Here is a 226,774-nt window from a genome sequence, read left to right on the forward strand (position 1 = left end):
ACGACCCACTGGGCGACCGTGTAGTTCTGCTCGATGGCGACGGGGTAGCGGGCCTCGGGGGAGAGGTCGTACTCCGGGAAGACCACGGCGGCACCAGCGCCGACGGCGAGTTCGCGCACCAGCCGGTCGTGGGTGTGGGCGTTGCCGAAGACCCAGCCGGCGCCGTGGATGTAGACGATCACCGGCAGGGGCCCGGAGGCACCCTCGGGCTTCACGATCCGGGCCCGGACACTGCCCGTCGGACCGCCGGGGACGGTGATCCACTCCTCGTCGACGACGGGCTTCGCGATCTCGCCGGACTGCACCTCGTCGACCGCCTTGCGGCCCTCGGCGGGCGTCAGGTCGAAGAGGTAGGGCGGGTTGGCGGTCGCCTCCGTGAAGGCGGCTGCCGCCTGCTCCAGCACCGGCTGAACCGGTTCGACGGTGTCGGACATGTACTTCTCCTCGGTTTCGGATGAGATCTGTGGGGACCCTCGGTCAGGACGTTAGAACCGCGGGATCGGCGGACATTGCGCGTCAGCGCACCGGTGCCGGTCCGGAAGTGCACAGGAACCGACCTGGCACTGCACGTGAGGGGGACGCCGTGCGCTGTCGGACGCGAACCGCCGCGGAATTCACGGCGGTTCTCCGCGGGAGGCTGTCGAAACCGCGTCAGCCGCTCGGCCGCTGCCCGCGGTACTGCGCCGGGGTCATGCCGTACGCCTTGCGGAAGGCATGGCTGAAGTGGGTGGCGCTGACGAACCCCCACCGGGCGGCCACGGCGGCGATGGTCCGGTCGGCCGCCGTGGGACGGGCGAGTTCGGCTCTGCACGACTCAAGGCGACACCGGCGTATCCAGCCGCCGACCGTGGTGTCGTGCTCGTGGAAGAGCTTGTGCAGATAGCGCAGGGAGACACCATGTGCGTCGGCGAGTGCTTGGGGGGAGAGCTCGGGTTCACCGAGGCGGGTCTCGATGGTGGCCTTGACGCGGTCAAACAGTGTGGCCTCCTGCGTACGGGCCGGTTCCGTGGTGGCCAGTCGATCCGCAGCCAAGGTGGCGAGAAGGTCGGCGACAGCGCGGGCGAGCTCCTCGCGGGCGGTCGGTGCGTCCGCGCCGATCTCCTGCGCCAGACCTGACAGGAGCGGGAGCAGGAACGCGGCCGGTCCCTCGGGCGCGTTGCCGATGACCTTCGCCGTGACCCGGCGTATCTCCGCCTCGCCCAGCCTCAGCAACGGGCGCGGAACCATCAGGACCCGCGCCCGCTGGTGTTGCGGCAGGACGAGGCTGAACGGGCGGCTCGCGTCGTAGAAGGCCAGGACTCCGGGGTACAGGTCCGCCGAGCGGCCGTCCTGGAACAGCCGGGCCCGGCCGTCGAGTTGCAGGCGGGCGAACACGTGGTCGTGGCCGTCGGCGGTCGCGTCCCGCGGAGTCCGGACGACCCGCACGGCGTCGGACTCCTCGGTCGCGACCTGGAGCGTGCCCAGTCGCAGTAACTGGAGGGAGCTCCGCCAGGACTCCGGGTCCGAACGAGCGATCAGGTCGACATCGCCGTAGGCCGTCGACAGCGCCTGCTTGTACGACGACAACCCGTCCACGGCGGTCAGGTGGCCCGGCACCAGTCCTCCTCCGCGAAGCGCCGGGCCCGCTCGTCCCGCAGCCAGTCGGTCGGGGAGACGCCGTACTCCCGGCGGAAAGCCCGTCCGAGGTGAGCGGTGCCGCTGAACCCCCAGCGCCGGGCGACGCTGCCCATGCTCGCGGCGCCGGTCAGTTCCCTGCGGCACTCCTGGAGCCGGAGCCCACGAATCCAGCGGCCGACGGTCGTGCCCTCCCGCTCGAACAGCCGGTGCAGATACCGCGCCGAGATGCCATGGGCCCGGGCGATGACCGCGGGTGTGAGGCCCGGCTCCGCCAGGTGCCAGCGGATGAACCTCTGGATGCGCAGCAGGAGCACCCGGTCGGCGCCGGGCAGATCGGCCGGCTCCTCGCCCAGTTGCTGCGCCGCTGTTGCGGCCAGCAGGCCCACGGCGCTCTCGGCCAGCCGCTCGGCGACCGGCCCGGAGTAGGACTCGGAGGTGTCCGCGAGACGCGACATGAACGGCGAGAGCAGGGCGGCGAGCCCGCCCACCGGACGCAGGGCCCGCGCCGTGATCCGTCCCAGAGCCGCCTCCGGCTGGCCGAGGAGACACCGCGGCACGGCGAAGATCTTCAGCTGGAACCGCTGCGGAAACCGCGTGCGGAACGGACGGACGGTCTCGAAGAACGCGAGGTCGCCGGGACGGAGTTCCGTGTAACGGCCGTCCTGTTCGACCTGGGCGGTGCCGCTGCTCTGTACGGCGACGAGCACCTGACCGCCGTCGCCGCGGGCGACGAAGCGCGGGGCCCGGTGGACCTCTCCCGGATCGCAGTCGACGGTGGTGATCTGGAGTTCGCCCAGTCCGTCCGTACGCATCGTGGCGTCGTACGTCCCGCTCTCCGTGGCGATGTCCATCCCCACCAACGTGGCGAGCACGGCGTCGTGCCAGAACTCCAGACTTTCGCCGGCCGGTACGGAACTCGTGGAGAGCACTTGGCCGCGTCGCCTCGTCGTGGGGTCGTTCCCTGTGAAGGAATCGTAGAAGGCTGACATACCCGTCAGCCTGCCTTCGGCCGGGGGCGGACGCATCAGTCGGTCGACTGGTCCTCGCCACGCAGCAGTTCGCGAAGAAAGGCGACGCCCTGCCGTACGGCTGCCCGCGTCGGCGGACTGTCACGCAGTGCGGCCAGCGAGACGAAGTCGTGGACCGTGCCCAGGAACCGGGTCGAGGTCACCTCGACCCCGGCCAGGCGCAGCCGGTCCGCGTACTGCTCCCCCTCGTCCCGCGTCACATCGGCCTCCGCCGTGATCAGCAGGGCCGGCGGCAACCCCGCCAGCTCGGCCGGGCCGGCGCGCGACGGGGACGCGGTGGGCTCGGCCAGGTCCCGGGGATCGGCGCTGTACTGCCGCCAGTACCCGCGCAGGGCCTCCCGGGTGAGCAGATAACCCTCGGCGAACTGCCGCTGCGAGGCGCTGGCGCAGTCTGCGTCGGTGATCGGGTAGTACAGCAGCTGAGCACTGATCCTCGGGCCGCCGCGCGACTTCGCCAGCAGAGTGAGCGCGATGGCCAGCGTGGCGCCCGCGCAGTCCCCGGCCACCGCCAGCCGATCGGTGTCCAGCTCCAGTTCGGCCGCGTTGCGGACGGCCCAGACCATGAGGGCGTAGCACTCCTCGACGGCCACGGGGTAGCGGGCCTCGGGGGCGCGGCTGTACTCGGGTACCACGGCGGCCACTCCCGCGCCGAGCACGAAGTCGCTGATGAGCCGGGCGTGGGTCTGCGCGTCTCCCAGCATCCACCGGCCGCCGTGGAGGTAGAGCAGGACGGGAAGCAGCCCCCGGACTCCGGGGGGTCGGAAGATCCAGAAGCCCAGCAGCCCGGACGGTCCCACGGGCGCCACGTGGAAGGAGGCGTTCACCGCGAAGTCCTCGACCCGGTGGACCTGGGACTCCGTCAGGGCCTGTCGGCCGGCGGCCGGCGACAGCTCGTGCAGAAAGGGTGGCGCCGAGGACGCCTCGACCAGGCGCTGCACCAGCGGATCGAGCGTTGGGGGGGAGGGGTGCCGTCCGTCCGGTTCCATGCGATGACCGCCTCTCGCCCGGTCACTTCTCGCACACGAGGAGATCGCGCAGTTGGTGGCGGCTGCTGACGCCGAGTTTGGGATAGACGTTGTAGAGGTGCGACCCCACGGTACGCGGCGACAGGAACAGCTGCTCGCCGATCTCGCGGTTGGACAGGCCGTCCGCGGCCAGCCGTACGATCTGCCGTTGCTGGGCGGTCAGTTCGACCAGTGGGTCCGTCGATGCGGGAGCTTCGGCCACCCCGCTCGCGCGCAGCTCGCCGCGGGCCGACTCGGCGAGGTGCCGGGCGCCGAGCCGGGTGGCCGCTTCCAGTACGACGGTCAGCTGGGCGCGGGCTTCCAGCGGCCTCCTGCGTCGGCGCAGCCAGATCGCGTAGTCCAGGCGGGCCCGGGCCCGTTCCAGGGGCCAGCGGGCCGCCTCCGGATTGACCACGGCCAGCTGGAAGTGGTGCTCGGGGTCCGCGTCCTCGTCGACCAGCGCCGCCGCATGGTGCATGAGCAGAGTCATCCGGGTCGTCGGCCGGGCACCCTGGCTGCGCCGGACCCGCGCCAGGACGTGCGCCGCTTCCCGGCGCCGGCCCGTGCGACGGGCGGCGACGGCCAGTTCGGCGACGCAGCGGGGCGAGAGGAAGGGGTCGAGCGGATCGCCGTCGTCGGTGAACAGTGTCCGCAGGTGCCGGAAGGCGCTGTCCCCGTCGCCGAGGACCATGGCCGTCAGACCACAGGCCCGCAGCATCCGGGCATGCGTGGCGCGGTTCTCGTGGAGGCTGACGGAGCGCCAGTTCGGACCGGTGAACCGGGTGCCCGGCACGCTCTCGCCGCGCAGCGCGTCCAGGGTCGTACCCAGGGCTTCGAGGTCCATCTCGACGCGGGTCCACCGGTGGACGGCTGCGTACGAGAGCCCCTCCTCGATCAGGGACTCGGCCTCGGCCCAGCGGCCGAGACCCAGGAGCGTCTCCACCTGGGCCGCGAGGGTCCAGGCGAGCGGTCCCAGGGCACCTTGTGCGCGCAAGCGCTCGCCCGCCTGCCGGAACTGCTCCGCGCACAGGTCCGACTCGTCGGTGAGGTGGGCGAGCGAGGCGGTCGTGAGCAGTCGGGCAGACCGGCTCGGACCGGTCGTGGTCGAGGCGAGGGCCTTCAGGGAGGCGAGGACGTCGGTGTGCTGCCCGCCGTCCTCGGACACCCGGCCGAGGAAGAACCCCAACTGCCGCCGGTGTTCCGGGAGTCCGGACTGGCGGGCGATGCCCGTCGCGACGGCCGCCAGGGCGAAGGCCGTCCTGCCGTCGCTCCCCGGCGTCTGCCGTGCCACCTCCAGCAGGAGGTCGAACGCCTCTCGCTGGAACGTCTGCAACGACAGTGCCCCACCCATGGCGCAGGCCGCGGCACTCATCAGCTCCGGGTCCCGGTTCACCCGACCCTGTGCCGTGTACAGCTCGCGCACCCACGCCGGGTCTCCGACGTCGCTCGCGGCGGTGAGCGCCGCGGCGACACGGCGGGCGCGGTCGTGGTCGAGGGGACTGAGGAGCGCGGCCTGCTCCAGAGAGCGGGCCGCGGCGAAGCGGTCACCCCGGACGGAAGCGCCTTCCAGGGCTGCGGCCACGGACTCGTCCGGACCGACGGTGGCCGTCGCCAGGTGCGAGGGGCCGTGGGCGGACACGGCGGCCAGATCCAGGTGCGCCCTTCGGCGCAGTTGCGCGGGCTGCCGGTGGTAGGCCGCCGTACGCGTCAGCGGGTTGCAGAAGGCCAGTCTTCCCTCGGTGATCGTGATCAGTCCGGCCGCCTCCGCCGAAGCCCACACCCTCAGGTCGTCGGAGCCCAACGCGGCCATGACGGTGCCGAGTCGCTCCTGCGGAAGGGCGGCCGCCGCGTACAGCAGGGCATGGCGTGTTTCTTCCGGCAGCGCGTCCAGCCGCGCCGCGAACATCTGCTGGACGCCCCCGGACCGTTCCCCGGCACGGCAGAGCTCGATGATCGCCAGCGGATTGCCCTCCGCCTGCCGGAGCAGCTCCAGCCTGGCCCGCCCGGTGGGCACACCGGGCTGCTCGTCCAGCAGCCGGGCCGCCGCCCGCGGAGACAGGGGGCCCAGGGGCAGTACGGCGAGGTCCGAGGGGACGCCTGCGGGGGGAGCCTCGCCGTGCGCCGAGAACAGCACGGAGACGGACGGATCGGTGAGTCGTCGTGTCACGAAGGACAGCACGGCCAGGGAAGCGCGGTCGCAGTCGTGGAGGCCGTCGACGGTCAGCAGGACCGGACCGGTTCGCGCGAGCTGGGCCAACAGGTCCAGGACTGCGATGGACAGGACCGTTCCCTGCGGCGGCACGTTGTCCGGCGTCAGTGCGAAGAGGGCGCGCAGCGCCCGCTGTTGGGGAGTGGGCAGGACGTCGAGCTCGTCACGCACCGGCAGGAGAAGCTGGTGCAGACAGGCGTACGGTTGCTGCGCCTCCGACGGGCAGGCACGCGCCGACAGGACGCGGGCCCCGCGCTCCCGGGCCTCCTTGCCGGCGATCCGGAGCAGCCGGGTCTTGCCGGTGCCGGTGTCCCCCAGCACCAGCAGGGACCGCGGGCCGTCCACGCCCCGCAGGATCCGGTCGACATCCGCTTCCCCACCCACCGCTGCGCTCCCGATCACTCTTGCTCCGCCCGGAGACCGGATGCTGCCAGGGGTGCGACGAGCACCGCTTCTGTCATGTGACCAGTCATGCGCGGCGGCCCTGGCAGGATGGGACGTGAGCGGTGGGGAGAACGGAACTTCATGGACGTCGGTGACTTCGGTACCGAGCAGGGACACGGGCCGGCGATCCTCGGCAGGGATCGTGAGATGTCACGGATCGCGCAGCTGGTCGGCGCGGTGGACGGCGACGGCCCCAAGGTGCTGGTGCTGACCGGTGAGCCGGGGGCGGGAAAGAGCACCCTGGTCGACCGGGCTGCCACGCAGGCCGCGGACCGAGGCCGACGCGTGCTGAGGGTACGGGGCTGCGAGGGCGAGCAGGACCTCGGTTTCGCCGGGGTGCATCAGCTGCTGCGTCCCGTGCTCGGCGGTGTCGACCGGCTTCCGGCGCGTCAGCGCGACGCCCTGCGCCACGCGTTCGGCATGGAGCAGGCCGACGGATCATCGGTCCCCGAACCGCTGTTGATCAGAACCGGAGTACTGACACTGCTCTCGGACACGGCGGCGGAGCGTCCGCTGTTCATAGCCGTCGACGACGCTCAGTGGCTGGACGTCGGCTCGCTGGACGTGCTCGCCTTCGTCGCCCGGCGGCTCGACGGGGAACCCACTGTCCTCCTGCTCGCGGCACGCGACGAAGCGGTGCCGGTGCGCTTCGACCGTGACTTCCCGCATCTGACGGCCGGTCCGCTGGACCGGGCGGCGGCCGGGCTCCTGCTGGACCGGCAGCCGCAGCCGCCGCGGGGCCGGGTCCGGGCACAGATCCTCGACCAGGCAGCTGGGAACCCGCTCGCCCTCATCGAACTCGCGAGGGCCTTCGCCAGGCATTCGGGCGGCAGCGACCCCGGCCCGTTCGGTTCGCTGCCGCTCACGGCCCGCCTTGAGCACCTGTTCGCCGCCGACCTGCCCACGCTGCCTCCCGCGACCCGACGAGCCCTGCTCCTGGTGGCGGCCGCGGGCACCGCTCAACTCTCGGACGTACCGGACGCGGGTGGACCGGAAGTCTGGGAACCCGCCGAGCAGGCGGGGCTCGTGCGCGTCGACGGCGGCCGGGCAAGGCTCCGTCACCCCTTGGTCCGCTCCGCCGTGTACCAGGCCGCCTCCTTCGCCGAACGCCGCGAGGCCCACCTCACCCTCGCCGCCGCCCTCGCGCACGAACCCGACCGCCGTGCCTGGCACCTCGCCGCCGCCGCGCTCGGCCCCGACGAAGACGTCGCCCGTGCCCTGGCCGAGAGCGCGGAACGCCTCCAGCACCGAGGTGGCCACGCGGCCGCGGCGACCGCCCTCGAACGCGCCGCCGAACTCACCCCCGATCCGCGGGAACGCGCCCGCCGGCTGCTCGCCGCGGCCACCTCCGCCATGTACGCGGGGCACCCGCAGTGGGTGGGGGAGATCGCGGGCCGCGTCGACGGCCTCACGGACGACCCCCAGCTTCTCGCCGAAGCCTCCCTGCGGGCCGGCTGGTCCCTGGCTGTCACTCTGCGGCACGACGACTCGCTGGCGTTCCTGCTCCCCGTCGCCGAATCCATGGCCGCCCACGCACCGGCCCTGGCCCTGAACGCCCTGGGCACCGCGGCGACCCCGGCGTACAACTCGGGTGACCCCCGCTACCGGCACGACATCCAGCGGATCGACGGCCTCATCGCCCGGCAGCCGGACGAGACCGACCGCGTCTGGCCGCAGGCGGCCGGCCGGCCGTTCACGGACCGGCAGCAGACCCTGAAGAGCCTGCACCACGCCGTGGACACCCTGGCGGCCGGCTCCCTGACCGGCCTGGTCTCACTCGGCGGTGCGGCCTGGATCCTGGACGAGACCGACCAGGCCGTACGCCTGCTCGACCAGGCCATGGACCAGCTGCGCCGGACCGCCACGGCCGGCGCCAACTGCACCGTCGCGCAGGCCCTGGCCCTGGCGCACTTCGAGAGCGGAGCCTGGAGCGCGGCGCAGGCCGCCGCCGAAGAGGCTCTCTGGATGGCGACGGAGGCGGGCGCGGACAACGTCATCGTGGGATCGCCCCTCCTCCAGGCCACCCTGCGTGCCGTCCGCGGGGACCACGCGGGCGCGCGGGCGCAGGTGGACGAAGCCGTCCGCGGCCGGGACCTGGGGAAGTCCCGCAGCCTGTACGTGCGTCACCGGCACGCGCTCGCCCTGGCCGCCCTGGCCGCGGGCGACCACGAGACGGCGTACGGCCAACTCCGCCGCGCCTTCACCCTGGACGCCCGCCCGGTCCCCGTCCACTACCACGCGTCCCTCTACTGCCTGGCCGATCTCGCCGCCGCAGCCGTCCGGGCCGGACAGACGGACGACGCCCGCGCCGTGCTCCACGCCGCCGAGCAGACCCTGGAGCAGTATCGCTCCGCCCGTCTGGCCGCGATCGTGCACCGCGCCTCGGCACTGTTGAGCGATCCCGACGACGCGGAGCCCCGTTTCCGTGCGGCGATCGGCGACCCGGCCGGCGCCCGCTGGCCCTTCGAACATGCTCTCGCCCACCTCGACTTCGCCGAGTGGCTCCGCCGCCGCCGACGCACCGCCGAAGCACGCCCCCTCCTCGGCACCGCCCTCGACATCTTCGAACGACTGGACGCACGCCCCTGGGCCGAGCGCACCGCCGCGGAACTCCGCGCGACGGGCGTGGCCGTGGCACCTCCCGCCGTTCACGACATCCTCGCCGACCTGACGCCGCAGGAGTTGCAGATCGCCGAACTGGCAGCGGAAGGCCTGACGAACCGGGACATCGGCACTCGGCTCTACCTCTCCCACCGCACCATCGGCTTCCACCTGCACAAGATCTTCCCCAAGCTCGGCATCACCGGCCGCGCCCAACTGCGCGACGTCCTCGACCGCGTCCGGCGGCCGGATTGACGACGCTGCCGGGCTCCTGCAGCCGGGAATACCGGCGAGCGACGACTGATCGCGTCCGGCCGCGCTCTGATCGGCCCGGCCCACCCGAATCCGGGTGCCGCGCCGGGCCGCCAGGGGTCTGCGGACGTCGTCACGCAGTCCGTCTCCGGAACGTGGGCATCGCCTGCAGATCGGATCGTAGAGCCCGACGAGGAGGTGTCCAGGCGCGTGTTGCCCGGTATTCGGAGGGGGCCGAGCCGGACGCGGTCGAGCTGATGCGGTGGCGGACACCAACCCCTACCTCGCCCTGCTGCTCGCGGTTCAGGCGTACCGCAGGAGCCCGACACCGAGGCCGTCCGTAGTCTCTGTTCGGCTGCTGCATTGCCGTCGCGCCACGGCATGACCATCGGCGGCAAGGCGCAGTCGGTGGCGGTCAGTCAGGATGGCCAAACCCTGGTCACGGCGAGCACCGAAGACACTGTGCGGCTGTGGGACACCTCCACCGGGTCGCTGCGGGCCACGCTCGCCGGCCACGCAGGGCCCGTCCAGCCGGTCGCGTTCGGTCCGGACGGCCGCAGTCCGATCAGCCTTTACGGCGACAGCGAACTGCGGGCGTGGAACACGACCACGGGCAGGGCACGCGCTCTCACCACCCGGCACATCTCGGCCGTGTGGTCCGTTGCCGTCAGCCCGGACGGTGGCACCCTCGTCGATGGCAGCGCGGGACCCCGCACCATACGTCCGCGGGACGTGTCCGCCGGGAAGCAGCGGGCCGTCCTGAGCGGTCACGGTGACCAGGTGCGGGCGGCCGCGCCGTGGCCAGCGGCGGCAACGACACCGCGCGTCTGGGGGACGTGGGCACGGGAAGGCTGCGGGTCACGTTGACCGGCCACGTCGGTTCCGTACGGTCCGTTGCTTTCAGCCTCGACGACCGCACCCTCGCCACCGGAAGCGTGGACGGAACCGCCCGCCTGTGGAACCTGACCCTGCCCGACCCGCGACAGGCCGTCGAAGAGATCTGCGCCGCCGTACGCCGGGACCTCACGCCGCTGGAACGGACCACCTACCTCGACGGCCACCAGGAGGCGACCTGCTGATCCGACCGGCTGGCTCCCCCGCCCCCGACGGTGTGGCGGCGCCGTTGTGAAGATCGGGTTGGGGACACTCGCGGTCCGGCGCCGCGCGGGCGGCGGGTTCCCCTGTCTGGCTGGAGAAACGTGGTGCGACTTCCCCTGCTGCGGGCCGTACTGGCGGCCTCGGTCCTCGTGGCGTCCGGAACGGCTGCCGCCGCTCCGGTCCGGGCGGACGGCAAGCCCCGGGCCGTCGACGATCTCGCGCGGTACGTCAACCCGTTCGTCGGCACCGCCCCCGGCGGCCCCGACTTCGGACACGGTGGCGGCGCGGGCAACACCTTCCCGGGGGCCTCGGCTCCGCTCGGCGGGATGCAGTGGAGCCCGGACACGGTGACGTACCAGCACGGCGGCTACTCCTACGGCGACAACCGCATCCGCGGCTTCAGCCTCGCGCACATCTCCGGAGCCGGCTGCGCCGCCTACGGCAACGTTCCCTTCATGCCCACCCAGGAGGCCGTGCCCCCGGCCTACGCCACCTTCTCGCATGCCAACGAGCAGGCTGCGCCCGGCAGTTACCACGTCACCTTCGACAACGGCATCGGCACCGACCTGACCACCACCCAGCGCTCGGGGATCGCCCGCTTCACCTACCCGGCGGCCGACTCCCGCCCCGCCGCGGTGAGCATCGACGCGGCCACGGCGTTCACCGCGGCCACGGGATCGGTCGACATCGGGATCGACACGCTCTCCGGGTACAGCGACAGCGGGGCCTTCTGCAAGGCGAAGAACCACTACCGGCTCTACTTCCACGCCACCTTCGACCAGCCCTTCGCGCAGGCCACCCACCCCGACGGCAGAGCCGGCGCGGCCATGGTCACCTTCGCCCCGGGCGTGCGCACCGTGACCGTCCGTGTCGGCGTCTCCTTCGTCGACGTCGAGGGCGCCCGCCGCAACGCGCTCACCGAGCAGGCGGCGCGGTCGTACGACACCGTCCGGGAGGCCGTGCGCGCCGACTGGAACCAGTGGCTGAACCGCGTCACGGTCGGCGGCGGCACGGACGCCCAGCGCCGGGTCTTCTACACCGCGCTCTACCACGCCCTCCTGCACCCCAGCGTCTTCAGCGACACCGACGGCCGCTACACCGGCATGGACGGGCTCGTGCACCGCACCCGCACCGGGCATGTGCAGTACGCGAACTTCTCCGGCTGGGACGTCTACCGCTGCCAGGTCCAGCTGCTCGCGCTGCTCGCCCCGCGCGAGGCCTCCGACATCGCGCAGTCCGTCCTCAACCAGGGCCTGCAGGCCGGGTACTTCGACCGCTGGACCCTCGCGAACGGCGGCAGCGGAGTCATGGTCGGTGACCCGTTGCCCGCCATCGCGTCCGCCATCCATGCCTTCGGCGGCACCGACTTCGACGCGGCCACCCTGCTGCGTACCGCTCTCGCGGATCGGCAGGACGACCGTCAGCGTCCCGGGCATACGCAGTACGACACCCTCGGCTATGTGCCCGCCGGCACCAAGGGGGTGTGGGGTTCGGTCTCCACCACCCTCGAATACGCTGTCGCCGACTATGCGCTGGCCCAACTCGCCCAGCGGCTGGGTGACTTGACCGCGTACAACACCTTGCTGCGGGCCTCCGGGAACTGGCGCAACCTCTTCAACCCCGCCACCGGATACATCCAGCCCCGCGCCGCCGACGGCACCTGGCCGGCCTTCACCCCGGCCCAGAAGACGGAGTACGTGGAGGGCAACGGGGCCCAGTACACCTGGATGGTGCCGCAGGATCTGCCGGGACTGTTCGCGGCCATGGGTGGCGACGCCGCCGTCACCGCCCGTCTCGACACCTTCTTCAGCAGCCTCAACGCGGGCGCCTCGGAGCCGTACGCCTACCTCGGCAACGAGCCCTCCTTCGCGACCCCTTGGGCGTACACCCACGTCGGCCACGCGGACCGCGCCGACGCCGTCGCACACCGTGCGCTGTCCACGCTGTTCAGCGACGTACCCGGCGGCCTCGTCGGCAACGACGACCTCGGCGCCATGTCGTCCTGGGCGGTCTGGGCGAGCCTGGGCCTGTACCCCGAGGTGCCCGGCAGCGCCCAACTCACCCGCACCGCACCCCTGTTCACCACCGCCACCGTCCACCGGGGCGACGGCACCACGCTCACGGTCGGCTCCGCGTCGCCCAGACACTCACTTCGGCAGCCGCCCAGGCGCTCACTGCGGTAGCGGACTTCGTGCGGGACGGGCCGCCGGACCGGGAACGGCCGTCACCTCGGTCGGTGCGAGTGCGCCGTGCGGTCCGTCGCACTCCACCACCACCCGTACCGGCGCGCCGCAAGCGGTGTGCCGGACGTCCAGGACCTGGCCCTCGGGGTCGGCGGCATACGTCTCGCCCCACTGCCGCAGCGCCATGAGGATCGGCCACAGATCGCGGCCCTTGCCCGTCAGCCGGTACTCGTTGCGCGTCCGGCTCCCCGCCTCCTGATAGGGCACGGTCGTCAGGATGCCGGCCGCGACCAGCTTGCGGAGCCGGTCGGACAGCACCGCGTCCGAGAGCCCGATATGGCGCCGGAAGTCGTCGAAACGGCGGACCCTGATGAAGGCGTCCCGCAGGATCAGCAGGGTCCACTTCTCGCCGACGAGATCGAGCGTGCTCTGGACCGGACAGTTCTCCGTGCTCACGTCGAGCCATTCCATGCCGCCACCATAGCCACCTGACTCTGTCGTTGACAGCCAGCTCCGACGGGATCTAGCTTCTGTTGAAGAAGCCAGCAGAGGAGGCAGTACCCCATGGGACGGTCACGCACGTACGAGTGGCAGGATCCGGGTATCTCGGCAGCCGCCGTAGGAAAGACCACGGGTCTGGAGTTCCTGCGGGACGTGATCGCCGGACAGCTCCCCGCGGCGCCCATCGGCGCCACCCTGAACTTCACCGTCGACGAGGTGGAGTTCGGGCGCGCGGTGTTCTCCCTGATTCCGGGGGAGGAGCACTACAACCCCATCGGCAGCGTGCACGGCGGGGTCTTCGCCACCCTGCTCGACTCCGCGGCCGGCTGCGCGGTGCAGTCGACGCTCCCGGAGGGCATGGGCTACACGTCGCTCGACCTGTCCGTGAAGTTCCTGCGACCGGTCACCGCCGACACCGGGCGGGTCCGCGCCGTCGGCACCGTCCTCAACGGCGGACGGCGCACCGCGCTCGCCCAGGCCGAGCTGTTCGACGAGAAGGACCGGCTGCTCGCCCACGCCACCAGCAGCTGCCTGCTGTTTCCCGTGCCATGACCGCGCCCTGACCGTCCCCTGACCGGAAACAGTCGTGGAAGAGGAGTCCGCCTGTCCCCCGCGCAGGCGGATCCGTACCGTCAACTCCCTTGATCCTCACGGACTCGGGCCTTGCAGGCACGCTGTGAAGTTTGCCGCAAGCCGTTGCCGTGGTGGTATGGGGAGAAGTACGTACGTGGATGTGACACAGCGGGATCGTGAGGGCGTATGACGGCCGGGGTGACCGGGGCGTACGAGAGCATGCTGACGGTGGCGGTGGCGGCGCTGCACGAACGGGATCCCGCACGGCTGTGGCCGATGGTCGCTGCGGCGCTGCCGGGCCTGTGCGGGGGCGAGGCGCTGATCTACAAGCTCGGCGAGTGGACGGACCGGACCGGCGCGATGGGGCTCTCGCCCGCCGCCGCGGCACACTTCGGGCGGATCGACGACGAGGCGATGGCGGTGCTGCGCCGGGGCTATCCCTTCGCGGACCACTACTTCACGGCCGGTGCCGCCCGCCGCCCCGGAACCGCCCGCCGGATGGCCGGCAAGGGCTGGGCCGACAGCCGCACCGCGGGCACGATCAGCCGTCTGATGGACGTCGACCACGTCCTGGCCATCCCGCTGCCGGGCACGGCCACCCCGGTCACCGGCGCCCTCGTCTACCGGGCCGGCGCAGACTTCACCGAGGACCACGTCCGGGCCGCCGAACTGATCCAGCCCCTGCTGGCCGGCGTGGAACAGCAGCGGCAACTCCTCGAACGCTGGCGCGCCACCCAGACCCCGCCCGAGATACCCGAGGACTGCCGCCTCACGCCCCGCCAGGTCACCGTCCTGCTGCTCCTCGCCGACGCCCTCACCGCCTCGGCGATCGCCCGCCGCCTGGGCATCTCCGTGCGGACGGTGCACAAGCACGTGGAGAGCCTGTACCGGAAACTGGGCACACGCGACCGGGTGAGTACGGTGCTACGGGCGCAGGAGATCGGCCTGCTCCCACCCCGCACGGGACGCTGAACCCCCGAGCCGCCGCACCGACAGGAGCTCACCTTCGTGACGTACGACATCACCGCCCTGCGCGCGCTGTTCCCCGCCCTCAGCAGCGGGACCGCCCACTTCGACGGCCCCGGCGGCACCCAGACACCCCGGCCGGTCATCGAGGCCATCACCCGCGCGCTGTCCAACCCCCTGTCCAACCGGGGCCAGGTGACGGCGGGGGAACGGAACGCCGACACCATCGTCACCGGCGCCCGCGAGGCCATGGCCGACCTCCTCGGCGGGGACCCCTCGGGCATCGTCTTCGGCCGCAGCGCCACCCAGCTCACCTACGACCTCGCCCGCACCCTCGCCGCGACGTGGGCGCCCGGCGACGAGGTCGTGGTCACCCGCCTCGACCACGACGCCAACATCCGTCCCTGGATACAGGCGGCCGGGCGGGTCGGCGCCACCGTCCGCTGGGCCGACTTCGATCCGGCGACCGGTGAACTGACCCTCGACCACCTCCGCGCCGCCCTCTCCGCACGCACCCGGCTGGTCGCCGTCACCGCCGCCTCCAACCTGATCGGTACCCGGCCGGCGATCCCCGAGACGGCCCGCCTCGCACACGAGGCGGGAGCGCTGTTCCACGTCGACGGCGTCCACTACACCGCGCACGCCCTCGTCGACCTCGGGCAGCTCGGCGCCGACTTCTTCGTGTGCTCGCCGTACAAGTTCCTCGGCCCGCACCTCGGCGTCCTCGCCGCCCGACCCGAACTGCTGGAGACCCTGCGCCCGGACAAGCTCCTCCCCTCCTCCGACGCGGTTCCCGAACGCTTCGAACTCGGCACCCTGCCTTACGAGTTGCTCGCCGGCACCAGTGCGGCGGTCGACGTCCTCGCGGGCCTCGACGCGGCGGCCGACGGGAGCCGCCGGGAGCGGTTGACGGCCAGTCTCGCCGCGCTCCACCGGCACGAGGAGGTCCTGCGCACGAGCATCGACCACGGGCTCGCCGCCCTGGACGGCATCACCGTCCAGTCCAGGGCCGCCGACCGCACACCCACCGTGCTGCTCACCTTCGACGAGACCTTCGGTGCGCAGGGCACGCAGGACGCCTCCCGCTTCCTCGCGGAACGCCAGGTAAACGCACCATCCGGCTCCTTCTACGCCATCGAGGCCTCCCGCCGCCTCGGCCTGGGCGACTCCGGCGGCCTGCGCATCGGCCTCGCGCCCTACACCGACACCGAGGACGTCGACCGGCTCCTGACCGGACTGGAGCTGTTCCTGAAGCGGCCGGCCGGCTGACACCTGGCGGGCGGATCAGGCTCGTTCTCCCAGCCACGCGCACGGCTGAGGGAAAAAAGACGTGCCCAATGACGGGAGAATGATGGATTCGGCCCCTTCAACAATGCCCCGCCGCGCATCTACCGTTGCGTCCAGGTAAACAGCCTGGTCGGTGGCCTGTCAGCGGCCGCGGACCGGACACGACGGGCAGGACGGTTTCCGGAGGAGGGCAGGACCATGGCGCTCGCGGAGCCGATCGCGGACGCGTCGCTGGACTCGGCCGATCCCGGACCGGCCCAACATGATCCGCTGCCCGATCACCCCGACATGGTTCTCGCCCCTCACCCGGTGGGTTGGACGCGCCGGGCGACGACCTCGACCCTCGTCGACGCGGCGCGTGGTGCCGGGGGCCGTCCGCCGGCCGCGGTCGCCGACCCCCTCCGGAACCCCAGAAAGGCCACAACGTGACCACATCCCCCCTGAACAGGATCGCCGGCGCCCCCATCTCGTGGGGCGTGTGCGAAGTGCCCGGCTGGGGCTACCAGTTGACGCCCGAGCGGGTGCTGAACGAGATGCGCGAGGTCGGCCTGTCCGCCACCGAGTTCGGCCCCGAGGGCTTCCTGCCCGCCGCGCCGGACGCCATGGCCCGCACCCTCGCAGACCACGACCTGCACGCGGTGGGCGGCTTTACCCCGCTTCTGCTGCACGTGCCCGGCCACGACCCGCTGCCCGAGGCCGAACAGCTCCTCGCGGGCTACGACGCCTCGAAGGCGGAGGTTCTGGTCCTGTCCGCCGTCACCGGCCAGGACGGCTACGACTCGCGCCCCGAACTCGACGCCGACGGCTGGAAGCTGCTCCTGTCCAACCTCGACCGGCTCGCCTCGCTCGCCGCCGAACGCGGGGTGCGCGCCGTCCTGCACCCGCACGTCGGCACGATGATCGAGAACGGCGACGAGGTCCGGCGCGTCCTGGAGCACTCGGCGATCTCCCTTTGTCTCGACACCGGCCACCTCCTCATCGGCGGCACCGACCCGGCCGAACTCACCCGTCAGGCGCCCGAGCGGATCGCCCACACCCACATGAAGGACGTGGACGCCTCCCTCGCCGCCAAGGTCCAGGACGGCCGGCTCAGCTACACCGACGCCGTCCGCCAGGGCATGTACCGCCCGCTGGGCGCCGGGGACGTGGACGTCGAGGCCATCGTCACCCACCTCAGCGCCCGCGGCTACGACGGCTGGTACGTCCTGGAGCAGGACACCATCCTCACCGAGGAGCCCAAGGCGAAGGGTCCGGTCGAGGACGTGTGGGCCAGCGCCGAGCACCTGCGCTCGGTGCTGCGCGGGGTCGCGTAGCTCGTATCAGGGGCCTGATGCCGGAGCGATCGGGTGCCGAGTCCTTTCCGAGCGTGAGGAAACCGGGGAAGAGCAGCTGACCGCTGGGGCCGGGGTCCGGTCGCTCTTCGCGGACAACGGGATCGGTCACGTCGAGCTGGAGCTGCTGACGGACTGGTGGGCGGACGGTCCCGGCGGGCCGCGTCGGACGAGATCCGGACCGAAATGCTGAAGGCCGTCGAGACACTCGACGCCCGTACCTTCGAGATCGGCCCCGATACGGCGGACGAACCCTGGGAACTCGCCCTCTGGGCCAAGGAGTTCGCCGTACTGGCCGACGGGGTCGGCACACGGTTCGGGGTCGAGCCGCTGCCCTGGTCCAACCTGAAGACCGTGCACGACGGGCTACGGCTCGTCGAGGCGGCCGGCCGTCCGGCGGGCGGCCTCGTCATCGACGTCCGGCACACCGAGCGGGCCCACACCCCGCCCGCCGAACTGGCGGAGGTACCCGGCTTGCCGATCGTCGGCGTGGAATTGAACGACGCGGACAGCGATGTCGTCGGCACGCTCTTCGAGGACACCGCCCACCGCCGACGCCTGTGCGGCGAGGGACCGTTCGACCTGCCCGGGAACGTCGCTGCGCTCCCCACGGCCGGTTTCCGTGGCCCCTGGGGCGTGGAGATCCTCTCCGACGCACATCGCGCGCTGCCCGTGCGGGAGGCCGCCGCGGCGGCATATCGGAGTGCCGCGGCGCTCGTGAACCAAAAGGGCCACAGGGGCGGCGGGAACGAAACCACGGTCGTTCCCGCCACCCCTGTCTTCATCTCCGCTTCGATGTGCGGCTCAGTCCTGGCCGCCGAAGACGTTCTGGTCCCAGTCGATGACCGAGCCGGTGACCACGCCACTGCGGTCGGAGAGCAGGAAGACGACGAATTCGGCGATCTCGTCGACCTGCCCGAGCTTGCCCATGGGCTGCGACTTGGCCGCCTTCTCCCGCCAGTCGTCGCCGGCGCCGTGGAAGGCGCGCTGGGTGGCGTCCTCGCCCTCGGTGTCCGTCCAGCCGATGTTGATCGTGTTGATCCGGATCCGGTCGAAGCGGTGCGCGTGCGCCGCGTTGCGGGTCAGGCCCGCGAGTCCGGCCTTGGCGGCGGAGTACGGGGCGAGGTGTGGCGGCCCGCCGTGGGCGCAGTTGGAGCCGATGCTGACGATCGTCCCGGGTGCCTTGCGCGCGGTCATGTCGGCCACCGCGGCCTGCATCGCGAAGAACGGTGCCTTCAGGTTGATCGCGATGTGCTGGTCGAACAGTTCGGGTGTGGTGTCCAGCAGCGAGCCGCGTGACGTGAGCCCCGCCGCGTTGACGAGGCAGTCGACGCGCCCGTGGGCCTCGACGGTCCGTACGACGCTGTCGCGTGCCTGCGCCGGTTCGGCGAGGTCCGCCCGCACGAAGCGGGCCCCTGTCTCCGCGGCGAGCTTCTCGCCCACGTCGGCCCGGCGGCCGGTGAAGACGACGGTCGCGCCCTCCGCCACGGCGGCCCGCACGACACCCGCGCCGACGCCCTGGCTGCCGCCGTTGACGAGGACGACTCTGTCCTCAAGCAGTCCCATGAGAGTGATGTGTCCTTTTCAGCTCTGGCGGCGCTCGGCCGCGGCCTGGAGTTCGTGGCGCAGCCGCTCGGGGTCCCAGTCCTCGGCGACGGCCTGTCGCAGAGTGTCCGCCTGCGAGGGCGGGGCGAGGCCCTCGACAGGCGGGTCGAGGTCGAGGTTCGTGGGGAAGGGGTAGCCCTCGGCGGTGGCGGCGATCACACGGCGCAGCCAGCCCTCCGAGACCCCCTCGGCCTTGCGGCTCAGCAGTACCGGGAACACGGCGTTCGCCATCGCCTCGCGGTCCACCGTCTCCATGGCACGCCCGAACGCGGAGGAGACCTGCAGCAGATTGGCCATGCGTCTGATGCCGGCCGACCGGTTGTGCCCGGCGGCGTGGAAGAGCGCCGGGTTGAAGAAGACCGCGTCGCCCTTCTCCAGCGGGAGCTGGACGTGGTGCGCGCCGAAGTACTCGACGAACTGCGGGAGCCGCCAGGCGAGATAGCCGGGCTCGAACTTCTGCGAGTGCGGCAGGTACAGCGTCGGCCCGGACTCGACGGGCATGTCGCAGTGGGCCACCGCGCCCTGCAGCGTCAGCACCGGGGAGAGCCGGTGGACGTGCGCGGGATAGGCCGCCGCCTGCTCCTGGGAGAGGAAGCCGAGGTGGTAGTCACGGTGCACGCTCTGTGCAGCACCGCCCGGGTTGACCACGTTTACCTGCGAGGTGACCTGGTAGGCGGGGCCGAGCCAGGCCTCCGAGATCAGCTCCAGGATGTCGTTGGCGTAGTAGTCCGCGAACGCCTCGGGCGCCCGTACGGCCACCTTGCCCAGCGCGTTCCACACACGGTCGTTGGCGCCGGGCTTGGCGAAGTGGTCGCCGCGCGCCGCACCGCTCGCGCGCTCCTCCTCGATCAGCGCCCGGAAGGCATCCGACGCCCGGTCCACTACGGCCTCGTCGGGGAAGGCACCCTTGAGGACCACGATGCCGGGCCCGTCGAGCAGCGCCCGCACGAGTTCGCTCTGTACGTCGCGGCGGCCCTCGGCGGTGGCCGCGAGCTCACGGAGCCGGGCGCTGTCGTAGAGCGGGACGTTCTGCTCGATCCGTTCGGCAGAGGGGTGGTCGGCGATGTCGGTGCGCTGCTCCACGAGGGAGCGGAACAGGTCGAGATCGCAGTCCGCCTCGGTCAGCCAAGTCCGCGTCCCTGCGGTTGCGGGAGACATCCAGGTCCTTTCGCTGTGCCTTGGTTTCTGCCAGTCTTGATAACTCGAACCCATCATTCAATACTTGTCAGTACATCAAAAGTGCATCACCGGCTCTTGGGACCAGTCATGCGGCACCGCTATCCGATCAGGGAAATCGCCCGTCAGGCCGGGCTGAGTACGGCCACGGTCGACCGTGTCCTCAATCAGCGGGGCAACGTGACGGAGAGCACCATCAGGGAGGTGCAGGAAGCCATCAAGGACCTGGACCGCCAGCAGAGCCAGGTCCGGCTGGGCGGGCGTACCTTCATGATCGACATCGTGATGCAGACCCCTGAGCGGTTCTCCACCGCCGTACGGGACGCGCTGGAAGCCGAACTGCCCTCGCTGCACCCCGCTCTCGTGCGGTCGCGCTTCCACTTCCGCGAGACCTGCCCGCCCGCCGAACTGACCGCGACCCTGGACGGCATCGCGAAGCGCGGCAGCCAGGGAGTCGTCCTCAAGGCCCCCGACGAGCCGGAGATCGCGGCGGCCGTCGCCCGGCTGAGCACGGCCGGTATCCCCGTGGTCACCCTGGTGACCGATCTGCCGCACAGCGCACGCCTCGCCTACGTCGGCATCGACAACCGCGCGGCCGGCGCCACCGCCGCCTACCTCCTGGGCCAGTGGCTGGGCAAGCGGCCCGGCAATGTGCTGACCACCATCAGCCGGGGTTCCTTCCGGGGCGAGGAGGAGCGCGAGATGGGTTTCCGCAGCGCGATGCGGATCGCCGATCCCCGGCGGTCCCTGGTGGAGGTCACCGACAGCGACGGCCTGGACGCCACCCAGCACGATCTCGTCCTGGCGGCGCTCAAGCGGGACGAGGACATCGTCGCCGTCTACTCCGCCGGCGGCGGCAACCTCGCCACCCTCGACGCCTTCGACGCGCTCGGCCGGGAGTGCGCGGTGTTCATCGCCCACGACCTCGACCACGACAACACCCGGCTGCTGCGCGAGCGCCGCCTGTCCGCGGTCCTCCACCACGACCTGCGCCAGGACATGCGCCGCGCCTGTCAGATCATCATGCGCGCGCACAAGGCACTTCCCGACGACGGCCCGTCGCTGCCCTCGGCGATCCAGGTGGTCACACCGTTCAACATGCCGCCGGGAGCGCCCTCCGCGGCACCGGCCGACTGACGACGCGGGGCAAACGCCAGGCCGCGCCGATAGGCTGGTGGTGGTCGGCACATCAGCGCGCGCTCAGCCGGAACTCCAGCGATCGCAGCACGGGAGGAACCATGGCCGGTCGGTTCGAGGCCACAGCCGAGATCAACCGCCCTGTCGAGGACGTCTTCGCCTTCCTCGCCGCCGGCACGAACGATCCCAAGTTCAGCCCGAGGGTCCAGGAGATCACGAAGACGCCGGAGGGCCCGACGGCCGTCGGCACGGTCTTCACCAGCACGGTCAAGGACGCCGGGATGAAGACCGGCCGGACCTTCCGCATCACCGAGTTCGAGGCACCCCACCGCATCCGCTGGGCGGAGACCTCGAAGAACCTCGTGACGGCCGAAGAGGGCGGCTACGACCTCGAATCCACCGGTCCGGGCACGACCAAGGTGCGGATCTTCAACGTCCTCGAAGGCCACGGAGTCGGAAAACTGCTCGTGGGCTTCGCGCTGGGCGCGGCCCGCAAGGACGCGCCCGCGTTCGGGCAGCGCATCAAGACGGCGGTGGAGGCGTCCTGACCCGCCGCTGACCGTCAACGCGCCGTCGAGGGACGGCTGTTGTAGGCCTCCGCGGTCAGCAGCGGATGCCCCGAGGCCAAGGCCCGGGCCGGCCACGAGAGGGTGACGGTCTGTGATTCGCCGGGCAGCAGCCACAGGTAGTTGTGGCTGTACAGGGTCGGCAGCATGCGGTCGCCGGTCGTGCCGTTCGTCAGGGAGAGCCGGACCATCGCGGCGACGGCGGGACCGTCGTTGCGAACGGTTGCGGTGAGCCCGGAACGGGACACCCGCCCGACCGACGCCGACACCTTCGTCCGTGGCGCCTCGCCCAAGGCCCTCATGGCGGCCGGTGTGCGATAGCGCCAGTAGGTGTTCCGCGACCGGAGCCGCCCGTCGCCGTCCTCCAGGGTCAGGCGCAGGAGGTGCAGATCGGGCAGGCCGTCGGTCCAGGGGACGCTGAACGCCTTCGCGATCGCAGCAGGTGCCACCTCCAGCCGGGCCCTCCTGTTCGCGCCGAGCCGCCGGCCCGACAGGTCGAGCAGCTGCGTGGAGACCACGGCGTTCCGCAGTCCGGCGCGGGTGTGGTTGACGGCGATGACCTGCCCCTCGGGGTCGGCCTGGACGTGCAGCGGCTCGCAGGCCGAACGGGCGCCGTAATAGGCGCCCTGCTCGACCTCTCCGACCGGGCGGAGCTGCACCTCCGCGAGGGGAGCGCGCACCCGGCTCTTCCCCGAGGCGGCGCCGCTGTTGGGCGGGGCGTGGCCGCAGGACGCGCCGTGGGTGGAGGGCGACTGGCCCACGCCGGGCGGACCACGCCTCGACCGGTTCGGGCCGGACGACGGCACCGCCGTAGGAGCCGTCGTGGACGCTGCGCACTGTTGCGTCCACGACCGGGCCGACCGGCTCTCGCTCGCCCTCGAAGCCGACGGGCAGCCCCTGTCCATCGCGCTGTGGCGCAACCTGGGCGGCTTCCCCGCTCCGGACCCCTATCGCAGCACGGGCGTCGAACCGATGCTCGGCCGCGTCTTCGACCTCGCCGAGGCAGGCCCCGGGGACGCCGCCCAGGTGCCCGCGTCGGGCGAGGTGCGGTGGCGGCTGACGCTGACCGCGCACTGCCGTTGCGCCTGAACCGACCTGCACGGGAAGGGAATTCGTCACATGGATCTTGAAGATGCCCGAGCGGTCGCCGTCGGAGTCGGCGGGCGCGAAGGAGCGGTGGTCTGCATCGGGGAGACCATGGCGGCCCTGGCGCCCGCGCCGTCCGCTTCGCTGGAGAGCGCCGACGACCTGCGGGTGTCGGTGGCCGGCGCGGAGTCGAACGTGGCCATGTACCTGGCGGACCTGGGCATCCCCGTGTCCTGGCTCTCGGCCGTGGGGGACGACGCGCTGGGCCGGCGGGTACTGGCCGAGGTCGGCGCGGCGGGAGTCGACGTCGGCGGAGTGCGCCGCGACCCGGGGCGGCGCACGGGCCTGCTCGTGAAGGAGCCGACCGGCAGCCGGACCCGCGTCCACTACTACCGCGGCAACTCGGCGGCCTCGGCGATGGGCCCCGACGTACTCGACGACGACCGGCTCAGGTCGGCCTCCGTCCTCCACCTCACGGGCGTGACCGCGGCGCTGTCCCCGTCCTGCCGGAGCCTGGTGGCCGCCGCGCTCGCCGTCCCGGCCGACCAACGGCCGTACGCCATCAGCTTCGACGTCAACCACCGTCCCGCGCTGTGGCCGCCCGACACGGCGGCCACCGTGCTGCGCGATCTGGCCGACCGGGCCGACATCACCTTCGTGGGGCTCGACGAGGCCCAGGACCTCTGGGGCGCGGACCTCGAACCCGCGGGCGTACGACGGCTGCTGCCCCGTCCGCGTCTCCTCGTCGTGAAGGACGGCGGTCACGCGGTCTCCGCCTTCGGCACGGAAGGAACATGGACCGTGCCCGCGCTGGGCACGGACGTGGTGGAGCCGGTCGGCGCGGGCGACGCGTTCGCCGCCGGAGTGCTGACCGGTCTGCTGCGCGGCGGAGGCATGGAGCGTGCGCTGCGGCTGGGACACATCACGGCCGCGTCGGCGCTCAAGGTGACGGCCGACCACGGACCCCTGCCGGACAGCGCCCGGATCGAACGGCTCCTCGCACTTCCGGCCGACGAATGGGCCGCAGAGGCAGGGCAGTTGGCCGTCCCGGTCAGGGACGGGGCACCGCGGTGACCGGGCTCGATCCGGGCGCGTCGGGGCTGGCGTCCATGTCACCGGAGGTGGGCGACACCTACGTAGGACGCGCGGGCCCGACCGGCGTCCTGTGATCCAGGTGTGTCGCCGCGAACAGGACACCGACCACCGCGGCGGCCACGACCAGCAGCGCCAGGGCGGTACGTCGGACGGGCCGGACGGCCGTGAGACGGAACCGGGCCCGCGCGGTCGGCGGGGTGCAGCGCGGACAGGTCGACGGAGTCGGCCCGGGCGCGCAGGGCGTCGCGCAGCCGCTGTTCGGCGGAGTCCGGCGGGACAGCGGAACCGAGGTCCTGTTCGATCATCGGGGAGCCTCCAACTCTCTGCGCAGGGCGACCAGTGCCCGGCTCGCCGTGGACTTGACCGCACCGCGGGACAGCCTCAGCGTGTCGGCGATCTGCGCCCCGCTGAGGTGGAACCAGTACCGCAGGACCAGCCGGTGCAGGGCGGCGATCACTTCCCCGTGCTCCTCGCGCAGCAGCACGGGCTCCTCGGCCGACGGCGCGTGCCCCGCACGTTCGGGGACATGGGCGCGTACGGTACGGCGGCGGCGCAGCACCGGCGCGAGGTGTTGACCACGCTCGTCCGCAGGTACGCGTCGGGGTTGTCGAGGCCGGTCAGTCGTTTCCCGTGGCGGCGGTAGAGCGCGGCGAAGACGTCCTGCACCACGTCCTCCGCCGTCGGGAGATCGGCCACCAGGAGCACGGCGGCCGGACCAGTTCCAGGCGGCGGTGCGCGTAGAGCTCGTCGATGCCGGGTTCGCCGAAGTCGGCCGGGACGGCCGGCGGGGCCGGCACCGCAGGGCGCCTGGAGCCCGGAGTCGCCTAACGCACCAGCCGCCGTACCGCCCGGCGCAGTGCGTCGGCCCAGGTGGGAGCCGGGGAACACAGGAGCCGGTACGCGCCCGTGGGGTCGCCGTGGGCCGGAGCGGTCAGGGTCGTCGCTGCCTTCATGGATCTCCCGGACATCATGGGTTTCGTACTCACCGCCCGGAACGACCGGACGGGCGGTGGAGCCGGCGGGCAGGGACCCGACGGCTCCACCTCGGCACGGGCCACCGAACGGCCCGCGGCCGATCAGCGGCGCTCGGCCGTGTGGTCCTTCTCGGTCACCGCTTGGCGGGAGCGGGCTTGGCTTCCCGGGCGGCGTGGCCCGGGGTGGCGTCGTTCCCGCCGGGCACGGCGTCGACCGGGTCGCCGGCGTCCGGGACCCCGATCAGTCGTCGCCGCGCACGGCGTCGACCGGCTCCGGCTCCGGGCGTACGCCGGGGTACGTCACCTGGCTGGGCGCCGGCTTGGGGCGGGTGCGGAGTTGTCGGCGTGGGCGGTGACCGAGCTGCCGATGGCGAGCGCGGCGGCGCCAGTGATGCCCAGGGCGATCCGTACCCGGCCCGCGCGGAGGCTGCGGCGGGCGGTGTGACCTGCAGACATGTGATTCCCCGAATCGTCGATGGTGAATGGTCTGTCGGGCCGCCGCCACAGGTGGCTTCCCGTGGCGAAGGCCCTGGCTCGGTGGCGCCTCCACCCGGACAGACGTTCCGACGGCATCGAGGTTGCAGGTCGGAAGAGTCTGTTCCACGACGAGTCCGCGACGGCCCTACATGTCGAGGACGAGGTCCGTTCCTGGCCGGGCACAGCAGATGAGGACCTCACCGGCCGCCGGGGGTTCGAGCGGTTCGGGGGAGTAGGTGATCGTGCCGGACAGCAGGGGCGTCACGCAGGTGTGGCAGACACCGGTGCGGCAGCTCCAGCGGGTAGGGACGTCGCAGGCATCGGCGAGTTCGAGCACACTGCGCCTGCCGTCGTCGAACGGGACGGTGAGACCGCTGCGCGCGAAGGTCACCGTCGGGCCGGTGCCTGGCGGCCCTGGGGGCTGGTGCGGTGCTCGGGCGGGCTGTCCGGTGAGACCGGGGTTGATTGCGGCGAGCGCCCCGAACAGTTCGGTGTGGATGTAGGCCGGGTCGATGCCGGCCTCGGCGAGGGCCTGCCGCATGGCGGCCATGAAGGGGGCGGGACCGCAGATGTACGCGGTCGCGTCGGCCGGGAGGGACAGCGCGATCAGCCTGTCCTTGGTGAGGCGCCCCGACGCGGCATGGGCATGTCGGAGTTCCTCGCGTGTGGCCGCGCTGTAGAAGACGTACTCGTGCGCGTGCGGCAGCGAGGCGAGCAGGTCGTGCGCCTCGGCCGCGAAAGGGTGTTCGCGTGGGCCGCGGGCACCGTGGATCCACCAGACCTCACGTTCGCTCTTCCCGGCGGCCAGCGCGTGCAGCATGGACAGCACCGGCGTCAGGCCGATACCGGCGGAGACCAGGAGCACCGGCCCGCTGCCTTCGGCGTACGTGAACTCACCTCTGGGCGCGGCGACTTGGAGGTCCGTGCCGGGCCGTAGCCGCGTGGTCAGATAGCCGCTGGCCGTGCCGTGCGGCTCGTGTTTGACGCCGATCCGGTAGCTGCCCGCGTCGGGCGCGGCGGAGAGCGAGTAGCTGCGCACCGGCGCGGGGCCGGTCGTGGTGGGGACGCGCAGGGTCAGGTACTGGCCCGCGCGGGCGGCCGGGAGCGGGGAGCCGTCGGGGTCCGCCAGCCGGATCGAGGTGACCGTCGGGCTCTCGGCGGTCACGTCCGTCACCCGCAGCGTGCGGAAACCGTCCCAGGCCGGACGGACGGCGGGCTTCGAACCGTCGGCGAGCAGTTCGCGGAAGGAGCCCTGCCAGCCGGGGCTCAGCGCGGGCACGTCCAGGGCGAGCCGCAGCTTGGCGGGGTCGCGGCCCGGGAGGTAGAGCAGGGCGTCCGTGTCGGCCACGCTCAGCGCGCCCGGACCGGTCCTGGTCCGTACGATCCGGTCGCCGGCCTGCACATGCCCCTCGCGGACGACCCGCATGTAGAAGCCGGGACGGTGATGGCTCACCAGCAGGGCGGCCAGTTCGGGTTCGCCGAAGCGCATGCCGACCCGGTAGCAGGTGACGCGCGGCTGGGTGACCTCGAACTCGGCCTCGCCGATGCGGTACCGGTCGCCGATGCACACCTCGTCGTCGGACAGGCCGTCCACCGTGAGGTTCTCGCCGAACTGGCCGTAGCCGAGGTCGGCGCGGCCGAAGTACCGCTGCCAGTGCCGGTACGACTGGATCTGGTAGACGAGCACGGCCCGCTGCTCGCCGCCGTGACCGGCGGTGTCGCCCTGGCCGTCGCCGTCGATGTTGAGCCGGCGGACCATCGCCGGGCCCTGCACCGGGTACTTCCACACACCGGTGCGGACGTTCCTGCCCTCCCACGGAACGTCCTTCGGCATCCCGACATTCACCGAGAGCAGGGTGGGCATGGGGAACTCCTTGCCACGGGGAACTCTTCCCACGGGACGACCGGCACGGTCGCGCCGGGACGGCAGTCGTCCCCTCCCATACTGAGGGCGCGGTCGCCGCTGTGCGAGACCGCGCCCTCGGTGCACGGCCTAGTTCGGTGCCGTGATCCGCAGCCTGATCGTGCGGGCCTGCGGGCGCAGCGCGAACGCGGGCCACACGTCCGGGCCGCAGGCTCGTGAGCCGAGACCGTGCTGCGCGGCGTCGACGGTCAGGTGGCTCGACGTCGAAACCGGCAGTTCGAACGGATGTCCGGACCGGGCGATCTCCTGCGGGGTATGGCGGCTCAGCGTGAAGCCGGGACGGCGGCCCTGCGTGTCGGGGAGTGCCTCGACGCGCAGCACCTCGGTGTCGCCGGTCGTCAGCGCGAGGCGGCGCACCGCAGAACGGTGTCCCGTCTCCTGGGGCCGCGCGTACTCGACCGAGAGGTCACGGATGCCGGCGGCGAACCGGCCGGCGCGAGCCGCGCGCAGACTGTCGGGGTAGGACTCCAGCGGGCCAAGACCGAACCACTCGGCGCCGTCGACGGGCGCAGTACCGTCGGGCAGCTCGAAACGCACCCCGATCCGCGGCCACACCGTCCGCCAGCCGTGCGAGGGCTGGATCTCCACCCGCAGTTCCACCTCGCCGTCGCTCTCCCGCGACCAGACCGACTCGACCAGCACCGACAGCCCCGAGTCGGCGGCCGAGACCTTGTCGACCGTGCGCAGCGCGTCGACGGTCTGCTCCACGGACACCCGTCGCGAGGTCAGCCGGTCGAGCCCGTCGCGGAGCCACAGCTCGGCGTTGGACACCCCCGAGACGCTCGCGTCGCTCTCCTCGACCTCGCCCCACGCACCCTTGTCGTTGTCGGTCGGCGCGCGGAACAGCTCCAACCGGGGCCCTGCCACGGCCCGTTCGCCGAGGCGCACGAGGGACCCGCCGACGAACCCGGCGACACCGAGCGTGAGTGTTCCCTCGCCGGGCCGCCAGCCGCTGCGGGGCCGGACACCGGGCGCCGGACGCCGAACCGAGCGGTCCAGCTGGGCAGTTGCCACCACATGACCCGCGGACGCCCACGCCGTGTCCCGCGCCAGCTCCGCGTCGATCGTCAGCCAGGTCTCGGCGTCAGGCGACACCGCGACCGCGGGCAGCGAAACCCACCCCGAGTCGCCCGCCCCGACCCGCGGGACCTCCAACTCCCCCGAATCCACCGGCACTCCGTCGTGCTCCACACGCCAGCGGAACCGCAGGTCGGACGTGTCGGCCGTGTGCCGCAGATTCGTGATCGCGATCTTGTCGCCGTCGAACGCGAAGTCGACGGGCGCCACGACTGCCTTGAACTCGTGCAGGCTGGGCGTCGGACTGCCGTCGCTCAACACCATGCCGTCCATCACGAAGTTGCCGTCGTGGATGACCTCCCCGAAGTCACCGCCGTACGCGTAGTACGGCGTCCCGTCCGGGGCCGTGGCCAGGATGCCGTGGTCGCGCCACTCCCAGACGAAACCGCCGTGCAGACGCGGGTGTTCGTGCACCAGCGCCTCGTACTGGTCGAACGCGCCCGGACCGTTGCCCATCGCGTGCGCGTACTCGCACAGCAGGAACGGCTTGGTGCGCTGCCGTGCGCCCTGCGCGGGAGTGCAGTTGAGCAGCGGGGCGCGTGAGCCGTCGATGCCGATCTGCTCGGTCTCCAGCACGGACGCGTACATACGGGAGTAGACGTCGGTGTATTCGCCGGTGTAGTCGCCCTCGTAGTGGACGGGGCGTTCGGCGTCGCGGGCGTGGGCCCACGCCGACATGGCGGCGAGGTTGCTGCCGGTGCCCGCCTCGTTGCCGAGCGACCAGATCACGATGCTGGGGTGGTTCTTGTCCCGCTCGACGGTGCGCTCGATACGGTCGAGGTACGCCTCGCGCCAGGCCGGGTCGTCACTGGGGTTGCCGGTCCAGCCGACCTTGTCGAAGCCGTGCGTCTCCAGATCGCACTCCAGGATCACCCAGAACCCGAGCTCGTCGGCCAGGTCCAGCAGCCGGGGATGCGGTGGGTAGTGGCTGGTGCGGATCGCGTTCACGTTGAACCGCTTCATGAGGGCGAGGTCCTCGCGGGCGTGCGCCTCGTCGAAGACCCGGCCGCGCTTCGGATGGGTCTCGTGCCGGTTCACGCCGTGGAACACGACCCGGCGGCCGTTCACCAGGAACTGGTCCCCGCGGATCTCGACCGTACGGAAGCCGACCCGCAGGGAGACCGTTTCCGCAGCCGTCGACACGGTGGCGTCGTAGAGGCGCGGCTGCTCGGCGGACCACGGTTCCACGGCGGCGATGTCGACTGGCGTCACGTCGGCCGGCGCGGCCCAGACCCGCTCCACGCCCAGTTCGGGGATGCGCAGGGTGACCGGGAACGCCGTCGCGTCGGCGGTGATCTCCGCCTCGACCCGGCCGCGCCCGTCGTCGAAGCCGGTCCGCAGCCAGACGTCCTCGATGCCCCCGGCCGGCCGGGCGAGGAGGGTGACATCGCGGAAGATGCCCGGCAGCCACCACTGGTCCTGGTCCTCGACATAGCTGGCCGCCGACCACTGGTGCACCCGCACGGCGACGACGTTCTCACCGGGGCGCACGGCGGACGTCACATCGAACTCGTGGGCCAGTCGGCTGCCGCTCGCGCCGCCGATCTCCACCCCGTTGACCCACACCCCGAACAGCGACTCGACACCGTCGAAGCGCAGCACGACCCGCTCGGCGTCCGACCAGTCGGTGGGCACGTCGAAGGTGCGGCGATAGTCGCCGGTCGGGTTCTCGTCCGGGACGTACGGCGGGTCGATCGGGAACGGGAACTGAATGTTGGTGTAGATCGGGCGGCCGTACGCGCCGTCACCCTCCAGCACCCAGTGGGCGGGCACGGGGATGCTGTCCCAGCCGTCGGCGTCGAAGCCTTCGGCCGTGAAGTCCTCCGGCGCGGACGCCGTGGGGGACAGGCGGAAACGCCAGGACCCGTTCAGGGAGAGGGACTTCGCGTCGGAGTGCAGCCACGAGCGCGCCGGGCGCAGGGCACCACGGCCGGGTGCGAGGTCGGAAACATGGGGGGAGAACTCGGGGAGCAAGAGGTCACAACGCTTTCGTGAGAGCAGAACGGGGCGTATTGCATTCGATCATGGCGGTCTACCGGAGTACGACGGTGCGGATCTCCCATGCACCGAGGTCGAGTTCGAGCGCGTCGGTGACCGGGGTGCGGGACAGCGGCCGGCCCAGCAGATCGACGGTCGTGGCCTCGGTGAAGGTCCCTGTCACGCGGACCGTGGACGGAGTGTCGCTCATCGCGGTCAACCGCACCTCGGTGCCGGGGACTTGTGCGTCGTCGCCGCCGACACGGCGGACGGCCGAGACGAGGACGTCCTTCCCGTCGACGCGCAACCCGGCCCGGTCCGGCGGTAGTTGACGCCCGGCGGGCCCGGTTCCACGAGTCACCAGGACGTCGCTACGGAACTCCTCGGCGAGCGCGACCGCGTGCGCACCACGCCAGCCGGACGCCGAGGGCACGACGGCGAACCGGTTCTCGGTCAGCGTCCCGAGGTCCTGCGCACCGGGTACCGGGATCTCGCTTGCCGCCGGTTCGTCCCGCAGGGGGTGGATGTTGACACTGATCGAGCCGATCGCCCGAAGCAGCGTGATCGCGAGTTCGGAGCCGTCGCCGACGAGTTCGTACTCGCTGGAGTGGTCGAGCAGGACCGTGGCCGCGCCCGCCGACACGAACGAACCGGCCGGGAAGGTCGGCAGCGGATACTCGCCCCAGCCGCCCTCGGCGGTCAACCCCCGCTCGGTGACGGCGAATTGCCCGGCGGACGCGGATGTGGTCACCGGCTCGGGCAGCGGCACATGGAAGCGCAGCCGGTGGTCGGCGGACTGGTTCAGGAAGGACGTGGAGACCCGCACGAACGGCTCGCCCACCCGCACTTCCACCAGCGTCTCCACGGGTGTCGGCACGGTCCGGTCGCCGCGTACATCGCGGTCCGTGGAGAGCGCGGCGGGCCATTCGTAGACCCGCGTGACACGCGACCGTGAGCGCACCGGGCCGGTTTCGAGGACCTCGACGGTGATCTCCGTGGGCTCCGAGACGAGGGCGTCCTGCGCCGGGGGAGCGTAGTTGTAGCTGTCGCCCCGGTCACCGCCGTCGACCAGGCGCCCCACGCCGTACAGCGCGGTGCCGTCCGGCCCGGTGATGTCCAGGGTGCCGTCGGCGGCGACCGTGACCTCGACCAGGCCGTTGGAGAGGGTGCGGTCTGTCGCCGTGGCGGGGGTGTGCGTGGTCGAAGCGATGGTTTCGCTCGGCTCGACCCGGAAGCTCGCCAGCCCCGAGGCCTGAACGTCCACGGGTACGAGCGCGGTGGCCCGGGCCTCCTCCAGGGTCAGGACCCGCCACTCACCCGGATGTGTCGCGGCTGCCTCGGCGACCTCGCGGCGCAGGATCAGCAGGTCGAACGGTCCGCTCCTCGGTACCTCGGCGAGGTGGAAGACGAGTTCACCGGCGGCGAGTTCGTAGTGGTCGATCAGCCGGCCGAAGAGCTCGCGGCGGTGGATGCGGCGCAGGACGCGCTCCAACTGCGAGGCGTCCATGCGCTCGTCGCTGAGGACGGTCGGTGCCTGGGAGATCAACTGCACGGGGGCGGTCGAGCCGTCGGCGGCGGTCGCGAGGAGCGCGGTGCCCTCGGGCGGGGCCACGACGTCCACCTCGACCAGCGCCTGACGGTCGAACGGCAGCGGGTTGGCGACCAGATGGCCGTCGCTCGGCACCAGGGCGGCGGGCTCGGCGAGCGCCGCGTCCCGTACGGCACGGGCCGTCTGCGTGGCTTCGGCGAGGCGGGCGGCGACCTGGTCGCAGGTCTCGTCCGTGCCGGAGCCGACGACCGAGTCGTGCGCGGTCGACTCGATGATCTTGTGCCAGGCGAGGCGGAGGAACGGCGCGTCGTCGCGCCGGGACCACAGCGCGTTCATGCGCTCGGCGTGGTCGATCGTCCGCTCGGCGAGCGCCATCCGCTGTTTCAGCCCGAGCCGCACCGACAGCACGCCCGGCAGGATGTTGCCGCGCACATGACTGCGCAGCTCACCCGTGACGACGGCGGACACCTCGTCACGGACATGCTTGCGGAGGTACTCGTCGAGCGTGGCGACGATGATGGCACGCCCCTCGCCGGAGGCCCGCCGCAGCCAGGACGCCAGTTGGGGGTCAGGTGCGTTGTGATCGGTGCCGGCCATCGCCAACACCGGGTCGCCGCCCCACCGTTCGGCCGTCATCTCCGCGTAGTCGTTGAGGGCGCGGCCGATCTGCTCGGGGACGAGCAGGACGTCGAGGCCGTTGTCGTAGCCGTCGAAGAGGAACTCGGTACGGACCTGGGAGCCGTCCGGCGCACGCCAGTTGAAGGCGTGGCCGTCGACGGAGCCGGGCACCCCGCGCCACAGCGCCGCGTGCTCGATGCCGGCCCGCGCCAGGATCTGCGGCATCTGCGCGATGTGGCCGAACATGTCCGGCAGATAACCGACCGGCATCGCGCCGCCCAGTTCCTCGGCGGCGGCCCAGCCCATTTGGAGGTTGCGGACGATGGTCTCGCCGGAGCAGAGGAACTCGTCGAGCAGGATCAGCCACGGCCCGATGGCGAGCCGGCCCTCGCGCACCAGGGCCACGACACGGTGGCGGTTCTCCGGCCGCATCTCCAAGTAGTCCTCGACCGCAGCCAGTTGGCCGTCGACGGTGAACCGGAAGTTCGGGTCCGTCTCCGCCGTCTCCAGCACGGTGTCGAGGGCGGCGACGAGCCGGTGCCGGAACACCTGGAAGGGCTCGTACCACTCCCGGTCCCAGTGGAAATGGGGCACGAAGACAGCGGAGTCGGTCATGACGGGGGGCACCTTCTGTGCGGGGGCGGTCACTTGAGGGAACCGGCGGCGAGTCCGGTGCGCCAGAACCGCTGGAGCAGGATGAACAGGATGATCACGGGCACGATCGACACCAGCGAGCCGGTGATGACGGACTCCTGGAGGAGCGGGGCGCGGGCGGTCTGGCCGTTCCACTCGTAGAGGCCGAGCGTGATCGGGAAGAGGGACTCCTTCTGGAGCATCACCATCGGCAGGAAGAAGTTGTTCCAGATGGCGACGAACTGGAACAGGAAGATCGTCACCAGTGACGGCGTCATCAGCTTGAACGCCACGGAGAAGAACGTGCGGAACTCACCCGCGCCGTCCAGCCGCGCCGACTCCAACAGCTCCTGCGGAACAGCCGCGTTGGCGAAGATCCGGGCGAGATAGACGCCGAAGGGGCTGACGATGCTCGGCAGGAACACCGCGAAGTACGTGTTGACGATCCCGGTCGCCGAGAACAGCAGGAACAGCGGGAGCGCGAGCGCGGTGGTGGGGACGAGGACGCCACCGAGGATGACGGAGAACAGGAACTCCCGCCCACGGAACTGGAACTTGGCGAGCGCGTAGCCGCACAGCGCGGAGATCAGCGTCCCCACGGCCGCGCCGAACACCGCGTAGATCACGGTGTTGACGATCCACTTGCCGAAGATGCCGTCGCTGCGGGTGAACAGGACGCGCACGTTCTCGAACAGGTTGAAGTGCGAGAACGTCAGGCCGTTGGTGGCGGCGAGGTCGCCCTGCGGCTTGGTGGCCGCGACGACCAGGAAGTAGATCGGCAGCAGGAAGTAGATCGCCAGGAGGAGCATCAGGGCCATGGCGGCCGTACGGCTGACCTGGCTCTCGCGGCTCACGGTTTGCTTGCTCACAGGCCGGCCCTCTTCGAGGTCAGTCGCATGAACCCGAAGCTCAGGACGAAGGTGATGACGGCGATGACCACGGAGATCGCCGCGGCCTGCTGGTAGTTGTTCCCGGAGGCCACCGCGTACGCCAGCATGTTCGGCGTGAACGTGCTGGAGATGTTCGAGGAGATCTGCCGCAGCACGGCCGGCTCGGCGTAGAGCTGGAGGGTGCCGATGATCGAGAACACCGTGGTCAGGATGATCGACGGGGCGATGATCGGGACCTTGATCTGCCAGGCGATGGTCCAGTTGCTCGCGCCGTCGAGCTTGGCGGCCTCGTAGAGCTCCTGCGGGATCGACTGCAGGGCCGAGAACATGATCAGCATGTTGTAGCCGGTCCACAGCCAGGTCGAGATGTTCGCCACCGACCACAGCACCGCGCCCGGCCCGAGGAAGTCGGGCTTGAGCCCGATGCCGTTCAACAGGTCGACGACGGGGCTCAGTTGGGGCGAGTAGAGGTACGACCACATGATCGCGGCGATGACACCCGGCACCGCGTACGGCATGAACGCGGTGATGCGGAACACCGACTTGAGCCGCAGCAGGGGAGTGTCGAGGAGCAGGGCGATCGTCAGCGCCACGAACAGCATCACCGGCACCTGGACGATGCCGAAGAGTCCGATGCGGCCGACGCTGGACCAGAACTCGTCGTTCTGGAAGACCTTCGTGTACTGCTCGAAACCGCCGAACGTCGTGTACGAGGTGCCGTACTGCCCGCCGGTGCGGCGCACGACGCGGACGCTCTGCCAGAGCGCGTAGCCGACCGGCGCCAGGTAGAAGAGCACGAACGGGAGGAAGAAGGGGATCACGAACGCGAAGATGGTGCCCGCCCGGGGGCCGCCGCCGTTGAGACGGCGACGGCCCCCGGGTGACGCCACCACGCGCGACGCGCGGGTTGCGATGTCGGTCATCGTGCGGTCACTTGCCCGCCGCTGCGGGGATCGCCTGATCCTTCATCGACTTCAGCGCGGCTGACTGCGCGGCCGACAGGGCGTCGGAGAGCGTGCCGCTCCCGGCCGTCGCCTTGGCCATCGCGTCCTGCAGCGCCAGGTTCACCGTCTTCTGGGTCGGGCCCCAGGCGAAAGTGGTGTTGATCTTCTTGGACGAGGCGGCGAAGACGTCGAAGATCTTCTCGTTGTTGTAGTACGGAACTCCCTTGGACAGCGCGGGGAGTTGGAGCCCGGCGTTGGCCGCCGGGTACAGGCCGCCGAGCTGGTTCTCCAGCGCGAGGGCCTCCGGGTCGGTGTTGAGCCAGGTGTTGAACTCGACCGACTCGTAGAGGTGCTTGCTGCCCTTCATGAACGCGACGGTCGAGCCGCCCCAGTCACCGGAGGCGCCGTCCGAACCCCACGTCGGCATCGGGACGATCGTCCACTTGCCGGCCTGCTTGGGGAGGTTGTCGCGGAACATGCTGTAGCCCCAGGCGGCGCCGACGTAGCTGGCGATCCGGTCCTTCTGGTACGCCGCGTACATCTGCGTCGAACCGTTGGCGAGGTCGGTCCGCACGAGCTTGCCGGCGATCAGCTTCTGCCAGTAGTCGGCGACCTGCCTGCTCTGGTCCGAGGCGACGGTGACCTGCCACTTGTTGCCGGAGTAGCTGTACATCTGGGCGTTGTTCTGCCAGAGGAGACCGTTGAACCACTCGGCGTTGTTCGGGTCGAAGAAGGTGATGTCGAGCTTCGGGTCCGCCTTGTGCAGCTTCGCCGCGGCGGCCGCGTACTCGTCCCAGGTCGTGGGTATCGCGATGTCGTACTTCTTGAAGATGTCGCTGCGGACGTAGAGGGCCATCGGGCCGGTGTCCTGCGGCAGGGCGAACACGCCGGTGTTGCCGAAGCTGGTCTGCGACCAGGTCCACGGCACGAACTTCGACTTGGCCGCCGTGGCCGCCGAGCAGGCCGACGCGTCCACGAAGGCGCTCTGGGTGCGGAGGTTGGGGAGTTCGTCGTAGCCGACCTGCGAGAGGTCGGGGGCCTTGCCCGCCTTGAGGGCGTTGCTGAGGATGCCGTACTGGTCGTTGGAGATGTTCTTCGTCTCGACCTGGATGTTCGGGTTCTTCTTGTTCCACAGGGCGACGACCTTGTCCATGCCCGGAACCGTGTTCCAGTACTGGAGGGTCACCTTGCCCTTCGCGGGGGCGCAGGAGGTCGCGGATGTCTTGGCCGACGGCGAGGATGACGAGCATCCGGCGAGTACGGCGACACTGGCGGCCACGGCGACGACGGCGAGGCGGAAGCGAGTGACTTTGCTGCTCATGGTTTCCGTTCCGGACAACGACTAGCGGCGGTGCTAGGCGGCTCGATGCTGATCCCTCGGGCGGGATGCCTGCTGGAGTGGTTACACCATTTTTGGCGGTCTGCGATCTCCCCGTGAGCGCTCCCGTGAGCGCTCACGGGACTGCTTGTGGAGTGGCCTGTTCAAGTGTGTTGTGAATGTTCGGAAGTTTGCGCTCCGGCACGAGGGGTGTCAAGACATTCGGACCGGATGCGCGCCGGTGCGGCTCAGGCGGAGCCACCGAGCCGCAATTCACCCCGTACGACCAGCTCGTCGGCGGCCAGCGCCTCCGTGCCCGACAGCAGCCGCGCGATCTGCTCGATGGCGAGGGCGCCGAGGCCGCGAGTGTCGAGGGCGACGCTGGTAAGCGGGGGCTCGACCAGCGCGCCGAGCTGCAGACCGTCGAAGCCGATGACCGCCAGCTCGTGCGGGACGTTCCTGCCCAGGCGGCGGGCCTCCCGCAGGGCGCCGAGCGCGATGATGTCGTTGAACGTGAAGACCGCGGTGACGTCGGGGTGGGCGGCGAGCATGGCCCTGAGTGCCGCCCCGCCGCCGTCGGCGGTCTGGTCCGCGCCGACCACCAGACCAGGGTCGATCCCGTGCGCCCTCGCGGCCGTGGTGAACCACTCGTGCCGGATGCTCGGCTCGGCGCGGGTGTGGTGGTCGAGCATGCCGATCCGGGTGTGCCCCCGCGCGACCAGGTGCGCGACCGCGGCGTGCACCCCCTCCGAGCCGTCGATCGTGATCGCGCTGAACCGTGTCCGCTGCTCCCGGCCGATGAGTACCACCGGCATGCCCCGCGTGAATTTCTCCAACTCGCTCTCGGGACAGCTGAAGTAGCCGATCACCGCGTCGACTTGGGAGCTGATCACCTGGAGCGTGCCGAGTTCCTCCTCGGCCCGGTCGCCGGTGTCGTACACGACGACCTGCCAGCCGCGGGCCCGGGCCGCCTCCAGCGCGGCGGCGGCGACCTCGGTGAAGAACGGGTTGAGCAGGTCGGGGATGACCAGCCCGATCGTCATCGTGTCCTGGCGGACCAGACCGCGGGCGAACCGGCTCGGGCGGTACCCGAGCGCCCGAGCGGCGTCCAGCACCCGCTGCTTGGTGTCGACGTCGATCTCGTCCTTGTCGTTGAGCGCCCGTGACACGGTCTGCCGGGACACCCCGGCCGACTTGGCGACGTCGTTGATCGTGATCTTCCGGGGCTCGGCCCCCGCTGTTGATGGCAGCACCATCGCCCACCTCCCGCTTCTCGCGAACGCCGGTGCGCGCGCAAGGCCCGAGTATGCCCGTACCGGGGTGGCCCGACGAAGCGACGGCCACCGGACGGAGGCGCCGGCCCGGGTGGCGGGGGGCTCCATGACCATGGCCAGGGGCAGCGGAAACGGCCTCGCCGTTACGGGGACGCCACGCCGACCGGGGGCGCGGGGACGGCCGGAACGCTGGTGGGGTCGTCGAGGAGAGCGTCGCGGCAGGTCTGGAACGCGCCGCGCAGCGTCGCCTCCGTACCGAGGACGCCGAAGGTGATCTCCGGCTGGGTGTCCGGCGCCAGGGCGCGGCGCCCGGCCAGCCGGGCGTCCAGGCCGGGCCGGAGCCACGTGGCCCAGGTGGAGAGGTAGCCGCCGAGGATGATCTCGCCGACGTCGGCGACACCGCAGACACCGAGGACGGCCGCACCCAGGGCGTGCCCGGCGGCGCCGAGTGCTGCGGTCGCGTCCGGGTCGCCCGCGCGCAGTCGGCGGTCCAGCTCGGCGAGCGCTGCCTCGCCCCCTCGCGCATCGGCGACGGCGTCCAACCCGGCCGCGTGGATGAGAGGTTCGGGCCCGATGTACATCGCCAGGCAACCCTGCGTGCCGCACCGGCATTCGGGACCGTCGAGAGCGATCGGCAGGTGCCCGATCTCGCCCGCCATGCCGTGACTCCCGCTGTGCACACGGCCGTTGACCAGCAGTCCGCCGCCGACACCGGTGTCGGCCTTGATGTAGGCGACGGTCTCGGGGTGCCGTACTCCGTCGGCCGCGAGGGCGTGGTACTCGGCCAGGGCCGCCATGTTGGCGTCGTTGACCACGTCGACCGGACAGTCGAGTCCGGGGAGTTCGGCGACGACCAGGGCGCGCAAGTCGGTGCTGTGCCAGCCGAAGTCGATGGCTGCGGCGACCAGTTGGCCGGGTCCTATGACCGGTCCGGCCATGGCGACGGTGAGTTGGGCGACATGGGCGTCCGGAGACGCGTCCCGGACCATGGCTTCGGCCGCCCTCGCGGCACAGCCGATGACCGCGGCCAGGACGCGCGGATCGCCGTACGGCGCGTGGTGCGGCGCCGACTCGCGGTGCAGGACGTGGCCGCCGAAGTCGGCCGCCATGACGTGCACGGACTCCAGGGTCACCTGCGCGGCGAGGATGACCACCCGTTCGGGGACCAGCCGCAGCAGCCGCCGGGGGCGGCCCCGGCCGCCGGACGGCACCGAACCCGCCTCGCGGACCAGGCCACGGTCGATGAGTTCCGCGACGAGCGCCGTGACGGAGGCGTGCACCAGCCCGGTCCCGGCGGCGACCTCGGTACGGGCGCAGGGGCCGTGGGCGTCGAGGTGGCGCAGCACCAGGGCCAGGTTGCGGCGTCGCACGTCGGCGGAGTCGGCGGGGGCGTTCACACGGACGATTGTGCCCCCGGCACGGTGTGATCCGGTCATGGTGGCCAAGATATAATTTTTCGAGTCTTGAAAAAAATAAATGGGCGAGTCCATACTCCCGACACCGGCAACGAAGCCGGTCCGTCCCCGTGGAGGCGTCCTTGTCCGCTTCGACCTCTTCCGCCCCCGCCACTCCCCGAACGGACGACACCCTGGGCCGCTCCCGGGTCAACGTCCTGATGTGGTCGATGGGCGCGGGATTCGCCGCTCTCTACACCGCCTACGCCGGTCTCGTCGTCGTCCTGCTTCCCACCCAGATCCAGAACATCGACGCCGCCGCGAAGGAATCGAACCTCGCGCTGGTCACGATGACCTCGTCCATCGTCACGCTCTTCGCCCAGCCGATCATCGGCGCCGTCTCCGACCGCACCCGGGGCCGCCTCGGCCGCCGCACCCCCTGGATGCTGTTCGGTGCCGTCGGCGCGGTCCTCACCCTGCTGGCCATCTCCCACGCCACCACCCTGCTCTGGCTCACCCTGCTGTGGGTCGCCGTTCAGGTACTGCTGAACGTGGTCCAGGCCCCCCTCACCGCCGTCATGGCCGACCGCGTGGCCCCGCGCCGGTTCGGCATCGTCTCCGCCTTCGTCGGCCTCGGCTCCAACCTCGGCGCCACCCTCGGCGTGATCCTCGCCGCCCGCTACGCAGGACGCCTCGGCCTCGGCTACGGCGTCATCGCGGCCGTCGTCCTGGTGACGGTGCTCGCCTTCGTCCTCCTCAACCGCGACCGCACCTGCCCCGAGCCCCCGGAGCCGTTCTCCTGGCGGGAGTTCCTCACCGGCTTCTGGATCTCTCCGCGCAGGCACCCGGACTTCGCCTGGGCGTTCGTGGCCCGCATGACCTTCATCCTCGGCTACTGGGGAGTCGCCACCTACCAGCGCTACGCCCTCCAGGACTACGTCGGCCTGGACGGCGGCGCCCTCGACAGCGCCCAGCAGCTGATGTCCGTCCTCGCCCTCGTCGGCACCCTCGCCGGTGCCGTCCCTGCCGCGAAGATCTCCGACCGCACCGGCCGCCGCAAGATCTTCGTGATCGGCGCGTCGGTCCTGCTCGCCCTCTCCATGGCCATCCCGCTGCTCAGCCCCACCCTGCCCGCGATGTACGCCTACGCGCTGGTCAGCGGCATGGGATTCGGTACCTACATGTCGCTGGACATGGCCCTGATGACCGAGGTCCTGCCCAAGGGCTCGGCGGCCGGCAAGGACCTCGGCATCCTCAACATCGCCACCAACATCCCCCAGGCCCTCGGCCCGATCATCGCCTCCGTGCTCATCACCTCCTTCGCGGCCGGCTCCGACAAACTGCCGGGCTACCGCGCCCTGTTCGTCTTCGCCATGGCCGTCGTGCTGATCAGCGCGCTCGCCATCCGGCCGATCAAGAGCGTCAAGTAGCGGGCCAGGCGCGAGACTTCGACCATCACCCGTAACCTCCCCCCTCCACAAGGAAGTCGCTCCGTGCCCCAGTCCGTGATCGCTGCCACGTCCCAGGGACCCGTCCTCGGGACGTGGCAGCACACCACCGCCCGCTTCCTCGGCATCCCCTACGCCAAGCCCCCGGTCGGCGACCTCCGCTTCGCCGCCCCCGTCCCGCCCGAGCCGTGGACCGAGCCACTCGACGCCACCCGGTACGGGCCCACCGCGCAACGCCGCCCCTTCATCCTCGACGGCCCCACCACCATCCCCGAACCCTCGATACCGGGCGACGGCGTCCTGAACCTCAACGTCTTCACACCCGACCCGCAGCCGGGCGCGGGCCTGCCCGTCCTGGTCTGGATCCACGGCGGCGGGTACGTCGCCGGATCCGCCGCCAGCCCCTGGTACGACGGCTCGGCCTTCGCCCGCGACGGAGTCGTCCTCGTGTCGATCGGCTACCGGCTCGGCATCGAGGGCTTCCTCCACCTCGACGACGCCCCCGACAACCGCGGCGTGCTCGACTGGATCGCCGCACTGACCTGGGTACGCGACAACATCGCCGCGTTCGGCGGCGACCCCGCGAAGGTCACCGTCGCCGGTCAGTCGGCCGGCGGCGGCGCCGCGCAGACCCTGATGGCCACCCCCGCGGCACACGGCCTCTTCCGGGCCGCGATCTCCCAGTCCGGTGCCGTCAGGTCGCCCCAGCACCGGCGCGACGCACTCGCCGACTCCGCCCGCCTGACGGCACGCACCGGCGTCCCGGCGCTGGCGTCCGCACTCCGTGATCTGACTGCTGATCAACTTCTTGCCCTTCAGGACGCCTTGGCCACTCCCGAGGCCGGGCTGACGCTGGCGCCCTTTGCGGACGGGGAGTTGATCCCCGTTCCTGTGGCGGAGGCTTTCGCGGATGGCAGCGCGGCTTCCGTCCCGCTGGTGCTCGGGTTCACCCAGCGGGAGTTCAACCCGCCGGTCGGGACCAGTCCGGCGCCGACACCCGCACCGGTCGAGGCAGTACAAGCCGTGCTGACCGCAAACGGGTTGGCCCCGGAGGCCGTGTCCGCCTACATCGCCCTCCACGACGACGATGACGACCCGGCGCAACGCGTGGGCCAGGCCCTCACCGACGCCATATTCCGAGGCCCGTCACTCGCCCTCGCCGAGGCCCGCGCACACCACGAACTCCCCACCTGGCTCTACCACTTCACCTATGGAAGCGCCTCCCACTGCGTGGAGATCCCCTTCGCGTTCGGCCTCCTCGACGCCGAACGCGTCACGGCCGCGACGGGCCCGCATCCGCCCCAGTCCCTCGCCGACGAGATGCACGGTGCCTGGGTCGCCTTCGTCCGGGACCTCGACCCGGGCCCCGAGTGGCCCCGCTACACCGACAAGCGCCGCACCACCATGACCTGGGACACCACCCCGCACACGCTGGACGACCCCTTGAGCGCGGAGCGCCGGATCTGGACCGGCTCGCCGATCACTCCTTGAATCGGCCGGATCTCTGCTGCCGGCCCGGCAGCAGAGATCCGTTGCGGAGGACCAGGTCGCCCCTATGCTGCGGCGGGGCGACGGGAGGCACGTATGCACAAGCCCGGCACGAGGGCGTCGGTCAGAGGAATGCTTGGCGTGCTCGTGACCGTGACGGTGACTTTGGCGGCGGCGTGCGCGCACCAGAGCTCGGCGCCGGTGAAGGAACCTTCCGGGAATGCCTCAGTCTCACCGGAATCCACGGTCTACGCCTCCAAGTTGCAGAAGAGCGACCTCCCTTGGAACGGCAGTTCAAGCCCGTACAACGCCGAGGTGAAACTCGGTGACGGCCGCCGGGTGGCCCTGCACTACCGCCGGGGCGAGGGGCTCGTCGAGCAGCACTACAGCCCCCGGGCGAGGGCCTGGACCGCACCGACGGTCATCTACCGCACCGGGACCGACGCCTGCCAGGGCATCCACCTGCGTACCAGGAACGGAACCGTGGCGGCGATCGCCGACTTCGGCCCCTACTGCTACGACGGCGAGCCACCGACCGAGTCCCTCGCGGCCGTGGGCGTCGGCGACCTGACGGACTGGAGCGTCAACGTCACGAAGGACTTCGACGGCTGGGAACGGGCCACGGTCTCCGAGGACGGGCAGCGGGTGGTCTTCGGGAGGAACACCACACTCAACTGGAGCGTGGCCGACGGGTTCGAGGGCCGGTGAGCTCCGACTCGGGCCGTCGGACCAACGAGTACGGCAGCACCTCAGGACAAGAAGAAGTTCACGGATCTGCCCCGCCAGGTCTTCGCCGACCCGCTCACGCTCGACTTCTCGTCCATCACCGGCATGCCGCCGACGGAAACACCGCTCGACCAGTACACCGGGATCCTCCGGGGCGCCTTCGTACCGTTCGTGGTGACCCACCATGCGATCACCGGCCACGTCGTCGACATCAACGGCGACCGCGCGACGGTCCACGCGCGCGTCCGTGCCGAGCGCTGGCTTCCGGACGAGTCGGCAGACGGCGGGCCCATCCGGTGGCTGGTGGTCGGCTTCTACGGCAACGAGGCGGTCCGTACGGCGGACGGCCGGCGTCTCGACCGGGAGAAGCTCACCTCGACGTGCCAGGAGAACGCGCATCTGGCGAGGGCCGCCCTGCCCTCCGGGCAGGTGCACCGGCGGCGGGGGCCGAGGCCGACCCCGCGCCACAGAGAATCCGTAGGGGAAGGAGAGCGACCGGATGCCGCGTATCCGGGGAGCCGGCATCGAGGAAGACCACGACCGCGACAAGAGCACCCTGGTCCTGGTCCTGGTCCTGGCCCTGACCGGGCGGGCTTGTCGGCCCGCGGTCGAGCGCGTGGCGTCGATCGCGGCGCGGTCCGCGGACCCGGCCGCGGAGCGGATGGGGGAGATCATCGAACGATCCTGGAGGCGTCCACGGACCAGGCCATGCAACCGATGTTCCGAGCGGGGTCAGGCCTGCTGGTCACAGAACTGCCCGAGGGGCCGGGAAACCCGTTCCACGCGATCGTGGTCGAGGTGGAGAACGTCGTCCGGGACGGTATCGCGCGGAGAATTCCGTGTTGTGGGAGACGCACGGCTCAAGGTGGAACTTCTCTCCGGTGCCATGCGCTCCGGAGGAGATCGTCCTCGCGTCGCTGACCCGGCACCTCGATCAGGACCGGTCGGCGCGGGGCGTGCAGAGCTCCCGGTCGAGGCCGGTGGATCCGCGCCGACCTAGCCTCGCTGTTCTCATGTCGGGTTCCTTCGGCGGCGGCGCTGCGCACCCAGATGGACGAAGTAGTCGATCAGCGCAGGGACATCGACGGCGCCGGGGTTGACGACCTGCTCCACGTCGTGGCCCTGGAGCAGTCGTTTGACGGGGACTTCGAGTTTCTTGCCGGTACGGGTGTGCGGGATCGCCGGGACTTCGAGTATCTCGTCGGGGGCATGTCGGGGCGATACGCCGGTGCGGATCGCGTCGCGGATGCGGTCGCGGAGGGCGTCGTCGAGTTCGGCGCCGGCCGCGAGGACGACGAACAGCGGCATCCAGTAGCCGCCGTCGGGTTCCTCCGCCCCGATGACCAACGCCTCGGCGATCTCCGGGAGTTGCTCGACGATGTCGTGGATGTCGGCACTGCCCAGCCGTACACCGTGGCGGTTGAGGGTGGAGTCGGAGCGGCCGTGGACGATGACCGAGCCGTGGGAGGTGAGGGTGATCCAGTCGCCGTGGCGCCAGACGCCGGGGTGGACGGCGAAATAGGCCTCGCGGTATCGGCTGCCGTCGGGGTCGTTCCAGAAGTGCAGCGGCATCGACGGCATGGGCCGGGTGACGACCAGTTCACCGACCTCGTCCCGCACCGGAAAACCCTCGCCGTCGTAGGCGGCGAGCGCCACGCCCAGGTGGGGCGCCGACAGCTCACCGGCCCAGACCGGGGTGTTGGGCGAGCTGCCGGCGAACCCGGAGACGATGTCGGTGCCGCCGCTGACGGAGGCGAGCAGAGCGTGCCCGGCGACGTGGTCGCGGACCCATGGGTAGGCGGAGGCAGGCAGGGCGGAGCCGGTGCAGCCGACGACGCGGATCGAGGAGAGGTCGTGCGCGGCGGCGGGATCGATGCCGAACTTGGCCATGCCCAGGAGGAATTGGGGGCTCGTGCCGAAGACGGTGACGCGGTGCCGGGCGGCCAACTCCCACAGGACATCTGGGCGGGTGAGTGGTGCGGGGCTGCCGTCGTAGGTGCAGGTGGCCGCGCCGGTGAGCAGGGTGGAGGCGACCAGGTTCCACATCATCCAGTGGGTGGTGGTGTACCAGAGGAGCCGGTCGCCGGGGCCGAGGTCGGAGTGCAGGCCCAGGGTCTTGAGGTGTTCGAGCAGGACACCGCCGTGCCCGTGGACGATGCCCTTGGGGAGGCCGGTGGTTCCGGAGGAGAACACGACCCACAGCGGGTGGTCGAACGGCACGGCCGTGCAGGTGAGTTGCTCGGTACGGGTGGAGGCGTCCTCCCAAGGGATCACCGGCGACGGGTGGTTCCGTGAGGGCCACGGCAGACCCACGTGGTCCACGAGCAGAGTGGCCTTCAACGTCGGTAGCAGGCAGGCGAGTTCGAGGGCGGCGTCGCGGCGGTCGTGCGTGGTGCCGTTGAAGAGGTAGCCGTCGGCGGCGATCAGGACGGTGGGTTCGAGCTGCGCGAAACGGTTGGCGGCGGCGCTGGGCGCGTAGTCCTGCCCGCACACGGACCACACGGCACCCAGGCTCGCGGTGGCGAGGAACGCGGTGATCGCGTGCGGGGTGTTGGGGAGGTAGCCGACGACGCGGTCACCCGTGCCGACGCCCAGGTCGCGCAGCGTTGCGGCCACCGAGGCGACCTGATCGCGCAGCCGCCTCCCGGTCACCTGGTAACCGGAGCCGGTCTCGTCGAGGGCGATGATCGCCACGTCGTCGTCCGCGAGGTTGCGCAGGGCGTGGTGGGCGTAGTTGAGGGTGGCGCCGGTGAACCAGCGGGCGCCCGGCATGATCTCCTCGGCCAGCACCTTCTCGTACGGCGTGTCCGCGTCGACGCCGAAGTACTCCCACACCGCACCCCAGAATCCGGCCAGATCGGTGACCGACCAGCGGTGCAGGGCGGCGTAGTCCGAACCCTCCATTCCGACGCCGCGCGCGAAGTCCGCGATGCGACTGCCGGAGGCGACCTCGGGGTCGGGAGCGAAAAAGGGTTCCGGGTGAGACGTGGTCATCGCGTCGTGCTCCTCAACAGGAGGTTCTGGGTGGTCCGTTGGGTGTGGAGCGGCCTTCGGGAGGTGTGCAGCAGGGACGCCCAGTCGGCCGTACCCGTGAAGTCGTGGCCGCCGGCCGGGACGACGTCCATCACGACACGGTCGGGGCGCAGCAGCACGGCGTCCGCCCGTCCCTCGCGCAGCCACGTCGCGAGGCGTCCTTCGTCGTCGAGGTCGGCTACGGGCAGGATGCGGGCGCCGAGGCCGTCGGCGACCGCCGTGACGGTGGGGGCCACGGGTGCGAGAGCCAGTACGGCGAAGGAGCGGCCGAGCAGTTCGTCGAGGCGTGTCGGCCGACCGTCGACACTCACCCAGGCCTGTGGGCAGAAGCCGCCGACCGGACCGCGTCGGCCGAGGCGTGACGGGCGTCGTACGAGGGGTCCCGCGGTCAGGGATGGGGTGAGGTCTCGTGCGACCGCCGTGGTGAGCCGGGGTATGCGGACCGCCGCGCCCAGTGCGCCGCGGCGGAGGGCGGCGGCACCGTCCTGGCCTCCGGTCATCGCCCAGCCCATCGCGACCGCGAGGCGGATCATGCGCCGGGCGTGGGGCTTGCGTTCGCTTTCGTAAGTCTCCAACAGACCTTCCTCGGCGCCCTGTTGGAGCACCCGTGCCAGTTTCCAGCTCAGGTTGCGGGCGTCGCGCAGACCGGCGCACAGTCCCTGTCCGATGAACGGCGGGGTGAGGTGGGCGGCGTCGCCGAGGAGGAAGACGCGGCCACTGCGCCAGCGATCGGCTGTGCGGGCCCGGAAGGTGTACTGCGCCTGCCGTATCACTTCGAAGTCGGCGCCGGCAAAGAGGTCCACCCAGGGCGCTACCAGTTCCCGCAGCCGTTCGTGATCCGGTTGGGTGTCGTCCGGAAGCCGGAATTCCCAGCGGTAGCGGTCCTCGCCGATGCGCATGAAGGTGGCTGGCCGCGCCGGATCGCAGACCTGGTCCACGCCCTCCCAACAGCGGACCGGGAGGCTGGTGCGCACGTCGATGACCGTCCAGCGTTCTTCGAAGCGCAGGTCCTCCCACCGCGAGCCGACGGCGGAGCGGGTGACGCTGCCCGCCCCGTCGCAGCCGAGTACGGCGTCCGCGAGCAGTACGTGTTCACCCTCGGCCTCGCGGTACGTCACTCGGACCGGTCCGGCGCCGTCCTGCTCGACGCCGGTGACCTCCACCCCCTTCCGCAGCTCGCATTCCGGGGTGCGTGCCAGCGCGGCGCGCAACACGCGTTCCAGCGCGGGCTGGTCGAACATGCTGGTCTGCGGGAAGCCGTGCGCGCCCTGTGCGGCGCGTGGGAACTCGGCCATCACGTGGTGCCGGGCGTCCAGCAGCCGCAGCCCGCGCGCTGGCCGGGCGATGGCGTCGAACTCCTCGTCCACGTCCGCGGCTTGGAGGATCCGGCGTACCTCGTCGTCCGTGGCGACGGCGCGCGGCAGGGGGTAGACGTCCTGGTGGCGTTCGAGGACGACGCTCCGGACGCCGTGCCGGGCGAGCAGGAGCGCGGCGGTCACGCCCACGGGCCCGGCTCCGACGATCACCACGGATATCTCTGCCGAGTTGGTCTCGACGCTCATGTGCGGCTCACTTCAAGGGTTTCAGGTCGCGTCGGTCACGGGAGTGTGCTGCTCGCCCAGGTCGATGCGTCCGTCCGGGGTGGCGATGGTGGCGGTGATCCGGTCGCCCTGCCGCAGGTAGTGCGGGTTCTTCGCCTGGCTCTTGAAGAACGCCTTCCACTTCACTGCGGGCGGCAACAGCGCGCCGAGCTTCTCCACGGCCTTCGGCGGTGCCTTCAGCGCGGTGCCTCCCGGGGTACCGGTCAGCAGCAGGTCGCCGGGCTCCAGCGTCTGGAACCGGGCCAGCAACGTGAGCGCCCGCGCCGGACGCACGATCATGTCGGCGAGGGTGCGGTCCTGCCGCAGCTCCCCGTTGACGCTCAACTGCAGCCGCAGATCCAGGAGATGACCGAAGTCCTCCGGCTCCAGCAGGCTGAGGTACGGCCCGGTCGGCGTGAACGTGGGATACGACTTGCTCTCGTAGAACTGCGTCTTCGTCAGCTGTACGTCCCGCGCGCTGATGTCATTGGTGACGACGAGCCCTGCGACGTACGACGCCAGGTCCCGCTCCTCCACCACGGTGCCCACGGGCAGCGACGTCGCCATGACGAGGCCGAGTTCGACCTCGTAGTCGAGGAAGTTCACGTGGGAGGGGCGGACGATGGCGTCGTCGGGGCCGCTGACCGAGCCGGACGCCTTGCGGAAGAAGGTGGCCGGGATGTCGCCGGTGAAGCCCGAATCGCGGGCGTGGCTGCGGTAGTTGACCATCTGGGCGACGACGCGGCAGGGCGTGGTCACGGGGGAGAGGGCCGCGAGGTCGGCCACCGGAGTGCCTGTCTCGCCGCTCGCGGCGGTCTCTCGTACGGCGTCGCGGTCGGCCAGCAGATCGGCGGTGGTGACGGCCTTGGTGTCGATGCGGACGGCGCGTGAGTCGCGCACCACCCACCAGCCGGCGGCGGTTCGCAGGACGTTGGTGCTCATGTCGGTGCCTCTGTCAGGGGGTTGGGGGTCAGGACCTGGCGGCCCTGAGCAGGCCCAGCAGGCGTGCCGGGTCCATCTCGTTGTCACCGCGCAGGGCCTGGATCACCTCGCGGACCCGTTGCGGTGAGGGGCTCGCGCCGAGGAAGTCGCGGGTGGCAGGCGGCCCCCACTGGGCGAGGCCGCTGGTGGACATGGGTGCCCAGCCGGGTTCCAGGTCGCAGGAGAAGAGGTCGCCGTCGGCGAAGTGCTCCAGCATGAAGTGGTCGGGGTCGCGCCAGTAGTCGAAGAGCTGGCTGCCCTGGATGTGCCGTCCGATGCCCCAACTGCGTTTGTAGCCGCGTTCGTTGAGGTACTCGCCGCCGGTGGCGATGGAGTCCAGGTCGGTGACCTGGTAGGCGGAGTGGACGTAGCCGTTGCCCGGGCCGAGGTGCATGGCCAGGGTGTGGTGGTCGGCGGGCACGCTGCCCAGGTCGCAGCGGAGGAATGCCATGGTGGGGCCCCGGTCGCGCTGCCCGTCCAGGAAGAGGAAGTCGGACACGATCATGCCGAGTGTGTCCAGGTACCAGTCCAGCGCGCGGCCGAACACCCGTGTCTCCAGGACCAGGTGACCCAGGCGCTGGATGCGGGACGGCTCCCGGGACGGTCGCTGGGTGGCGTTCGTGCGACGGTGATCGGTGCCGAAGTTGAGGAGCAGCGGCCGCTGTTCGGTCAGCGCGGGCAACGAGTCGGCGCAGTGCACGACGCGCACGGGGAAGCCTGAGGGATCGAGGAGACTCACGGACCCGCCGCCGCCGGGGACGTCGGCGTCCCGTACGTCCGTGCCCGTAGCCCGGGCCAGCCGGTCCAGGTCGGCGCGGTCTGCGGCGCGGAACGCCGGGCCGATGAAGCGGGACGTACGGCCGCGGCGGATCACCATGCACGGGGAACCCGCGAAGGTGCCGCGCAACCACAGCTCGTCCGGGGTGCGGGAGGCGACGCCGAAGCCGAAGTCGCGGGCGAAGACCTCGGCGCGGTCCAGGTCGGGCTTCTCGAACTCCAGCCAGGCGAGGTCCGACACCTTGATCACGGGGTTCCGGGAGCGCCCGGGGTGCTCGCCGCGCAGGGCGCCCTGCGCGCTGTGGAGGTCCTGGTGGGCCGTCCTGACGTCCATGTTCTCCTCCGGGCCTCCGGGCTGCATCGCTGATTGATGAAATCATCAGCTTTGACTTCTTGATCGTCAATAGTTTCTCCCGGGTAAATTGATGCATTCATCAGAACTGTGGGATGCGGGTCCCCGTTGCTAAGCTCGCACGTATGCCGACGTCAGCCCCGCCCCGCAACCGCTTCGAACGCCGTCGCGCCGAGACCCGCCAGGCCCTGATCAGGGCGGCCCGGCGGATCCTCGCCGAGACCGGGGACACCAGCGCGAGCATCCAGACCATCGCGGAACGCGCGGACGTCGGCTTCGGCTCCTTCTACAACCACTTCGAGTCGAAGATGGAACTGTTCGACGCGGCCGTGGTCGACGCCCTCGACGAACTCGGCCAGACCTTCGACGAACGCCTCCAGGACATCGACGACCCCGCGGAGCTCGTTGCCGCCGGCTTCCGCCTCAGCGCGCGCCTGGCCGACTCCCGCCCGGAACTGATGCAGGTCCTGCGCCACCGAGGCCTCAGCCACATCCACTCCGACTCCGGCCTCGCGCCGCGTGCCGTGCGTGACCTTGAGGTCGGCATCGGCTCGGGACGGTTCACCATCGCCGACCCGACCGTCGCCCTGACCGCGCTGGGCGGCTCCCTGCTGGCCCTGGTGGAGCTGCGGTTCGCCCGCCCCGATCTCGACGGGGACGAGACTGCCTCCCAGCTGGCCGAGATGCTGCTGCGCATGCTGGGTGTCCCGCCGGAGGACGCCCGCGTCGTCGCCCGGCGCCCGTTGCCCGACCTCGGCTGAAACCCCGTACGACCCTGGAGGAGCACACCTTCGAACCGTCCGACGACGTCCAGCCGCGCGGCAGTACCGCTCACGCGGTGGCCCTCCATCGGGGCGCTTCGCCGCCGGGTCTGCCGAGGCCGGCGAAGTGGACCGGCACTCCGAACCGCCCGGCCGGGGGACGGCCGACCGTCTCCGCTTCCCGCGCTTCCGGCCCACCCGATAACAGTTGGCCCGCGCCCGGTCCCGTGCCCAAGAATTCCCGGTGTGACAGAAACAGAACTCATCGACGACGAGACACCGGACGGGCTGTTGGGCTGGTGTCTGGTGGCCAACGTCGCGCGAGAGACCGCGCACGGCGAGAGCGGCCTCGAAATTCAGCGCGGCACGCGGCACTTCCCGATAGGGGCCCTGCTGTGGATCCCGCCGATCCCCTGGGACCCCGGCCACGGCCGCTGGCCCGCCGTGGGCCGGCACCGGGGGAACGGCCGCAGATACGTCAACATGGTCGTACGCGCCGAGGACTTGGAGAACTTCCGCGTCAAGGGCGTCTACAGCGAGGGCCTCGTGCGCAGCCTCAACGGCCGTCGGCACGACCCGGCCGCCCCGCGGACCCTGCGGAATCCGTGGACCCGCGAGCGGGCCCAGAACTGGGCCGACGGCTGGAACCGACCCCGGGAGAGCATCCGTATCGACGGGCGCTCCCACCCGCGGATCACCGTCCCCAACCCGCCACCGGCAGAGTTGGCGGTCGGCGGTGAGATCCTCCACCTCGCTCACTACGGCCCCAGGGGACCCCACTACAGCCGCACACCCCCTCCCGCGGAATGGACTCCCGAACCCTGAGCGCCCACACCCGCCCCCAACTGCCCATCCGCGGAAAGGGCTTGCCGCCGTCCCTCGGAGGCTGGCACGATCGCCTCCTTCATCACTCCGGGAAACGGAGGGTGGCCGTCGAGGAGGTCCGGTGTCCAAGCGGTGGCTGTTTCTGTCGGCGGCCGCGGTGCTCATCGTCGTCTCGCTGGCCCTGGTGCTTCTGCCAGGTGACAAGAACGGCGAGGACGTGAAGACCGAGGCGGGCCACGCCGCCACCGGGTCCGCCGCGAACTCCCCTTCCGCGACCGGCACTTCGACCGCCTCCGCCTCTCCGTCCACTCACGCGACCGACGCGTCCAAGAAGCCGTCGGCGACACCTTCCGCCCACCCGACCGCAACCCCGGCCACCCCGTCGGCCACGAAGGCCCGGCAACAGGCCGTCGGCACCGCCTCGTTGGCTGGACGCATCCGGCCCGGCGTCACCTACCGAGGTGTCGCCACCTTCTACGACGCGGACGGCAGCGGCGCCTGTCTGTACGACCCGGGCGACGACGTCCTGACCGGCGCGATGAACACCACCGACTACGAGTCGTCCAAGGCCTGCGGGGCGTATGTGCTCGTGCACGCGGCCGGTGGCGCCACCGTCACCGTCCGGATCACCAATGAGTGCCCGGGGGACTGCGCACCCGGACAGATAGACCTCAGCGCGCAGGCATTCGCCGAACTCGCCAGCCCTTCGGCCGGCCGGATCCCGATCACCTGGAACCTGGTGAGCCCCAGCACCTCCGACACGATCTCGATCCGCTACAAGACCGGGTCCAGCCGCTACTGGTGCGGCATCCAGGCGATCGGCCACCGCAATCCGCTGGCCCGCCTGGAGGTCCTCGCGGGCGGTACCTGGCGTCAACTGCCGCGCGCCAGTTACAACTACTTCCTCTCCGAGAGCGGCAGCGGCTGCGGCGGCGCGATCAGGCTCACCGACATCTACGGCGAGCAACTCACCGTTCCCGCACTGGCGGTGCGGCCCGACGTCGTACAGTCCACCCGCCTTCAGTTCGCCAAGCACTGACGGGTCTGCCGATCACCTGGTGCGCCGTGCTCAGCGTTCTCGCCCGGCGGCCGCGCTGAAACCGAGCGAGGCGGTGAACAGGGCCTGAACCGTGGCGATCACGGCGGACAGGTCCCACATCCATCCGGGAGCGGCGGGCGGCGGACCGGCGCTGACGTCGTATCTGCCCCGGGGATCGACCGTGACGGTAAGACGGTCACCGACAGCGAGGTGCCCCGCGCCGATGACGCCGAGCCGCCGGTGGTGGGCGGCGTCCGCCAGGATCGCGTCCGTTCCGGCGTCGTACACGCCGGTGCTGGGCCGCAGGTCCGTGACGACCGCCCGGACGGCTCGGCCACGCTCGTGCAGCGCCTGATCCTTCAGCGCGAGCCAGCACACCAGCATGGTCACGGCGACGCAGGCGGCCACCGCGGTCTCCCGTAGCGGGATCTCCCACCCCCTGGTGCTGTCGCCCCGGAAGTCGTACAGGACGAACGCCAGCCCAAGCAGAGCACCGGCCAGCACGAGCGCGCCGAAGCCCAGGACCATCGGGTTCCGCCATCCGACGGGCGTCAGCGACGCACCGTAGACGACACCGAAGGCCATACCCGTCAGCACCGCGCTCACCGGCACCGCGAGTGCCGTCCACAACAGACGCACGGCCCACCTCTGCCCGGTGGCGCTCACCGGTCGCCGGGTGTCGGACGACGCGGCAGCAGGCGGAGCAGCTCCAACCACGCCAACTCCTCTGGCGTGTAGGCGTCTTGGTCCACGTCCGAGGGGGATCGGCCCCAGTCCGCGATGAGTCGGCGGAACCGATCGGTGCGTTCGTCGGCGATGACAGGGGTCGGCGGATTCTCGGCCAGCAGACGATCCACCCCGTCGCGGAGAACCTGAGGGTGTTCGAACCCGATTCTCGGTTCGGCGACCCGGCGCGCGGACAGCCCGGTGCGTTCCGTCAGGTGGTCCTCCGCTCCGGGTGGATGCGGGCCCGTCAGCAGCAGTCCGCCGGCGGTTGCCTGCCGGGCGGTCTCCGGCGGGGCGTCCCGCAGCACCCGCGCCACGAGGTCCACCACCGGCTGGTAGGCAGGGGCCACGACGGCGCGCAATCCGGTCGGCGACAACGTGACCTCGACCTGCTGCCGGGGGCGGGCGCTGTCGTCGGTGATCGGCGATCCGTCGACGGACAGCGGGCCGGGCACTGTCGGCGACGGCGCGAACGCGCCGCCGTGGACGACGGCGGACCACGCCACCTCCAGGCCGAGGTCGAGGCCGTCCTCCTCGCGCACATGCCCGATCACCGCGTCGGCCAGACCTCGTGCGCCACCGGTGGACAGACCGCTCGCGACCACCTCACGCCCGGCGACGAGGGCGACCGAGCTGTGCACCGCGTCCAGGTGCACCACGACACAAGCGGCCGGTTCCGGGTCCTGGCCCGCACCGACCAGGGCGGCCACCGTCTCGTCCACCACCCTGACTTCCGCCCCCGGCCACTGCTCGCGGACCGTGTCCAGGGCCGGCTGAACCCCCGGGTGCGCGTCGGCTCCGGGTGCCACGAGAACCACCGACCCGATCGGCGCCCACAACTGCGACGCCTTCGGCACACCGACCGCCAGCAGTTCCGCCGCGAGCGACGGGTCCGAGCCCGGGCCCGGATTCCAGGCCAGCTCCAACACCAGCTCCGTGTACCGGGCGCTGCGCCCCGTCCGCTTCAGTCGTATCTCTTCCAGAGCCCACCAGAGCACGCCGCCCACCCCGCACCGTTGTCCTGTGCGGCGATCTTAGGTGATTGGCGACATACCGGCAGTCGTACCCGTGCGGTCCGGCAGGGGGGCGGCGACGACCCGCCGCAGCCTCGCCTCGTCCGAACTCCCGGGCGCCGCCGTCAGGATGACGATCTTCAGGTCGGATTCGCCGTCCGTCAGGACGTCGCAGTCCACGTCCACGGGCCCGACCACGGGATGCCGCACCGTCTTGCGGTCCTCGCGGTGTGCGGCCACCGTGCCGCTCGCCCACAGTCGGGCGAACGTCGCGTTGCCATCGGTGAGTTGACGGATCAGGTCGGCCAGCCGGGCGTCGTGCGGGAAGCGGCCGGTGGCGCGGCGCAGGTCGGACACGACGGCCAGATCCGAGTTGTCGCCGTCGCGCACCAGCACCGGCCAGGTGGCGATGCGTACGTCGTCGCCGGAGCCGGTCGGGAAGCGCTCGCGGGCGAAGTTGCGGAGAGCGGGAGGCTTGGCCGACGGGTCGCCGAGCAGTGCGGCCCACCCGGGGTTCCACCAGATCAGCTGCCAGTCGGCCGCGAACACGGCGACCGCGACCTCACCCAGCCGGTTCAACACGCGGTGCACGCCCGGCGGGAGGTGGTCGGGGATCGGCTCATGGTTCGGCGGGACCAACCCCGCCATGCGGTAGAGGTGTTCCCGCTCGGTGCCGCTCAACCGCAGTGCGAGCGCGAGGGAGTTGACCACCTGTGCCGAAGGCGCCGTGGACCGCCCCTGCTCCAGGCGCACCACGTAGTCGACCGACACACCGGCGCGCTCGGCGAGTTCCTCACGGCGCAGGCCGGCCGCCCGCCGGGACCGGCCGGACGGCAGCCCCAGCGCCGACGGTGACAACCGCTCCCGCCAGGCCCGGATCGTCGCGCCCAGCCCGAGACCCTCGTTCACTGCCATGCCCTCCATCCTGCCCCAACTCGCCATCCTGGTAATGCGGTTCCTACGGTCGTGGCGTCCCTGGCAGAGCCCGGGCGCCGCGCGGACGATCGAGGCATGACCACCACGTTCATCACCGGAGCCAACAAGGGCCTCGGCCACGAGACCGCCCGACGTCTCCTCGCCCTCGGCCACACCGTGATCGTCGGGGCCCGCGAAGAGGAGCGGGGTGCCGCTGCCGCGGCCGAACTCGGCGCGCGGTTCGTCCGTATCGACGTCACCGACGACGCCTCCGTCGCCGCGGCGGCGGCCGATGTCGCCGTACACGAAGGCGTACTCGACGTCCTGATCAACAACGCCGGGGTGCACGGCCCGCACGGGGATCCCGCAGAGCTGACGGGTGCCGACGCGCTCGGCGTCTTCGACGTCAACGTCTTCGGCGCGGTCCGTACGACCACCGCCTTCCTTCCGCTGCTGCGCCGCTCGGCCGACCCGGTCGTCATCAACGTCAGCAGCGGCATGGGGTCCCTCGCCATCACGCACGACCCGTCGCGGATCGAGTCCTGCGTGGTCGCGCCGCTCTACACCGCGTCCAAGGCGGCCCTCACCATGCTGACCACTCAATACGCCAAGGCCCTCAGGGACGTTCGGGTAAACGCCGCCGATCCCGGCTACACGGCGACCGACCTCAACGGCCACAGCGGCCCGCAGACCGTGACCGAGGGGACCGACGCGATCGTCCGGCTCGCCACCGAGGGGCCCGGCGCGGGCTCCGGCCGCTTCATCGACCGCGACGGTCCGCTCGACATGTCGTGACCCGGACGTCGGCAGCACTGCCGACACAACTTGGTTTCCTTGGGTGCTACCGGCGGTAACAACAGTGGTGTCGCGGCACGCTCCACGTGTCGGACACACCTCCCGCACCTCCCGTATCTCATTCGGAAGGCACCCCATGGAGAACCTGACCTCCCCCACGGCGATCAGCAGACGAAGAGCGCTTACGGTGGCCGGCGGCGTCGCCGCCGGCGCCGCTCTCGCGGCGCACGCGGTACCGGCGTTCGCGGCCGGCACCTCGGACGCCGATGCCATCGTCGTCGGCCACGGCCTGGCCGGACTGGTCGCGACGGCCGAACTGGTCGCCGCCGGAAAGAAAGTGCTGCTCCTGGACCAGGAGCCCGAGTCCAACCTCGGCGGCCAGGCCTTCTGGTCCTTCGGCGGACTCTTCCTGGTCGACTCCGACGAGCAGCGGCTCATGGGCATCAAGGACTCCCAGGAGCTGGCCTGGCAGGACTGGCTGGGCACGGCCGGTTTCGACCGCGGCATCGACGACCCGACCGGCCAGGACTACTGGGCCCACAAGTGGGCCGAGGCGTATGTGGACTTCGCGGCCAACGAGAAACGGTCCTGGCTCCACGGCCTCGGTGTCCGCTGGTTCCCGATCGTCGGATGGGCGGAGCGCGGCGGCGGCCTCGCCGACGGACACGGCAACTCGGTGCCCCGCTTCCACGTCACCTGGGGCACCGGGCCGGCGGTGGTCGAGCCGTTCGAGAAGCAGGTGCGGGCCGGGGTCGCGAGCGGCAGGGTGACCTTCAAGTTCCGCCACCAGGTCAACGAGATCGTCCGCACCGGTGGCGCCGTGACCGGAGTCCGCGGCTCGGTCCTCGAACCCAGCACCGCCCAGCGTGGCAAGGCCACCTCCCGCACCGTGGTGGGCGACTTCGAGCTCAAGGCCCCGGTCGTGATCGTCACTTCGGGCGGCATAGGCGCCAACCACGATCTCGTACGGCAGAACTGGCCGGCCCGGCTCGGCACCCCGCCCAAGTCCATGGTCACCGGCGTCCCCGCCTACGTGGACGGCCGGATGCTGGGCATCACCGCGGCGGCGGGCGGCCGTATCGTCAACCCCGACCGGATGTGGCACTACACCGAGGGCCTCAAGAACTACGATCCGATCTGGCCCAACCACGGCATCCGCATCCTCCCGGGCCCGTCCTCGATGTGGTTCGACGCCAAGGGCAAGCGCTTCTCCGCCCCCGACATGCCGGGTTACGACACTCTCCACACCCTGGGCTCGATCACCGCGAGCGGCTACGACTACTCGTGGTTCGTCACCACGAGCAAGATCATCGCGAAGGAGTTCGCGCTCTCCGGGTCCGAACAGAACCCCGACCTCACCAACAAGGACATCCTGATGCTGCTCTCGCGCATCTGGCAGACGCCGGAGCCGATCGAGAAGTTCAGGAAGAACGGCGTCGACTTCGTCACCGCCTCCAGCCTCTCCGAGCTGGTCCTCGGCATGAACAGGCTGACCGGCGACGGCCTGATCCAACTGGCCGACCTCCAGCGGCAGATCGAGGCCAGGGACCGGGAGATCGACAACCCGTACTCGAAGGACGCCCAGGTGATGGGCATCCGCAACGCCCTTTCCTACACCGGCGATTCACTCAGTCGCACCGCCGCGATCCACAAGATCCTGGACCCGGCCGCCGGACCGCTGATCGCCGTCCGCCTCAACATCCTCACCCGCAAGACCCTCGGCGGCCTGCAGACCGACCTCTCGGGCCGCGTCCTGGACGCCACCGGTGCGCCGGTCCCCGGTCTGTACGCGGCCGGTGAGGTCTCTGGCTTCGGCGGCGGGGGAGTGCACGGCTACCGGTCGATGGAGGGCACCTTCCTCGGCGGCTGTCTGTTCTCCGGCCGACAGGCGGGCCGCGCGGCGGCGGCAGCGATCTGAGTGGTACGGCCGCTCGCCGCAGGTCGGCAACTCGGTGCGTCCGCACCGAGTTGCCGACCTGTCGCCCGAGGTGGAGCGGCAACTCCTCTGCGAGGGTGCCCAGTTGTGCCCGCTCCACATCCGTCGGCGCACGGCGCCCGGTCCCGACGAGCAGCGCGTCCCGGTCGGAGAACGACGCGGGGAGCGCGGCTCCGGCGATCCTCTCCAGCAACTCCCGTGCCCGGCGAGTGCTTCGGCGGGCGGCCCCGCCATGTCCGGGAGGTGTGCGACCGTGTCGAGGTGGTGCAGCGTCCACGCCAGGACGTACGCGGAGAGGTAGTCGCCCGCGGTGAGCACCCGGTCCCGCGTGCTCACCCGCAGACCGGGGTCGGCGAGCCGGGCGGCGCGGCCGGCGGCGGAACCGACGTCGTCCAGATGGAACTTGAGCAGCCCGGGCTCCTCGTACGCGGCGGCCAGCCGGACGATCAGCGCGTCGAGCGGGTCGTCACCGGTGGGCGGCGTCCGGCTGACGGCCCAGTAGGTCACCGCGTCGTGGGTCACCTCCGTGTCGGCGGGCGTCACGAGGGTGATCAGCACGTCCTGGGCGTCGATGGCCAGATGGCAGACCAGGTCCCGCACCAGCCACCCGGCGCACCCCGACGGCCTCGCGAAATCGGCGTCCTTGAGGTCGGCGACCGCGGCGAGCAGAGCTGTCCAGGAGCGTGAGAAGAGATCCCCCTCGGACGCTACGGCGCCCGGGCGGACCGTGTCACGTGATCCGGTGGTGAATGTCCGCCAGCAGGTTCCGCATCGCCGTCCGGAAGATCTCGTCCTGGTGACCGCCGAGGACGGTGGTGTGGCCGAACACCTCCTCCTCGCTGTACACGTCCTCGGCATCGCCTCGCCCGCCAACGCCGACTGGCTCACCGCCCACGGCGCGCCCACGGTCCCGTACGGCGACGGACTCGCCGAGGCACTCACCGCTGCGGCACCCGACGGGATCGACGCGTTCATCGGCCTGTTCGGACCCGACTACGTCCAACTCGCCGTCGATCTGGGCATCCCCCGGGGACCGGATCGAGACGATCATCTCGTTCCAGAAGGCCCAGGAGCTCGGCACCAGGAGCGCGGGCAGTGAAGGTGTGTCCACCCGTGAGGTCTTCACCGAAATGGCCGAGCACGTCGCCTCCGGCCGTATCGAGATCCCTGTGGCCGCCGCCTATCCGCTCGACCGCGTCCGCGACGCGTACGCCGAACTCGAACAGCGCCACACGCGCGGAAAGATCGTCCTCATCCCCTGAACCGCCCCTGAACCGAGGTCACTTGCTTTGACGGAGGGCCGACGTCGTCTTCCCGGTGCGTTCGCGCAGCAGTACGCGCAGCGTGTCGGGGTGTTCGTAGCCGACCTTCCGGGAGATGGTCTCCAGGGACAGGCCGGTGGTGCGCAGCAGATGGGAGGCTCGTTCGATCCGCAGGTCCTGCACGAACCGGATCGGCGAGGTACCGACGGTGCGCCGTACGGCACGCTGCAGTGTCCGCTCGCTGACCCCGATGGCCCTGGCCGCCTCGGGGATACCGATGGGCTCGGCCAGATGCTCACGGATCCAGAGTTCGAAGGCCGCGACCGTGGGATCGCTCTGGGCCAGGGCGCTGGGAATCGCGTACGCGGCCTGCGAGGGGCGCTCGTCGACCACGAGATGGCGCGCGACCAGGTCGGCGAGCGCGGGGCTGGCCGCCCGGACGATCGCCAGCGCGAGATCGACGTGACCGAAAGCCGCGCCGGCGGTGATGACGCCCTCGCAACTGATCACCATCCGGCTGTGATCCAGCTCGACCTCGGGGTATCGGTCCCGGAACGCGGGCGACAGCCACCAGGACGTCGTGGCCCGCAGCCCGTCCAGCACCCCCGCCTCGGCCAGTAGGAAGGTGCCCGCGCACGCCGAGGCGATGGTCGCCCCCCGTGCGCGGGTCCGCGCGACCAGTTCGCGGACGGGCCGGGACACCTCGCCGCCCACATGGTCGAGCAGCGCCGAGGGATCGCTCTCCCCGAGCGCCGGTACCACCAGGAGGTCCGCCGTGTCCGCCGGTTCGAGTGGCTCGGTCGTCACGAGGAGTCCCGCCCCGGTCCGCGCCTTCGGGGCGGGGCCGACGAGGGTGACGTCCCAGGTGGGCGACGACACGTGGAGCTGTCCGCCCAGCGCGTTGGCGTTGCTCAGCACGTCCAGGACGGCTGCGAGCCCCGAGTCGAACACCCCGTCGTAGACGACGACCGCCACCTTCATGGCGGGAACGCTATCAACCGTGTCGTTTCCGCCGCTGATGTGATCGCCGATCACCGCCATAGGTTCGTGCTGCGCCGGAAGCCCGGCGCTCTGGACGTACACGAGGAGTGGTGACATGAAGGTCGGTCTGCTGGTACGCATCGAGGCCAGGCCGGAGCACGCCGACGAGGTGGAGGCCCTGCTCCGCGGTGCCCAGGAGCTTGCCGAACTGGAGCAGGGCACGGTGACGTGGTTCGCGTTCCGCGAGAACGCCACCACCTTCGGGGTGTTCGACACCTTCGAGGACGAGCAGGGACGGCAGGCGCACCTGACCGGCCGGATCGCCGCCGCCCTGGGGGAGATCGCGGGGACGAAGCTCAGCGCGCCGCCGGTGATCGCCCCGGTCGACCTGCTGGGAGCGAAGGTCTCCTGAGGCGACGCCTCAGCGGCGCAGGCCCAGTGCGTCCCGCCCCGCGTAGCGCGCCTGGGCACCCAAGTCCTCCTCGATACGGATGAGTTGGTTGTACTTGGCGGTGCGGTCGGCGCGGGACAGGGAGCCGGTCTTGATCTGCCCGCAGCCGGTGGCGACGGCGAGGTCGGCGATCGTGGTGTCCTCCGTCTCGCCGGAGCGGTGCGACATCACCACCGTGTAGCCGGCCCGGTGGGCGGTGGCGACGGTCGCCAGGGTCTCGGTGAGGGTCCCGATCTGGTTGACCTTCACCAGGATCGAGTTGGCGATCCCGTCCCGGATTCCGGCACTGAGCAGCGTCTCGTTGGTGCAGAAGACGTCGTCACCGGTGAGCTGGCAGCGTTCACCGAGCCGGGCGGTGAGCGCCTGCCAGCCGTCGTGGTCGTCCTCGGCCATCGGGTCCTCGATCGAGGCGATCGGGTAGCGGTCGACCAACTCGGCCAGGTAGTCGGCGTGTTCGGCGGGCGTACGGCGGACGCCCTCGCCGGTGTAGTCGTAGACACCGTCGCGGAAGAACTCCGACGTCGCCGGGTCCATGACGAGGGTGATGTCGGTGCCGGGCTTGTATCCGGTGCGTTCGATGGCGTGCAGGACGAAGTCGAGGGCCTCGTCCGCGGTGCGCAGGTCGGGGGCGAAGCCGCCCTCGTCGCCGACGTTGGCGCTGTGGCCGGCGGCGATGAGGTCGCGGCGCAGGGTGTGGAACACCTCGGAGCCCATGCGGACGGCCTGGGCGAAGGTGGCCGCGCCGATCGGCGCGATCATGAACTCCTGGAAGTCCAGCGGATTGTCGGCGTGGGCGCCGCCGTTGACGATGTTCATCATCGGTACCGGCAGCAGGCGGGCGTCGACGCCGCCGACGTAGCGGTACAGCGGGAGCCGGTGGGCGGCCGCGGCGGCCTTGGCGGTGGCCAGGGAGACGCCGAGCAGGGCGTTGGCGCCGAGGCGTGACTTGGTGGCGGTCCCGTCGAGTTCGATCATCGTGCGGTCGACGGTGGCCTGGTCCTCGGCGTCGAGTCCGGTCACGGCGTCCGCGACGGTTTCGTTGACGGCGTCGACTGCGCGCCGAACTCCCTTGCCGTGGAAGCGGGTTGGGTCGCCGTCGCGCAGTTCGACCGCTTCCCTGGCCCCGGTGGAGGCGCCCGACGGTACGGCGGCGCGGCCGAGCGATCCGTCCTTGAGCTCCACGTCCACCTCGACGGTGGGGTTGCCCCGGCTGTCGATGATCTCGCGCGCGACGACCCGGCTGATGGCGGTCACGGTGCAACTCCTCACGCAGGGCCCGCGTCCCGGACGTCGGCGGGCGATAAGTTCCGTCATGAAACAAAGTGAGTCCTGAAAGAGAACCTACTATGGGCGCATGAGGATGCACAACGCCGATGAGACCTGCGGCATCGCCCAGGCCGCAGTGGTCCTGGGGGACTGGTGGAACGTACTGGTACTGCGGGAGATCGCCCGCGGCCATGTCCGTTTCGACGCACTGGCCGCCGGGATCGGCCTGTCCCGCAACGTCCTGACCGAGCGACTGGGCCGGCTCGTCGCCGGCGGGGTGCTGCACCGACGCCTCTACCAACGGCGGCCGGTGCGCTACGAGTACGTACTCACCGATGCCGGGCTCGCGCTGCTGCCCCTGCTCGTGGCCATGCAGGACTGGGGCGACCGCTGGATGCTGGGCGACGGCAGCCTCACCGCGACAACGGCCGAGGACAGCGCCGAACACGCCCGCGTACACGCCCTGCCCGGCACCCGTCTGCCCGACGACCTCCAACTCCCCGGCATCCAGGGCACGGACCTGCCGGTCGTCTCACCGGACGCCGCCGCGACCGTGCTGTTCACCTACCCGGGCGCGGGCATCGAGTGGGGCGAGCCACCGATCCCGGGGGCCGAAGGCTGCACGTTGGAGAACGGGCTCTTCCGCGACGCCTGGCCCGAATTCCACCGGGCGGGCGTGGACATACGCGGAACCAGCACTCAACTCCCGTACGAACAAGGGGAGTTCGCACGGGTCGAGGAGATCCCGTTCCCGCTGCTCTCTGACGCCGCCCGGCAACTCGCCGCGGCTTTGCGGCTGCCGACGTTCCGCGGCGCCGGCCGGCTCCGGCACAAACGCCTGATCCTGATCATCGACGCCGAACGGACCGTACGGCACACGCTGTTCCCGATCACCGACATCCCGCATGCCGTCGAGGAGAGCCTGCGGCTGGCCGTCGACTGCGTCAGGTGACGTCCGCTACGCGAACCCCCCGTTGCTCAGAAGGAGTTGCCCGTTGATCCACTGGCCTTCCGGTGAGCAGAGGAAGTCGACGAGGTGGGCGGTGTCCTGTGGCGTGCCGGGACGATTGAGCGGAGTCTGCCGCAGAACCTGCGCCCGCCCCTCCTCGGTCATCCAACCGGTGTCCACCGGGCCCGGGTTGATGATGTTGGCGGTGATCCCGAGGTGGGCGAACTCGTGGGCGGCGGCCAGGGTGATGCGGTCAAGGGCGCCCTTGCTCGCGCCGTAGGGGAGGTTGTGCACGGTGTGGTCGCTGGTGAGGGCGATGATCCGGCCGCTGCCCGGAGCGGCGGCGAACCGTCGGCCGTACTCGCGGATCAGCAGCCAGGTGGCACGCGCGTTGACGGCGAAGTGCCGGTCGAAACTCTCGACGGTGGTGTCGAGCAGACCGGAGTCGACGGACTCGCAGTGGCACATCACCAAGGCGGTGACGCCGCCGGGCCCGCGTCCGGCCTCGTCGAAGACACGGGCCGGAGCGTCCGGGTCGGAGAGGTCCGCTTCGACGGCCGAGGCCGCGGCGCCGTGTTCCGTGAGCGCGTCGGTGATGGCCGACGCCGCGCCGGACTCGACACCCCAGGACATGCGCTCGTCGTAGGGAGTCCAGTAGGTGAAGGCGATGTCCCACCCCGAGGCCGCCAGCCGACGGGCGATGCCCGCACCGATACCGATGGTGCGCCCGACTCCGGTGACGAGCGCCAGGGGGCGGGCGGACGGTTGACCGGTGCTCGATGTCATGGTTTGAGATCGTTCATGACGGACGGGGCATCGGCAACTGCCTTTTCCTGGCCGTCGGTTGGAGGGTGGTGGTGTCGCTTGTGGCGGCGGCTGCAGCGGGGCACGGGCCAACTCGCCTCCAAGGATGCGGTTCCAGACGGCCCAGCTCGACGTGTACCTCGCCGACGGTCTGTGGCTGAGCAACGCCCGCCGGGCCAATGAGATGGCCTCCAGGCTCGGCGACGGCCTCAAGTCCATCGCCGGTGCCGGCCTGTTGGCCACCCCGCAGGCCAACATCCTCTTTGCCGGCTGCCCCGGCACGTCACCGAAGGACTCCGCGCCGAGGGCTACGCCTTTCACCACGACCGCTGGGAACCGGGCATCGTCCGGTTCGTCACCGCCTTCTCGCACAGCGCCGACGACATCGACCAGCTCCTCGACGCGGTCCGCCGCCACACCCGCTGATCCACGGCGGCCGGACCGGTGAACTCCGCTGCGCTCAGGGCGAGTTGACTCGGACCATCCCCGTCAGGCGGTGACGAGTGGTTTCAGCGGCGGTGCGAGTGTCGGCAGGACGGTGTGCAGGTTCCGGGTGACCTCGGTCAGGTCCGCGACGAACATGCCGGCGAGTTCCGCGGTGAACCCGGTGCGCACCACCAGCCGTAGCACCGAGACGTCCTGGCAGGGGGCGGGGAAGCTGTATGCGGGCAGATGCCAGCCGCGGGCGCGCATGCCGTGGGAGACGTCGAACACCGTGAAGCCCTGCGTGCCGGGGGTCAACCGGAAGGCGAACGCCGGGAGTTCGGAGCCGTCCGTGACCAGCTCGTAGGGGGCGATGGTGCGGATGCGCGCGGCGAGGGCGCGGGCGGTGGTCCGGCTCTGGGCCGCCAGATCCCGCAGCCCCTCGAAGCCGTAGCGGAGGAAGCTGTAGTACTGCGCGACGACATGCGCCCCCGGGCGGGAGAAGTTGAGCGTGAAGCTGGGGGAGCTGCCGCCGAGGTAGTCGACCTCGAACACCAGGTCGTCCGGGAGGGCCTCGGCGTCGCGCCACAACGCCCAGCCCAGGCCGGGGAAGACGTGCCCGTACTTGTGTCCCGAGGTGTTGATGGAGGCGACCCGTTCCAGCTGGAAGTCCCACATGAGTTCCCGGTCGAGGAACGGGGCGACCATGGCGCCGGACGCGCCGTCGACATGCACGGGGATGTCGGTGCCGGTGGCGGCCTGGTAACCGTCCAGGGCCATGCAGATGTCCGCGACGGGCTCGTAGGAACCGTCGAACGTGGAGCCGAGGATCGCCACGACACCGATGGTGTTGTCGTCGCAGTACGCGGTGAGCGCGTCGGCGGTGAGGTGGTAGCGGCCCGGCTCCATCGGAACGTAACGGGGCTCCACCTCGAAGTAGTTGGCGAACTTCCTCCAGCACACCTGGACGTTCGCGCCCATGACCAGGTTCGGGCGCGCGGTGTCCTTGCCCTGGGCGCGCCGGCGTTCCTGCCAGCGGCGCTTGAGCGCGAGTCCGCCGAGCATCGCGGCCTCGCTGGAACCGGTGGTCGAGCAGCCGCGGACCTGCTCCGGGTGCGGTGCGTGCCACAGCCGCGCGAGCATCCGTACGCAGCGCTCCTCCATGGCGGTGATCTGCGGGTACTCGGCGCGGTCGGCCAGGTTCTTCTCGGCGGTCTCCGCCATCAACTCCCTTGCCTGCGGCTCCATCCACGTCGTCACGAAGGTGGCGAGATTGAGGCGTGCGTTGCCGTCGAGCATCAGCTCGTCGCGTACGCGGCGGCAGATCAGGTCGGGCGAGGACGACGTCTCGGGCAGTTCGTCGACCGGCAGCAGGAGGTCGGCGGCCGGCTGTCCGGCGCGGCGGGAGACGGTCCGGGTGTCGAACCCGGCTTCGGGCATGACGGCGGTATGCGGGATGGGCATGAGTGTGGGAATGCCTTTCTGGTCCGTGCGGCCCCGTGCATTCCGACGCTAGATCCACAAGCGGTGCGACGTATGTGCCGATTACACCGATCCAGTGATCGATTTGCGCACTGATGAACTGGATTTTCCCTTGTACATACTGGATGCCTCATTTTCCTGGCCGCGGGCCCGGTGCCTGCGTACCGCATCTCGGTTGGCGCAGAGTTGGGAGCAGTAACGCTGCCGTCCCGTGCGGGAGGTGTCGGCGAAGACCATGTCGCACTCGGCCACGGCGCAGCGCCGCAGACGGTGCATTCCGCGTCCTGCCAGATGCAGCGCCGTACCCACCGAGATCAGGGAGAACAGCACATCGCCGAGCGGCTTACGGTCGTCCCGGTAGTGGAGGTGCCAGCCGCTGCCCGCGTGGTCGGTCATCCGCGGATAGGCGGCGGCCTCCTCCAGCATCCGGTTGACCAGCGCAGCGCGCCCGTGTTCGTCGGTGGCGTCGACGACCTTCTCCCACGACTCCAGCGCGTACCGGGCGCGGTCGAGGTCCTTGGTGGTCGTCGGGCGCTCCAGTGCCAGACCGGCACCGCGGCAGCGATCCGCGAGTTCCTCGGCGTCGCCGGGGGGTCGGTTGACCAGATCCGCCGCCAGGTTCACGGCGTCCTCGCCGTAAGGGTTGAGATGCACAAGACCATTACAGCAGTCTGATCGCCATGCGACAACGCGACAGCACAGACCCGTCCCGGGCGCGGCAGGCCGTGGAGTACGACCTCGTGGAGCTCGTACGGCTACGGGCGCTGCTGTTCGAGGACTTGGGCGGCGACTTCTTCAACCCCGCGTCGGCGGACGGCGATTGGCTGGACGCCCTGGCGGTCGTGCTCAAGGAACAGTTGACCGCGGACACCGTGCGCATCCTCGTCGTGGACGGTGCCGACGGCACCCTCGCGGCCTGCGGCATCGGCACCGTCGAGCAGCGACTGCCCGGACCGCACCTGCGCAACGGCCGGATCGGGCAGGTGCTCGGCGTGGTCACCGACCCGGCTCACCGGCGACGCGGACACAGCCGCTCGATCATGCGGGGCCTGCTCGACTGGTTCCGGGACAGCGGCGTCTCCCGGGTCGACCTGCACGCCTCCGCCGAGGGCGAACCGCTGTACCGCGACCTGGGTTTCACCGAACACCCTGACCCCTCTCTGTACTGGCGCCCGTGATCGGCCGGGACGGCGCCGCGCGCTATCGGTGGGCGGTCCTCGCCGCCGCCACCTTCACCCAGGCCGCGTCAGGCTTCTTCGTGCAGGGCATCGGGGCGATGGGCCTCGTCCTGCGCCGTGAACTGGGCCTGAGCGCCGCTCGGTTGGGCCTGCTGATCTCGGCGGCCCAGTTCGCCCCGCTGGTGGGGCTCGCGATCGCGGGGGAGTTGCTGGACCGCTACGACGAACGCCGGGTGGTAGGAGCGGGCGCCTGTGTGGTCGGCCTGGCGCTCGGCGCGGGGCTGCTCATCGCGCTGTGCATCACCTGGGGCCGCGCCGGCTGGTACGTCGTGGGCGCACTGTTCCTGCTCACCGGCCTGGCGGCACCTCCCGCGGTCCGCCTGGCACTACGACACCAGCAGTCTCGACAGGATGTCGCCGATCAGTCGGCCAAGGGGCGTTGCACGGCGCGCTTCCGGCGCCGGGCGGCGATCGTGTCGGCGACCGGTACCACGATCCAGCAGAGGTAGGCCCAGTGGGTGAGGAACGAGACCGGAATGGACACCAGGAAGCCCGTGGCCACCATGCCGATCCCGCGGATGGTCCGGGAGAACAGCTCGGGCGGTGTGCCGTTGCGGTAGAGCTCGTCACGGCGGACTTCGTTGACCATCAGTATGAACAGGAGACAGGCCGCGAACTGCACGACGGCGTAGAAGACGAACCGGGCCTGGAACGCCCCGTGCCCGCCGATCACGTCGGTCGCGAACGGGGTTGTCACCAGCATGAGCAGCCAGTACATGGTGAAGGCCGCCAACTTGCCGTTCGACGCCGTGACATAGCGGAACACCCGGTGGTGGGAGCGCCAGTGCGCGGCGATCACCACGAAGCTGATCATGAACGCGAGATAGCTCTCCCGGTGGTCCGAAGCCGAGTGCCACAGCTCGGAGTTGGTCGAGCCCTCCGGTACCGGCAGCTCCAGGGCCAGCAGGGTCAGCGCGATGGCGACCACCGCGTCTCCGAAGAACGTGAGGCGCTCGGCGGAGACCGCCCGGATCTCCATGTCCTCGTCCGCGGACGGCAGTTCTCGATCAGTCGAGACGTTCATGGCAGCAGAGGATGCCACAAGGCGATGACCTTCTCGGACGCCCGTGAACCCCGGAGCGGACGTGGGGGAGTGGTACTGCTGGTCCTACCCGCATGCCTGGCGGTCGGGCGGAGCCAAGAGGATCATCGAACCGACCAAGTCGTCCCCGTGACCCGCGCCGCACAGGACGCGGTACGGACGCAGAACGGACACCGTCGTGACCCTGGCCTACCTCGCACAGCCCGAGCAGCAGCAGAGACTGGAATGGCTGGACGGCGGTGAGTTCGCCGTACTCCTGGACGCGGCGGCCACCGGCGGGCAGTTGACCGTGGGGCGGTTCTCCGTCGCCAGGGGCGAGGCGCCGCCGTACCACGTGCACACGCGTGAGGACGAGGTCTTCATGCTGATCAAGGGCAGTGCGCTGCTCTGGTGCGACGACGAGGAGATGGAGCTGTCGGAGGGCGGAATCGTCTTCCTTCCCCGCAACGTCCCGCACGGCTACCGGATCACCTCCGACACGGCGGATCTCCTCATGATCTGCACACCCGGCGGCATCGAGGGCATGTTCCGCCACGCGGGACGCGACCTGACGACCCCGCGCCCCGAGGGCTTCGAGATCTCCCGGGACCTCATGGCGGAGGCCGCCGACAAGTACGGCCAGATCATCGTCGGCCCACCGCGCTGACCCGCGGCTCCCCCCACGGATTTCACCGGATCACAGCTTTCACCGGAACCACGAAAGGCACAGCCATGTCCCGGCAACAGCGCCAGGCCCTCGACGAACTGCTGCGGCACGGGCCGCTCGACCTCGGCGGAGATGTCGCCGAACAGCGCGCCGTCTTCAGCGAGATGATGGCGTCCATCCCATTGCCGCCCGACATCTCGACCACGGTGGGTGAACTGGGCGGCGTACCGGTCGTCTCCGTCGAGACCCCGGCGAGCGACCCGGCGACCGTGGTCCTCTACCTGCACGGCGGCGCCTACACCATCGGCTCGGCGGCCGATGCCGTGGGCCTGGCCGCCGAGATCGTCCGGCGCACCGACGCACGTGCTGTGTGCGTCGACTACCGGCTGGCCCCCGAACACCCCTTCCCCGCGGCGGTCGACGACGCCCTGGCCGCCTACCGGGCCCTCCTCGACGACGGAGTGCCCAGCTCCGCGATCGCCTTCGTCGGCGAGTCCGCGGGCGGCGGTCTCGTCGCCGCGACCCTGGTCGCGGCCAAGGACGCGGGACTGCCCCAGCCCGCGTCGGCCGCGATGTTCTCCCCGTGGGCCGACCTGAGCGTGTCCGGCGCAAGCGTGGTGAACAAGGCGGTCGTCGATCCTGCGCTGACCCCGGAGGGCCTGCGCAGACGAGCCCGCGACTATCTCCGCGACACGGACCCCACCACGCCCTGCGCCAGCCCTGTCTTCGCGGACCTGACGGGGCTGCCGCCGCTGCTCGTCCAGGTCGGCTCGCACGAGATCCTGCTGGACGACGCCGTGCGGCTGGCGGCCCGCGCCGCCGAGTGCGACGTACGGGTCGATCTGCAGGTCTGGTCCGAAGTACCGCACGTCTTCCAGGCGTTCGCGGTGATGCTCGACGAGGGCGCCGAAGCGCTCGACGCCGCCGCCGCGTTCACGCGGGCCCACTGGACGGACGTCACCGAAGGTGCCGGGGCACCCGAGGCCGTCGGGTAAAGAGTCCGTAGTACGGAGGCGGAAGCTCCGTGTGCCGTACGGCGTGTCGACGACGATGTCGTGCATGGCTACGACGAACCACTTCGGCATCGCTCTGCGGGGGTGGCGAGAGCGCGTGTCACCACGGGACAGCGGCCTGGAGCCGGACGGGGAGCGGCGCATCCCCGGACTGCGCCGGGAGGAACTGGCACGGCTGGCGGGCCTGTCGGTCGACTACGTGGTCCGGCTGGAGCAGGGCCGCGCCCGCAACCCCTCGGCCCAGGTGGTCACCGCGCTGGCCAGGGCGCTGCGCCTCGAACCGTCCGAGCGCGACCATCTGTTCCGCTGCGCCCACCTCGCGCCGCCCGCGACCGGGAACGTGTCCAGGCACATGCCCGCGCGGGTGCACCGGCTGGTGGGGCAATTGGCCGACAACCCCACCGCGGTGTTCGCCGCCGACTGGACCCTCATCGGCTGGAACGACATGTGGTCGGCCGCGATCGGCGATCCCCGCACCTACGGCTGGGACGAACACAACCTCGTTGCCGGGATGTTCCGGCCGGGCGGCGGAACCGGCCGGGCGGCGATCGCGGGCTGGCCCGTGCGTTCCTGGGCGGGCGACGAGGTCGAGGAGGAGGATCTCGTCGCCGACCTGCGGGTCACGGCCGCCGCCCATCCTCATGACGCGCGGCTCGTCGCCTTCGTCGACCGCATGCTGCGCGACAGCCCGCGCTTCGCCCGCCTGTGGTCCAACGGCACGGCCCGCACCCACGTCGGAGACCGAAAGACCGTAGAGCACCCCCGAGTCGGAGACATCGACCTCGATCTCGACGTGGTGATGGCCGCCGGTACCGACCTCAGGATCGTCACGTACACGGCGGCGGCCGGCACGAACGACGCGGAGAAGCTGGACGAGCTGCGCGCCGCTCGCCCCCAGTCGGCCCGGGTCCCGTGAAGGCCGCGGCAGGTCAGTCCTCGTCCGTGCGCGACAGGGCGTCGCTGATGAGACGGGTCGCGGAGTCGGGGTCCTCCGTGATGCGGTTGATGTGTTCGCGAGCAGGAAGGCGGTGGCCCCCAGCGGAGTCGTCTCCTCCTTGGTCCGGTCCCCGCACTGCTCGCGCCACAGACTGGGGCTCAGCCCGATGCCCGCCGCGACGACCAGACCGGCCATGGTGGGGACGGCCTCCGGCGGAACGCTCTTGGGCATCATGCGCCGTGAAGATGTGGATGAGGGTGCACGTGCCGTCCAGCACGTCATCGACTCCCTCCGGACCCAGCGACGCGATGAACTGCTCCATCAGTGCCTGCTGTTCGGGATCGGCGCCCGTCCTGCCGTCGTGGACGGTCTTGAGCCGGGAGTCGACGATCATGAGCGCCGCACCCACGTCACCGACGGGAGCGTGGCAGCGCGTCGTGTCCGTGCGTATCCGTAGAGCATTCGTCCGGAGTGACGCGGGACGGCCGTTTGCCGTCTTCCGGAACCAGCCGCTAGGGGGTGGCGGTCGGCCAGGTGCGCAGCAGGGTGTCCAGTGCGTTGAGGATCTCGGTCCAACTCGCCTGTGCGTCGGGCGCGCTGTGGTCGAAGCCGCCGGCGGTCTCCAGGCCGACGTAGCCGCTGAAGACGCTGCCCAAAAGCCGTACCGCATGGGTCTGTTGCGGTTCGGGCAGGTTGTAGCCGCGCAGGACCGCCCGTGTCATCTGTGCGTGTCGTACGCCCGCGCTGGCGGCGGCCGTCTTCGCGTCGAGCCGGAACCGGGCCGCGACGAAACGTCCCGGGTGCTTGAGCGCGTAGTCGCGGTAGGCGTTGGCGAAGGCGGTCAGAGCGTCCTTGCCGGCCCGTCCGGCCACCGCCGCGGAGACCTGGTCCGCCAATTCCTCCAGGGCGAGCAGGGCGATCCTGGTCTTGAGGTCGTGGGCGTTCTTCACATGCGAGTACAGGCTCGCGGTCTTGACGCCGAAACGCCGGGCGAGCTCCGCGGGGGTCGCGTGCTCGAAGCCGATCTCGTCGGCCAGGTCCGCGCCGGCCCGGACCAGGCGCTCCGTGGTCAGTCCCACCCGTCCGGTGCCTGCCATGGTCGTCCTCCGCATCGATTCTCGTCCCTCGGCTTCGAAGATTATGCATTTGCCTAACTCATTTAGGCAAATTAGCGTGTCCGTCATGAAGCCGCTGACCGAGCAAGAGATCCGTACCGCGTTCGTGAACTGCACCAAGGGCGAGGCCAAGCGCCTGGCCGTCCCCCGTGACCTGGCCGAACGAGCCTGGGACGACCTGGACTTCCTGGGCTGGCGAGATCCCCAGGCCCCCGACCGGGCCTATGTCGTGACCGAGCTGGACGGCCGCCCGGTCGGCGTCCAGCTGCGCACCTCCGGCGCCGCCTCCTGGCAGCAGCGCCGCAGCATGTGCTCGGTGTGCCTGACCACCCACACCGGAGGCGTCTCCCTGATGGTCGCGCCGAGATCGGGGAAGGCCGGCCAGCAGGGCAACTCGGTCGGCGTCTACATGTGCAGCGACCTCGCCTGCTCCCTCTACGTACGCGGCAAGAAGGACACGGGTGTCGGTGCACGCCTCCAGGAGTCCCTCACCCTGGAGGAGAAGATCCGGCGGACCGTGACGAACCTCGCCACGTTCATCGCGCGAGTGGGCGCGTGACCGGCAGCACTCTCTCGAACGTGGAGCGATGCGCGGAGACGTACGCGTGCTCCCGCTCGGACCACTCGACCCGGGAGCCGATCAACCCGGCGTCATCGGAGCGGAGTTCGGGCTCGCCGAGGCGCCGCCGCCACCAACTCGCGTTGCGGGTCTGCCGGTCGAGCATCGCGTCGACCAATTCGCCCCGGGCGGAGCCTTTCAGGCCGTAGGTGTCCGCGAGGACCCGCACCTGGGCCGCCTGCGCCGCGGCGGGCGGGGCGGTGGCGCGGGAGGAGACGCACCATGTCCAGGCCGCGTATCCCACGTCTTCGAGAGGATCGCCGGGTGCGACGGTGTCGAAGTCGATGAAGGCGTAGGGCAGACCGCCGCGGAACACGGCGTTGTTCGGGCCGGGGTCATGGTGGCGGACGACGGGGCACGCCCCGGCGAGCACGCAGCCACGGGTCGCGTCGTGCAGGGACCGGAGCAGCACACCGCCCGCCACGACCTGCGCGTTGGTCCAGCGCCGGAACCTGGCGGGCACCCGGCCGGGCAGGTAGCTGAACGTGTCACGTCCGGCGTCGTCGAGACCGAGATGACGTGGGGCACCGGCGAAACCGCGCCGTTCGAGATGGCCGAGGAGCCGTGCGACGAAGGGCGATGCCTCCGTGACCGGTCGGCGCACCGTGTCCCCGACACGCACCACGCCGGGCGTCACGCGCCCGCCGCGCAGGGGTACTTCGCCGTCCTGTCCCCGCATCTACGACTGCTCCGTTCACCGTGTCGAAGGCGGGGCCGTAGCTCGGGCTCGGGCGCCTGCGACCTGCTCGTCCCCGTTTGTTAGGCTCCCCAAGCCTCCCGCGGGGGAAGTCCGGTGAGAATCCGGCGCTGACCCGCAACGGTGTGCGCGGCGGCCCCGTGGTCGTCGCGTGAGCCCGATCGCCCGTGGGTGGCGCGACCCGTTGACTGCTCGCCGTGGACTGCGAGAGGGGATCCTGGCGGCCGGCACGGTCGCACGGGCTGTCTCCTCGGAAGAGGCTCACCAGGCGGCCCCAGGTGAAGGACCGCCGATCGTGCGCCGACCTCCGAGCTCCGGCCCGGGCCGAACACCCCAGCCGCTGTTGATACTTGGGCTGCTGATCCTGCTCTGCGTCTCCCTCGTGTGTGGTGTCGCACTGGGGGCGGCCGGCATCGGACCGGCGGACGTGCTCCGCTTCCTGTGGGCCGGAGTCACCGGCGGGACCGTGCATGCCGACGCCGCCGCCGACTACACCATCGTCTGGGAGATCCGGATGCCGAGGGTCGCCCTCGCGGCCGTCGTCGGCGCCGGGCTCTCGGCCGTCGGCGTGGCCGTGCAGGCCATGGTTCGCAACGCGCTCGCCGATCCGTTCGTCCTGGGCATCTCCTCCGGCGCGGCGGTCGGCGCCAACGCCGTCATCCTGCTGGGCGCGTTCGCCGGCCTCGGCGTCTGGGCGCTGTCCGCTTCCGCGTTCGCCTCGGCGCTCGCGGCCATGGTCCTCGTGTATGCCGTGGCCCGCTCGCCGCACGGCCTCACCCCGCTGCGGCTGATCCTCACCGGGACCGCGCTGGCCTACGGCTTCGAAGCCGTCACGACCGTGATGGTGTTCGGCGCGGCCCGTGGCGAGGCGGCCCGCTCGGCGATGATGTGGCTGCTCGGGAGCCTGGGCGGCGCGACCTGGGCACAGGTCCCGCTGGCCGCGGTCACCGTGGCGGCCGGCTGGGCGTGGCTGCGACGGCGGGCGGAACCGCTCAACGCGCTCGCGATGGGGGACGAGACCTCCGCCGCGCTCGGCGTCCGACCCGCCCGGCTCCGAAGGGAGTTGTTCCTCGTCACCGCGGCCGTCACCGGGACGGTGGTGGCGGTCAGCGGCGCCATCGGCTTCGTCGGACTCATGGTGCCGCACCTCGTACGGATGCTCGTCGGCGCCGACCACCGCAGGGTCCTCGCGGTCGCGCCCCTGGCCGGCGCGGTGCTGCTGGTGTGGGCCGATGTGCTCTCCCGGCTGCTGCTGGCACCCGCCGAACTGCCGGTCGGCGTCATCACCGCCGTCGTGGGAGTGCCCGCCTTCCTGCTGCTGATGCGGCGCGGCGGCTATGCGTTCGGGGGGCGTTGATGCGGCTCGACATCGAGGGGCTGTCGGTCGACGCGGGCGCGGTGCGGCTGGTCGACGACATCCGGCTCGCCGTGGGCTCCGGGGCCTTCGTCGGCCTCGTCGGACCCAACGGCAGTGGAAAATCAACCCTGTTGAGGTGCGTGTACCGGGCGCTGCGGCCGGCCGGCGGTGCGGTCCGGCTCGACGGGGACGACGTACACGCCATGGAACCACGGGCCGTCGCCCGGGTGTTGGCCGCGCTGCCGCAGGAGTCGTCGGCCGAGTTCGACTTCACCGTCACCGAGGTGGTCGCCATGGGGCGGCTGCCGTACCGGGACCGGACCGCCGCGTCGGACCGGGAGATCTGCGCCGAAGCCATGGAACGCACCGGTGTCGCCCACCTCGCCGAACGCGGCTTCCTCGCCCTGTCCGGCGGTGAGAGGCAGCGCGTCCTGATCGCCCGCGCACTCGCCCAGCGCCCACGCGTCCTCGTCCTCGACGAACCCACCAACCACCTCGACATCGCCCACCAGTTGGACGTCCTGTCGCTGGTCCGTCGCAGCGGCCTGACCGTGCTGGCGGCCCTGCACGACCTCAACCTCGCCGCCGCGCACTGCGACCTGCTGTACGTGATCGCCGACGGCCGGATCGTCGCGTCCGGCGCACCGCATGACGTACTCCAACCCGCCCTGCTCGCCGAGGTGTTCGGAGTCCGAGCGCACCCGGTCCGACACCCGGAGACCGGCGCGGTCCAGCTCCTGTTCGACCTGCTCCCGCCCACTACCTGAGGACAACACGCCCCATGCGCAAGCTGCTTGCCGCCGCCCTCTGTCTCGCCGCTACCGCCACCGGTTGCGGTGCGAGCGTCGAGCCGTCGGCGGACACTCGCTCCACCGAGGCGGTCACCCTCACCAACTGCGGTCAGAAAGTGACGTACAAGACCGTCCCGAAGCGAGTCGTCACCAACGACGTCGGCATCACCGAGCTGATGTTCGCCCTCGGACTGGAGAACCGCATGGCCGGGTTCGCCATGCCCGACGACAAGGGCGATCTCACCGACGTGCCCTGGAAGGACGGCTACCGGAAGGTCAAGTGGCTGTCCAAGGACGAACTCACCAAGGAGAACGTCCTCGACGCCCGCGCCGACCTCGTCTTCGCCGGCTGGAACTACGGCTTCCGCGACGACAGCGGCTTCACCCCGGATGCCCTGAAGAAACTGGGCGTCCCCTCCTACATCCTCACCGAGTCCTGCCGCAACGCCCGCACCGACACCTCACGCGGCATCATGCCGCCCCTCGACGCCCTCTACACCGACCTCACCAATCTCGGAAAACTCTTCGGCGTCGAAAAGCGCGCGGCCACCCTGATCGCCGACTTCAAGAAGCAGATCGCCACCGTCCACAGCAAGGCCCCCACCAAGAGCCCAACCGTCTTCCTCTACGACAGTGGCCAGGACGCCCCGTTCACCTCGGGCCGCTACGCCGCCCCCGACCAGATCATCAGCGAGGCCGGCGGGGTCAACGTCATGCACGACGTCAACGACTCCTGGACCACGGTCGGTTGGGAAACCGTCGTGCGGCGCGACCCCGACGTCATCGTGATCTGCGACTACGGCGACGTGAGCGCCGCACAGAAGAAGAAGTTCCTCCTCTCCTACGCCCCACTGCGCAACGTCTCCGCCGTCAAGCACCGACGGATCTTCGTCCTCGACTACGTCGACCTGGTCGAAAGCCCCCGCAACCCGGCGGCCATCGCCCGCCTCGGCGCGTATCTCCGCACGGTGGCGGCGGGGGAGGAGGCTTCGCAGTGAGAAGTCTTGCTGGGACCGACGCCGACACCAACACCGATCAGCGGGTGGGGAAGGAAGCCGGAGCGAGCTCCCACTGGTCGGCCGCGTGGAGCAGCGCCGCTGCATCCACCCGTGTCTCCATGAATTAGTGGCAGATGTCCGGTCTGCCGTCGCTCGTCGCCGGGTGGTCCCTGGTGAGGAGGACGGCCGCAGCCGTGCCGGACGCGGCGAGTGCGGCGGCTGCCGAGCCGCCGATCGTCAGGATGCGGCGGCGTGAAATCCTTGCCTGGTAGGCGTGTTGAACGGCTCGGGGGTGGGGGCGACTCCATGCCACCGGCGATGCACCCCGGTCGCGGCGCGGTTCCCCGCCCTCCGCTTCTGTTGGCGGCTTCGCACAGGATTCGTACAGATGGGTCGATCGTAGTGCTGATGCTTCATCAACTCTGCCTGTACAGAGGGTAGTTCAGTGTCGAGGCGGACTCACCTGGCGAGTTCGGTCGGCTTGTCCAGTTGCGTCAGCTTCCGCGGATTGCGCACCACGTAGATCCTGGTGACCCGGCCGTGCTCCACCACGAGACTGATCGCGGACGGCTCGCCGTCGACGTCCATCCGGCCGGCGGGTTCGCCGTTGAGCCAGACGGGCGTGGTGTCGAACGCGGCCACCAGCGTGTTCGCGCGGGCGAGGACCGGTGCCACCAGCTCGACCCCGTGGATCGGGGCGAGCGCGGCGGCCACGACCCCGCCGCCGTCGGTCACCAGCACCACGTCCGGTGCCATCACCTCCATCAACTCCTGCAGATGGCCGGTCCGCAGGGCGTGCAGGAACCGTTCCACCACGGCCGCCTGCTCCGACCGGCTCACCCTCACCCGTGGCCGCCGGGCCGCCACATGCTCCCGCGCCCGCCGGGCGACCTGCCGCACCGTCGCCGCGGACTTTCCGACGACCTCCGCGATCTCGCCGTACGACAGCTCGAACACCTCGCGCAGCACGAACACCGCACGCTCGGTGGGCCCGAGTGTCTCCAGCACGGTCAGCATCGCGATCGACACACTCTCCGCGAGCTCGACGTCCTCGGCGACGTCGGGGGTGGTCAGCAGCGGTCCCGGCAGCCACTCGCCCACGTACTCCTCTCGCCGGCGCGACAAGGCGCGCAGCCGGTTGAGCGCCTGCCGGGTGACGATCCGGATCAGGTACGACCGCGGGTCCCGCACCTGTGAACGGTCGACGTCGGCCCACCGCAGCCAGGACTCCTGCAGCACGTCCTCCGCGTCGGCGGCGGAACCGAGCATCTCGTAGGCGACGGTGAACAGCAGGCCGCGGTGGGTGACGAAGGGGTCCTCGGTCATGCCGGCATCCTCCCCGACTGCGGGGCCAGCGGGATCTCGCAGGCGTCGGAGTAGCCCTGCGAGGTGATGCCGTGGGCGGTGTTGCACCGGGCGGCCATGTTGGCGAATCCGATGAACACGGTGAGTTCGACCAGCGCGGCGGGGCCGAGCCGCTCCAGCAGGCGCTTCGACAACTCGTCGGTGACGGTGGACGGCGTGGTCGTCATGGCCTCCGCGTACTCCATCACGTCCCGCTCCAGCGGCGAGAACACGTCCGCCTGCCGCCAGCGCGGCACCTGGCTCGCCTTCGTCAGGTCGAGGTTCTGGTTCAGCGCGAGGAAGTAGTTGACGTCGAGGCACCAACCGCACCCGACCTGCGCCGCCACGGCCATGTGCGCGAACGTCTTCAGACTCGCGTCCGCCGCAGCCCAGGTGCTCACCTTCGCGGTGAACTCCTGGTTGGCCGCGGCGAGTTCGGGGTGGTTCCACAGCACTTCGACGGGCTCGGGCACGGCCCCGAGCTGCTTGATCATGTTCTCCCGGAGCTCGATGGGAAGGTCGGCCTTCGGGACGCGAATCGACACGGTGTCCTCCTGGTACGTGTGCCTGTCCGGCAGTTCGGCATGAAGACACCGACGGACCGGCGGATGTGACACCGGCAGCCCGCCGAGCACGAGGCTCGGCGCCGGATCCGCTGTTCGGGAAGTTCCAGCCGGCGAGGTCGGAGTAGGCGTAGCCGTTGGTGATGCAGGCCCAGGAGCCGGTGTAGCCGAGGCCCCAGCACACGTTGACGTCCTCGTACGATCCCGCGTAGCCCCGTTGTTCCAGAGGGCGCTTGCCTGGTTGCGGAGGTTTCTGCCGGGGGAGCAGCTGCTCCAGTCGCTGTCGTCGCCCACCCAACGGCTCTACCCGCCGCCGTAGTTGGCGTTCTCGTATGCGTAGAAGTACCCGTCCGCTGTGGCCCCCGCCGGACCGGCGGCAACGGCGCTCGGCGACGACGGAGCCGAATCGGACGCATGCGCGACGCCCGGTATCGCCGTCAGGGAACCAAACACTGTGGAACGTGTCGGCAACCGGCTCCGGTTCAGGCTCCGGCCCGGGAAGGTGCTCATCGTGCGGCAGGCCTGCCTCGACCGCGATGTCGTGGCCGGCCGTCAGAAGACCCTCATGTTCGACCTCACCGGCGCACCCCTGGCGCCACCGCGCCTGACCCCCGGCCACGGATCGTTCTTTGCGCAACCCGTCGCCGACGTGACAAGGCCAACATCCACGGGCGACTGACGGCGCTCACCCTGGGTACTCACCGGCTCATGCGGATGAGCGTGGTGGACGTGGGGTCGAACACGGTTCGGCTCGTGGTGGCGGACGTGGGGGACGGTGTGCCGTTGCCGGTGCACACGGCCAAGTGGAAGCTACGGCTCTCCGAACGTGTCGGGGCGCAGGGAGACATCCCCGAGGAAGCCGTACGCCATCTCGTGAAGGCGGTGTCGGACGCCGAGGAGACCGCCCGGCGCTGGGGCGCGGCCGGGCCGCTCGCCTTCGCAACGGCGGTCGTGCGCGGCGCGCCCAACCGGCTCGGCGTGCTGCGCTCGGTGCATGCGGAGACGGGGATACGACTGTGCACGCTGCCGGGGGAGTTGGAGGGCGAGCTCACGTTTCTCGGCGCCCGGCGCTGGATGGGCTGGCGGGCCGGGCCGCTCGCCCTGTTCGACATCGGGGGCGGATCCTTCGAGGCCGCGTTCGGACGCGGTCGGCTGCCGGACTTCGTGGCGTCCCTCCCGCTCGGCGCGGGCCGGCTGACCCGGGACTTCCTCCCCGGCCAGGACCGGCCGACCGAGCAGACGGTCAAGGCGATGCGGCGCGAGGTACGGCACCAACTGCGGGACGTGGCCGCGCGGATCCGCTGGGAAGGGCCACGGACCACGGTGGTGACATCACGCACCTTTCAGCAGCTGGCCCGACTCTGCGGTGCCGCGCCGGGTCGCCAAGGTCCTTTTGTGGAAAGGAGGTTGGAACGGTCGGAGCTGCGCGTGGGCCTCGACCGGCTGGCCGCCCTCGCGGCATCCGAACGGGCCCTGCTCCCCGGTGTCTCGGCACCACGGGCCGCGCAGAGCCTGGCCGGAGCGGTGGTCGGTCACACGGTGATGAAACTGACGGGCATCAAGACCGTCACCGTCTGTCCCTGGGGCATTCGCGAGGGAATCCTGCTGCGCTACATCGAGGACGGCGGTTCGTGGTGGACCGAGCTGAGCCGCCGCAGCGTCGACGCGGAACCGGTTGGACGGGCCGCCCTGCGCATCGCGCCGGGTCCGGGACCGACGACCGCCGAAGGCTGACGGCTCGAACTCCGTGCGCCGGTGGACTGCCGCTTGGTGCCGATCCGCGCGGCCTCCGCCCTCCGTACGGTTCGGCGACGAAGGAAGCGGTTCACCGCCCATTCCCGGCCCCCCGTCGTACCCTCAACAACGCTGGAATCGGGGCGCGTTGGGCGGTTCCGGTGCTGGCTCCGCCGACCGCGTACGGGACGTCCCGGCATACCGGTATGCTCTCGACTGTTGTCTGATGGCAACTAAGTTCGCGGGAGCCGGTGCGGTGGGGAGGACAGGGCCATGGTGGTGCCACGGCCGCGGGCCGACGACCTGCTGTCGGTGGGTGGTGAAGGAGTCGGGCCGGAAGCCTGGGTGGCCTGGCAGCCCTCCGTCCTGCTGGTCGAGGACGACGCGGGTGACGCGCTGCTGGTCGAGGAACTGGTCGCCGACAGCGCGCTGAAGATACGTCTGCAGTGGGTGCGGTCGATGGCCGAGGCCGCCGAGGCGCTCGCGGCCGACGTACCGGACTGCGTCCTGCTCGACCTGCATCTGCCGGACGCCCAGGGGCTGGAGGCGCTCTCCCGGGTACGCGCGGGCGCCGAGCGGGCCGCTGTCGTGGTCCTCACCGGCCTCGCCGAGGAGGAGACCGGGCTCGCCGCCGTCGCCGCCGGTGCGCAGGACTACCTGGTGAAGGGCCGGGTCGAACCGGGCCTGTTCGGACGCGCGGTGCGCTACGCGATCCAGCGCAAGCAGGCCGAACGGGCGGCCGTCGCCCTCCAGTCCAGCCGTATGCAGGCCCAGGAGAACGCCCGTCTGGAACGCGGGCTGCTGCCCAGGCCCCTGCTGCGCAGCGAGGGCGTGGAAGCGGTGGCCCGCTACCGCCCTGGACGAGCGCAGGCGCTGCTGGGCGGTGACTTCTACGACATCGTGCAAAGCGTCGACGGCACGGTCCACGCGGTGGTCGGTGACGTCTCCGGACACGGACCCGACGAGGCCGCCCTCGGCGTCGCGCTGCGCATCGCCTGGCGCACCCTGGTGCTCAGCGGTGTCACGGGCGCCGAACAGGTGGCCCGGCTGGAGGAACTCCTCGTCGCCGAGCGCATCCGCAGCGAGGTCTTCGCCACCCTCGTCTGTCTCACCGCCGCACCCGGCGAGCGCACGGCCCGCGTGGTGCGGGCCGGGCACCACGGACTGCTGATGCGGGACAGCGGCGGTGTGGAGTGGGTGGAGGTGCCCGGAGGTCCGGCACTGGGCGTGCTTCCCGGCCTCGCGGACTGGCCGGTCGCGGACCTCTCCGTACCGGCGGGCGCGGCCATGGTCCTCTTCACCGACGGACTCTTCGAGGGGCATGTCGGCCGGGGCTCGGAGCGCCTGGGGGAGGACGGCCTGCTGCGGCTCGCCCGAGAGCGGGCCGCACTGGCCCCGGAGCCGTTCGTCGATGAACTGATCGCCTGCGCCGAGGCCCTGGCCGAGACCCGGGGCGGCCTGGCGGACGACGTGGCCGTGCTGCATCTGCACTGGACATGAGACAACTGCCCCGGACGTGATTCACTGCGCCGGAAACGAGCAGGTGGGACGAGAGGGTGTCACAACGAGACGAACGGTGAGGGACATGGCGGGCGGAACAGGGATCGGGCGCCGGCTGACGGTGCAGGGATGGTTCTTCCTCGCGCTGTCGCTCATGGTGCTGCTGGTGGTGGTCGGCACCGCGATCGGCGCGAACCTCCTGGGCCGTACGGCCGACGTCACCGACGACCTGCTCCAGCGGGTGCAGCCCGCCCAGACCGAGGCGTACCGGCTGCAGGCCGCCCTGGTCAACCAGGAGACCGGCATCCGCGGCTACGCGATCGCCGCCGACAAGCAGTTCCTCGCCCCGTACACCAGCGGCAAGGAGAGTGAGGCCCGCTCGGCGGCGAGGCTGCGCGAACAGCTCCGGGACCGGCCCGGGCTGGTCGCCGATCTGCGGGCGGTGGAGCGCGGGGCGGCAACCTGGCGGCAGGACTACGCCGAGCCCCTCGCCGCCGCCGTCACCCCCGGCCGGCCGCACGCCGTCGACCAGACCACCGTCGACAGCGGGAAGCGCGAGTTCGACCGGCTGCGCACCCTCTGGGCGAAGCAGAACGTCGATCTCGCGCAGGCCGTGAAGGAGGGCCGGGCCCATCTCGACCACGAGCGGACGGTACGCAACATCGTCCTGAGCGCCATGGTCGCCGCCTTCCTGCTCACGGGCGTCGCCCTCGCCGTACTCGTACGACTGCTGGTGACCCGCCCGCTGGAGGCGCTGACCAAGGCGTCGGAACAGGTCGCGGCGGGCGACTTCGCGCACCGCATCCACGGGGACGGCCCGGCCGATCTCACCGCGGTGGCCGGAGCCGTCGAGGGCATGCGCAGACGGATCGTCGCCGAACTCGACGCCTCCCGCGAAAAGGAGGAGGTACTCGGCCGCCAGGCCGACGAGTTGGACGCCCAGGCCGTCGAACTGCGCAGGTCCAACGCCGAGTTGGAGCAGTTCGCCTATGTCGCCTCGCACGATCTGCAGGAGCCGCTGCGCAAGGTCGCCTCGTTCTGCCAGCTGCTGGAGAAGAGGTACAGGGACAAGCTGGACGAACGCGGGCTGCAGTACATCGACTTCGCCGTCGACGGCGCCAAACGCATGCAGGTGCTCATCAACGACCTGCTCACCTTCTCCCGCGTCGGGCGTCTCGACGACACCCGGGAGAAGGTCGGTCTCGACCAGGCGCTGGACAAGGCGCTGCGCAACCTCGCGGCGGCCGTCGAGGAGTCGGAGGCCCGGATCGACCGGCCCGAGACCCTGCCCGAGACCGTCGGCGACCCGACGCTGCTTACCATGCTCTGGCAGAACCTCGTGGGCAACGCCCTCAAGTTCCGTCGCCCCGACCGCTCCCCGCAGGTGTCCGTCACCTGCGAACCCGACCCCGAGACCCCCGGCATGCGGCGTCTGTGCGTCACCGACAACGGCATCGGCATCCCCGAGGAGTTCACCGACAAGGTCTTCGTCATCTTCCAGCGGCTGCACAGCCGCGACGCCTACGGCGGAACCGGTATCGGACTCGCCCTGTGCAAGAAGATCGTCGAACACCACGGCGGCCGGATCTGGATCGACAGCGCGGTCGGAGAGGGCACCCGGTTCTGCTTCACACTTCCGTCCGTCGAGGAAGGCGGGGAAGCCGACGAAACTGCGGAAACCGACCAAATCGCGGAAGCCGAAGAAGCCGTGGAAACCATTGAAGCCACTGAAGCCCCCGCAGTCACCGACGACGAGAAGGCCCTGACATGACCCTCCCTGACGCGACCCCTGTCGACGTCCTCCTCGTCGAGGACGATCCGGGCGACGAACTGATGACCCGGGAAGCCTTCGAGGACAACAAGATCGGCAACACCCTCCACGTCGTCCGGGACGGCGAGGAGGCCCTCGACTTCCTCTACCGGCGCGGCGCGCACACCGGTGCCCCGCAGCCCGACCTCATCCTGCTCGACCTCAACCTGCCGAAGTACGACGGCCGGCAGGTCCTGGAGCAGATCAAGTCCGACCCGGAGCTGGTGCACATCCCCGTCGTCGTCCTGACCACCTCCTCGGCCGAGGAGGACATCCTCCGCAGCTACAAGCTGCACGCCAACGCCTATGTCACCAAGCCTGTCGACCTGGACCAGTTCATCGCCGCGGTCCGGCAGATCGACGACTTCTTCGTGCAGGTGGTCCGCCTGCCCCACCGCCCCGGCTGAGACGCCGGGATCCGCGTCACCACACCCGACTTCCTTGAGGTGTCGAACTCGTGGCAACGCACGAGCAGGCGGACGGCACGGACCCCGTCGCGGGCCGGGTCGCCGATGCCGTGGACGGCCTGACCGAACTGTGGACCACGGCGGCGGCAGAGGCGTCGGTACGTCTCTCGCCGTATCAACTGCGCGCCCTGCACGCCCTGGTGGCCGCACCGGGCGCGAACCTGACCACGCTGGCGGACCGGCTCGACGCCGGCCTGCCCACGGTGAGCCGGCTCTGCGACCGGCTTGAGGCGGCCGGGCTGCTGCTCAGGGACGCGGCACCCCACAACCGCCGGGAAGTACGCCTGAGTCTCACCGCGCACGGACGGGACGTCCTCGCGGAGGTCGCCGCACTCAGGGCCCGGGCGCTGGCAGCGGTCGTACACGCCATGGAGCCGGACGAGCGTGCGGCACTGGAGCGTGGCCTGCGGGCGTTCGGCGCCACGCAACGGAATCGGCCGTCCGGCGCCGGCGGATGATCACGGCGCCGCGGCCTCGTGCCCGTGCCAGTCGAGGCAGACCACGGCCGCGTCGGCGGTCAGCTCCGTGCCGCCCAAGTGGTCGGCCAGGCTCGCCACCACCGAGCGCGCGACCTCCTGCGGGGGCCGTGCCGACACTGTGTCGAGCACCCGGCGCAGCGCCTGTTCGCCGAACGGGGTGCCCTGCCGTGAACGGGCCCCGTGGACGCCGGTGCTCACCGCCACGATGCGGTCTCCCGGTCGTACGGAGAAGATCTGCTCCTCGTAGGCGGTCTCCTCGAACATGCCGAGCGGGAGCTGTGCCTCCATCTCGATCTGCCGCACGGTGCGGCCGCGTCGGCGGTACAGGCGGGGCGAGCCGGCGTCGACCGCCTGGACCGTGCCCGTCGCGAGGTCGAAGCGGAGCAGCAGAGTGGAGGCGTAGACCTTGCCGCCGAACTGGGCGTAGACCGCCTGGTCGGCCAGCCGGGCCTGGTCGGCGAGGCCGAGGCCGGCGCGGCGGGCGTTGCGCAGGGCGCCGACCGCGACGCCGGTCAGCAGGGAGGCGTCGATGCCGCGGCCCATGCCGTCGGTCACCGTCATGGTGAGGTGACTGCCGTCGGTGCTCCAGTCGAAGTTGTCGCCGCCCACGGTGTACGCGGGCTCCAGATGGGCGCCGATCTCGAACTCCGGGCGTCCGCAGCCCCGTCCAGGCAGGAGCTGCCACTGCATCTCGGCGGCCAGCGTGAGGCGGCGGGTGCGGCGGGCCAGGAGGTAGAGGTCGGTGTCGCGTTCCGCCGCGGCGATCTCGTGGCCCAGGGCGGTGGCGAAGTCGGCGAGGCCGAGCACCCCGGCCGGAGCGGCACCGGCGCAGGGCAGACGGGCCGAGAGGACGCCGAGGCGGTCGCCGCGCACGGAGACGGGCACATGCACGGCGGCGGTCCCGTCGGCAGCCGGTTCGACGACCGGCGTCTGCTCCGTGAACGCCCGCCCGGCCGGGCCGTCCTGGGCGGCCAGCGGTTCGCCGGCGCCCGGGAGCGGATCGACCTGGCGCAGCACACGCAGGCCGTAGTCGGCGAGGAGAAGGGTGACCCCGCGGGCTCCGGCGCGGTCACCGAGCAGACGCCGGGCCGTCGCCACCAGAGCATCGGACGGAGCCGACCGCAACTCGCTCTCGAAGGAAGGGAGCTGCTCAGAGGTGCTCACGGTGTTCACCTTTCCGGCTCAGTGTCTTCACACTAACGCCGCGCCGGTGAGAGCGGGACACAGCGGACACACCTCACCGTCCCCGCCAGTCCAGGCACACCACCAAGGCGTCGTCGTCGGGGGTCGGCGTGCCGCGGTGGCCGGTCAGTTCCCGCAGCACGGCCCTGGGCACGTCGGCCGCGGGCAGCAGCCTCGTCTGCTGGATCGCGCGCGCCAGCGCCGCGTCCCCGTACGCCTCGCCCTTGGGCGAGGCGACGGCGTACACCCCGTCGCTGACGAAGAGGATCCGGTCCCCGGGCTCGATCAGGAAGTCCTGCTCGATGTAGTCGGTCTCCTCGAACATGCCCAGCGGCAACTGCTCGTCGAAGGCGATCCGTTCCACCACCCCGTCGCGCAGCCGCAGCGTCTGCGGCGATCCGGCGTCCACCACCCGGGCCCGCCCGGTGGTGAGTTCGAAGTCGAACATCAACACGGACATATGGCTGCGGCCCCGGTAGTGGGCGTACACCGCCTGGTCCGCGAGGGCCGCCTGGTCGGCGAGGGGGATGCCCGCCCGGCGTGCGTTGCGCAGGGCGTTGACCGCCAGGTTCGTCAGCAGCGAGGCCTCGATGCCCTCGCCCATGCCGTTCGAGACGTACAGCGCGAGGTGGTCGGCAGTGGCGGACCAGTCGAAGTTGTCGCCGTGGATCGCGTAGGCGGGCTCCAGTTGAGCGCCGAGGTCGAACTCGGGACGGGAGCACGAGCGGCCGGGCAGCAGCTGCCACTGCATCTCCGCCGCCAGCGTGAGCCGGTCCTTGCGCCGGGCCCGCAGATACAGGTCCGTGTCGCGCTCGGCCACCAGCACCTCGTGCCCCAAGACCTCGGCCAGCTCGGTCAGTTCGGGCAGACATTCGCGTACGTGGTCGCCGCCGGGCAGTGTCACCGAGAGCACACCGAGGCGGTCCCCGCGCACACTGACCGGAAGGTGAAGACGCACACTGCCGTCCCCGAAGTTCCCCTCCACGAAAGGTTCTTGGGCTCCGAAGGCACGGCCCGCGGGGGTGTTGTGCACGGAGACCGGCGGCAGGGTGTGCGGCAGGTCGGTGACGCGCTGCAGCACGGTCAGGCCGTAGTCGGCCATGAGCAGGTCCACGGAGTCCGCCGCGTACCGCCGGACCAGTTCCCGGCCGACCACGGCGGGGAGCTCGTGGGGAGCCGCCGTACGCAGTGCCCGCTCGACAGCCATGAGTCTGTTCACGATCGCAGATATGCCAATCTCTCCCTCGGAGAACGCGTCACGCGTGCCTAGTACGCTGGAGTCCGTCCCTGTGCCTGCGAGAGTGTGACCGTGACGTCCATCCACCCCCGCCCGGAACCCGCCGAGGTCGCACGCGTCACCTCTACGGCAGCAGAACTGCTGGAGGTCCTGTGGGGGCGCGCCTCTACCGCGCCCGCGTCCGCCTCGCAGCTACGAGTCCTGTTCATCCTGGAACACCACGAGGGCATCAACCTGCGCACCCTCGCCGACCACCTCGCCTCCACACCGCCGTCGACCAGCCGCCTCTGTGACCGATTGCAGGCCGCCGGGTTCGTCGACCGCGAGGTGAGCCCCACGGACCGGCGCGAGGTGCGCCTGTACCTCAGCGGTCCGGGGCGGGCCTTCCTTTCGGACCTGCGGGCCCGTCGGGAGGAGGCGTTGGGCGAGGTGCTGGCACAGATGCCGGCCGCCGGGCGCAACGCGCTGCTCACCGGTCTGGAGGCGTTCTGCGCGGTGGCGTCGGCGCAGATCCACGACCACGAGGAGTCCGCCGGCAGCCGCACAGCGTGACCGGACCGCCGGACTCTTGATCTCCTCGGGCATGGTTCACCTCAGGTCGTCGGTCGGAGCGTATGGTTCCTTGCCTGCTCACGAGTGCCCGCGTCCGGCGGAACCAGACCTGTCGTCCCTGAGGGATGAGTCACGCTGCGCGACGGCAACGCGATCAGCCGCGTGCGAAGGCGAGGAGGTCGGCGTTGAACCGCTCGGCGAACTCGGGCACCAGAGCCAGACCGTGCGGAGCGCCGGGGTAGACCTTGTAGGTCGCGTCCTTGACGAGTTTCGAGGACTTCTCGGCGGAGGCCACGATGGGAACGATCTGGTCGTCGTCGCCGTGCACGATCAATGTGGGAACGTCGATCTTCTTGAGATCTTCGGTGAGATCGGTCTCGGAGAACGCTTTGACGCAGTCATGGGCGCCCTTGATTCCCACGGTCATGCTCCACAGCCAGAATTCGTCACGAGTCCCCTGGCTGACGGTCGAGTTGTCGCGGTTGGCGCCGAAGAACGGGACGCTGAGATCCTTGTAGAACTGCGAACGGTCCGTTTCCACACCTTTGCGGATGTCGTCGAAGACCTCGATCGGCAGCCCTTCGGGATTCTCGTCCGTCCTGAGCATCAGCGGCGGGATCGCGCCGAGCAGAACGGCCTTGGCGACCCGCCCCGACCCGTGCCGGCCGATGTAGCGGGTGACCTCGCCGCCGCCCGTCGAGTGGCCGACGAGAATCACCTCGCGCAGGTCCAGGGCCTCGATGACCGCTGCCAGGTCGTCGGCGTACGTGTCGAGGTCGTTGCCGGCCCAGGGCTGACCGGAGCGTCCGCCGCCGCGCCGGTCGTGCGCCACGGCGCGGAAGCCGTTGTCCGCCATCAGTTTCAGCTGGGGATCCCACGCGTCGGCCGTCAGCGGCCACCCGTGGGAGAAGACGACGGGCTGCCCCGACCCCCAGTCCTTGTAGAAGATCTGTGTGCCGTCCGTGGCGGTGGCGAAGGGCATGATGTCTCCTCCCGAAATGCTCGAACTGTTTGAGTGCGTCATACGGGGAAACGACGGAAAGAAGGTCGTCGGCGGGAGGCGACCGGAATGAGCACGTCGTCCACAGCACTCTAGGCGAGGTGGGGCTCTTCCGCCTGTCGGGGGAATTCGTTGGACAACTCGGCGGCCGGGAGCGAGTGTTGGCCAAATGCAGCAGGAGAAGGTCTGGGACACCGACACCGCCCGGCGGTACGACACTCCGGGCACCGGAATGTTCGCACCCGAGACCTTGGGGCCGACCGTGGAGCGACTTTCGCAACTCGCGGGGGACGGCGCGGCCCTCGAGTTCGCCATCGGGACCGGCCGGGTCGCCGTGCCGCTCGCCGAGCGCGGAGTTCCCGTCACCGGCATCGAGTTGTCACAGCCGATGGTGGAGCGGTTGCGGACCAAGGCGGACGAGGCGACGATCCCCGTGACCGTCGGTGACATGGCGAGCACGGTCGTCCCCGGGACGTACAGTCTGGTCTACCTCGTCTACAACACCATCTCGAACCTGCTCACCCAGGCTGCGCAGGTCGAGTGCTTCCGCAACGCCGCCCGCCACCTCGCACCGGGCGGCCGGTTCGTGATCGAGCTCTGGGTACCCGAGCTGCGCATGCTGCCGCCGGGCCGGCACGCCACCGTCTGGCGGACCGACCCCGACTACATCGCCCTGGACACCTACGACGTCCTCAACCAGCGCGCCGTGTCGCACCACTTCCGACTGGACGGGACCGGGCACGCGCGGCTCGACCTCAGCCCGCACCGCTACATCTGGCCGGCCGAACTCGACCTCATGGCCCAACTGGCGGGCTTCGAACTGGAGTCGAGACACGCGGACTGGGACGGGTCCGAGTTCACCGCCGAGTCGACGTCCCATGTCTCCGTCTACCGGGTCCCGGCCACGCCGTGACCGTCCCGACTCACGTACGGAGCCGGCCGCGGCCGGGGACGTCCGTGTCCGGGCCGTCCGTCAGCGGGATGCGCGCGGTGATGCGTTTGCCCACCGGTTCGCGCTGTGCCTCGAAGCCGCGCGCGACGGCCCGTACGATCTCCAGACCGTGCTGGCCCACCCGTTGGGCGTCGGCGGCACGGGCGACCGGAAGCACCGGGTCGGAGTCCCACACCTCCACCTCGATCAGGGCGCCGACGATCCGCAGATCCATCAGCACCGGGCCGGGCGCGTACTTGCGGGCATTGGTGACCAGTTCACTGACCACCAACTGCGTGAGATCCATGGCACGGGCCGACACCGGGAGCCCGTACTCGGCCCGTGCCCGGACGAGGAACATCGCGGCCAGCCGCCGGGCCTCGGCGATGCAGGAGCCGTCCCCGTCCAGTGCCACGGTGGACCGTATGGGCCGAGTCCGGGCCCTGGCCTGCGGCGCTGTGTCGTCGTCCTCCGAAGAGTCTGGTTCCATCCGGATCGTTTCACCGCCTTCTGCGTGCCCCGCGCATACCCCGTGAGGCAACACCCACTCCGTCAATTTCTGTCGGCTCCACCGAACGCGGGCATCAACCGTACGATGCGGGGCAGCACTTCGGGTGAAATCCTGATCCATAGCGCTCACCGACTCATGTATGAGGACAGATGGTGGACACCGAACAGCCGGGCCAGCCAGGGAAGTTGACGGTCAGGACCGACGTCGTCGACGGCACCGTCGTCGTGGCCCTGGCCGGAGAGATCGACCACCAGACAGCCGGTTCGCTGAGGGAGGCGCTGGACCTGCCGGACGGGGGCGCACCGCACGTCGTCCTCGACCTGCGCCAGGTCACCTTCATGGACTCCAGCGGCATCAACATCCTCCTCGCCGTCCACCAGACGCTCGCCCAGGCGGACGGCTGGCTGCGACTGGCCGGAACCGCCCCGTCCGTGCAGCGCGTCATCGAACTCGTCGGCATCGACGGAGTCATCGACTGCTACCCGACGGTCCAACAGGCCCTCGCGCCCTGACCGTTGGATCAGCACCGCTCGGTTTCCGCAGGTCGGGACGGGGAAGTCGGCGGCCGGTCGGCGGAGCGCGGTGACAGACATCCGGAGTGAGGAAGACTCTCGAATTCACAGGTCTGCTGCGGCTGATCGACGAACGGTCGACGGCGTTCCGGGCCGCGGTCGCGGCCCGAGGAGGCGGCGGTGGACGGTGTCGAGGAGTTCCTGTTCACCCTGCAAAACCGAGCCGATTCCCGCCGGCACCGCCCACGCCTCCGCCCGGGTCACGGCCGGTGAACTGGTCCTCTTCCTGTACGGCCGTATCTACGTCGACTCCCCGGCGACCTGGCCCGCTCGGCTAGGGTGATCCCGGAGGTGGTCAAGTGGCCGACAGCACACGGGAGTTGAGCCAGACGTCGGAGTCCACGACCGTGGTGGTGATCGGCGCGGGCCCGGCCGGTATGACCGTCGCGAACCTGTTGCAGCGGAGCGGCATGGACTGCGTCGTGCTGGAACGCCGGACCCGGGAGTACGTGGCACAGCGCCAGCGGGCCGGCATCGTCGAGACCCGCGCCGTCCGCATGTTCGACTCCTGGGGACTCGCCGACCGCGTCCTGGGCGGTGTCCCGCACGAGGGCATCCTGGAACTCCGGGTCGACGGCGAACCCCATCTCGTCTCGGACTACGACGGCTCCGAAGGCCCGACCGCCCGTCTCTGCCCCCAGCAGATGCTGGTCCAGAAACTCACCGCCGAGTACCTCGCGAACGGCGGCGACCTGCGCTTCGAGGCCGCCGACGTCTCCCTGCACGAACTGACCGGCGACCACCCGACCGTCCGCTACCGCACCGCGGACGGCGACCTCCGCACCCTCACCTGCGCCTACGTCGCGGGCTGCGACGGCGACCACGGCATCAGCCGCACCTCCGTCCCCGACGGGGCCCTCACGCCGTACGCCTTCGATCACGGCATCGGCTGGCTGACGGTCCTCGCCGACGCCCCGCCCCCCGCCCATCCGCTGCTGGCCGTCAGCCCGCAGGGCTTCGCCGCGCACTTCCCGCGCGGCCCGTACACCAGCCGCTACTACCTCCAGTGCCCGCCCGACGACCACCCCGACGCCTGGCCCGACGACCGGGTCTGGGACGCCCTGCGCACCCGGCTCGGCGACCCGGCCCTCGTCTCCGGCCCGATCACCGACCGCGAGATCTTCCGCCTCCGCAGCCTGGTCCACGACCCGATGCAGTACGGCCGCCTCTTCCTCGTCGGCGACGCGGCGCACATCGTCTCGCCGATGGGCGGCAAGGGCATGAACCTCGCCCTCTACGACGCCGATCTCTTCGCCCGGGCCGTACGGGACTCCGTCCACGACCACGACGACACGGCCCTGCGCACCTACTCGGAGCGCTGTCTGCGTCGCGTCTGGAACGACCAGGAGTTCTCCCACTGGATGACCGGCATGCTCCACGACGCCGGCGACGCCACCGGCTCGGGCCCCTTCAGCCGCGGCCTGGCCCGCGCCCGGCTCGACCGGCTCTTCACGGCTCCCGGCGCGGCTCGCGCCTTCGCCGAACTCATGACGGGACTGGAGTTCGGCGAAGGCGCGGGGCCGCCGGGTTGAGGTCAGCGACGGCGCAGGTGCCGTACGAAGAACCGCACCGCGCTGTCCGCCTCGAACCTGGGCAGCTCCTTGTGGGCGCCCGAGTTGACGTGCAGTGACTTCTCCTTCGAGGCGAAGGCGTCGAACAGAGCGAGGCCGGACGGGCGCGGGATGTGCTCGTCGTCCCACTGGAGGGCGAACTCGATCGGAACGGTGATGCGCCGCGCTGTCTCGGCGAGGGCGTCGTCGTACCAGAAGAGGCCGAACACGGCGGCGGTGATGCGGGGTTCGGCCGCCGTCAGCGGGATCCCGGTCGCGGTGCCCATGTTCAGGCCGTAGTAGCCGACGGGTCCTTCGGTGCCGATCTCGGGCAGTTCCTGGAGAGCGTCCAGGGTCGCCCGCCACTCCGGTACGGCACGCTCCGCGAGGTGGCCGTTGTAGCGGACCACGATGTCGCCGACCGGCTCGCCCGCCGCCATCGCCCGCTGCATGGCGTCGATCTCCCGCTCGTCGTGTGCCGTGCGGGGCCGGCCGCCGTGGCCCGGCGCGTCGATGACGGCGACATGGAAACCGCCGTCGGCCACGAGGCGTTGGGCACGGCCCACCATGGCGGGAGACTTCCTGTGGTTGCCGCCGCCGTGCCCCATCAACACGAGGGGCGCGCGGTCGGCACCGGTTTTCGGGGACCACAGGGCTCCGGTGACCTCACCCATGGTGAAGTCCCGCTGGATGACACCGCCCGACGTGGTCTCCGCGGTGAAGTAGAAATGCTTGGATCGTGTGGAATTCATGGCTTGTCGCCTTTCGGGAGTGCCTTGTCGTGAGGCGCTCCCGGCGACACCTATGTCACTGGCCCAACCGTGAAGAAGAGGGGGAGCACCCACCTGCGTACAGCGTTCATGGGTCTCACCTCCTCGTGCGTTGTCACGGCCTACGGCAAGTTAGCAGGGCGCTCGTCGGCGCGGCCAGCGCTTTTACGGACAGATCCACGACCTCGACGTCGCAGGACGGCCCGACGCCATCACCCAACTCGCCGCGCTGGCCACCGCGACCGACCGCATCGGCCTGGTCGGCACCTCCAACACCACCTTCAACGAGCCCGCCGATTTCGCCCGCCGGCTGTCCGGCCTCGACCTGCCCTCCGAGGGCCGGGCCGGCTGGAACGTGGTGACCACCGACAACGCCTGGACCGGCGCCGACTTCCGCCGCGGCGGCCACCTCGACCACGCCGACCGCTACCGGCGCGCCGAGGAGTTCCTCACCGTCGCCCGCGCCCGTTGGGACGGCTGGGCCGACGCGGCCGTCTCCGGCTCGGCCGGCGCCCCGGCCTGGGCGGCACCCGGCGCCGTACGCCGAGTCCGCCGCCGGGGACCGCAGTTCGACGTCGACCTCGCACCCACCCTTCCGCGCAGTGCCCAGGGACACCCGGTGATCTTCCAGGCCGGGGACTCCGGCGAGGGCCGCGACTTCGCCGCCCGCAATGCCGACGTCATCTTCTCCGCGCACGGCGACGACTTCGACGCGCTCGCCTTCGCCGACGACCTCCGGCGCCGGCGGCGGGCAGTCGGCCGCCCGAGGACGACCTGCGCATCCTCCCGGGCACCGAGATCATCATCGGCGCCACCGAGGAGGAGGTGCTGGAGAAGGAGCGCTGGATCCGCCTCCAACAGGTCACCCCGGCAACGGCGTTGGGCATCGCCGGACTCCTGTGGGGCATCGCCGGACTCCTGTGGGGCCTCGGCCTCTCCGGCCGCGACGCCGACGGGCCACTGCCCAGGGAGGACCCGGTCGTCGCCGATGACGACGGCTCCTTCGGCGCCCGGCGCATCGCAGATTCGCGCCAAGTCGTCGCCGAATGGCGGGAGAAGGCCGACGCGAACCGCTGGTCGCTGCGCGAAACCGTCATCGCGCTCGGCCCCCAGCGCGGCCATGTCGGCACCCCGGAGAGCCTGGCGGACAAGTTCGCCCACTTCGTCCGGCACAGTGCCGTCGACGGCTTCGACGTCACGCCGCAGCTGATCCCCGACGGCCTGGACGACATCGTCGACCTGCTCGTCCCCGCACTCCAGGAACGCGGCGTCTATCGCACCGAGTACACCGGGACGACCCTGAGTGAACACGTCGGCCTGCGCGAACCGCTCACCCACAGCACCGCCACGGACCGCCTGCAGGCGGGCTGACCCACGGCCGCGGCGGCCACCGTCCCCCTGTGCACGGTGGCCACCGCGCCCGCTCCGTGCGGCGAGAGCGCCAGGACTCCGCCGAGACCGGCGGACTCCCGTACCGGTCGCCCAAACCATCGCCGTACGGGAAGCACGGGGGCAATGAATTCGAATGCGTTCTAAACGACTCCGGCGGGGATCTGTCACCGGTCCAGCAGGCGCAGGCCGAGGGGCGTCGCCGAGTGCCGTACGAACTGGCCGTCCCGGTGACTGGTGACGAGACCGCCGTCGCGCAGCACACTGAGCTGGTAACTGGCGCTGGGCAACGCGATGTTGGCCGCCGAGGCCACCTCGGACGTCGTCCGCGCGCCATGGCCGGCCAGATGTGTCAGTACGACCGTCCGGGTACGGCCGAGCAGCCGTTCCAGCCCGCCGTCGCTCGCGCGGACGATCTCCAGGGGCTGTTTGGCGACCGGGTAGACGAGCACCGGCCCGAGCGTGGGGTCCGCGAGAGCGGTGGGCCTGCGCCAGCAGAAGTAGGACGGGACGAGCAGCAGACCCCGCCCCTCCAGGTGCAGTTCGCGGTCGACGGGATAGTCCACCTCCAGCACCGGAGCGTGCCAACGAGCGTGCGGGCGCAGGCTGTTGAGAAGGGCGGAGGTGCCGCCGTCGAGGAGCGCGCGGGAGCGCAGTTCGACATCGTCGCCGACGGCGGCCTGGACGCGGGGCCAGTACGGTTCGAGCAGGGTCCCGCAGGACAGTTCCAGGGCCCGTGTCAACGCCCCCAGAGCCTTGGTCCCCGGCCGGTCGAGGGTGGAGACCCACGACGGCAGCGGACGTGACTCGGCGAGCCGGGAGAGCTCACGGGTCAGCCGGGTGCGGGAGGTGGCCCGTACCTCGTCGAGACCACCGGCCAGACCGCCGCCCGTCACGGACGGCGTGAGGAAGTCGGGGATGTAGCCCACCGGAGGAATCAGTGTCTGCAACGGCGACAGGGCCCGCCCGGCCCGCTGGTCCCTGGCCAGCCGCTCCCGCACCGAACGGCGCCAGTGCCCGAATTCGAGCGCCCCCTGACGGCTGTCCAACCGGCAGACACCACACACGAGTTCCCACAGCGCATGGGGCTGGCGGGCGACGCGGACACTCTGCAGATCCCGCGAGGTGAAGTGAATTCGGAGCATGCGACCTCATTCCCGCGCGTGGTCGGCGCGCGTGATCGGTGGGGGGTCGCGACCGCACAAAACGGGCGCGCCACTCATGGGGACGACTGAGAGGCGCGCTTGGTTGTGGAGCCGGGCCTCAGATCCCACCCCGCTCACGCGGAATCTTCTGCCCCGCCTCGATGGCCACCGGCAGGCGGTTCTCCGCCGGTGGCAGGGGGCAGGTGGCCAGGTCCGTATAGGCGCAGGGGAGATTGGTCGAGCGGTTGAAGTCCAGGACGACCGTGCCGTCGGCGCCGGGCGGGGCGAGCGCGAGCGCCCGGTTGGCAGCGTAGGTGGTCATCCCGGAGGTGGCGTCCGTGAAGAGGACCAGCAGCCCGCCCGGTCCATGTCCGGGGAACGCGGTCAGCGCCAGCGGGTGCCCGTCCAGCTCGAAATCGACCCGGCCCGGCGCGTCGTAGACATGTTCCAGACCCTCGACCGCCGCGCCGACGGTCGTCGGGCGCGGCGTCTCGAAGGCCGTGTACCGTCCCCGCACCACCCAGCGGGGATCCGGCGCGTAGGCGGGGGTACCGGCGAAGGCGGTGCGCAGCGGCGCGTCCGGGTGCCGGGGTCGCACGATGTCGTGCCCGCCGCGCCTGGCCACCTCGATCACGGCGTCGCCCCAGACCGCGTCGACACCGCCCCGCTCGGGCAGCACGCCGAAGCGGTGCTCACCCCGTACGGGTGTGTCGCCCACGACGAGTTCCTCACCCTCGCCGAGGGCTACGGCGACCCCTTCTGCATCGGTCCACCAGGCACCCGGCGCGTCCGGGAACCGCTGCGGCCGGTCGTCGAGCCAGTGCAGTCCGGTGATCGCCAGGAATCCGTGCGGGGCGGCGAGCCGATCCTCCTGACCGCGGTACCACTCCAGCCATTCCTGTGTGAAGGCCTGCAGATCCGTCGCAGTGAGGTCAACGGTCACGATCGCTCCTTCGTCGCACGAGGCCCGGCCTCGAAACGGGGTCGTACCAGTGCCAACCCCGGCCGCCCGGCGGGAGATTCCGGCCCGCGTGTGACAGCTTTGTGTCCGGATCGCCGCACGCCTCAGCCGAAGGAGAGACGGTCATGAGCACGTTCCCCACCGCGCGAGATGTCAGGACCACACCCGAGGGGCTGTTGTGGGAACCGAGCCGGCGCTGGGTCCGCGGCCTCAAGGGCGATGCCACCGTCGTGGACAGCAGGCACCCCGTCCTCGTCTGGGAGCCGGGAGTCCCGGTACCGCTCTACGCCTTCCCGCACCACGAGGTCCGCGAGGACCTGCTCCGCCCCGCGAAGAACCCCCCGACCGGCACACACACCGGATCACGCGTCTTCTACGACCTCGAAGTCGACGGCCGGCTGGTGGAGAACGCGGCCTGGACCTTCCCCGCGGAGGACCTGGCCGGGCACATCGCCTTCGAATGGTTCCGGCGGGTCGGACGAGGCCTCGACCACTGGTACGAGGAGGAGGAAGAGATCTTCATCCACCCCCGCGACCCGCACAAACGGGTGGACGCCCTCCCCAGCAGCCGTCACGTCCGGGTCGAGATCGACGGCACGGTCGTCGCCGACACCCACCGTCCGGTCCTCCTCTTCGAGACCGGCCTGCCGACCCGGTACTACATCCCACGCGAGGACGTCCGCCTGGACCTCTTCGAACCGACCGACCACAGCACCGGGTGCCCCTACAAGGGGACGGCCACCTACTGGTCGTGGCGGAGCGAGGCCGACGGTCCGGGTGTCCCGCCGAACATCGTCTGGAGCTATCCGGAACCGCTGCCCGCGGTGGGCGCCGTCAAGGACCTGCTGGCCTTCTACAACGAGGCGGTCGACATCAGCGTGGACGGCGAATCCCCGGAACGTCCGGTCACTCCCTTCACCGAGACACTGAAGGCCCATGGCTCAACTTCTGCGTGATTGAAATCCTGTTGGCGCGAGTCGCAGTGAAACGCGGTCCACCGGGCAGTCGTCTCCGATGGAGAGTCAGAAGAATGAAGTGAAGAAGCGAGAAGAGATCAAGCCGGCGCCGAAACGCAAGGTCCTCGATCTGACCGCGGTACAGGTGGTGGCGAGTGCGCTCGCCACCGTGGTGGGCGCGGTGCTGGCGTCCTTGCTGGGGGTGACCGGGACGATCATCGGTGCCGCCGTGGTCAGCACCAGCGCGACCACCGGCGCGGCGGTCTTCCAGCACGCGTTCCGACGGACGGGCGAGGGGATCCGCCGGCGGGTGCCCTCGGTGGCGATGGCACTGACGCCGAGTGAGGAGCGCGCGTTCCAACGCGCCGACGCCCGGGCGGCGTTCGCGTTACCCGACGACACCGCGGCCGGTGATCGGATCTCGCCCACCACCCCCTCCGAGGACGAGTCGGTGACCACGTACCGAACCGGCTCCTTCTGGAAGTCCGTCGGCTGGAAGAGGTACGCGCTTGCGACAGGCCTGGTGTTCGCCCTGGCCATGGTCACTGTCACCGCGGGCGAGCTGATCATGGGCAAGCCGATAGCCGCCGCGGTGCGGGGCGAATCGGGCAGGGGCACCTCGATGGGCGGCGGTTCGGCCGGGACGTCCGCACCCGCACACAGCGTGACACCCACACCGCTCGCGTCCAGCGGCGCGGGGTCACGTACGGGCGGTACGGCCTCGCCGTCCGCGAGCGCGGAGCCGGACACGAGCTCCGGCACCAGCGCCGGCGCCGGTCAAAGCGACGGTGCCGGCCCCGAGACCTCGGCGTCGACGGTGCCGTCCGCGAGCGGCGGCGCAGTCAACAGCCCTGACGCCACCGCTCCTTGAGCCTCCGCTCCGGCCGGGCCGAGGCTGCCGTACGACGGCGCGACCCTACTGAGGTGTCCGGTTCGCCACGACCGGCGCCAGGTCGTCGGGACGGTCGGGAAGGGCAAGTTGCCTGCTGAACCTCCGTGAGGCGAGCAGCGCGAGCAGGGCCGTGAGTGCGGTCAACGCGGCGAGGGCGGCGATCAGCCCCGCCAACCAGGGCGGCGCGGCAGTGATCCGCAGCACCTGGGACAGCCGCGTGGAATGGAACCGTCCGTCGAACAGCTGGATCGCAGCCAACGCGGCCGGCACCACCATGGACACGGCCAGCACGGGCAGCCCGCCGTGGAGAACCAGCGCCGGTGCCAGCAGGACGCACAGGATCGAGACCCCGAGCGCGAAACCGTAGGCGGCACCGGAGGCCCCGTCCCGGTGCAGCGGGAAGTAGGACAGCCCGCACAGGACGAGCGCCGCTGCCGCGAACAGCCGGGGCCAGAGCGGGAGTTCGGCCCGCCGCGGTGTCGTACCCGGAGGCCGTGGACGGCGTCGGCTAGCCGGACGATCGCCCGGCTGCTCCGGCTCGCGCGTGTCCGCCGACGCTCGTACGGTTTCCTCCGGACCGGTACCGGCCGGAGCCGTGGACGGAATCGCCGCCGCTCCCGAGGCCAGGACGGGTGTGTCCTGTTCCTCGGCCAGACGGCCGATCAACTGGGCGAGTTCCTCGACGGGGCGGCCGGCCGCGGCGCGTACCGCCTCCTCGCCGCAGTGCGGCTCCAGCGGAGCCCGGTGCAGCAGGGCCATCAGCCGGGTGACGTCCTCCACGGACCGGGACTCGGCCGCCGCGCGGATCGTCTCGTCGGCGGAGTCGGGGTGGCGTGGTGGCTGTGTCAGCAGGGTCACCAGGCGCGTCACGTCCTCCACGGACCGGTCCACACCGATCGCCCGCAGGGCGTCGACGGTGGCCTGCGCGTACTTCGGCGACTGCTCCAGCAACGTGATGAGCTGGAGGACCTCTTCCAACGGCCGGTCGGTGACGGCGGCATGCACCAGGCTGTGCAGCGCGAGCGGGTGGGCCCCGCTGTCGTGAGATATGTCGGGTCGGTCCGGGCTGGGCGGGAAAGAGCGGGTGGTCATGCTCGGCTCCATGAAGAGGGTGATGCTGCTATCGCCCCCCGAAGCGCGATGAACCAGCTGATCCTGTCCAGTAGTAAGCGCCTGCCGCCCGCGCCGCCACGCGGTTGCGCCACCCGTGTGACGCCCGCAGTCGGCTCATCCCGGCACGGGCCTGATTGACGGTCCGGAGAGCCGCGCCGTACGCTCCCCCTGTAGTGATGGCATAAGGAAGCTGGTGGAATTCCAGCACGGTCGCGCCACTGTGAGCCCGCCACCGGAGGTGGTGGGCGAGTCAGACACTGAACCGTCACTCGCCCGTACACGCAAGGGACGCACGATCCCGAAGGAGGGCTCACCTTGAGCAGCATTTCCACATCCCGTCCGGTGTCCACGCCGGTCGTCCTGCCGATCTCGAAGTCGATCGTCTGGCTGGTCGGCACCGCGCTGATCGCGCTGGCCGTCTACTACTTCATCGGTGTCGACCAGGGCGCCGTGTCGGTGTTCGGAAACGACACGCACGTCCACGAGTTCGTCCATGACGCCCGCCACTTCCTCGGCTTCCCCTGCCACTGACCCTCCGCCGGCACCTGGACGTACGGACAACTCGACATGGAAAAGAAGCTCATACTGCGCGGCGTCCTCGCCGGCGCAGTAGCGGGCCTGCTCGCGTTCGTGTTCGCGAGGATATTCGCCGAACCGCAGATCGCGAAGGCCATCGACTACGAGAACGGCCGTGACGTCGCTCAGAGTGCCCTGGACAAGGCGGCGGGCATGCCCGTCGAGGCCGCCGACCCCGACCTGTTCAGCCGGACCGTCCAGGCCAATGTGGGCATCGGCGTCGGCATGGTCTTCTTCGGTATGGCGATGGGCGCGCTGTTCGCCGTCGCCTACACCGTCTGCCTCGGCCGCACCGGCGGTCTGCGGGCGCGCAACCTGGCACTTCTCGTCGCTGGCGGCGGCTTCCTCGGCATGTACCTGGTGCCGTTCCTGAAGTACCCGGCCAACCCGCCCGCGATCGGTCACGAGGAGACCATCCAGCAGCGCAGCGCCCTGTACCTGATCATGATCGTGTGCTCCGTCGCCTTCCTCGCGGGCGCGGTCTATCTCGGCAAGCGGCTCCAGGCCCGCTTCGGCAACTGGAACGCCACCCTCCTCGCCGGTGCCGCGTTCGTCGTCGCGATCGGGATCGTCATGCTGCTTCTGCCGCAGCTCGGCCATCTCTCGTACAACAAGGCCAACTTCGGCAACCTGGCCACCGAGACGCCGCAGCCGCTCAAGGACTCGAAGGGCACCATTGTCTACCCGGGCTTCCCGGCCGACGTGCTCTTCAACTTCCGCTTCTACTCCGTCGCCGCGCAGCTCATCCTCTGGACGGCCCTCGGCCTGATCTTCGCCCCACTCGCCGAACGCCTCCTCCAGCCCGTGCGTCCGGACTCCACCCAGTCAAAGGAGCCGGACCCCGTCCCCGCGTGACCGACTCCCCCGGGGCGAGCGCGGTGATCGAGGAGATCACCTCGTACGCCCGCCGCCCAGCCGGAGACGAACTCCAGCCCTCAGTGCGGGAGTTCATGGCCACGCCGGGCAGGGTGTCAAGGGGCAGGTGGAGGGCCTTAGACCGAAGTGGTCGTGCCCGACGGCGTTCCGGCGATCTCGTGCCGTTCGCCTTCGGGTTCCGGCGCAGCGGGCGGGTCACGGTGCTCGCCGTGGTCGTGCGTCCCGGCACCCTCTCGCTCCAGTGGTCGTCCCGAACCGCCATCGAGTTCCCGGTGTTGTCATGTGACATGAGTCACTGCATGCGTGGTGAGTCGAAGCCCCGGTGTGCGCCCGTACCCCCTGATGACGATCGGACGTCGGGTGCAAAGATGGGCGCGCTATGACTGTCGGAGGGTGGTGCCGCACGCTGCGGACGGGTGTGTTCGCCGCCGTCTGCGTGCTGCTGGCCGCCCTCGGTCACGTGATGATGTCCGGCGCTCCCGTCCCCTGGTGGACCATGGGCGCCGGCGCCGCCGCGACCGGCGGGGCAGGCTGGTTCCTGGCCGGCCGTGAACGCGGGCTCGGGCTGATCGTCGCGGTCGTGGTCGCCGCCCAGACGGTGCTCCACGAGACGTTCTCCCTGGGCCAGAACCTGATGCGCGGGAGCAGTACCGCGTCGGCCGACATGGGCGGTACGGCCATGGGTTCCTCGGACTCCATGCCACTCATGTCCATGGATGCCATGGACATGAGTGGCATGGCACGCATGGCGCGCGGCTCGGCCGGCGTGGGGCACGCGCACACCATGACGGGCAGTGCCTCGTTCGGCATGCTCGCCGCCCACCTCCTTGCCGCCGTCCTGTGCGGGTTGTGGCTCGCGTACGGCGAACGCGCCGTCTTCCGCGTCCTGCGGGCGGCGGCGGCACGGCTGGCCGAACCCCTGCGGATGCTGCTGGCGCTGCCGGTACCGGCCCGTCGCCCGTCCGCGCGCAGGCGTCGTACCCACGCGTACCGCTCGTCCCTGGCCCGCTTCCTTCTCTGCTACTCCCTCACCTCCCGGGGACCGCCCACGGGCCTCGCTGTCGCCTGAGACAGCCGGATCCACCAGGGGCTCTCCCGCACTTCGTCGTACCGCGTTCCGACCCGGATCTGCCCAGCGCCGCACGCCGGTTCGCGCGGGCCGACGAGCGCGCGCCGGGCCCCGGGCATCGCCGTACCCATCGCGTACGGCCGCACCCCATGTGCCGGAGAGCCGTGCCCCCACCGCGGGGCGTCGGCCCCGGACGACCCGAGAAGGACACCACGTGATCACTTCTGTGCTGCCCGCTCCCCGCCGGGCCGATCGTGCCGCGGCGGACGCCTCCGTCACCGCCTGGGCCCTGGCCGCCCGAAACGGCGATCCCCACGCGACCGAGCACTTCGTCCGTGCGCTCCACGGTGACGTACTGCGTTACGTCGCCCATCTCAGCGGCGACCCCCAGACCGCGCACGACCTGACCCAGGACACGTTCGTGCGGGCCCTCGACAGCCTGCCCGGCTTCGAGGGACGTGCCTCGGCCCGCACCTGGCTGCTGTCCATCGCCCGCCGTGCGGTGGCCGACAGTTTCCGCCGGGCCGCGGTCCGACCGCGCCTCGCCGACGCGCACGACTGGCAACTGGCCCTGGAACGCGACCAGCCCTGCGGCCTGCCGGGCTTCGAGGACGGCATCGCGCTCCTCGACCTGCTGGAGACGCTGCCCGACGAGCGCCGTGAGGCGTTCGTGCTGACCCGGATCGTCGGTCTGCCGTACGACGAGGCGGCACGCTTCATCGGCTGCCCCGTCGGCACGATCCGCTCCAGGGTGGCCCGGGCAAGGACCACCCTGGAACGCCTGCTGCGCGAAGCCGAGACCGAGGCCGCTCAGGCCGTGTGACGTGGGGGCCGGCGCCTCCTGGTGGGCGTCGGCCCTCCACCAAGATCCAACTCCCTCCTGCTGAAGCCGAGTTGCCGGAGATTCTCGGGAACTCACCCACTCCGGCTCCCGACTGCTGGTGCGACGGCTCGGCTCCGCGCCCGGTCGCTACACCAGTCAGGAGGTCCGTGTGACGCCAGAGACGGAGGACGCCTTCGCGGCGATCAGAGCCGTGCACGGCACGGACGCGATCACCCGCGTCGAGCGGAAGCCGGAGTCCGGCGGAGGCGGGCCACGGCACGCGCTCCAGAAGGGCGCCAAGTGGATCCTGCCGGGACTGTCCGCCACCCCGTGGCACGACCCGTGCGCCCATCCCGAACTGCTACCGGTGGTCGAAGCGCCGGAATCGGCCCACCCGGCCGTCAGGGAAGAACTGAACACCGCCCGGAGTGCCAGACGTGAAGCGTTCTCCGGCTACGAGCACCACCTGACCCGGCAGGAGAACTGACAGGCTCTGTACCTGTACCTGTACCGGAACGGAAATCTGGTCGAAGAGTCGGCCACCGTCGTCCCCACCGCGTACAAGGTGCTCAAAGAGTTCGCCGTGGACACCATCCCGGACGGACGCGACATCACCGTGACAGGCCAGACCCGTACCTGGCGGGAAGGCCACTGCCTGCTCTTCGGCCACTCCTTCGAGCGCGAGGCGCGCAATGCCGGAAACCGGCCGCGGACCTGCCTGCTCATCGGCCTGTGGCACCCGGAAGCGACCCTCCCCGAACGGCAGGCTCTGGTCGTGCCCAGTTGGACCAACTCGCCACGGTCACCGTGGTCGTGCTTGTCACCACCGCACTTCTGACGCTCTTCGGCCGGTGGCTCAACGTCCCGTCGGCGACGAGTCCGCCACCGCGCTCGGTGTCGACGTCAACCGGCTGCGCGCCGTACTCCTGGTACTCGGCGCGCTGTTGACCGGAACAGTCGTCGCCGTCGCCGGCAGCATCGGCTTCGTCGACCTGCTCTTCCGCACCCTCAACCGGCCCAACGAACTGCCGCTGGGCATCCTGACCGTCCTCCTCGGTGCCCCCTTCTTCCTGTGGCTGCTGCGCCACAACAAAGGTCTGGACTGAAGGGAGCCCCATGAAACTCACCGTCGACCGGCTCCACATCGCCCTGGACCGCAGCCCGATCCTGCACGGCGTGAACCTTGAGGCCCGCCAGGGCGACATCGTCGGCCTGGTCGGTCCCAACGGCAGTGGTAGATCCACCCTGTTGCGCGCCGTCCACCGCTCGCTCCGCCCGGTGGACGGCGTCATCAGGGTCGGCGAGGACGACGTATGGACGCTGTCCGCCCGCGCCGTGGGCCGCCGCACCGCCGCGGTCCTCCAGGACGCCACCGGCAACACCACCGGCCTGGCCGTGACGGAGATCGTCGCCCTCGGCCGCGCCCCGCACCACGGCCTGCTGGGACGCGACGGCACCGCGGACCACAGAGCCGTACAGGAAGCCATCGACCACTGCGGCGTACGACCGTACGCGGACCGCGACTACGCCTCCCTGTCCGGCGGCGAACGCCAACGCGTCCTGCTCGCAAGGGCGTTGGCGCAGAGCGTCCAACTCCTCGTCCTGGACGAACTCACCAACCACCTCGACATCCGCGCCAGGCTCGAGCTCCGTGACCTGATCCGCGCCACCGGCATCACCACACTCGCGGTCCTGCACGACCTCGACCCGGCCGCCCGCCTCTGCGACCGTCTCGCCGTCCTGCACGAGGGAGCGGTGGTGGCCGCCTGGCCCGTCCTGGAGGTACTGACCCCGGGCATCCTCGGGGACGTCTTCGGCGTACGGGCGAGCGCCGAGCGGCACGCCGACGGCGTCATCCGCGTCACCTACGACGCCCAGCCGCTCGCCTGCGACGAGACGGCGGCGACCGAGCCCGCCGCGCGCTGAACCTCCCTCTCCGACAGAAGTCGGACGGGATTCCCGTTGAGTTCCGGGCTTTCGGTGTGGCCCGGGTCACATGCTGTGGGTTGAGTGTGGTGCGCTGTGGGTTTGCCTACCCGCACCTGACATGCGATTTCCTGGTGCCAGGATGAGGCGTCATGAGACCAGGGTGGTGTTCGCGCGCGATGCGGGCCGCGGTGTTCGCGGCCGTCTGCGTGGTGCTCGCCTCCCTGGGACACGTCATGATGTCCGGGGACCACTTGCCCGCGTGGACGCTGTTCGCCGGACTGGTCGTCACGGGCGCAGCGGGCTGGTGTCTGGCGGGCCGTGAGCGTGGCCTCCCGCTGATCGTGACGGTCGTGGTCGCCTCCCAGACGGTGCTGCACTCGGCGTTCTCGCTCGCCCGTTCGGCGTCCGGTGAACCTGCCTCCGCGAACACGGACATGACCATGGGCTCGATGCGGCCGGGTTCCATGGACATGACGGCATCGCCGGCCGGTGACACGCCCTCGACCGGCATGCTCGTCGCCCACCTGCTCGCCGCCCTGCTCTGCGGGCTCTGGCTGGCCCACGGCGAGAAGGCCGTGTTCCGGATCCTGCGCATCCTCGTCGCCCGGCTGGCGGCTCCGCTACGGCTGCTGCTGGCACTGCCCGCGCCGATGTGCCGCCCGCGCCTGCGCAGGCGTCGCCTCCACTCCGACCGGGCGTCGCACTCCCTCCTCCTCGTCCACTCGATCACCTCCCGGGGCCCGCCCGCGCGGACCGCTGTCGTCTGAGACAGCCGGTACCCCGAGGCCGCCCGCTACGGCGTGCCTCCGGCCTCGGCCGTACGTCCGCGCAAGCGCGCCGTAGGGCCGTTTCTCCCCACTCGCCGGACTGCCCGCGTTTCCGCGTACCCAGGTCCGGATCACGGATGACCGAGAAGGACACCAGGTGATCACTCCTGCCCTGCCCGCCCCGCGCGGCAAAGGCCACAAGAACCCGGCATCTCTCGACGAGTCGACAACGGCGTGGGCGCTCGCCGCCCGCCACGGGGACGCGGACGCGGTCGAGCACTTCGTCCGGGCCTTGCAACGAGACGTCCAGCGGTACGTCGTTCATCTCTGCGGCGATCCGCAGGCCGCCGACGACCTCGTACAGGACACGTTCCTGCGCGCGCTCGGCAGCCTGCACCGCTTCGAGGGGCGTTCCTCGGCTCGCTCCTGGCTGCTGTCGATCGCCCGCCGGGCCGTCATCGACAGCTACCGGTACGCCGCCGCCAGACCCCGCCTGTCCGACGTACCGGACTGGCGGCTCGCCATCGAACTGGCCCAGCCGATCGACCTGCCCGGCTTCGACGACGGCGTCGTGCTCCTCGACCTCCTGGCCTCGCTGCCGGACGAACGCCGCGAGGCCTTCGTCCTCACCCAGATGCTCGGCCTGCCGTACGCGGAAGCCGCCGAGGCGAGCGACTGCCCGATCGGCACGGTCCGCTCCCGCGTGGCGCGGGCGCGGGAGGCTTTGGCGGATCTGCTGGCAGAGGCCGACGAGCCCGCCGTAACGGCGGTGTGAGTACTGCTCCTGCCGGTGCCCGACGGGGGAGTGCTCGACCGGTTCGACCACTTCCCCGGAACCGATCTCCACCCGTGATTGGTGGTACCCGTACCCGGCGACGGCGAGTCTCGGAAGGCCGGCCGCTTCCCACGGAAGGCCGAGGCCACGTACCCACATTCCGCATCGCCGGGCCGTATCGGGCGCCGAAGTCTGCTGGCGGGCACCGCGACGGGTGCGACCCCGGTCGCCGGAGTCCGATTCTTCACGTCCGACGACCTGAACCTTCAGACCCAGTTGCTGCTCGGTGTCTGCGGCTACGGCGGTGCGGTGGCCGGCGAGGTGCCGGCCACCGTGGACCGGATCAACGCCGCCGGGGCCGGCTACCAGCATTTCGTCGACGAGTTCCGCGCACCGGCAGCCCGTACCGCCGCCAGGAAACGGCGACGCCCAGTGCCGAGAAGGCCGTCTTCGCGGGGACGCGGCGTTGCTGGGAGCGTGCCGCCGCCCTCTTCTACCCGCCGATCGAACGGGTGGCCATCGCCTACCGGGGCACCACGATGCCCGGCTGCCTGCTGCGGGCGGACCGTTCGGCGCGGCCACGGCCCACCGTGATCCTCAACAACGGCAGCGACGCCCAGAGCGTCGAGTTGTACGCGTCCGGCGCGGCCGCCGCCCTGGAACGCGGCTACCACGCGCTGATCTTCGAAGGCCCCGGCCAGGCCGCGGTGCTCTTCGAGCGGAACGTGCCGCTGCGTCCCGACTGGGAGAAGGTCGTCACTCCGGTGGTGGACCGCGACCGGATCGTGCTGGTCGGCTGGAGCCTCTGCGGGGAATCGGTCACCCGGACCGCCGCGTTCGAACACCGGCTGGCCGCGGTCCGCATGGACCCGGGCAGCGTCGACGTTTGGTCCGTCTGGGAGCCGAGGATCGGCGAGGTCTTCGCGGCCGGATCCACCCGGGACGAGGTCAACGCCGTGTGGCGCGAACAGGTGGTGCCCGGTCTGGCGGCCGTGGACCGCTTCACTCTCGCCAAACGGGCCGAACTCTTCGGCCCGGATTCCACGTGGACGCGCTGGCCGGGCGCCCGCCGATGGATGTGCGGGGGCTCCGCGAGACGCTGCGGAAGTTCCAGAACTCCGACGTGGCCGCCCGCATACGGTGCCCCGCGCTGGTCACCGACTACGAGAACGACCGGCTGGCCACGGGCCAGAGCAAGCCGCTGTACGACCTGCTCACCTGCCCCAAGGACCTGGTCACCTTCACCGACGACGACGGCGCCGGCGACCACGACGCGGTCCAGGCGCCGCGGCACCGCAACGAGTTGCTCTTCGACTGGCTCGACGACGTGATGTGACCGGCTCCGGCCGACGGGACAAGGGCGTTGAACGCAGACTCTCGCCGACAACAGCGTCCCCGCACGCAGGGCGCCAGAACACTCAGCGCCAGCCGAGCTCCGGTGCCACATGGGTCAGGATGCTCTCCAGCACATGGGCGTTGTAGTCGACCCCGAGCTGGTTCGGGACGGTCAGCAGGAGGGTGTCCGCGGCCTGGATGGCCTCGTCCTCCTTCAGCTGCTTGACCAGCAGGTCCGGCTCGGCGGCGTACGAGCGTCCGAAGATCGCCCGGGTCGTGTCGTCGATCATGCCGACCTGGTCCCGCGAGTTGCGGTCGTGGCCGAAGTAGGCCCGGTCCATGTCGTCGGTCAGGGCGAAGATGCTCCGGCTGACCGACACCCGCGGTTCTCGTGAGTGCCCCGCCTCCTTGTACGCCTCGCGGTACGCCTCGATCTGCTTGCGCTGCTGGACGTGCAGCGGCTCGCCCGTCTCGTCGTCCTTCAGCGTGGAACTCTGCAGGTTCATCCCCAGCTCCGCGGCCCAGACGGCGGTCGCGTTCGAGCTGGAGCCCCACCAGATCCGTTCACGCAGCCCCTCGGAGTACGGCTCGACGCGCAGCAGCCCCGGCGGGTTGGGAAACATCGGCCGCGGGTTCGGCCGCGCGAAACCCTGGCCCTCGATCACCTTCAGGAAAGCCTCGGCGTGCTGGCGGGCCATGTCCGCGCCGGTCTCGCCCTCGGCGGGCGCGTACCCGAAGTAGCGCCAGCCGTCGATCACCTGTTCCGGTGAGCCACGGCTGATGCCGAGCTGCAGTCGGCCCCCGGAGATGAGGTCGGCCGCGCCCGCGTTCTCGGCCATGTACAGCGGGTTCTCGTAGCGCATGTCGATCACGCCGGTGCCGATCTCGATCTTCGAGGTCCGCGCGCCGATGGCCGAGAGCAGCGGGAACGGGCTGCCCGCCTGCTGCGCGAAGTGGTGCACGCGGAAGTACGCGCCATCCACGCCCAGTTCCTCGGCGGCGACCGCCAGGTCGATGGACTGGTGCAGGAAGTCGGCGGCGGACCGGGTCTTGGAATGCGGACTCGGCGACCAGTGGCCGAACGAAAGGAAACCTATCTTCTTCACGCAGGCCAGAGCGTCCGGCGGCCACGATTGATTCCCCGCGCCGGCGCACCGTGGCCCGGGCAACGCGCCGAAAATCGACGATGCCCGCCAATGTGCCCTCGGCGACGACTACGTTCGCGGGATGCAGGTCACCGTGCACCCACATCCGCGGGCCCTCCCACTCGGGAGCCTCCACCGCGTCGTCCCACACGGCCCGGATGTCGTCCTCGGCGAAGCGGCCCAGGTCCACGGACGCCAGGAGGTGCTCGAAACCGTCGGCGCACTTCCTGGGGTGAGTGCCGAAGGCCGAGTCGACCGGCGCGTGGGCGGGTGCCTCCGTGTGCAGCGCCTTGAGGAAGGACGCCGGCGTGTCGGCCGCGTGGTCGCCGCGGGTGATGGAGCTGTGGTCCAGCGGTGTGCCGTCGACCCATGTCATGACGGTCCAGATCCTGGGGAAGCGCTCGGAAGGTGCCCCGCTCCGCTCCGCACCGGGGTCGGGATCGGAAGCGGCAGGCGCCTGCGGCGTGTTCGCCACCCATCGCGGTGATCTCGGCGGCGTGCGGGCCCTGTTCGAGAACGCGCTGGGGGAGTTCCGTGCCTCCGACGACCTGATGGGCACCTCGAAAACCCTGTGGAACCTGTCCCCGGCCTGCATCTGGAACGGGGGCACGGCACAAGGCCTGTGCTACACCGATGAGTTCACCCGCACCTTCGGCGGGCAGGGCGACAACTGGGGCACCTCGGCGGTCCATTGGGCCCAGGCCCACGCCCGCCTCCACGACGGGGACGCCCAGGGCGCGCTGGCCGCGCCCACTGCGGGCGTGACCCTGACCCGGCGCCTCGACGACCAATTCGGGACGGGCTGGTGGCTGCAACTGGGCGCACCGGTCCTCGCCGCCAACGGCCGCCCCGCCGACGCCGCCCTCGTGCTCGGCGCGACCAGCTCCCACCGGGTCTTCGCCCTCCCGGTCCTCGACACCCTGCGCACCCGGTGCGCGGACGACGTACGGACCCTGCTCGGCGACCACCGCTTCGACGAACTGGCCGCCCGCGGCGCCCGGTTGTCCCTGGAAGAGGCGGTCGACGTGGTCGTGGAGCAGGGCCCGGCCGACGACGCGGACCGGGCCCGCTCCGAGGAGCACGCGGTGTTGTCGAAATGTGAATGGGAAGTGGCCGAACTCGTCGCCAAGGGACACACCAACAAAGAGATCGCCGTGTTCCTCGTCATCTCGACCCGCACCGCCGAAGATCACGTGCGGCGCATCCTCGACAAACTCGGCCTGTCGTCGCGCGCGCAGATCGCCGCCTGGATGACGGGCTCTCCACACAGAGGGCGGTGATCGAGGAGATCACCGCGCTCGGTCCGTCACACTGTGCGGGCGACTGCGACGTACAACGGTCTCTGTTCGCGCTCGCCCTGCCGCTCCCCGAGTCCGGGATGCCGGCGTGCCGCAAGCTCCATGCCGGGGTCGACCAGCTCAAGTCCCGTGAAGAACGCGGTGAATTCGGCGCGCGACCGTACTTGCGCGGGTGTGCCGCCCTTGCGGTAGACCTCGACGACCCGTTCCCATGTCTCGGGATCGAAGTCGCCGGTCGCGTGGGAAAGGGTGAGGTGGCTGCCGGGTGGCAGTGCCGCGAGCAGTTCGGCGACGATGCGATGGGGATGGTCCTCGTCGGCCACCAGGTGCAGCAGGGCCACCAGGGACAGTGCGACGGGCTGCTAGAAGTCCAGTACCTCCCTCGCCGCCGCGAGGATCTTCCCCGGCTCTCTCACATCGGCCTGGATGTACGTCGTGCTTCCCTCGGACGTGCTGTGAAGAAGCGCCTCGGCATGCCTCAGCACGATCGGGTCGTTGTCCGCGTACACCACGCGGGCGCCGGGATCGATGGCCTGGACGACCTGGTGGAGGTTCGGGCGGGTGGGTATTCCGGTACCGATGTCGAGGAACTGACGGATTCCCCGACCTGCCGGCAGCCGGGATGCCCGGTGCATGAAATCACGGTTCACCCGTGCCATTTGTCTGAGCGGGGAACAAGGTGATGACCTTTTCCGCGGCCTCCCGGTCGACGGGGGAGTTGTCCTTGCCGCCGAGGAAGCAGTCGTACATGCGGGCCGATCGGGGCTTGCTGGTGTCCATGCCGTCCCCGCTGATTCCGGCAGCTGTCATTGCGCCCCTCCTGGGACCCGTCGGCCGGCAGTGTGCCATGACCCTCGTGACAGAAGCGCCAACTTGCCGAGGTTCAAAGGGTGTTGGGCTAGTGCACCGAGAACCCGCCGTCGACGAAGACCGACTGACCGGTGACATACGCGGAGGCACGGCTCGCCAGGAACACCGCGGCGCCCGCGAAGTCCTCGGCAAGTCCGTTGCGCCCGACCATCGTTCGCGCGGCCAGCGCCGCCACCTTCTCCGGGTCGTTGGACAGCCGTGCGTTGAGCGGTGTCATCACGAACCCCGGCACCAGCGTGTTGCAGGTGACGCCGTAGGGCGACCACGCCTCGGCCTGCGACCGGGCCAGCGACTCCAGCGCGCCCTTGGACACCCCGTAGGCGCCGCTCTGCACGAACGCTCGATGCGCCTGCTGGGAGGTGATGTGGATGATCCGCCCGAAGCCCCGCTCGGCCATACCGGGACCGAAACGCCGGCCCAGGAGGTAGGGCGCCTCCAGGTTCACCGCCATCGTGGTGTCCCACACGTCCTCGCCCAACTCACCCATCGGCGGTCGGAGGTTGATCCCGGCGCTGTTCACGAGAATGTCCGGCTCCCCGAACGCCCCGGCCGCGGCCTCCGCCGCCGCACGCACCCCGTCACGCGTCCCCAGATCCCCGCTCACCCAGGCCGCCCGGCCCCCCTCCGCCACCAACTCGTCGACGGTGGCGGCCAGTTCCTCCTGCCTGCGGGCCACCACGACAACCCGGGCCCCCGCCCGCGCCAGCGCCCCGGCGACAGCCCGGCCGATACCGGAACTGCCACCCGTCACGACGGCCACCCGGCCGTCCAGCGAGAACATGTCGAAGAGGTAGTCGCGAGAGATCATCCCCGCAGCCTAGGCGCCCACCCCCGCGATCCGGTCCCGGGGCAGGCCCCTCGCACTGATGGCACCAACTAGGTACCATCAACGTATGCCATCACTGAACGTGACCTTCACCGAAGAGGAACTCGACGGAGTGCGCGCCGCCGCCGCGGCCGAGGGCAAGAGCCTGAAGCAGTACCTGCACGACCTCGGCGTCCGTGAGATGCAGCGCGGCCGGTTCGTCGCCGGCGCGTCCGCGTGGGCCGAGCGGCTGCGCGGCGAGTTCGACGACGCCTTCCCCGAGGAAGTGCCGCCCTCCGAGCGCGGCGGGGCCGCAGCCGCCTGATGCACCTGTACATCGACGTCTCCTGGCTGCTCGACGTCCAGGAGGCCGCCCTCTCCGACGAGGACATGTCGGTCTCGGACTACTCCGCGCTCGTGGCCGCCGTAGCACGTCACAAGACCAAGCTGCCGACCCTCGCCGCCGCCGATCCGGACGCCGCCTGGCGGGCCGCCGCGCTCATGCACACCATCGTGCGCCTGGAGCCGCTGCCGCACCGCAACAGCCTGTACGCCGCGTTCGTCGCCGCCCAGTACATGGGCCAGTCCGACGAGGCCATCGACCCGCCCTACGGCGCGCTCTCCGAGCTCGTCCGCAAGATCCGCGACACCCGCGTCGGGGTCGTGGCCGTCGCCGACCAGCTGCGGTCCTGGAAGGTCTGACCTGGTCCTTCCCGGGCCCTCGCGACCGGGTGGCCGTACCTCTGCGTACGCTGTTGGCGTGTCAGCCGCCCGCCTCCGCCGTGTCGCCGTCCTCGTTCTCGGGGGCGCCAAGCCGCTCGACGTCGGTATCCCCGCGCAGGTCTTCACGACGCGGGCGAGCATGCCGTACGAGGTGCGGCTGTGCGGCGCGGCTCCCGGTCTGGTGACCGGCGGTGACGGCCTGTCCTACCACGTCGCCGACGGCCTCGACGCGCTGGCCTGGGCCGACATCGTCTTCGTCCCCGGCTATCGGTTCCCGGACCGCGAGGACCCGCCGCAGGCCGTCCTCGACGCACTGATCACCGCCCACGACCGGGGCGCTCGGCTCGCCGCGATCTCCACGGGGGCCTTCGCGCTCGCCGCCACCGGACTCCTCGACGGCAAGCGGGCGACGACCCACTGGCACTACACGCGGGCCCTCGCGGCGAAGTACCCGCTCGTCAAAGTCGACGAGAACGTCCTGTTCGTCGACGAGGGCAGCATGCTGACCTCGGCGGGCGCCGCCTCCGGCATCGACCTCTGCCTGCACATCCTGCGCGGCGACCTCGGAGTGGCCGCGTCCAACCATGCGGCCCGGCGCCTGGTCGCGGCCCCCTACCGCAGCGGAGGCCAGGCGCAGTACGTGCCGCGCAGCGTGCCCGAGCCGCTCGGCGAACGGTTCGCCGCCACCCGCGAGTGGGCGCTGCACCGGCTCGGCGAACCCCTCACCCTGGAAACACTCGCCCGGCAGGCCGCGGTCTCGCCCCGCACGTTCTCCCGGCGCTTCGTCGACGAGACCGGCTACACGCCGATGCAGTGGATCATGCGCGCCCGCATCGACATGGCCCGCGAACTGCTCGAACGATCCGAGCGCAGCGTCGAGCAGATCGCCGCCGACGTCGGCCTCGGCACCGGCGCGAACCTCCGGCTGCACTTCCACCGACTGCTCGGCACCACACCGAGCGAGTACCGGCGCACCTTCGCCCAGGGGGAGTAGCCCGCGCCCTGCGACCGCCTTGGCGAAATCCTTTTGAACCATGGCGATCACGCCACTGTCACCGACGGTTGCCGCGCGCGAGCCTGGAGTGGAACCGAAGGGACATCACTTATGACTCGCATCGCAATCAATGGATTCGGCCGCATCGGACGCAACGTGCTGCGCGCGCTGCTCGAACGCGACAGCAAGCTCGAAGTCGTCGCCGTCAACGACCTGACGGAGCCCGCCACCCTGGCCCGGCTGCTCGCCTTCGACACGACGTCCGGACGGCTCGGCCGCCCCGTCTCCGTCGACGGGGACACCCTTGTCGTCGACGGCCGACGCATCAAGGTGCTCGCCGAGCGCGAACCGGCCGACCTGCCCTGGGCCGAGCTGAATGTCGACCTCGTCCTTGAGGCCACGGGTCGTTTCACGTCCGCCAAGGCCGCTCGCGTCCACCTCGACGCGGGCGCGCGCAAGGTGCTCGTCAGCGCGCCCTCGGACGGCGCCGACGTCACGCTCGCGTTCGGGGTCAACAACGACGCCTACGACCCGGCCGCGCACACGATCGTCTCCAACGCGTCCTGCACGACCAACGCGCTGGCGCCACTGGCCGCGGTGCTGGATGAACTCGCCGGTATCGAGCACGGTTTCATGACCACGGTGCACGCCTACACGCAGGAGCAGAACCTCCAGGACGGCCCGCACCGCGATGCCCGCCGCGCCCGTGCCGCCGCGGTCAACATCGTGCCGACCACGACGGGTGCCGCCAAGGCGATCGGTCACGTCCTGCCGAACCTCGACGGCAAGCTGTCGGGCGACTCGATCCGGGTACCCGTGCCGGTGGGCTCGATCGTCGAGCTCAACACCACGGTGTCCCGCGACGTGACCCGCGAAGACGTGCTGGCGGCCTACCGCGCCGCGGCCGAGGGACCCCTCGCAGGCGTCCTGGAGTACTCCGAGGACGCGCTCGTGTCCTCCGACATCACCGGGAACCCGGCCTCGTCGATCTTCGACTCGGCCCTCACCCGCGTCGACGGCCGTCATGTGAAGGTCGTCGCCTGGTACGACAACGAGTGGGGCTTCTCCAACCGGGTGATCGACACCCTGGAACTCCTCGCCGCCGGCTGACCGGCAGCCTGGGGCGGCGGCAGGCGGGCGTCCGCCGTCCGCCGGCGTGACCGGGGCTGTCGTAGTGTCCGGCCATGCCCGAGTCGCCCCGCCCCGTTCCCCTCGTGCCCGCCGTGCCCCGCCGAGCCCGTGAACTCGGGCTCGGTGCAGGTGACTTGCCCACGGGGACGCACAACGCGATCACGGACGTGCCCGGCATCCGCGTCGGACACACCACACTGATCCGCCCGCCGCACGTGCACAGCGGTGTCACCGCGATCGTGCCCGAGGGAGTGGGACCCGCGAATCCGTTGCCCGCCGGGGTGTTCGCGGGCAACGGCTACGGCAAGCTCCTCGGCACCACGCAGATCGCCGAACTCGGCGCGCTCGAAACCCCGGTGCTGCTCACGTCGACGCTGTCCGCCTTCCGGGTCGCGGACGCCCTGGTCGGCTGGGTGCTGGAACGGCCCGAGGGGGCGGAGGCCCGGAGCGTGAACCCCGTGGTGGGGGAGTGCAACGACGGTCTCCTGTCCGACATCCGCTCGCGTCCGGTCCGCGAGGAACACGTCCGCGCGGCACTCGACACCGCGTCCGCCGGGCCGGTCGCCGAGGGCTCGGTCGGCGCGGGCACCGGGATGACCGCGCTCGGTTTCAAGGCAGGCATCGGCACGTCGTCACGACGCGTACCGCTCGCGGGCCGGGAGGCGATGCTCGGGGTGCTGGTGCAGGCCAACTTCGCCGGGACACTCCGGGTACGCGGCCGTACGGTCACTCCCGCCGACGTGGGCGTCCCCACCGAGGAATCCGATCCTGGTCCGGAGACCGGCTCCTGCATGATCGTGGCCGCCACCGACGCACCCCTGGACGCTCGCCAGCTCACCCGACTGGCCCGCCGGGCCGTCTACGCGCTGGCCCGGGCCGGTGCGGGGTACGGCCACGGCAGCGGCGACTACGGCCTCGCGTTCGGCACCCGCCCCCTGGGCACGCCCGCCGGACCAGCGGCGCTGCCCGATGCCGGACTCGACGTCCTCTTCGGCGCGGTGCTGGACGCCGTGGAAGAGGCGGTCCTGAACTCACTGCTGACCGCGACACCGGTGACGGGGCCGCGCGGGCACACCCGCCGGCCGTTGCCCGCGGCGGCGCTGCTCAGTCTGCTGGGGTGAGGGTGCGCTCGTACCAAGTGCCCTGCCTGCCGCCGATCTCGGCCGGCAGCGCGGGGCCGACCGGGACGAACCCGGCCTTGGACAGCACCTTCCGAGACGCGATGTTCGTGTCCGAGGTGGCCGCCCGGAGCGTACGCAGACCGTGTCGCGTCGCCGCCAGTCGGCACAGTTCCTCGACGGCCGCGGTCGCCACCCCGTGCCCGGCGACGTGCTGAGCCACCCGGTAGCCGAGGTCGGCGGTGCGGCCCTCGACGAGGTCGAACAGGTTGAACCTGCCGAGGACCGAGCCGTCCTCGTCGACGAGCACATGAAAGGCGCAGACACCGGCCTCCTGCTCGGCCAGCAGGGCCTCGTGCTGCTCCGCGAAGTGCGTGAAGTAGTCGTCGCCGCGGTCGGAGACGGAGGCGGCGAAGTAGGCGCGGTTCGCCGACTCGAAGGCCAGGACCGCCGGGGCATGATCGGCGCGCAGCCGCTGCAACTCGGGCACCGCCCGACCCTACCCGGGCCGGCCACCGGCGGGGCAAGTCACTTTCTGACGAGGAAGCAGGTCCCGTCCGCGTCCCGTATTTCCGGCACACCCAGATGGGCGAGGTCCTGTACGACGCGCTGCCGTGACACCGGGGTGTCGCCGGCCGAGTACAGATAGCTCGCGTACGTGCGCTCGGTGGGCTCCTGACCCGACCAGGTCAGCTCTTCGGTCAACCAGCGGATCACACCGGGATCGACCGGGCGGACCGCACCGGGTTCGAAGGTGTGATGGCACTGCGGGCATTCGACTTCGCCCGGCATGGGCGCCATTGAACTCTCCGGCCACATGAGCCGCATCGGCCTCAAGTCGTAAGGGGTGTCCCGCACATGGGACTCGGGGCGTCACCGTTCGAAGGCGGCGTGCATCTCCCGGACGAGGATCTCCGCGGGCCCGGTGGCGCCGACCCGGTGTCCACCCGTTGCGGTGAAGCGAACGGCGTCGCCCTCTTCGAGCCTGCCGGTGCCCTCCTGTTGCGCTTCACCAACGCCATCCTCCTGCCCGAATGCATGCGCAAGCTGGAATCCGCCGCACCCGGCTGCAGCGCATCGACTCGCCCGTACGCTGACGGTCGCCCGATGCGGGTCGCCGGGCCCCTGTCGCCACTCGTCCTGTCGGCGCCTCAACCACTCGACTCGCGCGCCCGTCGATCACTTGAGCATTGAAGTCATTGAATGGGTGCCTGCCGTCACCGGGATCAAACGCTTCGGCTGCCGCGCAGCCAAGGCAGTGGTCCGGCGCGATACCGGGGAGGACGATGACCGCGCGGGCCTGCGCCTCAGCCGGGCTCCAGCCCCGCGTCCCGCGCCAGCAGCGCCGCCTGTACCCGGTTCTCGCACCGCAGCTTCGTCAGGATCCGGCTGACGTACCGTGTGCGTGGAGGCAGGCCGTCCAGGCGTCCCAGAGCCTGTTGACGTCCTCCTGGTTGTCGTCGAGGCGGATCCGTACGTGTCCGGCGTCCGGGGCCGCGGTCTTTCCGGCGGTGGTGGAAGGGGTGGCGATGGAGGCGACACCCTCGTCGCAGGTGCCGTGCCCACCGGTGCCGCAGGAGGCGAGCAGGGCGAGGGTCGTGCCGGCCGCGACGACCGTCAGGACGGGACCGGTGATGCCGAGGCGCCGAAGATCGCTGAGGGAGAACATGGGACCAACATCCCGGCCGGGTATGAAGATCCTGTCAGCGACCGGTCAGCATCCTGTCTTCGCGGGAGCGGTGACACGGAGGCGGCATGCCGACCGGTCCTGGAACTTCAGCCGAGCAGCGAGCGCAGAAAGCGGCGGTTCTGTTCGTGCAGTTCGCTCGACGCCCGTACGGCGTCCTCGACGCTCCCGCCGAGCAGGCCGGAGGCCAGCGTCCGGTGGAGTTCGAAAATGTCGTTGCTCATGACGGAACCATGGGGCGACACACGAATGGTGTCGCTGATCTGCTGCTCCAGGCTGTCCCAGAGCTTGGCGAGGAGCGGGCTGCCGGACCGTCGCCCGCATCCTGGTCGGCCTCGACCGGGCGACCTCGGGCTCGGTGGAGATCGAGGGGAGGCAAAGGCGCGGCCGGCGCATCGCCGGTCTCTCCTGCCGGGAGGGTGCGCGGAAGGTGCAGATCGTCTTCCGGGATCCCTACGGCTCGCTCGACCCGAGGCGGCAGATCGGCACGGCGATCGCCGAAGTCGCCCGTTTCGCCGACGACTTGACCGTGCCGGAAGCCAGAAGGCGCGCGAACGAACTCCTCGGTCTGGTCGGCCTGGACGAGGGATACGCGGACCGCTTCCCGCGCCCGCTGGCCGGTGGGCAACGACAACGGGCCGCCACCGCCCGCGCGTTGGCCGCACGCCCCGAGGTGCTCGTGCTCGACGAGGCAGTCGCCGCGCTCGACGTCTCGATCCAGGCACAGGTGCTCGACCTGCTGGCGGATCTGCGCGAACACCTGGGCATGACCTACGTGTTCATCACCCATGACCTCGCCGTGGTCCGCCAGGTCGCCGACCGGGTACTCGTGATGCGGCACGGCAACTGTGTGGAGACGGGCGACGTCGACCAGATCCTCGCCCGCCCCCGCGACGACTACACGATCCGCCACATCAACAGCAGCCCGACAACTCTGCTGCGGCACAAGCTGTCCGGGCCCGCGGCGGAGGAGGCCGGTCCGCCGCGGCACGGCCTCGGCGCCTGACCGTGGTCCTCGGGATGGGCGGCGCGATGCGTACGACTACGCCAACCGACCGCAGAAATCAGGTCAGTTGGCTGAGTTCCACCCCTGCGCGACCGTGTGCGGGGTGCCGTCGATGCCGCCCCTGACCGGAAACCCCGCATGACTGCACTGACGGCGGATATGTCGAACAACTTCTGTCCCGGCGCTGTACGGGAATCCGGTGTTCGAGATAGCGTCACCACGCAGCTGTCGAGTGAAACGATTCAATCCACTGCCTCACAAGGGGACAGCATGGCGTCGAACAGCACACCGGACAAGGGCATATCCCGTCGCGCAGCTCTGGCCGCAGCAGGCACCGTCGGACTCACCGCAGTGTCCCTCTCGACCGGACTTCCCGCGGCGGAGGCGCTCCCCACCGCCGAAGCCTCCGCTTCGCTCACCGGCAGCGTGCCGCGCCGCGCCGGCGGCTGGCACCGCTACGTCCAGGGACCGTCCTCGCGCACGGTCCGGCCGCTGCGGATCGTAGCGTCGACCGGAGACGTGAAGAACCCCAACGCGCTGCTCAAGCCCGGCGGTTCAAGAGCTGTCCTGCGGCGCCCGCAGCCCGCGGCGGCGCCCGACTGGCCCGTCGGCACCACGGCCGAGGCCTCGTCCGCCCACGCGGGCAACAACGGCAACGACGGACAGCCGCGCACCTACGACGCCTCCAACGCGATCGACGGAAACCCTGACACCTTCTGGAACGACGACACCCTCGGGGTGTTCCCCGACATCCTGACCATCACCGCACCGCAGGTCACGACCCTGCAGGGCATCACGGTGATCTCCAACAGCGACGGCGTACCGACCGACTACACCGTCGACGTGTGGCGCGACGGCGACTGGCACACCGCCGCGACGGTCACCGGCAACGACGCCGTGCAGCGGGCCGTTCCGTTCACGGAGCAGGTCGGCACCGATCGCGTGCGCATCACCGTGACCCACGCACAGGACACCTCGCACGGCAACTTCACCCGGATCAACGAGGTCTGGCCCGCGCCGGTCGAGCCGATCCCCGTGCCCAGCGTCACAGTGGACTTCGGCAAGGTCGTGGTCGGATATCCGCAGATCAGGTTCACCTCCGCCTCCACCAACTCCCCAGGTGTACGCGTCGCGTTCTCCGAGACCCGCCAATTCCTCACCGACCGCTCGGACTTCACCCGCTCGGACCAGGCGGGCGGGGCCGGGCAGGGCACGGACCAGTTCGCCGTACCCGCGAAGGGCGCCAACTGGACCGATCACAAGGGCTTCCAGGCCGGCGACAAGGTCTTCGCGGACGGACTGCACGGATTCCGCTACCTCAAGATCAGCCTCGACGCGCTCGTCTCCGACAGCCCCGCCGCACAGCCCTGGGGCACGGTCGAAATCGACTCCGTGGCCCTCCAGTTCACCGCATACGTGGGCACACCGAGCACCTACCGCGGCTGGTTCCTGTGCTCCGACGACGAGTTGAATCGTTACTGGTACGGCGCCGCGTACACCAACGAACTCGTCACCGACACCTTCCGTCAGGACGACGTCGATCCCCGCAACGCCTGGAGTGCCACGCTGGAGGGGAAGCTGGTCCTCCAGGACGGCGCCAAGCGCGACCGCGACCCGTACGTGGGTGACCTCGCCGTCTCCGCCCGCACCCTCTACCTCACCCACGACGACGCGGCAGCCGCGGCCCGCAACGTCCTGGCCGACCTCGCCGACCACCAGCGCTCCGACGGCTGGATACCGCCCGCCTCCATCGGCAACTACACCCTGCCCCTCTTCGACTATCCGCTGTACTGGGTCACCTGCAGCTGGGACTACGTCCTCTACAGCGGGGACCGCCAGTACGCGACCCGCTACTACCCCACGCTGCTGAAGGTCCTGGACACCTGGTATCCCAGCGTCACGGACGACGCCGGCCTGCTCAGCAAGGGCCTCAACGGCACCGGTGGCTACGGCGACTACGCCTTCCTCGGCCGCACCGGCCGCGTCACCTACTACAACGCGCTCTACGTCCAAGCCCTGCAGAACGCCGCCCAGTTGGCCCGTGTGCTGGGGCAGACGGCCGACGCCACACGCTGGAGCTCGCGTGCGGACAAGGTCGCGCAGGCCGTCAACTCGCTGCTGTGGGACGCGGACGCGGGCGCCTACCTGGATTCCTCGACGGGCGCGGTACGTCACGCACAGGACGGCAACTCCATCGCCGTCGTCACCGGCATCGCCGACGCGGACCGTGCGACCGCTGCGCTCGCCCATCTCGACGCGACGACGAAACGGGCGTACGGCAACGCCTTCATGGACAACGACACCATCTTCGACCAGGCCTCCCAGCGGGTCTACGCCTTCACCTCCTACCCGGAGATCGAGGCCCGCTTCCTGACCGGTCAGGTCGACTCCGCGCTCGACCAGATCCGCCGTATGTACGGCTGGATGGACAAGAACGACCCCGGCATCACCAACTGGGAGGGCATCGGCCCGAACGGGTCCCTGTACGAGGACGCGTACACCAGCATGGCGCACGGCTGGTCAACGGGTGTCCTGCCCGCGCTCACCAACAACCTCCTCGGCGCCCGGCCGACCTCGCCCGGTTACGCCACGTGGGAAGTTCGCCCGCGGCCCGGCAGTGTCGACTGGGCGACGGGACAACTCCCCACCCCGAACGGCCCGTTGGGCGTCGAGTGGGAGAACAGCGCTCGCGTCTTCCGGCTCACCGTCCGGGTACCGAAGCACACCCAGGGCTCCGTGACCCTGCCCGGTGACGCGCGCCTGCACCGCGTCTCCGTCGGCCGGCGGACCCTGTGGGACGGGAAGCGGGCGTCGACCCGCGACGTGACCTTGGCCGACGGCACGGTCACGGTGTCGGGCCTCGGCCCGGGCGAGCACAGTTTCGTGAGCGAACAAAGCGGCAACTGACGCCGTACGGCGCTTCGTCGGCGCGGCACGGGGAAGAACCGCTCCTGGGCAGACCAACTGCGGTCAGACTCGGGGCGGTTCACTGCAAACTGGGCCAACCAGGCGTTCCCTTTGGCTAATTGTGGCGGGTGTTTTACCGGTCCTCGCATTGCCCGCCCAACTGCCCGACCTAGCCTGACCCGCGGACCAAGGGAGGGCTGGCATGCTGCGGACCGTCCGGGAACAGGCAGCGGGTCTCACCAAGGATCAGCGCAACGCCTTCGTCGCCGCCTACCTGGGCTGGGCGATGGACGCCTTCGACTACTTCCTCGTCGTCCTCGTCTACAGCGAGATCGCCGACGACTTCCATGTCTCCCTCACCGACATGGCCTTCCTCACCACGGCAACCCTGGTGATGCGGCCGGTCGGCGCCCTGCTCTTCGGCCTGTGGGCGGACCGCAAGGGCCGCCGCACCCCGCTGATGGTCGACGTGGTCTTCTACTCGCTCGTCGGATTCGCCTGCGCCTTCGCGCCGAACTACGCCGTGCTGCTGGTGCTTCGCCTGCTGTACGGCATCGGAATGGGCGGCGAATGGGGCCTGGGCGCCGCGCTCGCCATGGAGAAGATCCCCGCCGACCGGCGCGGTTTCTGGTCGGGCCTGCTGCAGAGCGGCTATTCGCTGGGCTATCTGCTCGCCGCCGTCGCGTTCTTCGGTATCGAACCCTCCTTCGGCTGGCGCGGGTTGTTCGCCTTCAGCCTGGTGCCGGCCCTGGTGGCGCTGTGGGTGCGCACCCGGGTGGAGGAGAGCGAGGTGTGGGAGAAGAGCGTCCGGCTCAACCGCACGCCCGCCTACCAGGTGTTCAAGAACCCGGCGGTACTGCGGCGCTTCGTCTACCTGGTCGCGCTGATGACCGCCTTCAACTGGATGTCGCACGGCACCCAGGACATCTACCCCACCTTCGTCAAGAAGGGCCTGGGCCTGTCCCCGGACACCGCGATCGCCATCGCCGTCGTCTACAACATCGGCGCCATCATCGGCGGCATGGTGCTCGGCGCCTACTCCGAGCGGCTGGGACGCCGTCGCACGATCATGATCGCGGCAGCCGCCGGCCTGGTCGTGGTGCCCTTCTTCGTCCTGTCCACCGCCGTGGGCTGGCTGATGCTCTCCTCCTTCCTGATGCAACTGTGCGTACAGGGCGCCTGGGGCGTCATCCCCGCCCACCTGACCGAGATGAGCCCGGACCAGATCCGGGGCTTCTACCCCGGCGTCACCTACCAGCTCGGCAACCTCATAGCCGCGCTCAACCTGCCGATCCAGGAAGCCCTCGCCGAGCGGCACGGCTATCCGGCCGCGATGGCGTGGACGGTGACGCCCGCCCTGGCCCTGGTGATCCTGCTGAGCGCCGTGGGCCGGGAGGCCAAGGGCATACGGTTCGGCAGCAAGGAGGCACAGGTGCCGACTGCCGCGGCGGCCGACACCTAGGACGCGGTCCCGGTCACGGAGCCGGTGAGCGGCCCGGGACGCCGACCGGCTCCAGTCGCCGTACACGGAACCGGTCACGGCGCAGCAGGGGCCGTTCGACGAGGGCGTAGGAGGCGAGGGCCGCGGCGAGTGTGGCCGCGAGACCGGCGGGGAGCAACGGGTCGCCGCGCACACCGAGGTCGTGGAGCAAGCGGATGACGGGGTAGTGCCACAGGTACATCCCGTAGCTCAGGTTGCGACCGATCCACACCGGCGCTGACAGGGACAGCAGACGGGTGGGCCAGGACTCGGGGCACAGGTCCAACGCGGCCACCACGCAGGCCGTCAGCACGGCGGCGACCAGGAATCCCACCGTGTACCAGACGGGATTCCAGCCGCTGACCTCGGTGATCGGGATCTGCCAGGCGATCAGCCCCAGCACCACGAGCGCGGGGCAGCACAGCCGTCCCGCCCAGCGGCGCAGCAGCGCCAGCCGGGGGTCGTCGGCGCGCAGCCGGGCCAGTACGAGGGCCAGCAGGGCGCCGACGAGGAGCTGGTCGGCGCGGGTGTCGGGGCCGTTGTAGATGCGGTGTGCCGCCGAGGGATCCCAGAGCACGGTCCGCCAGAGCACCGGCAGCACGCACAGCACCGCGGCCCAGCCCAGCACCGCACGCGCCCTCGCCTGCCGGAGCAGCACCAGCAGGAGGAGGGGCCAGGCAAGATAGAACTGCTCCTCCACTCCCAGCGACCAGGTGTGGCTGAGCGGCGCGGTGAGGTCCGAGTAGGTCCCGGTGCTTCCGGCCCGTACGAGGTTGACGACCGAACTCGCGGCCAGCACCGCCGCCACCCACGCCCCTTGGAACAGCGGCAGTGCGAACGTCACGGACACGACGGCGGTCACCGCGCACATCACCAGCAGGGCCGGCATCAGCCGCAGCCACCGGCGGCGGTAGAACGACCACAGCCCGATACGGCCGGTACGGGCGTACTCGGTGACCAGCAGACGGGTGATGACGAACCCGCTGATGGTGAAGAACACGTCCACGCCGACCGAGCCACCGGGCACCAGGTCGGGTTCCACGTGGTAGACGATCACCAGCAGCACGGCGACCGTCCGCAGTCCGTCGAGCCCCGCCACCCGCCCACCACCGCGCAGCGCGGACACAAAGCCCTGTCTCACGTCAGGGCGCTGTTCGGTGGCCTCGTCTACCGGGCTTCGTTGGAGGGTGCTCATATCGGCGGCGTCTGCCCAGCCGGACGGGGATCACACAAATTCTCATGTTCCTCAGGGAGCGGCGGCACGATCCCGCCGCTCCCGCCGCTCGCACCGGCAAGGGCACTTTGCAGGCCCTGAACGAAGGCTGCTTTGATCGCTGATCAAGGCCCGGAGCCGACGCTGGGCGCGCCCTTTCGACCCGGCCCGTCCTCCGCTTCACCCTCCTGTGGCTCGGAGCGAACGAGCACCGCGTCGTCATGACCAGTGACCACCGTGTACTGGACGGTTGGGCCCGGATCAACCGCTCGCCACCCGCCGGCCCGCTCACCGGCAGTAACGGCCGTCAGGAATCAGGTTGTTCCGGTCCGTGTCTCGGCGTGGACGGTGAGAGCGCGTTGCGGGGTGAGGTCGAGAGAGGTGAGGACGGAGGAGTGCACGATCGAGGGGAGGGTGTGGCGCAGGAGGGCTGAGGTGGCGTGGGGGAGGTTCTGGTAGGCGGTGGTCGCCTGGGACATCGCCTGGATGCCGGTGAAGGCGCCGACGAAGACCTCGGCCGTCTCGACGGGGTTGACGTGCGGGAGCAGCTCGCCCTGGCTGCGGGCCTTGTCGAGAAGGTCGGTGACGATGGTGGTCCAGTGATGGAACGGGCCGGTGCGGTCGACGCCGTCGGCACGCTGGTCGAGAGCGAGCCGGGCGCCGGCCCGGACCATGGGGTCGGTCTGCAGGTGGTACGCGTGGAGCATGGCTGTGTCGACGAGTTCCTGGGTCTTGCACGCGCGGTCGGGGACGGCGAGGTTGTCGTTCTGGCCGGCCAGGACGCCCTCGGCGAGCTGTTCCTTCGACTTGAAGTGGAAGTACAGGGCGCCCTTGGTGACGTTGGCCGTGGTGAGGATCTCGCTGATCGTGGCCGCTTGGTAGCCGCGCTCCTCGAAGACGCTGGCCGCGGCGACAAGGATGGTGCGGCGGGTACGGATCGCCCGGTCCTGTTTGGGTCCTGGCATGGGCCGGTGCCTTTCGTTGCGGGAGCTGCGCTGTTCAACTCGTTAAAAATACCGTCCAGTTCGTATAGTCTACGGCGCTTCGTGACTCGTCGAGGGGCTCGTGGCGGGCCGGTTGACGGCTGAAACTCCGTCAACAGGTGTGCGGCAGCTGGCTTTCCGGACCGGTCATGCCGTTTTTTCGAACCCCGTTCGGCCGGCCGCTCGCGAAGGCGTTGCCCGCCGGCGGCACCGGGCAGGAAGCAGGTCGGTCGCTGTCCCGCGTGTCAGCGGATCACGAACTGTCGGTCAGCAGGCTTCTGGCGAACTCGTGGGCCGGCTCCGCCAAGGTGCTGCGGAGTGCGGCGAAGAGGTCCGCGGCCGTCGTGCCCGACCAGGTGGCGGGGAGCAGGGTGTCGGGCAGACCCGGATCGAGGTAGGGGAGCCGACGCCAGGCCGTCAGGACGTGGACGTAGTCGATGAACGCCTCCTGGCCGGACAGCGCGCCCCTGCCGACCCCGGCCCAACGCCCGGCCATAGGCGTGAACTCCGCGACGAAATCGTCGTAGAGCTTCTGCAACGCCTCCAAGTCCCACCAGCGGCCCACCTGTTCGGCGGGGTCGCCGAAGGCCACATAGTCGGCGCGGAACAGGTCGACGTACTGGTCCAGGCCGTGGCGCAGGAGGTGGTCGCGGGTGTCGTCGAGGGCGTGGGCGGGGGCGATCCAGACCCCGGAGGAGACCGTGCCGAAGCCCAACCAGGTCAGCCGGGAACGGAGTTGGTGACGGTGCTGCCGTTCGCTCTCCGGCACCGAGAAGACGGCGATGACCCATCCGTCGTCGGTGGCCGCGTGGCGCTCGAAGATACGGCGGTCACCGGTCTCCAGGACGGAGCGGGCGTAGGGCGAGAGCGCGTAGCCCGCGCGGCCCTCCCGTCGCTCGGCCACCAGGATCTCGCGGCGCTTCAGCCGGAAGATGGAGGAACGGACCGCCTGGGCGTCGACGTCCAGTTCGGCGAGGAGTCGGATCAGCGCGCTCACACTGATCCAGCCGCCGACCTCGCGCGCGTAGAGGCCGTACACCGTCACGATCAGGGATCGCGGTGGTGCGGGCTGGCCCGGGCTGTCGTCAACGAGATCGCTTGCCGTCATGATCGGATTATTTTAGTGCGCCGTACGGGCGTCCGGTTCGGCCAGGTCGGACGCGCCCGTCCCGCCCAGCGCAGCACGCCAGGCCGCCGGCCACGGGGCACTGCCACCCGTCTCCTTGTCGGGGACGTGCACGGTGACATAGCTGCCCCGAGCGGCGCGTCGGCGCGGCCCGTCCCCGGAGGCGCCCCGCCACACCTCGAAGCCGAAGGTCATCGAGGACCGGCCGAGGCGGGTCAGCTCGACCCGCGTCTCGACCTCCTCGCCGAAGCGGATCGACGCCTCGAACTCCACCTCGTAGCGCACCCTCGGGGCCACCGGGAAGTAGCCCGGGATGTCGTACGCACGCATCAGTTCGGCCTCCGCCGCCTCGGCGAACCGGACGACGGTGGTGTTGTGGTAGATCCCGGCCGCGTCGGTGTCGATCCACTCCACGCGGGCCCGGTGGATGCCGTAGGGGCCGCTCATTCCGCTGTCCTGCCCGGGGTCCACCGCAGGTGCACGGCGTCCCGCGGAGTCTCGCGCAGCAGCGCTAGGCGCGGACGCACGGCGTCGGTCCGTGAGGTGGGCGGCTTGCGGCGGCCGGCCGCGAACTGCGCCGGCCAGTCGGCGCCCGGGCCGCGGTACTCCTGCTCGGCGGCGGCCTGAAGCGTCCACTGCGGGTTGTACAGATGCGTACGGCCCAGCGCGCACAGGTCGGCGCGCCCGGCGAGCAGGATCGAGTTGACGTCGTCGTACGACGAGATCGCTCCTACGGCGATCACGGCCGCGCCCGCCGGAGCGGCCACCTCGTGCCGGACGCGGTCGGCGAACGGGGTCTGGTACGAGCGGCCGTACGCCGGCTTCTCGTCCTTGGTGACCTGGCCGGACGACACGTCGACGGCTGCCGCGCCGTGCGCGACGAAGGCGCGCGCGATCTCGACCGCGTCGTGCTCGGTGTTCCCGTCGGGCGCCCAGTCGGTGGCGGAGATCCGTACCGTCACCGGGCGATCGGCGGGAAAGGCGTTGCGTACGGCGTCGAAGACCTCCAGCGGGAAGCGCAGCCGGTTCGTGAGGTCGCCGCCGTACTCGTCGGTGCGGCGGTTGGCGATGGGGGAGAGGAAGGAGGAGAGGAGGTAGCCGTGCGCCGCGTGCACCTCCAGCAGGTCGAAGCCCGCGTCGGCGCCCCGGCGGGCGGCGGACACGAAGTCGGCGACCACGGCGTCCATGTCGGCCCGGGTCATCTCGCGCGGCACGTGGCAGCCGGCGCCGTAGGACAGCGCGGACGGGCCCACGACCTCCCAGTTGCCCTCGGTGAGGGGCTCGTCCATGCCCTCCCACATGAGGCGGGTCGAGCCCTTGCGGCCCGAGTGGCCGAGTTGGAGGCCGATCTTCGCCGTGCTGCGCTCGTGGACGAAGGACGTGACCCGCGTCCACGCCTCGCGCTGGGTGTCGTTCCACAGGCCCGTGCAGCCCGGCGTGATGCGCGCCTCGGGGGAGACGCAGACCATCTCGGTCATCACCAGGCCGGCGCCGCCGAGCGCCTTGGAACCGAGGTGGACGACGTGGAAGTCGTCCGGCACTCCGTCGACGGCGGAGTACATGTCCATCGGCGAGACCACGATCCGGTTCTTCAGCCGCAGGCCGCCGATGCTGAACGGCTGGAACATCGCCGGGGCGGACTCCGCCGCACCCTGTGCTTCGGCGAAGCCGCGCTCGATCAGGTCGGCGAAGCCCGGGTCGCGGTCCTTGAGGTTGTCGAAGGTGATCCGGCGGGAGCGGGTCAGCAGGTTGAAGCAGAACTGCGCGGGGTCCTGGTCGGCGTAGCGGCCGATGTTCTCGAACCATTCGAGGGAGGCCTGCGCGGCGCGCTGGGTGGACTCCACCACCGGGCGGCGCTCGGTCTCGTACGCGGTCAACGCCTCGTCCACGGTGGGGTGTTCGTGCAGACATGCGGCGAGCGCGAGGGCGTCCTCCATGGCCAGCTTGGTGCCGGAACCGATCGAGAAGTGCGCGGTGTGGGCGGCGTCGCCGAGCAGGACCACGTTGTGGTGGTGCCAGCGCTCGTTGCGGACCGTCGTGAAATTGAGCCAACGGGAGTTGTTCGTAAGGAGGTTGTGCCCGGCGAGCTCACCGGCGAAGATCTCGCGGATCCGGGCGACCGACTCCTCGTCGCTGACACCGGGCGGGAACTGCGTTCCCTCCGTCGAGTCGAGACCCGCCCTGCGCCACACGTTCTCCGCCATTTCGACGATGAAGGTCGAGCCGCCGTCGGAGAAGGGGTAGCCGTGGATCTGCATGGTCCCGAACTCGGTCTGCTTGACGAGGAACTGGAACGCCTCGAAGACCCGGTCGGTGCCCAGCCACATGTACTTGTTGGTCCGCTGGTCCAGGGAGGGGACGAAGGCGTCGGCGTACTTGGTGCGCACCGCCGAGTTGATGCCGTCCGCCGCGACCACGAGATCGTAGGACCTGCGCAGTTCGTCGACGTCCGGGGCGAGAGTGCGGTAGTGCACGGTGACGCCGAGTTCGGCGGCCCGCTCCTGGAGGATGTGCAGCAGGTCCTTGCGGGCCATCGCCGCGAAGCCCTGGCCGCCGACCGTGAAGGGGTGGCCGTCGAACTCGATGTCGATGTCGGTCCAGCGGGCGAACCGGCTCTCCATCGAGTCGTGGACGACAGTGTCCGCGTTCTCGATGCCGCCGAGGGTCTCGTCGGAGAAGACCACGCCGAAGCCGAAGGTGTCGTCGGGCGCGTTGCGCTCCCAGACGGTGATCCCATGGCCGGGGTCGAGCTGCTTCATCAGTGCGGCGAGGTACAGCCCGCCCGGCCCGCCGCCCACGATGGCGATCCTCATGCCTGGTTCTCCTTCTCGATGATCCGGCGCAGCAGGAAGTGCTGGAGCTTTCCGCTGGTGTTGCGGGGCAGGGCGTCGCAGAAGCGCACCGCGCGCGGGTACTTGTAGGGCGCCAGCTGCGCCTTGACGTGGTCCTGGATGTCCTTGACCTTGGCGTCGTCGCCCAGGACCCCCTGGGCCAGGACGACGAACGCGCAGACGACCGAGCCGCGTTCGGGGTCGGGCTTGGCGACCACGGCCGATTCGACGACGTCCGGGTGGGTGTTGATCGCGGACTCGACCTCGGGACCGCCGATGTTGTAGCCGGAGGAGACGATCATGTTGTCCGTGCGGGTGCGGTAGTAGAAGTAGCCGTCCTCGTCGCGGACGAAGGTGTCGCCCGTGACGTTCCAGCCGTTCACGACGTAGTTCTCCTGGCGCCGGTCGTCGAGATAGCGGCAGCCGACCGGGCCGATCACCGCCAGTCGCCCCTCGACACCGGGGCCGACCTCCTCGCCGTCCAGGTCGAGGATCGTGGCGCGGTAGCCGGGGACCGGCCTGCCGGTCGAACCGGGCCGGATGTCGTCACCGGCGGCGGAGATGAAGATGTGGATCATCTCGGTGGCGCCGATGCCGTCGATGACCTTGAGCCCGGTCTCCTCGTGGAGCTGCTGCCACACCTCTTCCGGTATGTGCTCGCCGGCGCTGACCGCGGCGCGCAGACCGTGCAGCCGGTCCGCCTTCCCGGCCTTGAGGATCTGCCGGTAGGCCGTCGGCGCGGTCGCCAGTACGGTGACCCCCGCCTCGGCTACCAGCTCGGCCAGCGGCTCCGGCGCGACCGCTTCCGTCAGGAGTGCGCACGCCCCGGCCCGCAGGGCGCAGACGACGAGGATGCCGAGCCCGAAGGTGAAGGCGAGGGGCGCCGTGCACGACACGAGGTCGTCGGGCCGTAGCCGCAGCGTGTGGCGTCCGAAGGTGTTGTCGATCGACAGGATGTCGCGGTGGAAGTGGGTGGTGATCTTCGGTACGCCGGTGCTGCCCGAGGTGGGTCCGAAGAGGGCGACGTCGTCGGCGGCTGTGTCGACGGCCGTGAACTCCCCGGGTTTCGAAGCCACTTGGCGCGTCAGGTCGTGGGGTGCGTCGCCGCCGTACGCCACGATCCTGAGGTCCGGCAGGACCGTGTCGCGTACGGCCTCGACGTCGGCCGTGAACCGGTGGTCGACGAGGGCGACGGCCGGGCGGGTCTTCTCCACGACCGGGGTCAGTTCCCGGGCCCGCAGCGCCGCCATGGTGGTGACGACGATGCCGCCGGCCTTGAGGACGGCGAGCCAGCACGCCACGATCCAGGGGTTGTTGGGGGCGCGCAGGAGTACCCGGTTGCCGGGGACCAGACCGAGGTCCTCGGTGAGGACGTGGGCGATCTGGTTGGTACGGCGCAGCAGTTCGCCGTAGGTCCACACCTCGCCGTCCGGAGTGCGCAGGGCCGGACGGGCGGGGCCGAAGCGGGCAGTGGGCACGTCGACGAGTTCGGTGCCCGCGTTGAGGCGCTCGGGGTACTGGAGGTCGTCGGTGGTGAACTCGAGGACCGGCCACTGGTCGCGCGGCGGGAGGTGGTCACGGGCGAACGTGTCCGGATAGGCGGAGGGCGAGAGGCCCATCGGGTCCAACTGGTCCAGCTGTTCCATCGGGAGGTTCCTTTCCGCAGGCCGGAGGCGGGCCGTGCAGGGATCAGGAGCTGCGTGGGAATCAAGAGCTGCGGATCAGGCCTTCCTGGGCGACGGTGGCCAGGTGGGTACCGGAGGAGGTGAAGAAGCGGCCGACGCCGAGGCCTCGACCGGAATCGGCGGCGACGGCCTCCTGGACGTAGAGGAGCCATTCGTCCATGGGGCCCGGCCGGTGGAACCACATCGAGTGGTCGAGGCTGGCCGTGACGACTCCCGGCTGCGCCCACGGCAGATCCAGGACGCGCAGGACGGGTTCGAGGATCGTGTAGTCGCAGACGTAGGCGAGCGCGGCGAGGTCGCGCTGCTCGCCGGTGAGGCCGTCGACTGGGCGCAGCGCGTCGAACGGCCTTACCCACACCGCCTGTTGGGGCACGCGCTCACCCTCGACGGTGAGGTAGACGGGTCCGGGTACGTGCCGCATGTCGAAGCTGCGTCCGCCGCTCCAGTACTCCTCGGAGGTGGGGGTCATCGTGCCCCGGGGAGCGGTGGTGTCGCGCAAGTACGTTGCCGAGCTGGGCAGTTCGGTGGGATGCGGGATGCCTGCCGGGGGTTCGGCGGCGTAGGTCGCCCCCGGCTCGCCTGCGGCGAAGTTGGCGAGGCAGGTGTAGACGGGCTTGCCGTTCTGGAAGCCGCGGACCTGCCGGGTGGCATAGCCGCGGCCGTCGCGCAGCAGTTCCACCTCGTAGCGGACCCCGGCGCCGATGTCGACCGGCCGCAGGAAATAGGAGTGCATCGAGTGCAGCGTCTTGCCCTCGACCGAGCGCATCGCGGCGGCGGCGGCCTGCGCCACCATGTCGCCGCCGTAGGCCTTCGGCCAGGGGCAGGGCTGGGTGGTCGCGGTGAAGGCGAGGTCGAAGTGCTCGGGCTCGGCGGGGGTCAGGGCGATCGCGGCGGTGAAGACCGCCGAGGTCGGGACGGAGCGGACGCCTGCGCCGGTGGCTCGGGAGTCGGTCACGGCCGGTCCAGCCAGTCGCGCAGGTCGGCGTCCGACACCTGTTCCAGGTTGACCACGATGTTCTCCGGGGTGCGGGTCGTCATCCAGGTCAGCGGGTTGTTGCGGTCGAGATTGCACTCGACGTGCGGCATGAACGGCGGCACGAAGACCCAGTCGCCCTCGGAGAGGTCGAGGTAGTCCTCGAAGCGTTCGCCGAAGTAGATCCGGGCCCGGCCGGATAGGACGTAGCCGCCGGTCTCCGCCTCGCCGTGGTGGTGGGGGACCGAGCGGTAACCCGACTCGTTGCTCACCTTCCCGAACCACAGCTTGGTGGCCGGCGTGTGCTGGACGGAGACACCGGAGATCCGGCTCGCGCCCGCGGACTGGCCGGTGTCACCGACCTCCAGGCCCGCGCGGGTCACCACCGGTACGACCAGGCCGGACTCGTTGGCGTACAAGGAGTTGTCGCCCTCTAGGACGTACTTGGAGAAATCGGGTTCCATGATCAGCTCCTGGAGTCGGTGAGACGGAGACGGTTGCGCAGGGTGCCGATGCCCGGGATCTCGGTCTCGACGAGATCGCCGTCGGCGAGACGGACCGGCGGGATCATGCCGGACCCCACGCCACCGGGAGTGCCGGTGAGCACGAGGTCGCCGGGACGCAGCACCGTGAAGGCGGAGACGTAGGCGAGCAGGTCGGCCGCGTCGAACACCAGCGTGCGCGTGTTGCCGCGCTGCCGCTCGACACCGTTGACCCGGCAGATCACCTCGACCCCCGCGACCGGGTCCAGCTCGTCGGGGGTGACCACCACCGGGCCCAGCGGTGTGGTGCGGTCCCAGGCCTTGCCCTGGAACCACTGGAGCGTGCGCTTCTGCCAGTCCCGCACGCTGATGTCGTTGGCGACCGTGTATCCGGCGATCGCCCGTCCGGCCGCGTCCCGGTCCGCGCCCCTGAGTTCGGCCCCGACCACCACCGCGAGCTCCGCCTCCCAGTCGACGTCGAGACCGCGCGGGAGGGACAGGTCGTCCTCCGGGCCGGTCAGTGTGTCGGCGAACTTGGCGAACAGCGTGGGGTGCTTGGGCAGGTCGCGGCCCATCTCGGTGATGTGGTCGGCGTAGTTGAGTCCGCAGCAGACGACCTTGCGCGGCGACGGCAGCGGCAACACCGGGACGGCGCCCGGCAGTTCGACCCCGGCGAGGCCTGCGACACGCTCGGGGGCCGTCGTCGCCAGCAGTGCGGAGAGGTCGTCGGCCGGCAGTGCCCGCCAGCGGTCGCCGTCCAGGACTGCGGCCGTGGTGCGGCCTCCGTGGGCCACGGTGGCGAGCTTCATGGGCGGTGCTCCCTCGGGTGCTCGGGGCGGCGGCCGGAGTGGCCGAGCCGCGTCGGCGTTATAGCGAGATTTTCACGACCGTCGAAAACAGTCAATAGATGGGTTACGCTGCCTGCACCAGCCCGTCCGAGGAGGAACCCGCAATGACGACTCCGATCCCGGTGAACCCGCCCTCGCTCCCCGCGCCGAGCGGCTACTCGCACGGCACCTTGAGCGGCAACACGCTCCACCTGGGCGGACAGACGGCCCTGGACGCGGACATGCGGATCGTCCCCGGGGGCATCGTCGAGCAGTTCCGGCAGGCGTTCGGCAACGTGCTCACGACGCTGCGGGCCGCCGGCGGCATCCCCGAGGACCTGGTCAGCCTGACGATCTACCTCACCGACATCCCCGACTACCAGGCGCACGGCAAGGAGATCGGGAAGGTCTGGCGCGAGCTCGCGGGCCCGGTCTACCCGGCGATGGCGGGCATCGGCACCACCGCGCTCTGGCAGCCGGAGGCGATGATCGAGATCCTCGGTGTCGCGGTCATCCCGGACGAGCGGCTCGTCCGGCCGACGGAGGGGAAGGCTGCCGGGGTGTGACGGATGCCCGTCGGCAGGTGTGCGCCGGCCTCGATCCTGCATGAGCCCTCGTTGTACGCCGACGGGGGCTTCCTGCTGCCTGATCTCGGCATCCGGGCCGACAGGGCAAGGCGCGGTACCGGAACGCCGACAACGGCGGAAGCATTTCGCGACCTCCGCCGCAGGGGTTCCGCTTCCGGTCGGCGCGCGGCCATTCTGACATCCCTGCCGAGCGGCGCGGCTTTCAAACATTCAATTCGGTTCGACTGCCGAAATAGGTGGGCCTCTTTGCCTGCGTGGCCGCCTGTGCCATCGATTCGCCTTCCTGTAGGGGAAGTTGTGTGACGGTGTGCAGGAGTTCTTCCTATATGAGAGTTTCGCGGGATTCCTTTTCGAGGTGACGTCGGAGTGTGGCGCCGGGAAATATCAAGTGTTGACATGCCCGGATCCTGTGATTGATGATTACGACCACGTCACGGAGTTCCGAAAGGGAATCCGAGAGAGTAGGAAAATGATGTGACGAGGTAATTGGCCAGCGATTTCGGGTATCGAATTGTCGAATCTCCGGGCCGCTTTCGACCGCCTCGCCCATGGACCGCCCCCCTTCGTCGACGACCTGATGTGTGCCTCGTCCGCCGGTGAGCGTTCAGCGGTGACGGCACCCCGCGCGACCCGGCCGCAGGCCCCGCGCCCGCCACTCCCCCTCACGGCACCCGCTCGACGGCGAGCGCGGCCTCCCCGCGCTGTCCGCCCGATGGTGAACGCGCCCTTTCCGGACCGTCGACAGCCCGGTGATCCCGGTCTGTCGCGCCCCGATGTCACCCAGCCCCACACCGATGGGAAGGCCAGGTACCGCCGGTGCACCACACGCCCCACCCTGTCCCCGCTGTCCGCGCGTCCACCGAAACACCCCCGCACGGCCCGGAAGGGACGCGCGTCCGGCCCGCCTCGTTCGCCCAGCAGCGGCTGTGGTTCCTGTCCCAACTGCCGGGCGCGAACGCCGCGTACAACGAGACGATCGCCTTCACCCTGACCGGCCCGCTCGACACCGACCTGCTGTCCCGCGCCCTCGACTCGCTGACGGACCGTCATGAGACCTTGCGGACACGGCTGGTGGCCACGGAAGGGGACGTGCACCAGCACATCGACCCACCGGGTACCGGATTCACCCTGACCCGCGAAGATCTCACCGCCGTCGAGGACGCGGACGCACGGGTGGCCCTCTGCCAACTCGACGAGGCGAAACGGCCGTTCGACCTCGAAGCGGGCCCGCTCGGCCGAGGCCGCCTGCTCGCCACGGGACCCGAACGCCAGATACTGCTCCTGACGTTCCATCACAGCATCTACGACGGCGTCTCGATGAACGTCATGATGGACGAACTCGGGCAGCTCTACGAGGCGTTCGGCGAGGGCGCCCCGAACCCCCTGCCGCCCCTCGCGGTGCAGTTCGCGGACCATGCGCGCGCCCAGCGCGAAGCCGACCTCGGCACTCAGGAGGACTACTGGCGGCGCGCGCTGCGCGACGCCCCGCCCGTCCTGGAACTGCCCACCGACCGTGCACGGCCGCCGGAACAGCAATACGCGGGCGGCCGGGCCGAGTTCACCCTCGACGCCGAGGTCGCCGCCGGACTCCGCGGCCTGGCGAGACGGCACGGCGCCACCCCCTACGTGGCACTGCTGACCGGCTGGGCGATTCTGCTCTCGCGGCTTTCCGGGCAGGAGGACATCGTTGTCGGCAGCCCGTTCGCGGGCCGGCGCGGCCCGGGAGCGGCCGGCCTCATCGGCTTCCTCGTCAACTCCCTCCCGCTGCGCATCGATCTCTCCGGATCCCCCACCGCCGCCGAGGCCCTGACCCGCACCCGCGCCGTCGTACGCGAGGCCCTCGCCCACCAGGACCTGCCCTTCGAGCGCATCGTGGAACTCGTCAACCCGCCCCGCAGCGCCTCCCGCACACCCCTGTTCCAGACCATGCTGGCCTGGCAGCCCGACCGGCGGGGTCTGCTGCACCTGCCCGGAGTCGAGGCCGAGCCGTTGCCGATCGCCCACGCCCCGGCCAAGTTCGACCTCGCCCTGTCGGCGACCGAGTCCGACGGCCGCATCACCGGACACCTGGACTACGCGACCGCGCTCATCGACCCCGACACCGCCGGACGTTGGACCGGCCATCTCCGCCGGCTGCTCACCGACATGGTCCGCCACCCCGAACGGGACATCAGGGCGCTGGAGTTGATGAACCCGCAGGAACGCCGACGGGTGCTCCTGGACGGCGACGGGAACCTCGACGGCGACGGCCACGGGGACCTCGACGGCGACGGCACGCGGTCCGCCGCCGCCCGCCCCGACCCGGCGGAGACCGCCGTGCGTTCGGCGTCCGGACTCGTCGAACTCTTCGAGACACAGGTCCGCGAACGCCCCGCACAGACCGCGGTCGTCGACCGGGACGGCTCGCTGGACTACGCGGCACTCGGCCGCCGCGCCGACCACCTCGCGCACGCCCTGGTCGCCCGGTCAGTCCGCCCCGGCGACGTGGTGGGCCTGCACGCGAAACGTTCCCGCGATCTGGCCGTCGGCATCCTCGGCATCCTCAAGGCGGGCGCCGCCTACCTCCCGCTCGACCCGGGCCAGCCGGCCGAACGCCTCGCCCGCATGATCGAGGACGCCGCCTGCCCCCTCGTGCTGAGCGACCACGACAGATCCGAACGCGCCCCGGAATGGCTCGACTTGGAAGCGATGGAGGCCGAAGGAGCGGCCCGGCAGGGACCACTGCCCGACATCGCCCACACGCCCGACCAGCTGGCCTACGTGATCTTCACCTCCGGTTCCACGGGACGGCCCAAGGGCGTCGCGGTCGAACACCGCAGTGTCCTCAACCTGTTCGCGACCTGGCACGCCCGCATGGGCACCGCCCCCGGCGAGACCGGCTCCGCCTGGTCCGGCATCGGCTTCGACGCCTCGATCCACGAACTGCTGCTGCCCCTGACCACCGGCGGTGAACTGCACGTCGTCCCCGAGGAGTTGCGCGGCGACCCCGAGGCGCTGTTGGCGTGGATGCGCGAACACGAGGTCACCCAGGCGTTCCTGCCGCCCGCCTACGTCAAGTGGATCGACGAGGACCCCACCGTACGACTGCGCGGCCTGCCCCTGCGCAAGCTGCTCACCGGTGTCGAGTCGCTCACCGAAGCCGCACTCCACCGCATGACACAGCACCTTCCGGGCCTGCGGATCTGCTTCGGCTACGGCCCCACCGAAGCGACGCTGTACAGCACCGCCTACTACGACCCCCGCCCGCTGGAACGGCCGTGCCCGATCGGCCGCCCGCTGCCCCACACCCGGATGTACCTGCTCGACGCCCGCCTGGAACCCGTCCCGCCCGGGGTGGTGGGCGAGGTCTACCTCGGCGGAGCGTCGCTGGCCCGCGGCTATCTGGGCCGTCCCGACCTCACCAAGGAACGCTTCCTGCCCGACCCGTTCGTGCCCGGCGAGCGGATCTACCGCACCGGGGACCTCGCCCGCCGACTGCCGGACGGCCAGGCCCACTTCATGGGACGCGCCGACGACCAGATCAAACTGCGCGGCTTCCGGATCGAGCCCGCCGAGGTCGAGGCGGCGCTCATGGCCCTGCCCGGCGTACGGGAAGCAGCCGTCCTCGTCGACCACGACGCGACGGGCCAGCCCCGCCTCATCGCCGGAACAGGCCGGGGCACGGCACCCGCCCGCACCGCCCACGACTGGCGCACCGCCCTTGCCCGCCGGCTGCCCGACTACATGATCCCCGCCGTCTTCCTCGACCTCGAAGCCCTGCCGCTCAACCGCAGCGGCAAACTCGACCGGCCCCAACTCCTGCGCCAGGCCCAGGAGTCGACCTCCGACCAGGTCAACACGGCCAGCCCGCGCGACCACGTCGAACACGGCCTGTACCGGATCTGGCAACGGGTCCTGCTCCACCCCGACATCGGCGTCAGCGACAACTTCTTCGAGATCGGCGGCACTTCACTGTCCGCCATCAAGATGGCCCACGCCGTCACCGAGACCTTCGGCCGCCGACTCCCCGTCGGCGAGGTGATGACACGCCCCACCATCGAGGCCCTGGCCGCGCTGCTCCGCGAGGACGGCACCGCCCGCGCCCCCGGCAGCCTCATCGAGTTCCGCTCCGGCACCGGCCCGCGTGTGGTCTGCGTCCACCCCGCAGGCGGCACCGCCTTCTGCTACCTGCCCCTGGCCACCCTCCTGCCCGAAAGCGTCGGGCTCTACGGCATCCAGTCCCCGGGAGTCAATCCCGACGAGGCGCTCCTGCCCAGCGTGGAAGCCATGGCCGAGGCATACCTGCGCCTGCTGGAGCCGCTCGGAGACCATCCCCTCGTCCTGACCGGCCTGTCCTACGGCGGCCTCGTCGCCCACGAGATGGGACGCCTGCTGGCGGCCGCCGGACACCGTGCGGTCAGTGTCGTCCTCCTCGACACCCAGGCCACCGACGACGCGACCGCCCGTGCGGAGATCGGCGCCGTCGACGCGACCGAGTTCCGCGACAAACTCGTGAGGTTCAACGGGATGTACCCCGGCATCGACGACGCCCAGATCGACCGCTACTTCCACCTCTACAACCACAACCGGCTCACCGCCCGCGAGCACCTTCCGGCGGCCTCTCCGGCGCGTCTGGTCCTCGCCCAGGCCGTGCCGGACGGCACCGACACCCCGTTCCACGCCGAGGTCCGTGCCTTCTGGCGGCGCCGCGCCGAGGGCGCGTTCCGGGTGGAGACGCTGGAGTGCGACCACTGGGAGATCCTGGAGGGCGTCGGAGCGGCCCGGGTCGGCACCCTGCTCGGTGCCGAACTGGCTCACCACACCGCCCAGTCGGCCCTGCCGACACGGGAGGCGTGATGGACCTCCGCCCCGCCCGCACCATCTCCCCGGCACCACTCGACGCGGCCCCCGCACGGTCCGCCTCCCTCGCCGAGACCGTCCTCGCCCAGGCCCGCCGCACCCCCTCAGCCCCCGCCGTCGAGGACGGCGGCCGGGTCCTCGACTACACGGAACTCGTGCGGGCCAGTGGCCTGGTGGCGGCGCGACTGCGCGCGGCCGGAGTACGCCCCGGACACGCGGTCGCCGTACACCTGCCGCGCTCCTGGCAGTTGGTGTGCGTCATGCTAGGCATCCGCCGCGCCGGAGCCACCGTCGTCCCCCTCGACCGCCTCAGCCCGCCCGGCCGGCAGCGCCACATCCTCGACGACTCGGGCGCCGTCGCCGTGGTTCATGGGGGCGGTCCCCAACTGCCCGCGCACCTCACGGTGTTGGACGTCGACCTGCTCCTGGGCGGTGACGGCACAGGCCTGCCCGCAGTGTCCGAGGAACACCCCGGAGACGCCGCCACAGGCTTCGTCTTCTACACCTCCGGCAGCACAGGGCACCCCAAGGGCGTGGAGGTCACCGACGAGGGAGTGCTGCGACTCGCCCGGGACGGCTATCTCGACCTGCGGCCCGGCACCCGCTTCGCCTGCCTGGCCAACCCCGCCTTCGACGCGCTCAGTTTCGAGGTGTGGGTCCCGCTGCTGACCGGCGGCGTCTGCGTCGTACTCGACGACAGCCAGGTGCACAGCGCGCCCGGACTCGCGGGGGCGCTCGTCGAACGCCGCGTCGACACGCTGTTCATCACGACGGCACTCTTCAACGCGGTGGTCGAGCAGGTCCCCGACTGCTTCGCCACCCTCGGACAGGTCCTCGTCGGCGGCGAACAGCTCAACACCCGTATCGTCCGCCGCTGGTACGAGACCAACCCATCGGCCCGCACCGTCCTGCACAACGTGTACGGGCCGACCGAGGCGACGACCTTCGCCCTGTGCCACCCCATCCCACGCTGCTTCGCCGGCGACACGATCCCCATCGGCACCCCGCTCCCCGGCACCGGCTTACTCCTGCGCACCGAGGACGACCGCACCGCCGAACCGGGCGAGGTGGCCGAACTCTGGCTGTCCGGCCCCGCGTTGGCGCGCGGCTACCGCAACCTCCCGGAGCGGACCGCCCACAGCTTCGTACGGCTACCGAACGAGCGGGCGGCGCAAGGGCGTTGGTATCGCACCGGCGACCTCGTACGCCAGGACAGCGAGGGCCGCATCACCTACGTCGGCCGGGCCGACCGCCAGGTCAAGGTGCGCGGCTTCCGCATCGAACCGGGCGAGGTCGAACGGCAGATCCTGGCCCAGCCCACCGTCCGCCAGGCCTATGTGTGCACCCGCCGCGACGCCGAGGACCGCAACGAACTGCTCGCCTTCCTCGTCCTGGGCGACGAACTCTCCTACGACACCTACGACCGCCACCTCGCCGCGACCCTGCCCTCGTACATGCGCCCCCACCACACCCATCTCGTCGCCGAACTGCCGCGCAACGCCAACGGGAAGGTCGACCGGGAGGCCCTGCTGCGCGATGCCCGTACCCCGTGGCGCGGCACGCCCGAAGGCGACACCCCACCCGTCAGCGCCGGACAGCGGCGGGTGCTGGAGGTCGCGGAGGACATCCTCTCCGTCAACGGGCTGCGCCCCGGGGACCGTTGGGCGGCCAGCGGCGGCGACTCGCTGAAGGCGCTGCGCTTCCGCTTCGAGATCCTCGAACGCTACGCGGTCGACCTCCCGCACGACCTGGTCCTGCGCGCCGACTTCGCCGCCCTCGCGGACGCCGTCGACGCCGCCGACACGGCCGTGGGAGAACACCCACCCGTACCGGACCCCGCCGGCGAGACGACCGCGCCGGCCACCAGTGAGCAGGAGAGGCTGTGGCTCCTGCACCGGCGGGCGCCCGAAGACCGGTCCTACGACGTGCCGTTGGCCTTCCGGGTCCGGGGCCGCGTCGACACGGCGGTCCTGCACCGAGCGGTGCGTGCTCTGGTGGAACGTCATGTCGCCCTGCGCACCCGGCTGGTCCCCACTCCGGACGGGCTGCTCCAGCGGACCGGTGATCCCTACGACCCGTGGCAACGCCTCGAAGCCCACCCCGGAGAGGAGTGGCAGGACACCGCCGACCGGTTCTTCGAGCGCCGCTTCGACCTCACCGAGGGCCGGATGCTGCGGGCGGCCTGGGTGCCGGAGACCGACGGCGGAGTGCTCCTGCTGCATCTGCACCACGTCGCCGTGGACGGCTGGTCGCTGAACCTCCTCTTCCGTGACCTCGCCGGCGCCGGCATCGCCGACGGCTCGTCCCACACGCCCCTGGACTTCGCCCACTGGCAGCGCGGCTGGCACACGAGCACTGCCTATCAGGACCGTCGCGCGCGGCTGCGCTCCCACTACGGGTGCGACGGCGAACCGTCACCCGCACTGCCGGTTCCCGACGCGCCGCGGGCCCGCCTGCTGCGTACCACGCTCGATGTCGTCCGCCGCGGTGCGCTGGACCGGCGCGCCGCACAACTCGGTCTGACCCGCTTCCAGTTGCTGGTGTCCGCGTTCGCCACGAGTGTCTACGGCGTCACCGCGCAGGGCCGCCCGCTGATCGCCACGCCGGTGGCGAACCGCCCCCGGCCCGAATTCGCCGACACGGTCGGCATGTTCGCCAACACCGTGCTCCTCGACCTGCCGTTGGACCCGCACCGCTCCCTGGACTCTCAACTCTCGGCCCACGCCGACGCGGTGAGCGCCGTTCTGCGCGACCAGGAGGTCGCCCTCGCCGACGTCCTCGCGGACCGCGCCTTCGGCGAGCGGACCCCCTTGTTCGACTACCTGTTCGTGCTGGAGAACACCGACTTCTCCGCGCTGCGGCTGGCCGGCTGCGACGTACGGCCGCTGTGGCCCGAGCCGCTCGGCGCGAAATGCGCCCTCACCCTGTCGGTGGTGGAGCACGAGAGCGGCTTCGACTGTCTGTGGGAGTACCGCGACGACCTCGGCGCCGAACGCGCCCGGGCTGCCGCCCGACTCTTCCGCCAGACCCTCGACCACCTGACCGGCGACACCGACACCACCCTGCGCGAACTGGTCGCCACCTGTCGCCGCACCCTGCCCGACCACGGCAAAGGCCCGACGCGGGCAGCGGACTTCGCCACCGTCGCCGAGGGCTTCACCCGGCAAGTGGCCCGCACACCGCACGAACCGGCCGTCACCACGGGCGAGTTGTGCCTCACATACGCCGAACTCGATGCGCGGGCAGCCGGGTTGGCGACCGTGCTGGCCGCCCGTCTCCCGGCCGATCCCGCCGCCCCGGCAGCCGTTGCCCTCCATCTGCGGCCCTCCGCCGAACACATCGTGGCCCTCCTGGCGGCGGCCCGGCTCAACCTCACCGTCGTACCGCTCGACCCCGCCTATCCACCGCCCCTGCTGCGCCATGTGCTCGACCGGGCCGACCCGTTGTGCGTCCTCGTGGCGCCGGAGGACGAGGACGCCGTCGCCGCGCTCGCGCCGACGAGCCTGCCGCGTCACGTCCTGACCCTGGCCGACGTCGCCACCGCCGCCGGGCCCGGGACTCCCGCGCACCGGGGAGCGCGTCCGCTCTACACCCTGTTCACGTCCGGCTCCACCGGCGAGCCCAAAGGCGTCCAGGTCTTCGACCGGACCCTGTGCAACCTGCTGACCTGGCAGCGCACCGACGGCGGCCTGCGCGGACCCGCCGTCACCCAGCAGTTCTCCATGCTGTCCTTCGACGTCTCCTTCCAGGAGATCTTCACCACCCTGTGCTCCGGGGGGCTGCTGCGCCTGGTCGAACCCGCCTGGCGGCACGACGTCCCGGCCCTGTTGCGGGAGTTGGAGACCGGGGGAGCGGAGCGGATCTTCCTGCCGTACGTCGCCCTGCAACTGCTCGCCGAACACGGCGTGCGCACCGGGCAGTTTCCGTCCCGGCTGCGTGAAGTCGTCACCGCCGGGGAGCAGTTGGTGTGCACGGACGCGATTCGCCGCTGGTTCGCCGGGCTGCCGGACGCCCGCCTGTCCAACCACTACGGCCCCACCGAGACCCATGTCGTCAGCGGCCTCCGCCTCGACGGGGATCCGGCTGCCTGGCCGTTGCGGCCCGCGATCGGACATCCGGTCGCGAACGCCGTCCTGCGGGTCGTCGACGGGGACGGCCACCCCGTCCCGCCGGGCGTCACCGGCGAGTTGCTGATCGGCGGCCTGATGGCCCACCGCTGCTACCTCGGCGACGACACAACGCATCACGACCGCTTCACAGACGACCCCGACCTCGGCACCTTCTATCGCACCGGAGACCTCGCGCGCTTCGACACGGACGGCCTGCTGCACTACGCGGGCCGCGACGACAGCCAGGTCAAACTCGGCGGACACCGGCTGGAGTTGGGCCAGGTGGAGGCCGCGCTGCTGCAGTACCCCGGCATCACCAACGCCGCCGCGGCAGTGGCGGACGGCCTGCTGGTGGCCTGTCTGCAATGCCGGGGCGGGGACCCCGACCCGAAGGACCTCGCCGACCATCTGTCGGGGCTGCTGCCCGCCTATGTGCGCGTCAGCCGGTTCCGCCGTCTGACGGAACTGCCGCGCACCCCGAGCGGCAAACTGGACCGCCGGGCGGCGCTCACCGTCCAGGGCCGCGAGCTGCGCCCGGCCGGCGCGGTCGCCCGGGCCACCCTGTCACCTCTCGAAGCACGTCTGGCCGATCTCTTCCAGACGGTGACGGGCAGGGCGATCGGTGTCGAGCAGCGGTTCTTCGACGCCGGCGCCACCAGCCTGGACCTGATGCGCTTCCAGCTCCGCTGCGCGGGCGAGGATCAACTCGTCTTCGGTGTACCGGAGTTGTTCGAACACGTCAGCCTCCGCGCACTCGCCCGCTTCATCGAGGGACGCGCGTCGGAGACCACGGATTCGATGGTCCTTGACGCGCCGCGACCCGTGGGCGAACCCATCGCCGTGATCGGGATGGCCGTACGACTGCCGGGCGCCCCCGACCTGGCCGCCTTCTGGGACCTGGTCGTCTCCGGCCGCCGGGGCATCGAGCACTTCCCGACGACCGACGGCCGCGTCGGCGCCCGCAGTCAGCTCGCCGACCCGCTCGCCTTCGACCCGAACCGCTTCACCATCAGCCCGCACGAGGCCCGGCTGATGGACCCGCAGCAGCGACAGCTCCTGATGAACTGCGTCGAGGCACTCGCCCACGCGGGCATCGCGGACCCGGCGGCCCACCGGGTGGGACTCCTGGCAGCCTGCGGAGAGAACACCTACTTCCAGCGCATACTGCGCGAGGCCGAACCGGCCGAACTGCCCGACTCCTTCCGGCTCGCGCTGCATCACGAGAAGGACTTCCTGGCCACCAAGGCCGCCTACCACCTCGGACTGACCGGGCCCGCCTTCACCGTGCAGTCCGCGTGCTCCAGCTCCCTCGTCGGCGTACACGTGGCCGCCGGGATGCTCCGGCAGGGCGACGCGGACGTGATGCTCGTCGGCGGAGTCCTCGTCGACACCGACCTGAGCGACGGCTACACCTACCGGCCGCAGCACATCTTCTCGCCGGACGGCCACTGCCGGCCCTTCAGCGCGGACGCCGCCGGCACCGTCGGCGGCAGCGGCACCGCCGTCGTCGTCCTCAAACCGCTCGCCGCCGCCCGCCGGGACGGCGACACCGTGTACGCCGTCGTCACCGGCTCCGGCATCAACAACGACGGTTCGGACAAGCTCAGTTACAGTGCCCCCGCCCTGGCCGGACAACGCGCCGCGATCCGCACCGCCCTGCACCGCAGCGGCCGTAGCGGCACCGAACTCGGCTACGTGGAGGCGCACGGGACCGGTACCCGGCTGGGGGACCCGGTGGAGACGGCCGCGCTGCGGCAGGCGTACGGGCTCGCCGACGACGCACGCGTGGCACTGTCCTCCGTGAAGAGCCAGATCGGGCACCTGGGCGCCGCCGCGGGCGTTGTCGGCCTGGTGCGGGCCGTGCTCGCCGTGCACCATGGGATCGTTCCGCCGACGGTGGAGTTCGACCGCCTCAACCCCGGGATCGAGGACGGGCCGTTCCGCATACCGGTCACCGCCGAACCCTGGCCGTCCGACACTCCGAGAGTGGCCGCCGTCAGCAGCTTCGGCATCGGCGGGACCAACGCCCATCTGCTGCTGGAACAAAGGGAGTCGACGAATCCCGGTGCTGGCCCTGGTCCGTCCGAGCCGGTGCCGTGTCTGGTGCTGTCCGGCGGCTCGGCGTCCGCCGTACGCGCGGACGGGCGCCGTATCGCCGCCTATCTGAGGGCGCACCCCGACACCTACCCGCAGGTACTGCGCCACCTCCAGGCCGGACGGGCCGCCCTCGGCCACCGGGCGGCGGCCGTCTGCCCTGATGTCGCCTCCGCCGTCACGTGGCTCGACCTGCTCGGTGCGCACGGGGAGATCACTGAGCCGCTCGTGCAGACGGGGGTTGCGGCACCGGACCGGGATCCCCACGTCCTCGCCGAGGAATGGACGGCCGGACACACCCTCGTATGGCCCGAGGGACCCGCACCCGCGCCCTGGGACTTCCCGCCGCCCGCCTTCGACACGGCGGAGTACGACTTCCGGTGCTCGCCCGGAACCGACGAGGCCGAGCCCGACTCCGCGCGGTCGGCCACCCTCCGGCGACTGCCCGAAAGCGAGTGGCTGCACCAGCCGCTGTGGACACGTCTGCGGCGCGCCCGCACCGGCGCCCACCAGCCACGGCGGACCGCCGTAGTGGTCACCGCGCCGGACGCGGACGGCACAGCGTGGCGGTTCCTGGAACGGCACTACGCCCGGGTGGTGACCGTGCGCGCCGGGCAGGGATTCACCCGGCTCGACGAGGACCGCTACGAGGCCGATCCCGCCGATACCGATCAACTCGCCCTCGTGCTGGCGGAGATCACCCGGCGCACCGGCCCCGACGTCGACTGGTTGCACACCCTTCCCCTGACCCTCGACGGCAGCCTCGACGACCACGCACTGGAGACGGCCCGGTGGGCCTGCCTCGACACCGTCGCGGCACTCGCCCGGGCCCTCGCCCAGGTCTCCGAGGCCGAACGGCCCCGCGCCTGGCTGCTGTCCCAGGGGGCGCAGCCGGTCACGGGCCCCGTCCGCATCCCCGAGGCGGGCCTGCTCGCCGCCGCCCTCGAAGTGCCCCGGCAGGAACTGGGCGTGACCCTGCGCTGGACCGACCTGCCCGGACCGCGCCCGGCCGACTGGGCGGCCCAGCTGCCGGACCTGCTCCTGGACGACACGATCACCGACCCGTCGACAGGCCTGCGCGACGGCTTCTGGTGGCGGCGCACCCTCCAGCCGGTCCACGCCCCCGAACCCCCAACCGCCGCCGTCCGTACGGCCGTTCCCGGAACCCACCTGGTGCTCGGCGGCACCGGCGGCATCGGCACCACCCTGGCCGCCCGCCTCCTGGAACACCCCGGCAACCGCGTGGTCCTCGTCGCCCGGGGGACCGCGACACCGCCCGCGCTGCGCGCACACCGGGACCGCGTCACGCTGGTACCGGCCGACCTCGCCACCGACGACCTGGACACGGTCGTAGACAGGCTGGCCCCGCACCTCGACGGTCTCGCCGGGATCGTCCACGCCGCGGGCACCGCCGCCGGCGGGCTTCTCGTCCGCCGCGACCCCGCCACCGCCCGCCGTGCCACGGCAGCCAAACTGCGCGGCGCCCTGCTCGTCGAGCGGATCATCGCCGAGTACGACCCCGACTACGCGGCGTACTGTTCGTCAATGGCCGCCCGGTTCGGGGGAGTCGGGCAGTTCGACTATGCGGCGGCCAATGCCTGCCTGGACGCCTGTGCCCACCACACGCCCCCCGGCGCCGACGACGCCACCGTCCGCATGAGCATCGGCTGGGACGCCTGGCGGGAGGTGGGCATGGCACAGCACGCCCTGACCGCCGACGCCCGCCACCAGGAGCACCTGAGGGCGGCACTCGCCCCCGAGGAGGGCGCGGCGGTCTTCGACCGGGCCCTGCACCTGCAGCTGCCGCACCTGCTGGTCAACACCACGCCCCTGGCAGAGGCTCACTACTTCTACGAGCACGAGCACGAATCCGTCACCGACTCCAGGCCGGTGCTCGCCACGCACCCCACCCCCGCCGACCCCGCCGCCGACCTCACCGAGATCCTGCGCGACCTCCTCGGCGTGGACACCGTCGACCCCCAAGCGGCGCTGTACGACCTCGGCGCAGACTCGCTCACCCTGCTGGAACTCATCGACGAGGTGAAACGCCGACACGGCACCGACATCGACCTCGCCCGGCTCAGCCACCGGGTGAGCCTCGCCGAGATCCTCGGTCACCTCGACACCGGCACGCGCCGCGCGTCCGCCTCGGTGGCCGTTGAAGTGTGGCAACGAGGGCCCGGCCCGGACGTGTTGTGCCTGGTGCATCCGGTCGGCGGCGACATCCAGGCCTACCGCCCGCTGGTGGCCGCCCTCCCCGCCGAGTCGACCGTCTGTCTGATCGCCGACCCGAAACTGCGAGACCCGGGACTGCCCGCCCGGTCGATCGCCGACCGTGCCGCGCATTACCTGGAGGCCGTCCGGGCGGCCTTCCCGGAATCCAACTACCGCCTAAGCCTGGCGGGTTGGTCGTTCGGCGCCTGGACCGCCCTGTCCATGGCCGCACTTGCCGAGGCCGAGGGCGGACCCGTCGAAGCCGTCCACCTCCTCGACCCACCGCCACCCGGCGCCGGCCAACGCCTCGCCGCCTACGACGAACAGCAGATGGACGCCGTGTTCGCCCGCGAGCTCAGCGGCAACGGCGGCGGACCGCTCTCGGAGTCCGGCCGCGCCTACGCCGAACGCCTCGCACACTGCTGCCGCACCAACCTCGCGGCCATGGCCGCACACCGGCTGCCACGACTGCACCGGACGCCCACCGAGGTATGGCTCGCCCAACGCCCGGTGGAGGAAGCGCTGGTGACCCCGGAACCGACCGGGCCCGGCGCATGGGACGCCCATCTGCCCAGCCCCTACCGCCTCCACCACCTCGACGCCACCCACTACGAACTCGTGGCGGAACCCCACGTACAGGCGATCGCCGCCGCACTCGCGGCAGCCCCCTCCGAGGGCGCGCTGCCCCACCCCGCCGGACGATCCTGAGGAGGCCACCGTGCAGCACCCCTACACCCGGCTCCCCGAGCGGTCCTTCTGGCGCACCGCGGTCGCCGAACCCGACCCGCTCGACATCACCGACCTGTGGACGCCGAAGTTCACCATCGGCCAGGACGACCCCGTCGTCACCGCCGGGTCCTGTTTCGCCGCCCACATCGGACGGGCCCTCCTGGAGGAGGGCATGCACTGGTACGACGCCGAACCGCCGCCGCCGGGTCTCACCCGCGCGGAGCGATCGGCGCGCGGCTACCGCCGCTTCTCCTTCCGGACCGGCAACATCCACACCGCCGCCGCACTGCGCCAGTGGATCGCCTGGGCGCTCGACGAGGAGAAACCGCCGGAGGAGGTCTGGGCGGAGGACGGCGCCTTCCACGACCCGTACCGGCCCGCCGTCGAACCGGACGGCTTCGCCTCGCCGAGCGACCTGCTGAGCTCCCGCGACACCACCCTCACCGCCGTCCGTACCGCTCTCACCAAGGCCGACTTCCTCGTCTTCACCCTCGGTCTGACCGAGGCCTGGCACGACACCCGTACCGGCACGGTGCTGCCGATGTGCCCCGGAACCGTACGCGGCACCTTCGACCCCGTCCGGCACGTCCTGCGCAACCACACGGTGGCCCAGGTGCATGCCGACCTGACGTCCGTGCTTGCCCTCGCCCGCAGTGTCAACTCCCGGCTGCGCATGGTCCTCACCGTCTCCCCGGTCCCCCTGACGGCCACCGCCACAGGCCGCCACGCCCTCGTCGCCACCACCCACTCCAAGTCCGTCCTGCGCGCGGCGGCCGGCCAACTCGCCGACGAGAGCGCCGACGTCGACTACTTCCCGTCGTACGAGATCGTCACCGGATACCCCTTCCGGGCGGCCTTCTACGAACCCAACCTCCGCACGGTCAGTCCCGACGGGGTGGCCTTCGTGATGAGGCACTTCTTCGAGGCCGTGCAGGGCCGGACCGACACGGCCGTCGCCCGCACCACCCCTACCACCCCTACCACCCCCGACACCGTCGACGGCGGAGAGGACAACAGGTGTGACGACGCAGTGCTCGACTACTACAACCCCCGCCCGCTTCCTTCTGCTCGGTGACTCCCACGCCGGTTGCGTCGGCCGCGCCGCCCAGGCGGCCGGTCTGCCCTTCGCCGGCGGTCCGGTCGGCTCCGGGCGCGACTTCCTGGGTCCCTTCTTCGACGCCGACACCACCGACCTCACCTTCCGGCATGCCGAGACGCAGCGGCTGTACCGCGAGTTCCTCGACGCCCTCGACGTGCCCGCGCTCGCCGGACTACAAGTGCCGCTGGTGTGCACCTTCGGGCTGAGCGCCCACACCGTCGCCACCCGGCAGAACTGGGACCTCTACCGCGACCGGCAAGGCACCGTCCCGGTCCCCTTCCTCCGCAGCGGCCTCTTCGCCGACCTGATCCGCGCGACCGCCCGGGGCGCGCTCGCCTTCTACGACCTCGCCGCCGCCCTGGGACTGCGCGTGCTGGCGCCCCTGCCGCCCCAGCGGGTGCCCGGCATGTCCGACCCGGACGTCTTCCTCGCCGCGCAGGACGTCCTCGTAGACGAACTCATCGCGAGGGGCGCCGAGTTGGTCGACCTGCGGACCCGTGTCACCGACGGGACCGGCCTGCAGCGTTCCGCCTTCTGCCAGCCGGACGACACCATCCACGGCAACCTCGCCTTCGGCCGCCTCGTCGTCTCCGAACTCCTCGACCGAGGCCTGTGAGCATCCCCTTTCCGTCCCCCGTCCCGCACCCCCCCCCACCGACACCAAGGAGGTCCCCCATGGAGGACTACGCGCTCAAGGCCGTCGAACGGCTCACCACCCGTCCCGCCGAGCCCTACGACACCCTGTCCGTCACCCCGATCACCCCGCTGCTGGGCGCGGAGGTCACCGGCCTCGACCTGTCCCAGGAGCTGACACCCCGGCAGGAGAAGGAACTCAAGCACGCGTTCCAGGCCCACCACGTGCTGGTCTTCCGCGACCAGGACATCACCCCCGAGGAACACAAGCGGTTCGCGGGCGTCTTCGGCGAACTGCACCCCGTCGCCCTCGCACCCGAGGGATCCGATCCGTACATCCTGGATATCAAGGCGACCAAGGAGTCCCGGGCCGTGGCCGGCAACGGCTGGCACGCCGACGGCACCGCCGACCCCGAACCCTCCCTCGGCTCGCTGCTCTACATCACGACCGTCCCCGAGGGCGGCAGCGGCGGCGACACCGTCTTCGCCAACATGCACCTCGCCTACGACCTGCTCTCACCCGCGATGCGCGGCTTCCTCGACGGCCTCACCGCTCTCCACGACGGAGCCCTCCCCTGGACCGCCGCGGGACAGACCCCGCCGCCGGAGTACGACGTACCGCGCACCGAACAGCCGGTCGTCGTCCGCCACCCGGAGACCGGCCGCAAGCTGCTCTTCGTCAACGGCCCCTACACCTCCCACATCACCCAGCTGTCCCGCGCCGAGAGCGACGCCCTCCTCGACCTGCTGTACGCGCACATAGCCCGCACTCCGCTGCTGCACTGCCGGGTCCGCTGGCAGGAGCGCACCCTCGTCCTCTGGGACAACCGCAGCGTCCAGCACCACGCCGTCTGGGACTACTTCCCGCACACCCGGGAGGGCCGCCGCGTGGCCGTCAACGGCAGTTCCCTGCGGGCCTGAGCGATGCCCACGACCGATATCGCTCCGGCCTGGCTGCGGCACGTCGCCACGGAACTCCAGTCGCAGCTGCCGACGGACATCCACGACGACTGGGCGGCCCGTCTGCACGGCCTTCTCGACGAAGTGCCGGACGCGGTGAGCCTGTTCGCCGTCCATGTCTGGCAGGCCGAGACGGTCCTGCCGCTCCTCGCGGAGGCGGCGCAGGAGGGGGAGGCCGCCGTGTTCGCGGCTCCAAGAGACCTGCACCGTGCGGCGGCGCGCGGCAGAACGCCGGACCAGGACACCTGGCGAACAGCGCTCACCCCCATGCTCCTGCACCTCTACGACGCGGCCTACGACCGGGCCGGCGCGTACACCGAGGCCCACACGGGCGCCCGCGACTACGCGCTGGCCAACGGCTTCTCCGCGACCGAGGCGGACGGCTACGGCCACGAGTACGCGCAGTTGAGCAGCGACGCGAACGCGCGGGCCTGCGCCGAGGCCCACGCGTTGGCACTCGGTCCCGCACTGGCACGGGCGTACGCGAGCGACGGGTGCGAGGCGTACGCCGGGACGTTTCCCGCCGCCCAACTCCGGGCCGTCGTACGGGCCACTACGGAGCGGGGCGAGGCCGCCCCCACCACACTCCTGGCCGAGGGGCTCATCTCGGCGCTGGCGACATCGAGGCCGTAGACACCCAGGCCGGCGATCGCGGAAAGTGTTGATGCGCATGCAAGATCGGCGGCGCGCCACGATGGGAAGAGGCCGTACCTCATGACACAGCTTCGGATCGGTGTGATGTACAACCGCGACTGGGCTCCGGAGGAGTTGCCCGGATTCGCGCGGCAGGTCGAGGCCCTGGGCGTGGACGATCTCTGGGTGGTCGAGGATCTGGGGTGGAACGCGGGGATATCGGCTGCGTCCATCGCGCTCGGAGCGACACGACGGCTGCGGGTGGGCATCGGGATCATGCCGGCCCCGTTGCGCAGTCCGGCACTGCTGGCGATGGAGGTGGCCACGGTGGCGCGGGTGTTCCCCGGCCGGCTTGTCGCCGGGACAGGGCACGGGGTGGCCGAGTGGATGGCCGACGTCGACGCGGTCGCGCGGTCACCGCTCGCCCTGCTGGAGGAGACGATCCGCTCCGTGCGCGCCCTGCTCCGAGGGGAGCGCGTCGTCATGGAAGGGCAGGAAGTGCGGCTGGCCGGCGTCCAGTTGGTCCATCCGCCGACGGAGCCGCCGCCAGTGGTCGCTGGTGTGGTGCGTCCCCGCTCGCTGGAGCTGTCCGGGCGGGTCGCGGACGGGACGGTGATCGCCGAGGGGCACGGGCCGTCCGATGTGAAGAGCGCTCGGGCGTCGGTCGAAAAGGGCGGTGCCTCCGCGGACCACACCATGACGGTGTTCGCCTTCTGCTGCGTGGGCGACAGCGCCGAACAGGTGGAGCAGGAGCTGCGGCCTCATGCCGAGGGCCACGGCGCCTGGCTCGGCCGGCCGGCGGAGCAGGTGTACACCGTCTCCGGTACGGCGGAGCAGGCCGCCGGACGGGTCCGCGAACTGGAAGCGGCGGGAGCGGACACGGTGGTGCTGCGAATGATCGGCCCTGAGCCCGTGGAACGACTGGGGGACGTGCTGAAAGCCCTCGGCCGCTGACTCCGGTGGCAGGGGGGCGAGATCGCTGTTCCACCCCGGACAGCACACGCGATGCCCGGAAGCCACAGCTTTCGACGAGCGTCGAATTGGTTGAGACGACCATGCCTTCTCACGAACGATGTCCGGGAGAGCGGATCGAATTCCTGCTGCGGGACAGCACGGGGGCAGCGGTCTTATGGCAATGCGTAACGGAGCGAGACGCGGTCTGACCACCGTCCTCGCGATGGGTCTCTTCATGCTCGCGTCGGCGACCGGAGCGGCCGTCGGCGCGAGCGGACCCGCCCGGACACCTACGTGTCCACGACGGGCGGCACACAGGTGTCCGTGAACAAGATCCTCTCTGCCCCGGCAACACCATGCGCGCGGCGTCGTGAATTTCCTGGACGACGACGGCATCTCGAAATGGCACGACGCGGGTGCTTTCTCGCAGGATCCGGGCGCTCCCCGGTACGGGGTCCACTGGACAGAGAACTGCTGACAGATCCCGGCCGACCGGAAATCCCTCCTCGTGAAAGGAAGATCCATCATGAAGACTCGGGCACGCATCGCGGCAACCCTGTGCGCCGTCGCCTCCGTGGCTGCGATCGGGTTGGCGACCCCGGCTGCCGCTCAGTCGGACCAGGCCAACATCACGTGCACGACCTCGCGTACCTCTGACGGCAAGTACGTGGGGGTCAGCTGTAGCAGCGGCCGCTACTACGTCGTCGGCACGGCGTGCAACGAGGGCGGCTGCACCACGATCGGCGGAAACATCGTCAACGCGCCCAACACCTCATGGGCCTATGCGGGCAGCGGCTACTTCGGCGGCGATATCAAGGCCGTCTTCGTCTGAGTGCCACCCTGCTCGAATCGTGAAATCGGCGCCCCCCTATTTTTCTTGAAGGGGGGGCGTCTTCGCGGCGCCTTCTTGACGAGCCGTCTCCAGGACGGTCCCGGTCCGGCACTGGACACCGCGGCCGGGTCCCTACACGATCCCGTGCATGACAGTCGAAGGAGCCATCACCGCCACCGCCGACCGGATCGCCGCGCTGCTCCCGGCGGGGACCGACCCGCGGACGCCGCTGCCGGGTGCCGAGTGGACGGTGGGGGAGGCGGCCGCGCATCTCGCGCTGGCGGGGAAGCTGATGCGGGACATCGGGGCGGGCAAGGTTCGGCCTTACGGCGACGGGACGCCCGGTGGGCTCGCGGCGGCCAACAGCGCGTCCCTGGCCGCCTTTCCGGAGCGGGATCCGGTGGTCCTCGGCACGGTGATAGCGGACCAGGCCCGGGCCTTCGTCAGGGACACCGCCGGTCGCTCTCCGCAGGAACAGGTGCTGACGCCGATGGGACCGATGGATCTGGCCACCCTGGGCTCGTACCTGCTCACGCATCTGCTCGGGCACGGCTACGACATCGCGGTCGCGCTGCGTCGGCCGCACATGGTGAGCCGGGACGTGGTCCCGTTCACGCTGCCCTTCCTGCGGCTGGCCATGCCGCGCGTGGTGAGCGCCGCCGCGGCAGGTCACCACGCGTGCTACGTGGTACGGACCGGCCGCGACCGCTTCGCCGTCAGCTTCGCCGAAGGCGTCCCCACGGTCAGCGACGAGCCGCCCCGGCGCCCCGACTGCACGATCACCATCGACCCCGTCGCCTTCCTCCTCCTCGCCCTCGGCCGCTGGAGCGCCCCCGCCACCATGGCCCGCGCCAAGGTGATCGTCTGGGGCCGCAGACCGTGGCTCGGTCCGCGCTTTCCGGGGCTCTTCACGGCGCCGTAGCCGACGGCCCGGACTTCCTTACGCCCAGCAGCCGTTGACGGTGGCGGCGAGGCCGTCGAGGGCGTCCTTCGTGGCGGCGGGGTCGGCGGTGGAGTTGTTCTCGATGAAGGAGAAGATCTTCCAGGACCCGTCCGCCGCCTTCGTCAGTCCACTCAGCGCGATCGCGCCGGTGAGCGTGCCCGTCTTGGCCATCACCTTGCCGACGGCGCACTGGGAGTCGGCGGTGTCGAACCGGCCCCACTCGGGCCCCAGCGTCGAACCCGCCTCGCCTGCGACGGGCAGTCCGTCGATGATGTACTTGAGGGTCGGGGCGTTGGCCGGGTCGTCGGCCAGGTCGAGGATGTCGGCGATGGTCTGGGCCGGAATGCGGTTGGAGCGGGACAGCCCGCTGCCGTCGTGGATCTCGAAGTTGGCCAGCGAGATGCCGTACTGCGTGAGGATCCGGCGGACGACCGCCGTACCGTCCTCGAAGGTGGCCGGGCGGCCGGAGGCGAGCGCCGTCATCCGGAGCAGGGTCTCGGCGATATCGTTGTCGCTCACCTTGAGCATGTGCTCCACGATGGTGGACAGCGCCGCGGACTGGTGCTCCGCCACGGGGACGGCTCCGGTGCCCGCGACGCCGTGCGCGACACTGCCGGTGATCGTGACACCCTGCGCGGCGAGGAGCTTCGCGAAGGTCTGTCCGGCGTCCAGGGACGTGTCCGTGACGTGGTGGCCGTCGACCACCAACGCCCGTACGGGAGCGATGGAGTCGGGGTAGTAGCCGTCGTTCCAGCCGATGGCGAGGGAGGGCGAGGGGAAGAGGCTGTCGTCGACCTGGACCTTCACCGAGGTGAGGCCCGCGTTGTTCAGGCCCGCGACGACGGTCGTGACCATCGCGCCGAGGTCGGCGGAGGTCAGGGTGCGGTCCCCGCCACCGACCAGGGTGAGGGTGCCGGCGTCGTAGACGACCTTCGTGGTGAAGCGGTGATCGGGACCGAGGACCGTGAGCGCGGCGGTCGAAGTGGCCAGCTTGGTGTTGGACGCCGGCATCAGCGCGGTGGTCGCGTCATGGCCCCACACGACGTTGTCGGACTGCGCGTCGATGACCACACCGCTGAGTGTCGTGCCCAGCCGGGTGTCCTGGATACGGGTGTCGAGGTTGGTTGCGATCTGCTGCTCGGCGGGGTCCAGCGTGGCGGCGGTCTGCCCGGCGGCGAACGCGGACGTGCCGAACAGGATCGTCCCGGCGACGGGGGCGGTCACCGCGATGACGGCGGCCCGGCGGAACATCGGACTGACCGTTCTGCTCTTGCGGTGGCGTCCGCTCGCGTGGTCGATGGCGGGGGAGTTGGGCATGGCGGCCTCGGCGCAGGGGAGTGTGAGTGGGGACGTGCGAAGGATCCGGGGATCTTGAAAGGGGAAAGTAACAGTTCCAACTCACGTTACCCATGGGTACGTTGTGAAGGGCGGGAGCCTGGCCGATTTGCGACGGTGCCCGTCAGCCCTCGTCCCCGAAGGGCAGCGAGTCGAGGTCCCCGGTGAAGTCCTCCACGCTCGGGAACATCAACTCCAGGGCGTCGCCCGGCAGTTCCTGCCGGGCGCCCGAGGCCGTCAGCGCCTGCTCTGTCCAGATGCACTTGCCCGTCGACGTGTACCGCGTGCCCCAGCGCTGGGTGAGGGCGGTGATCAGCTGCAGACCGCGCCCGCCTTCGTCCGTGTCCGTGGCGCGCCGGATCCGCGGCATCGTCAGACTGCCGTCGAAGACCTCACAGATCAGCTCGGCACCGTGCAGCAGCCGCAGGCTGACCGGGCCCTTGGCGTGCCGCACCACATTGCCCACCAGCTCGCTGGCCAGGAGCTCCGTGGTCGGGGTCAGATCCTCCAGACCCCAGGTGGTCAGCTGCTCCCGCACATGACGGCGGGCCTGGCCGGCCGCTCGCGGGTCCTCGGGCAGCGACCAGGAGGCGATCCTGTCGGGGGTCAGGGCGTGCAGCCGGGCGACGAGGAGAGCGGCGTCGTCGGCCGTCGGATGCTCGGCCGGGAGCAGACCCGCCGTGAGGGTGTCGCACAGCCGCTCCAGCTCCAGCCGCTCGGAGCCCGCTTCCGCGCCGGCGCCGGACCGGTGCGCCGCGCTCAGCAGCCGCGCCAGATCCGACATGCCCTCGTCCATCTCGCGCTTCGACGACTCCACTAGACCGTCGGTGTAGAGGACCAGCAGACTGCCCTCCGGCACCTTCAACTCGACCGTCTCGAACGGCGGTTCAGCCGCGCCGAGCGGCGGGTCGGCCGACAGCTGGGGGAAGTGCACCGTGCCGTCCGGATGGACCACGGCCGGCGGCGGATGACCGGCCCCGGCGATGGAACAGATCTGGGTCGTCGAGTCGTAGAGCGCGTACAGACAGGTCACGTAGGACTCCTCGCCCATCCCGGCGACGAGGTCGTTCAAGTGGCTCATGATCTCGTCGGGCGGCAGCTCCAGGTCGGCGAGAGTGTGCAGCGCGGTGCGCAGCCGGCCCATCGTCGCCGCCTCCGGCAGACCGTGGCCCATCACATCGCCCACCACCAGGGCCACCTGGCCGCCCGAGAGCGGGATGATGTCGTACCAGTCGCCGCCCACGTCCATGCCCTGGCCAGCCGGGAGGTAACGGGCGGCGGCGGTGCACGCCGGCAGCTCGGGCAGCGCCCGGGGGAGCAGGCTGCGCTGGAGTTCGCGGGAACGGTCGTGCTCGGCGTCGAAGAGCCGGGCCCGTTCCAGGGCCTGGGCGACGAGGGCGCAGATCGTGGAGAGGAGCGTGCGCTCCTCGTCGGTGAGCCGGCGGGGGTGGTCGAAGGCCACGACGCAGACGCCGAAGGTGTGGCCGGACGCCGTCAGCGGCAGGAACGCCCACGCCTGCTTCTCGGCCCTGGACGGCCTGGCGGCCAGCTCGGGGTAGCGGGCCGCGTACTCCCCGACCGAGGACAGGAACAGCGGCACGCCGGACGCGATCACGTCCCAGGACGGCTCGCCGGGGGTCCGGGCGCTGCCGTCGACGACGGCGAGGAATTCCTCCGGGTAGCCGTCCGCTCCCACGGTGTGCAGCCGGTCGCCCTCGATGGCCTGCACCAGAAGTCCGGTGGCGGCGAACGGCGGCAGCACCCGGCGGGCGACCGCGGCCACCACGTCCTGCGAGGTCGTCGCCTTGGCGAGAGCGGCCGTCAGCTCCCCGATCCGGGCCGCGCGCCGGGCCACGGCCAGTTCGGACGCCCTGCGCTCCTCCTCGTGCTGGCGCTTCTCGGTGACGTCGGTGAGATAGAGGGTGACTCCGTCGGGTCCCGGGACCAGCCGCAGATGGTGACGGCGTCCGGTGCCCTCCAACTGGGCGTCGAAACCGACCGGGGTCTCCTCGGCCGCGGCCTTGCGGCAGCGGTCCTCCAGGCCGGGGACGCTCCGTACCGTGGGCAGCTCCCACAGGAGGCGCCCGAACAGCTCCTCCTCGGACAGGCCCAGCGTGCGCTCCGCCTCCAGGTTGGCGAAGGTGATCCGCCAGTCGTCGTCCACCGCGAGGAAGCCGTCGCTCATATGGCGCAGGGCCCGGCTGAGGGAGTCCCGGGCGGACCGGGACTCGTTGCTCTCCCAGCCCACACCGATCATCCGGAGGGGCTCGCCCTGTTCGTCGTAGGTCGCCCGGCCGCGGGCCCGGGTCCAGCCGTAGGTGCCGTCCAGGCGGCGCACCCGGTACTCCGCCTCGAACACGTCGTGCTCGCGGATCGCCCGGTCCACCGCGTCCAGCGTCGGCGGCAGGTCGTCGGGATGGACGCACACCATCCAGTTCTCGACCCGCGCGGTGTAGTCCTCGGGGCGTGTGCCGTAGAGATCCAGGGCCGCCTCGTCCCAGATCAGCTCACCGCTGCGGATGTCCCAGTCCCACGAACCGACGCTGACCTCCTTCAGCGCCTGCCGCAGCCGGTCACGGTGGCCGGCCGGCTCCGCGCTGGAGGGGCCGGAGGGCGGCGGCGCCTGGCTCATGCGCTCCTCGGTCCAGGCGACCAGGTCCCGCAGGAAGGCCCACTGCCGCGGTGTGGGCTCACCCTGCTCGCCCATCAGGACGGTGAGCGCACCGATGCTCCGGTCCCCGCCGGACACCGGCACGGCGGCCAGACCGGTGCCGGGCCAGGAGAGCTTCGGGCCCGCGGACCCGCTCACGGGCGTGGGCTCCACCGGAACCCACACACCGCTGCCCTGGTGCAGTGCCTTGGCCGGGGCCGTCGGGCCCTCCTGGTCGATGATCTCCCACGGGCGGGTCAGGGCGGGAGGCAGACCGGTCGACGACACCAGCCGCAGCGCGGACATCGGGCCACGCAGATGAATCGCTCCACCGAGCGCACCCAGCTCGCCCACCGCGTGCTGCAGTGCCAGCCGGAAGACTTCGCTCTCGGTGACGCCGGGGTCCACAGTGCCGAGCAGAGCCAGACGTGCGTTCATACCGTAAATTTTACCGTTCCCGCCTCACATGACACGCTCTCCGCAGTACTCCCACCTTTGGCTCAAGCTGTCGCGCACAACTCTCAACAGTCAGGATTCCAGGCTGAGTTGCATCGGAGTGCCGCCGATGTTCCCTCCGGCGACAATACTCGGCATCCGTGACGGCCGCGCCCTGTGCGACAGCAGGGACGGCCGACCGCGCACCGTTCACGGAAGGGGTGGCAAGCGGTAACGACCGACGACTACCTTCGTGCTCGTCCCGGAACCCCTTGATCATGCCCGCACGTTGTCACACCGTCAGGCTCACCGCCCACCCGCCAACGAGGAGCGGCATGGACATCGGCGTTTTCATCCCCATCGGCAACAACGGCTGGCTCATATCGAAGAGCGCGCCGCAATACCGACCGAGCTTCGAGCTGAACAAGGCCATCGTGCAGAAGGCCGAGGAGCACGGGCTCGACTTCGCGTTGTCGATGATCAAGCTCAAGGGATTCGGCGGTGAGACGGAGTTCTGGGACCACAACCTGGAGTCGTTCACCCTGATGGCGGGCCTGGCCGCCGTCACGGAGCGGATCAAGCTGTACGCCTCCACCCCGATCCTGGTGCTGCCCCCGGCGATCGTCGCGCGCATGGCCACCACGATCGACTCCATCGCCCCCGGCCGCTTCGGCATCAACATCGTCACCGGCTGGGCCCCCGGCGAGTACTCCCAGATGAGCCTGTGGCCCGGCGACGAACACTTCGGCAACCGCTACGCCCGCGCCGCCGAGTACGTCACCGTGATGAAGGAGCTGTGGAGCGAGGGCGTCAGCAACTTCAAGGGCGAGTTCTACGAGATGGACGACTGCGTGCTGTCCCCGCGCCCGGCGGACGGCCACATCGACATCGTTGCCGCCGGACAGAGCAACACCGGAATCCGGTTCGCCGCCGAGCACGCCGAGTACAACTTCATCCTGGGCAGTGGCGTCAACACCCCGCTCGCGCTGTCGGGCACCACGGCCACGCTGGTGGAGGCGGCCGAGGAGACCGGCCGTGACGTCGGCGCGCTCTCCCTCTTCATGGTCATCGCCGACGAGACCGACGAGGCCGCCCGCGCCAAGTGGCAGGACTACCACGACAACGCCGACCATGCGGCGCTGGCGTACATGGCCGGTGAATCGGCCACCGACACCACAGCCGACGACACCTCCACCGCCCGGACCATCGTGCTGCCCGAGGGCGCGGTCAACTTCAACATGGGCACGCTGGTCGGGTCGTACGAGACCGTCGCGAAGATGCTCGACGAGGTGGCGGAGGTCGAGGGCACCAAGGGCATCATGCTCGTCTTCGACGACTTCCTCGAAGGCCTGGAGAACTTCGGTACCCGCATCCAGCCGTTGATGAAGTCCCGCTCGCAGTCCAGCTGATCCCCTTCCCCGCGAACGCGGCCCCGGAGCCGGACACCCGCTGTCCGACCGCTCCGGGCGCCGCCGCGGACGAGCCAGGACAGGAAGGACGCGCCATGCCCCGTCGTTCCCAGCAGGAGGACTACGAGCGCGCCGGGCTCGACGGGCAACTCAGCCCCGGCACTTCCCCGGCGTTGATCCTGGTGGACCCCGCCCGCGCCTACGTCGACCCGGACTGCCCGCTCTACGCCGGCGTCGAACCGGCGGCCGACGCGATGAGGACTCTGCTCGCAGACGCGCGCCGCGCCGGGATTCCGGTCGTCGTCACGCGGGTGCTGCTGAGGGCGGACGGCAGTGACGGCGGGGTCTTCTTGCGCAAGGTGCCGAGCCTGACGGCGTTCCTGGAAGGCAGCCCCTTCGGCGAGTTCATCGACGGACTGGCCCCGGCGGCGGGCGAGCTGACCGTGACGAAGCAGTGCCCGAGCGCCTTCTTCGACACCGAACTGGCCGATCACCTCACCGTCGGGCGTATCGACACGGTCCTCATCGGCGGACTCTCGACGAGCGGCTGCGTCCGCGCCACCGCACTCGACGCCATGCAGCACGGATTCGTCCCGATCGTGGTCGAGGAGGCGGTCGGCGACCGCGATCCCGACATCCACGCGGCGAATCTCTTCGACATCGCGCACAAGATCGGTGAGGTCTGGCCGCTAAGGCGCGTCCAGGAGTACCTGGCGCCGTTCGGCTGACCGGCGCGTCGGATGCTACGCCGCGCGGTGCCGCCCCATGACCGGCTCGGCCAGCACTCTCGCCACCGGGCAGAGGGTCTGACCGTGCCGGGCGAAGAGTTCGTCGCGCGAGTCGAAGTGGCCCAGATCCGCCACGACGTACGCCGAGAGGTCGCACCCGGCACCCGAGGTCGGGCAGAGCGTCGCGCCGTCCCAGTCGATCGCCGTCCTGGACAGCGCCTCGAAGAGCGTCTCCGAGCCGGAATTGGTGAAACCGGCGTCGATGCCGTCGCTCAACTCCTCAAGGCTGCCGAAGAGTTCGGACACCGCCAGCCAGGAGGCCGACGGCGCGCCGTCAAGGCGGAATTCCGGCCAGGCCAGCAGAACCCGGTCCGGGACGATCCGGCGCAAGCGGGGAAAACGCGGATACCAGAACGTCCCGTCCACCAGCAGACCCCGCACCCGTGTGGCCACCCCGGTGGCCCGCGCCACGGCTTCGAGTACGGCGAGCCGCTGGCTGCACGAGCCACGGCCGCGGCGCAGCACCTCGGACACCGGCCGCTCGTCCTGCACCGAGTACACCGGCCGTACCGCCTCGGTGATGCGGCGGTGGGCGTGGCGCAGGGTCTCGATCCGGCGGACGGTCTCCGAGTCGGCCGTCACCTCGATCCCGTCGAGCAGCGAGGCCACGAGCGGATCCCGCCAGTCGAGGATCCGCGTCGGGGCCGTGCTTCCCGTCGCCGCCGCACCGCCACCGCCGGTCGTGCCGACGCGAGGACGCCTTCGCGGTGTGAGCAGCGAGCTCGTCATGGTCTTGGTCCTCTCGTCGGACGGCCCCGACGGTCAGGGATGTCCGACGGGAGGACCATCATGAAGGAGAAATTGAACGCGTTCAACTCTGTGTGGCCGACTCCTGCGTCAACCGATGCGCAGATCGTCGACGTAGCCGCGGTAACCACCCGTGCCGCCCGAGCGGTCGAAGCCCAGGAGCACCTTGCTGATCGACCGCCCTGCCCTGACCGCACTGCCGGGCCGGATGGATCCCGTTGCCGGACTGGTCGGTGGCACCCGAGTCCCTCAGGTTGCCGCCGTCGGTGAAGACAAGGTCGACGGCGACACAGGTGCTGTTGTCCGAACCGGCGTCCACCCAGGGGGTGGTGGCACTGGACTGCGGGAAGATCCAGTAGCTGGGCCCGGTGTCACCGCGGACGGTGAGCGGCGCGCCGTTGAAGCCGTAGACCTGCATGTACGCGTGGTCGTACGGACCGCCGTCGGCGCGGTCCGAGTACAAGAGACGTGTCGCCGGTGTGGGCCTGTTCGCCCGTGCGGAGGGTGGCCTGGGGACCGGTGAGACCGCGGCACAGGCCGGTGATGCCGTAGTTGCCGTCACCGTGGGTGTCGACGTTGTCGACCGTGTCGGTCCAGGTCGGCTGGGGCTGGCCGGTCTCGAAGCCCGTGGTGAGCGCGGAGGTCGTCGCGGACTCGGCCGGCTGGGACAGTTGGTGCTGGATGGTGGCCTCGGTGGTACCTGCCGGCGCGAAGTCGATCGTCTCGCCGACGGCCGTGCGCAGCTTGATGGTTGTGCCCGAGAGGGTCCCCCTGTGAACGCAGTTCGCGTAGTACTCCACGGACTTGCCGGGCCACGGGTTGGTGAAGGTGAGGTCGCCGCCGGACCTGCTGGTGATCCGGGCGTACTCGACCACGTTGCTCCGGATGCTGCTGGAGACCTCGAAGTTGCGGTGGGCGAGCAGGCCGTCGAACTCGGCGTTGGAGTCGGTAGGAGTAGGCGGTGGCCTCGGAGTGCGGCTCCTCCATCAGAGTGCCGGGGTTGTAGCCGACCATCGCCGCCGCGTACAGGGTGGTTCAACCCCTGGCCGACCTCCTGCAACCCGCCCTCACCGTCATCGCGCAGCGGACCGCCGAGATCGGCCGAACGGCCGTCGAGCAGCCGGTGCAGTCGGTTGTCGTGCCGGTCACGTTGAAGGTGCGGGGGTCGGGTGAGGTGCCGGCCTGACGTTCAGGCCGTGTGTCGGGCGGGGGAATGGTGGTGGCCCGCTTGCGACAACGCTATTCGAGAGGGTGCTGTTTCGCGGTCAGTTCCGCTTGGTGGAGAACGGCAGGGCGTCGGCCCATTCCCAGAAGGCGTGGGCGACGATCGCCCCATGGACGAGCCTGTTCACGCTTGCCGGACCGAGCCGTCGAGGAGCCGGGCCCGGCTGATCTAGGGTCGGCGTCATGGTTGCCATGAACCTCTCCGAATCCGCTCGCCGCGTCGTCGAGGCGGCGGAACGACTCGCCGCCACGCTCGGGAGCGACCCGAACCACACCGTGGCCGCGGCGGCGATGGACACGGTCGGCCGGATCCACGAGGCGGTCAACGTCTACCACTTCACCGGCGGACCGTGCGCAGAGCTGGTCGCACTCGGTGTCGCCGCAACCGCGGGAGCGGGCCCGCTCGTCACCATCGCCGCCGCGGGGGACCGGGGCCGTGGCCTCATCTCGCCGTGCGGTCGTTGCCGCCAAGCGCTCCTCGACCTCCACCCGGACGTCCAGGTCGCCGTACCCACCGACGACGGGCCGGTGCTGCGCCCGATCCGGAAGCTGCTGCCGGACACCTACTTCTTCCCCGACGCGGACGCGCGTCGCATCGTCCGGTTCGACGAGCACGACCACGAGGCCGTCGCCACCGGGCGGAAGACCTCCACCGTCCGCCACGACGACCAGATCGCGCCCGGTCCCGCGATCTTCTTCTTCGAGGGCGACGAAGTCCACCGCACGTTGAACGGCACCGTCACCGTCGTCGAGCGCCGGCGGCTCGACGACGGTTCGACGGTCGACGAGTTGACCTTCACCGTGGAAGCACCTGAGTGAGGTCGGTGGTCAGGACGGAAGCGGGCCCTGCATCACGAGGGCGAGGCCCTGTTCGGCGTCGTCGTTGAGGGCGTTGCGGAAGGCGCTGTCGTAGGCGTCGTCGCCGACCGCCTTGCGGGCCTGGAGCTCCCATTCCTCGCGGACGGCCGAGAGTTCGGGGGTGCCGTGGTTCGGGTGGCCGAGCATGCGCCAGAAGGTGTTCCCGGTGCCCGACGTCCGCGCGGCCGCGATCCCGTTGCCCTGTACCGCGTTCGCCCCGGTGAGGAGGTCGAGCGCGAGGGCGATTCCGAGATTGTCGTGGAGGTTGTGCTTGCTGGTGAGCATGGCCCGGGCGTGGAGTTCGGCGTCGTGCGCGCGGCCCTGGAGAAGATCTATGAAGGCGAGTTGGTGGAACGCGTACGACCGCGCCCAGTGCTCGCCGTAGCGCACGCTGAGCCGGCGCAGGGCGACGGCCGCCTCGTAGGCCTCGGCGAGTCGGCCCAGCGCGGAGTGGGCGAAGGTGCGGATCACCATGCAGCACAGCTGCGGCGCGCCCGACGGCGGTGACTGGCCGTGGGTGATCAGGGCGTGGTCGCACACCTCGTACGCGTCCTGGGGACGGCCGGCCATGAGGTGGGTGAGGCCGACCGTGTGGGCGGCGAAGAGTTCGGACTGCGGGTCGCCGTCCTGGTGCGCGGCGGCCGTGCATTCCTCCCCGACGAGCAGGGCGCTGCGGTGATCGCCCTGGAGGGTGAGGGTGATGCCCAGGGCCCACAGGGCGCGGGTGCGGGAGGGGCCCTTGGGTGTGTCGAGGGCCAGGGCGCGTTCGAGGTAGTCGCGGGATTCGTGGAGGTGCCCGCAGCAGGGCCAGAACAGGCCCGTGCGGCCGGCCATTTCCACGGCGGTCTCGGGATCCGCCTCGATGAGGTGGTCGAGTGCCGCGCGTACGTCGCTGTGGCTCGCCGAGATCCGCGCGTACCAGGCGACCTGCTGTTCACTGAGCCAGCCTGCCTCGGCCTCGGCCAGCACGGTGGCGAAGTGCGTGGCGTGGAGCTGGACGAGCGTCTGCTCCTCACCGAGTTCCGCGAGCCACATGGCGCCGTACTCGCACAGCGTGTCCAGCATGCGGTAACGGACGCCCACCCGTTGCAGCACGGACTGGTCGGCCAGCCGGTCGAGGAGCCGGGGGACGGCGTCGGTGTCGAGCGGACCGCCGGCGCACACGGACTGCGCGTCGGCCGGGTCGAAGGGACCGCGGAAGACGGAGAGTCTGGCCCACAGCAGGCGCTCCAGCGGGGAACACAGTTCGTGGCTCCAGCCGATCGCAGTGCGAAGCGCCCGGTGGCGCCGGGGCCACGCGGTCTCGTCGACGAGGGTGTCGAGGCGTGAGGCGAGGCGCTCGGCGATCTCCCCGAGGCTGTTCTCCCGCAGCCGCGCACAGGCCAGTTCGACGGCGAGCGGGATCCCCTCCAGGCGGTGGCAGATGGCGGCGACGGTTTCGGCGGAGCCGGGGGAGTCGAGGGACACGTCCGGGGCGGCCGTGGCGCAGCGCTCGCGGAACAGGCGTACGGCGTCGCCGGCACCGCCGTCGTCCATCGACAGCGGCGCCACGTCGACAAGCTGCTCGCCTCGCACGCCGATGGGCTGTCTGCTCGTGGCCATGACCGTCAACCCCGGTGCGGAGGCGAGGAGTTCACTCACCAGGAGGAGGCAGGCGGGCAGCACGCGCTCGCAGCAGTCGAAGACGAGCAGCACCTGGCGGCCGGCCAGCCACTCGCACAGCGCCTCGACGGGTGCGCGCGGATTGTGGTCCAGGAGATCGACGGCGTCGCAGACCGTGGCGGTGAAGAGCCGGTCGTCATAGAGGTTCGACAGGTCGACCCACCAGACCCCGTCCGTGTACCGGTCCCGAACCTGTTCCGCGACGCGCAGTGCCAGGCGGCTCTTGCCCACACCTCCGCCACCGGTGAGAGTGACCGACCGATGCTGCGTCAACGCCGTTCTGACTGCGTCGAGTTCGCTTGCGCGGCCGACGAAGCTGGTCGTCACGACGGGGAGGTTGCCTACCACGGTCCCATCCTGCACGGCCCGGGCACGGCGCCAAACCCTCTCGCGGGAAACGGTCACAGGTGATCGGACTTGGCAACTGTTCGGTCGTTCCGTCCCCTGCGGTCGGTCCGCCGTGACGCGGTCGGTTCAGAGGCTCCCGGGGCGGACCAGGCCGGTCCGCTTCACCCCGCTCAGCAGGGGGGTGACCTCCAGCGTGGAGATGCGGGGGAGGGCTCCGATGGTCTCGCTCACGAAGTGGTAGAGCGCGTCGAGATCGGTGGCGGCGACCGCCACCAGGAGGTTGGCCGCGCCGGTGGTGGCGGAGGCGAAGCGGACCTGTGGGTGGCGGCTGAGCCGGCGGCCCGTCTCCTCCAGACCGCCGGGTGCGACGGTGATCCACAGCAGTGCCTCGGTACGGATGCCCAGCCGGGCCAGGTCGACCTCGGTCGCGAGCCTGAGCACCTGGTTGTCGACCAGCGCCTCCAGCCGGCGCCGGGCGGTGAGCGGAGTGGTGTCGGCGCGGCGGGCGAGATCGGCGTAGGAGGCCCGCCCGTCCTCGATCAGGGCCGTGACCAGTGCGTGGTCGACCGGCTGGAGACCCGGGCGGACGGCCGGGGTGGAGTGCTCCGTGCGCAGGCTGGTCAGCTCGGCCTCCGTCAGCAGACCGCCGCTCCAGTCGAAGGCCGCCGGGAAGACCCGCAGGAGGATGTGCGAGGTCCACGACTGGACCGCGGGCGTGGCCGGAAGGTCGCGCAGCAGCAGCGAGTTGCGCGCATCCGGCCCGTCCAGGAACAGGATGGTGCAGATCTCGTCACCACCGCCGAGGACGTCCACCCAGACGGTGTCGGTACGGCGGGCCAGGGTGGCTGCGATGGCGCTGATCTGGTTGGGCCGGCACTTGATGCGCAGGGCCAGCGGAATCAGATCGGGAAACCACAGGGGATTGCGTACGGCGGTGGCGCGCAGCGTCCTGTCGTGGAACAGCGGTGCCGCGCGACGCACGACCGTGCGTTCCGAGATACCCAGGACACGCCCGACCGTGCGCCACGAGGCCCGCGGGGAGGCGAGCAGCGCGGCGGCGATCCGACTGTCCGTCTCGTTCAGCGATTGGCTTGCTTTCGCCGAATTCCTGGATCTCATGTCCTTCATTCTTTGTCTCAACCTCTCTTTCTGGCCCGGATCGATACTCCCGGATAGAAACACCTCGAAGCAACCGAGACGACAGAGGTGAGCACGATGACGGACATCAAGGACCGGATCGCGGTGACGGACCGGGGCAGGGCCAGGGGCATCACGCAGGGCGGGGCGGTCTCCTTCCGGGGAATCCCGTACGCCGCGTCGCCGGTCGGCGAACTGCGCTTCGCGCCGCCCCGGCCGCACCAGGGATGGACCGGAGTGCGGGAGGCGGCGCAGGCCGGACCGGCCGTCCCGCAGGCGGCCTCCCGCCTGGAACAGGTGATGGGCCCGCGGGTGCCGGACTGGAACGAGGACGGGAGCCTCACCGTCAACGTCCACACTCCACTGCGGGCGTTCGACGACAACGCGGCCCGCCCGGTCCTGGTGTGGTGGCACGGCGGCGGCTTCACCAGCGGCTCCGGCGGCTGGGACTGGTACGACGGCGGCCGGCTGTCAGCACTCGGCGACTTCGTGGTGGTCACCGCGAACTACCGCGTGGGCCCCCTGGGTTACCTGTACCTGCCGGAGATCGGCGCCGCCAACCTCGGCCCCCAGGACCAGGCCGCCGTACTGGCCTGGGTGCGCGACAACATCGCCTCCTTCGGCGGCGATCCGGGCAGGGTGACGGTCGGCGGCCAGTCGGCCGGATCGTATTCGGCGCTGTCGCTGGCGCTGGACCCCCGTACGTCGGGACTGGTGAACCGGGTGCTGCTGCAGAGCGGCCCCTTCGGCCTGCCGCCGCAGGACCCGCAGCATGCGGCCGAGAACGCCGAAGCCTATCTACGGCTGCTCGACGTGCCCGCCGGAGCGGATGCCGGAAAGGCGCTGCGCGCCCTGCCCGCCGAGCAGTTGCTGTCCGCCTACGGCAGGCTCGCCGGACAACTGGCCCGCCCGGGCGACGCGGCCCCGCCCATGTACCCGGTGCTCGGCGGCCCCGGCGTTCCCCGCGACCTGCACGGTGCACTCGCGGCCGGTGCCCTGGAGGGCAAGGCGCTGCTCATCGGTACCGCCCGCGACGAGGCGACGGCCTTCACCGCCTTCGACCCGCACATCCAGAACCTCACCCGGGACGGCGCGCTGGAGATCCTGACCGGCCGACTCGGCGACCGGGCCCACGACATCTACCGGCGCCATGCCGCCCGGCTCCAACAGCCCACCCCGGCACAGGTCTTCACCGCCGTGCAGACCGACGATCTGTTCCGCGACGGCTCGCTGCGGATCGCCGACCACCACGCGGCCGGCGGCAACGCGACCTACGTCTACGAGTTCGACTACGAACCGGCCGAGGACGAGCACGCCCTCGGCGCCACCCACTGCGGTGAACTCCCCTTCTTCTTCAACACGTTCGACGCCTACCCGGACTGCCCGATGCTGGGCAGGCCCACCGACGCCGTGCGGGCCCTGGGCCGCACCTTCGCCACCGCGGTCGCCGAGTTCATCACCTCCGGATCGGTGCACGACTGGCTGCCCTACACACCCGCGACCGCCGCCCGCATCCGCCACTTCGGCTGAGAACGTCCGGCACTTCGGCCGACAAGTCGAGAAGTCGGGAAGTAGGGAATTAGGGAATTAGGGAATCAGCGAAGTCGAGAAAGGAACCGACCGTGAAGCACCTCTTCCGCCCCGCCGGCCGGTTCTGGAAGTCCCTGCACGCGGCCACCGCGGAGTAGCCCCACCACCGGGCGGGGCCGTACGAGGCGCACGGGGTGCACGGGGGTGCGAATCAATCCACTTTGTCGCGGCTGGCCCTGTCCTCGCCGCGTACCCGCCCACTGGGATGGACCTGCTTCCTGCTTCCCGCTTCCCGCCGTCCGCCGACGGGCGGGAGGCGCAGAAACCGCCGCAGCCGCTCGAAAGGCCCTCGATGACCATGCCGCGCACCCGTTCGTTCGTGCAGGTCGACGTGTTCTGCACGAGCCCCTATTCCGGCAACCCGGTCGCGGTCGTCCTGGACGGGACGGATCTGAGCGACGAGGAGATGCAGCGCCTGGCGCGCTGGACGAACCTGTCCGAGACCACGTTCGTACTGCCTCCCACCACCCCGGAGGCGGACTACCGGCTGCGGATCTTCACGCCCCGGGGCGAGCTGCCGTTCGCCGGTCACCCCACCCTGGGCTCCGCGCGCGCCTGGCTGGAGGGCGGCGGCACACCGCGCGACGCCGACCGCATCGTGCAGGAGTGCGCCGCGGGCCTGGTCACCGTGCGCCGCGGCGAGGACACCCTGTCCTTCGCCGCACCGCCCCGGGTGCGGGAGGGCGCGCTCGACGACGCGTACCTGCACCGGATCACGACCGCGTTCGGCATCGAGCGGAACCGGGTCGTGGCCCACCAGTGGGTCGACAACGGTCCGGGCTGGGCCGTTCTCCAACTCCCCACGGCCGAGGATGTCCTCGCCCTCGAACCCGATCTCTCCCTCGTCCCGGACGCGATGGTCGGCGCGATCGGCGCCCACCCCGACGGGCATCCGTACCGCTTCGAGATGCGCACCTTCGCCCCCGCCGTCGACGTACCCGAGGACCCGGCCTGCGGCAGCACGAACGCCGCCGTCGGCCAGTGGCTCACCTCCGGCGCCGCACCCGCCTCCTACCGCGTCTCCCAGGGCACCCGACTGGGACGGGCCGCGAGCATCGAGATCACCGCCGACCCGGACGGCACCGTCTGGGTCAGCGGCGCCGCCACCATCCGCATCCGCGGCACCATCACGCTCTGACCGCGATCCTCACGCGCGGTCGGGCGAGAGCGTCTTCATACTGACGTAGCTGGTCACCGTCGCCACACCGGGCAGGCCGGCCAGCTGGTTCGCGTGGAAGTCCTCGTAGGCCGGCAGGTCGGCCACCTCGACCTGGAGCAGATAGTCGAAGTTGCCGGTGATGTGGTGGGCGTGGACCACCTCGGGCAGCCGGGTCACGGCACTCTCGAACGCGACCACGTCCGCGCGGGTGTGCCGCATCAGCCGTACACCCGCGAACACCCGCAGACCGCGGCCGACCGCGGCGGGATCGATGAGCGCCCGGTAGCCGCGAATCACCCCGGCCTCCTCCAGCTGACGCACGCGCCGCAGACAGGGGGAGGGCGACAGTCCCACCCGGGCGGCGAGGTCGTTGTTGCTGATACGGCCGTGCTGTTCGAGTACGGCCAGGATCGACCGGTCCACCTCATCCATGGGGGCAGATTAATGCTCTCAGGGATTGCCTAGCACAATTCTGCGCCTGCACTGAGCGCAATTTGCTGCCAAAGTTGCCGAGATCCAGATGTGTCGGAGCTCTGGTCGGCCACGCTTCATGGGGTCACACCGACGCTCCACGGAGGGCAGCCATGCCGGGCAGCAGCACCAACACAGTTCACGCCGATCGTGAGGTCCACCCCATCCGCGCCGTGGCACCGCCCATCTACCAGACGGCGGCGTTCTCGGCCGAGGACGCCGAGACGTTCGCACAGGGCGCCGTCGCCCCACGCGGCAAGGACTTCTACACCCGCTTCGGCAACCCGAACCACGCACAGGTCGCCGCCGTCGTCGCCGAACTGGAGCACACCGATGCGGCCATGGTCACCGCGTCCGGGATGGCCGCGCTCACCACGGCCGTCCTGGCCCTGGTCTCCGCCGGCGACCACGTCATCGGGCAGAAGTCCACCTACGGCGGCACCGCGTCGGTGCTGCTGAACCTGCTGCCGCGCCTGGGCGTGTCGACCACCCTCGTGGACCAGACCGACCCGGAGTCGTTCGCGCGGGCACTGACCCCGCAGACCCGCCTGATCCTGCTGGAGACCCCGAGCAACCCGCTGCTGCAGATCACCGACCTGCGCGCCGTTGCGGACCTGACACATGGACAAGTCGACAATGAAAGGCGGATACCCGTGAAGGCGAACCGCAAGGCGAAGCACGGCCTGCTGACCACCGGCGCCGCATGCGCGGAACTGGGGCTGATGACCGAAAGCGCGTCGGCGTACTCGGCGATCGTGCTCTCCGGACGCGGCTACGGCGTGGTCACCACTGGCGGGACCTACGTCTACGCCTGCGACACCAAGGCCGACAACTGGGGAGTGCGTACCGAGTACTACACGAGCAGGGGTGTCACCGACATCGTGGTCGACGCCAACGGCAGTGCGAGCGGCTGTGGCGGCGAGTCACCCACCGGCGGCGGCCACATCGTCCGCGCCCGCGTCTGCGCCGGAGTGAGCGGCGCCAACGCCTCCTGCACGTCCTGGTACTACTACCCCTGGTGACCGAACCCCGGGCCACGGAGCGCGGTGTCTGTGGCCGGGACGGGGGTCCGGCCACCGCCCGACGCCGTGCGGTCGACGGGGGACCGTCCGACCTTGCGCGGACACGGCCCGGGCCCCGGGGACGAGACGATCGTCCCCGGGGCCCGGGCGTGCGGGTGCCGAGTGGGGCTCAGCCCTCGACGACGCCGGAAGCGGCGATCTCGATCTTCGCCTTGGTGGCGCCCGACTGCGAGCCCAGGGACTCGATCTTGTCGATGATCTCCTGACCCTCGACGGCCTCGCCGAAGACGACGTGCTTGCCGTCGAGCCACGAGGTGACGACGGTGGTGATGAAGAACTGCGAGCCGTTGGTGTTGCGGCCGGCGTTCGCCATCGACAGCAGGTACGGGCGGTCGTGCTTCAGGTCGAAGTTCTCGTCCGCGAACTTCTCGCCGTAGATGCTCTTGCCGCCGGTGCCGTTGTGGTTGGTGAAGTCACCGCCCTGCAGCATGAACTGCGGGATGACGCGGTGGAAGCCGGAGCCCGCGTAGCCGAAGCCGTTCTGCCCCGTGGCCAGCTCGCGGAAGTTCCGGGCGGTCTTCGGGACGACATCGTCGAACAGGTTGAAGACGATGCGGCCTGCGGGGGCGCCGTCGATGGTGATGTCGAAGTAGACGTTGCTCATAGTAAATTCTGTCACTTTCGGTGTGATGCACACTGCCCGGCGCAGCCGTGTGCCGAACGCCGGGCCGTTACCTCAGATAGCCCTGATAGCAGAACTCTATCCACAGACCCGTCGTCCTCACTGTCGGCACCGACAGCGTGTGCTGCGCGGGCCGAGCCGAGCGGCGGGTGCCCTGGGTGTCCGCTGATAAAGTGGGAGAACCCTTCGAGATCGCCGGGGCCCGTACCAAGGGGTGCGGGCCCCGGCGCGTTGCGGGCATCAGACCGAGGAAGGTTCCCCATGAACGCGAAGCCGCCCACCGCTTCCTTCGCCACGCTCGGGCTGCCGCCCGAACTGGTCGGGACGATGACGGACCTCGGGGTGACGGAACCCTTCCCGATCCAGGCGGCGACGCTCCCCGACGCACTGGCCGGCCACGATGTGCTGGGCCGGGCACGGACCGGTTCCGGCAAGACGCTCGCTTTCGGGCTCCCGCTGCTCGTACGGATCGCGGGCCGGCGGGCGGAGTCGAAGAGGCCCCTGGCACTGGTCCTGGTGCCGACCCGGGAACTCGCACAGCAGGTGGACGACGCGCTCGCCCCGTACGCGCGGACAATGGGTGTGCGGCTGGCGACGGTGGTCGGCGGTCTGTCGATCAACCGGCAGACGGCGTTGCTGCGGACCGGTGTCGAGGTGGTCGTCGCGACGCCGGGGCGGCTGACCGACCTGGTGTCACGCCGCGACTGCCACCTGAACCACGTACGGATCACGGTGCTGGACGAGGCGGACCAGATGTGCGACCTGGGGTTCCTGCCGCAGGTCTCGGACCTCCTGGACCAGATCCCCTCCGACGGGCAGCGGCTCCTGTTCTCGGCCACGCTCGACGGCGACGTCGACCGGCTGGTACAGGACTACCTCCACGACCCCGTTCTCGCATCGGTCGACCAGGCGGCGGGCTCGGTCGCGACGATGGAACACCACGTGCTGAACATCCACGGCGCCGACAAGTACGCCACGGCGACGGAGATCGCCGCGCGGGACGGCCGCGTGCTGATGTTCCTGGACACCAAGGCCGGGGTGGACCAGTTCACCCGTCACCTGCGGGCCGGCGGGGTACGGGCCGCGGCCCTGCACAGCGGGAAGTCGCAGCCGCAACGCACGCACACCCTCGCCCAGTTCAAGAACGGCGAGGTCACCGTGCTGGTGGCCACCAACGTCGCCGCTCGCGGCATTCACATCGACGCGCTCGACCTCGTCGTCAACGTCGACCCGCCGGCCGATGCCAAGGACTACCTGCACCGCGGCGGTCGTACGGCGCGCGCAGGGGAGTCCGGGAAGGTGGTCACCCTGGTCACGCCCGGCCAGCGGCGTGATGTGAACCGCATGATGTCCGAGGCGGGCATCCGGCCGACCGTCACACAGGTGCGCTCGGGCGAGGAGAAGCTGACGGCCATCACCGGGGCCAAACGCCCTCCGGCGGGGACGCAGCCCAGTGGCAACGCCCCCTTCCGCGGCATGGGCACCCGTCCGGGCCGACCGGCCAAGGAGTCCCGCAAGGCCGCCGAGGCCCGCAAGACCGCGGAAGCCCGCGCGGCGGCCCGGGTACGCAAGAGCCGCTGACCTCACGGACAACGGCACCGGAGCCGCGCGGCGCGGCTCCGGGATCATGCGCCGCCGACGACTCCGGGTGGGACGAAGCGGCGGTGCAGTGGCCGGAATTCACTTTCGGGCTGACCGCTGATGCCGGCCTTCTCGACGGCGGGAGCCAGTCGTTCGGTGAAGAAGGTCTGGAAGGCCTCTTCGGAGTCCCAGACGTCGGTCACATTGAGTGCTTCGTCGTCGAACCAGGCCACGTGCACCTGTGAGCCCGCAGGGGCCGCCTCTTCCCAGCCCACGGTGTCCCGCACGGTGTCGTACTGCTCGGGGGTGACACCCGTCCACCGCATGAACATCACCACAGCCAATGTCCGCTCCTCGCTCGTGTCGTGTACGACCGGCCACCGGTGGTGGCCTGGACATCCTCCTGCGCGACAGGGACGGGGCGAAGAGCGTACGGAGGCACGGCACGGCTGCGGTTCACTCTTCGCGCCCGGTAGGCACGAGTCCGCATCTCCGCGCGGAGGCCCCCTTCGGCGGCGCGCAACGGTGACCTGTCCGGGATTCACTCGTTTGACCCAACGGCACTCGCCGTGTCCTCTCCCGTCCCGGAAAGCGTCCCGTTCCATGAATCTTCGTTCGCGCCGCCCCCATGCCGGGGGTGTCAGGTCTCGGGTTCGGGAGGCCGAGTCCGTACTCGTCGAGCAGTACGGCGATCTGGTCCGTCTGGCGCACCTCGTCCTCCCGGCCTCGCTAGGCCGGCACCGACGGGTACTCGTGGCGCACGCCCTCGTCCAGCGGGCGCTGCGCCGCGCGGGCACGGAACCCTCCGCGCCCGTCGTCCCTTCGCCGCGCGGGGAGACCCGCGCGGGGGACTCCGTGGAGCGCCGTCTCCTGACCGAGGTGCTGCGCGCCGCTCTGGCTCATGGACGGCGCCCGCGGATGTGGCCCGCACGGTTCGCCCACCCGGGCGCGCTACGGCCCCGGCTGCCCCTGGTCCTGGGACTGCGCCTGTTCCCACGTTCGGGCGGGGCGGACGAACTCGCCCTGGCGCAACGGCTGTCCGCAGCCCCGGCCGCGGCCCGCGCCGCCTTCCTGCTGCGCACGGTCCACGGCCTGCCCCTCGACGCCGTCCACGAACTGCTGGCATCGGCGAACGCGCCGGACCCGGCCGCCGCCCTGCGCACCGCGGACCTCCTGGAGGAGAGCTCGCGCAGATCCCCCGCCGTGCTGCTGGCGTCACAGGAGTTCGACGCCTGCGCCCTCCAGGCCGGCCCCACCGACCTGCTGCGCCGCACCCGGCGGACCCGCCTGCTCCTGGGGGCCGCCGCGATCGGACTGGTGACGGTGGTGACCCTGGCAGTGACCGGTGACGGTACGGCACAGCGGCAGGCCCCGGAGACTCCGGCGGCACCCGGTATGCCGCGTACGGCGGACCTGGTCCGCACGGCCGCCGGGGCGTGGGACAACACCTCGCGGGTCGACTTCACCGCCTGGCCGACCCGAGGCTCCCGCGCCCACGACCAAGGCCTCCTGGACCGCGCTCTGCACGCATGGACGCACCCGCAGACCGGCACCCGCCCCCACCTGGCCCCCGCCACGACCGCGGTCCCACCGACGACCGCACCGCAACTCCTCTACGCGGGAGACGTCGGCGACCGCGAGGTGGTGCTGTTCTACGACGGACAGCGCCTCGCCCGCTACAGCGAGACCCGCTCCCCGGCGCGGCACACGGAGTTGAGCGTCGCCCGCGTCGACGACGCCGACGTCACCACGGCGGCGGCCGTCACCCTCACCCGGGCGGACGGCACCGCCCGCTACCTGCTGGCCCCCTGGGTCGCCGAGGCGCAGACCCGCGACCTGCTGCGCCCCGACGTCCTGGCCCGCGCGCTGCACGTCTCGAAGGACGGCGTTACGGACCCGGTCCCGACCGTGCCCGCGAGAGCGCACTGCGACAACAGGCCGGTGCTGCAACTGCGTTCCTCGCCGCGTATCGCCGAACACCACGCGTTCCTGCTCGCCCCTCTCGGCGACCTGTCCCCGGTCCACCTCACCTACACCCCCTTGCCGGGCCACGGCACACCGCCCGCCCGCCGGCCCCGCGAGGCCACCGGCTCCCAGGCCCTGCTGGCCTGGGCCCACCAGGCATGCGCCCTGCAGCCGCTGCGCGACACCGGCGTACGCGCCGTCAACAACTGGGACTTCGCCGAACAGGACCTGCCCGACGGAGGCGGCCACGCCGTGTGGACCTGCGCCCGCGCCGACACCTGGCGCGGACCCGGGGACGTGACGATCTCCTTCCGCACCAGCGGATACGCGCCCGCCGCGCCGGCCCGGACGGTCACCCGGGCCCGCGCGACCGCGGCCTGCAGCCGGTTCGGTCAGCATGTCGTCGCCGCGAGCGGCTGGCGGTCCCCGAACGGCCACTGGTACGCGCTGGCCGCCGGCAGCCGCGCCGTCACCAGCCTGTCGGTGAGCGGAGACGTCAAGGCCACGAAGCGGTCCCGCACCCTCGCCGCACCCGCTCCCGGCAACCCGCGCATCATCGTCCGGGCCCGGCTTGCCACCGGCGAAGCCCTGGACGCCGTCGGCACTCCCGGAACGTGAGCCCCGTGCCGCTCTGCGGCCCTACCGGCGTGCGGACCTCGGCGGCGCCACCGAACCGCGTGGCTTCGCCGCCGGAGGCAGGACTTTGCGACGGCTGAGTTTGTTCTCGTCGATCGCCTTGACCGTGCGCTTGACCACCAGGTCCACCAGCAGGTCGGCCGGCCACCGGTAGCTGGACAGCGGCGGTGTCAACAGCCGCGACAGCGGGTGGTCGTCGAAGCCCATGACCGAGACGTCGTCGGGTACTTCGAGTCCCAGCTCCCGGGCCCCGGCGTAGACGCCGTAGGCCATCGAATCGGCCAGGCACAGAAACGCGGTCGGCGGATTCGCGGAGCCCAGTACGGTCCGCGCCACGGCGGTGGCGCCGTCCAGGTCGTGCGGCGAGGGGTGGAGCGTGACGTTCAGTCCGAGGCTCCGCGCGACCCGATGGGCGATCACCTCGGCGGGGCGGTCGGGGGTGGTGGGCCGGCTCGGGGTCATGACGGCGATCCTGCGGTGACCGCAGTCGACGAGGCGGTGGAAGGCGTCGGTGACCCCGGCCTCGTTGTCGAAAACGACCTCCGCCGCGGTGGCCGCCCCTGGCAGCCCGTCACCGATGGACGTCAGCACCGTCCGCCGGGCGACCTCCTTCCAGTGCGCGGCGGCCGGGTCGACCGGCAGCACGATCAGCGCGTCCACCCGCTGGTCGGCCAGTTGGGAGGCGAGCGTGGCCTCGAGTTCGGGGTCGTTGGAGGCGTCGACGATCAGCGCGTGCCGGCCGACGCCGAGAAACCTGCGGCCCAGGGCAGCGGCGAGGTCCTGCTGCCAGACATCGGCGAGCGACCCGCACAGCACTCCGACATACCCGGTGCGACCGGAGGCCAGGGCGCGGGCGATCGGGTCCGCCTGGTAGCCGAGCCGATCGGCGACCTCGCGGACGCGTCGTTGGGTCTCGGGCGGCACCTGGAGTCCGCGGAGCGCGTACGACACCGCGGCGGCGGAGAGCCCGGTCTCCTCCGCGATGTCGCGCAGGGTGATCCGCCGCGGCTGTTTTGGCACGTCGTCAGTGTAACGACTCGATGAACTGGGGAGCCGCCCCCGTCGCCCGGAGCGGAACGGCCTCTCGGCGCGCATTGACACCGGCTCAGCTTAAGCGCTTCACTGGACCGCATCACTGAAGCGCTTAAGTTGAGAGACGGCATGAGTGAGCACGGCGCGACCGACAATCACTGCCCGCTGTCGCCGCGGCTGCCAACTCCGCCTCGGCCTCGGCGTCTTGGTCGACACCTCGGCGTCGTACGGCCTCAGGAGGCCGACGCGGTGGCTCGTGTCCTGGGCGTCGACGTCCTGGTGGTGGGAAGCGACTCGCCCGGTGCCACCCCGGTCGACCCCGAACTCGGCACGGCAGCGGGGCGCCGTACGTGTCACCAATCCATGCCACCTGCCCGAAGGAGTACGACCGTGACCGCACCACTCCCGTCCCACGACCTCGACACCGCAGCCGCCCGCGATGCCGAGCCATGGCAAAGAGTGCGGGCGGCTGTCACTCTCGGCGCACTCCCGGGCCGCGACCTGGACAAGCGGGAGTTGCTGGAGCTGGCCTCGTCGATCGCCACGGACCCCGGCAGCTGGCGTGAGCACGTGGCCTTCGACGACGACAAGCGGCACTACGTCTCGCTGTACCGGGACGCCCATGTCGATGTCTGGGTGCTGTGCTGGACGCCGCGGAGCGACACCGGCTGGCACGATCACGATGTTTCGTCCGGTGCCGTGGCGGTGGCCGAGGGAGCGCTCGTCGAACACAATCTGGCCGTCGGCGTGCCGAGTCTGGCGACCGAGGTGCCGGCCGGTCAGGTCTTCTGCTTCGGCCCGGACCACATCCACCGGCTCACCGGACGCGATGCCGGCAGTGTCTCCATCCACACCTACTCACCGCCGTTGTGGCGGATGGGCCAGTACACGGTGGCGCGCAACGGGATCCTCCGCCGCACGTCGGTCTCCTACGCCGACGAGTTGCGTCCACTGGACGACATGATCTGACCCGACTGACGCAGTTCGCTGCCGACTCCGTCCCGTGAGGTGACAGGCCCGGGAGCCGGGACTGCTGAGCGAGGCGAACGAATGCCACGCACTGACCGCCCGCCGGTCAGGCGGCAGCGGCCCGCAGATCTCCGGCCGTCAGCAGCGGCAACAGCCCGATGCCCTCGGCCGCGAGGGCGCCTGCGCCGCCTTGTTCACGGTCGATCACGCACAGAGCCGCAAAGACCTGAGCCCCCCGACCACGCAGGTCGGCGGTCGACAGCACGATCTGTCCGCCGCTGGTGACCACACCCTCGACGGCCGGCACCCGACGGCCCTCGGCCTCGACTCCTTCGGCGGGACGGCAGGTGCCGTGTGGCTCGGCCTGCTTCCGCACGAACGCGCAGGGCAGGCCCGTGTGTCGGCCGAGCGCGGTCACCACCGGCATGCCGCCCAACTCCGGACCGGGCCAGAACCTCGGTGCCGGAAGGCACCAGCGGAACCCTCTGCCGGGCGATCTCGTCCAGCAGGACCGGTCGCCCTCGAACCGGTACTTGTCGCCCTGGAACGATTGAGCAGTCCACCGATTTCCCGCAGTCCCTCACGGCTGCCCAGGACCTGCCCCTTCCTGTCCTCCGGCACCGGCCCGGCCGCTGAGCAGGCTGCCCGCGCCGGGAACGACCGCGGGCAGACCCAGTTCGACGAGGGCGCGGTACGCCGTCGCGGTGGCCGCCGAGAGCATGGGCAGTCCCGCCGCTTCCTGCGCCGCCTGGATCGACGGCAGCGAAGGCATCTGGACACAGGCGGACAGGACGAGCGCGTCGGCCCGTGACAGATCCAGGCGCCGCCGGTGCTCGCGCGGATCGGCTGGGTCGAGGCGGGCTACGGCCAGGTTGTCCGGCACCTCCAGGCTCAGCGCGTCCACCACCTCGATGCCCGCGTCCTCGATGCAGTCGGCCACGAGCTGCGTGAGCGGCTTCAGATACGGCGTGACGATCGCGACCCGCGCGGCTCCCAGAGCCCTGATGCCGTCGAGCAGAGCACCCGCGCTCGACACCACCGCGGCCCGGGAGCCCTCGGCGCGCAGCACCGCGGTGATCTCGTCCTCGGCGGTGCAGTGGTACCCCGGCCCCTGCGCCATGATGGCCACGAGGCAGGCCGTGACGACCACGTCGGGCCGGGCGTCGGCCAGTTCCAGTGCTGCTCGCCCGGTCTGGGCGTTCATGGCGCGCAGCTCGGGGGAGGCGTTGACCGGCACCGTGTTGGTGAGCTGCATGGGTCAGTGCTCCTTGTCGGCAGGCTTGTCACAGGGGGCGGCGCAGCCCCCGCGCCGGGCCGTCGCGCAGGCGTCGATCGCCTCGACGATGGTCTGGTAGCCGGTGCACCGGCACAGGTTCGAGGCGACCACCTCGCGGATCTCCTCCTTGCTCGCGTCGGGCCGCTCGGCGAGGAACCCGTCGGCGAGCATCAGGAAACCGGGCGTGCAGAACCCGCACTGCAACGCGTGGTGCTCGGTGAACGCCTGTTGCAGATCGTTCAAGCCGCCGTCACCGTCCGGCAGCGACTCGACCGTGCGGATCCGGACCCCTTCGGCCTGCGCCGCGGACATCAGGCAGGCGCGGACGGGCCGTTCGTCGACCAGGACCGTGCAGGCACCGCAGATGCCGTGCTCGCATCCGACGTGCGTACCGGTCAGCCGCAGGTCGTGCCGGAGTACGTCGACGAGGGTGCGGCGGGGCTCGGTGATCACTTCGCGCTGCTCGCCGTTGACGTCGAGGGCGATGAGCTGGAGCGGCGGATGTGTCACGACGGGGTCGGTGTTCATGAGGACAACTCCAGGTTCGGAGCGCCGTTCAGGGCGCGGTGCACGGTCTCGGGGGTGATCGGTGTGTGGTCGAGTTCGACGCCGGCCGGGCGCAGCGCGTCGTTGACGGCGTTGAGGACGGCGGCGGGCGCCCCGATCGTGCCGCCCTCGCCGGCCCCCTTCGCGCCGGTCTCGGTGAACGCGCAGGGTGTCTCCAGATGGTGGATCAGCACGTCAGGGATCTCGTGGGCGGTGGGCACCTTGTAGTCCGTGAAGCCGGTCGCCGACGGTTCGCCCTGGGCGTCGTACGTCACCTGCTCGAACAGCGCGCCCGCGATGCCCTGCGCGATATCGCCCCGGCACTGCCCTTCCACGACCTGCGGGTTGATGGCGACCCCGCAGTCCTCGACACACACGTCCGCAGGATCTCCACCTGCCCGGTGTCGGCGTGGAGTTCGACGACGCAGCCGTGGGTGGCGTTGGAGAAGGTGCCGTCGTTGAAGACGTCGAAGGTGGCGGTGACCGACAGGCCCGGCTCGATGTCCTTGGGAAGCAAGTGGGCCTGGAGATGGGCGATGCCGGCGATCTGCTCGTAGGTGAGGACGTCGGAGGCGTTACGGCGACGAGCCGCGCCGGATGTCAACTCCACCTCGTCGGGGGCGACTTCCCAGCGGGCTGCGGCGATCGCGCGCAGTTTGTCGCCGAGTTTCGCGGCGGCCAGGCGTAAGGCGCTGCCGCCGATGGTGATGGAACGGCTGGCGAAGGTGCGGAAGCCGTAGGTGATGCGGTCGGTGTCGCCCTGATGGAGCCTCACCTTGCCGGTGTCCAGGGCGAGTTCGTCGGCGACGATCTGTGCCATCGTCGTCTCGTGGCTCTGCCCGTGGTTCATGGTGCCGGTGCTGAAGGTGACCGTGCCGCTGGTGTCCATCCGTACTTCGGAGATGTCGAAGCCGGGCACCACCTTCATCTTGCGCTGCGCGAAGGCCGCAGAGCCGTAGCCGGTGCGCTCGCTGAAGCACGCGTAGCCGATGCCGAGGCGCCGGCCCTCTGTCGCCGCCGCTGCCTGCTTCTCGTACCAGCCCTCCTCGCGCACGAGCAGCTCGCAGAGGTTGAGCGACTCCAGGTAGGAGCCCGGGTCACAGGTGATGTTGTTGACGCCTGTGTACGGGAAGTCGGTGATGACGTTGCGGCGGCGGATCTCGACCGGGTCCAGGGCCAGTTCACGGGTGGCGCGCTCGAAGAGCCGCTCCATGACCATGACGTACTGGGGCCGGCTCACCCCGCGATACGGCCCGGTGGGCGCCTTGTTGGTGGTGACCGCGCGGCCCCGCACCCGGTAGGCGGGAACCTTGTAGACGCCGGGCATCTCGGCGGACGCCATCAGTGGCTCGACGCCCGCCGTGAAGGGGTAGCAGGAGTAGGCGCCCATGTCGCAGACCACGTCCGTGTCGAGCGCGAGGATCCTGCCGTCGGCGTCGAAGGCCGCGCGGGCCCGGTAGTGCTGTTCACGGGCGAGGAAGGAAGCGGTCAGGGCGTCCTTGCGGTCCTCGATCCACTTCACCGGCCGGCGCAGGCGCAGCGCGGCAGCGGCGGTGGCGATCTCCTCGCGGCCGACCACGCACTTCTGGCCGAACCCGCCGCCCATGTCGGGCGCCACGACCCGTACGGCGCGCTCGTCGAGACGGAGACAGCGGGACGCCACCGTCCGTACCTGGTGCGGGATCTGGGTGCAGGTGTGCAGGACGAGCTGTTCCTCGCGGTCGTCCCAGTGGGCCACGGCACCCCGGGCCTCCAGCGGCAGCGCGTTCTGTCTTCCGGTCCTTGTGTCGACCTCGACGACGCAGGGCGCGGACGCGAAGATCCCGTCGATGCCGTCCGTCGCGAACAGTGAGACGTCCACCAGGGTGTTGTGCGCGGCCTCGGCGTGCACGAGCGGGGCGCCGTCCGCGAACGCCGCCTCCTCGGACATGACCGGGGGCAGCGTGACGTACGAGACCTTCGCGGCCTCCAGGCCGTCCTCCGCCGCGTACGCGTCGCGGGCCACGACGATCGCGATCGGCTCACCGACGTAGCGGACCTTGTCGCGGGCCAGGACCGGCATGGCGGTCGGGACGAACTCCGAGCGCGGGCGCCCCAGTTGGGCAACGATGTCACCCAGCTCCAGGTCCTCGGCCGTGAACGCGGCGACGACGCCCGGGATTTCGAGGACCGCCGACACATCCACCGAGGCCAGTTCCGCGTGGGCGACGGTGCTGCGCACGAACTGGGCGTGCAGCATGCCGGGCAGTGCGATGTCGTCGACGAACCGGCCGCGCCCGGCGAGCAGCCGGGAATCCTCGCGGCGGCGAACCGCCCTGCCGACCAACTTCCGTTCGCTCAGGGGGACATCGCTCATGGGGACGTTGCTCTCTGGGGCATTGCTCATGAGGACACGGCCTCCTCGCAGGCGCGGCGGACCAGGGTCCGGACGAGTTGCCTGCGGTAGTGGGTGCTGCCGGACGCGTCCGCGGGCGGCTCCACGGCCTGTGCCGCTGCCGACGCGCAGGCCTCGAACGAACCGCCGTCCGCCAGCACGGCCTCCGCCTCCGGCACCCGGACCGCCGCGGATGCCACCCCGCCCAGCGCGACCCGCCCGGAGCGCACCTCGCCGTCCTCCACATCGAGGTCGACGGCAGCGGCCACCAGGGCGAAGTCCCCGCGCCGCTCGGCGAATTCGGTGAGCGCGGCATGCGGAGCGGGACGGGGGAAGACGATCTCGACGAGGATCTCGTCCGGGTCGAGGGCCGTCGTGTAGTAGCCGAGGAAGAAGTCCCCGGCCGCGATCGTGCGCTCTCCCCGCGGCCCGCGTGCCACGAACTCCGCGCCGAGCGTCACCGCGAGCAGGCACCACTCGGCGGTGGCGTCGCCGTGCGCCATGCTGCCGCCCACCGTGCCGCGGGTACGGATCGGCAGGTGCCCGATCCACGTCATGGCCCTGTTCAGGACCTCGAAGCCCGCCCCCAGCACCCCGGCCGGATCGCTCTCCACCGTGTGGTGGGTGGTGAGCGCCCCGATGCGCAGTGCGCCGTCGGCGTCCCGGTGCATCCGGTCCAGTTCCCGCAGGCCGGCCATGTCGACGAGGTGCCCCGGACGGGCCAGCCGGTAGTTCATCATCGCGACGAGACTCTGTCCGCCGGCGATGACCTTGGCGTCCTCGCCGAGCTCGGCCAGCAGCCGCGCGGCACCGTCGACGTCGCGGGCCCGGTGGTACTGGAAGGGGGCGGAAGGTGTTCCACCGGGCCGAGCGCAGCCTCGAAACCGAACACCGCGGAAAGGTTCTGATCACGTAGCCTCTCCTGGCACGCACACGACAAGGGGAGAATCATGAGAGGCAGAACGGCCTGGGCCGCGGCCGGCGGGGCGGCGGCCCTGGTGCTGGTGACGGCGACCGGGGCGCACGCGGAGGGGCGGGGCGATGTCCGGGTGGTGAAGACCGTCGTCAACGGCGGCGGCAACGTCATCGTGGGCACGTCGAAGTCGATCCGCTACCCGGTCGACATCACCGTCAAGGACAACTCGGGGGTGAAGGGGCTCACGCACGTCAGCACCTTCAACAAGACGAGCGCCTACACCTTCGCGACCTGGAACGACGACTCGTCCTGCACCAAGAAGAGCGCGACGACCTCGGTGTGCCGGGCCACGGTGACCATCGACCCCGCCTGGATCGCCGACAGCGACGACATCGACTCCAACAAGGTCGCCGGCGTCTGGCAGATCAACGCCACCGTCAAGGCGAACGACGGCGACTACTGGATCTCCGACCACATCGCCGAGTACAAGGTCAAGCGGGCCGCCCAGCTCACCACCGTGATCGCACCTGCGAAGGTCGACAAGAACGCCAAGGTCACCGTCACCGGCAAGTTGGCCCGCGCCAACTGGGAGGACCGCAAGTACCACGGGTTTCCCGGGCAGCAGGTCAAGCTCCAGTTCAGGAAGAAGGGCGCCGCCCACTACGCCACGGTCAAGACCGTCACGACGGGCAACACCGGGCAACTGACCACCAAGGTGACCGTCACGTCGGCAGGCAGCTGGCGCTGGTACTTCCCCGGCACCACATCCACCTCGCTGAAGGCGTCGGCCGGGGACGCAGTCAGCTTGAACTAGTACTCCAGTTGCACTTCTCCATATGCCCTGGTCGCGGGGCCCTTTCGGAGTCTAGTTGGCTGACGCTGCATCAGGTTGGTGGTGGTTCGTGACTCACTCGATCGGGGCGCGTTGAACCGGTTGTGGATATCGAGAGCGATACCGAAGTCGGTTCATGGGATGCCGAGTTGGAGTCGTTGCTGCTGCGGGTGGGCGAGCGGTTCGGCCGCGTCGAGCCGCGGCGGCGGATGCGGGACTACGTGCGTGGCCTGCTGGGCCCAGTGGGCAGGAAGAATAGCTGGCAGATAGCCGAGCACGCAGGCCATGACACCCCGTATGGGTTGCAGCGGCTGCTGTCGTGGTGCCAGTGGGAACCCGACGAGATCCGTGATGACCTGCAGAATTACGTTGCTGAGCGGCTCGGGCAGCCGGACGGTGTGCTGATCGTCGACGACACCGGCTTCCTCAAGAAGGGCACCGTCTCCGCCGGAGTACAACGCCAATATTCCGGCACCGCAGGCCGCACGGAAAACTGCCAGATCGGGGTGTTCGCCGCCTACGCCTCCGCCAAGGGCAGGGCCCTGGTGGACCGCGAGCTCTACCTGCCCAAGTCCTGGACCGGAGATCCGGACCGGTGCCGCGCCGCCCGAATCCCGGAGGGCAGGTCCTTCGCGACCAAGCCGGAACTCGCACGCGCCATGGTCCGGCGGGCGCTGGATTCTGCCCTGCCGATCGCCTGGGTAACCGCCGATGCGGCCTACGGACAGGAGTGGCACTTCCGGCAGATCCTGGAGGAGGCCCGCGTCGGATACGTCCTGGCGGTGCCCAAGTCCCAGCAGGTCAAGTCGCCTGCGGGCAGTTGGCGCATCGACCATGTCCTGGCCGGTGCCCCGGCCGAGGCATGGGAGCGGATCTCCTGCGGGGACGGGGCGAAGGGGCCGCGGGTCTACGACTGGGCCGCGGCCAAGCTGCCCACCATCGACGGTTGCGATCCCACCCACTACCGCTGGGTTCTGGCCCGCCGCAGCCTGGCGCGTCCCGAGGAGATCGCCTACTACCTCGCCTTCGCCCAGGCAGACGTGACGGTAGCCGAACTCGTCCGGGTCGCCGGCGCCCGGTGGGCCATCGAGGAGTGCTTCCAGGCCGCGAAGAACGAATGCGGCCTGGATCAGTACGAAGTCCGCCGCTACGTCGGCTGGTACCGGCACATCACCCTGGCCATGCTCGCGCACGCCTTCCTGGCGGCGATGACCGCCCAGGCCCTCGAAAAGGGGGCCGGAGAAACGGTTCGAGCAGCCTCGTTCCCCTCACCGTGGCAGAAATCCGAAGGCTGTTGGACCTTGCCCATTCCTCCGCAGCCCGGCACCAGTCACCTCGACGCCGTCTCCACTGGTCCCGATGGCGACGCCGCCACCAGGCCGTCGCCCGCCACTGCCACTATCAGCACCGCGCGCACCCCGATCGGGTGAGTCACGAACCACCACCAACCTGATGCAGCGTCAGCCAACTAGACTCCGAAAGGGCCCCGCGACCAGGGCATATGGAGAAGTGCAACTGGAGTACTAGTACTCCAGTGTGACTTCGCGATCAGATCTAGCCGTCCGAGTGGCTGTTGAGCCGTCGTCGGCAGTGGGCGCGTCTGGCCTGTGCCTGGGGGGCCTGCGCCAGTCGGGTCTTGTGGAGGCTGCGGCTTGAGGGCCTCGGTCGCGTGATTCGGCGTCGAACCTCGCTCTGGAGGCCCGTTCCAGGCACGGCATTGATCACCGATGCCGGGCGGAGCCGGTTCTCAGCCCTGGGACTCGATCTCGGTGTCGGCGACGGCGATGGCGACGCCGAGAGCCGTGGCGATGTTGCCGGCTGCGGTCATGACGCGGGCGGTGCCCACGATGGGTGCGATGGCGACCAGGACGTCCTGCAACTGGTCGGCGGTCAGGCCGGCCTTGAGGGCGGGGTCGATGTGTGCCACGTACGAGATCGGCGGGGCGTCCGAGGCGGCGAGCGCGGCGATACGCGTGAGGATGAGCAGGTCCGGGGTCATCCCGCATCGCTCGATCGAGTCGACTGTCATGGCGGCGAGGGTGTCAAGGACAGGTGTTTCCGATGAAGTGGACATACCGTATGCCCTCCTGGTGAGATTCGACCCCGAGAGACATCAGGCGGAAAGAACCGAGTTCCGCGAACGAGGGGGTTCCTGTCCACCGTAGAACGCTTCCGCGCCTCGCGCGCGGGGGCGCATGGTCCGTCGCGCCGGAGAGAAGCTCCGGGCGCCTGGCCGTGAGGATGTCCGATCTCGCGTATGGCCTCAGAATGGGCGTAATCGACTCTTCTCTTCCCAAGGGGAGACACCCATGAAGGACCTGAAGTTCGAGCAGAAGCGCTCTCTGTCGCGCTTTGAGGCTGCTGACCATCTCTCGGCACTCGCAGCCGCACTGAGGGAGGGCGGGGATGTCGAGCTGGAACTCGGCCTCGGAACGCTCAGCGTGCGGATCCCCGACGACCTGCGCACCGAGACAGAGGTCGAGATCGGCAATGGGGAGATCGAGCTGGAGATCGAGTTCAAGTGGCCGACCACGCCGCCCCGCACGACGCCGTCGCGAACGGTCGCAGCCACGAAGAAGGCCGGAGGAGCCAAGAAGGCGACCGCCGAGCCCGGCCGAAGCAGCACGCGCACCAGTAGGAGCAAAAACACCAAACGGTCCGCATCGAAAGCGACCTGAGGCATCCGCCACCGACTCCCGCGGCAACCGACGAAGGGCCCGCCTGGAAGGGAAACCTCCTGAGCCGGCCCTTGTCCCTGTGACATTGCCACGCCTGCCGCACCAACAAAATCCACCTGGCCTGCGACGGTGCCGGCCGCCCGCTCGCCTTCATCCTCACGGGCGGCAACACCCAACGACTGCAACCAGTTCACCGCCGTGATGGAAGCAATGCGAGTGCCCCGCATCGGCCCGGGACAGCCCCGGGCGCGGCCCGACCGCGTGCTGGGCGACAAGGGGGCCAGCTCCCGGCCCATCCGCGCCCCGAGCGGTCCGACCGGATTCACAACCGGTGGAACGGTACTTGCGCCGCCTGGAGCAATGGCGCAGCATCGCCTTCGGTGTCGCAGCAGCCCACAGTTCTCGAGCGGCCGCACCGGCGTTGTCTTTCTCAGGACATGGCGGAATCCGGCCTGGGCCATGGCCCGGGCCAGGGCGAACGCGTTGCCGCCCAACGCCCATACGTGGTCGAGGTCCTCCAGCCGTTCGGGGAGTTCTGCGGGGGCGGCGAAGTAGTCGCGGGCGCGTGAACGGCCGTATTCGTCAAGTGTGTTCAGGACGATGCCCGCTCTGTCGGTAGCAGGGGTGGAGGGCAGGGCGGATGGTCGGCTGTCGGGGGACAGGAACCAGGAACTCGGCAACAGCCGCCTCAGAACCTCTCGGTGATGACGACCACACGGTGACGACCCGTCATATCGCCGTGAATGGGGCTTGGTTGCTGAGTCGTCCGGTGAGTCGGCCGCGTTCGCGCTTCGTCACCTCCTCTGGGCAACCCGTATATGGGCTATGTAGAGTACGAGTATGGGTATGCCGCGTATGACCCTGCAGACTCAACTGGTGCTGCGGGCTTTGCTGGAGGACCCTGCCAGGCAGCGGTACGGCCTTGAGCTGTGCGAGCTGGCGGGGCTGCCGTCGGGCACGATCTATCCGATCCTGGCCCGGCTGGAACAGTTCGGCTGGTTGGAGAGCAGTTGGGAGGACCCGGCTGTGCACGAGGTGGAGGGGCGCCCGCGCCGCCGCTTCTACGGGATTACGCAGGACGGTGCCGAGGAGGCCCGCGAGGCACTGGCGCGCACTTACCGGTCCCGGAAGCAGCCCTTGCCGGGGTGGGTCAGTGCTCACCCCGCCGCTGAGGGAGAGGCATCATGAAGAGGCCGCGGCGGTTTCCGCCGTCCCCGACCGCGCGGACGGACCTGAAACCGACGCCTTGAGAGCGTCATCGCCGCAGTTCGCCCGCATCACCCGGGCGTCGGCGCCGGTCTGCTGGAACGCGCCCATGCCGAGGCCTCGATGTGGCACGCGGGGCAGAGGCGGCGCAGCGGTGACCCCTACATCACCCACTGCCTTGCCGTGGCCGCCATCGTCGCCGAACTCCGTATGCCTCCACCCGTGGTGTGCGCGGCGCTGCTCCACGACGTGGAGGACACCGCCTGCCCGCCGCGGCGAATCGCCGATCAACTCGGCCAAGAGACAGCCGACTTGATCGCAGCAGTTCGCACCGCCGTGGTCTCCGCGCACCCGCAGGCCGGCAAAGACGCCGCGTTCGCCTCCGATGCCGCCACTCCGTCATGGGAGAGGGCCGGACGTCGCTGCCGGTCCCGGACCGTGGAGTGCCCTCGGCGAACACAGCCAGCCGCAGTACGAGATAGCGGCCGATCCCGACGAGCGCGGTGGCCGACAAGTACACCGTCTGCTGCAGGACGAGTCCGGCCCCGGGGCGGAGCGCGGCCAGCGCACCGACCGCGGCGGACGTGACCAGCCAGCCGAGGGTCATGGTGGCAGCGCTCTTCAAGTGGCCGGCCAGACCGGGCCGTCCGTGGCGGAACGAGACGCGGGCGTGCAGCTCGGTGGCAACTACGGTGGAGGCGACGGTGGTCAGCGCGTTCGCCGCCGTCCACGGAATCCACTGCGAGAGCAGGATCAGAGCCGCAGAGGCCGCCAGGGTGAGCCCACTGCCCAGCCCGGCGAAGCGCCCGAAGGCCACTGCGTGCCTACGGATCAGTCGCAGGCTGTTCATGGTGATCCCCTCCCTGGCCGCTGCCCCTGGCGGGGCCGTCGTCGTCATGCCGCACAGCGTGGCTGCCACCCGATTCAGCGCGGTTTCAGGGCGTTCTCGGGGGTGCCGGAGGTGGTGAAACCGGTGTGCAGTGTGCCGACCCCGACCCCGACCGTGATCAGGTGGACGTGTGGAGACATGGCGGCAGCAGAGCTTCGGGGCGCGCGCGCCGGACGCCGCAAGTCAGTCGGTGCCGTCGCCCGGGCCGGCTGCCGGCCGGGCATGGTCGCTTCCTCGTCACGCAGGGTCCACATGGGTACCGCTTGGGCGGGCTCGTCGGTCACCCGCAGCTGGTGAGAGCGGTACTCGTCGTTCGCGTCCTCGACAGCGAATCCGGCCGACGCCAGGATCGCGGCCATCGCCTGCATCATCGCGGCCGCGATCTCGCTGGAGTGACACAGGACGGGATCGTCGAGCAGCCGAAGGCGGAAGGCGCGACCCGCGCGCTCTCGCAGGCGCGGGCTGATCAGCCAGCCCACATACACGCCGTCGGGGGCGTCGGCCCCATCGTCGACTTCCACCTCCGCGCCACTGGCCAGAACGCGATCCAGGTCGGGCGTGAACACCGGAAGACCACCAGCGGCCGGCTCACTGTGCACCCTCAGGCCCCTGCCCCGCAGCGGAAAACGCCCTTCGACGGCCCGGTGCGAGCCCGCAGCGCGTGCAGCAGCGGCGGCAATCACGGTCGTACGGCTCGATACCCCTCACGCCGGGGGAGGGCCCGAGAGGCATCACGGTTCACGGGCCTCTCGCCCCGCGCCTGCCCGAGCAGCGCGGCCCCGAGCGGGGTCAGGGTGTGCAGGACCGTCGGGCCGATCTGCCGGCTGGTCGTCAGCCCGGCGTCGCGCAGCACCGAGGCGTGCCGGCTGGCGGCGGACTGCGAGATGCCCACGACCTGGGCGAGTTCTCCCGTGGTCAGCCCGTCCGCGACGCACCGCAGGACCCGCGCGCGTGTGCTCCCGAGCAGTGCGCCCAGCGGCACGTGTTCCGCGGGGAGTGCTCCCTCGGGCACCGCCGGGTGGTTGAGCGGGTACGAGAGTACGGGCGGCAGGTCGGCGTCGGCCAGAGCGACCGGCGTCCATCATGAGAAGTACGTCGGCACGATCCTTATCCCGCGTCCGCGCAGATGGAGATCGCGGTCCGTCCGGTAGTCCACTTCGAGGACCGGCGGGCGCCAGCGGAACCGGGCTCCCGGAATCGACCGGAGACCCTCGACGCCCCCGGCCGGCAGCGCGCGGGCGAGCAGGGCACGGTGCACGACGATTCCGCCGGCCACGCGTTCCGTGAACGGCGCGACGGCCACCTCGTGGTACCGGCGGATCAGCTCGGTCAACTCCCTGTGCTCGGCCCCCTGATCCAGCCGCAGCGCCCAGGACGGCACCGGAGAGAGCCGGTCCAGGAGGCGTAACTCGGCGCGCACGACCCGCCCGGGCATACGGAGGTTGCCGTCGGGGGCCGCGCCGATGCCGCCCTCGGACTCCGGCGGCGTCAGGAAGTCGGGCAGGTACGGCCCGAGGGCGTACAGCGGGAACAGCACCTCGCGCACGGGCCGGGCCAGCCCGGCCGTGTCCAGGTCGGCCCGGACCGTCCGGTGCCAGGCCGCGAACTGCCACCGGCCGCCGCGCGACTGCAGCCGTTGGAGTGTCGAGAGCACTTCCCCCATCGGGTCGGGCTCCGCGGCGACGCGGACACGGGCGAGGTCGACCTCGGTGAAGTGAATACGGAGTGCGCGATTTCCCCCGAAGAGCTCCACATTTGCGCTCAGGCGCAAGAGTGTGTCGCCGCTGACGAGACCCTGCCAAGGTTCCGCCAGGTCAAGAAGGCTCCGTGGCCGAATCCGACGTTCGACCGTCCGAACGAGGAGGAACTCGCGTGTTTTCGAAGAGAGCCGAGGCGACCGCCGGCACCATCGCGGCCCTGACCGCCGGAGTCCTCGCCCTGAGCGCCAGCCCCGCGTCCGCGAGCGGTACCTACAGCGGCCTGGCCTACGTCTACGGTGCGGGGTCTTCACCGACGACTGGGACAACGAGGGCATTGTGGACACCAGCCACAACACCCAGTCCAACGCGACCCGCCTGTGGCAGAAGGTCCTGTGGGCCGACGGCGAACTCGCCGCCTCCGACATCGACGGCGACTTCGGACCCATCACCAAGGCCGCGACCGCGAGGTGGCAGACCAGGTTCCGGGTCACCAGCGACGGCTCGGCCGGGCAGAACACCTGGACCGCGGCCGGCAACTGGCTGCGCAACTCGTCCAACGGATTCGACGGCACCGTGGCCCGGTACATCGGCACCGAGTTCATCATCGACGTCACGCGCGACAGCAACGGCTACTACCACTTCCTGGACGGCACCGGCGCCGGCCGCATCGCCGGATACAACTACCGGACCTGCTGGGCAGCAGCCGCGAGGCCGGGGTCGGCTGTGCGGGGACTGTTCGGCGCGCTGCGTGGCGGCAGCGGATCAACCTACGTTCGACTGGGAAGTCGGTCGCCCGCCGCTGGTCCGTGATCGTCAAGGACACCGGGGCCGCCCCCGGAGCGTCGCCGACGTCTCCCGTGCGGGTCAGCGGACCAGTTTGCGGCACAACAGGGCCGCGGGGCCCGGTGAGCTGCCGGTGCGGGTGGTGTACGCGATACCGGCGGCGTACTCGTCGTCCGCGCACTGGCCCTTGTAGTCGCCGACGGCGAAGTCACCGCCGGCGTCGCCGGGCCGGTTGTCGGAGCGGTCGAACCACACTGTGCGTCCCGCTCCCGCGAGTGCGGTACCGGCGGGAGCGCAGAGGGCGGCCGACGTGCGCACGTCCCGGTGGCTGTAGCCGATGAGGAACTGGCCCTGGGCGCATTGGAGTTTGGTGTAGCCGAAGGCCCAGTCGCCGCCCTGGGGGACGTTGCGTTCGTCGGTGACGACCGTCTGGGCGCCGTCGGCGGCACGCAGGTTGCCCGCGGTGACGTCCGTGCACAGTCCACGACCCGAGGTGTGCCCGAGACCGATCAGCCGCAGCCCGTCCGGGCAGGCCGCCTTGGAGGCGCCCGGGTCCCAGTCGCCGGTGGCGCGCACCCGTACGGACTGGACGTAGTCGCCGTGGTCGGTGGCGAGCATCTGCCAGGCGGGGACCGGGGCGACCGGACCGCTGAGCGAGGCGGCGGACATCAGCCGCTGCCAACCGGCGGCGCGCCAGTCCGCGTCGTCCAGGAGGCCGTGCCGGGTGCCGTCCGTGTCGTAGCGCAGCAGGGCCCAGTCGTCGTGGCCCTGCCAGCCGACCAGTGGCCAGTAGGCGAAGTCGGCGTCGTGGTCGGCGAAGTAGTCGGTCACATTGCCGAACCAGGTGCGTGCCGCGGCGCCGGTCTCGCCCGCTCCGATGCCGAACTCACTGATCCACACGGGGGCGGTGTAGTGCTTGCCGGTCTCCTCCGAGACGAAGAACGCCTCGTCGTACAGGGCCTGGAACAGCGCGTCGCGGCTGAGGTCCTGGTAGCGCGGATCACTGGTCTCGCCGATGCCGGTGGCGCCGCTGTGGTGGGGACCGGTATAGCCGTAGAAGTGGGCCGAGTACAGGAGTTTGTGGGCGGCCACCAGGGTGTGCGACAGCGTGCGCGCAGGGGTGAGCAGGGGGCGGCCGTGGGCGAAGCCGTCGATGGGCAGGCCGGTCCAGTTGATGCCCTCGATGACGATGAGCAGGTTCGGGTCGGCCTCGGTGAGGATGCGGTCGGCGGCGAGTTGGGCGGCGGCGTACCAGTCGTGCGCGTCGCCGCCGCCCCAGTTCGGGTCGTCCCAGACGTCACGGCGTACCTCGTTGTAGAGGTCGGCTCCCACCACGCGGGGGTCGGCGGCGTAGCGGCGGGCCATGAACACCCAGTCGTCCGCCCACTGCTGGGTCGACTGGCTGCTGTTCCACCGCTCGTTGCCGTCGATCCCGCAGCACCAACGGGACGTGTTGGTGTGGTTGTTGAGGATGACGGCGAAGTCGGCCGACGTCAGTGCGGAGACCACGGCGTCGAACACCCCGAGCGGCGTCCGGCCGCGCAACTGCGGGTTGGCCGCCACGGCGGCGTCCGGTACGGCGGTGGTGTCGTGGATCATCTCGTCGGAGAACGGCAGCCGGATGCTGTTGATGCCCAACTTGTGGAAGTCGGCCATGAGTTGAGCAAGGGACACACGGTCCAGGCCCAGGGGAATGCCGTAGGAGTTCTGCCCGGCGTGGTGATTGGCGCTGTCGGCCTCGCTGCCGCTGCCGGTCCAAGAGCCCTGGGCGCCGTCCCAGTTGGCCGACTTCAGCCGGAAGCGGTTGCCGTTCGCGTCGACGATGTAGCGCCCGCGTGTGGACAGGGGCGGCTGCCAGGAGCTCTCGGCAACGGCGGGTGCGGCGGGGGTGGCCACCGGAGTCGCGGAGGCGGCCCCCACGGACGGGAACAGCAGGGAAACGCCCATGACGAATAGTGTCAGGTACCGGACAAGTTTGGTCATGGGGTGCCTTCCGCGCAGATCCCGATCCCGACAGATGGCAGCGCTCTCGAAGTCCCGCAGCAGCCGCCCGGGGGACAGTACCCGTGACCTGCGAACCCGTCGACGGACAAAGTGCCCACTCGATTGCGCCCGCCCGTGCCCGGCCAGGAGACACGCGCAAACGCTGCGCCTTCCCGGCCGGGCGGGCGGACAGGTCAGCGCAGTCCGGCGAAGAGATCGTTCTCGGGTACGGCCGTACCGGTTGCGTCCTTGACACGTAGGAACGTCTCGATGCCCATCAGCTCACCGAACCGCTCCTTGCCCATTTTGAGGAAGAAGATGTTGTCGCCCTGACTGGCGTGTGCGGCCAGCGAGTCGAACTTCTGACCGCTGAACGCGGTGGCGTCCACCCACGTGGTGATCTCGTCGTCAGGGAGACCCAACTCGGCCATCGCGGCGGTCTCGGCGGGATCCGGCTCCGGCATGTCCGGGTGGAACTCGCGAATGATCTCGCCGAACCGCCGCATCATCGAGCGGGGCATCGTGGTCCAGTACGCCTTCGGTGTGAGCTCGGTCGCCATCTCCAGCGCGGCCATCGTGATGCGGTGGGCCTGGATGTGGTCGGGGTGGCCGTAGAAGCCGTTCTCGTCGTAGGTCACGACCACATCGGGCCGGTAGTGCCGCATGAGGTCCGCGAGCCGGGCCGCGCCTTCCTGCACAGGGGTCTGCCAGAAGGATCCGGGGGCCTCGTTGCTGGGCCAGCCCATCATCCCGGAGTCGGCGTAGTCCAGCATTTCCAAGTCACTGATCTTCAGGACGTCGCAGCTCGCCTCGAGTTCTTGGCGGCGCATCAGGGCGACGGCCGCCGGATCGTGGCCGGGATCGCCCGGCTTGACACCTCCGGGTCCGTCACCGCAAGCGCCGTCGGTACAGGTCACGAGCACCGTGCGGATGCCTTCCGCCGCATAGCGAGCGAGGACCCCTCCGGTTGTCGTGGCCTCGTCGTCGGGGTGGGCGTGTACCGCCATGAGCGTCAAGGGCCGGTCAGCCATGAAAAGTCCTCCAACAGAAAATACGTCGCGGTCCACGGAGCGTGGCGCGTCCACCACCATCCTGGGGCCCGGATCCCGGTGCGGCGGACGACCTCGCGGTCGACGTGTTCCCCGCCCGTACGGCGCCGGGCCCTCGGCCGGTGCAACCGCGCGGACCGGACCGGCTGTTCCCGGCGCGGCCGATTGGCCTCGCGGGCTTTCGTGCTCGTCCCCGGCGGCTGTCAGGCGCCGGGGACCAGCAGGCCCAGAGTCAGGGCAGCCGCCGCGGTGGCGAGGAACACGATCCCGCCGGCGATGTTGCGGGAGCCCACCCTCAGGTGGGCGATGATCGCGCCGATGAAGTACAGCACGAGCCCGGAAGCGGCAAGGGTTCCCAGGAACGGCACGGCGAGCCCGGCCAGCAGTCCCGCGGTGCCCGCTGCCAGCAGCATGCCCAGAACCGGTACCCATTTCCGGGGTATGCCCTTCATGTCCGCCTGGGTCTTGGGGTATTCATGGCCGATCAGGTAGGTGACGGCGGCGGCACCGTTGAAGACCGCGCCGAGGAGGGTGACCGTGAGGTAGGCGGCGAACACGTTTTCTCCGGTTCTGAGGGGACGGCGACGCTGGGCATCCCGTTGCGGGATGCCGATCTCCTGGACGACGAACCGGCGCCCCGATTTCGTGACATCGATGGGCAGCGGCCTCGTGCGCGGATGACCTCGCCCCCCGCAGTCCCTCAGCCGTCAAAGGAGGCCACGGGCGGCGGCGTGGACGTGGCTGCTGTCGCCGAGTGGTGTCGCTTCGATGCCTACGTAGCCGTCGTAGCCGGCCTTTTGGAGCCAGGCGAGTTCCGCGGCCCAGTCGATGATCCCGGTGCCGAATTCGTGGCGGCCTGGTATGTCGGCTGCCTGGACGTGCCCGATCAGCGGCACGGCGCCCTGGACCTCGGCTCCGAGGGGCTCGCCGTTGAGGATGGCGTGGTAACGGTCGTAGAGGAAGCGGGCGTTGGGGAGGCTGAACGTCCGGAGGAGGGAGAGTGCCGACCGTGAGTCGCAGAGCAGGGCGTTGGGACCCTCGTATGCGCGATTGACGACCTCCACGAGCAGTTCGAGGCCGTGCCCGCCGGTTTCCTCTCCCGCCCGTGCGAGCGCCTCGGCCGCGTGGCGGAGCTGGGTGGCGGGCTCGATTCCCGGGACGACGTCCCCGGCGAGGACCACGAGCCCCGGTGTGTTCAGTTGTCGGGCCGCGTCGGCTGCGGCCCGGACGCGGGAGAGGAACTCGTCGTGCGACGACGGGTCGCCCAGGTCGCACTTGTCCCGCCACGACTCGACGCACAGCGTGATCAGGCGTGTGTCGGTGGCGTCCAGTGCGCGGGTGAGACGGGGCAGGTCCTTGTCCCACCACTCCCAGATCTCCACCGCGCGGAAGCCGGAGTCGGCCGCGGCGCGTACGCGGTCGTCGAGTGGCCGGTCGCCTTCGAGGAACATCAGCTCGACGCAGGCGGAGAAGTCGATCACGGGCGAACTGCCTTCCGTGCCACGGCTGTTCCGGCTCTGAGCGCGGCGACCGGGTCGGCCGCCTCGTCCAGTTCGATGAGTACGGTGTCGGCGCCGGGGGTGCGGGACATGGCCTCGGCCCAGCCCCGCCAGTCGACGATGCCCGTGCCCAGTTCGGTCATGTAGGGCTGCTGCTGGGTGAAGACCGTTTCGTCGATGGTGAGTTCGACGTCGATGGGCTTGACCGCGTCCTTCCAGTGGGCGAGGGCGATGCGTGGGGTGTGGCGGCGGGCCACCGCCACCGGGTCGCCGCCGCCGAGGGCGATGTGGCAGGAGTCGGGGCACAGCCAGACGTAGCGCGGGTCGGTCAGGGCCATGAACAGGTCGATGTCCCGCTCGTACCAGAGGGTGCTGTTGGACTCCGTGTGGAAGGCGAGCTTCACGCCGAGACGCGACACGGCCTCTCCGACCGCGTGCGCGATGTCGGCCATGCGCGTCATGTACGCGGCGTCGACGAAGAAGGGCGGCCGCGTGCCGAACGTCGTCCGCATGGGCAGGCCGGCTACCAGGAGTTCCGCGCCCACGTCGGCGAGGAAGGCCGCGCGGCGTCCGGCGTCGGCGACGATCGCGGGGAGGTTGTCGCCGTCCCGCCAGTCGGGGGTGTCGCTGTCGGCGATGAACGCGCTGACGACGGACAGGCCGCGGGCCGCCAGCTCGCGGCGGAAGGCGGGTGCGCTGCCGAAGGCCCGCAGGGCCGAGTCGATGTCGCCCGGGGCGAAGGTCAGCTCGATGCCTGTGACACCGGCCTCGACGAGCGCGTCCATCACCCGTGCCCAGAAGCGTTCGGGGTGGGCCAGGGCCCAGTCGCGTACGGCGTCGGCGGAGGGGAGGTCCCAGAAGTCCGGGTGGTAGAAGGTGATCACGTCGGTGGCGACGCGGGGGGTCACGCGGTACCTCCGCGGGCGTTGTAGACGACGATTCCGTCGGCCGCGTCCACAGCGTCGCGGTAGTTGCGGAACACGGCCAGCGCCTCGTCCCGGAGCACGTCTCCTACGACTTCGATGCCACGGGCCTCGAACTGCTCGGCCCAGTCCGCGCCGAGGGGCCCCTCGTCGAACGTGGTGATCTCCTCCAGCTCCGGGCCGTCCCCCGCGACCACGAGACCGCGCACCCCGGACCACATCGTGGCGCCGTAACACTGGATGCAGGGACGCCAGTTGACGACGAGTTCGTGGGCGGGCAGTCCCTCGGCGCCCAAGTCCCAGCCACCAGTGGCCGTTTGGGCAAGGCCCAGCGCGACAACCTCCGCGTGTGCGCTGGAGACGCCGGAGGTGAGGACGACGTTCACGCCCACCGACACGAGCCGGCCGGTGTCGCGCTCGGCGACGAGGGCCGCGAACGGACCGCCGTTGCCCTCCCGCCAGTTGCGGTCCGCGAGTCGGTGCACGAGCCGCATCCGGTCCTCGCGGCCGGGGACGACGGCGGGCACGTCGGCCAACTCGTCGTCGATCCACGCCGGCAGCGCCACGCGGTATTCCTTGACTGTGCTGATCACGGTCCAACTTCCTTTCAGCGCGCGGCGAGCGGCGCGGTGCGGGTGGCGACGGCCCGGGCGGCCCGTACGGCGGTCACCGCGCCGGTCAGGGTGACGTTGGCGGCCATCGCGGTGGGGATCACGCCGTTGCCGGCGACGTAGAGGTTGTCGTAGCCCCATACCCGGCCGTCCGGGTCGCAGACGGTCGTGCCGTCGTCGGCGGTACCGGCCCGGACCGTCCCGGTCAGGTGCAGGGAGGAGCCGGGCGGCAGCAGTGCGAGTTCCGTGGCGGGGTCGAACGGGCCGAACTCCTCGGCCAGTGACCGGACTTCGGCGAGCGCCCGGTCGATGAGCGCGCGGTCGGTGTCGGAGTGGCCGAACTCGACGCGGATGCGCGGCAGTCCCGCGAGGTCGGTCTCCGACTCCGAGAAGACGAGACGGTTCTCGGGACGCGACTCGACCGGGGCGTACAGGGTGAGGCCCACGGCGTGCGCGAGAGGGTGCCCGTCGTCGTCGACGTACGTCCGGTTCATGATCTGCCCGTGGAAGGGCTGTGCCGTCCCGTTCTGCGGCAGCCAGAGCGAGTCCGTGCTGAACTCGCCGGTGCGCGGCAGGGGCAGGTCGTCGCGGGCGATGCCGAACCGGTCCAGGTCGAGCAGCACCCGGGCGGTGATGAACGCGTGCTCGTTGAGGTGGCGGCCCAGGGCTGGGGGGCGGATGTCCGAGGCGAACAGCAGCTGCGGGGTGCGCAGCGCGTCCGCGCACACGATGACGGTGTCCGCGTGGAGTTCGGTCTCCGTGCCGTCGGCGACGCGGCGCAGTCGGGCGCCGGTGGCACGGTCGTCCGAGAGGAGCAAGCGGGTGGCGAGTGTCCCGGTCAGCAGGGTGAACGCCGGGTCTCCGGCGGATGCGACGGGCGGGAAGATCGTCCCCGGCGCGGTGCGCGGCATGGGGCCGGCCGCCGTCGCCGTGACGGCCATGGGCATGGGCTGCGGACGCCGGTCTGCCGGTGCGGTGCCGTCGTAGCGCCTTCGCAGTACGTCGAGGACCAGACGGCCGACCTCGGTGGGGCCGATGGGGGAGGGAGTGACGGCGAGCAGTCGGCGCGCGGTGTCCAGGTCCGCCTCCCATCCGGCCGGGTCGCCGAAGTCGAACACCTCGTCTCCGGCGGGCCACGGGGTCGCGGCGGTCCAGTGCACGCCCATGCCGCCCGCGTTCCACGCCAGTGCCGTCGCGGGCATCGCCTCGGTGTCCTCGCCGAAGGCCAGCGCGTGGAACATGCCGGGCGTCAGGCCGGTGAGGCTGTCCGCGACCTCGCGCACCACCTCGGCGCCGGTGTACATGCCCTGGATGCCGCTGACGACCTGTTCGTTGTAGCGCGACCACAGGACCGGGTCGTCGACGTCGTGCAGGTGCAGCCCGGGTCGCTCGCCGATGGCGCTGCCGCCGTCGACCATCGTGATCTCCAGCCCCGGATCGCTGTCCCGCAGCAGTCGGGCCACGGCGGATCCCATGATGCCGCTGCCCACGATGAGGACGTCGGTGTGCGGGGTGTCGGTCACAGGGGAACTCCAAAGTCGTCTGATGCGGGGGGAGTTACGCGCCGGGGACGAGCGGGCCGAACAGCTCCGTGTCCATGCGGTCCAGCGCCATCTTCACGGCGCCGATCAGCGCGGCGTCGCGGCCCAGGCTGGTGGCGCGAAGCTCGATCGCGGGGGTGCGGGCGAGGCGCATCGCCTCGCGGACGCGGGGCAGCAGCACGTCGGCCGCGTCCTCCAGGCCGCCGCCGAGCACGATGAGCGACGGCGCGACCGTCCATGACAGTGTGGTGAGGATCGAGGTGATGTTCTCGACGAACTCGTCGACCTCGGCGAGCGCTTCCGCGTCTCCCGCGCGGGCCGCCTCGAAGCGGTCCAGTGCGACCCCGCGTCGATCCGCTTCGGGTGAGGTGAGCCAGGCGACCGGGCGGTTCTCGACCGAGCCGACCGGTATCGAGTGCGCCTCGATGATCTCGCCGGCGGCCCCGTCCAGGCCCCGGTGCACGGCGCCCCGGATGAGGATGCCGAGGCCGGTCCGGTTGCCGAGGACCGCCCAGACGACGTTGTCGTGGTCGTCTGCCGCACCCCGCCAACGCTCCGCCAGCGCACCGAGGTTGGTGTCGTTGTCGGCGAACCACGGCACCCGGACGCGCCGCCCGAGCTCGTCGGGCAGACGCACGCCCTCCCAGCGCGTCGTGTGCACCAGACGTCGTACGACACCTTCGTCGTCGATCGCGCCACCGGCCGCGACCGCACCGGCGCGCAGCCGCTCCGGCGAGCCGCCCGCGTCGTCGAGCGCCTCCCGTACGAGGGCCGCCGCGTCGTCGAGCGTGGACTGCGGGTCCTGGTAGGCGCGCAGCGGGCGCTGCGCCCGACCGAGGATACGGCCGCGGACATCGGCCACCACCGCGGACACGTCCAGGGTGCTGATGCGGACGGCAGCCAACAGGGCGTGTTCCGCGCGCAGTTCGTACCGGCGGGCGGGACGGCCGGCGCAGCCGCTGGTCGGCACGCGGTCGAGCTCGGTCACCCAGCCCGCCTCGATGAGCGAGTCCAGGATCAACTCGTTGGTACGGCGGGAGAGTCCGGCCTGCTCGGCGAGCTCGGTCAGTGTCATCGGCCCGGCCGACACCGCCAGCGTACGCAGAATCACCGACGTGTTGACGCGGCGGACGGCGCTCTGGTTCATCCCGTTGGTCGTGGACTTCAGCCGGCTCACCTCATTCCCGTTCCGGCGATGCCCTGCACGAAGTACCGCTGCAGGAACAGGAAGAGCACGAGCACCGGCAGCATGACGACCACGGCCCCCGCGAGCATCAGACCGTAGTCGGTCACGTGTGCCGCCGCCTGGCTGGTGGCCGCGAGGCCCACTGGGAGCGTGTAACTGGAGGTGCTCTGGGCGACGACGAGCGGCCAGATGAAGTAGTTCCACGAGTTGAGGAACGACATGATCGTGATCGTCGCGACCGCCGGGCCGGCCAGCGGGAGGAAGATCCGGAAGAAGATACGGAACTCACCGGCCCCGTCGATGCGGGCGGCTTCCAGCAACTCGTCGGGGATCGACGACGCGTACTGCCGCATGATGAACACCGACATCGGCATCGCCAGACTGGGCAGCGCGATACCAGCCAGGGTGTCCGCCAGGCCCATGTCGACGGTCAGCACGAACTGCGGGACGAACACCGCCGTGAACGGCACCATCATCGCCGCCATGACCGCGCCGAACGCGAGCCGCCTGCCCGCGAATTCGAGTTTCGCGAGCGCGTAACCGGCGGCCGACGCCGCCACGATGTTGCCGACCACCACCATGGCCGCGACCACGATGCTGTTGACCATGAACCGGCCGAAGCCCTGCGTCCTGAACAGCCGGGTGAAGTTGTCGAGCGTGACGTGGTGGGGGAGGAGGGAACCGGGGTCGGAGCGGATCTCGTCGAGGCTGCGCAGCGAGCCGCTGATCCCCCAGAGGAACGGAAGCAGGGTGAGCAGCGCGCACAGGACGAGTGCGGCGTAGAGCAGGGGCCGGGCAACGGGCCGTGGCCGTACGGCACTTCGGGCGGTGGCCGCGAGCGTGGTCATGTCGGTGTTCTGCGACGAGGTGACGGCGGTCATGCGCGGGGCCTCAGCATTCGGAACTGGACGATGCTCACCAGGGCCACGAGCAGCAGGGTCACGAAGGAGGCGGCCGAGGACACCCCGAATTCGCCGACCCCGAACTGGTGGTACGTGTACAGCGCCACGGACTCGGTGGAGCCGAGGGGGCCGCCGTCGGTGAGCAGGTAGGGCTCGTCGAAGACCTGGAGGTAGAAGACGGTCAGCAGGACCGACACCATGAGGGTGGTGGGCAGCAGCAGGGGGACGGTGATGTGCCTCAGCTGCCGCCATTTTCCCGCCCCGTCGAGGGCGGCGGCCTCGTAGACGTCCTGCGGGACGGACTGGAGTCCGGCGAGGAAGAGGACCATCGCGGTGCCGAAGTTGCGCCAGACGCCGAGCAGGATGACCACGGGCATGGCCAGGTGCTGGTCGTCCAGCCAGTTCGGCCCGGCGAAGCCGACCGCGCCGAGGACCTTGTTCACCGTGCCGCTCGGGTTGAAGGCGTACTGCCAGATCAGGGCGGCCGCGACGATGTTGGTGACGACCGGTGCGAAGAACACGGTACGGAAGAGGCCGCGCAGCCGCTGGATGCCGGAGTTCAGCGCGACGGCCAGCGCGAATCCGACGCCCATGGTGAGCGGTACGCCGACGGCCACGAAGACGGCGGTGTTCAGGATGTCCCGCAGGAAGGTCTGGTCCTGGAACAGCCGGAGGTAGTTCTCCAGGCCGGTGAAGTTGACGGCGAACGGATGTCGCAGATCCGCGCCGTGCAGGTCGGTGAGGCTGAAGCCGAGCGCGGCCACGGTGGGGATCGCCGTGTAGAGCAGGAACACGGCGATGAACGGGGCGAGGAACAGCCAGGCGACGGCCGTTCGCCGCAGGCTCCGGTTGCGGGCGCGTGCGGGGGCCGTGACCGGCCGGCCGCGCGGTCCCGTGCGCGGCGCCCGGGGGGTGAGGGTGGTGGTCATCGGCGGCTCACTTCGTGCTCGTGCCGACGCTCTCGGCGTACGCCTGGATGTTCGCGGCGGCCTTCGCCGCGGTCTCCTTGCCCTTGGCCACGGCCTCCATCTCCTTGCCCAGCCGGGTCGCGACCTGCTGCCAGGTGCTCACCTGCGGGAACGCCCGCGCCTTTGTCAGCTGCGTGAAGAAGGCGTCGAGGAGCGGCTGCCCCTTGATGGCCGGGTCGTCCCAGGCCGACACGGCCGCCGGCAGCGAGCTGTATGCCTTGAACTGCGCGACCTGGGTGCTCGGCTTCGAGACGTAGCGGATGAATTTCCACGACGCGTCCGCGTTGCCGCCGGTCGTGAGCACACCCCAGCTGCCCCCGCCGGAGAAGGATGCGCTGCTTGCGGCGCCGGCCGGCAGTGGCGCGGTGGCGACGTGGGCCGTCGTCCAGCCGGTCTTCTTCGCGGCGGTGTCGAGCTGGCCGACGACCCAGGGGCCGGTGATCATGCAGGCGGTCCTGCCGGAGACGAAGTAGGGCTGGGAGTCGAGGAAGGTGGGGGTGGCGGTGTCGGCGACGCCCGAGGTGAAGAACGACGCGTTGTACTTGATCGCGTCGACCGTCGCCGGCGTGTCGAGCGTCCACTTGCCGTCGGCGGAGAGCAGGGAGCCGCCGGCCTGCCAGGCGTACATCGCGGCGTCCTGGCCGTTGAAGATGTCCCAGCCGTTGTCGGCCCCGAGCCCGTGCACGGCTCCGGCACCCTGCAGCGCCTTGAAGAACGGCACCATCTCGTCCCACGTGGTCGGCGCCTTGACGCCTGCCTTCCTGGCGAGGTCGACGCGGTAGACGAGGGCGTACGTGTACGCGTACCAGGGCACCGTGTAGGCGACGCCCTTGGCCACACCGGCGTCCCACAGGCTCTTGAAGAAGCTGCCGGAGTCGACGAGCCCGTCCGGCACGGGCCGCAGGATCGACGGATCGAGGAACTGCGCCTGCGACTCGGGGAAGAACTGGGCCACGTCCGGGCCCTTGCCCGCCGCTATCGCCGCCTGGAGCTTGGTGTAGTACTCGGAGTTCGGTATCAGCGTGAACTTCACGGTGACGTCCGGGTTCGCGGCCCTGAACGGCTTGATCACCTTGTCGAGCACGCTGGCGTCGTCCTGGGTGGCCCAGACATTGACGGTGCCGGTCGCCGGGGCGGTGCCGACCGGCTTGGCGGAGGTCTTCGCGGCGGTGGTCTCGTCGCCGCGCCCGCAGCCGGTCAGGGCGAGGGTGCCGAGGAGAGCTGTGCCGGCGGTCAGTCTGAGAACGCCGCGACGGGAGGGGTTGGACACTCGGTGGCTCCTGTCTCATGACATCGCTGAGGACAGTGATGTTTTTTCGTGAGAAAGCACCTCTTGCGGCTTGGCAGACCCAATGGGTGCGATGACGCCTGTGCGACTGGCAGTAACGCTAAGAAGTACCTATTTCGGCGGCGTGGCGGACCCGTCACGAATAATTTCGGAACTTGTAGCGAAATCGGATACCGCAGGGCGCGGCCGGCCTACCGGCTGGAACGTCGCTTGGCGTGGCGAGGGATCAGGAGCCTGACGCAGGTTCCCCCACCTGGGGCGGAACCGACACTGAGGTGTCCGTTCAACAAATGGCCGCGCTCACGCATGGCCGACAGCCCGGTGCCCGTGGAGACCACCGTGGGGAGCGCGGACCGGTCGGCCGGGACGGAGAGCTGCTGGTCCAGCCCGCGGCCGTTGTCCCTGACCGCCACGCTGAACGCCTGGTCGTCGCTGTCCAGTTCCACGCTCGCCGCCCTTGACCAGCTGGAACCAGGTGTTCAGATAGCCGTCGGGCTGCTGCGCGTCGGAGTCCACGGCGACGCTCCGCTCCACGTCGGCTTCCAGTGCGGCCGAAGGCCCCTGGGCCAGCTGCCAGGACGCCGCCTCCAGCCACTTGTAGACGTCCGTGTCCACGAACGGGTACGCACCCCGGAACCCGCCTTCGACCGTGCCCGCCGCCAGCCGCAGGTTGTGCAAGTTTCCTGCGGATTCCAGGAGTTGGGGGCCCAGCGGGAGTGAGATCCGCGCGTTCACCTCGCGGCGGGTGCTCCAGAAGCCGGCCCGCACCTCGACCGCGGCAGGGGTCAGTGCGGCCTTTGCCCCTGGTCCGGGACGGACCGGCCCGTTGGACGTGCCTCCCTGTTCGGACGGGGTCGGGGCCGGGGAGGAAAGCGCAGCGGAACGGGGCCGGGCATGGCTCTCCGGAGAGGTAGGTGGGAAGCGCGCGTCGGGGACCCGACGGGCGATGCGCGTCAGGGCGTCCCTGAGGTCGGACGGGCGTTGCTCCGTCTCTGGAACCCGCCACGGACTGGACTCACACATCAAGGTGTTGCGCGGCGACAACATCGAGGCGGCCGGCGAGCGTGCCGCCCGCCACCTCCTGGACGCGGACCAACTGCCCACCGCCGTGGTCGCGTTCAACGACCAGAGCGCGATCGGCGTCCTGGCCGGACTCGCCCGCGCCGGTGTCTCCGTCCCCGGAGAGGTGTCCGTCGCGGGATACGACGACGACAGGCTCTCCCGCCTGAGCTGCTTCGACCTGACCACGGTCAGCCAGGGTGCGGAGGAACAGGCCCGCTATGCGGTGGCCGCGGCGGTGGAACGCCTCGACCAGGGCCGCACCGAACCCCGCGAGGTAGTTCTCGCCCCGCACTTCGTCGTGCGCCGGACCACAGCCGAGCCCCGCTGACGTTGTCCGTGCCGCTCACGCATGTTTCCGGGGTCAGGGAGCGGGGCGCGACCGACCGATGTGCGGGCGGTCGGGCCCCGGAGCCTCCGGTAGAACACCTCTCACGAGACGCGGGCCGTGAGGTGGGCGAAGCGCGTGCCCGCGTCGTCGGCGTGGGGCCAGGGTGCGATCTGGGCGAAGCGGTCGACGAGGCCGCGGGTGATGCGCGGCGTGAGGACGGCGTCGCCGCAGGCCACGGCCCGGATCGCCGCCTGCAGTACGGCCGGGACGACGTCCTTGAGGAGGAATCCGCAGGCTCCGGCGCGGAGGCCTTCGAAGGCGTATTCGTCCAGGTCGAAGGTGGTGAGGACGAGAACGCGCGAGGCGGTGCTGGCGGTGATGCGCCGGGTCGCCTCGATGCCGTCCATGACCGGCATCCGTACGTCCATGAGCACCACGTCCGGCAGCGTGCGCCGTGCGGGGTCGACCGACTCCTGCCCGTTGGCGCTCTCGCCGACGACGGTGATGCCCGGCATGGTGTCGAGGAGGCTGCGGAAGGCCATGCGGACGAGCGCTTGCACGTCGGCGAGGAGGACCGAGATCGTCATCGCGGTTCCCCCGGCTTCAGTTGACCGGAGACGGCCCATCGGGAGCCAGTGGGTACCGCCCGGAGGTCACCGTCGAACATGGCGACCGGCTCCCGCATCCCGGTCAGTCCGTTGCCGGGACGTGCTTGGGCTCCGCTTTCGGGGGCCGGACCGCCGTCGTCGGTGACGCTGAAGCCGACCGGGTCACCGTCGCAGTGCAGGACGACATCCACCGTCGACGCGTTCCGAGCGTGCTTGACGACGTTCGTGACTGACTCCTGCAGGATCCGGTAGAGCGTCTGCGCCTGCGCGCTCAGGGTCTCCGGGCTGCCGGTCTCGGTCAGCCGGACGTCCAGGCGGGTGCCGCGGGCCTCGTCCACCAGGGCCCTGAGCGAGCCGAGGTCCGGCTGCGGGGCCCGTTCGCCGCCGTAGTCGGCCCGCAGGACGCCGAGGAGCCGGCGCATTCCGGCGAGCGACTGCCGACCGGTCGACGCGGCTTGGAGCATCTTCCCGCGGGCGCCTTCCGGATCGGTCGCGGTGGTCGCGGCGGCGGCTTCGGAGAGGGCTACGACGACGAGGCCGTGGGCGACGATGTCGTGCATCTCCCGCGCGATTCGGGTGCGTTCGACCGCCGCGGCGAGCTGCGCCTGCTGGGCGCGCTCCCGTTCCAGACGTTCCGCGCGGTCCTCGATGGAGGCGGGGTAGCGGCGCTGCGCCCGCACGGTGGTGCCGAGGAGGAGCGCCGCGGCGTCCAGCCCGCTGAGGATGACAAAGGCGTCGTTGACGCTCGCGGCCGGGGCGAACCGCACCTCGGAGTTCCGGCGGTAGCCGTGCCCCCGCAGTCAGGATGCGTTCAGGTGGCCGCGGCAGGGTCACGCCTCATGACCTACGAACTGTCCGACATCAACGCCCAAGCCCAGGGCCTACACCCGCAGCGGACTCAGCAAGGTCTACGCCGGCAGGGCCGCCGCCGACTACTTCCACGTGAAGGCCGGCGACGCCCGGGTCCCGGACCTCTTCGGAGTCGCGCAGTACGGCGTCGTCCACACGGGCGGCACCAGGAAGATCGCCGAGCACGGCGGCGGCCACTCCGACGACCTCGCCGTCCCCCTCGTCGTCTCCGGCGCCTCCGTCCCGGCCGGCGTCCGCTACTCCGCGCACGTGCAGACCAAGCAGATCGCCCCGACGATCCTGAACCTCCTTGGCCTCGACCCCCGCTCCCTGCAGGCCGTACGCGAGGAACACACCACCGCGTTGCCGATCCGCTGAACCGTCCGCTTGGGAAGCCGGACGGCCGCCCGACTGGCATTCAGCTGGGCGGCCTCGGGCATGGAGCGGGCTCAGCCGTTCGGCCCGGCCGGGGTCGTGGTCGTCTTGAAGCCCTCGGTCTTGTTGGCCTGGACGGCGAAGTCATTGGTGAACGTCTTGCTCAGGTCCACCGACCCCTTCACATTGCCGACCAGCTTCTCCGTCGCCAGAGAGGTCTTCGGGCCGCCGGCCGGCATGAGACCGTCCGGGAGGAACTGGCCCTTGTCCTCATTCAGGGCCGCGATGTAGTCGGCCTTGGTCACCAGCTGGTTCGACACGAACGACGCCGGCAGCTTGTTCGCGATGTCGGCCGCGCTGTGGGTGTTGATCCAGTGCATGGTGGCGACGAGGGCGTCGACGACCTTCTGCACCGTGTCCTTGTGCGCGTTCACCCAGTCGGTGCGGGCGAGCACACTGGCGGCGGGATAGGCACCGCCCATCGCCGCCGTGGCGCCGGAGGTGGTGGCCAGGTCGATCGCGGACGTGCCGACGCCCTTCTTCTGGATCGCGGCCACTGTCGGCTGCGTCGTCATCACGCAGTCGACCTTGCCGTTCTGCAGCGCGGCGATGGCGGTGGAGCCCGCGCCGACCCCGATCCGGTGGAACTGGCTGGTCTTTATGCCCTTCTTGGCAGCCAGGAACTGGGTGAGGGTGTCGGTGCCCGACCCCAGGTCGGTGACGCCGAGGGTCTTTCCCTTGAAGTCGGCGGCCGAGTGGACTCCCGACTTGGCGGTGCACATCTCGCGCTCGCCCGGTGCGCCGGAGAGCTGCACGACGTCCTCGACGGCCTTGCCCTTCGCCTGGAACTCGATCGTGTGGTTGTACCAGGCGCCCGCCATGTCCACCTGGCCCGAGGCCATGGCCTCCTCGGCGCCCACGCCGCCGTCCTGCTCGGTGCTCAACTGCATGTTGACGCCGTACTTCTTGTAGAAGCCGAGCTGCTGGGCGAGCTGGTAGGGCAGGTAGATCTGCTTGTCGAGGCCGCCGGCCATGAGCTTGACGGTCGGCGTGGAGCCCGAACCGCCGGTCGAGGCCGAGGAGTTGCCGGAACAGGCGCTGGTGGCGCCGAGGGCGAGAAGGGTCAGGACGGACGCGGCGACGGCGACGGGTCGTCTGGACATGGCTGATCACATTCCTTTGTTGAGGGTGTTGAGGTGCAGAGGGGGTGAGTGCGGCGGCGTTAGAGGGAGTTCGCCTCGGTCGGGGCCGGCGGGCGCCAGGACAGCAGCCGGTGTTCGAGCTTGCCGATCAGCCACTCGGCGCCGAGCACGATGACCGAGATGACGAGCATCGTGGCGAACACGCCGTTGGGGTCGAAGTTGTTCTGCGCGGTCTTGATGACCAGGCCGAGGCCGCTCTGCGCGCCGAGCACCTCGCCGACCAGCGCGCCGACGATGGCGAAGCCGAAGGCGCTGTGCAGGCTGGCGATGATCCAGGTGAGTGCGGAGGGCACGGTGACGTGTCGGATGATCTGCAGCTGCGAGGCGCCGAGGACCCTGGTGTTGGCGAGGATGTTGCGGTCGACCTCGCGGACGCCCTGGAAGGCGTTGAAGAAGACGATGAAGAACACCAGTACCGCGGCGAGCAGGATCTTCGGCAGCACGCCGATGCCGAACGCGACGATGAAGATCGAGCCGAGGACGATCCGCGGGATCGCGTTGACCATCTTGATGTAGGGGCCGAGCACGTCGGCGAGGAAGCGGCTCTGGCCGAGCGCGACGCCGAAGACCACGCCGGTGACGGCCCCGAGGGCGAAGCCGACGAGCGCCTCCTGGATCGTTGTCCAGATGTTCGAGTAGAAGGACCCGAACTCGGTGCCGTGCCGGAAGAGGTCGACCAGCCGCTTGGCGATGCCGGAAGGCTGCCCGAAGAAGAACGGGTCGACGATCCCCCAGGCTGTGAAAGCCTGCCAGCCGCCGAGGACGAAGACCGCGAGCCCGATGCGTCCCGCCCACACCAGCGCGGTGCGTCGCCGGACGGCGCTCCGGGCGGCGGCCGCGGCCGAGACCTGGGCGCCGTTCGCGGCCGGGGCGGTGGGAACAGCGGACGTCGTACTCATGCCGTACCTCCTGCGGTGCGTGCGTAGGCGCGCTCCACCTCTTCACGCAGGCAGTCCCAGATCTGGTGCTGAAGTTCGATGAAGCGGGGCTGGAAGCGGATCTCCTGCACCGCGCCGCGCGGGCGCGGCAGGTCGATGTCGAAGACCGCCTTGACCGAGCCGGGGCTGGACGTCATGACGACGACCCGGTCGGCGAGTGCCACGGCCTCATCCAGGTCGTGGGTGATGAAGATGACCGACGGACGGATCTGCTCCCACAGGCCGAGGAGTTCGGTCGACATGATCGCCTTGGTCTGCACGTCCAGGGCACCGAACGGCTCGTCCATGATCAGGATCTTGGGTTCGTTGATCAGTGCCGCGGCCATCGCCACGCGCTTGCGCATGCCGCCGGAGAGCTGGTGCGGGTAGCGGTCCTCGAACCCCGTCAGGCCCACCCGGCGCAGCCAGTCGCGTGCCGAGGCGTGGGCCTGCTGCTTGGGCACCCTGCGGAAGACGGGTCCCATCAGGACGTTGCCGAGGACCGTTTTCCAGGGCAGCAGGGCGTCGGTCTGGAACATGAAGCTGACGCCGTCGGTGACGCCGTCCACCTCACGGCCGCCCACAGTGACCGAGCCCTCGCTTGGCCGGTCGAGCCCGGACACCATGCTGAGTGTCGTCGACTTGCCGCAGCCGGTCGGGCCGACCACCGCACAGAACTGGCCCGGCTCCACGGTGAAGGAGACGTCCTGGAGTGCCGTGAACACCTCACCCGCGGGAGTCAGAAAGCGTTTGGTGAGCCCTGAGATCTCGACTCGGGCGCTGTCCTGGCCGGTCGTCTCGGCGACGGGGCCCGTCGCGACGTCGTTTCGCGAAGCCATTTGAGGCTGTCTCCTTCCCCTCTCGGAGGTCCTCGGAGGTCGAGGAAGGCAGACGCTAGAGGCCGTGCGGTGTTACGTCGCTGTTTCAGACGTATCCCGCGTTAGTCGTGTTAACAGGGGTTCTGCGCATTCTGCTCAGTGGTTCGGGGGTGGGCAGAATGTCCGCGGTGGGACACAATCACGCCACCACGGGTACGGCAAAGGGGCCGGGCCCGGCCGTACGACAAGGGCGAAAGCACCTGTGATGCCCATGCGAATCCGGATCGGTCGCGGCGGGAAGGGGAGGCTCTCCGCGCGGATCCTGGCCAACCAGCTCGCCATCCTGGCCCTCACCGGAGCCATCGGCTTCGTGCTGTTCGCGTTCGCCCAGCGGGCTGAGATCGACCGCGCCTACGAGCAGCGGGCGCTGGACATCGCGCAGACCACGGCCGCCGATCCGCAGATCAGGCAGGCCATGGCGCACGGAGGCGGCGACGGCGTCGTACAGACCGTCGCCGAACGGATACGGAAGGCGTCGGGAGCGTCGTACGTGGTCGTGATCGACCTGCACGGCGTACGCCACTCGCATCCCGACCCGGCGCTGATCGGCGAACCGACGGGCGATCCGATCGTGGTCCTCGACGGCAAGTCGCACGTCGGCACCGACCCGGGCGGGCTCGGACGCTCCGCCAACGGCAAGGCTCCGCTGTACGGGCCCTCGGGCAGGCTGGTCGGCGAGGTCTCCGCCGGCATTCTGGAACGCAATGTGCTCGGCGAACTGTGGCGGGAGCTGCCCACCTTCGGCCTGTACAGCGCGATCGCCGTCGCCCTCGGCTCGGCTGCCGCGTTCCTGCTGGCCAGGCGGCTGAAGCGGTCGACCTTCGGGCTGGAGCTTGAGGAGATCGCCGGACTGTTCCAGGATCGCGAGGCCATGCTCCACGGCATCCGGGAGGGCGTGATCGCCTTCGCTCCCGACGGCCGGATCAGCGTGGTCAACGACGAGGCCCGCAATCTGCTCGGCCTCGGCACGGCGCTCGGCAGCCGGCTCGACGAGGTGCTGCCCGACGGGCGGCTGCGCCGCGCCCTGGACGGCACCCTTGGCGGCGCCGACCTCAACGTGCTGACCGACGACCACTGCCTGGTCGTCAACCGGATGCCGGTGACGCTGCACGGCCGCGAACTGGGCGCGGTGGTCACCGTACGCGACCGTACCGAGCTGATCGGACTGCTGCGCGAACTGGACTCGGTGCGCGGGCTGACCGACGCCCTGCGCGCCCAGCAGCACGAGTTCACCAACCGTATGCACACCGTGGCCGGGCTGCTGGACATCGGCGACCACGACGCCGCCTTCGAGTACGCCGTGGAGTCGGCCGGTGCCGACCAGGCGCTGACCGAGTCCGTGCGCGAACGGATCGGCAACGCGCTGCTCGTGGGGCTGATCGTCGCCAAGACCACGGTGGCAGCGGAACGCGGGGTACGGATGGTGCTCAGTGAGGACTCCGCGCTCGGCGAGGACCCTCCGCATCTGCGTCGGCTGCTGACCATCGTCGGCAACCTGCTGGACAACGCGATCGACGCGGCCTCCGGCGGACCGCCCCCGGCGGGTGGCCGGGAGGTGCTGCTCTCGCTGGTCGAGGCCGTCGACCTGGTGATGGTGCGGGTCGCCGACAGCGGTCCGGGGATTCCGCCGGGCGCCCTCGAGTCGATCTTCGAGGACGGCTGGTCGACCCGGCCCGACCGGGGTACCGCCCGGCGCGGGCTGGGCCTGGCCCTCGTCCACCGGCTCACCCAGCGGCACGGCGGGACGATCACGGTCAGCGAGGGGCCGGGCGCGGTCTTCACCGTCGTACTGCCCCTGCCGGACGCCACTCCCGTGCCACGCGACGCACAGCTCACGACGGCCTCGACGACCGGAGGTGACCGCGGATGATCCGGACCCTGGTGGTGGACGACGACTTTCGGGTCGGTCACATCCACTGCGACTACGCGTCCCGTATCGAGGACTTCGAGGTGGTCGGCCGGGCGGCGACCGTGGCCGAGACGCTGGACGCGGTGCGCACCCTCCACCCCGACCTGCTGCTGCTCGACGTCTTCCTGCCCGACGGCAGCGGGCTCGACGTGCTGCGGCGACTCAGCTCGGACGAGGGCGGCGCCCGCCCCGACGTCATCATGATCACCGCCGACCGGGACATCACCTCGGTACGGACGGCCATGAAGCTCGGCGCCGTGGGCTACCTGGTCAAGCCGTTCGGCTCCGCCGACCTGGCCGAACGGCTCACCGCCTACCGCGAACTCCAGCACCGGGTGGCCGCGTTGGGCCTCGCCCCCCGCACCGACCAGGCCGACGTGGACGCCCTCTTCAGCGCCGCTCGGCCACCGGCCGTGCCCCGCGTTCCGGCCAAGGGGCACTCCGCACCCACTCTCGCCCTCCTGCACCAGGTCCTGCGCACCGCCCACGACCCCCTGTCCGCGGCCCAGGCCGCCGAACTCACCGGCGTCTCCCGCGCCACGGCCCAGCGGTATCTCTCCTACCTCGTACGGGAGGGCATGGTGCGGCTCGAACTCCGCTACGGGGTCACCGGCCGTCCCGAACACCGCTACCGGATCGCCCGATGAGCCGGGCGCCGAGTCCACCTGGCAGCGGTTCGGCAGCTGTGCCGCCAACCCGCAGAGTGCAGTTCACCGGCAGGCGTCCGCAACACGCCAGAAGGTCCATTCGGGCCCTGTCCGTGTCCGGCGGATTGTGGACCTTCGGGGGGAGTCCCTGCGCGTTGGAAGGGAAATCCGTTGCGCGAGGGTTCTGTTCCCATGGCGGAACTGGGCGAACGCGGCCGTTGCTGTAGAAAGTGTCCAACTCATCGTCCTCCAGGGGGCATTGAGAGGCCACAAGGACAGGAGCAGACCGACAAGCATTCCATGGGGCTGACGCTGGTCGACGTGTCCGATCTGCAGGAACGGCGTGGATCGGCGCTGATCGACAAGGCCCGCCGAGATCCTCAAAGGACTCATGATCCGTCGGCCGTGGGTTCGAGTCCGACTGCCCCGAGGGGCGATGGGAAGGTCCAGGGGCCCACAGGGGCCGAGGCGGCGAGGCCGCGTCCAGGCGGGGCGGTGTCTGCAGTGGTGGCCAACCTGACCGAGCGTGGATCGGCGCCCGCGCTGCATGTCGGCCCTGTGCGGGGAGTTGGGCGGGGCCGGGCACTTGCTGCGTGCCCGGCCCCGCGGATTCAAGGGGCTGGTGCTGTCAGGTGCAGTAGCCGCTGGAGCCGATGACGAGGTCGGTGGTGCCGCTGCTGTCGTTGCTGAGGGTGATGGATCCGCTGGTGTCGGTGGGCGTGAGGGTGAGGTTGGCGAGGGTGTCGCCGGTGCCCGGGCTGAGGTTGTTGGTGGCGGGATTGCTGGTGCTGGTGGGGTCGATCGTGGCGTCACCGTCGGCTGTAGGGCCGGTAACGGTGACCATGTCGGCGATGACGGGGGTGGTTGCCATGGTGACGTGCTGGGTGGCGCCGGTGTAGTAGCCGGATGTCGAGGCGGATGGGGACCGGCGTGCGCTGGTCGCTGCGGAGCCGGCCCAGGACCTGGGCCCCGGTGGACCCCGCGAGGCAGGGAGCGTGGACGTGACCCTCCGCAGCTTCGCACGGACACCGATGGGACCGTGGCTCCTGATCGGCGTCGCGATCGGGCTCGTTCTCTTCGGTGCCTTCGCCTCGGCGCGCCGGCGACGTCTGAGAAGCGGTGACCCAGGCCGGGGCGGCGAGGTTTCAGCTCCGCTGCCAGGGCTACTCGTCGGACAGAGTCCAGACGCTACGGCGGTAACCCCGCGGGGACGGCGTCCTCCTCATCGCGGACATCACGGAACCACGCTGCCGAGGCCTGCCCCAGGGCTTCTGACAGCGGCCTGGGCGTACAGATGACCGATGGACATGCCTGCTTGCCGGGCCCTGTCCCCGGGAGGAGGAGCCATGGAACTGGCCGACTGGCTGCTCGCACCCGGTGAGCGAGGTAACTCCGCGACCCGTTTGGAGAGCCGCCGGCCCGGAGGAGCGGCGTGGTCGACGGGTAACCAGGTACGTCCCCTCGTCCACGGCGCGGTGTACTTCGGTGAACTGTTCAAGGCGGTCCGCGCCCAACAACCGGGCGACTTGCTGATGTTCACGGACTGGCGCGGCGACCCCGACGAACGGCTCGCAGGCCCCGGCAGCGAGATCGGACAGGTCCTGTGTGCGGCGGCCGAGCGCGGTGTCATCGTCAAGGGGCTGATCTGGCGTTCTCATCTGGACCGCTTCCAGTTCAGCGAACGCGAGAACCGGCACCTCGGTGAGGAGATCAGAGCGGCGGGCGGCGAGTGCCTGCTCGACATGAGGGTGCGCCCCGGCGGCTCGCACCACCAGAAGTCCGTCGTACTGCGTCACCCGGGACGGCCCGAGCGGGACGTCGCCTTCGCCGGCGGCATCGACCTGTGCCACAGCCGCCGCGACGACACCGCACACCAGGGCGACCCGCTCAGCCAGCCGTTCGCCGCCGTCTACGGCTCGCGTCCGCCCTGGTACGACGTCCAGCTCGCGATCCACGGCCCCGCCGTCGGCGATGTCGAAGCCAACTTCCGCGAACGCTGGGAGGACCCGGCCCCGCTCAGCCGCAGCCCGCTGGGGCGGCTGCGAGAACTCCTGCACCATGAGGACACCACAGCGGACACGCTGCCTCCGCAACTGGAGGACCCGGAGCCCTGCGGAACGCACACCGTGCAAGTACTGCGCACCTACCCGGCCCGCATCCACGGCTACGGCTTCGCCCCGCACGGCGAGCGCAGCATCGCCCGCGGCTACCAGAAGGTCATGCGCCGGGCCCGCTCGCTGGTCTACCTGGAGGACCAGTACCTGTGGTCCGCCCGGGTCGTCCGGTGCTTCGCCGAGGCACTGGCCGCCCACCCCGGGCTGCGGCTCGTCGCCGTCATTCCCGCCCAGCCCGACGAGGACGGGCGGGTGGCGCACGCGATGAACCTCGTCGGGCGGATCAGCGCCCTGAAGTTGCTGCGCCGCGCGGGCGGCGACCGTGTCGCCGTCTACTCGGTGGAGAACCACGCCGGGACTCCCGTGTACGTCCACGCGAAGGTCTGCGTCATCGACGACGTGTGGTCCTCGGTCGGATCGGACAACGTCAACCGCCGCTCCTGGACGCACGATTCCGAGTTGAGCTGCGCCGTTGTGGACGAGGCGATCGACCCCCGTGAGCCACGCGACCCCGGAGGCCTAGGCGACGGCGCCCGCACCTACGCCCGCGACCTGCGACTCGAACTGGCCTGCGAGCATCTGGACCGCACCGACCCGCGGGGACTGTGCGACCCGGTGGAGGCCTTCCGCGCCTTCGCGGAGTCGGCCGCAGCGCTGGACGCGTGGTACGACGGCGGACGCCAGGGACCCCGGCCTCCCGGCCGCCTGCGCACCTACCGCACCCCGCGTCTGTCGCCCACCACGACGGCCCTGGTCACCCCGCTCTACCGACTGCTCGCGGACCCCGACGGCCGCCCCCTGGCCCTGCGCCGCACCCACTCGTACTGAACGGCCCCTGGTCCTGGGACGAACGCCTCAACCGCCGACCATGATCACAGGCTCGCCTGCTCGGTGCCTCCGTCGCCGACCGGATGGCCGTCGGCCACAAAGGTGGCAGGGGGCGGCCTGGGGCCACTCAGGCTGTCCTGGCGGGGGGCCGTTCTCGGCTTCCGTGGGCATCTGGTCATTTCTCGTACGCACAACCTGTACGACATCACGCCGGGATGCACCGATGTTCGCCGAGCGTGGTCGCTCTCAACCGGCAGGCAGACTGATCACGAACCGCGCCCCTGCTGGCCCTGTGTCCGGGGGGCGTAGGCCACGTCGCCGCCTGTGGAGCGGGCGAGGCGTCGTGCCAGCGGCAGTCCGAGGCCCGCGCCGCCGTCGCCGTCGCCGGGATCCGCGCGACGGCCGGGCTCGAAGAGCTGTCCGGCGAACGGGGGCGGAACGCCGGGTCCGTCGTCGATGACGTCGACCCGAACGCCGTCGGGCGCGTGGTACGCCTGGACGGTGACGCGGGAGTGGGCGTAGCGGCAGGCGTTGGTGAGGAGTGGGCTGATGATGCGTTCGAGGAGGGCGGCGGGTGGGACTCCGGCGGTCAGGTGTGGTCCGTCGATGGTCAGCTTCAGGTGGCTTGGCGCGTCGAGGGTTTCGGCGACGTGATGGAGCGTGGGCATGGCCTCGGCGGTGCCCGGTGCGGTGAGGGTGCCGTCGCGGGCGTCGTCCAGGAGGGTGTCGCAGATGGTGCGCATGGACTCGGCGGCGTCCGCGATGACCCGGTGGGTGGTGCGGGTCCGGTCGGTGGTGCGTTGGTGGGCCTGCCACCAGGCGAGCTCGGCGATGATCCGGCTCAGCGGGGTGCGGATGCGGTCAAGGATGGCGTCCAAGGATGTGCCGAGGCGGGCGAGTCCGGCGGGATGCCGCTTGCTGCCGAAGCGTTCTTCGGATGCCACGGCGCTCCGCTGGCGGGCCTGGTCGGTCATCGTGCGGACGGGGCGTAGCGCGCGGTCGACCGCCAGCCGGGTCAGGGCGTAGGTGCACGCGAGCATGACGGTGTCCAGAGAGGGACCTGACGAGCAGGGTGTCGGCCGAACTCCCGTAGGGAGAGAGGTCCAGTGCGGTGACCACCGTGGCCCGGCCGGCCGCTCCGGGTACCTGATGGGAACACAGGGGCAGGGGGCGGTGGATCGTGGTGGTGAGGCACCGCTGTCCGCCCCGCGCGGCGAGCGCGTCGGCGACGGGGGGCAAGGGGCCGGCGGCGGGCGGCTGTTCGAGCAGGTGTCGGCCGGCGTAGATCCACACGTTGGCGTCGAGGAGATCGTCGTGAGAGGTCTCCAGGACGCGTACCGTCGTGCCGCTGGTGTCGGCCGTCGTTGCGACGGCGACGGCGCGGGCGCGCAACTCGTCGTCGGCCTGGTGCTGGAGGCGGCGTTGGGTCACGGTGTTGAAGGCGAGGGTGAGGACCAGCATCAGCAGCGTGGCCGTGGTGAGGGCCACCATTCACCGTGAATCCGGTGAAACCGCCGGTGGGCCGGTAGGCCACGTACACCTGGTTGTCGGGGATGTCGCCGGGCGGATGCGACCGGTGGGCGCGGGGGGTCGCCCGGGCGTTGCCGACGCCGGCCGGGGCGGCGGACGTAGCGGGCCCCGCGTGCGAGCCGGATCCCGAACAGCCGGTGATCACCGCCGCGGCCAGCGCCAGTCCTACGGAGGCGGCTGTGCGTACAGGCGCCATCGTCACTGCCCTCCCGGAAGTCTGCGACCGGAGATCGGTCATGGCACCGGCGCTGGGAAGCGGCCGGTTAACGCCCGGCACGCCGACGGTCAGACGACGGCAGCTCGCCGATCGCGTACACGCCCCAGGCCGCGACCAGGGCGGCACTCCATGCGATGAGCAGCGCGGCATTGACCGGGCCGATCGGTGCCACCGTGCTCACGGCGCGAATCGGACCAGGGAAGAGGGGGAAGAACTCGAGGTCGTTGAAGACGCTGTGGCCCCCCTTGCCGTGGACGACCAGGCCGTAGCCGTACTGGGAGATGTGCCAGTACCAGCGGCCGTCCCATTCCGGGCCGAACACGGTGCGAGGGTGCCTGCCCAGGTGCAGCGACCACAAGGTCGCCATGACCGCACCGGTCAGCGCACGGCGGCGAACGACATCAGCGTCGGCAGGGCTTTCCCCAGCTCGAAACGCCACCCTCGCTGCTGAGACCGTGGATCGAGAATCGGCGCGAACCGCCGCGTGAACGCGTCGATCGTATTCACTGGACTGTCACCGATTTCGACCCCCATCTCCGTCCTGTAGGACGGGAGAGAATGGGAGGCCGGGTTCCAATTTCGTGAAATCTCTTACTTCACGAGAATCGGTCACATTTGTAGTTAATGTCGCCCTTGCTTTCGGAGAAGGTGATGCCACTCCGACCGTATCGGTCAGGCACCCGGGCGCGACATCACCGCCTCGCGAGGGCGGCCGGGTTACGGTGCTCTGAAAGATCGCACCGTGACACGTCGGAATGGGTTCTGATGCTCAACGGGCCGGGCGGCCCGGTCGCGGCTGGACAACGATCCGACGGCCGGTGACCTGCGTACGCACCTGCGGTCCGGCCGACTGCCTCGGGGCGCGACAGGGCGAATCCCGAACGTCTGGAGGTCTGCGCGTCCGGTGAAATCCGTGGATGAACGAGACACGAAGCGCACGGATCCTTCCGCGCTGCCTCGGGAGGTCGCCAGGTTCGGTGCCGTCGGTGGGCTGGGCGTCGGGGTGAATCTCGCCGTGTTCAATCTCAGCCGGGCGGTGACATCGTTGCCCGTGGTGCGGTGCAGCGTCATTGCGAGCAGCGTGGCAATAGTCTTCAACTACCTGGGTTTCCGGTACTTCGCCTATCGGCACCGCGACCCGCAAGGGCGTGCCGCGGAGTTCGCGCTCTTCTGTTTTTTCAGCGTCGTCGGCCTGATCATCGAGAACGGGGTGCTGTACGTCGCGACGTACGACTTCGGCTGGGATTCGGCCCTTCAGAGCAACTTCTTCAAGGTCATGGGGATCGTGTGCGGGACCCTCTTCCGCTTCTGGTCCTACCGCACCTGGGTGTTCCGGGTACGGCGCTGAGGACCGCGGCAAGGCGAAGGAGCGGGCCACCGCCCCGCCGCCACCGTGAGTCGGCCGTGCGGGTTACTCGATGCCGGCGTCGACGACAGCCCGGTGCAGGGCCGCGGGCACGGCCGCGGCGGACGGCGAGAGAAGCGCAGTGGAGTGCCGGGTGGGCGCGTCGCCCCGTGAGGCGCGGGGTGTGGGGGAGCGGTCATGAGGTGGGGGCGATGTAGGCGTACACGGCACCGTCCAGCCGTACGAGCCTCCATCCGCGGGCGTAGGAAGGCGGCCGGTCCGTGCCGGTGGTGAGGACGGCTACCGGCATCCGCTGGGCCGTCTGGGCGATGGTCGGGGCGTTGATGTTGGCGTTGGGCCCTTCGGTACTGGCGGAGCCGCACCCCGCGTAGAAGGCGATCGGGAGGGCCGACGACCCGGTGAGCAGACACGGCGGGCGTACGCCCTCCCGGCGCAGTGCGTCGGCGGTGCGCTCCCAGCCCTTGTGGGCGGCCGTGGTGCGCTGGACGGTGTGTGCCAGCACCGCGTACTGCACCGCCAGATGCCCGGCCAGCCCCATAGCCACCAGCGTCACGGTGACCGGGCGCCAGGCCCTGCCCGGCGCGGTGACGAGCCATGCGAGCGCGTCGGCGACCGGGATGGCCAACAGGGCGTAGGTGGGCAGCAGGAAGCGGGGCGCGGCGTATCCGATGAGGAACAGATACGGGATGGCCGCCGTCACCGCGCAGGCCAACGGCAGTGCGGTGGGCGCGGTGCGCCGGCCCCGCGCGGCCACGGCCAGCCCGATGGCCGCCAGCACCGGCAGAGCGAACCACCAGGCCGTCACTGCCGGGTTCGGCATCGCGCCGGTGCACGGGCGGCACAGCGAACGCCCGCCCAGACTGCGCAGTTGGTCACCGATGGCGACGTGCCAGCCGAGACCGCCCTGGATGTCGGATCCCTCGGACAGCCGCCGGCCAAGGCCCCCGAAGCGGACGTAAGCCTCTATCACCCATTGGGCCGTCCCGGCCGCCAGCCCGCCCGCCAGAGCGAGGAGCAGCCGCCCGTGCCGCCACTGGCGAAGAACTACCAGGGCGAAGAGCGGCGGCAGGCTCACCCATACCGCGTCCGTGGGCCGCATCCAGGCCATCAGCAGGGCACTTGCCGCCAGCCCCCACACCGGACCACGCCGGGTGCGGTCGGTCTGGGACTGAAGGAAGCAGCCGACGCCTGCCAGGGCGCCGACCGCCACCCAGTAGTTGGGCATGGCCTGCGGGCCGTAGAAGACGGTCACCCACAGGCTCGCGAACAGGGCGCCGCCCAGCGCGAGCACCCGGACCGGGAACAGGCCGCGCCAGGCGCGCAGCGCCAGGAACAGCCCGAGACCCGCCAGCAGCGCCAGGTAGACCCGCAGGAGCGGGGTGGACGACGACCATCCGGCGACCGGTGCCACCAGCAGCGAGATGCCGCGGGCGCGCGGGGCGCTGAAGAACGACGCCGGGGCGTGGGAGCTGACCTGGCTGACGTACACCGACTCGTCCCAGCCCAGCCCCATCCCCGGCCGTACGACCGCCAACTGGGCCAGGACGAAGGCGCCCGCCACCGCCGCCAGCCACCACTGGCCCTTGCGGCCCCGTCCCGTGGCCGGGCCGAGTGGCGGCTCCTGCCCGTTTATGCGGTGGAATATCACGGTCTGCACGGCTCTCGTCATCGTCCGTCCCTCGCCCCTGACAGCCGGTAGAGTGGTCATTACCCTACAGGTTGTAGGGTCACTTGCAGGAGCCGTGTCAAACATGGTCAAACTAGCGCGCACTCCCCTGGAGCGCACCGCAGCGGTCGACGGGGTCCGGCCGCGCCGGGGACGGATCGTGCTGCGGCTGTCCCCGGTCGGCATCGTCACCGGCAAGGCCACTTTCGTACTTCACGCCCGCGACGGAGGCCAGGCCGAGATGCGGCCGCCCGTCGACAGTCACGGCGGCCGGTTCCGGAGAGCGAGTTCCTCACCATGCTGTGGGCCACCGGCAAGACTCCGGCGCCGGTCGAAATCCAGGAGGACGTCGGCGACGGTCTCCCGGCCGACCTGGTGCAGGCCGTCCTCGGACGACTTCGCGAGCGGGCCCGGTCCGGCCCGCCGGCGACGACCTCGGCGCCTGGAAACGCGTACAGTGCGCCGCCGAACGAACAGCCCAGGTCAGGCGTCAGAGCCTCGTACGCGAATCCGCCGACCCGGCTCCTCATCCGTCCCCGCCCACGCCGGTGTCCCCGGCCTCCCTTCGAGGTGAACCCCACGGTGCCCGCACACCTCTCGCCCTCCAACCTCCGACAGCACACGCCCACGGACCCGGTTCCCTCCCCGGCCGGGCCACCACGCCCACCCACCCGGCTGCGCAAGGGCGCGGCCTCGGCCACGGTCTGGTACCTGCGGCTGCTGGCCGTGCTCAACCTGGCAGCGGTGGTCTCGGTGCCGTTCCGCGACGAGGTCCACGAGCACAACGTCGGTGAGTACTTCACCCCGTACCTGGCCACCGCCGGGCTCATCTCGGCGGCGCTGGCCCTCTTCCTCGCCATGGTCATGCGGCGCCGCAAACGGGCCGCGTGGATCTTCAACCTGATGCTCGCGGGCGGACTGTTCGCGCTCTACGCGCTGGCCATGACCCAGGACGCGTACCGCGAGCACGTCACCAACTGGGGCTCCCTGCTGCTCACCGGCCTGTTCGTGGCCGCGTTGCTCCTCGGGCGCGGGGAGTTCAATGCCGTCGGGGACCGCTCCAACCCGAAGCTTGCCCTCGCCGTGGGAGCGGGCGGTCTCCTCGTCAGCGGCACGATCGGCACGCTGCTGGTCGCCGCCACGAACAAGCTGCCCGGCGCCACGCCGGCCGACGAGATCGCCTACACCCTGCTGCGCGGCATCAGCGTCGGCCCGCTCGCCGACCGCATCGACGCCGTGCACGCACCGCGCTGGGTCGACGTCCTCATCAACATCCTGATCGCGGCGACCTTCCTGCTCGTCCTGTACGCCTGCTTCCGTGCGCCGCGCGGTCGCGCCCTGCTCGGCGAGGACGACGAACAGCGGCTGCGCGCCCTGCTGGCCCGGCACGGTGAGCGGGACTCCCTCGGCTACTTCGCGCTGCGCCGCGACAAGGCCGCCATCTTCTCCACCAGCGGGAAGGCGGCTGTCACCTACCGGGTGGTCGGCGGCGTCAGCCTGGCCTCCGGCGATCCCATCGGTGATCCCGAGGCGTGGCCCGGCGCCATCGACGCGTGGCTGGAAGAGGCCCGCCGGCACGCCTGGACCCCGGCGGTCATGGGCGCGAGCGAGGAGGCCGGCACCATCTACGCCCGGCATGGGCTGGACGCCCTGGAACTGGGCGACGAGGCCATCGTGGAGATCGCCGACTTCACCCTCGAAGGACGTGCCATGCGAGGGGTGCGGCAGGCGCACAAACGGGTGCACCGGGCCGGATACACGGTGCGCGTCCGACGCCACGAGGCCATCACGGACGACGAGATGGCGCTGCTGATCGACAAGGCCGACCACTGGCGTGACGGACCGACCGAACGCGGCTTCTCCATGGCATTGGGACGGCTCGGCGACCCCGGCGACGGCCGCTGCGTGATGCTGGAATGCCGCGACGCCGACGGTGAACCGCGCGCCCTGCTCAGCTTCGTCCCCTGGGGCGAGCACGGCCTCTCCCTGGACCTGATGCGCCGGGACCGCGCCTGCGAGAACGGCCTGATGGAGTTCATGGTCGTTGAACTGCTTTCGCGGGCACAGGAGTTGGGCGTACGGCGAGTGTCGCTGAACTTCGCCATGTTCCGCTCGGTCTTCGAACGCGGTGCCCGCCTCGGCGCGGGCCCGGTACTGCGGCTGTGGCGCTCGATGCTCACCTTCTTCTCCCGCTGGTGGCAGATCGAGTCCCTCTACCGTGCCAACGCCAAGTACCGGCCCGTGTGGGAGCCCCGCTTCCTGCTGTTCGCCAAGAGCGGTGACATCCCCCGTATCGGCCTGGCCAGCGCCCGCGCAGAGGGCTTCCTCACCCCGCCACCCCTGCCCGCACTCCGGCGCAGCAGGCGTTCCTCCGCCCCCGAGGCAGAACCGGCCCCGGTGACCTCCAGCTCCTGAGGCGGCTCCCCGGCGGGCAGGTCCGACGAGCACCGGCTGCGGACCTGTAGAGCGTGACGCGCCAGGACACCGCGGGGGATGCGGGCCGCAGTCTGGCGACGACCCGGTTGGCGGCCGTCTTCTGCAACAGCCCGTAGGCGAGCACCGGCAGCAGCAGGTGGGGCTTGTCGGGCAGCGAGGTCGTGATCAGCACCGCGCTCGCGCTGCTGTTGTTCATGCCGCAGGCCAGGATCAGCGACGAGGCCACTGGAGCGTCCAGTCGCAGGACACGGGCCGCCAGACGGCCCAGCACGAAGGACAGGACGCACACCAGGGCGGCCACTCCGAGGGCTGTGGCGAACAGCAGCGGACGCGGTCGGGCCAGGAAGGAGCCGAGGGCGCCACTGGCGTTGACGTAGGTCAGAACCAGCGAACCGGCCAGAGCCGAAGGCACCACGGCCCGCAGGAGACGGCCGTGCCACGACGACGGCAGCACGAGCGCGCACAGGAGACCCGCGGCACACGGCAGGACAACGGTGGCGAGGGTGAATCCGCTCCGGGCGGAGCCGCTCGTACTGGTGAGCGTCTGTGCATAGCCGCCACTGAGCAGCGGTGCCAGAGCCGCCAGCAGGAGCGGTGTGGTGAGAGGACTGAGAAGGGTGGAGGCGAGGACGAGTCCGACCATGGTCTGCTGGTCCCCCTCGCCCTTGGCGGTCCACACGGTGGCGCCGGCCGCCACGGGCATGGCCACGATCAGGATCATCGCGGTGAGCAGTCCACTGCCGCCGTCGGAGCCGGGGGTGCCGCGCAGCAGGAAGGCGACGAACGGCACGACGAGCAGCGGAATCGCCAGGTGCAGCGCGATTCCGGCCAGCATGGCCTTGGGGCGCCGCAGCACGCGGCCGAGCGCGCGGACGGGCACCTGGAGCCCGGCCGAGAGGAGCACCAGGGACAGCAGGAGCGAGGTGGTGTGCAGGGTCAGGTGGGCCGGTCCGCCCAGTGGCAGGGTGTGCGGCCGGCGCAGGCACAGGCCGGGCCTCGGCAGGAGCAGAGCGGCGGCATAGGAGACCAGGACGGCGCGGCCGAGCCGACGGCGCAGCCAGTTCGTCGCACGGTCAACAGGTGAGTGGGAAACAGCGGGAGGGTTCACGGCGGCCTACTTCCGTCACGAGGGCAGGGGCGGGACGGGACGCCGGTATGTGCGGGTGGGACAGATGGGTGTACACGAGTGCATCCTTCTCGGACGGGTACGTGTGGGGCTGGTGATCAGCACGCGCAGTCAGGATGTGTTCAGGTGGCCGCTGGCAGGGTCACGCCCCATGACCTACGAACTGTCCGAAACACCTGAAGCCGCACGGGACGCCGACGGTCCCGGCCGGCACCCTCACCGTCTGCGCCTCAACAAGGTTCCCGAGATCACCCTGTACTTCTGGGTGATCAAGGTGCTGTGCACGACGGTCGGCGAGACGGCGGCCGACCTGCTCAACGAGAAGGCCGGGCTCGGTCTGACCGGCGTGTCGGTGCTGATGAGCGCGCTGCTCGCGGTCGTCCTGGTGGTCCAGTTCCGCACCACCGCCTACCGTGCGGGCGTGTACTGGCTGGCCGTGGCGCTGATCAGCGTGGTCGGCACGCTGATCAGCGACAACCTGACCGACAACATGGGTGTGCCGCTGGAGACGACCACCACGGTGTTCGGGATCGTCCTCGCTGTCGTGTTCGTCGTCTGGTACCGGCGGGAGGGGACGCTGTCCATCCACAGCATCGACACCACCAGCCGTGAGTCCTTCTACTGGCTGGCGGTGCTGTTCACCTTCGCCCTCGGCACGGCGGCCGGCGACCTGGTCTCCGAGCGTATGGACCTCGGCTACTGGCTTTCGGCCGTCCTGTTCGCGCTGGCCATCGCCGCCGTCGGGATCGCCCGCTTCGCTCTCGGCCTGGACGCTGTGTGGAGCTTCTGGATCGCCTACATCCTCACCCGGCCGCTGGGTGCCTCGATCGGCGACTACCTCTCCCAGCCCACCGGTGACGGCGGCCTGGGCCTGGGCACCGTTGTGACGAGCGTCCTCTTCCTGGCGGTCATCCTCGGTCTGGTGGTGTTCCTGACGGTGACCCGCAAGGACGTCATCGACCGCGAGCCCGTCGCGGGACAGGCGGCCTGAACAGCACGGGAGGCGTTCAGGAAGCGTTCAGGAATTGATCGACAGAGTCGGACCCGGCGGTCGTCCCCCACGGCCGGACCACGCGTTACAGGGCGCCAGTTTCCTTCGCGGGAACGGGCGCCCTTCCACACCCCCCCACGTACAGAACAGGAGTGTCCGGCACCTTGGAGATTCCGGAAGCCCTCACCGACACCGACACCGACACCGACATGGACGCTGCCCCTACGCACCGGCGGACGGTGGCCGCCGTCAAGTCGGTGACGAAGAAGCTGCCCGAGGTCACCCTCGCCTTCTGGATCATGAAGATCGCGGCGACGACCCTGGGCGAGACGGCCGGTGACCTCTTCGCCCAGACCCTGAAGCTCGGCTACTTCCTCACCACGATCGCGCTGTTCCTGATCTTCGTGGTGACCCTCGTCGTGCAGCTGCGCTGCAGGCGCTACAACCCGTTCTTCTACTGGACGGTCATCCTGTCGACCAGCACGGCCGGCACCACGATGTCCGACTTCATGAACCGCGACGCCAGCACCAAGTACCTTGCCAACGGCGCCACTTCACTGGGCTGGGGACCGCAGGGCCTCGGCCTCGGCTACCCGGCCGGCGCGGCGATCCTGATCTCGGTCCTGGTCATCATCTTCGCCGTGTGGAAACTGACCGGGATGACGTTCGTCATCCGGGACATCGTCAGTTTCCGCGGCGAGGCGCTGTTCTGGTCCGCGATCCTCGTCTCCAACACCCTCGGCACCTCCATGGGCGACTTCCTGTCCGACAGCTCGGGCCTCGGTTACGCCGGCGGGGCGGCGCTCGTCACCGGCGTGCTGCTGGTGCTCGTCGCACTGATGAAGGCGCCCGCGGTGCCGAACGTGCTGCTGTTCTGGATCGCCTTCGTCCTCACCCGTCCACTTGGCGCCACCGCGGGTGACTTCCTGACGAAGCCGGTCGCCAAGGGGGGCCTCGACCTTGGTACGCCGGGTTCGTCGGCCGTACTCCTGGCAGTCCTGACGGGCCTGATGGCCTACGCCCATCTCCAGGAGCGTCGGCGCCCCGCCCTGTCTGCGTCGTCGCCTCCGCGGCCTGGCGCGCGCGACTGAAGCACTCGGCGGACAGCGTGACCGGCTTGGGCGTGCCCGGCCGTCACGCGATAGGACGTCACCTGGCCGGAGGGCGCCGTAGGCCGGGTGACGTGCAGGGTACGAAGGGTGTCCTGCCCGGTGGGTGGGCAGTGGCTCTCGTGCCCAGGAACGGTGACCGTCTCCTTCGGGCCGACCGTGCACATGGCCACCGCCCACGTCGGTCGTCCGTGGATCGCCGCCTTCCCGGCCTGCGCCGCGTTCTCCGTTCGGCTGCCCCTCACCGGCTCGGGAGCTACGAGGTGGCCTCGATGCGGGCGGTGCTGATCGTCATCGGCGTACCGGTCAGAGCGATGAGGTACATGCGCCGATGCGCGCCTGGCAGTGCGCGGTGGCCGCCGGCGGGCCGTACGACGTACACGGCCGTGCTGTGCGGGGCGAGGGTGGCGGGGCCGGAGGTGATGGTCCACCAGTTGGAGGCGCCCTGGCCGACGCGGCTGGCGAAGTGGGGGGTGAGGGCGGTCCCGGTGGTGTTCGCCGCCCGCACCGTGACGGAGGTGACGGCGGGGTGGGACCGGCCGGTGAGGTGAGTGGTGAGTGCCATACGCAGGGGCGGCGGGCTTGCGGAGGCGATGCAGGCGCACAGCAGTGCCGGGGTCACCAGCGCCATCGCCACGGTGGCCTTGGCGGGGCGGCCGGTGAGGCGGGGGATACGGGGCTGCCAGGCATGGGTCAGGGCCGAGGACGGGACCGTCGCGGCGGCCAGCCACAGCGGGGTCATCATCAGGAAGTAGCCGTCCTGGGAGCGGGTGGCGAGGTAGAAGGACAGCCAGGGCAGGACCGTCAGCGCCGTTCCCAGGCGGCGGACGAACAGCAGGGTCGCGGCGAGCAGGCCGACGAGGAGCAGCTCGCTGGCGTAGGAGTAGTAGTCGAGGCGGCTGCTGCCGTCGGTGAAGTAGTAGGAGATGCCCATCAGTCCCTGGCCGTGCAGGATCGCCTTCTGGGTGATCGGGAGCAGCAGTCCGTGCAGCCAGGCGGAGAAACCCTGTGCGGCGAAGTAGGCGTTGACGGCGGCCCACGTCAGCGCGGCGACTCCGGCGAAACGGGCCGGCACGGCAGCCGCGGGACGGGCGCCGAGTTCGCCGCGCCTTACCGCGTACAGGCCGATCAGCAGGAACGGGGCGAAGAACCAGGCCAGTTGCTGGGCGGCGCAGGCGGCGCCCAGGCACACGGCCCGCAGCGCCCCGCTCGCTCCCAGGCGTCCGCCTGCTCCGGTGGTCGGCCAGTAGACCGCCACCGGGATCAGCAGGGCCAGGGCGACGATCGCCGGGTAGCCGGAGCGGGCGTAGCCGGGGAGGATGCCGAAGCCGAGGCACACGGCGGTGGCCGCCGACCGCCAGGGGGCGGGCAGCAGCAGCCACAGCGTGACCGTTCCGGCGATCAGCGCGCCCGTGGTGACCAGGGTGGCTGCCGCCGACGTGTGCAGGAGGGCGTGGACCGGTGCGGCGAGCAGAGCGGTCAGCGGTGGATAGCCGTATGTGTAGTCCGCCGAGCCGGACAACCCAGGCTGCTGCCGCCGGCCGCCGGACGACAAGCCATGGGCTTGCAGTTGAACATCCCTTTCGAACAGGCGGGCCTGGGGATGGGATGACCGGCTCCGGTTCGACTCGGCGGTGGGGTGGTGTGACGTGCGGGCGGCGGTGTCCGCCATCCGGCCCGATCCTGAGAGGGACCACGCGGCTGTCTCCAGCGCTACTCCCTCTTCACGAAGGTGATCGAACGGGTCTGGCTGAACATCGGTCGGTTCTACAGCCGGCCGCCTCGTCCTGTCCGACGATCCGTCAATAACTGATGCTTCGTCAGTAACCCTTGGATCGAAAGCAGTTGGCATACCCGAGCGCGATCGGTACGGGCGTAGTGGCATGCTGCGGTGGTGGGGCCCGCACAGTCAGCCGGCGTTCGGGTCGCGCAGACCTTGGGCGGAGTGGGGGAGGCGGTCGGATGGAGCGCTCTGCGGAGGACGGTCTCCCGCGTGTGCCGCCCAGCCTCAGCGTTCCGCGTTTCGTCGGCCGGGCGGTCGAACTGCACCGGCTGACAGATGCCTTGGCCCGGCCGCCGGCCATGGTTCTCGTCGAGGGCGAAGCCGGAATCGGCAAGAGCCGACTTGTGCAGGAGGCACTGGACGAGCCCGGTGTCGCCGCCCGACGGCCACTGGCCGCCATGTGCCCCCCTTTCCGGGAGGCCCTCACCCTGGGCCCGTTCGTCGATGCCGCCCGCGAAGCCCGGCCCGATGTGGCCGAGTTGACCCTCACCTCCCTCGCCGGGGTGCTGCGGCCCCTGTTCCCCGAGTGGGGGCAGGACCTGCCGCCGTCCCCCGAGGCGCTGTCGGACGCGGGCGCCGCCCGGCACCGGCTCTTCCGCGCACTCGCCGAACTGCTCGACGCGATGGGTATCGGCGTCCTCGTCCTGGAGGACGTCCACTGGGCGGACGAAGCCACCCTGGACTTCCTGCTGTTCCTCGCCTCCCGCCGTTCCCGCCGGATGAGCCTGGTGCTGACCTACCGTCCCGAGGACGTGGCGCCCGAGTCCGCGCTGATGCGGTTGACCTCCCGGCCACCGGCCGGCACCGGGCACGTACGGATCACTCTCGGCGCGCTGGACGTGCCGCAGACCGCCGAGTTGATGTCGTCGATGCTCGACGGGGAACACGTCTCCGAGACGTTCGCGTCGTTCCTCCAGGAACGGACCGACGGTGTGCCGCTGGCCATCGAGGAGTCCGTCCGGCTGCTGCGCGACCGGGCCGATCTGGTCCGGCGCGACGGCGAGTGGGTGCGCAGGACGTCGGCCGACTTCGCTGTGCCGCCGACCATCCGGGACGCCGTCGCCGAGCGAGCCTCGCATCTCACCCCGGTCGCACAACGCGTGCTGCAGGCCGCTTCCGTGCTGGCCGAACCGGTCGGCCCGGCCGTCCTCGCGACGGTGAGCGGGCTCCCGAACAACGTTGTCAGCCGGGCCGTGGACGACGCCGTACGCAGCGGACTGCTCGGCGAGGACCGGGCAGGCCGGGTCAGCTTCCGGCACGCGCTGGCGGCCCGCGCGGTCTACGACATGACCCCCGCGCCCGACCGCCGAGCCCTGCACCGAGGAGCGGGCAGTTCGCTGCGCGCCATGACGCCGCAGCCGGTGGCCCGGCTCGCCCACCACTACCGGGAGGCGGGGGACACCGGGCAGTGGCGTCAGTACGCCGAACGGGCCGCCGACCTCGCGCTCGCCTCCGGGGACCATCGCACCGCCGTCGGACTGCTGCACGAGTTGCTCACCGAGAGCGATCCGCCCGCCGCCTCGGTGGCCCGGTGGGCGCAGAAGATGCCGGTCCTGGCCTTTTCCGGGCTCGTCGGTCGCGGCGATCTGACCCGCGCGCTGCGCGGGGTGCTGGACACCGAGGCGCTCGCCCCGCACGACCGTGCTGCTGTCCGCACGCAGCTGGGGAGGATGCTGCTGCACGCGGGGGAGTACGCGGCCGGTGCGGCCGAACTGGAGAGGGCACTGCCGGATCTGGCCGGCGAACCGTTCCAGGCCGCGTGGGCGATGAACATCCTCGGCAGTCCGCCGAGCACTCTGATGTCCGCTGCGGAGCACCGCCGCTGGCTGGACCGGGCGGCCGTCGCGGCCCGGCTCCCGATGACGGCGGAGCAGCGGCTTGCTCTGGTGGTGGACCGGGCGACTTCCTTGCTGGACATGGGCGACGAGGCGGGCTGGGCCGTCGCCGCGGAACTGCCCGGCACCGCGGCGACCCCGGAAGGAATGATGCAA

General features: G+C 70.7%; 203 protein-coding genes, 19 pseudogenes and 2 riboswitches (1 of these 224 cut by a window edge). Of the genes and pseudogenes, 109 read left to right on the plus strand and 113 right to left on the minus strand.

Annotation, left to right across the window (positions count from 1 at the left end; genetic code table 11):
• The 5 genes from AB0I51_RS11250 to AB0I51_RS11270 form a co-directional block, all read right to left on the minus strand.
• Nucleotides 1-434 (minus strand): alpha/beta hydrolase (locus AB0I51_RS11250; RefSeq protein WP_362973680.1); only part of this gene is annotated, 434 nt, incomplete at its 3' end.
• Nucleotides 435-651: 217 nt separating this feature from the next.
• Nucleotides 652-1,596 carry a helix-turn-helix domain-containing protein gene (locus AB0I51_RS11255; RefSeq protein WP_362973682.1) on the minus strand — a complete coding sequence of 315 codons (945 nt, stop codon included), beginning with the start codon at nt 1,594-1,596 and terminating at the stop codon, nt 652-654.
• Nucleotides 1,581-2,606, minus strand: coding sequence for a helix-turn-helix domain-containing protein (locus AB0I51_RS11260; protein WP_362973684.1), 1,026 nt, complete (start codon nt 2,604-2,606; stop codon nt 1,581-1,583). Before AB0I51_RS11260 ends, AB0I51_RS11255 begins: the two co-directional genes overlap by 16 nt.
• Before the next feature lie 35 nt (nt 2,607-2,641).
• Nucleotides 2,642-3,631, minus strand: coding sequence for an alpha/beta hydrolase (locus AB0I51_RS11265; RefSeq protein ID WP_362973686.1), 990 nt, complete (start codon nt 3,629-3,631; stop codon nt 2,642-2,644).
• A gap of 22 nt (nt 3,632-3,653) precedes the next feature.
• Nucleotides 3,654-6,242: an AAA family ATPase gene (locus tag AB0I51_RS11270; RefSeq protein ID WP_362973688.1), complete on the minus strand. Its 2,589-nt coding sequence runs from the start codon at nt 6,240-6,242 to the stop codon at nt 3,654-3,656.
• A 141-nt stretch (nt 6,243-6,383) separates the two neighbouring features.
• On the opposite strand from AB0I51_RS11270, the gene AB0I51_RS11275 reads away from it, so the two are divergent.
• The 4 genes from AB0I51_RS11275 to AB0I51_RS11290 all read left to right on the plus strand — a co-directional run bounded on the left by AB0I51_RS11275 (nt 6,384) and on the right by AB0I51_RS11290 (nt 12,436).
• Nucleotides 6,384-9,158, plus strand: a complete 2,775-nt coding sequence (locus AB0I51_RS11275; RefSeq protein ID WP_362973690.1) for a LuxR family transcriptional regulator — start codon at nt 6,384-6,386, stop codon at nt 9,156-9,158.
• Between the two features lie 378 nt (nt 9,159-9,536).
• Nucleotides 9,537-10,022 carry a hypothetical protein gene (locus tag AB0I51_RS11280; protein WP_362973692.1) on the plus strand — a complete coding sequence of 162 codons (486 nt, stop codon included), beginning with the start codon at nt 9,537-9,539 and terminating at the stop codon, nt 10,020-10,022.
• A complete protein-coding gene (locus AB0I51_RS11285; protein WP_362973694.1) occupies nt 10,019-10,234 on the plus strand; it encodes a WD40 repeat domain-containing protein in 216 nt (71 codons plus the stop codon). Before AB0I51_RS11280 ends, AB0I51_RS11285 begins: the two co-directional genes overlap by 4 nt.
• Before the next feature lie 120 nt (nt 10,235-10,354).
• Nucleotides 10,355-12,436 carry a GH92 family glycosyl hydrolase gene (locus tag AB0I51_RS11290; protein ID WP_362973696.1) on the plus strand — a complete coding sequence of 694 codons (2,082 nt, stop codon included), beginning with the start codon at nt 10,355-10,357 and terminating at the stop codon, nt 12,434-12,436.
• Here AB0I51_RS11290 and AB0I51_RS11295 read toward each other — a convergent pair.
• On the minus strand, nt 12,425-12,907 hold the full coding sequence (locus tag AB0I51_RS11295) for a helix-turn-helix domain-containing protein (protein ID WP_362973698.1): 483 nt from the start codon (nt 12,905-12,907) through the stop codon (nt 12,425-12,427). The two genes, AB0I51_RS11290 and AB0I51_RS11295, sit on opposite strands and share 12 nt — an antisense overlap.
• Before the next feature lie 93 nt (nt 12,908-13,000).
• Between AB0I51_RS11295 and AB0I51_RS11300 the strand changes: the two genes are divergently transcribed.
• The 6 genes and pseudogenes from AB0I51_RS11300 to AB0I51_RS11325 form a co-directional block, all read left to right on the plus strand.
• Complete coding sequence (locus AB0I51_RS11300; RefSeq protein ID WP_362973700.1) at nt 13,001-13,489, plus strand: PaaI family thioesterase; 489 nt, start codon at nt 13,001-13,003, stop codon at nt 13,487-13,489.
• A 207-nt stretch (nt 13,490-13,696) separates the two neighbouring features.
• The gene (locus AB0I51_RS11305; RefSeq protein ID WP_362973702.1) at nt 13,697-14,482 is read left to right on the plus strand and encodes a LuxR C-terminal-related transcriptional regulator; all 786 of its coding nucleotides are present in this window, start codon (nt 13,697-13,699) and stop codon (nt 14,480-14,482) included.
• Between the two features lie 36 nt (nt 14,483-14,518).
• A complete protein-coding gene (locus AB0I51_RS11310; RefSeq protein ID WP_362973704.1) occupies nt 14,519-15,745 on the plus strand; it encodes a cysteine desulfurase-like protein in 1,227 nt (408 codons plus the stop codon).
• A 216-nt stretch (nt 15,746-15,961) separates the two neighbouring features.
• Entirely contained in the window at nt 15,962-16,192 is a 231-nt protein-coding gene (locus AB0I51_RS11315; RefSeq protein ID WP_362973706.1) for a hypothetical protein, read from the plus strand.
• Nucleotides 16,189-17,076 carry a sugar phosphate isomerase/epimerase gene (locus AB0I51_RS11320; RefSeq protein WP_362973708.1) on the plus strand — a complete coding sequence of 296 codons (888 nt, stop codon included), beginning with the start codon at nt 16,189-16,191 and terminating at the stop codon, nt 17,074-17,076. The genes AB0I51_RS11315 and AB0I51_RS11320 overlap by 4 nt, the downstream gene beginning before the upstream one ends.
• Before the next feature lie 204 nt (nt 17,077-17,280).
• A pseudogene (locus AB0I51_RS11325) lies at nt 17,281-17,724 on the plus strand (TIM barrel protein); the annotation flags it as partial.
• Nucleotides 17,725-17,898: 174 nt separating this feature from the next.
• Here AB0I51_RS11325 and AB0I51_RS11330 read toward each other — a convergent pair.
• Together AB0I51_RS11330 and AB0I51_RS11335 are read right to left on the minus strand one after the other, a co-directional pair.
• A complete protein-coding gene (locus AB0I51_RS11330) occupies nt 17,899-18,660 on the minus strand; it encodes an SDR family oxidoreductase (RefSeq protein WP_362973710.1) in 762 nt (253 codons plus the stop codon).
• Between the two features lie 18 nt (nt 18,661-18,678).
• Nucleotides 18,679-19,857: a phytanoyl-CoA dioxygenase family protein gene (locus AB0I51_RS11335; protein WP_362973712.1), complete on the minus strand. Its 1,179-nt coding sequence runs from the start codon at nt 19,855-19,857 to the stop codon at nt 18,679-18,681.
• Nucleotides 19,858-19,965: 108 nt separating this feature from the next.
• Here AB0I51_RS11335 and AB0I51_RS11340 point away from each other — a divergent pair, with 108 nt between their 5' ends.
• The gene (locus AB0I51_RS11340; RefSeq protein WP_362973714.1) at nt 19,966-21,012 is read left to right on the plus strand and encodes a LacI family DNA-binding transcriptional regulator; all 1,047 of its coding nucleotides are present in this window, start codon (nt 19,966-19,968) and stop codon (nt 21,010-21,012) included.
• Nucleotides 21,013-21,113: 101 nt separating this feature from the next.
• Complete coding sequence (locus tag AB0I51_RS11345) at nt 21,114-21,560, plus strand: SRPBCC family protein (RefSeq protein ID WP_362973716.1); 447 nt, start codon at nt 21,114-21,116, stop codon at nt 21,558-21,560.
• Nucleotides 21,561-21,574: 14 nt separating this feature from the next.
• On the opposite strand, the gene AB0I51_RS11350 is transcribed toward AB0I51_RS11345, so the two are convergent.
• Complete coding sequence (locus AB0I51_RS11350) at nt 21,575-22,339, minus strand: hypothetical protein (protein WP_362973718.1); 765 nt, start codon at nt 22,337-22,339, stop codon at nt 21,575-21,577.
• On the opposite strand from AB0I51_RS11350, the gene AB0I51_RS11355 reads away from it, so the two are divergent.
• Together AB0I51_RS11355 and AB0I51_RS11360 are read left to right on the plus strand one after the other, a co-directional pair.
• Nucleotides 22,320-22,667, plus strand: a complete 348-nt coding sequence (locus AB0I51_RS11355) for a hypothetical protein (protein WP_362973720.1) — start codon at nt 22,320-22,322, stop codon at nt 22,665-22,667. The genes AB0I51_RS11350 and AB0I51_RS11355 overlap by 20 nt on opposite strands.
• Nucleotides 22,668-22,697: 30 nt before the next feature.
• The gene (locus AB0I51_RS11360) at nt 22,698-23,738 is read left to right on the plus strand and encodes a sugar kinase (protein ID WP_362973722.1); all 1,041 of its coding nucleotides are present in this window, start codon (nt 22,698-22,700) and stop codon (nt 23,736-23,738) included.
• A gap of 322 nt (nt 23,739-24,060) precedes the next feature.
• Here the strand turns inward: AB0I51_RS11360 and AB0I51_RS11365 are convergent.
• From AB0I51_RS11365 to AB0I51_RS11415, 11 genes and pseudogenes are all read right to left on the minus strand, one after another.
• Nucleotides 24,061-24,556 (minus strand): annotated as a pseudogene (locus AB0I51_RS11365) (sigma factor-like helix-turn-helix DNA-binding protein).
• A 27-nt stretch (nt 24,557-24,583) separates the two neighbouring features.
• On the minus strand, nt 24,584-24,712 hold the full coding sequence (locus AB0I51_RS11370; RefSeq protein WP_362973724.1) for a hypothetical protein: 129 nt from the start codon (nt 24,710-24,712) through the stop codon (nt 24,584-24,586).
• A gap of 321 nt (nt 24,713-25,033) precedes the next feature.
• Complete coding sequence (locus AB0I51_RS11375) at nt 25,034-25,189, minus strand: hypothetical protein (protein WP_362973726.1); 156 nt, start codon at nt 25,187-25,189, stop codon at nt 25,034-25,036.
• Between the two features lie 166 nt (nt 25,190-25,355).
• On the minus strand, nt 25,356-27,074 hold the full coding sequence (locus AB0I51_RS11380) for an MOSC and FAD-binding oxidoreductase domain-containing protein (RefSeq protein ID WP_362973728.1): 1,719 nt from the start codon (nt 27,072-27,074) through the stop codon (nt 25,356-25,358).
• Nucleotides 27,075-27,203: 129 nt separating this feature from the next.
• The gene (locus AB0I51_RS11385; protein WP_362973730.1) at nt 27,204-30,185 is read right to left on the minus strand and encodes a glycoside hydrolase family 2 TIM barrel-domain containing protein; all 2,982 of its coding nucleotides are present in this window, start codon (nt 30,183-30,185) and stop codon (nt 27,204-27,206) included.
• Nucleotides 30,186-30,243: 58 nt separating this feature from the next.
• Entirely contained in the window at nt 30,244-32,970 is a 2,727-nt protein-coding gene (locus AB0I51_RS11390; RefSeq protein WP_362973732.1) for an alpha-mannosidase, read from the minus strand.
• Nucleotides 32,971-32,999: 29 nt separating this feature from the next.
• Nucleotides 33,000-33,857, minus strand: coding sequence for a carbohydrate ABC transporter permease (locus tag AB0I51_RS11395; protein ID WP_362973734.1), 858 nt, complete (start codon nt 33,855-33,857; stop codon nt 33,000-33,002).
• Nucleotides 33,854-34,801 (minus strand): sugar ABC transporter permease, encoded by a 948-nt coding sequence (locus AB0I51_RS11400; RefSeq protein WP_362973736.1) that lies wholly within the window; start codon nt 34,799-34,801, stop codon nt 33,854-33,856. The genes AB0I51_RS11395 and AB0I51_RS11400 overlap by 4 nt, the downstream gene beginning before the upstream one ends.
• 7 nt (nt 34,802-34,808) lie before the next feature.
• Complete coding sequence (locus AB0I51_RS11405) at nt 34,809-36,143, minus strand: ABC transporter substrate-binding protein (protein ID WP_362973738.1); 1,335 nt, start codon at nt 36,141-36,143, stop codon at nt 34,809-34,811.
• Nucleotides 36,144-36,388: 245 nt separating this feature from the next.
• On the minus strand, nt 36,389-37,396 hold the full coding sequence (locus AB0I51_RS11410) for a LacI family DNA-binding transcriptional regulator (protein WP_362973740.1): 1,008 nt from the start codon (nt 37,394-37,396) through the stop codon (nt 36,389-36,391).
• A 161-nt stretch (nt 37,397-37,557) separates the two neighbouring features.
• On the minus strand, nt 37,558-38,811 hold the full coding sequence (locus AB0I51_RS11415; protein ID WP_362973742.1) for an ROK family transcriptional regulator: 1,254 nt from the start codon (nt 38,809-38,811) through the stop codon (nt 37,558-37,560).
• A gap of 140 nt (nt 38,812-38,951) precedes the next feature.
• On the opposite strand from AB0I51_RS11415, the gene AB0I51_RS11420 reads away from it, so the two are divergent.
• From AB0I51_RS11420 to AB0I51_RS11435, 4 genes are all read left to right on the plus strand, one after another.
• Complete coding sequence (locus tag AB0I51_RS11420) at nt 38,952-40,238, plus strand: MFS transporter (protein WP_362973744.1); 1,287 nt, start codon at nt 38,952-38,954, stop codon at nt 40,236-40,238.
• Nucleotides 40,239-40,301: 63 nt separating this feature from the next.
• Entirely contained in the window at nt 40,302-41,747 is a 1,446-nt protein-coding gene (locus AB0I51_RS11425) for a carboxylesterase family protein (protein WP_362973746.1), read from the plus strand.
• Nucleotides 41,748-41,885: 138 nt separating this feature from the next.
• Nucleotides 41,886-42,452 carry a hypothetical protein gene (locus AB0I51_RS11430; protein WP_362973748.1) on the plus strand — a complete coding sequence of 189 codons (567 nt, stop codon included), beginning with the start codon at nt 41,886-41,888 and terminating at the stop codon, nt 42,450-42,452.
• A 66-nt stretch (nt 42,453-42,518) separates the two neighbouring features.
• Nucleotides 42,519-43,391 carry a nuclear transport factor 2 family protein gene (locus AB0I51_RS11435; RefSeq protein ID WP_362974191.1) on the plus strand — a complete coding sequence of 291 codons (873 nt, stop codon included), beginning with the start codon at nt 42,519-42,521 and terminating at the stop codon, nt 43,389-43,391.
• A gap of 90 nt (nt 43,392-43,481) precedes the next feature.
• Here AB0I51_RS11435 and AB0I51_RS11440 read toward each other — a convergent pair whose 3' ends face one another.
• The 4 genes from AB0I51_RS11440 to AB0I51_RS11455 are packed head-to-tail and all read right to left on the minus strand — an operon-like array spanning nt 43,482 to nt 49,175.
• On the minus strand, nt 43,482-45,464 hold the full coding sequence (locus tag AB0I51_RS11440; protein ID WP_362973750.1) for an acetoacetate--CoA ligase: 1,983 nt from the start codon (nt 45,462-45,464) through the stop codon (nt 43,482-43,484).
• Nucleotides 45,461-47,065 carry a bifunctional 3-(3-hydroxy-phenyl)propionate/3-hydroxycinnamic acid hydroxylase gene (locus AB0I51_RS11445; RefSeq protein WP_362973752.1) on the minus strand — a complete coding sequence of 535 codons (1,605 nt, stop codon included), beginning with the start codon at nt 47,063-47,065 and terminating at the stop codon, nt 45,461-45,463. The genes AB0I51_RS11440 and AB0I51_RS11445 overlap by 4 nt, the downstream gene beginning before the upstream one ends.
• 21 nt (nt 47,066-47,086) lie before the next feature.
• Nucleotides 47,087-48,025: a fumarylacetoacetate hydrolase family protein gene (locus AB0I51_RS11450; RefSeq protein WP_362973754.1), complete on the minus strand. Its 939-nt coding sequence runs from the start codon at nt 48,023-48,025 to the stop codon at nt 47,087-47,089.
• A 28-nt stretch (nt 48,026-48,053) separates the two neighbouring features.
• Entirely contained in the window at nt 48,054-49,175 is a 1,122-nt protein-coding gene (locus AB0I51_RS11455) for a VOC family protein (RefSeq protein ID WP_362973756.1), read from the minus strand.
• Nucleotides 49,176-49,318: 143 nt separating this feature from the next.
• Here AB0I51_RS11455 and AB0I51_RS11460 point away from each other — a divergent pair, with 143 nt between their 5' ends.
• The 3 genes from AB0I51_RS11460 (at nt 49,319) to AB0I51_RS11470 (ending at nt 51,818) form a co-directional block, all read left to right on the plus strand.
• Nucleotides 49,319-49,954 (plus strand): TetR/AcrR family transcriptional regulator, encoded by a 636-nt coding sequence (locus AB0I51_RS11460; RefSeq protein WP_362973758.1) that lies wholly within the window; start codon nt 49,319-49,321, stop codon nt 49,952-49,954.
• Between the two features lie 246 nt (nt 49,955-50,200).
• A complete protein-coding gene (locus AB0I51_RS11465; RefSeq protein WP_362973760.1) occupies nt 50,201-50,779 on the plus strand; it encodes a hypothetical protein in 579 nt (192 codons plus the stop codon).
• 121 nt (nt 50,780-50,900) lie between these two features.
• A complete protein-coding gene (locus AB0I51_RS11470; RefSeq protein ID WP_362973762.1) occupies nt 50,901-51,818 on the plus strand; it encodes an expansin EXLX1 family cellulose-binding protein in 918 nt (305 codons plus the stop codon).
• A 30-nt stretch (nt 51,819-51,848) separates the two neighbouring features.
• On the opposite strand, the gene AB0I51_RS11475 is transcribed toward AB0I51_RS11470, so the two are convergent.
• From AB0I51_RS11475 to AB0I51_RS11485, 3 genes are read right to left on the minus strand one after another with little or no spacing between them, the layout of a single operon-like run.
• Nucleotides 51,849-52,457 (minus strand): hypothetical protein, encoded by a 609-nt coding sequence (locus AB0I51_RS11475; protein ID WP_362973764.1) that lies wholly within the window; start codon nt 52,455-52,457, stop codon nt 51,849-51,851.
• A gap of 23 nt (nt 52,458-52,480) precedes the next feature.
• Nucleotides 52,481-53,542, minus strand: coding sequence for a rod shape-determining protein (locus AB0I51_RS11480; RefSeq protein ID WP_362973766.1), 1,062 nt, complete (start codon nt 53,540-53,542; stop codon nt 52,481-52,483).
• Between the two features lie 36 nt (nt 53,543-53,578).
• Nucleotides 53,579-54,481 (minus strand): helix-turn-helix transcriptional regulator, encoded by a 903-nt coding sequence (locus AB0I51_RS11485; RefSeq protein ID WP_362973768.1) that lies wholly within the window; start codon nt 54,479-54,481, stop codon nt 53,579-53,581.
• Nucleotides 54,482-54,568: 87 nt separating this feature from the next.
• Between AB0I51_RS11485 and AB0I51_RS11490 the strand changes: the two genes are divergently transcribed.
• Complete coding sequence (locus AB0I51_RS11490; RefSeq protein ID WP_362973770.1) at nt 54,569-55,267, plus strand: SDR family NAD(P)-dependent oxidoreductase; 699 nt, start codon at nt 54,569-54,571, stop codon at nt 55,265-55,267.
• 136 nt (nt 55,268-55,403) lie between these two features.
• The gene (locus AB0I51_RS11495) at nt 55,404-57,185 is read left to right on the plus strand and encodes an FAD-binding dehydrogenase (protein WP_362973772.1); all 1,782 of its coding nucleotides are present in this window, start codon (nt 55,404-55,406) and stop codon (nt 57,183-57,185) included.
• Between the two features lie 64 nt (nt 57,186-57,249).
• Here AB0I51_RS11495 and AB0I51_RS11500 read toward each other — a convergent pair.
• Nucleotides 57,250-57,872: pseudogene (locus tag AB0I51_RS11500) on the minus strand (maleylpyruvate isomerase N-terminal domain-containing protein); the annotation flags it as partial.
• 61 nt (nt 57,873-57,933) lie between these two features.
• Nucleotides 57,934-58,035 (minus strand): annotated as a pseudogene (locus AB0I51_RS11505) (TetR/AcrR family transcriptional regulator); the annotation flags it as partial.
• Here AB0I51_RS11505 and AB0I51_RS11510 point away from each other — a divergent pair.
• A complete protein-coding gene (locus tag AB0I51_RS11510; protein WP_362974215.1) occupies nt 58,021-58,302 on the plus strand; it encodes a hypothetical protein in 282 nt (93 codons plus the stop codon). The pseudogene AB0I51_RS11505 and the gene AB0I51_RS11510 overlap by 15 nt on opposite strands.
• Nucleotides 58,303-58,306: 4 nt before the next feature.
• Nucleotides 58,307-58,465, plus strand: coding sequence for a zinc-binding dehydrogenase (locus AB0I51_RS11515; protein WP_362973774.1), 159 nt, complete (start codon nt 58,307-58,309; stop codon nt 58,463-58,465).
• Nucleotides 58,466-58,483: 18 nt separating this feature from the next.
• Here the strand turns inward: AB0I51_RS11515 and AB0I51_RS11520 are convergent, their stop codons facing one another.
• Nucleotides 58,484-59,563 carry a helix-turn-helix domain-containing protein gene (locus tag AB0I51_RS11520; RefSeq protein WP_362973776.1) on the minus strand — a complete coding sequence of 360 codons (1,080 nt, stop codon included), beginning with the start codon at nt 59,561-59,563 and terminating at the stop codon, nt 58,484-58,486.
• Between AB0I51_RS11520 and AB0I51_RS11525 the strand changes: the two genes are divergently transcribed.
• Nucleotides 59,562-59,858, plus strand: coding sequence for an antibiotic biosynthesis monooxygenase (locus AB0I51_RS11525; protein WP_362973778.1), 297 nt, complete (start codon nt 59,562-59,564; stop codon nt 59,856-59,858). The two genes, AB0I51_RS11520 and AB0I51_RS11525, sit on opposite strands and share 2 nt — an antisense overlap.
• A gap of 9 nt (nt 59,859-59,867) precedes the next feature.
• On the opposite strand, the gene eno is transcribed toward AB0I51_RS11525, so the two are convergent.
• A complete protein-coding gene (gene eno, locus AB0I51_RS11530; RefSeq protein WP_362973780.1) occupies nt 59,868-61,151 on the minus strand; it encodes a phosphopyruvate hydratase in 1,284 nt (427 codons plus the stop codon).
• Between the two features lie 100 nt (nt 61,152-61,251).
• Between eno and AB0I51_RS11535 the strand changes: the two genes are divergently transcribed.
• Nucleotides 61,252-62,115 (plus strand): winged helix-turn-helix transcriptional regulator, encoded by an 864-nt coding sequence (locus AB0I51_RS11535; RefSeq protein ID WP_362973782.1) that lies wholly within the window; start codon nt 61,252-61,254, stop codon nt 62,113-62,115.
• A gap of 6 nt (nt 62,116-62,121) precedes the next feature.
• On the opposite strand, the gene AB0I51_RS11540 is transcribed toward AB0I51_RS11535, so the two are convergent.
• Nucleotides 62,122-62,898, minus strand: a complete 777-nt coding sequence (locus AB0I51_RS11540; RefSeq protein ID WP_362973784.1) for an SDR family oxidoreductase — start codon at nt 62,896-62,898, stop codon at nt 62,122-62,124.
• A 124-nt stretch (nt 62,899-63,022) separates the two neighbouring features.
• Between AB0I51_RS11540 and AB0I51_RS11545 the strand changes: the two genes are divergently transcribed.
• The gene (locus AB0I51_RS11545) at nt 63,023-63,364 is read left to right on the plus strand and encodes a hypothetical protein (RefSeq protein WP_362973786.1); all 342 of its coding nucleotides are present in this window, start codon (nt 63,023-63,025) and stop codon (nt 63,362-63,364) included.
• 41 nt (nt 63,365-63,405) lie between these two features.
• Here AB0I51_RS11545 and AB0I51_RS11550 read toward each other — a convergent pair whose 3' ends face one another.
• Nucleotides 63,406-64,803, minus strand: a complete 1,398-nt coding sequence (locus AB0I51_RS11550; protein ID WP_362973788.1) for a glutamate decarboxylase — start codon at nt 64,801-64,803, stop codon at nt 63,406-63,408.
• A gap of 81 nt (nt 64,804-64,884) precedes the next feature.
• Nucleotides 64,885-65,475: a CGNR zinc finger domain-containing protein gene (locus tag AB0I51_RS11555; protein ID WP_362973790.1), complete on the minus strand. Its 591-nt coding sequence runs from the start codon at nt 65,473-65,475 to the stop codon at nt 64,885-64,887.
• Nucleotides 65,476-65,501: 26 nt separating this feature from the next.
• Here AB0I51_RS11555 and AB0I51_RS11560 point away from each other — a divergent pair, with 26 nt between their 5' ends.
• Together AB0I51_RS11560 and AB0I51_RS11565 are read left to right on the plus strand one after the other, a co-directional pair.
• On the plus strand, nt 65,502-65,999 hold the full coding sequence (locus AB0I51_RS11560; RefSeq protein ID WP_362973792.1) for a GNAT family N-acetyltransferase: 498 nt from the start codon (nt 65,502-65,504) through the stop codon (nt 65,997-65,999).
• Complete coding sequence (locus tag AB0I51_RS11565) at nt 65,996-66,508, plus strand: hypothetical protein (RefSeq protein WP_362973794.1); 513 nt, start codon at nt 65,996-65,998, stop codon at nt 66,506-66,508. Before AB0I51_RS11560 ends, AB0I51_RS11565 begins: the two co-directional genes overlap by 4 nt.
• Here the strand turns inward: AB0I51_RS11565 and AB0I51_RS11570 are convergent.
• Nucleotides 66,421-67,083, minus strand: coding sequence for a TMEM175 family protein (locus AB0I51_RS11570; RefSeq protein WP_362973796.1), 663 nt, complete (start codon nt 67,081-67,083; stop codon nt 66,421-66,423). The two genes, AB0I51_RS11565 and AB0I51_RS11570, sit on opposite strands and share 88 nt — an antisense overlap.
• Nucleotides 67,084-67,279: 196 nt before the next feature.
• Between AB0I51_RS11570 and AB0I51_RS11575 the strand changes: the two genes are divergently transcribed.
• From AB0I51_RS11575 to AB0I51_RS11585, 3 genes are all read left to right on the plus strand, one after another.
• Nucleotides 67,280-67,747 carry a cupin domain-containing protein gene (locus AB0I51_RS11575; protein WP_362973798.1) on the plus strand — a complete coding sequence of 156 codons (468 nt, stop codon included), beginning with the start codon at nt 67,280-67,282 and terminating at the stop codon, nt 67,745-67,747.
• 65 nt (nt 67,748-67,812) lie between these two features.
• Entirely contained in the window at nt 67,813-68,742 is a 930-nt protein-coding gene (locus AB0I51_RS11580; protein WP_362973800.1) for an alpha/beta hydrolase, read from the plus strand.
• A 64-nt stretch (nt 68,743-68,806) separates the two neighbouring features.
• Nucleotides 68,807-69,676, plus strand: a complete 870-nt coding sequence (locus tag AB0I51_RS11585; protein WP_362973802.1) for a helix-turn-helix transcriptional regulator — start codon at nt 68,807-68,809, stop codon at nt 69,674-69,676.
• Between the two features lie 13 nt (nt 69,677-69,689).
• Here AB0I51_RS11585 and AB0I51_RS11590 read toward each other — a convergent pair.
• Both AB0I51_RS11590 and AB0I51_RS11595 read right to left on the minus strand, forming a co-directional pair.
• A pseudogene (locus AB0I51_RS11590) lies at nt 69,690-70,091 on the minus strand (hypothetical protein).
• Nucleotides 70,092-70,209: 118 nt separating this feature from the next.
• Nucleotides 70,210-70,794 carry a TetR/AcrR family transcriptional regulator gene (locus AB0I51_RS11595; protein ID WP_362973804.1) on the minus strand — a complete coding sequence of 195 codons (585 nt, stop codon included), beginning with the start codon at nt 70,792-70,794 and terminating at the stop codon, nt 70,210-70,212.
• An 85-nt stretch (nt 70,795-70,879) separates the two neighbouring features.
• On the opposite strand from AB0I51_RS11595, the gene AB0I51_RS11600 reads away from it, so the two are divergent.
• A complete protein-coding gene (locus tag AB0I51_RS11600; protein WP_362973806.1) occupies nt 70,880-71,371 on the plus strand; it encodes an FBP domain-containing protein in 492 nt (163 codons plus the stop codon).
• On the opposite strand, the gene AB0I51_RS11605 is transcribed toward AB0I51_RS11600, so the two are convergent.
• Complete coding sequence (locus AB0I51_RS11605) at nt 71,349-72,110, minus strand: phosphotransferase (protein ID WP_362973808.1); 762 nt, start codon at nt 72,108-72,110, stop codon at nt 71,349-71,351. The two genes, AB0I51_RS11600 and AB0I51_RS11605, sit on opposite strands and share 23 nt — an antisense overlap.
• A gap of 103 nt (nt 72,111-72,213) precedes the next feature.
• Nucleotides 72,214-72,295, plus strand: a riboswitch (cobalamin riboswitch).
• A gap of 128 nt (nt 72,296-72,423) precedes the next feature.
• Between AB0I51_RS11605 and AB0I51_RS11610 the strand changes: the two genes are divergently transcribed.
• Genes AB0I51_RS11610 through AB0I51_RS11620 form a run of 3 tightly spaced genes read left to right on the plus strand, consistent with a single transcriptional unit; the run spans nt 72,424 to nt 75,274 of the window.
• Nucleotides 72,424-73,485, plus strand: a complete 1,062-nt coding sequence (locus tag AB0I51_RS11610; protein ID WP_362973810.1) for an iron ABC transporter permease — start codon at nt 72,424-72,426, stop codon at nt 73,483-73,485.
• Nucleotides 73,485-74,252, plus strand: a complete 768-nt coding sequence (locus AB0I51_RS11615; RefSeq protein WP_362973812.1) for an ABC transporter ATP-binding protein — start codon at nt 73,485-73,487, stop codon at nt 74,250-74,252. Before AB0I51_RS11610 ends, AB0I51_RS11615 begins: the two co-directional genes overlap by 1 nt.
• Nucleotides 74,253-74,266: 14 nt before the next feature.
• Nucleotides 74,267-75,274: an ABC transporter substrate-binding protein gene (locus AB0I51_RS11620; protein ID WP_362973814.1), complete on the plus strand. Its 1,008-nt coding sequence runs from the start codon at nt 74,267-74,269 to the stop codon at nt 75,272-75,274.
• Nucleotides 75,275-75,398: 124 nt separating this feature from the next.
• On the opposite strand, the gene AB0I51_RS11625 is transcribed toward AB0I51_RS11620, so the two are convergent.
• The 3 genes from AB0I51_RS11625 to AB0I51_RS11635 all read right to left on the minus strand — a co-directional run bounded on the left by AB0I51_RS11625 (nt 75,399) and on the right by AB0I51_RS11635 (nt 77,163).
• Nucleotides 75,399-75,587 carry a hypothetical protein gene (locus AB0I51_RS11625; RefSeq protein WP_362973816.1) on the minus strand — a complete coding sequence of 63 codons (189 nt, stop codon included), beginning with the start codon at nt 75,585-75,587 and terminating at the stop codon, nt 75,399-75,401.
• 146 nt (nt 75,588-75,733) lie between these two features.
• The gene (locus AB0I51_RS11630; protein WP_362973818.1) at nt 75,734-76,600 is read right to left on the minus strand and encodes an RNA polymerase sigma-70 factor; all 867 of its coding nucleotides are present in this window, start codon (nt 76,598-76,600) and stop codon (nt 75,734-75,736) included.
• Complete coding sequence (locus AB0I51_RS11635; RefSeq protein ID WP_362973820.1) at nt 76,597-77,163, minus strand: carboxymuconolactone decarboxylase family protein; 567 nt, start codon at nt 77,161-77,163, stop codon at nt 76,597-76,599. The genes AB0I51_RS11630 and AB0I51_RS11635 overlap by 4 nt, the downstream gene beginning before the upstream one ends.
• 726 nt (nt 77,164-77,889) lie before the next feature.
• Here AB0I51_RS11635 and AB0I51_RS11640 point away from each other — a divergent pair.
• The 5 genes from AB0I51_RS11640 to AB0I51_RS11660 all read left to right on the plus strand — a co-directional run bounded on the left by AB0I51_RS11640 (nt 77,890) and on the right by AB0I51_RS11660 (nt 83,150).
• Nucleotides 77,890-78,915, plus strand: a complete 1,026-nt coding sequence (locus AB0I51_RS11640) for a Ppx/GppA family phosphatase (RefSeq protein ID WP_362973822.1) — start codon at nt 77,890-77,892, stop codon at nt 78,913-78,915.
• A 273-nt stretch (nt 78,916-79,188) separates the two neighbouring features.
• Complete coding sequence (locus AB0I51_RS11645) at nt 79,189-80,415, plus strand: SpoIIE family protein phosphatase (RefSeq protein WP_362973824.1); 1,227 nt, start codon at nt 79,189-79,191, stop codon at nt 80,413-80,415.
• Nucleotides 80,416-80,500: 85 nt separating this feature from the next.
• Nucleotides 80,501-82,186: an ATP-binding protein gene (locus tag AB0I51_RS11650; protein ID WP_362973826.1), complete on the plus strand. Its 1,686-nt coding sequence runs from the start codon at nt 80,501-80,503 to the stop codon at nt 82,184-82,186.
• The gene (locus AB0I51_RS11655; protein ID WP_362973828.1) at nt 82,183-82,632 is read left to right on the plus strand and encodes a response regulator; all 450 of its coding nucleotides are present in this window, start codon (nt 82,183-82,185) and stop codon (nt 82,630-82,632) included. The genes AB0I51_RS11650 and AB0I51_RS11655 overlap by 4 nt, the downstream gene beginning before the upstream one ends.
• 50 nt (nt 82,633-82,682) lie before the next feature.
• The gene (locus AB0I51_RS11660) at nt 82,683-83,150 is read left to right on the plus strand and encodes a MarR family transcriptional regulator (RefSeq protein WP_362973830.1); all 468 of its coding nucleotides are present in this window, start codon (nt 82,683-82,685) and stop codon (nt 83,148-83,150) included.
• Here AB0I51_RS11660 and AB0I51_RS11665 read toward each other — a convergent pair whose 3' ends face one another.
• Complete coding sequence (locus AB0I51_RS11665; protein ID WP_362973832.1) at nt 83,151-84,344, minus strand: PP2C family protein-serine/threonine phosphatase; 1,194 nt, start codon at nt 84,342-84,344, stop codon at nt 83,151-83,153.
• Between the two features lie 64 nt (nt 84,345-84,408).
• Complete coding sequence (locus AB0I51_RS11670) at nt 84,409-85,560, minus strand: PP2C family protein-serine/threonine phosphatase (RefSeq protein WP_362974193.1); 1,152 nt, start codon at nt 85,558-85,560, stop codon at nt 84,409-84,411.
• A gap of 96 nt (nt 85,561-85,656) precedes the next feature.
• Here AB0I51_RS11670 and AB0I51_RS11675 point away from each other — a divergent pair, with 96 nt between their 5' ends.
• Entirely contained in the window at nt 85,657-86,142 is a 486-nt protein-coding gene (locus AB0I51_RS11675) for a MarR family transcriptional regulator (protein ID WP_362973834.1), read from the plus strand.
• 154 nt (nt 86,143-86,296) lie between these two features.
• Here AB0I51_RS11675 and AB0I51_RS11680 read toward each other — a convergent pair whose 3' ends face one another.
• Nucleotides 86,297-87,124, minus strand: coding sequence for an alpha/beta hydrolase (locus AB0I51_RS11680; protein WP_362973836.1), 828 nt, complete (start codon nt 87,122-87,124; stop codon nt 86,297-86,299).
• Nucleotides 87,125-87,311: 187 nt separating this feature from the next.
• Here AB0I51_RS11680 and AB0I51_RS11685 point away from each other — a divergent pair, with 187 nt between their 5' ends.
• Nucleotides 87,312-88,055 carry a class I SAM-dependent methyltransferase gene (locus AB0I51_RS11685; RefSeq protein WP_362973838.1) on the plus strand — a complete coding sequence of 248 codons (744 nt, stop codon included), beginning with the start codon at nt 87,312-87,314 and terminating at the stop codon, nt 88,053-88,055.
• A 10-nt stretch (nt 88,056-88,065) separates the two neighbouring features.
• Here AB0I51_RS11685 and AB0I51_RS11690 read toward each other — a convergent pair whose 3' ends face one another.
• A complete protein-coding gene (locus AB0I51_RS11690) occupies nt 88,066-88,563 on the minus strand; it encodes an ATP-binding protein (protein WP_362973840.1) in 498 nt (165 codons plus the stop codon).
• A gap of 170 nt (nt 88,564-88,733) precedes the next feature.
• Here AB0I51_RS11690 and AB0I51_RS11695 point away from each other — a divergent pair, with 170 nt between their 5' ends.
• Together AB0I51_RS11695 and AB0I51_RS11700 are read left to right on the plus strand one after the other, a co-directional pair.
• Nucleotides 88,734-89,096: an STAS domain-containing protein gene (locus AB0I51_RS11695; protein ID WP_362973842.1), complete on the plus strand. Its 363-nt coding sequence runs from the start codon at nt 88,734-88,736 to the stop codon at nt 89,094-89,096.
• 359 nt (nt 89,097-89,455) lie between these two features.
• On the plus strand, nt 89,456-90,688 hold the full coding sequence (locus tag AB0I51_RS11700) for a 4-hydroxybenzoate 3-monooxygenase (RefSeq protein WP_362973844.1): 1,233 nt from the start codon (nt 89,456-89,458) through the stop codon (nt 90,686-90,688).
• A gap of 2 nt (nt 90,689-90,690) precedes the next feature.
• Here the strand turns inward: AB0I51_RS11700 and AB0I51_RS11705 are convergent, their stop codons facing one another.
• Nucleotides 90,691-91,458 carry an alpha/beta hydrolase gene (locus AB0I51_RS11705; protein WP_362973846.1) on the minus strand — a complete coding sequence of 256 codons (768 nt, stop codon included), beginning with the start codon at nt 91,456-91,458 and terminating at the stop codon, nt 90,691-90,693.
• 268 nt (nt 91,459-91,726) lie between these two features.
• Between AB0I51_RS11705 and AB0I51_RS11710 the strand changes: the two are divergent.
• Nucleotides 91,727-92,191: pseudogene (locus AB0I51_RS11710) on the plus strand (LLM class flavin-dependent oxidoreductase); the annotation flags it as partial.
• A 110-nt stretch (nt 92,192-92,301) separates the two neighbouring features.
• Complete coding sequence (locus AB0I51_RS11715) at nt 92,302-92,847, plus strand: hypothetical protein (protein WP_362973848.1); 546 nt, start codon at nt 92,302-92,304, stop codon at nt 92,845-92,847.
• Between the two features lie 185 nt (nt 92,848-93,032).
• Here the strand turns inward: AB0I51_RS11715 and AB0I51_RS11720 are convergent, their stop codons facing one another.
• Complete coding sequence (locus AB0I51_RS11720) at nt 93,033-94,010, minus strand: winged helix-turn-helix domain-containing protein (RefSeq protein ID WP_362973850.1); 978 nt, start codon at nt 94,008-94,010, stop codon at nt 93,033-93,035.
• A 118-nt stretch (nt 94,011-94,128) separates the two neighbouring features.
• The gene (locus AB0I51_RS11725; RefSeq protein WP_362973852.1) at nt 94,129-94,953 is read right to left on the minus strand and encodes a DUF1684 domain-containing protein; all 825 of its coding nucleotides are present in this window, start codon (nt 94,951-94,953) and stop codon (nt 94,129-94,131) included.
• 143 nt (nt 94,954-95,096) lie between these two features.
• On the opposite strand from AB0I51_RS11725, the gene AB0I51_RS11730 reads away from it, so the two are divergent.
• Nucleotides 95,097-95,927, plus strand: coding sequence for a DUF427 domain-containing protein (locus AB0I51_RS11730; RefSeq protein WP_362973854.1), 831 nt, complete (start codon nt 95,097-95,099; stop codon nt 95,925-95,927).
• Nucleotides 95,928-96,006: 79 nt separating this feature from the next.
• Complete coding sequence (locus tag AB0I51_RS11735) at nt 96,007-96,798, plus strand: hypothetical protein (protein ID WP_362973856.1); 792 nt, start codon at nt 96,007-96,009, stop codon at nt 96,796-96,798.
• Nucleotides 96,799-96,843: 45 nt separating this feature from the next.
• On the opposite strand, the gene AB0I51_RS11740 is transcribed toward AB0I51_RS11735, so the two are convergent.
• Nucleotides 96,844-97,911 carry a hypothetical protein gene (locus AB0I51_RS11740; protein WP_362973858.1) on the minus strand — a complete coding sequence of 356 codons (1,068 nt, stop codon included), beginning with the start codon at nt 97,909-97,911 and terminating at the stop codon, nt 96,844-96,846.
• Between the two features lie 206 nt (nt 97,912-98,117).
• A riboswitch (cobalamin riboswitch) is annotated at nt 98,118-98,190 on the plus strand.
• A gap of 108 nt (nt 98,191-98,298) precedes the next feature.
• On the opposite strand from AB0I51_RS11740, the gene AB0I51_RS11745 reads away from it, so the two are divergent.
• From AB0I51_RS11745 to AB0I51_RS11795, 11 genes and pseudogenes are all read left to right on the plus strand, one after another.
• Nucleotides 98,299-98,463, plus strand: coding sequence for a CbtB-domain containing protein (locus tag AB0I51_RS11745; protein ID WP_362974195.1), 165 nt, complete (start codon nt 98,299-98,301; stop codon nt 98,461-98,463).
• Between the two features lie 36 nt (nt 98,464-98,499).
• Nucleotides 98,500-99,363: a CbtA family protein gene (locus AB0I51_RS11750; protein WP_362973860.1), complete on the plus strand. Its 864-nt coding sequence runs from the start codon at nt 98,500-98,502 to the stop codon at nt 99,361-99,363.
• Nucleotides 99,364-99,763: 400 nt separating this feature from the next.
• Nucleotides 99,764-100,453 (plus strand): hypothetical protein, encoded by a 690-nt coding sequence (locus AB0I51_RS11755; protein WP_362973862.1) that lies wholly within the window; start codon nt 99,764-99,766, stop codon nt 100,451-100,453.
• A 214-nt stretch (nt 100,454-100,667) separates the two neighbouring features.
• Entirely contained in the window at nt 100,668-101,276 is a 609-nt protein-coding gene (locus AB0I51_RS11760; protein ID WP_362973864.1) for a sigma-70 family RNA polymerase sigma factor, read from the plus strand.
• Between the two features lie 169 nt (nt 101,277-101,445).
• Nucleotides 101,446-101,763 (plus strand): hypothetical protein, encoded by a 318-nt coding sequence (locus tag AB0I51_RS11765; protein WP_362973866.1) that lies wholly within the window; start codon nt 101,446-101,448, stop codon nt 101,761-101,763.
• Between the two features lie 96 nt (nt 101,764-101,859).
• A complete protein-coding gene (locus tag AB0I51_RS11770; RefSeq protein ID WP_362973868.1) occupies nt 101,860-102,114 on the plus strand; it encodes an aspartyl/asparaginyl beta-hydroxylase domain-containing protein in 255 nt (84 codons plus the stop codon).
• Nucleotides 102,054-102,382: pseudogene (locus AB0I51_RS11775) on the plus strand (iron chelate uptake ABC transporter family permease subunit); the annotation flags it as partial. The gene AB0I51_RS11770 and the pseudogene AB0I51_RS11775, both read left to right, overlap by 61 nt.
• A gap of 10 nt (nt 102,383-102,392) precedes the next feature.
• The gene (locus AB0I51_RS11780; RefSeq protein WP_362973869.1) at nt 102,393-103,202 is read left to right on the plus strand and encodes an ABC transporter ATP-binding protein; all 810 of its coding nucleotides are present in this window, start codon (nt 102,393-102,395) and stop codon (nt 103,200-103,202) included.
• A gap of 152 nt (nt 103,203-103,354) precedes the next feature.
• Nucleotides 103,355-103,972 (plus strand): hypothetical protein, encoded by a 618-nt coding sequence (locus tag AB0I51_RS11785; RefSeq protein ID WP_362973871.1) that lies wholly within the window; start codon nt 103,355-103,357, stop codon nt 103,970-103,972.
• Between the two features lie 157 nt (nt 103,973-104,129).
• Nucleotides 104,130-104,747 carry a sigma-70 family RNA polymerase sigma factor gene (locus AB0I51_RS11790; RefSeq protein ID WP_362973873.1) on the plus strand — a complete coding sequence of 206 codons (618 nt, stop codon included), beginning with the start codon at nt 104,130-104,132 and terminating at the stop codon, nt 104,745-104,747.
• A gap of 1,045 nt (nt 104,748-105,792) precedes the next feature.
• Nucleotides 105,793-106,083 (plus strand): hypothetical protein, encoded by a 291-nt coding sequence (locus AB0I51_RS11795; RefSeq protein WP_362973875.1) that lies wholly within the window; start codon nt 105,793-105,795, stop codon nt 106,081-106,083.
• A gap of 82 nt (nt 106,084-106,165) precedes the next feature.
• Here AB0I51_RS11795 and AB0I51_RS11800 read toward each other — a convergent pair whose 3' ends face one another.
• Nucleotides 106,166-107,188, minus strand: a complete 1,023-nt coding sequence (locus AB0I51_RS11800; RefSeq protein ID WP_362973877.1) for an LLM class flavin-dependent oxidoreductase — start codon at nt 107,186-107,188, stop codon at nt 106,166-106,168.
• Between the two features lie 124 nt (nt 107,189-107,312).
• Nucleotides 107,313-107,822 (minus strand): annotated as a pseudogene (locus AB0I51_RS11805) (phosphotransferase); the annotation flags it as partial.
• On the opposite strand from AB0I51_RS11805, the gene AB0I51_RS11810 reads away from it, so the two are divergent.
• Entirely contained in the window at nt 107,779-108,507 is a 729-nt protein-coding gene (locus AB0I51_RS11810) for a helix-turn-helix transcriptional regulator (RefSeq protein ID WP_362974197.1), read from the plus strand. The pseudogene AB0I51_RS11805 and the gene AB0I51_RS11810 overlap by 44 nt on opposite strands.
• A 26-nt stretch (nt 108,508-108,533) precedes the next feature.
• On the opposite strand, the pseudogene AB0I51_RS11815 reads toward AB0I51_RS11810, so the two are convergent.
• Nucleotides 108,534-109,335, minus strand: a pseudogene (locus AB0I51_RS11815) (SAM-dependent methyltransferase).
• 88 nt (nt 109,336-109,423) lie between these two features.
• Nucleotides 109,424-110,203, minus strand: coding sequence for an SDR family oxidoreductase (locus tag AB0I51_RS11820; protein WP_362973878.1), 780 nt, complete (start codon nt 110,201-110,203; stop codon nt 109,424-109,426).
• An 85-nt stretch (nt 110,204-110,288) separates the two neighbouring features.
• Here AB0I51_RS11820 and AB0I51_RS11825 point away from each other — a divergent pair, with 85 nt between their 5' ends.
• The 5 genes from AB0I51_RS11825 (at nt 110,289) to AB0I51_RS11845 (ending at nt 114,169) form a co-directional block, all read left to right on the plus strand.
• A complete protein-coding gene (locus tag AB0I51_RS11825; RefSeq protein ID WP_362973880.1) occupies nt 110,289-110,525 on the plus strand; it encodes a hypothetical protein in 237 nt (78 codons plus the stop codon).
• Nucleotides 110,525-110,902, plus strand: coding sequence for a toxin Doc (locus AB0I51_RS11830; protein WP_362973882.1), 378 nt, complete (start codon nt 110,525-110,527; stop codon nt 110,900-110,902). Before AB0I51_RS11825 ends, AB0I51_RS11830 begins: the two co-directional genes overlap by 1 nt.
• 58 nt (nt 110,903-110,960) lie before the next feature.
• Nucleotides 110,961-111,917 carry a helix-turn-helix domain-containing protein gene (locus AB0I51_RS11835; protein ID WP_362973884.1) on the plus strand — a complete coding sequence of 319 codons (957 nt, stop codon included), beginning with the start codon at nt 110,961-110,963 and terminating at the stop codon, nt 111,915-111,917.
• A 111-nt stretch (nt 111,918-112,028) separates the two neighbouring features.
• A complete protein-coding gene (gap, locus tag AB0I51_RS11840; protein WP_362973886.1) occupies nt 112,029-113,027 on the plus strand; it encodes a type I glyceraldehyde-3-phosphate dehydrogenase in 999 nt (332 codons plus the stop codon).
• Nucleotides 113,028-113,101: 74 nt separating this feature from the next.
• A complete protein-coding gene (locus AB0I51_RS11845) occupies nt 113,102-114,169 on the plus strand; it encodes a P1 family peptidase (protein ID WP_362973888.1) in 1,068 nt (355 codons plus the stop codon).
• Here AB0I51_RS11845 and AB0I51_RS11850 read toward each other — a convergent pair.
• The 5 genes and pseudogenes from AB0I51_RS11850 to AB0I51_RS11870 all read right to left on the minus strand — a co-directional run bounded on the left by AB0I51_RS11850 (nt 114,153) and on the right by AB0I51_RS11870 (nt 116,077).
• Nucleotides 114,153-114,656: a GNAT family N-acetyltransferase gene (locus AB0I51_RS11850; protein ID WP_362973890.1), complete on the minus strand. Its 504-nt coding sequence runs from the start codon at nt 114,654-114,656 to the stop codon at nt 114,153-114,155. The two genes, AB0I51_RS11845 and AB0I51_RS11850, sit on opposite strands and share 17 nt — an antisense overlap.
• A 38-nt stretch (nt 114,657-114,694) precedes the next feature.
• Nucleotides 114,695-114,958: a hypothetical protein gene (locus AB0I51_RS11855; protein WP_362973892.1), complete on the minus strand. Its 264-nt coding sequence runs from the start codon at nt 114,956-114,958 to the stop codon at nt 114,695-114,697.
• A 515-nt stretch (nt 114,959-115,473) separates the two neighbouring features.
• Nucleotides 115,474-115,563, minus strand: a pseudogene (locus AB0I51_RS11860) (DNA-binding response regulator); the annotation flags it as partial.
• Entirely contained in the window at nt 115,545-115,835 is a 291-nt protein-coding gene (locus AB0I51_RS11865) for a hypothetical protein (protein WP_362973894.1), read from the minus strand. The gene AB0I51_RS11865 and the pseudogene AB0I51_RS11860, both read right to left, overlap by 19 nt.
• A 107-nt stretch (nt 115,836-115,942) precedes the next feature.
• The gene (locus AB0I51_RS11870; protein ID WP_362973896.1) at nt 115,943-116,077 is read right to left on the minus strand and encodes a hypothetical protein; all 135 of its coding nucleotides are present in this window, start codon (nt 116,075-116,077) and stop codon (nt 115,943-115,945) included.
• An 83-nt stretch (nt 116,078-116,160) separates the two neighbouring features.
• On the opposite strand from AB0I51_RS11870, the pseudogene AB0I51_RS11875 reads away from it, so the two are divergent.
• The 3 genes and pseudogenes from AB0I51_RS11875 to AB0I51_RS11885 all read left to right on the plus strand — a co-directional run.
• A pseudogene (locus AB0I51_RS11875) lies at nt 116,161-116,859 on the plus strand (ATP-binding cassette domain-containing protein); the annotation flags it as partial.
• Between the two features lie 270 nt (nt 116,860-117,129).
• Nucleotides 117,130-119,766 (plus strand): alpha-L-rhamnosidase C-terminal domain-containing protein, encoded by a 2,637-nt coding sequence (locus tag AB0I51_RS11880; RefSeq protein WP_362973898.1) that lies wholly within the window; start codon nt 117,130-117,132, stop codon nt 119,764-119,766.
• A gap of 202 nt (nt 119,767-119,968) precedes the next feature.
• The gene (locus AB0I51_RS11885; protein WP_362973900.1) at nt 119,969-121,228 is read left to right on the plus strand and encodes an MFS transporter; all 1,260 of its coding nucleotides are present in this window, start codon (nt 119,969-119,971) and stop codon (nt 121,226-121,228) included.
• 13 nt (nt 121,229-121,241) lie between these two features.
• Here the strand turns inward: AB0I51_RS11885 and AB0I51_RS11890 are convergent, their stop codons facing one another.
• The 9 genes from AB0I51_RS11890 to AB0I51_RS11930 all read right to left on the minus strand — a co-directional run bounded on the left by AB0I51_RS11890 (nt 121,242) and on the right by AB0I51_RS11930 (nt 131,348).
• A complete protein-coding gene (locus AB0I51_RS11890; protein ID WP_362973902.1) occupies nt 121,242-122,387 on the minus strand; it encodes an acyltransferase in 1,146 nt (381 codons plus the stop codon).
• Nucleotides 122,388-122,773: 386 nt separating this feature from the next.
• Entirely contained in the window at nt 122,774-123,424 is a 651-nt protein-coding gene (locus AB0I51_RS11895) for a ScbR family autoregulator-binding transcription factor (protein ID WP_362973904.1), read from the minus strand.
• 271 nt (nt 123,425-123,695) lie between these two features.
• Nucleotides 123,696-124,550, minus strand: coding sequence for a PaaX family transcriptional regulator C-terminal domain-containing protein (locus AB0I51_RS11900; RefSeq protein WP_362973906.1), 855 nt, complete (start codon nt 124,548-124,550; stop codon nt 123,696-123,698).
• Between the two features lie 12 nt (nt 124,551-124,562).
• A complete protein-coding gene (locus AB0I51_RS11905) occupies nt 124,563-125,015 on the minus strand; it encodes an acyl-CoA thioesterase (RefSeq protein WP_362973908.1) in 453 nt (150 codons plus the stop codon).
• Nucleotides 125,012-127,381 carry a bifunctional salicylyl-CoA 5-hydroxylase/oxidoreductase gene (locus AB0I51_RS11910; protein WP_362973910.1) on the minus strand — a complete coding sequence of 790 codons (2,370 nt, stop codon included), beginning with the start codon at nt 127,379-127,381 and terminating at the stop codon, nt 125,012-125,014. The genes AB0I51_RS11905 and AB0I51_RS11910 overlap by 4 nt, the downstream gene beginning before the upstream one ends.
• Nucleotides 127,378-129,018: an AMP-binding protein gene (locus AB0I51_RS11915; RefSeq protein WP_362974199.1), complete on the minus strand. Its 1,641-nt coding sequence runs from the start codon at nt 129,016-129,018 to the stop codon at nt 127,378-127,380. The genes AB0I51_RS11910 and AB0I51_RS11915 overlap by 4 nt, the downstream gene beginning before the upstream one ends.
• 88 nt (nt 129,019-129,106) lie before the next feature.
• A complete protein-coding gene (locus AB0I51_RS11920) occupies nt 129,107-130,039 on the minus strand; it encodes an acyl-CoA thioesterase domain-containing protein (RefSeq protein ID WP_362973912.1) in 933 nt (310 codons plus the stop codon).
• Nucleotides 130,036-130,521 carry a cupin domain-containing protein gene (locus AB0I51_RS11925; RefSeq protein ID WP_362973914.1) on the minus strand — a complete coding sequence of 162 codons (486 nt, stop codon included), beginning with the start codon at nt 130,519-130,521 and terminating at the stop codon, nt 130,036-130,038. The genes AB0I51_RS11920 and AB0I51_RS11925 overlap by 4 nt, the downstream gene beginning before the upstream one ends.
• A gap of 2 nt (nt 130,522-130,523) precedes the next feature.
• Nucleotides 130,524-131,348 (minus strand): fumarylacetoacetate hydrolase family protein, encoded by an 825-nt coding sequence (locus AB0I51_RS11930; RefSeq protein ID WP_362973916.1) that lies wholly within the window; start codon nt 131,346-131,348, stop codon nt 130,524-130,526.
• Nucleotides 131,349-131,491: 143 nt separating this feature from the next.
• Here AB0I51_RS11930 and AB0I51_RS11935 point away from each other — a divergent pair, with 143 nt between their 5' ends.
• From AB0I51_RS11935 to AB0I51_RS11980, 10 genes are all read left to right on the plus strand, one after another.
• The gene (locus AB0I51_RS11935; protein ID WP_362973918.1) at nt 131,492-131,932 is read left to right on the plus strand and encodes a RidA family protein; all 441 of its coding nucleotides are present in this window, start codon (nt 131,492-131,494) and stop codon (nt 131,930-131,932) included.
• Nucleotides 131,933-132,769: 837 nt separating this feature from the next.
• Entirely contained in the window at nt 132,770-136,789 is a 4,020-nt protein-coding gene (locus AB0I51_RS11940; protein WP_362973920.1) for an amino acid adenylation domain-containing protein, read from the plus strand.
• Nucleotides 136,789-145,917 (plus strand): amino acid adenylation domain-containing protein, encoded by a 9,129-nt coding sequence (locus AB0I51_RS11945; protein ID WP_362973922.1) that lies wholly within the window; start codon nt 136,789-136,791, stop codon nt 145,915-145,917. The genes AB0I51_RS11940 and AB0I51_RS11945 overlap by 1 nt, the downstream gene beginning before the upstream one ends.
• A 10-nt stretch (nt 145,918-145,927) precedes the next feature.
• On the plus strand, nt 145,928-147,013 hold the full coding sequence (locus tag AB0I51_RS11950; RefSeq protein WP_362973924.1) for a GSCFA domain-containing protein: 1,086 nt from the start codon (nt 145,928-145,930) through the stop codon (nt 147,011-147,013).
• Nucleotides 146,958-147,653, plus strand: a complete 696-nt coding sequence (locus tag AB0I51_RS11955; protein ID WP_362973926.1) for a hypothetical protein — start codon at nt 146,958-146,960, stop codon at nt 147,651-147,653. Before AB0I51_RS11950 ends, AB0I51_RS11955 begins: the two co-directional genes overlap by 56 nt.
• Nucleotides 147,654-147,712: 59 nt before the next feature.
• A complete protein-coding gene (locus AB0I51_RS11960) occupies nt 147,713-148,591 on the plus strand; it encodes a TauD/TfdA family dioxygenase (RefSeq protein ID WP_362973928.1) in 879 nt (292 codons plus the stop codon).
• 3 nt (nt 148,592-148,594) lie between these two features.
• Entirely contained in the window at nt 148,595-149,263 is a 669-nt protein-coding gene (locus tag AB0I51_RS11965; RefSeq protein WP_362973930.1) for a hypothetical protein, read from the plus strand.
• Nucleotides 149,264-149,344: 81 nt separating this feature from the next.
• Nucleotides 149,345-150,217, plus strand: a complete 873-nt coding sequence (locus AB0I51_RS11970; RefSeq protein WP_362973932.1) for an LLM class flavin-dependent oxidoreductase — start codon at nt 149,345-149,347, stop codon at nt 150,215-150,217.
• 526 nt (nt 150,218-150,743) lie between these two features.
• Nucleotides 150,744-151,049, plus strand: coding sequence for a hypothetical protein (locus AB0I51_RS11975; protein WP_362973934.1), 306 nt, complete (start codon nt 150,744-150,746; stop codon nt 151,047-151,049).
• A gap of 148 nt (nt 151,050-151,197) precedes the next feature.
• Nucleotides 151,198-151,971 carry a maleylpyruvate isomerase family mycothiol-dependent enzyme gene (locus tag AB0I51_RS11980; protein WP_362973936.1) on the plus strand — a complete coding sequence of 258 codons (774 nt, stop codon included), beginning with the start codon at nt 151,198-151,200 and terminating at the stop codon, nt 151,969-151,971.
• An 18-nt stretch (nt 151,972-151,989) separates the two neighbouring features.
• Here the strand turns inward: AB0I51_RS11980 and dacB are convergent, their stop codons facing one another.
• On the minus strand, nt 151,990-153,309 hold the full coding sequence (dacB, locus tag AB0I51_RS11985; protein ID WP_362973938.1) for a D-alanyl-D-alanine carboxypeptidase/D-alanyl-D-alanine-endopeptidase: 1,320 nt from the start codon (nt 153,307-153,309) through the stop codon (nt 151,990-151,992).
• 142 nt (nt 153,310-153,451) lie between these two features.
• Nucleotides 153,452-156,415: a SpoIIE family protein phosphatase gene (locus tag AB0I51_RS11990; protein WP_362973940.1), complete on the minus strand. Its 2,964-nt coding sequence runs from the start codon at nt 156,413-156,415 to the stop codon at nt 153,452-153,454.
• Nucleotides 156,416-156,747: 332 nt separating this feature from the next.
• On the opposite strand from AB0I51_RS11990, the gene rutA reads away from it, so the two are divergent.
• The gene (gene rutA, locus AB0I51_RS11995) at nt 156,748-157,821 is read left to right on the plus strand and encodes a pyrimidine utilization protein A (protein WP_362973942.1); all 1,074 of its coding nucleotides are present in this window, start codon (nt 156,748-156,750) and stop codon (nt 157,819-157,821) included.
• 95 nt (nt 157,822-157,916) lie between these two features.
• Nucleotides 157,917-158,549 (plus strand): isochorismatase family protein, encoded by a 633-nt coding sequence (locus AB0I51_RS12000; protein WP_362973944.1) that lies wholly within the window; start codon nt 157,917-157,919, stop codon nt 158,547-158,549.
• Nucleotides 158,550-158,564: 15 nt separating this feature from the next.
• Here the strand turns inward: AB0I51_RS12000 and AB0I51_RS12005 are convergent, their stop codons facing one another.
• From AB0I51_RS12005 to AB0I51_RS12015, 3 genes are all read right to left on the minus strand, one after another.
• Nucleotides 158,565-159,338 (minus strand): transglutaminase domain-containing protein, encoded by a 774-nt coding sequence (locus AB0I51_RS12005; RefSeq protein ID WP_362973946.1) that lies wholly within the window; start codon nt 159,336-159,338, stop codon nt 158,565-158,567.
• Between the two features lie 108 nt (nt 159,339-159,446).
• Complete coding sequence (locus AB0I51_RS12010) at nt 159,447-159,596, minus strand: hypothetical protein (RefSeq protein ID WP_362973948.1); 150 nt, start codon at nt 159,594-159,596, stop codon at nt 159,447-159,449.
• A 131-nt stretch (nt 159,597-159,727) separates the two neighbouring features.
• Complete coding sequence (locus AB0I51_RS12015; protein WP_362973950.1) at nt 159,728-160,231, minus strand: hypothetical protein; 504 nt, start codon at nt 160,229-160,231, stop codon at nt 159,728-159,730.
• Between the two features lie 155 nt (nt 160,232-160,386).
• On the opposite strand from AB0I51_RS12015, the gene AB0I51_RS12020 reads away from it, so the two are divergent.
• A complete protein-coding gene (locus AB0I51_RS12020) occupies nt 160,387-160,542 on the plus strand; it encodes a hypothetical protein (RefSeq protein ID WP_362973952.1) in 156 nt (51 codons plus the stop codon).
• Between the two features lie 79 nt (nt 160,543-160,621).
• On the opposite strand, the gene AB0I51_RS12025 is transcribed toward AB0I51_RS12020, so the two are convergent.
• Nucleotides 160,622-160,765: a hypothetical protein gene (locus AB0I51_RS12025; protein ID WP_362973954.1), complete on the minus strand. Its 144-nt coding sequence runs from the start codon at nt 160,763-160,765 to the stop codon at nt 160,622-160,624.
• Between AB0I51_RS12025 and AB0I51_RS12030 the strand changes: the two genes are divergently transcribed.
• A complete protein-coding gene (locus tag AB0I51_RS12030; protein ID WP_362973956.1) occupies nt 160,764-161,399 on the plus strand; it encodes a hypothetical protein in 636 nt (211 codons plus the stop codon). The genes AB0I51_RS12025 and AB0I51_RS12030 overlap by 2 nt on opposite strands.
• Nucleotides 161,400-161,408: 9 nt before the next feature.
• Here the strand turns inward: AB0I51_RS12030 and AB0I51_RS12035 are convergent, their stop codons facing one another.
• Together AB0I51_RS12035 and AB0I51_RS12040 are read right to left on the minus strand one after the other, a co-directional pair.
• A complete protein-coding gene (locus tag AB0I51_RS12035; protein ID WP_362973957.1) occupies nt 161,409-163,427 on the minus strand; it encodes an NB-ARC domain-containing protein in 2,019 nt (672 codons plus the stop codon).
• 147 nt (nt 163,428-163,574) lie between these two features.
• On the minus strand, nt 163,575-164,576 hold the full coding sequence (locus AB0I51_RS12040) for an Lrp/AsnC ligand binding domain-containing protein (RefSeq protein ID WP_362973959.1): 1,002 nt from the start codon (nt 164,574-164,576) through the stop codon (nt 163,575-163,577).
• A gap of 87 nt (nt 164,577-164,663) precedes the next feature.
• Between AB0I51_RS12040 and AB0I51_RS12045 the strand changes: the two genes are divergently transcribed.
• Nucleotides 164,664-166,115, plus strand: a complete 1,452-nt coding sequence (locus AB0I51_RS12045) for a carboxylesterase family protein (RefSeq protein ID WP_362973961.1) — start codon at nt 164,664-164,666, stop codon at nt 166,113-166,115.
• A 265-nt stretch (nt 166,116-166,380) separates the two neighbouring features.
• Nucleotides 166,381-167,313 carry a PhzF family phenazine biosynthesis protein gene (locus AB0I51_RS12050; RefSeq protein WP_362973963.1) on the plus strand — a complete coding sequence of 311 codons (933 nt, stop codon included), beginning with the start codon at nt 166,381-166,383 and terminating at the stop codon, nt 167,311-167,313.
• 9 nt (nt 167,314-167,322) lie between these two features.
• Here the strand turns inward: AB0I51_RS12050 and AB0I51_RS12055 are convergent, their stop codons facing one another.
• Nucleotides 167,323-167,766, minus strand: coding sequence for an Lrp/AsnC family transcriptional regulator (locus AB0I51_RS12055; RefSeq protein WP_362973965.1), 444 nt, complete (start codon nt 167,764-167,766; stop codon nt 167,323-167,325).
• 152 nt (nt 167,767-167,918) lie between these two features.
• Between AB0I51_RS12055 and AB0I51_RS12060 the strand changes: the two genes are divergently transcribed.
• The gene (locus tag AB0I51_RS12060; protein ID WP_362973967.1) at nt 167,919-168,827 is read left to right on the plus strand and encodes a PLP-dependent transferase; all 909 of its coding nucleotides are present in this window, start codon (nt 167,919-167,921) and stop codon (nt 168,825-168,827) included.
• A gap of 169 nt (nt 168,828-168,996) precedes the next feature.
• Here the strand turns inward: AB0I51_RS12060 and AB0I51_RS12065 are convergent, their stop codons facing one another.
• Complete coding sequence (locus AB0I51_RS12065; protein ID WP_019074196.1) at nt 168,997-169,491, minus strand: peptidylprolyl isomerase; 495 nt, start codon at nt 169,489-169,491, stop codon at nt 168,997-168,999.
• Nucleotides 169,492-169,770: 279 nt separating this feature from the next.
• On the opposite strand from AB0I51_RS12065, the gene AB0I51_RS12070 reads away from it, so the two are divergent.
• The gene (locus AB0I51_RS12070; RefSeq protein WP_362973969.1) at nt 169,771-171,090 is read left to right on the plus strand and encodes a DEAD/DEAH box helicase; all 1,320 of its coding nucleotides are present in this window, start codon (nt 169,771-169,773) and stop codon (nt 171,088-171,090) included.
• Between the two features lie 44 nt (nt 171,091-171,134).
• Here the strand turns inward: AB0I51_RS12070 and AB0I51_RS12075 are convergent, their stop codons facing one another.
• A complete protein-coding gene (locus AB0I51_RS12075) occupies nt 171,135-171,428 on the minus strand; it encodes a hypothetical protein (protein ID WP_362974201.1) in 294 nt (97 codons plus the stop codon).
• 265 nt (nt 171,429-171,693) lie between these two features.
• Here AB0I51_RS12075 and AB0I51_RS12080 point away from each other — a divergent pair, with 265 nt between their 5' ends.
• On the plus strand, nt 171,694-173,673 hold the full coding sequence (locus tag AB0I51_RS12080; protein WP_362973971.1) for a hypothetical protein: 1,980 nt from the start codon (nt 171,694-171,696) through the stop codon (nt 173,671-173,673).
• Between the two features lie 21 nt (nt 173,674-173,694).
• On the opposite strand, the gene AB0I51_RS12085 is transcribed toward AB0I51_RS12080, so the two are convergent.
• Nucleotides 173,695-174,711 carry a LacI family DNA-binding transcriptional regulator gene (locus tag AB0I51_RS12085; protein WP_362973973.1) on the minus strand — a complete coding sequence of 339 codons (1,017 nt, stop codon included), beginning with the start codon at nt 174,709-174,711 and terminating at the stop codon, nt 173,695-173,697.
• Between the two features lie 402 nt (nt 174,712-175,113).
• On the opposite strand from AB0I51_RS12085, the gene AB0I51_RS12090 reads away from it, so the two are divergent.
• Nucleotides 175,114-175,692 carry a cysteine dioxygenase family protein gene (locus tag AB0I51_RS12090; RefSeq protein ID WP_362973975.1) on the plus strand — a complete coding sequence of 193 codons (579 nt, stop codon included), beginning with the start codon at nt 175,114-175,116 and terminating at the stop codon, nt 175,690-175,692.
• A gap of 106 nt (nt 175,693-175,798) precedes the next feature.
• On the opposite strand, the gene AB0I51_RS12095 is transcribed toward AB0I51_RS12090, so the two are convergent.
• From AB0I51_RS12095 to AB0I51_RS12115, 5 genes and pseudogenes are all read right to left on the minus strand, one after another.
• Nucleotides 175,799-176,119 (minus strand): hypothetical protein, encoded by a 321-nt coding sequence (locus AB0I51_RS12095; protein ID WP_362973977.1) that lies wholly within the window; start codon nt 176,117-176,119, stop codon nt 175,799-175,801.
• A gap of 153 nt (nt 176,120-176,272) precedes the next feature.
• Entirely contained in the window at nt 176,273-176,947 is a 675-nt protein-coding gene (locus tag AB0I51_RS12100; RefSeq protein WP_362973979.1) for an Asp/Glu racemase, read from the minus strand.
• A gap of 3 nt (nt 176,948-176,950) precedes the next feature.
• Nucleotides 176,951-177,496, minus strand: a complete 546-nt coding sequence (locus AB0I51_RS12105) for a (2Fe-2S)-binding protein (protein ID WP_362973981.1) — start codon at nt 177,494-177,496, stop codon at nt 176,951-176,953.
• Nucleotides 177,493-179,900 (minus strand): annotated as a pseudogene (locus AB0I51_RS12110) (xanthine dehydrogenase family protein molybdopterin-binding subunit). Before AB0I51_RS12110 ends, AB0I51_RS12105 begins: the two are co-directional and overlap by 4 nt.
• Nucleotides 179,897-180,736: pseudogene (locus AB0I51_RS12115) on the minus strand (xanthine dehydrogenase family protein subunit M); the annotation flags it as partial. The pseudogenes AB0I51_RS12115 and AB0I51_RS12110, both read right to left, overlap by 4 nt.
• 102 nt (nt 180,737-180,838) lie before the next feature.
• On the opposite strand from AB0I51_RS12115, the gene AB0I51_RS12120 reads away from it, so the two are divergent.
• Complete coding sequence (locus tag AB0I51_RS12120; RefSeq protein ID WP_362973983.1) at nt 180,839-181,618, plus strand: hypothetical protein; 780 nt, start codon at nt 180,839-180,841, stop codon at nt 181,616-181,618.
• A 167-nt stretch (nt 181,619-181,785) separates the two neighbouring features.
• Nucleotides 181,786-182,865, plus strand: a pseudogene (locus AB0I51_RS12125) (IS701 family transposase); the annotation flags it as partial.
• Nucleotides 182,866-183,383: 518 nt separating this feature from the next.
• On the opposite strand, the gene AB0I51_RS12130 reads toward AB0I51_RS12125, so the two are convergent.
• On the minus strand, nt 183,384-183,710 hold the full coding sequence (locus AB0I51_RS12130) for a carboxymuconolactone decarboxylase family protein (protein WP_362973985.1): 327 nt from the start codon (nt 183,708-183,710) through the stop codon (nt 183,384-183,386).
• Nucleotides 183,711-183,945: 235 nt separating this feature from the next.
• Between AB0I51_RS12130 and AB0I51_RS12135 the strand changes: the two genes are divergently transcribed.
• The 5 genes and pseudogenes from AB0I51_RS12135 (at nt 183,946) to AB0I51_RS12155 (ending at nt 186,108) form a co-directional block, all read left to right on the plus strand.
• Nucleotides 183,946-184,314: an amphi-Trp domain-containing protein gene (locus AB0I51_RS12135; protein ID WP_362973987.1), complete on the plus strand. Its 369-nt coding sequence runs from the start codon at nt 183,946-183,948 to the stop codon at nt 184,312-184,314.
• 101 nt (nt 184,315-184,415) lie between these two features.
• Nucleotides 184,416-184,614 (plus strand): annotated as a pseudogene (locus AB0I51_RS12140) (transposase); the annotation flags it as partial.
• 137 nt (nt 184,615-184,751) lie between these two features.
• Nucleotides 184,752-184,883 (plus strand): hypothetical protein, encoded by a 132-nt coding sequence (locus tag AB0I51_RS12145; protein ID WP_362973989.1) that lies wholly within the window; start codon nt 184,752-184,754, stop codon nt 184,881-184,883.
• A 286-nt stretch (nt 184,884-185,169) separates the two neighbouring features.
• On the plus strand, nt 185,170-185,502 hold the full coding sequence (locus tag AB0I51_RS12150; RefSeq protein ID WP_362973991.1) for a helix-turn-helix transcriptional regulator: 333 nt from the start codon (nt 185,170-185,172) through the stop codon (nt 185,500-185,502).
• Between the two features lie 141 nt (nt 185,503-185,643).
• Nucleotides 185,644-186,108 carry an HD domain-containing protein gene (locus AB0I51_RS12155; RefSeq protein WP_362973993.1) on the plus strand — a complete coding sequence of 155 codons (465 nt, stop codon included), beginning with the start codon at nt 185,644-185,646 and terminating at the stop codon, nt 186,106-186,108.
• Nucleotides 186,109-186,444: 336 nt separating this feature from the next.
• Here AB0I51_RS12155 and AB0I51_RS12160 read toward each other — a convergent pair whose 3' ends face one another.
• From AB0I51_RS12160 to AB0I51_RS12170, 3 genes are all read right to left on the minus strand, one after another.
• Nucleotides 186,445-186,975, minus strand: coding sequence for a hypothetical protein (locus tag AB0I51_RS12160; protein WP_362973995.1), 531 nt, complete (start codon nt 186,973-186,975; stop codon nt 186,445-186,447).
• 113 nt (nt 186,976-187,088) lie between these two features.
• On the minus strand, nt 187,089-187,421 hold the full coding sequence (locus AB0I51_RS12165) for a winged helix-turn-helix domain-containing protein (protein WP_362973997.1): 333 nt from the start codon (nt 187,419-187,421) through the stop codon (nt 187,089-187,091).
• A gap of 69 nt (nt 187,422-187,490) precedes the next feature.
• Nucleotides 187,491-188,180, minus strand: coding sequence for a hypothetical protein (locus tag AB0I51_RS12170; RefSeq protein WP_362973999.1), 690 nt, complete (start codon nt 188,178-188,180; stop codon nt 187,491-187,493).
• A gap of 265 nt (nt 188,181-188,445) precedes the next feature.
• On the opposite strand from AB0I51_RS12170, the gene AB0I51_RS12175 reads away from it, so the two are divergent.
• On the plus strand, nt 188,446-188,919 hold the full coding sequence (locus tag AB0I51_RS12175) for a peptidoglycan-binding domain-containing protein (RefSeq protein ID WP_362974001.1): 474 nt from the start codon (nt 188,446-188,448) through the stop codon (nt 188,917-188,919).
• 54 nt (nt 188,920-188,973) lie between these two features.
• Here AB0I51_RS12175 and AB0I51_RS12180 read toward each other — a convergent pair whose 3' ends face one another.
• The 13 genes and pseudogenes from AB0I51_RS12180 to AB0I51_RS12240 all read right to left on the minus strand — a co-directional run.
• Complete coding sequence (locus AB0I51_RS12180; RefSeq protein ID WP_362974003.1) at nt 188,974-190,839, minus strand: cellulase family glycosylhydrolase; 1,866 nt, start codon at nt 190,837-190,839, stop codon at nt 188,974-188,976.
• Between the two features lie 230 nt (nt 190,840-191,069).
• Nucleotides 191,070-191,906: a PIG-L family deacetylase gene (locus AB0I51_RS12185; protein ID WP_362974005.1), complete on the minus strand. Its 837-nt coding sequence runs from the start codon at nt 191,904-191,906 to the stop codon at nt 191,070-191,072.
• Nucleotides 191,907-192,127: 221 nt separating this feature from the next.
• Nucleotides 192,128-192,481 (minus strand): DoxX family protein, encoded by a 354-nt coding sequence (locus AB0I51_RS12190; RefSeq protein ID WP_362974007.1) that lies wholly within the window; start codon nt 192,479-192,481, stop codon nt 192,128-192,130.
• A 150-nt stretch (nt 192,482-192,631) separates the two neighbouring features.
• Entirely contained in the window at nt 192,632-193,405 is a 774-nt protein-coding gene (locus AB0I51_RS12195; protein ID WP_362974009.1) for a TIM barrel protein, read from the minus strand.
• Nucleotides 193,402-194,331 carry a sugar phosphate isomerase/epimerase gene (locus AB0I51_RS12200; protein ID WP_362974011.1) on the minus strand — a complete coding sequence of 310 codons (930 nt, stop codon included), beginning with the start codon at nt 194,329-194,331 and terminating at the stop codon, nt 193,402-193,404. Before AB0I51_RS12200 ends, AB0I51_RS12195 begins: the two co-directional genes overlap by 4 nt.
• Complete coding sequence (locus tag AB0I51_RS12205; protein ID WP_362974013.1) at nt 194,328-194,939, minus strand: nucleoside deaminase; 612 nt, start codon at nt 194,937-194,939, stop codon at nt 194,328-194,330. The genes AB0I51_RS12200 and AB0I51_RS12205 overlap by 4 nt, the downstream gene beginning before the upstream one ends.
• Nucleotides 194,940-194,953: 14 nt before the next feature.
• Nucleotides 194,954-196,480: a GMC oxidoreductase gene (locus AB0I51_RS12210; protein WP_362974015.1), complete on the minus strand. Its 1,527-nt coding sequence runs from the start codon at nt 196,478-196,480 to the stop codon at nt 194,954-194,956.
• A 34-nt stretch (nt 196,481-196,514) separates the two neighbouring features.
• Nucleotides 196,515-197,645, minus strand: a complete 1,131-nt coding sequence (locus AB0I51_RS12215) for an ROK family protein (RefSeq protein ID WP_362974203.1) — start codon at nt 197,643-197,645, stop codon at nt 196,515-196,517.
• 26 nt (nt 197,646-197,671) lie between these two features.
• Nucleotides 197,672-198,565: a carbohydrate ABC transporter permease gene (locus AB0I51_RS12220; RefSeq protein WP_362974017.1), complete on the minus strand. Its 894-nt coding sequence runs from the start codon at nt 198,563-198,565 to the stop codon at nt 197,672-197,674.
• Nucleotides 198,562-199,515, minus strand: a complete 954-nt coding sequence (locus AB0I51_RS12225) for a sugar ABC transporter permease (RefSeq protein ID WP_362974019.1) — start codon at nt 199,513-199,515, stop codon at nt 198,562-198,564. The genes AB0I51_RS12220 and AB0I51_RS12225 overlap by 4 nt, the downstream gene beginning before the upstream one ends.
• Nucleotides 199,516-199,522: 7 nt before the next feature.
• Nucleotides 199,523-200,824 (minus strand): extracellular solute-binding protein, encoded by a 1,302-nt coding sequence (locus AB0I51_RS12230; protein ID WP_362974021.1) that lies wholly within the window; start codon nt 200,822-200,824, stop codon nt 199,523-199,525.
• Between the two features lie 209 nt (nt 200,825-201,033).
• Nucleotides 201,034-201,288 (minus strand): ATP-binding protein, encoded by a 255-nt coding sequence (locus AB0I51_RS12235; protein ID WP_362974023.1) that lies wholly within the window; start codon nt 201,286-201,288, stop codon nt 201,034-201,036.
• A 22-nt stretch (nt 201,289-201,310) separates the two neighbouring features.
• Nucleotides 201,311-201,889 (minus strand): annotated as a pseudogene (locus AB0I51_RS12240) (beta-L-arabinofuranosidase domain-containing protein); the annotation flags it as partial.
• Between AB0I51_RS12240 and AB0I51_RS12245 the strand changes: the two are divergent.
• On the plus strand, nt 201,789-202,232 hold the full coding sequence (locus tag AB0I51_RS12245) for a substrate-binding domain-containing protein (protein WP_362974025.1): 444 nt from the start codon (nt 201,789-201,791) through the stop codon (nt 202,230-202,232). The pseudogene AB0I51_RS12240 and the gene AB0I51_RS12245 sit on opposite strands and share 101 nt — an antisense overlap.
• A gap of 101 nt (nt 202,233-202,333) precedes the next feature.
• Here AB0I51_RS12245 and AB0I51_RS12250 read toward each other — a convergent pair whose 3' ends face one another.
• Both AB0I51_RS12250 and AB0I51_RS12255 read right to left on the minus strand, forming a co-directional pair.
• Entirely contained in the window at nt 202,334-202,819 is a 486-nt protein-coding gene (locus tag AB0I51_RS12250) for a response regulator transcription factor (protein ID WP_362974027.1), read from the minus strand.
• Entirely contained in the window at nt 202,816-203,607 is a 792-nt protein-coding gene (locus AB0I51_RS12255) for a histidine kinase (RefSeq protein WP_362974029.1), read from the minus strand. Before AB0I51_RS12255 ends, AB0I51_RS12250 begins: the two co-directional genes overlap by 4 nt.
• Nucleotides 203,608-203,782: 175 nt before the next feature.
• Between AB0I51_RS12255 and AB0I51_RS12260 the strand changes: the two genes are divergently transcribed.
• Complete coding sequence (locus AB0I51_RS12260) at nt 203,783-204,067, plus strand: hypothetical protein (RefSeq protein WP_362974031.1); 285 nt, start codon at nt 203,783-203,785, stop codon at nt 204,065-204,067.
• A gap of 71 nt (nt 204,068-204,138) precedes the next feature.
• Here AB0I51_RS12260 and AB0I51_RS12265 read toward each other — a convergent pair whose 3' ends face one another.
• From AB0I51_RS12265 to AB0I51_RS12275, 3 genes are read right to left on the minus strand one after another with little or no spacing between them, the layout of a single operon-like run.
• The gene (locus tag AB0I51_RS12265; RefSeq protein WP_362974033.1) at nt 204,139-205,227 is read right to left on the minus strand and encodes an ABC transporter substrate-binding protein; all 1,089 of its coding nucleotides are present in this window, start codon (nt 205,225-205,227) and stop codon (nt 204,139-204,141) included.
• A gap of 59 nt (nt 205,228-205,286) precedes the next feature.
• Nucleotides 205,287-206,165 (minus strand): ABC transporter permease, encoded by an 879-nt coding sequence (locus tag AB0I51_RS12270; protein WP_362974035.1) that lies wholly within the window; start codon nt 206,163-206,165, stop codon nt 205,287-205,289.
• The gene (locus AB0I51_RS12275) at nt 206,162-207,022 is read right to left on the minus strand and encodes an ABC transporter ATP-binding protein (RefSeq protein WP_362974037.1); all 861 of its coding nucleotides are present in this window, start codon (nt 207,020-207,022) and stop codon (nt 206,162-206,164) included. Before AB0I51_RS12275 ends, AB0I51_RS12270 begins: the two co-directional genes overlap by 4 nt.
• Nucleotides 207,023-207,266: 244 nt before the next feature.
• Between AB0I51_RS12275 and AB0I51_RS12280 the strand changes: the two genes are divergently transcribed.
• Complete coding sequence (locus AB0I51_RS12280; RefSeq protein WP_362974039.1) at nt 207,267-208,931, plus strand: sensor histidine kinase; 1,665 nt, start codon at nt 207,267-207,269, stop codon at nt 208,929-208,931.
• The gene (locus AB0I51_RS12285) at nt 208,928-209,617 is read left to right on the plus strand and encodes a response regulator (protein WP_362974041.1); all 690 of its coding nucleotides are present in this window, start codon (nt 208,928-208,930) and stop codon (nt 209,615-209,617) included. Before AB0I51_RS12280 ends, AB0I51_RS12285 begins: the two co-directional genes overlap by 4 nt.
• Before the next feature lie 628 nt (nt 209,618-210,245).
• Here the strand turns inward: AB0I51_RS12285 and AB0I51_RS12290 are convergent.
• Complete coding sequence (locus tag AB0I51_RS12290) at nt 210,246-210,488, minus strand: hypothetical protein (protein WP_362974043.1); 243 nt, start codon at nt 210,486-210,488, stop codon at nt 210,246-210,248.
• A gap of 124 nt (nt 210,489-210,612) precedes the next feature.
• On the opposite strand from AB0I51_RS12290, the pseudogene AB0I51_RS12295 reads away from it, so the two are divergent.
• Nucleotides 210,613-210,729, plus strand: a pseudogene (locus tag AB0I51_RS12295) (DUF1206 domain-containing protein); the annotation flags it as partial.
• A 234-nt stretch (nt 210,730-210,963) separates the two neighbouring features.
• Complete coding sequence (locus AB0I51_RS12300) at nt 210,964-212,559, plus strand: phospholipase D family protein (RefSeq protein WP_362974045.1); 1,596 nt, start codon at nt 210,964-210,966, stop codon at nt 212,557-212,559.
• Between the two features lie 246 nt (nt 212,560-212,805).
• Here the strand turns inward: AB0I51_RS12300 and AB0I51_RS12305 are convergent.
• The 3 genes and pseudogenes from AB0I51_RS12305 to AB0I51_RS12315 form a co-directional block, all read right to left on the minus strand.
• Nucleotides 212,806-214,050 (minus strand): annotated as a pseudogene (locus AB0I51_RS12305) (HAMP domain-containing sensor histidine kinase).
• A 302-nt stretch (nt 214,051-214,352) separates the two neighbouring features.
• Entirely contained in the window at nt 214,353-214,628 is a 276-nt protein-coding gene (locus tag AB0I51_RS12310) for a hypothetical protein (RefSeq protein ID WP_362974047.1), read from the minus strand.
• A 56-nt stretch (nt 214,629-214,684) separates the two neighbouring features.
• Nucleotides 214,685-214,840 (minus strand): hypothetical protein, encoded by a 156-nt coding sequence (locus AB0I51_RS12315; protein WP_362974049.1) that lies wholly within the window; start codon nt 214,838-214,840, stop codon nt 214,685-214,687.
• 379 nt (nt 214,841-215,219) lie between these two features.
• On the opposite strand from AB0I51_RS12315, the pseudogene AB0I51_RS12320 reads away from it, so the two are divergent.
• Nucleotides 215,220-215,642, plus strand: a pseudogene (locus AB0I51_RS12320) (GtrA family protein); the annotation flags it as partial.
• A 205-nt stretch (nt 215,643-215,847) separates the two neighbouring features.
• Here AB0I51_RS12320 and AB0I51_RS12325 read toward each other — a convergent pair.
• A complete protein-coding gene (locus AB0I51_RS12325; RefSeq protein WP_362974205.1) occupies nt 215,848-217,185 on the minus strand; it encodes a hypothetical protein in 1,338 nt (445 codons plus the stop codon).
• An 828-nt stretch (nt 217,186-218,013) separates the two neighbouring features.
• Here AB0I51_RS12325 and AB0I51_RS12330 point away from each other — a divergent pair.
• Nucleotides 218,014-219,753 (plus strand): phosphatidylglycerol lysyltransferase domain-containing protein, encoded by a 1,740-nt coding sequence (locus AB0I51_RS12330; RefSeq protein WP_362974207.1) that lies wholly within the window; start codon nt 218,014-218,016, stop codon nt 219,751-219,753.
• On the opposite strand, the gene AB0I51_RS12335 is transcribed toward AB0I51_RS12330, so the two are convergent.
• Nucleotides 219,665-220,882, minus strand: a complete 1,218-nt coding sequence (locus AB0I51_RS12335; RefSeq protein ID WP_362974051.1) for a sodium-dependent transporter — start codon at nt 220,880-220,882, stop codon at nt 219,665-219,667. The two genes, AB0I51_RS12330 and AB0I51_RS12335, sit on opposite strands and share 89 nt — an antisense overlap.
• A gap of 169 nt (nt 220,883-221,051) precedes the next feature.
• Here AB0I51_RS12335 and AB0I51_RS12340 point away from each other — a divergent pair, with 169 nt between their 5' ends.
• Nucleotides 221,052-221,891: a hypothetical protein gene (locus AB0I51_RS12340; RefSeq protein WP_362974053.1), complete on the plus strand. Its 840-nt coding sequence runs from the start codon at nt 221,052-221,054 to the stop codon at nt 221,889-221,891.
• Between the two features lie 164 nt (nt 221,892-222,055).
• Nucleotides 222,056-222,982 carry a hypothetical protein gene (locus tag AB0I51_RS12345; RefSeq protein WP_362974055.1) on the plus strand — a complete coding sequence of 309 codons (927 nt, stop codon included), beginning with the start codon at nt 222,056-222,058 and terminating at the stop codon, nt 222,980-222,982.
• A 274-nt stretch (nt 222,983-223,256) separates the two neighbouring features.
• On the opposite strand, the gene AB0I51_RS12350 is transcribed toward AB0I51_RS12345, so the two are convergent.
• Nucleotides 223,257-224,522 (minus strand): hypothetical protein, encoded by a 1,266-nt coding sequence (locus AB0I51_RS12350; protein WP_362974057.1) that lies wholly within the window; start codon nt 224,520-224,522, stop codon nt 223,257-223,259.
• Between the two features lie 440 nt (nt 224,523-224,962).
• Between AB0I51_RS12350 and AB0I51_RS12355 the strand changes: the two genes are divergently transcribed.
• Nucleotides 224,963-226,774: the 5' portion of an AAA family ATPase gene (locus tag AB0I51_RS12355; protein ID WP_362974059.1), read on the plus strand. 1,182 nt of this gene lie beyond the right edge of the window; only the first 1,812 of its 2,994 coding nucleotides appear in the window; the start codon lies at nt 224,963-224,965; the stop codon falls past the right edge of the window.

Source organism: Streptomyces sp. NPDC050549, assembly GCF_040655035.1.
Taxonomy (GTDB): domain Bacteria; phylum Actinomycetota; class Actinomycetes; order Streptomycetales; family Streptomycetaceae; genus Streptomyces.

What these genes read in the sequence shown, in the direction of transcription:
- AB0I51_RS11260 (WP_362973684.1), bottom strand. Translation starts at nt 2,606, where the DNA reads ATGTCAGCCTTCTACGATTCCTTCACAGGGAACGACCCCACGACGAGG.
- AB0I51_RS11265 (WP_362973686.1), bottom strand. Translation starts at nt 3,631, where the DNA reads ATGGAACCGGACGGACGGCACCCCTCCCCCCCAACGCTCGATCCGCTG.
- AB0I51_RS11275 (WP_362973690.1), top strand. Translation starts at nt 6,384, where the DNA reads ATGGACGTCGGTGACTTCGGTACCGAGCAGGGACACGGGCCGGCGATC.
- AB0I51_RS11280 (WP_362973692.1), top strand. Translation starts at nt 9,537, where the DNA reads ATGACCATCGGCGGCAAGGCGCAGTCGGTGGCGGTCAGTCAGGATGGC.
- AB0I51_RS11295 (WP_362973698.1), bottom strand. Translation starts at nt 12,907, where the DNA reads ATGGAATGGCTCGACGTGAGCACGGAGAACTGTCCGGTCCAGAGCACG.
- AB0I51_RS11300 (WP_362973700.1), top strand. Translation starts at nt 13,001, where the DNA reads ATGGGACGGTCACGCACGTACGAGTGGCAGGATCCGGGTATCTCGGCA.
- AB0I51_RS11305 (WP_362973702.1), top strand. Translation starts at nt 13,697, where the DNA reads ATGACGGCCGGGGTGACCGGGGCGTACGAGAGCATGCTGACGGTGGCG.
- AB0I51_RS11315 (WP_362973706.1), top strand. Translation starts at nt 15,962, where the DNA reads ATGGCGCTCGCGGAGCCGATCGCGGACGCGTCGCTGGACTCGGCCGAT.
- AB0I51_RS11330 (WP_362973710.1), bottom strand. Translation starts at nt 18,660, where the DNA reads ATGGGACTGCTTGAGGACAGAGTCGTCCTCGTCAACGGCGGCAGCCAG.
- AB0I51_RS11335 (WP_362973712.1), bottom strand. Translation starts at nt 19,857, where the DNA reads ATGTCTCCCGCAACCGCAGGGACGCGGACTTGGCTGACCGAGGCGGAC.
- AB0I51_RS11340 (WP_362973714.1), top strand. Translation starts at nt 19,966, where the DNA reads ATGCGGCACCGCTATCCGATCAGGGAAATCGCCCGTCAGGCCGGGCTG.
- AB0I51_RS11345 (WP_362973716.1), top strand. Translation starts at nt 21,114, where the DNA reads ATGGCCGGTCGGTTCGAGGCCACAGCCGAGATCAACCGCCCTGTCGAG.
- AB0I51_RS11360 (WP_362973722.1), top strand. Translation starts at nt 22,698, where the DNA reads ATGGATCTTGAAGATGCCCGAGCGGTCGCCGTCGGAGTCGGCGGGCGC.
- AB0I51_RS11370 (WP_362973724.1), bottom strand. Translation starts at nt 24,712, where the DNA reads ATGAAGGCAGCGACGACCCTGACCGCTCCGGCCCACGGCGACCCCACG.
- AB0I51_RS11375 (WP_362973726.1), bottom strand. Translation starts at nt 25,189, where the DNA reads ATGTCTGCAGGTCACACCGCCCGCCGCAGCCTCCGCGCGGGCCGGGTA.
- AB0I51_RS11380 (WP_362973728.1), bottom strand. Translation starts at nt 27,074, where the DNA reads ATGCCCACCCTGCTCTCGGTGAATGTCGGGATGCCGAAGGACGTTCCG.
- AB0I51_RS11390 (WP_362973732.1), bottom strand. Translation starts at nt 32,970, where the DNA reads ATGACCGACTCCGCTGTCTTCGTGCCCCATTTCCACTGGGACCGGGAG.
- AB0I51_RS11400 (WP_362973736.1), bottom strand. Translation starts at nt 34,801, where the DNA reads ATGACCGACATCGCAACCCGCGCGTCGCGCGTGGTGGCGTCACCCGGG.
- AB0I51_RS11405 (WP_362973738.1), bottom strand. Translation starts at nt 36,143, where the DNA reads ATGAGCAGCAAAGTCACTCGCTTCCGCCTCGCCGTCGTCGCCGTGGCC.
- AB0I51_RS11410 (WP_362973740.1), bottom strand. Translation starts at nt 37,396, where the DNA reads ATGGTGCTGCCATCAACAGCGGGGGCCGAGCCCCGGAAGATCACGATC.
- AB0I51_RS11440 (WP_362973750.1), bottom strand. Translation starts at nt 45,464, where the DNA reads ATGACCACGTCTCACCCGGAACCCTTTTTCGCTCCCGACCCCGAGGTC.
- AB0I51_RS11445 (WP_362973752.1), bottom strand. Translation starts at nt 47,065, where the DNA reads ATGAGCGTCGAGACCAACTCGGCAGAGATATCCGTGGTGATCGTCGGA.
- AB0I51_RS11450 (WP_362973754.1), bottom strand. Translation starts at nt 48,025, where the DNA reads ATGAGCACCAACGTCCTGCGAACCGCCGCCGGCTGGTGGGTGGTGCGC.
- AB0I51_RS11455 (WP_362973756.1), bottom strand. Translation starts at nt 49,175, where the DNA reads ATGGACGTCAGGACGGCCCACCAGGACCTCCACAGCGCGCAGGGCGCC.
- AB0I51_RS11460 (WP_362973758.1), top strand. Translation starts at nt 49,319, where the DNA reads ATGCCGACGTCAGCCCCGCCCCGCAACCGCTTCGAACGCCGTCGCGCC.
- AB0I51_RS11485 (WP_362973768.1), bottom strand. Translation starts at nt 54,481, where the DNA reads ATGGAGGGCATGGCAGTGAACGAGGGTCTCGGGCTGGGCGCGACGATC.
- AB0I51_RS11490 (WP_362973770.1), top strand. Translation starts at nt 54,569, where the DNA reads ATGACCACCACGTTCATCACCGGAGCCAACAAGGGCCTCGGCCACGAG.
- AB0I51_RS11495 (WP_362973772.1), top strand. Translation starts at nt 55,404, where the DNA reads ATGGAGAACCTGACCTCCCCCACGGCGATCAGCAGACGAAGAGCGCTT.
- AB0I51_RS11525 (WP_362973778.1), top strand. Translation starts at nt 59,562, where the DNA reads ATGAAGGTCGGTCTGCTGGTACGCATCGAGGCCAGGCCGGAGCACGCC.
- AB0I51_RS11520 (WP_362973776.1), bottom strand. Translation starts at nt 59,563, where the DNA reads ATGTCACCACTCCTCGTGTACGTCCAGAGCGCCGGGCTTCCGGCGCAG.
- AB0I51_RS11535 (WP_362973782.1), top strand. Translation starts at nt 61,252, where the DNA reads ATGAGGATGCACAACGCCGATGAGACCTGCGGCATCGCCCAGGCCGCA.
- AB0I51_RS11540 (WP_362973784.1), bottom strand. Translation starts at nt 62,898, where the DNA reads ATGACATCGAGCACCGGTCAACCGTCCGCCCGCCCCCTGGCGCTCGTC.
- AB0I51_RS11545 (WP_362973786.1), top strand. Translation starts at nt 63,023, where the DNA reads ATGCGGTTCCAGACGGCCCAGCTCGACGTGTACCTCGCCGACGGTCTG.
- AB0I51_RS11550 (WP_362973788.1), bottom strand. Translation starts at nt 64,803, where the DNA reads ATGCCCATCCCGCATACCGCCGTCATGCCCGAAGCCGGGTTCGACACC.
- AB0I51_RS11560 (WP_362973792.1), top strand. Translation starts at nt 65,502, where the DNA reads ATGCGACAACGCGACAGCACAGACCCGTCCCGGGCGCGGCAGGCCGTG.
- AB0I51_RS11570 (WP_362973796.1), bottom strand. Translation starts at nt 67,083, where the DNA reads ATGAACGTCTCGACTGATCGAGAACTGCCGTCCGCGGACGAGGACATG.
- AB0I51_RS11580 (WP_362973800.1), top strand. Translation starts at nt 67,813, where the DNA reads ATGTCCCGGCAACAGCGCCAGGCCCTCGACGAACTGCTGCGGCACGGG.
- AB0I51_RS11585 (WP_362973802.1), top strand. Translation starts at nt 68,807, where the DNA reads ATGGCTACGACGAACCACTTCGGCATCGCTCTGCGGGGGTGGCGAGAG.
- AB0I51_RS11595 (WP_362973804.1), bottom strand. Translation starts at nt 70,794, where the DNA reads ATGGCAGGCACCGGACGGGTGGGACTGACCACGGAGCGCCTGGTCCGG.
- AB0I51_RS11600 (WP_362973806.1), top strand. Translation starts at nt 70,880, where the DNA reads ATGAAGCCGCTGACCGAGCAAGAGATCCGTACCGCGTTCGTGAACTGC.
- AB0I51_RS11605 (WP_362973808.1), bottom strand. Translation starts at nt 72,110, where the DNA reads ATGCGGGGACAGGACGGCGAAGTACCCCTGCGCGGCGGGCGCGTGACG.
- AB0I51_RS11615 (WP_362973812.1), top strand. Translation starts at nt 73,485, where the DNA reads ATGCGGCTCGACATCGAGGGGCTGTCGGTCGACGCGGGCGCGGTGCGG.
- AB0I51_RS11620 (WP_362973814.1), top strand. Translation starts at nt 74,267, where the DNA reads ATGCGCAAGCTGCTTGCCGCCGCCCTCTGTCTCGCCGCTACCGCCACC.
- AB0I51_RS11630 (WP_362973818.1), bottom strand. Translation starts at nt 76,600, where the DNA reads ATGACCGAGGACCCCTTCGTCACCCACCGCGGCCTGCTGTTCACCGTC.
- AB0I51_RS11640 (WP_362973822.1), top strand. Translation starts at nt 77,890, where the DNA reads ATGCGGATGAGCGTGGTGGACGTGGGGTCGAACACGGTTCGGCTCGTG.
- AB0I51_RS11645 (WP_362973824.1), top strand. Translation starts at nt 79,189, where the DNA reads ATGGTGGTGCCACGGCCGCGGGCCGACGACCTGCTGTCGGTGGGTGGT.
- AB0I51_RS11650 (WP_362973826.1), top strand. Translation starts at nt 80,501, where the DNA reads ATGGCGGGCGGAACAGGGATCGGGCGCCGGCTGACGGTGCAGGGATGG.
- AB0I51_RS11655 (WP_362973828.1), top strand. Translation starts at nt 82,183, where the DNA reads ATGACCCTCCCTGACGCGACCCCTGTCGACGTCCTCCTCGTCGAGGAC.
- AB0I51_RS11670 (WP_362974193.1), bottom strand. Translation starts at nt 85,560, where the DNA reads ATGGCTGTCGAGCGGGCACTGCGTACGGCGGCTCCCCACGAGCTCCCC.
- AB0I51_RS11680 (WP_362973836.1), bottom strand. Translation starts at nt 87,124, where the DNA reads ATGCCCTTCGCCACCGCCACGGACGGCACACAGATCTTCTACAAGGAC.
- AB0I51_RS11685 (WP_362973838.1), top strand. Translation starts at nt 87,312, where the DNA reads ATGCAGCAGGAGAAGGTCTGGGACACCGACACCGCCCGGCGGTACGAC.
- AB0I51_RS11690 (WP_362973840.1), bottom strand. Translation starts at nt 88,563, where the DNA reads ATGGAACCAGACTCTTCGGAGGACGACGACACAGCGCCGCAGGCCAGG.
- AB0I51_RS11695 (WP_362973842.1), top strand. Translation starts at nt 88,734, where the DNA reads ATGGTGGACACCGAACAGCCGGGCCAGCCAGGGAAGTTGACGGTCAGG.
- AB0I51_RS11705 (WP_362973846.1), bottom strand. Translation starts at nt 91,458, where the DNA reads ATGAATTCCACACGATCCAAGCATTTCTACTTCACCGCGGAGACCACG.
- AB0I51_RS11720 (WP_362973850.1), bottom strand. Translation starts at nt 94,010, where the DNA reads ATGCTCCGAATTCACTTCACCTCGCGGGATCTGCAGAGTGTCCGCGTC.
- AB0I51_RS11730 (WP_362973854.1), top strand. Translation starts at nt 95,097, where the DNA reads ATGAGCACGTTCCCCACCGCGCGAGATGTCAGGACCACACCCGAGGGG.
- AB0I51_RS11740 (WP_362973858.1), bottom strand. Translation starts at nt 97,911, where the DNA reads ATGACCACCCGCTCTTTCCCGCCCAGCCCGGACCGACCCGACATATCT.
- AB0I51_RS11750 (WP_362973860.1), top strand. Translation starts at nt 98,500, where the DNA reads ATGGAAAAGAAGCTCATACTGCGCGGCGTCCTCGCCGGCGCAGTAGCG.
- AB0I51_RS11755 (WP_362973862.1), top strand. Translation starts at nt 99,764, where the DNA reads ATGACTGTCGGAGGGTGGTGCCGCACGCTGCGGACGGGTGTGTTCGCC.
- AB0I51_RS11780 (WP_362973869.1), top strand. Translation starts at nt 102,393, where the DNA reads ATGAAACTCACCGTCGACCGGCTCCACATCGCCCTGGACCGCAGCCCG.
- AB0I51_RS11785 (WP_362973871.1), top strand. Translation starts at nt 103,355, where the DNA reads ATGAGACCAGGGTGGTGTTCGCGCGCGATGCGGGCCGCGGTGTTCGCG.
- AB0I51_RS11810 (WP_362974197.1), top strand. Translation starts at nt 107,779, where the DNA reads ATGGGCACCTCGAAAACCCTGTGGAACCTGTCCCCGGCCTGCATCTGG.
- AB0I51_RS11820 (WP_362973878.1), bottom strand. Translation starts at nt 110,203, where the DNA reads ATGATCTCTCGCGACTACCTCTTCGACATGTTCTCGCTGGACGGCCGG.
- AB0I51_RS11825 (WP_362973880.1), top strand. Translation starts at nt 110,289, where the DNA reads ATGCCATCACTGAACGTGACCTTCACCGAAGAGGAACTCGACGGAGTG.
- AB0I51_RS11830 (WP_362973882.1), top strand. Translation starts at nt 110,525, where the DNA reads ATGCACCTGTACATCGACGTCTCCTGGCTGCTCGACGTCCAGGAGGCC.
- gap (WP_362973886.1), top strand. Translation starts at nt 112,029, where the DNA reads ATGACTCGCATCGCAATCAATGGATTCGGCCGCATCGGACGCAACGTG.
- AB0I51_RS11845 (WP_362973888.1), top strand. Translation starts at nt 113,102, where the DNA reads ATGCCCGAGTCGCCCCGCCCCGTTCCCCTCGTGCCCGCCGTGCCCCGC.
- AB0I51_RS11855 (WP_362973892.1), bottom strand. Translation starts at nt 114,958, where the DNA reads ATGCCGGGCGAAGTCGAATGCCCGCAGTGCCATCACACCTTCGAACCC.
- AB0I51_RS11865 (WP_362973894.1), bottom strand. Translation starts at nt 115,835, where the DNA reads ATGTTCTCCCTCAGCGATCTTCGGCGCCTCGGCATCACCGGTCCCGTC.
- AB0I51_RS11870 (WP_362973896.1), bottom strand. Translation starts at nt 116,077, where the DNA reads ATGAGCAACGACATTTTCGAACTCCACCGGACGCTGGCCTCCGGCCTG.
- AB0I51_RS11880 (WP_362973898.1), top strand. Translation starts at nt 117,130, where the DNA reads ATGGCGTCGAACAGCACACCGGACAAGGGCATATCCCGTCGCGCAGCT.
- AB0I51_RS11885 (WP_362973900.1), top strand. Translation starts at nt 119,969, where the DNA reads ATGCTGCGGACCGTCCGGGAACAGGCAGCGGGTCTCACCAAGGATCAG.
- AB0I51_RS11895 (WP_362973904.1), bottom strand. Translation starts at nt 123,424, where the DNA reads ATGCCAGGACCCAAACAGGACCGGGCGATCCGTACCCGCCGCACCATC.
- AB0I51_RS11900 (WP_362973906.1), bottom strand. Translation starts at nt 124,550, where the DNA reads ATGACGGCAAGCGATCTCGTTGACGACAGCCCGGGCCAGCCCGCACCA.
- AB0I51_RS11905 (WP_362973908.1), bottom strand. Translation starts at nt 125,015, where the DNA reads ATGAGCGGCCCCTACGGCATCCACCGGGCCCGCGTGGAGTGGATCGAC.
- AB0I51_RS11910 (WP_362973910.1), bottom strand. Translation starts at nt 127,381, where the DNA reads ATGAGGATCGCCATCGTGGGCGGCGGGCCGGGCGGGCTGTACCTCGCC.
- AB0I51_RS11915 (WP_362974199.1), bottom strand. Translation starts at nt 129,018, where the DNA reads ATGGGCCTCTCGCCCTCCGCCTATCCGGACACGTTCGCCCGTGACCAC.
- AB0I51_RS11925 (WP_362973914.1), bottom strand. Translation starts at nt 130,521, where the DNA reads ATGGAACCCGATTTCTCCAAGTACGTCCTAGAGGGCGACAACTCCTTG.
- AB0I51_RS11930 (WP_362973916.1), bottom strand. Translation starts at nt 131,348, where the DNA reads ATGAAGCTCGCCACCGTGGCCCACGGAGGCCGCACCACGGCCGCAGTC.
- AB0I51_RS11935 (WP_362973918.1), top strand. Translation starts at nt 131,492, where the DNA reads ATGACGACTCCGATCCCGGTGAACCCGCCCTCGCTCCCCGCGCCGAGC.
- AB0I51_RS11945 (WP_362973922.1), top strand. Translation starts at nt 136,789, where the DNA reads ATGGACCTCCGCCCCGCCCGCACCATCTCCCCGGCACCACTCGACGCG.
- AB0I51_RS11960 (WP_362973928.1), top strand. Translation starts at nt 147,713, where the DNA reads ATGGAGGACTACGCGCTCAAGGCCGTCGAACGGCTCACCACCCGTCCC.
- AB0I51_RS11965 (WP_362973930.1), top strand. Translation starts at nt 148,595, where the DNA reads ATGCCCACGACCGATATCGCTCCGGCCTGGCTGCGGCACGTCGCCACG.
- AB0I51_RS11970 (WP_362973932.1), top strand. Translation starts at nt 149,345, where the DNA reads ATGACACAGCTTCGGATCGGTGTGATGTACAACCGCGACTGGGCTCCG.
- AB0I51_RS11975 (WP_362973934.1), top strand. Translation starts at nt 150,744, where the DNA reads ATGAAGACTCGGGCACGCATCGCGGCAACCCTGTGCGCCGTCGCCTCC.
- AB0I51_RS11980 (WP_362973936.1), top strand. Translation starts at nt 151,198, where the DNA reads ATGACAGTCGAAGGAGCCATCACCGCCACCGCCGACCGGATCGCCGCG.
- dacB (WP_362973938.1), bottom strand. Translation starts at nt 153,309, where the DNA reads ATGCCCAACTCCCCCGCCATCGACCACGCGAGCGGACGCCACCGCAAG.
- AB0I51_RS11990 (WP_362973940.1), bottom strand. Translation starts at nt 156,415, where the DNA reads ATGAACGCACGTCTGGCTCTGCTCGGCACTGTGGACCCCGGCGTCACC.
- rutA (WP_362973942.1), top strand. Translation starts at nt 156,748, where the DNA reads ATGGACATCGGCGTTTTCATCCCCATCGGCAACAACGGCTGGCTCATA.
- AB0I51_RS12000 (WP_362973944.1), top strand. Translation starts at nt 157,917, where the DNA reads ATGCCCCGTCGTTCCCAGCAGGAGGACTACGAGCGCGCCGGGCTCGAC.
- AB0I51_RS12005 (WP_362973946.1), bottom strand. Translation starts at nt 159,338, where the DNA reads ATGACGAGCTCGCTGCTCACACCGCGAAGGCGTCCTCGCGTCGGCACG.
- AB0I51_RS12030 (WP_362973956.1), top strand. Translation starts at nt 160,764, where the DNA reads ATGGTTGCCATGAACCTCTCCGAATCCGCTCGCCGCGTCGTCGAGGCG.
- AB0I51_RS12025 (WP_362973954.1), bottom strand. Translation starts at nt 160,765, where the DNA reads ATGACGCCGACCCTAGATCAGCCGGGCCCGGCTCCTCGACGGCTCGGT.
- AB0I51_RS12040 (WP_362973959.1), bottom strand. Translation starts at nt 164,576, where the DNA reads ATGAAGGACATGAGATCCAGGAATTCGGCGAAAGCAAGCCAATCGCTG.
- AB0I51_RS12045 (WP_362973961.1), top strand. Translation starts at nt 164,664, where the DNA reads ATGACGGACATCAAGGACCGGATCGCGGTGACGGACCGGGGCAGGGCC.
- AB0I51_RS12050 (WP_362973963.1), top strand. Translation starts at nt 166,381, where the DNA reads ATGGACCTGCTTCCTGCTTCCCGCTTCCCGCCGTCCGCCGACGGGCGG.
- AB0I51_RS12055 (WP_362973965.1), bottom strand. Translation starts at nt 167,766, where the DNA reads ATGGATGAGGTGGACCGGTCGATCCTGGCCGTACTCGAACAGCACGGC.
- AB0I51_RS12060 (WP_362973967.1), top strand. Translation starts at nt 167,919, where the DNA reads ATGCCGGGCAGCAGCACCAACACAGTTCACGCCGATCGTGAGGTCCAC.
- AB0I51_RS12065 (WP_019074196.1), bottom strand. Translation starts at nt 169,491, where the DNA reads ATGAGCAACGTCTACTTCGACATCACCATCGACGGCGCCCCCGCAGGC.
- AB0I51_RS12070 (WP_362973969.1), top strand. Translation starts at nt 169,771, where the DNA reads ATGAACGCGAAGCCGCCCACCGCTTCCTTCGCCACGCTCGGGCTGCCG.
- AB0I51_RS12080 (WP_362973971.1), top strand. Translation starts at nt 171,694, where the DNA reads ATGAATCTTCGTTCGCGCCGCCCCCATGCCGGGGGTGTCAGGTCTCGG.
- AB0I51_RS12095 (WP_362973977.1), bottom strand. Translation starts at nt 176,119, where the DNA reads ATGCCGGTGGTGACCGCGCTCGGCCGACACACGGGCCTGCCCTGCGCG.
- AB0I51_RS12100 (WP_362973979.1), bottom strand. Translation starts at nt 176,947, where the DNA reads ATGCAGCTCACCAACACGGTGCCGGTCAACGCCTCCCCCGAGCTGCGC.
- AB0I51_RS12105 (WP_362973981.1), bottom strand. Translation starts at nt 177,496, where the DNA reads ATGAACACCGACCCCGTCGTGACACATCCGCCGCTCCAGCTCATCGCC.
- AB0I51_RS12120 (WP_362973983.1), top strand. Translation starts at nt 180,839, where the DNA reads ATGAGAGGCAGAACGGCCTGGGCCGCGGCCGGCGGGGCGGCGGCCCTG.
- AB0I51_RS12130 (WP_362973985.1), bottom strand. Translation starts at nt 183,710, where the DNA reads ATGTCCACTTCATCGGAAACACCTGTCCTTGACACCCTCGCCGCCATG.
- AB0I51_RS12135 (WP_362973987.1), top strand. Translation starts at nt 183,946, where the DNA reads ATGAAGGACCTGAAGTTCGAGCAGAAGCGCTCTCTGTCGCGCTTTGAG.
- AB0I51_RS12145 (WP_362973989.1), top strand. Translation starts at nt 184,752, where the DNA reads ATGGCGGAATCCGGCCTGGGCCATGGCCCGGGCCAGGGCGAACGCGTT.
- AB0I51_RS12150 (WP_362973991.1), top strand. Translation starts at nt 185,170, where the DNA reads ATGACCCTGCAGACTCAACTGGTGCTGCGGGCTTTGCTGGAGGACCCT.
- AB0I51_RS12155 (WP_362973993.1), top strand. Translation starts at nt 185,644, where the DNA reads ATGTGGCACGCGGGGCAGAGGCGGCGCAGCGGTGACCCCTACATCACC.
- AB0I51_RS12180 (WP_362974003.1), bottom strand. Translation starts at nt 190,839, where the DNA reads ATGGGCGTTTCCCTGCTGTTCCCGTCCGTGGGGGCCGCCTCCGCGACT.
- AB0I51_RS12185 (WP_362974005.1), bottom strand. Translation starts at nt 191,906, where the DNA reads ATGGCTGACCGGCCCTTGACGCTCATGGCGGTACACGCCCACCCCGAC.
- AB0I51_RS12215 (WP_362974203.1), bottom strand. Translation starts at nt 197,645, where the DNA reads ATGAACCAGAGCGCCGTCCGCCGCGTCAACACGTCGGTGATTCTGCGT.
- AB0I51_RS12220 (WP_362974017.1), bottom strand. Translation starts at nt 198,565, where the DNA reads ATGACCGCCGTCACCTCGTCGCAGAACACCGACATGACCACGCTCGCG.
- AB0I51_RS12225 (WP_362974019.1), bottom strand. Translation starts at nt 199,515, where the DNA reads ATGACCACCACCCTCACCCCCCGGGCGCCGCGCACGGGACCGCGCGGC.
- AB0I51_RS12245 (WP_362974025.1), top strand. Translation starts at nt 201,789, where the DNA reads ATGCGCGTCAGGGCGTCCCTGAGGTCGGACGGGCGTTGCTCCGTCTCT.
- AB0I51_RS12250 (WP_362974027.1), bottom strand. Translation starts at nt 202,819, where the DNA reads ATGACGATCTCGGTCCTCCTCGCCGACGTGCAAGCGCTCGTCCGCATG.
- AB0I51_RS12265 (WP_362974033.1), bottom strand. Translation starts at nt 205,227, where the DNA reads ATGTCCAGACGACCCGTCGCCGTCGCCGCGTCCGTCCTGACCCTTCTC.
- AB0I51_RS12270 (WP_362974035.1), bottom strand. Translation starts at nt 206,165, where the DNA reads ATGAGTACGACGTCCGCTGTTCCCACCGCCCCGGCCGCGAACGGCGCC.
- AB0I51_RS12275 (WP_362974037.1), bottom strand. Translation starts at nt 207,022, where the DNA reads ATGGCTTCGCGAAACGACGTCGCGACGGGCCCCGTCGCCGAGACGACC.
- AB0I51_RS12280 (WP_362974039.1), top strand. Translation starts at nt 207,267, where the DNA reads ATGCCCATGCGAATCCGGATCGGTCGCGGCGGGAAGGGGAGGCTCTCC.
- AB0I51_RS12285 (WP_362974041.1), top strand. Translation starts at nt 208,928, where the DNA reads ATGATCCGGACCCTGGTGGTGGACGACGACTTTCGGGTCGGTCACATC.
- AB0I51_RS12290 (WP_362974043.1), bottom strand. Translation starts at nt 210,488, where the DNA reads ATGGCAACCACCCCCGTCATCGCCGACATGGTCACCGTTACCGGCCCT.
- AB0I51_RS12300 (WP_362974045.1), top strand. Translation starts at nt 210,964, where the DNA reads ATGGAACTGGCCGACTGGCTGCTCGCACCCGGTGAGCGAGGTAACTCC.
- AB0I51_RS12315 (WP_362974049.1), bottom strand. Translation starts at nt 214,840, where the DNA reads ATGGGGGTCGAAATCGGTGACAGTCCAGTGAATACGATCGACGCGTTC.
- AB0I51_RS12325 (WP_362974205.1), bottom strand. Translation starts at nt 217,185, where the DNA reads ATGGGGCTGGGCTGGGACGAGTCGGTGTACGTCAGCCAGGTCAGCTCC.
- AB0I51_RS12340 (WP_362974053.1), top strand. Translation starts at nt 221,052, where the DNA reads ATGACCTACGAACTGTCCGAAACACCTGAAGCCGCACGGGACGCCGAC.